The following is a 219,348-nucleotide window of genomic DNA, read 5'->3' as shown; positions in this document are numbered from 1 at the left end:
GCGCCGGTGCCGCACGACCTCGAAGACTACATCCCCCTATTCGATCCCCCGGCGCCGCCGGCTTTGAAGCCGAAGCCCTAGCGCAGAGAGTCATAGGCCCGCTCGCAGGTCAGTCCTGCGGCGCGGGCTCGGTCAGCCGCTGCAGCGTATTGGCCCGCCAGGTCGTCAAGCTCTCCAAGCAGCTCGGCGAACATGCCGATGGGGTCGCCGACTGGCGCGCCTGACTGGGCAGCGCCGGAATTGCTGGCGGGTCGATGGCGACGGGCATATTCCGCGACTGCGTCCCGCACCCGGACATCAGCAGCACGGCGCTCACGCTCAACAACAGCGGCCAGTTCTTGGTCGGCTTCATTCCTTATCTCCTCGATGGCGGCCACACGCCGCCGTTCCTCTGCTCTTGCATCGGCCTGGGCGGCGGCAACCTCGGCACGCGCCTCCAGGTCGCGGCGCCCGTAGCCCACGTCCTCGCGCCGGTCGCCATACCAGCCGAGTGCGAACCACAAGGCCAGCACCACGGCGCCCGACAGCAGGTAGGGCAGCGCCCTTTTCAATAGGGCCGCGCTCAATTCAGCCACTCCGGTGCGCTGGCGGGCGCGGCGGGCGCAGGCGTCACCGCTCGATCCACGGCGCGCGCAGCCTGCCCCGCCTGCTGAGCGGCCTTCTTCGCCGTGGTGGCCGCGGTGTTGGCAGTGCTACCCGCTGCGCCGGCACGCGACGCCGCCGTAGCTGCCTTCTCCGCCGCGACCTGCGCCGTTTCGGCCGCCCCCTGGGCCGTATCTGCGATTTGCGGCAGGCGGTCCTGGATGATCAGCATCAGCTGCCGGTTGATGTCCATCAGGCGCTGCTGTTCAGCCTGGTGCGCGGCCGATAGGGCCGCCACCTGGACATCGGCGCTCGACAGCCCTGATTGCCGGCCGATGGCCACGCTGCCCCCCACGATCAAGGCGAGCAGCAGCCAGCCCTCAACCAGCGCCACAGCGCGCGGATGGGTGCGATACAGGCGATCAATCGCCTCACGGATGCGGGTTGGCATCGAGTCTCTCCAGTTTGGCCTGCATGTACCCCATCTGGGTTTCCAGGCGCGCGATCTTCTCGCGCAGGTCCGCCACCTCGCGGTAGGCGTCGTTGCGCTCCTTGGCGAACATGTCCGCGCGGGCGTTCGCCGCGGCCAGCTGCGTAGTGAGCATGTCGATCACCTCGACGCGCGCCTCATCGCCCGCGCGCTCCACCGAGTCGCGAGACAGCCAGCGGCGCAGCATCAGCCCGCCGCCTATGATGGTGGCTGCCAGCGCCCCCAGCCAACCGCCCAGGCCCGAACCTGCAAGTTCTTCAGGTAGTTGCATCAGCGCCTCACAGCTTCACGATGCCCGGCACATAGCCGCGGGCCTGGGACCAGGACAGCACCTGCCGGCGCATGCGCGTGCCAATGCCCAGGTGCACCCATTCCGTGGCGCCCTGCTCGTAGATGAGCTGGTCGAAGGCGATGCCGCTGCCTTGGATTGCTGCGCAGACCTGGCGCACCGTGCCGAAGCGCGGGCTGGTGAAATCAGCCGCCAGCCCGTTGCTGTGGTCGCTGGTCGTGGATCCGCCCACGGCGCGGTTCAAGGCCGGCGAGCGGTAACCACTGCTGATGAGCATCGGCTGTCCCAGCAGCGCGCGCACCTTCTCCAGGGTCTCGGCCAACCGCTGCAGGTTGGCCAGATGCGCAGGCCCCGGCGTGTTGTCGATGCCGCGCGCCGCGGCGGTGTCCGAGCGGGTCAGCTCGGCCAGGATGAAGTGTGGGGATAGGCGCATGGTTCCTCCAGGCGTAAAAAAACCCGCTTGTGCGGGCCTGTGGCTCAGAACTGCTTAGGACGCTGCGGACTACCAGCCCGGCGTGAACGCGGCCAGGTCCGCGGTGCTCATGGTGGCCACCGCTTCCTTCATGGCGCGCTGGCGCTGGTGGATCTCGAATCCACGCTGGGCGCGTGCGGACTGCATGGCCACCAGCAACGCATCCAGTGCCTCGCCATCCATCGGCACGTCCTCGTTGTCGTGGTCGGTCCAGAAGAAATCGGGTACGGCGCCCAAGCCGCCGCCGATTGCGCCCTGCAGCCGCGCCAGGCTGGCGTCGTCGCCGTCCCACATGCGGCCGTCATGGTCGAACACCACGCCGATGCGCTCCTCGCCGTCGCGCCAGGCCTGGATCAGAGCGGATGCGGCCGCTCTGGCGCTGGTCAGCTTGTGCTCTGCCGTGACCAAATGCGAATAGTCGATCGTCATTTCGGGAACTCCACAGGCCCGTTGGGCGGGTTGTTGATGGGCGCGGGGAAGCGCGCGGCCTGACTGGCCTCGGCGCCGTGAGGCAGTAGCAGCGTGACATGCAGAACGCCGTCGATACGCTCGACCGGCCCCAGAATGACGTCGCAGTCGATGGCGCTTTCGGGCAGCGTGGCACCCTCGGTGACGCCGCTGAAATCGAATCGCCGGCCGTCGATGGTCAGGGCGTCGCCGTCACGCTCGACCGTTACCTGCCGATCACTGAGTTGGGGGGTGAGGTGAATGTTCATCAGGTTTTCCAATTTCCAAGGGTGATGAGGCGGAGGCTGCCGCTCGACGATCCGGGCGCGCTGGCAGCTGGTGAGACGAGGTAGCCCCCCGCTGGGAACTGAGTCAGTGTGGGTTGCGACATGCCTGCCAGATACGCAGAACGACCCGAGATATCGTTGTCGTAAAACGAACCTGCAACCAACGATGGCGCCGAGCCCACAAATGCTGCCGGGATCACCTGCGCTCCCAGCTGCAGATAGGAAAAACCACCCGGCGAGGATGTCCATGACGAGCCGGACAAATTCAGATTCGAAATGGTGAAGCAGATCTGCGTGCCGTCAGCGAACCGCAACCACCGACCGTTGGAATTCGCCCCCATCTCAAACAGCGCGCCGCCAGCCACCGTGCCTGCGATGGACGCAAACGCCGCGTCGCCAACCTCGCTGGCTGCCAGCAGGCGCCCCAGGATCGGGGCGATATCCACCCACGCCGAGCCGGCAGCATTGCGCCGGCGCAGCCTGTTTGTGCCCGTGTCTGCCCATGTGTAGTAAGGCAGCGCCAAGGCGGCAGGGTCATCCGGCCCGGCCAGATTGGTCCCGTGAGTCCGCAATGCGGCATTGATCTGTGTGACCAAGTCCACCCCGGGCAGGGGCGGCGTGGTCGTCACTTGGGTTTGTGTCTGCATGGTCAATATCCCTGTGCCAGCCAGTTGATTTCACGCGCCACTGAGGTGGCGCCGTTGATGATGCGAATTTCGAATCCTGTCAGCGTGGAGGTCGTCAGCACCGCCTGGTCGCCAGCCTGCGCGTCCAGGATGGTGATCTGCACGTTGGGGCGGGCGTGGAACGGCTTGGCGTAGGTGACGGACACACCTTCTGGCGGGACCGCCAGACCCTCACCGTGCTGCACCAGGTCGGGCACATCCACCGTCCAGGTGAACTGCGTCACGTAGGGGATGATCAGCGGGTCGTCGGTGCTCAGCAGCAGCCGCACGTCGAAATAACGCGCATTGATCAGGCCCGGCACGTAGTCCATCCAGTCGGACCAAACGCCCTCCTCCTGCGCATGCCGGATCTGCGGCCGCACCGTCACGAACTGCCGGTCGCTGCCATTCAGAACGTCGGCAATGGCGAATATGTCGGACGAACTCAGGATGTCGGCACTGATATTCCGGGCGGCAAACTCCACATCCAAGTCGATGCGCACCGGCGTGACATAGCCGATGTCGACACGATCAGCCTCGGCCACGGCATACGTGCCGCTGGGTGCTGGGCCGCCGTACCAGAGAACATCCTGCTCGGCCAACACGTCCGAGATACTCAAGACATCGCCCTGCGGCGCCAGCGTCAGCGACCCCTCATAGACGTACGCGCCGCCGGACACAGTGCCTGCCCACGCCGGCGCCTCATCACGCTGCACCAGCACGTTGCGCACCAACACCGCGCCCGCGATTTGCAGGGTATCGGGGTCACCATAGATCACCGTGCCATTCGAGAGCCGAAACCGCGCTGCCACCCAATACAGCCCGTTGTCCACGGCCAATTGCTCCAGCGCGGGCGTGATCGCCACCGTGGCGCCGTTGGCCCAGGTATCGCCCAGCCGCACCTCATACATCGGTTGCCGCCCGTCAACCACGGAGCGCCACACCAACACCGTCAGCCCGTCACGAAAGACGCTGGTCAGGCCGATGACGGGTGGCAGGGGCGCTGCGAGCCCCTGGACGGTATAGGTCAGTGACCGCGGCGCGCCGGCGCCTGTGCTGCCCGCGGGCGTTACTGTGATCTGCACCACGTCGCCAGTACGCGCCGTGACGTCCAGACTGCGTCCGTCCACCACCTGCACCGGTGAGGCCCGCCCGTTCACGGACACCGCCACACGCACCGGCATCTCACGCGACAACACCCAGCCGAACGTCACCCGCACCTGATCGGCGGGCACGCTCATGATCGCCTCGGACGCGGACAGCGAGAACACAACACCCGACAGCCCGGCGCCATCACGCGGCGGGGTGTACTGGTAGGGGTTCGTCTCGCTGGCGTAATACTGCGGATCGTCGTCGATAGCCTGGAACCGCACACCCTCGTTAACTGGCTCGACACTGACGATTTTGAACCGCCGGCCAGGTGTGGCCATCGGGTCGAACTGCCAAGCCCAATCCAGCGGCTGTGCATCCTCGTAGCCCGTATCCCCCGGCATCGGAAAACCGTCCAGCGATGTGACGACGGTGAGCTGATCAACCTCGCCAGACGCCGACGTGACGGACACCGTGCGCATCTGGCCCTCGGGACCGCGCAGCAACACCGTACCTGTGCCTGCCGTGGGCACCATGCCATCCAGCACCATGAGCGGCAATTGCCCATCCTCGGCGCCTCGGCTGCCGGGCATGAGGCGGCCCGAGTAGCCCCACACCGTCAGGTCGTGCGAGAACGACACCACGTCGCCGCGCGTGGCAACGTAGCCCTCGATATCCGTTTCCCACGTCACGCGGCGGCGGTGCCACAGCTGCGAAGCGGCCAGCAGGTTGGCCTCCCGCCCCGCCATGTCCGCACTGGTGCAGCCCTCCAGGTCCAGCTGCAGCGGGTTGTTCGTCGCAGCCGCACCGGGCACGCGCGCGCGCACCTCGTCCATTTGGTAATTGCGGGCAGCGTTTGCGAAGTTGATAACGATCTCGTCCACCGTGCCGTCGTTGACGTAACCGACCTCGAACGTGCCCGCCCGGATATTGAAAGGGCCAAACATCGCCGTCACCGGCAGGTCCGCTGCGTCCCAGATCACCCCCAGGCGCCCCGACTGCCAGGTCGGCGATGCGCGGCCGGCGCGCGCGATGATCTGCAGCACCTCCGCTGCGGCCATTTTGCGGTCCAGCACCCAGTCGAACGTCAGCCCCTTCTGGTCGCACCACGCCGCCCACGCAATGATGGAATCCGTGTCGACCTCGCCAGCACCCAGCCCCCCGCCATAGATGCGCTGCCCGGCAGCATTGCGCTGGCCAATGGCGAACCAGCGGAACCACCACGCCGGATTGCGCGTGTGCTGGAACACCCAGGCCGAGCCATTCCAGACGTGTGCGGACGCCGCTGCCATGGCGTTGAGTTCGTCGATCTGCCCGTTCAGCTGGCCCGATGCCCGGATGCGGACCGCTAAACGCGTTTGGCCGGTGTAGTCCGCCTGGTCGACCTGGTACGCCAGGATCTGCTGCACGGCAGTCTCGTTGGACTCGCGCGAGCTGTTGATGTCCGGGGTCATCTTGGTCACCCGCACCTCGTACTGCCCCTGGGAAACATTCCACCCGATGGCGCGCCGGGTCGGCTCCTGACGTGCCCCGGTCAGCAAATAACCGCTGATTCCGGGCGTCACCAATGGGTCAGGAGCGACCCCTTGCCACGGCTGTCCCAGGCGGTACGGGTGCGGGCGCCAGCGCCAGACCGCGTACACCGACTCCCGGGTGTATGGGTCCCGCACCAGGGTTTCCTGGCCGTCCCAATGTTCAGCAGGATTGGTGCTGCCGTAGAGCATCTGCACGCCATCGCGCTCGGCGGCCCAATAGTGAGTCGCATAGACGGCGTTCACGCCCCCCAGCACTGTGTAATCCCCCGTGCTGCCAGCGGGGCGGTACTCGATCATCACATCCACCGTGCGCGAGCCCACGCCCCCGTCATCAGCGATAACGAACAGCCGCGCCGCCAACTCCACAGTGATGTAGGTCACGTCGGTGGGCGTCGTGCGGGTGAACGACTGGTATGCCACCAGCGTGGCGCCCTGGATCGTGTCCACGTTGCCCAGGACCATGCCCAGACGCCCATCAGGACCGGATACCTGCGTCTGGACGCCCTGGTATGACGTGATCGGCGTGTCCCCGATGCGGATGTCGGAGATCGCCACGCCAGTGCCCTGCAGCCCGAAATGGAACAACTGCGTCAGGTACGAGTCGTCGCCCTCCTGCTGGGTGTACGGTGCCGCGCCCAGGTCGGGCACGACGCGATGACGACCGAAGATGATCGCCATCGGCTCCCACTGGCGCGCGCGGTTGCGGCCGCCGCTGATGGCGTAGGTCGGGCTCGTCTCGAACTTGTTGGTGCCGAGTTGGCCGAACGTCGGGCGCGGCGGGGGAAGCAGTGCGCTGATGATGATGGATCCGCCAAGGGCCACGCCCGCGGACACGAGCGCGCCACCAACTGCGGTGGAAGTGCCGAAGAATGACCCTGCCGCCATGCCATAGGCAGCGCCCGCCCAAGCCGCCGCGACCACTACCGCAAGCATGGCTACCGTGCGCAGAATCTTCCCGCCCCCACCGCCCTGCGGCTGATATGCGCGTACGACGATCAGGTCGCCGGTGCGGGGAATCAGGCGCTGCCACAGCGCCTCAGGCACGGGCCTGCCGTTCTGCCAGACATCGACCGGGCCTTGGGCAATCGTCACCCCAGTGCGCTGCACGTAGGCGCCCAGGGTTTCACCAGGCAAGAAGGCCGCATAAGCCAGATCCTTCCCCTCATGGCTTACAGGGTTGGGCAGGCTGACGAGGGCGGGTCCTGGGGTTTCAATCACTTCCATGCGTAGAACCCTTCGAGTTGAAAATGCAGCCTTGTCACGTCGCGCAAACGTTGGCGCAACACCGACCCAGCGGATTGGTCCGCGTGCAGCACCCACCACTCGCCGGCCAGCCAGCACATGACACCTATGTGGCAAAGCTGGCCTCGGCCCTTGAGCAAGACGGGGCAACCATCGCGCGGGGCGGATATCCGCTCAGCTGCCTCGTCCTGGTGTGCCGCCACCTGCTCCGCCTGTGCCCGAAGGCCTACCGCATGAGAGGCAGGAATCTTGGGCGTTATCCCAAAGACCTCGCTCGACACCCGTGCAGCCAACGCGGCGCAATCTCCGGTGTTGGGAACGTAGGGAAGGCCTACGAATCTGTCTGACCAATGCATACTGATGGACGAAAAAAAACCGCCCGAGGGCGGTTTGTTCATATGGGATTATTCAACTGCACTTACTCAGGGAGCCATTTTGAAGGTCACCCTCCAAGCGCCGAGCGGCATCCATCCAGCCTCGGGGCTCACCGAATACCGGTCGCGAGAAAACCCTCTGCACACCGATCCGGCCCTTGGCCGCGGTTGAACCCGATGCGGCCAGTTCGATCCGTCCGTAAACCGGGTCTGTGGATTTGTGTATCGAGCCGACATGGATATCGATGCGCAACGACTGCTTGTCAGGCGCCTCGCTCCATACCGCCTCCTTCCTCTCGAAGAAACCATGGCAGACGCTGTCGTGATTCTTCAGCTCTGCCACCACATCCGGATAAGGGCGCTGGATATCGATCGCCATCCAATCGAACTCGCTTTCGCCAAGCCTATCGGCTGGCGTCGCACAACCAGCCAGCACAGCCGCCACCAGCAATGCACCGAAAACTCGCATCCCGCTCTCCTGTCCCATTGACCGGGCGATTATGCATCACCACAACCCGGGCGCGGTACTGGGGTCGTATCGCACGGTCACCGCGGACTGCATCAACGTGTTCTTGAACCCGAGCGCGCCGCTCACCACCTCGTTGGTGATGGCCAACTCGGACAGATCCAGCGTCATGTCGAACTCGATCACGTCCGGCTGGCTGCGCAGCACCTGCAGGATGCGGCACTTGGCGCCCTTCCCGCCCTGGCTGACCTCCAGCCACTGCGTCAGCTCGCGGCCGATGTTGTCGACCTCCAGGCGGGCCTGGGGCACCTGATCCTGCTGGTCGTCGGGCAGCACCAGGTTGAAGGCCGTGGCGAAGAACTCCGCGCCCGTGATGGTCACGTTCTGACTGTCGTTCACGAAGCGCGCAGGCACGGCCAGATCGGGATGCGTGATCTCGATGGCCACCAGGAACGGCTCGTCGGCGCTGGTCGCCAGAAGGTTGCGGCGGGCGTTGGGGGAATAGGATCTCGGCATATCAGCCCACCGTCTCGATCTGGCACGTGGCCCGCCACACCTTGCCTGGCGATGACCACTCGTAGCGCCCCCCGACAATGCGGGTCTGCTTGACCGTCTGCGTGAGGGGGTCAGTCCAATTGAACCAGCCCGCGCCCCCGCTGATAGCCGTACGCGCCCACTCGTCGAATAGGAGCTTGTTGGCCAGGACACCGACGTGAATGGTGGCCGCGCGCGTCACGATAGCCAGCGAGCGGGTCGGGCGCTGCTTGGCAATGCCGTTGTCCATCTCGGTGCGCAGCACGCCGTAGTCGGGCGTCTCGGTGTAGCCCTGGAGCAGGATGCACGCATACTCGGGAAAGTCCGCCATCACGCCCCCACCAGGCCTTTGACCGCCTGCGCCGTCTGCCCATTTTTCTTCAGATCAGAAACCACAATTCGTATGATCTCGCCCTTCGCATCGAAACCGCGCTCAGCACCAGTTACTTGCTGGGGGGTTCCGTTGTTGATGACCTCCACCCGCAAATCCCCGCCAGCCTGCGTGCGGCCCACCGGCGGCGGCAGCGAAGGCGAACCCGCGATGCCGCCCGCCGCATGTCCGGTACGGATGGCGCGACGCAAGGCGTTGAAGCCCCGTTCTCCGCCCAGAGCGCGGATTTCATCCTGATTCAGTACGCCTTCGCCGCGGTGAACTATGCCCGCCGGCTCATAGCGTCCACCGTCACCGGTGTAGCCGCCGCTGTCGAACTGAATGTTGTCAAGGAGCCCGCCACCGGTTCCCCCGATGCCCTGCAGGCTTGAGCCTGACACGGTGGAACTGCTGCCCATCCAGCTGCCCAGGGCGTTGCCCAAGGCGCCAGCCAGCGGCCCTGTGATGCTTTGCTGGACAGCAATCCGGACCATGTCGGAAATGATGCTGTCGGCCAGATCCTTGAAGTTCAGCTTGCCGTTGCGCACGAACCCGGTCAGCGCGTCTTCCATGCCGGAAAACGCGTTTGTCACTGCGCCCTCGATAGACGAGGCCACATTCATCGCGCTGTCGGCATAATTGCCCAGCCCACGGGCCACCCCGAGTTGCCACGATGACTCCGCCTCCCGCTTGCGGATCGAGGATGCGAGCAGGATCTCGACCTGCTGGTCCTCGGCCGACTTCAGCGCCGCGATGCGCTCTTCGTAGGCCGTCTTGGCCAGGCGCGTGGATTCGACCTGCTGGTCTTCCTCCAACTTGCGGCGGCGCTCGGCGTATTGCTGCCGGATAGCCACCTCCTGCTCCATCAGCTCGCGCTGCCGATCCGACAGCCCCACCCCCGCCACATCGATGTTGCGCTCATCGCGGTAAAGATCGATCTCGCGCTGCACTGATTGAACGTAGATGGTCTGCTGGATCGCCTCTTGCAGGCGCTTGTACGCGGCCACTTCGTCGTACAGGGCCAAGGCTTTCTTGCGCGCTGCGCCCGTCCCAGTCGCCACCTCGATGCGATACCGGCCCGCCGCTTCCTCCGTCATGCCCAGCGTGGCCTTCTGGAGTTCTAAGGCCTTCACCATGCTGACCAACTCGTTGTTGGCCTTTGAGGTGGACTCCTTCAACGCCTTTTTCGCCTTGTCGGCGGTATCGATGGTCTTCGCGTACTCACGCGCGGACTTCAGGTCCTCTTCGCTGAACGTGAAGAGCCCCGCATCTATCTGGGCGTCCAATTTGGCCGACTCGGTCAGCTTGCCTGCGACGACCGCCTGCTTTTGCAGGTTCTCCAGATAAGAGGCCGCAGCCTTGCTGGTCCGAACGATGGATTCGGCCACGCCACCCTGCGCGCCAGATGCTGCCTCTGCAGATGCCGCCAGACCGCGCTGGGCCTCCACCAGCACTTCTATCTCGCGCGACAACTGCGATGCGTTGCCCGCAGACTCGACAATTTTCTGGGCGAGTTCGGTCAACTTGACGCGACCTTGCTCGCTTGCGCGTCCTGACTGTATGTAGGTGTCTATCAGCCCCGACAGCGCCGCAGCCATTTCGTTGGACGACAGCGCCGTGTCCTGCACAATTCCCCGCACCTCAGCAGAGAACTCCGAACGGAACTGGGCTGCGGCACGCGTACCCTGGGACAGCGAAGGGCTGAAAGCATCACCCAGGTCCGCAATGGCCGATCGAGTTTCCTTCAGGGCAGCATCAAGATCCTCCGTCTTGATGGTGATGACCTGTTCGCGCTGCAACTGGTTAAGCTGCTGGAACGATGCCACCAACTCGTCGATGCCGCGTTTGGTGTCGGCGACCGCCCGCGCTCCTGCCGAAGCCGAATCACGCGCGTCTCGACCATACTGGTTCCAGGCATACGCGGCACCCACCAGCGCGAGCGTGACGGCTCCCACCGGCCCGCCGACCAGCGCAAGAGCTGCGCTGGACGCGCGAGCGACAGCACCGAGGCCCGCCAGCCCGGCGGCCGCCGGCGCGCTCACGCCCGCCATGCGTGCCAGCGTAGCCTGGTAGCGTGCTGCCTCAACCTGAGCGACAGCGAACGCGCCCGCCGAGGATAGCGCGGCAGCGGTCAGCCTGGTTCCCAGCACCACGGCCAGGGCACCAGCCCCGACCGTCAGGGCGTTCAAGCCATCCCTTGCCGCATCGGAACCCAGCGCGTCGTTCACAGCCTCGATGGCCCACCGCAAGCCAGTGAGACTGCCACTCTCATCCGTCAGCAGCGCTGATACCGTGTTGCGCAAGCCGGCCAGCGATCCGCCCAACGTGTCCCGTGCTGCAGCGGCGGCGCCCCCGTAGCTTTCCTCCAAGGCCTTGAGGATAATGGCCTGCGCTTCAGCAGTGCGGCCGGTGGCTTCCAAGCGCTCAGCCAGCTTCTTCTGCTCGTCGGTGAACCGAAATCCCTGTCGAGACAGCGCGGCCAAGCCCTCCGAAGGGATATCCAACGCCCGCCCGATTGTCTCGGCAGCGGCACGCACGGTCATGCCGGTGCGCGCCGCCATATCGGCAGCTGCCTGCATGGCGCGCGGGAACTCCTGGCCCGCAATGCCGGTAAATGCCAGCAAGGCAACCTGCGCCTCGGTCACCTCGCCGGCCGAGAACGTGCTGGCCGACTCGATGGCATCGGCCATGGCGTTCAGGCTGTCCGCGCTCATGGACGCCGCGCGGCCCGTCGACTCAAGCACCGCGGCCAGTTGCGCCTGCTCGTTCTGCGCATTGATCGTGTTCTGCACGAACGCGGTCAACGCCGTGCCGACCGATATCCCTGCGAATGCCGCCCCCATGAGCGCCGAGGCGCGCGTCCAGGACGAGCCCACCTGCTCGGCGCTCTGCTCGATCTCGCGACCGGCACGGCGAGACGCCCGCGCAGCACGGTCCATGTCCGTCTCGAAGCTGCCGGTGCGAGCCAGCAGATCGACAACGATTGATCCAGCAGTTGCCATGATGTGTACCTATGCCCGAGAGGGCTTCATTCCAAGGGCGGCGAACGTCTTGAGGTCCGCTTCAGAGAACTGATCCGAGAGCAACGGCGTTTGGTCTTCGTCCTGCCGCAGGCCCATGCCGCCTACCAGCCAATCCAGCCGTGCCGGGTAGTCGCCGCCGATCTGCACCTGCGCCAGCATCGCTGCCGGGCGGTGGTAGCGGTGCATATCGTCGAATGGCGTCTCCTGGTAGAACTGCTGCCAGGATCGGAACTCCACCTCTGTCATGCTCGATTGCAGTTCCCCTATGGTCCGCCCCAGGCCCAGGGCCAGGATGTGCCAGAAGCGGACCTCGCCCGTCAGCCTTTTCCCCGCAGATCCGCGAAATCGTTGATGTCGGCGATCACGTCCGACAGCTTGCGCAGCACCTTGGGCCTGATGCGATTGGCCTGCTCCATGTCGAGCGCCGGCTTGCCGTCGGCCGTCACCATGCTGGCGACCAGCAGACGGCTGTGCGCCCGATCCCGCACGCCTTCATCAGGGGACGTCAGCGCGGCGACCCACCTGTTGAACTCGACGTGGCTGATCGCCTTGAAGTGCAGCGTGTGCTTCTTGCTGTCACCCAGTTCGACCTCGCGCGCCACGATCTCGTCGTTGACGAACAACGCGTCGGGCAGTTGTTGCTTATCCATCCTGCCCCCTTAAGCCGCCGGCTTGAAGTTCCAGTCGACCTTGCCCGAACGCTGCAGCGTCAGGGTTCCGGTGACACGGTCGTTGGTGGCGGCATCGATCGTCACCTCGGCGATGTACGCCTGGATGCGAGCAGCCGTGCGGGCGGTCGGCCACACCATGGCATCGTCGACGATGGTGGGTGCCGCGGTGCCGTCGGAGAAACCGACGATCCATTCCAGGACGGCACCCGATTCCTTGAGCGTCGTGAGGATGCCCTGGTGCGACTCCGCCGTCGGTATGAAGTTGAAGGGGACCGACACCTGACCCGGCGCACCCAGCCCCGGGATGAACTCCTGGTCCTCGGTGGCGTCCAGGCAGGTGACATCGATCTGCGACTTGGTGCCCGCGCCCAAGCCGGTGATGCCCGTCGGGCAGGCCATCTTGAGGATGACCGGGTCAGGTGTGGCCAAAGTGTTGAGCAGGAACAGGTGAGTGCCCTGGGTTTTGATAACGCCAGCAGTCATGATGACCTCGCAATAAAAATGCCCGCTCAAGGCGGGCAGATGGGGTTGCAATACAGACGGCCTACCGGCCCCTGATGAAGTCGGCCTGTAGGCCTATGTGAAACAGCTTGGTGTCCGTCTCGCGGGTGTGAACGATGGTGCGGTTGGCGATACCGGCCGCGTCCAGGGCATCGCGCACCGCGCGCGCCAGCGATATACAGGTCGCCTCCTGGTCGTCGTCAGGGCCTGCCCAGCAGTCGACCTGCACCGTGTCGTTGTCGCCGTCTGGCGGCCCGCTCAGCTGGTCGTAGGGCTGCCCGGCAACCGTGAACCAGGTGATGTACGGCGTGGGAGTGCCCTGCGGCGCCATGCCCGATCCGTAAATTCTCGGCTCAGTGCCGACCAGGCCCCGCACCGCCGGCGTGTTGAGGGTCTTGAAAACGGGCGCCAGCATCACAGCTTCCCCTCACGCTTGGCCTTGGCTGCCACCCTGTCGATCTGGCGCACCACGTCGGCGCTCACCATCTCGATAACGCGCTGGCCATGCTGCTGCACAGCGGGTCGCAGCCAGGGCCTCGCAGGCTGATGACTGGATCCGTACTCCATCAGCGCGGCCGTCTTGCGCGTGGTCACGGGCTCCTTGCCCTTGCGCGCGTATGTCTTGCGACGCACGCGCACCAGATAGCGCTCGCCCTTGCTGCCGATGGGTGGTTTGCCGCGGCTGGCGATCACGTTCTGCAGCAGCAGACCGGTGGACTCGTCTCCGTTCTGCGCGATCGAGGCCTGCAGGTTTTCCTTTGCCCTGTCTCGCAGATAACGTGCGCCGCGCGCCAGGGCCGTTTTCACCGGGCCGCCGCGCTTGGACACAATCTCGGCCGGCAGCGACTGGAGCGTGCGCATCACATCATCGACGCCGCTCAGCTTCATTTCGACCTTCACAGCGGTTCTCCTTCCGGCCTGGCCTCGCCCGCCAGATCTCCGTCCAGAGTCATCGTCGGTGGATCATCCTGATCACCGTCGCCGGCGAGCGCATCCAGCAGCGCGTCCAGCTTTCCTTCCATACGCGCCTGGGTGGCCTCGATGCGGTCAAGTTGGCTGGGCGCCGAGCCCGACCAGCGCGGCGGGAGCGGCGGTGCCTTGGTGAAGGGTATGGTCATCGTCACTGTCCCTCGCTCGGCCCGTCCACACAGCGCAGGCGCCATTCGCGGCGCGCCGTGGCGTCCGTCTCGGCGGACTGGATATTGAAGACCTGCCCGTCCCAGCGCAGGCGCCAAGACGCCAACACGGTAGGGCTCACTGGAAACCAGCGCAGGTTCACCCGCGCGCTGACCTCCGCCTGCGTCGCGTTGCCGCCCTGAAACTCACGTCCGGCGCCGGTCAGCACCTCGGCGGGCACGTCTTCGAGCCGCAACCCGTCGCCCAGGACCACGATCTGCCAGCCGCCGCTGCCGGGAACGATGTAGCCGTTCCCGTCGCGCACGGGATCACCCTTCACCTCGAATGTCACCCGGTGGCGTAGTCGGTGTGCCAGCATCACGCCCCCCATCCGATGCGGTGAGGTGCAAGCTTCACTTCCGCGGCCGCGCGCAGCTTAGGAATGTCCTCGGGGCTCGCCTGGTAGGAGGCCTGGAGTAGCAGCATCACACCCAGAACCATGCTGTCGGGCGGGGCGTCAAGCGGCTCAGCTACCAGCAACGCACCATCAACCAGGATCGCTGCCGGAACTGGCTCCAGCAGCCCCCGGTTCATGTACTGCACCGCCTCGTCCTCGGCGCCGTCCAGCAACATCTGCAGCTTCGCATCGTCGGCGGCGTGGATGACGTCCAGGAACCGCTTCGCGGTTTCGAGGCTGATCACGGACATGGTCAGCCCTGCTGGACGCGGGTTCGACGCGGGCTCGCCTTCGGCTTGCCATCGACAGGCGCATCAGCCGCCGGGTCAACCGGTGCGGGGTCGACCGTGGGCGAGACGAGCTTCGCCAAGCCCTTCTGAACCAGGCGCTCACCGACTCGCTCGGATACTTCGAACACATCACCACGGCGCCGCGTGCCCATGTGCTCGAACGGCAAGATTGCTTTCACTTCCATGTTGATCTCCTGATAAGTGGGGCAGCCGTAAAGCGCCGCCCCCATTTACATCAACCGCCGGCCGGGGCATCCAGACCCGCGAATTCGCCCTTGACGAACGCCTCGGGACGGAAGACGGTCAGCGCCACCCGCTCTTCGACCAGCAGCGTCACGCGGTTGGTGATGACGTTGTCGCGGTCCTCCAGCGACACAGTCAGGTTCACGTCCTCGCGGTCCCAGCCCTGCGCCCCCATCGCGAAGGCGCCGACCAGGAAGTCGCCCGCATCCATCGCGGTGGTCGTGACGATCGAGCGACCCCACAGGCCCGCCTGGGTGACGAAACGCGGGTTGGCGAACAGGTAGCCGTTGGTCGTGTCCTTCAGCAGCTCGATAGCCGTCCAGTCGATGGGCGACAGAACGATGCCATCCGCCGGGTATTCGGCCAGTTCGGCCTGCAGCAGGGCGAGGCGCAGGCGATCCAGGCGGTTCTCGGCTTGCACCACCACGCCGGGGTTGGCGTAGTCGACGGCCTGCGTGTAGATGCCGTCGATGTTCAGGCCCACGCCGCTGCCCTTGAGCAGTTGGCGGTCTTCGACCAGCTTCAGGCCGTAGCGCAGGCGCCCGTCGATGTACGACTGCAGCATCGGCACATCGGCCAAGATCTGCTTCGTCGCGCGAATCCAGTGCGCGATGGTGGCCACGGGCGCCGACGCATCTTCGAACGTCAGGTCCGACTCGGGCTTGAGCGCGCTTTCGGCCACCGGCGCGGCGTTGTTGGTGAAGCCGGTTTCCCGCACGAACTCCACCGCGTTGGACGACGTGCGCCCCCAGGTCAGCAGATCACGCACGCGCAATTGCTGGTTGGGCGGCGCGACGATGCCGGGCACGCGCTGGGGAACGACCAGGTCGCCCGCGGAGGTGGTCGCGATCTCGGCGCTGACCGGCGCACGGAACTTGCCGCGCGGGTTGGAGGCGAAGGCGGAGTAGTCCTCACGCTCGGTGAACTGCTCGCCCATCGACTTCGGGCGAGCGCCGTCGCCACCGCCGTTCTGGACCTTCGCCAGCAGTTGCTCGGCGGTGGCCAGGCGGGCCTGCAGCTCGCCCTGCGTGGTCAGGGTCTTGTCGATGTCGGCGCGCAGTTGTTGGTCCAGCGTGCCGCGCGCGTTGGCCTTCTCGGCCATGTCCTTCAACTGGTCGCTGACGGTTTTCAGGCTGGCGTTGATCTGTTCGATCTGTTGTTCCGGATTCATAATGTGTTCCTTACTTGAGGATCGTGGTGAGGGATGCGGCCAGATCGGCCGTGGTGCTGAAGGCAGCCGGGTGGCCCGTGCCGCGTCCGGTGGCATCACGCACACCGCTGCCAGCCGAATCGCTCAGGCTGGACTTGAATTCAGAAATCAGGCGCTGAGCCTCGCTGCGGGGCAGGCCCGAAGCCCGCATCGCCGATTCAATTCGGCGCACAGCGCTGGCCGAGGTGCTGCTGGTGCCCTTGCCGACCTGGTCCGAGGGCAGCAACTCGTCGGCGTAGCCCTGGTCGATGGCCTGGCTGCCACCGATCCACGTTTCACCATCCATCTGCCGCTGCACCTCGGCCAATTCCTGTCCGCTGCGCGCCACGTATATGTCGGCCATGGCCGCGTCGAAGGGCTCCATGGTGTCGGCGAACTCGCGCAAGTCGTGGCGGTTGCCCTGGGCGATCACCCAGCAGTTGTGGATCATCAGGAAGCCAGCGCGCGCGATCTGGACCGTGTCGCCTGCCATGGCAATGATCGAGGCGGCGCTGGCAGCCAGTCCAAGGACCTTCACCGTCACCTCTCCCTGGTGCTCGCGCAGCAGGTTGTAAATAGCGAGCCCTTCGAACATGTCGCCGCCGGGGCTGTTGACGTTGACGGTCACCGGGCCTGCCCCCATGCTGCGCAGGGCGCTGGCGATGCGCTTGGCCGTCACGCCCTCCCCGGTCCACCAGTCGTACCCGATCACGTCATAGACGCTGATGGTTCGCTCGGCGTCGTCCTCGACGGCGGCGCGCACACCAGCGTCCCAGCGTTCCAGCGCGCGCGGCGCCATGTAGGACGACACGGCCGCGCAGGGGCGGCCCGCCGGTGCGGCCGGCAAGTTCTTCTTGCTCATGGGGAAGTACCTCAGGTATCGGCCGTTGAGGCCATCATGTCTTTCAGCCAGTTGGCCATCGCGTTGCGCGCCTGCTGGTCTGCTGTGTTGCTGCCCAGGCTATCGAGCGGGGCGAGCGCGGTTTGCACGGTAAGCACCGCGGCGTTGCCACCCATCGGGGCACGGTCTTCCAATTCGCGCACTTCGTCGCGGGTCAGGATGCCGTTGTTCACCATCACGCTGTAGAAGGCGGCGCGCGCGGCGCTGTCAGCGCGCAGCAGGCCCTCAACGGCGAACTTCGGATAGAAGCGTGCGCGCTCGGCGGGCATCAGCAGATCCTTCACGATGGACTGCTCGATGCGCTTGAGCCAGGGCCCCAGCGTGAACACCAGGAAACCGATCATCTGCTGTTCGATGCCAGTGCCCCAGCTGGTGGATTTCTCGGTGTGCCCCACCATCCAAGGCGGAACCCTGAACCAGCGGCAGATTTCCTCGATGCTGAACCCGCGGGATTGCAGAAGTTGGGCGTCAATAGGGTTGATGCCCAGCGTGCCGACTTCCATGTCGGCTTCGAGGATGGCGGGACGACCCGCGTTGACGGCGCCAGAAAGACGATTCTCGATCAGATCACGCGCTTCCTCGCGCTGGTCGGGCTTCATCACCTTCGGATACTTGAACCACGTCGTAGGCATGAGCCCACGCTTGAAGACGCCGGCGGCCGCCTCGTCCGTCGCCAAGGCCGCGCCGAACACCTGCGCCCCGTAGTGGATGACAGACACCCCGGTCTTGCCATCCAGCGACCATCCGGGGATGGTCCAGATCCGCGACGCGGGAATGATGCGCTGCCGGCCGTTCTCTTCGGTGTAGCGGTACTCCTTCGTGCCATCGCCCTTGCGCGAAATCGACAGCCGGGATGGAGCGAGAAACTGCAGCCCAACCACCCTCTCGCCGACCATCAGCTTTTCGCACCTCGCATTGCCGCGCAGAAGCATGGCTGCCGCCACGGCCTCCCAGAACACCGACGAGACCGTGTCTGGATTCGGCTGTGTGCCGATGATGAAGTGCAACCCATGCTGCGGTGCCGGGCGCTTGCCCGAGCTGGTCCTCTCGTGCATGCCCAGCGGCAGCGTGCCGATGGTTTCCGAGATCAGCCGTGCGCATGCCCAGACCGCCGACAACTGCAGGACGTTCTGGTCGTTCACATTGACGCCAGCCGTACTGCTCGCGCCCAGGCGCGCCCAGGCATCAACATCGGTGAGTCCAAACGGCGCGCCGAGCCAGCCCAGCACCGCCGCGCGGAGCCGGCCGACCTTCTGCGCTTTCTGTTTCATCCGATCACCGCGTTCTTGAAGAAGTCCGAGAGGTCTTCCCCCTCATCCGTGGCTACTGCTAGGCCAATGGCCATCAGCAGCGCCGCCATGTCGTCAATCTTGTCCGCCGAGCGTTTCCGGTCGGGCGCCATGCTCAGATTCACATCCCGGCGCGCTACCAAGTTGCTGGCACACCAGGCCAGCACCGCGTCGCCGCCATGCGCGAGATTGCCAGCCACATAGGCCCGCTCCAGCGCCTGCATGGCAGGGTGATAGCTCTTGGTCCCCTGAACGAACTGCACCATCGGAACCTGGCCCGCCACCAGTCGGCTCACCAGGTCGGCGGCGTTCCAGTCGTCATAGGCAATCATCTCGACCTGGAACCTCTCGACCGCCTCCAGCACCGTGCGCTCAATCACCGCGTAATCGGTGACGTTGCCCTCGGTCTGGATCAGCAGCCCTTGCTCCACCCATCCCGCGTAAGGGACAGTGGCACGCTCGGTGCGCTGGGATACGGCATCGGCCGGCACCCAGCGCCAGCCGTGCGTGTACCAAATTCCGTCCACCAGCCAGACCAGCCGGAAAGCCGCGATGTCGGTGGTGCTGGCCAGGTCCAGTCCGCCCCAGCAGGGGTAGTCCTGTAGCCATTCCAGATCAACCTCGCCGCCGCACTTCGCCCACTTCGTGAGATCCACCCAGCCGCTGGCAGTCGAAGCAGGCCGATTGCAGCGCTTGATGCGGAACTCGGCCAGCTTCGACGGCATCTGCTTGGCCTCGACCGCTTCCTTGCGTATCGCCGACAGCAAATGTGGATTCACGTCCAACAGCGGATTGGCCTTGATCCACTTCGATTCGTCGAACTCGTCGTCCTGCGTGATCTTGGCGGACTTGTCCTCGTTATCGAGGGCGTAGAACAACGCCAGGAAGTGATCCGCCTGGTTGCCCAGCAGGCCGCGGAGCAGAGCGAAGACAAAGGCCCGAATCTCAGCCCACGGCCCCGCGTTCGTGTAGCCCTCCGTCGTCGTGAATAACCACAGCGGGTTTGCTCGCGCACCGGCCGCCGACTGCAGCACGTTCAGCAGGTCCGGCGTTTTGTGCGCGTGTATCTCGTCCAGTCCAGTGTGCGATGGATTCAGGCCGTCCTGCGTCGATGCCTTCGCGTGAAGCGCCTTGTAGCTGCTGCCCGTTTCGATGCGGCTGATCGCCTTCGCCCAGGTCTGCAGGCCGAACGCCTCGGCGAGGTCCGGCGTTTTCTCCACCATCCGCTTGGATGCGCGGAAGATGATCGACGCCTGGTCGAACGTCGTAGCCGCGCTGATGACCTGCGCTCCTTCCTCGGGCTCGCAGCACAGGCAGTACAACAGGATGGCAGAGGCCAGCGTGCTCTTCGCGTTTTTCCGCGCCACCGCGAACAGCGCCGAGGTGAAGCGGCGAGGGTGAAAGAGGTCGTCGTCGCCCCAGCCCTCCACATGGATCGACTCGCGCTTGCGGAATCCGAACAGCTGCACCACGAAGAACACGTGGGACGGGTGCATGACGATCGTCGGCTTGTCCCATTTGCCCTCGACGTGGGGCAGCTTCTCGATGAAGTCGCAGGCGTCGTTCGCGTGCCAGTCGTCGAAGATGAACGGTGAACCGCGCTTCTTCGCGCGTCTCAGGTCATCCAGGAATCGCTGGGCCGCCAGCCGTATCCACCGACCGTGCTTCTTTCTCCCTCTGTCTGCTACCGCGCCCTTGGCATACTGAACCGCGACGGAAACGAAATCACGATGCGCGGCGTCGGCCATTGCCTGCAAACTGATTGCCGTTCGCCTCACGCTCGGCGGGTTTCACCTTTCCCTGCGCCACCGGCGTCAAACCGAACTCCGATTGATAAGCCCGGAGCTGAGCCACCATGCTTGCCGTGGGTGTTTCACCAGCGGTGTACAGCTGCTTGATCTTCCCATCCAACGCACAGAGGTGCGCCAACGATGTGAGGCTCGCTTCAGTCAGCAGCCGATTGGCATGCAGGATTCGGGCCAGCCGATCCCACTCCGTTTTTGCGTGCTGGTTCGGTAGCCAGTCGGGCGGCAGCGGTACTTCCGACACCAAGGGCAGGTCGATCGGATCGGCCCCTTTGCGGTCGGGGCGATCCGTTCCAGCCACCAGCTTCAGGGCGGCAGGCTTTCGCGGGTTCGCCATGGATTACATCCTAAAAAAGCCGTTTTTTCTCAAGTGACGGCGAAAAAAAAAGTCTGAGCGGCGGGTGTCCGTCGTTTCGGCTCAGGCTTTCGGCCCACCCCTCCCCTTTCCTGCGCGCCGCAGCACCGTCACGGTGTCCGCGCCCGGAGGCGGGAAGGATCTCACCCTGCCGTCTGGCCACACCACGCGCTCGCCCTCGCGGCTGGGCAGTGGGTTCCAGAACTCGGTAGCTGGTATCCGCACAGCCCGGAAGCCGGGGTAACTCTGACCTCCGATCCTCATCGCTTTCTGCCTCTCAGCGCCTCGGCCTGGGTTTTGGCCTTGTGGCAATCTCGGTTGATGGCCTGCAGGTTTACCGGATCATCGGTGCCGCCCTCGGCTACCGGCCTGACGTGGTCCACCTCATGCGCGACGCGTGGAACAGGGCGAGCCTTGCATGCCACGCATTGGCACAGGTAGCCATCGCGTTTCAGTATCTGATCGCGCAGCCGGCGCCATGGCCTGCCCCCGCGGCCCTGGCCGTATGCAACGGGTTCGGGCTCATGCCTGGCCGTCAGCACCTTGCGCTTGAGCGTCGGCGGGCGGCTGGCCATGTCTTGCCTTGATTGGATGCGGGAGACGGACTCGAACCGCCGACCTCTGGGTTATGAACCCAGCGCGCTGACCACTGCGCTACCCCGCAGAAACGAAAAAGCCCGCGCGGATCACCGGCGGGCTTGGCGTTGCGTTTCGTGTGGACGCAACTGTGGAGGCCCTATTGTCGCATTACTTGTCGCACTTCATCCGAACTGCATGTCGCATTTTTCCAGGTGTAGCGACCGACGTTCGGGGCGCTCGGCAATCGGGACACGTTCCCCGATTCAATCAACGCGTTCACGGCACGCAACACCGCCTGGCGCGCAGCACCTCGCACGGGCTTCGGTAACTCCTTCCCGCCTGTGGCGTGCCTGATGATGTCCCCGGTCTTGAACGTCTTGCCGGGGTAGGCCGCCAGCAGGTCTATCACTTCAGCGACGTACTTCATCGAACCTTCCTTTCCACTTCGATCTTGAATAGGCCCAGGTACAGCTTGTAGTCGGTGTCGCTCAGATGCACACCGGTCGTGTCGAATATCCAGGCTCGCGCCGCCTGCCGCCGCGCCGCTGTTGCCTTGCCCTCGAATCTCGCGTTCCTCTGCGGGTACTCGGCAATGATCACCATGCGTTCGTGCCAAGGCAGCAGCGCGTGCAATCGTTCCACGGCATGGGCATGCGATTGGCATATCTCCGCCTTGCCTGCATCATCGTCATGCAGGACCGGCGCCATGTTGCCGACGGCAGCGCCGGACCACGTCCAGCGCGCCCAGTTCCACAGCAGGTCGTCCGCGGTCAGTTCACCCCTGTCCACTGTCAGAACTCCTCGACCGCCCAGCCGCCCCCATCCTTCTTGGGCCGCGGCTTGAGGGCCAGGAACCGGAAGGGGTACATGTCAGCGGCCACCTTGATCTTGACCCTGGCGTCGTCCTGCCAGAACCCCTTGATCTCATGGAGTTCGATCTGGCCGCACGGCAGCATCACCGCGAAGTCAGGGGTGTAAAACGTGTTGTCGGCCAGCCGCAGCTTCATGCCTTCGAACTTGTGCCAGAGGATGCCGCCCACAGCCTGCAGGTCAGACAGGTGCTTGGCGTAGGCCTGCTCGGTCTTGTTCATGGCCCCGACCTTGAGGCGGCCGAGCGCTTGCATTCCCCTCATGCTGCGCCCCCGGTGGCCCGTTGCAGCATTGCCAGGACGGTCGGGCTCGGCTTGCGGCCGTCGGCGCAACGCTGCTGCACTTTGGCGATCCACCGGCGCGGGTCACGCCCCGTCTGATCCAGCGCCGCCCCTGCGCCCAGTTCGCGCATCTGCTTGGCGGCTGCGTCGCGATCGGCCTGGGTGTTGCCGGGCGCGGGCAATGCCATCGACACCTCGGGAATGTCTTTCCATTGGCCCTGATGCAGGATGTCGCGCAGCGCTGCCTCCCAACGCGTTTTCATCACGGCATAGCCCAAGTGCATGATGTCGTGCTGCCCCACCCGGACGGCCGCCCAGAAAATAGCCGGGTGACTCCACTGCCCTTTCTCGCCTCGCGACCGGTCCAGCATGCCGCGCACGGCTTCTTGAAACGCGTTTTCGGGCGCCAGGTGCGGGCGGCATGCCCGGACGAACTCGGCCAGCGACGGTGGCCAGTCGAACATGCGACGGCAGTTCCGCAGTCCGGTGGCGATGTCCTGCGGCACAAGGCCCTCGTCGGCGAACGCCTCGGCCCAGGACTCCGTCCATGCATCAATGGCGTCCTGCCCATCTGCGAACGCAGCGCGCCAGCGATTCGGGTACATGCCATCCAGGCGGTTGTACAGGTGGCCCATGAGGCTGATGCCTTCGAGCTTGGGGTGCGGCGACAGCCACGGGGCCATGCTAGACGTCGATGCAATCAGGCTCATGGCCGTCGCTCCTGCGAATGCGGCCACGGTTCACGTAGGCCGACGGGTTGAACTTTCCGGGTTTCTGCGAGTGCGCCCCCGCCGGGTCCCCCTTCGGGCAGAACAGGCCTTGCCAGCCGCCGTTGAGGTTGTGCTCCAAAACGCGTTTCGGTTTCCAGCCCTGTTTCCGCCATTCCTCCATCGACGCCAGTTGCTGATCTGCCGCTTCCTCGGTCAGGGGCTTCCGGAGGGCTTTTCGGTGGGCGACCCAGCGTCCCCACGCGTCGCGGTCTTCATCGTCCATCCAGTCCGGCAGATCGATGGCTGATGCATCGAAACCAGGAGCGCGCTTGCGCGCCTTGGTGGTTGTTGATGGTTCTTGATGGTTAATGACGGTTGTATGCGGGTGCAATAGCTGTTGCACCCTTTCATACGCCGGTTTGCACCCTTTCATACCGCCGTTTGCACCCTTTTGGTCGTCACTTGCACCCTTTTCAATGGGTGCAGAATTTGCGCCGTTTTCTTTGGGTGCAGAATTTGCACCCTTTTTTTCGGGCAGATCGTGACCATTCAGCCAGTCCGGGCTGATGCGGTATTCGCTGGGCACGCCGCGCCCCCCGTTGCCCGCGTTCACCAGGATCAGCCATCCGGCCTCTTGCATCTTGCGCAGCTGGTACTGCACCGTCCGGTCAGACTGGCGCGTCTTCGCGGCCAGGGTGCCCACCTTGGGGAAAATGTGGGTGCCATCGTCGTGGGCGTGATCGGCCAGGGACAAGGCCAGGATCATCTCGCCGCCCCCGTTGGGATACCGTTCAAAGACGGCGTTCATGCACTTGACGCTCATGCCAGCACCTCGGCCGGCGCGCGCGGCACCACATCCCCGACCAGGCGAGCGGCGTCCAGCACCGACATGCCCAACTCGCCGGCCAGCATCACCTCGATACGCGCGCCGCGCGAGCGCTCCCAGCCCGGCAGAGTCACCACGCCCTCGCAGGTCACCAGCTGTGCGATGTCAGCGCGCATGCAGTCCGTCCAGGCGGCGCCGGGGTTCGTGTTGATCTCTGCGGGGTTGATGATCTCGTGCCCCAGGCCGCGAAGGCGCGCCGCCATTTCATGGAACGCGGGGAAATTGAGATCGGGGTGACCGGTCATCGGACCGGCGAGATAGAGTTTCATGCGCCCCTCGCAAGGTATGCGCCGATGTGCCGGACAAAATCGGCCTCGGCTGCCTCAGGCCATTGGCCCAGGCGTTGAAGTTCGGTACGGGTCTGCTGCAGCCATAGGATTTGCAGCGATGCGGACGTGGGCTTGTCGTAGACCCCGCCCTGGTCCAGCTTGGAATGGCAGCCACGGAACGCCAGGCCATCGGCGCACAGCGGAACGGTCAGGGCATCGCTCACCTTCAAGCCCTTGCCCTTCCCTACCGCCAGAAGGTTCAAATGCGCGCACTGGCTGCGCTGCTGCTTGCCACACTGCACGCAGGACAGCTCGGCCACGTTCTGGCGGTGCTGGCGGCTGCGGTAAACGGTCGGCCCCTTCGGCTTGTGGTCGATCGCCACGCCCAGGACATCGGCCAGCCGCTGGGCAAGGCCCGGTCCTTTCGGCTTGCCGGGCTTCGCGCGCAGCCAGCCGCCGCGCTTCATGGGCGTCTTGGTCTTCAGCGACGAACGCCGCTCCATGCCCCAGCTCATTGCGCGCCCCCGGTCTTCACCGCGCGCAACACGTTGCGCTCCATGCGGTGCAGGATCACGCGGGCGGCCCGCAGCAGCGGCACCAGCTCGTCGGCCTCTTCCTGCTCAATGCGCCCGTCCTGCGTCGTCTGGGCGGTCACGGCGGCGATCTTTCCGATCTTGGAACTGATCGTCATGAACTTGGACTGCAGCGCGCTGACCTCACAGGCCCACCCCCCTTCCGGCGGCGGCGGAACATCATCGACGTGCAGCCCTTCCTGGGCACACAGGGCCAGCAACCAGTCGTTGGAGCGGGCCGCGGCTGCGGCATCCTTCTCCACGAACTCGGCCAGCAACACGGCCATGTCCACATCGAGCGTGTCACGACCCTGCAGCTTGCGGCGCAGGGACTCCGGGTGGATCGACGTGTCGCGCCTGGTCGTCAGAAACTGCGCCGCGGCCTCAATGCCACCGTCAGCAGCGCGCACCGCGTTGTAGAGCGCGTCGCGCCAGTAGGTCATCGTGTAGTGGCAGGTCATTACGCTGGATTCCCTCAAATTTCAGCGTATCGGCACGGGCAGCCGGTACGCACAATGCAGCCTGTTTCGGTTTTCACGGATGGGCGGCCTACTCGCCCCCGCTCACAATCTCGCCATGGACGATCACGCTGAAACCATTGCCCTGCTTCAACTCGCCGAAGAGGTCGCAGCCATCGTGCTGCCCAACCCCTCCCGCGCTGCCGTCATGGCTGTCTTCCGCCGGCTATGCGCCGAAAACGACGCGCTCACCCCCGAAGAAGCAAACGCGTTTCTGGATCGCGAACCCTCGGCGACCATGCACTGATGGCCTACACGTCAGTCGGCCCAATCGGGATGCGGTGGTCGCGGTTGTCGTTGGGGTCACGCATGGGCGGGCTCCTGGGATCGATCGGCTTCAGGCCTGGTCGCCTCCCACAGCTTGTAGATTTCCGGCTTATGCGCCGCGAAGAACTTCAGCCAAGCTTTGGGGATACCGTTGGTTCTCCATTGAGAAACCGCCCCCGTGGTCACCTCGCAGAGCTGAGCCACTTGGGCGGTTCCGCCTAGGGAGTCGATCAATTCGGAGTCAAGGTTTCGTGTGCTCATGCTCGAATCTTAGATGCCTAAGATTATAAATGCAAGCCACCTAAGATAATTATTGTTTAGCATCCTAAGATGACCTTTCAGGAACGCATTCAACTCGCCTACCAGCGAGAGTCGGACCGCCGCGCCGACTCCGGCGAGGCTCGTCTGACGAAAACGGAACTCTGGAAAGCAGCGGGAGCCACCTCCGGTGCCGCGACACACTGGTTCAAGGGGTCGAACGGGATGGACATGGCCGCCTGCCTGAAGGTGGCGCCCTTGCTACGAGTCAACCCCCAGTGGCTCTATGACGGGTCCGGCAAGATGGATGCGAAGGTGCCGGCTGCCCCGACATCGGTTACGCCCGCCCCCTGGCCGCTCCCCGCCATCCCCAGAGAACGAATCGAATCTCTCGCTCCCGCGCAGTTGGAGCGGCTGCAGGGTGCAATCGCGTTTGCCCTCGCCCAGGTCGAGCAGGATGTGCTTGTGGCGCCGAAGCCGCAGGGCAAGCGAGGCAGCACTGTCAACCTGGATGATGCTCCGGACGATTTCCCGATAGGGCAGCGCGAGAAGATGCCCTGGGAAGGTGGCTGGAAGCCGACGCCGGCCGGGGATTTGCCCCTGCGCCTGCAGGACCGCGGCGGCGTGGTCGCCAACGTCTCGCCAGGTGCGCCCCCGGCGGCTAATGATCGATTCGAGAAAGTGCCCGAGCTGGGCGAGGTGAAGCTGGCGGCAGGTGAAGGCATCGAGAATGACGCCGAGGAGACGACTGGGCACGTCCAGTTCCGTCGCTCTTTCCTGCGCTCAGTCGGCGCCGATGGTGGCCGTGGCCGCGTGGTCTACGCCAAGGGCAACAGCATGGAGCCCCACATCAAGGATGGTTGGGCAGTCCTGGTCGTGCCGGGAGAGTTCATTAGCGTGCGCGAACTCACACCCAACAGCATCTATGCCATCAACTATGACGGAAAGATGATTGTGAAGGCAGTGGTGAAAGATCCTCGTACTGACAGGTGGGTGGCCAGATCAGCTAACCCCTCACATCCTGATATCGTGCTGGAGGGAGACGAGGCCGTGGTGCGCGTCTTGGGGCGCGTGGTGTGGGCAGGCGGCTTGCTGCGAGAAGGCGAATCTACGCAGTGGGTGCGAAGATGACTTACTGTGCCTCGCAGGCACGCAAATAGAACTGTTGAAACTTCGGCTTGGAAAATGGAGACTCGATAAGCCCCTTGCAGATCGCGTGGAATATTTCTATGTCCACCGCGTCCCTTGTCTCCATCATCTTTTCTTCGATGCCCCGATGGAGCTTTCGACTCGCGATAATTCGCGCCGTCGAATAATCTACCCATGAACGCCTCACTACGAACTCATGACAGCCTGGTTCAAGAATACAGGTCGAGTCGTAGCTAACATAGGGTTTGATGGAAGATATGCTGACCATAAGAACCTCTTCCCATTCTCCGAGAGGATCTGTCAGCAGGATAAAAAGATGCAGGCGGTCCGGATCGTACGCTGGACCCGAAGGCACGAGCACAGTTGCTCTTTTCACCGCCGCGAAACCATTCATCAGGCAGGGATCGAGTCGAAGAACTGATCCATCGCATCACGGGATGATTGCGCCCTAATGTCGTCTTCAATTTGCTCGGGCGATCGGCCGACGTTCTGAAGAATTGAACGAACGGCGATAGGTTTTCTTGAGCCGTTTGGATTTTCCCATTCCGGGACATTTCGCTGATCGTGAGTAAAGTCACGTATCTGCCAACGAGTCATGTGCCCAAACTTAGCCCACACTGCCGAAAGCACTTCAATATCGGCTTTCGAGAGTTCGTCGAAATCTCCAATTGACTCAACGTGGCGCCCCAGGCTGACTTCGTGCTTATCCTTGTCAGAGACCCAGGTTTCCCAGCCTCCCTTTTCAGACTGAGTCATCCCGCTAATGAGATTCAGCGTACGGGAAAGAACTGGCCCATTGTTCAACGAAAAGTACTCATCCCCAGATATAGACGAGCCGTGCCGTGCCAAACTTTCACGATCGGCAAGATAGAGCAACTTCATCAATTTCAAGTAGGACATACGCCCACCACGCTGATGAAGGAAGTAGCCGGCGGCCTGCGCTATGCGCTGCTCATCGAACATACGGATTTTTCTACCTTTCTGGCTCGATTCGGTTACCGAGCAACCAACGCCAAATTGTGGCGGAAACAACCAAGGTGCACATGGGCGCTTTGGTTCATATGGAACTGACCTCAAGCGCTCCGAGCGCGAAGTTATCCACAGGATGCGTTTGTGACTTGACTATCCAGCGGAGAGGTCCGCCCGGCTCGCACAACAAGCTTAGTTTAAACGTTTGTTGACGCTGTGTCAGTAGCAATGCTACGCGCGCGCAATGAATCGCCCGCGTTACCTAGTGGAATTTGTCTGCACAACCCATCCAGCGCCTAAGGGCAGTTGCCCCCTTGCAACGCAGGGGGGTGATGTTTGTGTCGGGCGATCGATCAGCCTGGCCCACCCAAGACCGGCTCTTGGCGCCGAGGCGCTGCGGCCGGAGCAGTAGGCAAGGGGTCAGCGCCTGGCGCCCCCACTACCCTCACCCGCTGCACCACTGGACCCAGGCCCGCAGCCGCGATCAGGCCCAGCGGGCCAAAGACCAGACCCCACAGGAACCACCAGAAGGCCGAATGGCCCTTCGTGGATGCGACATAGGCCGACAGGCAGGCGCACGCCAGCCATGACAGTAGCGCCCACACGACGATGAAGCCATAGGCCGTCAGGTACAGCAGGACCGCATATAGGACGCTATCGTTCATTGCTGGCTGGTCACCAATTGCAGGCCTTGCGGAGATCCGCCAGGGCTTCACCTGCACCAGTCGTGTTGAATACGGCCGTAATAGGGCTCTCGTTGTAAGGCGTGACGTTGGCGACGAAACTTGTACTCTCTGCCAAGCGCTTCAGGGTTGGGACAGGCGACCCAGGAAAGAAGGTCGCCTTGCTGTCCGTAGATAGACCCCACCTCGAACTGACCGCCTCCTCCTTGTCTACGCGATGGGTGACAAGTGTTGTGTCCCCGCCCAAATAAGAAGCCCAGTTGATATAGAGCTCGGTCCGATTGTCTTTGCATCGAACGATCAGACCGATGCGACCGCCATACTTCCCCTTGCCAGTTTCGGCATCGAGCATCGCGAAGAAAACAGCTTTGTCGTTCAGGGGGTCAATGTCTTTTGACAGCCTCCATTTCCCTGCCGCAGCATCGGCCACGGGCTCCGACCGAGGAGCCAGTCCGGCCGCCATGGCCAAAGCGTCATAACAAGCGAGTCGAGTCACGCTATTCACTTGGGCCGCACACCTAGCCACCTGTTTTGGGTCCACTTCCGGCCCTGCTACGGCTTGCTCTGCCGGTGCTGAAGCGCCCGCGGGTTTTGCTGGCGCGTGTTCCTCACTTGTCGGAACCGGTCGGGCAGGAGCCTGAGCATTGACCTCTTGCTTGCAACCTACCACCACCGCCGACACCGCCAATACAGCCATCGCCCGCTTCATAGTCAGCCCTAGGTAACAAAATAATTCTCAATGGTAGCCCAATCCCATGCAACCGGACAGGGCAGGCGTGTTGAGGCGGTTTTTTGCGCCCATAAATCTTAGTGGACTAAGCTTTTCTTGACAGACCACAACTTAGCCAACTAAGATTCTTTCAACGCAGCAGAGAACGCCTAGGCCAAGCCAGCAAGTAGGGCTGCGGAGCAAAACACGTTTGCAGTGCCGCTCTTTAACAAGATGACCGATGAACACCGTGCCATGCCCTCAGGGGCGTTGTGAGTGCACGGCTACCCACTGCGCCGGGGTAGGAGACAAACCGGCGAAATCCCTGATCGGGTAGCGCAGGCGCGGGCTGGAGACAGTTGAGTGCGCAAGCGTCCTATCAGGGGGATGGAGAAATCCACGCCCCCCACCCCGGCGGCGACGTTGCCAGGGAGACGACTGTCTGGCCCATCCAGGCAGCGCCGCGCAAATCGGCAAACCAGCGCCCCAACGCGTAGCGGTATCTCGCGGGGCGCTGGACATATCCAACCAGCACGGTTCGGCCAGCGTTGCGCGCAGCGCTTACCGAAACGCGTTTCTAGGAGAACGACATGGTGGCAGTGACCGTAGAGGTCGACGTTGATGTCGACTTGGCCGACATCGACGAGGACGACCTGATCGAGGAGTTGGAAAAACGTCGCGTCAACCCGATCACGGCTGGAGCGCGAGGCGACGATCTCAACGACCAGCGCCAGGCAATGCTGCGGGCGCTATGGGATCGCGACGATGCCAAGGCTGTGGAACTGCTGAAAACCTACCTCTGCGACTGCCTCGGCCGCGCAGCCATTTGATTACGCCCCGCCTCGCGCGGGGCTGCACTGGAGGAATTGAAGATGAGACCGCAAATGATGCTTAAGTGGGCCGACGAGAAAAACGCCCGCCCTATCTCCCGTCAAGACGCCGCTGCCACGATTCTCAAAAACCGACGCGCCCACAAATCGCTGCGTGTCGTGGTGCGCCGCAAGCAGGGGGAAACGTACATCGCCAGCGATTTCCTGGGCGTTGGCTGCTGCATCTTCCGTGCCTGACAGCCCCGGCTCATCCCTCGCGTGCGGGGGATCGAATTATGCCCAGCGCCTCTGCCGAAGCAGTACGCGCTGGCTATCAGCAAGCAAGGTGGCGAACTGACAGGAGATTCGCCCTAGCGGTGGCGCTTACCGGCACTTTTCTTGTTGTTGGTATGCGAGCCACGCTCCTTGCTCACACGCTGGCCACCGCCGTCGCTCCTGAACGTCACTCCTTTGGGAGCGATGGGACGGGGAGTGCGCTTGCGGTCCGCTTCAGTAACGATTTTGTTGCCCATAAAAGCCTCTCTAGTTTGATAAGGCGTGATTGTCACACATTAGTTCGGTTTATTCCTGGCAGCAGGAAACAGTCAGAGCTGGGTTCACCATTCGCCCGGGCTCAGGTAGCCGCGTCAGGCGTGATCGGAATAGACGCACAGCAGCATCCGACAGAAGGGTGAAAGCCCCTGATGCACGACGCCGCAGCGGCGCCCTCTGCAATGCGATGCCCAAGCCGTTGGAAGGACGGCACCATCATCGAAGCGGCGGCGTGGAAGGACACGCTGGACGGAGTAGACCCCCGGCCTAGTGCCGACCGATGCGCCCGAAAGGGCTGGCTGAACGGGGGAGCCGGTATCAAGCCCGGCCCGCTTCGATGATGGTGATCCAGGCCCACACCTGGACGTTGTAAGGCGCTCGGACGCGAGGCCCATCTGACAGCCGGGAAAGACCGGCACGAATGCACCCCGAGAGGCCGCGCCGCAGCACCGCTGCGGCAATCCGAACGCTGGTCGAGCGCTGACCAGCAATAGGTAGGCCAGACGCGAATGAGCAGCCACGAGCCTCCAAAGCTGCTCTTGACGGTCGGCCGATCCGACTGCACCCGTCGCACATATGGCCAACTGCGCGGCCTGACGCGATGCCGGACGCGGGTAACCGGCAATGCGGGCTTGGCCGAGTGGTCAGGCTGCGGCCTTCCAAGCCGCCTACGCGGGTTCGATCCCCGCAGCCCGCTCCATCCACCTCCTACCCTGAGACATCCATGCTGGACGCCATCGCGCGCTTCTGCGAGGAACTGCTGGACGCTTTCAGCTTCCTCGACAACTTCTGACCGCAGTACCCGCCGCCCACGCGGCGGCTTCGGAGAGCGGGCCTCGCCGCTCGGTTGCCGGCGCTCAACACGTTTGCATCCCAACTGCTCCAGGTCCCACACCCTGGCCCGCTCTCCCAAGCCTTCAACGCGCGTTCGCGCCCTTCCCCATGCTCACCGCCCTACACGCCGCCCTCGCAGTCGTGCCGGCCCTGTTCGCCCTGTGTTTTATGGGCGACCGCCTGGCCCGCCAGCACGCCGCCTCTGACCCCTGGATTGCCACCATGACAACGACAACCTCCAGCGCGCCCCCGCGCACCGTCTCCAGTGTCGCCAGCACCCTGGCGGAAAAGATCGCGCCGTCCGACCTGGCTGGACAGGGCGCGTGGGACAACAACAGCCGCATCCCCTGGCAGGCATGGCCGCTGTCGCTGCTGGGCGCGTTCCTGTTCCTGGTGGTGCTGCCCTGGATGGCGCACGGGGCGGGCATGTGAACGGCATCGAATTCATCGTGCGCGACCGCGCGGGCTGGTCGCCGCCGATTCCGCCGCCGGCAGCACTGCCAGAGGAAAGCCCCGAACCGCCCTCACGCATCACCGACGAGGAAGCCGCCTTCATCCGCTCCCGCCGCGGCTTCCTCTACCCCACCGAACTCGCCGCCCAGTACGGCGTCACCCCTTCCCTCATCAGCGCTATCCAACTCGGGCAGCGCCGCCAGGAACCCAAATGACCAACCCCGCCCCGGCTTCCTTCAAGCAATTGATCAAGTCCGGCGCCATCAAGCGCGCCGACGCCATGAAGATCCCCTACAAGGATCTGCACATCGAACCCGGCTTCAACGAGCGCGACCGCACTGAAGACTTCGACCAGTCCGTGCGCGAGCTGGCCGACTACATCCTCTCCGGCGGCACCTACCCTCCCCTGGAATGCCGCGTCGCTGACGATGGCAAAGTGTTCGTGGTCGACGGCCACCGCCGCCATGAGGCCATCGGCCTGGCGATCAAGGCGGGCGCGCCCATCGAATGGGTCGATATCCGCCAGTTCGTCGGCAACGACGCCGACCGCGTCGCCCGCATCGTCACCAGCGCCCAGGGCCGCCCCCTCTCCCCTCTGGAAACCTCCCGCGTCTACAAGCGCCTGCAGGGGTTCGGGCTCTCGCCCGCCGATATCGCGAAGAAGGTCAGCCGCTCGCTCCAACACGTGAACGAACTGCTGACGCTGGCCAACGCCAACACCGACGTGCAGAAACACGTTTCGGAAGGTGCGGTATCGGCCAAGAACGCGGCGGCGCTGGTCCGCCAGCACGGCGAGCGCGCCGGCGCTGTCCTGGACGGCAAGCTGGCCGAGGCGAAGGCACAAGGGAAGGCCAAGGTCACCGCGAAAAGCTTGGCACCCAGATCCACGCCCACACAGGAGGCCCCGGCAGCGCCTCCAGCTGCGCCGGCCACGCCGGCTGCCCCGGTGGTCGCCCAAGCGCCCGCCCCCGCGCCTGCGCCTGCGCCGTCCGGCATGCCGCCCGAGCCCTCCGACAACATGGTTGCCGCAGGCGTGCGCGCAGTGCGGAATTTCCAGCGCAGCGATGAATGCCGCGTCATGGCCGAGCAGGAGGCAGTGGCGGCCGGCGTGCGTGCCGCCTACAGCGCCATGTACCGCGAATTCACCGAGACGGGATCCTGAGCATGGCCAGCGTCAACAAGGTAATCATCGTCGGCAACCTCGGGCGAGATCCCGAGGTCCGCTACTCGCCCGATGGCGCAGCCATCTGCACCGTGTCGATCGCCACCACCAGCCAGTGGAAAGACAGGAACACCGGTGAAAAGCGCGAGGACACGGAATGGCACCGCGTTGTGTTCTACAACCGGCTGGCCGAGATCGCTGGCGAGTATCTGAAGAAAGGCCGCTCGGTCTACATCGAGGGAAGACTGAAGACCCGAAAATGGACGGATCGACAGGGGGTCGAGCGCTACACCACCGAAATCATCGCCGACCAGATGCAGATGCTGGGCGGGCGTGAGGGTGGCGGCCAAGGTGGGCAGCGCCAGGCCACTTCAGCCGAGGACTATCAGGCTACGCGCGAAGGCCGCGCCGCGCCCCCGGCAGACAACCCCGCAAACGCTGGTGTCGGCGGGGTTGCTGATCTGCATGATGACATTCCGTTCTAGGACCTACCGTCGCTGCAACATGATCTTCCCGCAATTGGCTCGCAAGTACTCAGCGTCCCAGCTAGCCGTGCTGGCGGTTGCTTTCCCTGCGTCGATGCACGAGTTGACCGCAACACGAGTTTCATACGTCAACCCGAGATAAATCGCCGTGGCGATGAAAACGCCGCTAATCAGCACGGCCCCAGCCAATTTCGTTACCGCATCCATAACGTCTCCCATTGTGCGAGGCGATCGTACCCCAACCCTACAGAGGTAGCCATGAGCGCATTTTGTGTGTTCGGTATGACCCTGCCTGCCGCCACGAAGATGGCAGAAACGCGTTTCGATAAAGCCTGGGACCGTATGCCCAGGTCCGAGCGCAACGAGTTCACCAAGGAAGACCAGGCAGCCTGGGTCAAGGCCGAAGCGGAAAAGATCATGGCCGAGGGCGGGGTGCGCCAGGTTAGCCCCCCCTTCGACGCCCCCGCCTTCGCCAACGACTGGATCGAACTCGCCAAGCGCACGGCAGGCGCACGTCGCTGCCGCGTGATGTGCCGCGGCGACAAGCGCGACAAGGACGGCAATGTGATCTTCAGCAAGACCACCTTGAGGCCGGTGCAGGGCTGGGTGCCCTACATCGGCGCGATGTGAGGGCCGGCCCTACACCGACTGCACACGATCAACGGCCTCGGTGATCCTCTTCACCACCTCGGTCTTGCAGGCTGATTTGGTGATGCCCGCCCCGCTCTTGTCGCCGGAGTCCATGGCAACCGCGCGCGCCTTGGAGAGCAGATCAGACAGATCATAACCCTGCTGTTTTGCTGCCATCAAAAGGCAGTCCAACGCGTATTGCAGAACGGCTTTTCCATCGATTTCTTTCATCAGATTTTTCTCCTCATTTTGAGATTTAAAGGGTGTCGAAACACTCGACCCGCGAATAGTAGGGCCGGAAATTTCTGTGAAAAAGCGAAAAGAATTCCCCTCCAAAAATCGTGTGTGAACACATCGGGCGCCTGCCGCCGCTGCACCACTGAAAAAAGGAAAGCAGCATGACCACCCCCACCCCTGAATCCCAATCCTCCCTCCAGGCCCAGGCCAGCGCACCGGCAGTGTCGCCGAGTACCGATTCCGATTGGTGCCCGCGACAGAACGCACAGCACCTGCTGCGCAACCCTCAACTGGCCATCGAGACGTTCGGCTACGAATGGGCCGCAGATGTCGTTCGTGGCCTGCTGGAATCCTCTACTCCCCCGGCAGCACTCGACCAGCAGGCCAATGCATGGCAGGCGGTATGCCAGGCACTGGACGAATGCGTGCCGGAATGGTGCGAGGGCTCAGGCGTAGGCCAAGACATGGCAGTTGCGGCCATCCGTGCGATGGCCCGCCACGGTGCGCAGCCTGCCGCCCTCGTCGTCACGGCAACGCCTGACCCGCGCGGGGTGCACGTCGCTGTCCACCAGGGACAGCACTGCGTACACGCCGAAGTGGTGGCGCAGCCTGCCGCGAGCGCGGAGCCGTTGGCCGTGCTGCGCTACGAGCGTGCCACGCCCGGACGCGAGAACGAGATGCCGCGTGTGCTGTCCTGCAACAGGCTTCCGGACGGCGAATACCGTGTCTATCTCTCCCCCGTTGCCGCCCAGGCCCGGCCCACCGAGAAATGTGGAGTTCTGCCGCCACTTCCTCCGTATTCCGATGCGCTGCTTGCGAAAGCGCCTACCGCCATCGAGAAATTCGTGGCCGACCACGAGCCCGCAGGTGATGACGACGAGCCTTTTCGGACCCAACTGGAGGCGGCATTGCAACAGGCATTTGACCTGGGACTCGCCGCCCAGGCCAGCGGGCAGGCGCAGGACGCAGTGGCGCACCAATTCAGTATCGAGGGCGTGGTGCATTTCAAGCGCTCCGACCCTGCGGAACAGGTTTGCGTCTGCTGCCCGCAGGGTGGAGGGCACATTTTCAGCCGTGGCGTGCATTGGGACGCCTGGGAAACCGGGTATCCCGAGCACTTCGGCAACGGCGCGAATGTGCTGGTGATGCGCCATGCCACAGACCTAAACGCGAACGAAGGGAAGCGCGTCCGTCTCACGGTGGAAGTGCTCGACGCCGCGCGCCAGGAGAACGGCAATGCTGCCTGATATCCCCCTGCCGCCAGACCATCACCTCACAACCCCGGACCGCGAGCGCAACATGGTGACGATCAGGCACCACCTGAACGGCACCCCGGCAGTGTGGTGCGACCCGGAAATCGCGGACCTGGTGGACGCGCTCAACAACGGTGCGCTCGCCACTATCGCGTCGTGCTCGGGCCACGGAGAATCACCGTTCGGCTCCATCATCCTCTCGGACGGGCGCGAGCTGCTGGTGTTCCAGGACCGGGAAACCTCGCGCCGGGCGGCCAGCATCCTGATCAATGCCGCGCGCCAGGAGAGCAAGGGAGGCGAAGCATGAGCAGCCCTTGCATTGAATGGACCGGGCGCCGAGACGACTGCGGCTATGGGCGCGTTCAGGCGGGCGGCCGCTCCGTCGGTGCTCACCGGCTGGCATATGTCAGAGCAAACGGGCTTTTCCTTGATGACATCAAGGGCCTCGTCGTCATGCACAAGTGCGACAACCCGTGCTGCCACAACCCGGACCATTTGCTGCTAGGCACGAAAGGCGACAACAACCGAGACCGGGCTGCCAAGGGGCGCAACGCGATATCGGAACGGCGGAAGCTCAGCAACCAAGAAGCAGAGGCCATCCGAGCCGCCTACATCCCCAACAACAGGGACCACAGCCAGAGAGCGCTAGCAAAGAGATATGGCGTCACCCAACGCGTCGTCCTGCGGATCGTAAAGGGAGTGAACTACAAATGATCAAAGACATTCAACTGCCCGAAAGCGACTTGTGGGCTGTGTTCCACGGCGCGGCTCTGTATGGGATTTACTCCAGCCCCGCCGATGCCCAGACAGCCATCGACGTGGTGCCCAAGACCCGGGGGCCATCGGCGCTGTATACCGCCGATCAGGTGCGCGCCGCCGTTCTCGCTGATCGGGAGGGGCGGCAGCAGTGGCAGCCTATCGAGACGGCGCCGAGGGATGGCAGCACAATCCTGTTGCGCGGCAAAGGGGATCACCGGATCGCCGATGGCTACTGGTTGCAGGCAGCCTATAACGGGAATGGCGCATGGGTATGGCCCTACGTCCATAGCGAGCCCGTGACGTGGATGCTTGTGCCCGCCGACGCCCAGCGCGCCAAGGAGGAATGACCATGCAGCAATACCTGCCCATCCTGGCTCTGCTGGTCGTCGCAGGGTGCGCTTTCAGCCTCGGCTGGATGATCGGGCTCGCACATCGCAAACCCCACCGCGAAATCGAACGCCTCGAAAACGCGATTGTCCGCGCCCGCTGGGCTCTCGCTCGCGCCGTTACCCGCGACCCGGCCCTGCAGGCCGATTACGACGCGCTGGACGCTGTCCAAATCAAGGCTCGCCCCCGAAAATAATCCGACCATCGCAAGGAGGACGCATGTCTGAATTTGCCGAGGATGATGACCTCTTCGCGATCACCGGCTACCGGCGCGCGACCGAGCAGCGCAAGGTGCTGGACGAAGAAGGCATCCCCTACAAGCCCCGAGGCACCAAAACCCTGGTCCTGAAGATCCACGTCCGCGCGTGGTTCGAAGGCGCCCCCATCCGCCGCCACGCCGAGCCCAACATGGGCGCCATCACATGACAGGAAAATTCCCGCACTTCCGCCACCACAGCCGCAAGCGCAAGAATGGCAAGGTGGTCACGTATTACTTCTACGACAGACGGGGCCAGGGCGAGCCCGATATCCCACTGGGCACCGACTACGACCAGGCGCTGGCCAAGTGGAAGGAAATTCGATTCGACGCGCCGCGCATCGCCGGCACGATCGAAGAGGCTTTCAAGGCCTGGGAACTGGACGAAAAATCCGGCCTGCTGTCCTACGCCAACAAGGGCACGCGCGATGGCTACAAGAAGCAGCTGCGACGCATCCGCCCAGTGTTTGGCCCTGCCACCTGGGAATCGGTCCAGTTCATCCATCTCACGACCTACCTGGATCGCCGGTCCGCCAAAACGCAGGGCAACCGCGAAATGTCGCTGCTCCAAGTCATCTGGAACTGGGCTCGGAAGAAAGGCTACACCGCGTGCACGTGGCCAGCGGCTGGTATGGAACGGTCACGCTGGAAGAACAAGGAGAACGCGCGAGAATTCGAAGTTACCGACATGATTTTCACGGCCGTCTATCTCGCTGGGGACCAAGTGCTGCAGGATGCCATGGACGTGAGCAGCGCCACGGGCATGCGCCTCCAGGACACCATATCGGTGATTTTGCCCATGGACGAAATGCTCCGCCTGCGTGCGAGCAAGACCAAAAAGAAAGCCGACTTTGACCTGTCGCTGTCGGCAGTGCTGCCCAGTCTCATCGCACGGCGCCGGTCCATCAAAGCCGACCACCTCATGCTGGTCTCGACCCCCACAGGCAAGCGGGTCTCGTACAACATGCTGCGCGACCGCTGGGAATTTGCCCGGGAGTGGGCGGCGCTGAACATGGATGCCGCGGGCGAGGACGAATTGGCGGCCGAGATTCGCGCCATGTTCCTGCGCGACATGCGAAGCTACGCGAGCGACCAGGCAGAGACGGACGAGGAAGCGGCCAAACTCCTTCAGCACAGTTCCATCAACGTCACCAGGAAGCACTACCGGAACAGGCCTACAAGGCTGAAAGTGGTGCGGTAAACGCGTTCCGCATTGGGGTTTCGTCCCCGTGGGGATAAAGGGAAAAAATGCGGAACAAATCGCCTGGAAACCCTCGCCGATCCTAGAGTTTTACCAGGGACTTAAAATCTCCCGACCTCAGGTCGTGCCGGTTCGAGTCCGGCCTCGGGCACCAGGCGATGCCTTGCGCTCGTGCCCGCCCCAGGCTGCGCTTCGGCTTGCGGCATCCACTGCGGGCTATCCAGGCCTGGCAGCCGTGGACGAAAAACGACGCTGTCACACGCGCTGCCTTGACGCCTCGCCCACCCGTGGCCTACCATCCGGGCTCTTGCTGCCATTGCACCAAGCTTGTCCACGCAATCATTCATAAAAGAAATGCGTGTGACGTTCCGCCAGGCCACCCCGACACGCGTCGCCCGGACTGGTCCTTGAACCGCTGCCCGCCAGGGCCTTCGCATGCGGTCACAATGCGCCCGACACGATATCCGCCATCACGCATGGCGCCAATACGTCTTTGCGCCGACTTATCCAAGCCATAAATTTTGAAGAATATTTTTCCTGACCAACTGATCCAGCCCTCGACCCAAGACACCTCTCCTCGCGATATCCACGTCGGTGACCGCGTCACCCTGAAGCTGGCCGATGGCGCTTCGATCACCACCACGGTGAACCTTGCCATCGCCCTGTTCGGTTGCACGACTTATACCGGTGAAACGGAGATTGCCCAGGCTCGCGGTCGAGCCCCTTCCACCCCCGCGCGTGTCCGTTTCCGCTGGCAGGACGTGCATCACGTCGAACCCCGCTGAAAAGCTGCATCCGCGCCCTGAATGCGTAGATGTATCCATACTCGTCACAGCACAAGCCGGTTTCAAATGAGTGCTAGGACATCACTCTCGACAGGCGCAATCTGGCTACGTGGCAACCGGCCACGCTCCTATCGAGGTGCATCATGCCCAATCCGAACGCTCAGCAGCCCAACAAGCCTGACAACAAGCCGCAACAGAACGATCAGGATCCGCAGCGCAAACCGGGAAGCAACGCGCCGCCGCCCGCTGGACAACCCGGCAACAAGGGCCAGCCGGATCAGCGTCGCCCCTGATGGGGCCTTGGCGACTGGCCGTCCATCAGTCCCCCTGTCCGCGTCAGCCAGTTTGACGCGGTCACCGTCAGGCCCCGTGAGTCCCGCGTGTGGTGGCCGCCCTGTCAGGCGTCAAGCCGGCGCGGCCAGGGCCTGCAGCCGATAAAGACGTTCCCGCCGTAATGCCTCCCGCAGCGGCTGCGGCGTGCCGCCCAACGACGCCGCATCCTGCGCGATCGTCTCGCAGGCCAGGGCAAGCTGCGTCGCATCCTGCTGCCAGCGTTCGGACAGATACCGATCCGGGTCCAGCGCACGCAAGCCCATGCGGCGCAATTCGGAACGGTTGAAGTCCTTCAGGTTCCACGTCAGGATCGCCACGTTTTCCGCGCTGGCGCCTTGCGCTGCCCGCGCGGTGGCAATGACGTGCCAGTCCTTCGCATCGCTGTACTTCAAGCCCTGCTCGAAGCCCTGGGCGTCGCCGCAATCCGCCAACGGAAATCGGCGCTGCATGTCGGCCCACTCATCGGCCAGGCGCTGCGGATCGATCTGCCAGATGCGCGCCGCATTGCGCCGCCATTCGTCGCCGATACGCTCGCTCCAGACTGGCTGGAATGCCCCTGCCTCGGCCAGCCGCAGCATCAGCCGGCGCACGATGCCCGACATCAGCACGCAGGCATCCAGCACCACATGCGTGGCGGCGGGTGTTGCCAGCGCGCTCAGGGCTGCGCCTGCTCGCGGCGCGCCTCGGCCAGCTCGGCCTCGGCGTCCATCAGCTTGCGCTCGGCCTTGGCGATGTCTTCGCGGTCGCCGTCAGCGCGCTCTTCCTGCAGTTCGCGCTGGCGCTCGGCAACCTTCTCTTCTTTTTCGCGCACACGTTCGTCACGCTCGGCCTTCAGGCCGGCATCGGTGCAATTGGCGCTGGCCTCGGACAGGGCCTTCTGCAGGCCATCGGCCTTGCGCGTGTTGTTCTCGGCGCGGGCGCGATCCAGTTCGGCGCGAATGCCATCGATCTTGGCCTTGCAACCCATGGCGGGTTCGGCTTGCGCGGTCAGTGCGCAGGCGCCCAGCAACAGGGTCACCGCCGCGCGGGGAAAAAGATGGGTCAGGGTCATGATGGGAAATCCTTGCGTTGACGAATCAGCCGGTATTAAGCCACCAGTAACGGCATCGCGCCAGCCGCGTGCCGCGGACGGTCATGCATGCGAGGCTTGCTACAAAACATGCCCATCAAATATAAAAAGTAAATTCGAACTTGCCGTGAGTCTTCATGCTGCGTGCCCGCCTGCTGTTGATCGCTGCCTTGCTCGCCATTCCTGGCGCAGCGTCTGCCGCGAATACCCCCTGCTCCGGCAGCAAGGGCGGCATCTCGCATTGCGAAGGAGAGACCTTTGTCTGCAGGGACGGCTCGGCCAGCGGCAGCAGGAAATCCTGCCCGGCGGTGTTTGGCGGCGCTTCAGCCAGCCCCGCGCGGGCGCTGCGGGCTCGGCCTGGCAGCGTCGACACCCAGGGCTGCGCCTGCAGCCAGAACACGTATTGCACCGGCCCGCGCGGCGGGCGGTATTGCTTGACCAGCACGGGCAGCAAGCGCTACTTGCGCAAATGAGACCCGTGCCAAGTCCTGTTCCCGTTAATGCCTCTTCCTGGAGATCCGTGATGAAGACCACCCTGCCTTTCTTCCTGTGCGCCGTCGTCCTGGCTGGCTGCGCGAAGCCTGCGCCGTCGCCGGTGGTGATTCCTTCCGAAACGCAGGTGAAGCAGGGGACCGCGGAGCCGGTGAAGAAATAGTGGAGGCCCCACTGGGGCGCGGCGTCACTGGCAAGAGGTAGTGATCTTCTGGTTGTCGTGCTGCCACTTGGCCACATCGCCAGTGATTCAGGGTTCCAAGCGGGGGTGGTTCAAGGGGCACGGCGCCGGCCTCCCGCAATGGTTTGAAGCGCGTAAGCCGCCACGCCTGGGTCAGCAGGATGGTTCGGTTGATAAGACTTACTCAACCCAGCCTGCAGTTTTTTCCGCCGGTGGTAGCTCTCTGGCGAACAAGAAACAGAATATCGCACATAACACGGCTGAAATCCCGGTCATTATTTGAATGCCAGTCGCCCCGCCATTCGTCCACAGCATCGAGACAATCGCCACGCCTACCGCGCTTCCCAGCTGGCGTGCGGCATTTAACATGGCAGCACCTGAACCGGAGTCCTGACTCGGAAGGTCGGCCATATAGCTGGCAGTCATGGCCGTAACGACTACGCCTATGCCCAAGCTGACGACGATGGATCCAAATAAAAGGCTGACATAGGGCGCAGATGGGAGAGTGCCGCATAAGAAAGCGTAACCGACACAGGCGATGCCCAGTCCCAGCGCGATTGAGAAAGGCCCTCCAAACTTTGCCGCCACCCGGCCGCCAACGACGTTGCTGATTGACACGAAGACTGCATAGGGAACCAGCAGCAGGCCGGTCTCAATGGGCGACAATCCCAGCCCTATCTGTCCAAATAGAGATACCCCCAAAAGCAGGGAGTATATGCATGCGTTTATCGACAGGCCGAGCAACAGTATGCGCCTACATCTGAAACTCCAATCTCTGATCCTCAAAAATACTGGCTTGGGTAATTTCCTCTCTATGTGAACAAGAAAGAGGGTGACTACAATGGAGCCGAGCCCGCAGGCGAGCGCTAAACGATACTCGCGGGCGGTCAACAGTATGAATGTGATAGCCCATCCCAATAAACCTGCGATGGCGATGGCGTGATTCCAGTAGTCATGCGCCTCACTCCGGTCCTTTTTTTCATCGACAGCATCATTGCCGTACTCTCTTATCGTTATCACGGCAAACAAGGCAAGGGGGATGTTGATGAGGAAGACTCCCCGCCACAGCCCGGCCTGCGAGAATGCGGCGCCGATAAGCGGCCCGACGGTTAATGCAACGCCTCCTGCGGCCATCCACCAACCAATGGCTTTCGTTCTGGCTTCAGGTGAGTCGGCGCCGTATCTATTGATAAGCGCGAGGGCGCTGGGAATCAGAAATGCTGCGGAGACGCCCTGAACGGTGCGGAAGAAAATCAGCGTATTGGCGGAATATGATAAGGCGCACCCCATCGATGCGGCTGCGAATGCAATCATCCCTGCGCGAAAGGTCTGTCCATGTCCGAATCGATCGCTGATGGTTCCGGCCAGGAGCAGCAGTGTCGAGAATGCAAGAGCGTACGCGGTAATGATCCATTGGGTCTTGGAAAGCGGACTCGAAAACTCCTGGCCAAGCGCGACAAGGCTGACGTTGACAACCGAATTGTCAAGTTGCGTAAGAGCGAAAGCCATGCTTGTGGCCAACACAAACTTGCGTTCCAAAGCCATAGTACAGGTCGCTTTATCCGTTTAGTGCGCTACTCGGGTACTGATAGACGCCCTACTGCATAACAAAAAAATTCTTCCAACCCTAGGCGCTGAGCACCTAAATCTAAACCTGAAATCTTGGACTCAAAGTAATGTAGGCCAGTGAAGTTTCATCTCGGCGCTACCAACTGAAGCCGATCGGTAAAGCCAGTTGAACCAGTTGAAACGACGCTTGCCAACTCACAGAGGCCAAGCAGTGCCTAACTCCTCCTGGCGCCAGCGCATTCAATGCGTGCAGTTTTCTTACCCCTAATTTCTGAACCCGGCCCGCCCGGGCTCCTGCCCCAGGAAGCGTGGATCTGCGAGTCAGTACGCTGCCCTTATAGCCGGAATGCGGCCTCTTCCGTACCTGCATCCGGCTCAAATCAACGTCCGTGACGCGTTCTAATGCGCGACTATCTCTTTATGCAGCTGATCCCAGAAGTCACCTAGAAGATCAATGAACGTGTTGTAGCCATACTCCAGCTCAGCTAGATCCTGGTCGTTCGCGCATGATCGCACTGCGGTGATTATGCTCTGTTCTTTGTGCTCTTTTTCAGCCCATCCGATGTGGATGTAGAGATACTCACACAGGTCGTGGAACTCATCGAGTTCGTATGCCTGCATATACTGCCGAAATCCTTCGTATAGCATTACGAACTGAGTGTATGCGTGCCACTCTTGAGCCAAGATTGCTCCGTTAGCACAGGGGGCGCTGCGGACGCACAGTTCGAGGCTCTTTGTCGTAAGGGCACTCGTGGCCGGAAGCAGGACAGTGGTGGAGGGGTCCACATTCTTGAAAGGATGACCCGCGTTCTTGGTGAGAAGTCCATCCAGCCAACGTCGCAGAACGAAAATGTGGACGCCATCCAGGTGTCCGCCGCCCAACTCATCGCGGATGTTATGCAGAATCTCAATGCGCGAGATCAGATCCTTGGTTGCAACGAATGTCATTGCCAAGCGATCTACTGTGGGTGCGATCCAGTGATAATAGTTATCGGCAAAGATCTCCAACTGCGTCGGGTTGAGCTTTTCTTTCATCCATAATTTGTAGAATTCGTTATCGAGCGCCCGGCTTTTATAAACTTGATTTGCCAGTATCGACACATGCTGGAGATATATTTCCTGCGCTTGCTTAGAGTCGGAGGCTGGGACAGGGATTTCGGTGACAGTGTTCACGGTGAACTCCAAATATGAAATGGGCTACAACATTGGGCACCTCTTCAAGACTTCACAAATTTCTGGATCAAGGTGCGGGGTGCGGATCCGACGACATCTCGATGAATATATTTCTCGATGCTCGACAATTTGCCATTTTTTTCAAACCGCAACAAAGCTGACCGAGGACTGACGAAATACTGACTTGGAACTGACTCCTCGCCATTAATTTTCATTATCTTGGAGCATGACGCCAGTTTTCGTGCAGGGTTGCACCATGACGGCGCAGGCCTGCTGAGTTCGGTACAGCTCGGATATGAAAATCCGAAGTGAAGGCGCTCTTGCTTTATGGCGACTGTCGTGGCTGCCGTAGGTTAGAGAGTTTAGAAACAACCTGAGCGGCACTCAGGCTCACAGAAAGATCTCGAAGCCGGCCGTCGCACGAGTGTTCGACCGCGACATCTCACCGGCCTACGCCGCCACAATGCTGTCGGGTACACGACCGCGCGGCAGGGCGCCTCTTCAACTGCCACGCCTAGAAAGCCCTATCTCTGTCCGTGTACGAAGCGACCGCCAGCCGCGTATAGGCAGGGCCCACCCTGGCGGCGCTCCCGGCGCGATCACGTACTTTCTCCGTAGCCTGCAGGTGGCTGACCAGAGCGCCAGTTTTGGCCCGGCGATATGGCCGCCCCCTTGTGGGCCGATTTCCGGGTGGAGTGGCGCGCTGAGTGGCCAACAAGCTCGTTGAGTCCTCACCAAGTACGTGGCCGAAAACGTGGTGGCGGCCGGCTCATCCCCGCTCGCGCGGGGAACACGCGCGACCTATTCACCGAAGGCAACGAAGGCGTCGGTTCATCCCCGCTCGCGCGGGGAACACTTCCTTTCGCTTCCCGCCGTCTTGCGCGACCGCGGCTCATCCCCGCTCGCGCGGGGAACACACTTAAATCAACCCACTGATTTTTAAAGAAAAAACTCAACCCAAAAAATCCACCAACCTTTCAACCGAAAAAAACACCCTCAATGATCATGCCGCCCTGCCACGAACCCCGCGGCATTCAGGCGGTCGATCACCTCCCGCACATGGTCATGCCCGCGCGCCTGGATGACGAAATCCACTTCCACCGTCTGCACCGGCAGCAAGGTGAACGCGCGCTGGTGATGCACCTCGGCCACGTTGGCCTGCGCCTCGGCGATGATGGACGTGGCACGCGCCAGCGCGCCCGGCAGGTCGCGCAGGTCCACGCGGATGCGGGCCAGGCGTCCGGCGCGCACCATGCCGCGCTCGATCAGCTCGCCCAGCATCAACGGGTCGATGTTCCCGCCCGACAGCACCAGCGCAATGCGCTTGCCGCGATAGCGCTCGTTGCCCTGCTCGTGCGCGTGCAGCAGCGTGGCCAGCCCGACGGCGCCCGCGCCTTCGACCACGGTCTTTTCGATTTCCAGCAGCATCACGATGGCGTGTTCGATATCGCTTTCCGTGACCAGCTCGATGCGGTCCACGCGCTGGCGCACCAGCGCCTTGGTCAGCTCGCCCGGCGCCTTGACCGCGATGCCTTCGGCAATGGTGTATTGGCCCGGCTCCGGTGAACCGCCATGACGGTCGGCATGCATGGCGGGGTAACGCTCGGTCTGCACGCCGACGATTTCGATGCCGGGCTTCAAGGCCTTGGCTGCCGTGGCGATGCCGCCAATCAGCCCGCCGCCGCCCACCGGCACGATGATCACATCCAGGTCAGGGCGCGCCTCCAGCATTTCCAGCGCGACGGTGCCTTGCCCGGCAATGACGGCATCGTCATCGAAGGGATGGATCAGCGTCAAGCCACGCGATTCGGCCAGCGACAGGCCGTGCGTCTTGGCGTCGTCAAAGGAGTCGCCCGCCAGCGCGACCTCGGCCCCGAAGCGGCGCGTGTTGGCCACTTTCACCGTGGGCGTGAAGCGCGGCATGACGATGACCGCCGGGACGCCCATGCGCTGCGCGTGATAGGCCACGCCCTGCGCGTGGTTGCCGGCCGACACGGCGAGCACGCCCTGGCGACGTTCTGCCTCGGACAGGGCCAGCATACGATTGAGCGCGCCGCGCTCCTTGAAGGAGGCCGTGAACTGCAGGTTCTCGAACTTCAGCCAGACCTCGGCATGCAGGATGTCCGAGAGCGTGCGCGAATGCGAAAAGGGTGAGTTCAGGACCTGCCCGGCCAGCCGCGCACGGGCGGCCTGGACATCGGCGAGTTCGATCATGGTGGAAGGCTCCTGAAGACAAAAATAGGGATCAGCGCACAGGCAGGAAGGAAAAGAACATCAGCCCCTGCGCGTAGTTGATGCCGACGCGGCGGCTATTCTCGCCCAACAGATTGGCGATGAGGTCCAGCCGCCCGACCAGCGCGCCGAACTCCCGCTCGAAGCTGAGATTCACCGCAGTGTCGCTGATCTCGTTGGCAAGCAGCAGGGGCTGCTTGGACTCGTCCTTGCGCGTGGCCAACAACCATGCCGCCGCCTCGACGTTGCGCGCGGCGTTATAGACACGCTGGCCGTCGAGCATGTCCGAGACATAGAAACGGGTCTTGCCGCCATGCGCCGTGATGATCGTATCGGACAGGCCGAAGATGAAGGCGGCCACGCGGTCACCGCGGTAGGCCGGGTCCAGCGAAACGGCAAGGATCTGGATGTCGCGCAAGCCCTGCAGGCCCGCGGGCGGACGGCCGGCGGCCATGGCGTCGCGCACGCGCTTGACCGCGGTATCGAAGTCTGGCGCGCCGCCCTTGCGCCATTCGCGTGGATTCCGGCGATAGAGCTTGTCCAGCAGGCTGTTCAGGCCAGCCTGGTTGTCGCGCATGGCGATGGTGACGGTTCGGTTGAAATCGGTCTGGCCGAACTGGTCGGCGGACATTTTCTCGGTGCGTGGCGAACCGCCCGAAGACGGCGCGGACGGCGGGCTGGCGCAAGCGCCCAGGGCAAACATTGCCAAGGCAAAGATAGCCAGGTTGCGCCGCGTCATGCCATGGTCCGTCCATCTCCGTGGTTGACGCCCGGACCTGCGGCGCGGGCGCCGCTGGTTCCAGACATCGGTCTGGGCAAGACTTTACCGCAAGGCGGAAGACCTGCGCCGCCATGACCGTCAAACAATGAAAAACGGCGCCCGATGAACTGACCCCCGAAAGTTGGACGAAATCCAATCTTCGGGGGTTTTTGCATGGCGAAGTACGACGAGCGTTTCAAGCTCAAGGTAGTGAAGGAGTATCTGTCAGGATCGGGGGGATCGAAGACGGTGGGCGCCAGGCACGGTCTTGGTCACGCCACAGTCAGGCGGTGGGTAAGTAGCTATCGAGAGCACGGGGTGTGCGGCCTGCGTCGCAAGGGCGCGAGCTACGACGCGGCATTCAAGCTGCAGGTGCTCAATCGGATGTGGCGTGAGGGGTGGTCTCTGACGCAGACGGCGGCAGCATTTGATATTCGCTCGGCGAGCCACATTGGTAGGTGGGAGCGTCAGTATCATGAGGGTGGAAATGAAGCCCTTGAGCACCGTCGGCGCGGATGCAGAGCCATGTCAGATCAGTCAGTAAAACCGTCAGGGCCCACAGCCCCAGAGCAGAAAACCCTTGAGGAGGTGCTCAAGGAAAACGAGTACCTCCGAGCGGAGAACGCCTACCTAAAAAAGCTCGATGCCTTGATCCAGCAAAAGAGGGCGGCAGCGCAGAAAAAGCGCAGTTGATCGCTGGGTTGAGGCAAGAGCATCGCGTAGGTGTGCTGCTGGCAGTCGCAGGACTCTCGCGCAGCACGTTCTACTACCACTTGAAGGCGCGGGGCGTGGCAGACAAGTCTGCGGGGCTCAAGGCCAGGATCAGTGCCGTCTATGCGCGCCACAAGGGCCGCTACGGCTACCGACGCATCACGGCCGCGCTGCGCCAGGCCGGCCAGTGCGTGAACCACAAGACGGTGCAGAAGCTGATGCGGGCGTTGGGACTGAAGTCCTTGGTGCGGCCGAAGAGGTATCGCTCGTACCGAGGCGAGGTAGGCCGCGTGGCGCCGAACGTGCTGGCGCGCCAGTTCGAGGCCGACCGTCCGAACCAGAAGTGGGTCACCGACGTGACGGAGTTCAACGTGCGCGGCCAGAAGCTGTATCTGTCGCCGGTGATGGACCTGTACAACGGTGAGATCGTGGCCTACGAGACCAGCGAGCGTCCGTTGTTCGGGCTGGTGGGCAACATGCTCAAGAAGGCGATGCGCCGCCTGTCGCCGGGCGACCAACCGCTGCTGCACTCGGACCAGGGCTGGCAGTACCAGCAGCCCAGCTACCGGCGCATGCTGGCCGATCGTGGCCTCACGCAAAGCATGTCGCGCAAGGGCAACTGCCTGGACAACGCCGCCATGGAGAGCTGGTTCGCCACGCTCAAGACCGAGTGCTTCTACCTGAACCGCTACGACAGCATCGACCAGCTACAGAAAGCCATCGGCCAGTTCATCCACTACTACAACCACCAGCGTATCCGGCTCAAACTAAAAGGCCTGAGCCCGGTGCAATACCGAACTCAGGCCTTGGCCGCCTGACCTTTTAAACTGTCCAACTTCTGGGGGTCAGTTCACGAAGGCGCCGTTCCTGCCTACAGCGATTGCAAACCTCAGGCTTGCGGTTCGCCTTGCGGCGCGGCTTCGGCCGGAGCGGCGGCGCCGCCCTGGGCTTCGATGCCGCCGATGGCCTTGACCGACAGGCGCAGACGGCCCTTTTCATCGGCTTCGATCACCTTGACGCGCAAGGCCTGGCCGACCTTCAGCACGTCGTTGATGTTGGCGATGCGGTAGTTGGCGATCTCCGAGATGTGCAGCAGGCCATCACGGCCCGGCAGCACTTGCACGATGGCGCCAAAGTCCAGCAGGCGCAGCACCGAGCCGTCATAGACCTGGCCGACTTCGACGTCGGCGGTCAGGTCGGTGATGCGGCGCTGGGCTTCGCGGGCGCGATCCAGGTCGGCGCTCGAGATGACGATGGTGCCGTCATCCGAGATGTCGATCTGCGTGCCGGTTTCTTCGGTCAGCGCGCGGATGGTGGCGCCGCCCTTGCCGATCACGTCGCGGATCTTCTCGGGGTTGATCTTCATGCTGAGCATGCGCGGCGCGAACGTCGAGAGCTCGGTGCGCGAACCATCGAGGGCTTCACGCATCTTGTCCAGGATGTGCAGGCGGCCATCACGGGCCTGGGCCAGCGCGACCTGCATGATTTCCTTGGTGATGCCCTGGATCTTGATGTCCATCTGCAGCGCGGTGATGCCGTTGACGGTACCCGCCACCTTGAAGTCCATGTCGCCCAGGTGATCTTCGTCACCCAGGATGTCCGTCAGCACGGCGAACTTGCCCTGGTCCAGGATCAGGCCCATGGCGACGCCCGCCACGTGATCCTTGACCGGCACGCCCGCATCCATCATGGCCAGCGAACCGCCGCAGACCGAGGCCATCGACGACGAGCCGTTGGATTCGGTGATTTCCGACACCAGGCGGATGGTGTACTGGAAATCTTCCGGGGCCGGCAGCAGCGGCACCAGCGAGCGCTTGGCCAGGCGGCCGTGGCCGATTTCGCGGCGCTTGGGCACGCCCACGCGACCCGTTTCGCCGGTGGCGAAGGGAGGCATGTTGTAGTGCATCAGGAAGCGGTCACGGTACTCGCCCATGAGCGCGTCGATGATCTGCTCGTCCTGCTTGGTGCCCAGCGTGGCAACGACCAGCGCCTGCGTTTCACCACGGGTGAAGAGCGCGCTGCCGTGCGCGCGGGGCAGCACGCCCAGGCGAACGCTGATGGGACGCACGGTGCGGGTGTCGCGGCCGTCAATGCGGGGCTCGCCCGACAGGATCTGGCCACGCACCAGCTTGGCTTCCAGGTCGAACAGGACGTTTTCCACGGCCACGGTGTCGACCTTCTGGCCTTCCGGCGCCTGGGCGGCGACCTTGGCCTGCACGTCGGCGTAGACTTCACGCAGCTTGGTGGTGCGGGCCTGCTTTTCGCGGATTTGATAGGCGGCGGTCAGGCCTTCCTGCGCAGCGGCGGTCACCGACGCGATGAACGACTCGTCGCGCGGCGCGGGCTGCCAATTCCATTCCGGCTTGCCGGCTTCGGCAACCAGGTCATGGATGGTGTTGATGACGACCTGTTGCTGCTCGTGGCCGAAGACCACGCCGCCCAGCATCACTTCCTCGGACAGTTCGCGGGCTTCCGACTCCACCATCAGCACGGCGGTTTCAGTGCCGGCGACCACCAGGTTCAGTTGCGAATCCTTCAGTTGCGAGGCGGTGGGGTTGATGACGTACTGGCCGTCCAGGTAACCCACGCGCGCGGCGCCGATCGGGCCGTTGAAGGGGATGCCCGAGATGGCCAGGGCAGCCGAGGCGCCGATCATGGCGGCGATGTCGGGGTCGATTTCGGGGTTGACGGACAGCGTGTGGATGATCACCTGCACGTCGTTGTAGAACCCTTCGGGGAACAGCGGACGCAGCGGACGATCGATCAGGCGCGAGGTCAGGGTTTCCTTTTCCGAAGGCTTGCCTTCGCGCTTGAAGAAACCACCGGGGATACGGCCGGCGGCGTAGGTCTTTTCGATGTAGTCGACCGTCAGCGGGAAGAAGTCCTGGCCAGGCTTCGGCTTCTTGGCGGCAACGACGGTGGCCAGCACCACGGTGTCCTCGATGGACACCAGCACGGCGCCAGAGGCCTGACGGGCGATTTCGCCCGTTTCCAGCACGACGGTGTGCTGGCCGTACTGGAACGATTTGCTGACTTTGTTGAACATGTCGGAGATTCCTTGCAGTGGGAAAAGGCCCTTGCGCGGCGCGATCTGCTCGCTGCGCCCCGCGAGGGCACTTTCATCTGGGGTGGCCCTGAAACAACATAATGCCCCCATGCGGCGCCTTCGGCTTGCAGTCCCCCCGAAGGGGCTGCTTTTTGCCTTGGGACGGCCCGGCGGACAAAAAAGCCGTGGCCGATGCAACACAAGCTGCATCGGCCACGGCTGACATCATGGGGTACCGGCCCCTGGGGTACCGGCTCCGCAGGTACCGATCACTTGCGCAGACCGAGCTTTTCGATCAGCGAGCGGTAAGCGTCGGGATTGCGGCCCTTCAGGTAATCGAGGAGCTTGCGACGGCGGCTCACCATGCGCAGCAGACCGCGGCGCGAGTGGTGATCCTTCATGTGCGTCTTGAAGTGGCCGGTCAGCTCGTTGATGCGAGCCGTCAGCAGCGCAACTTGCACTTCGGGGGAACCCGTGTCGCCCTGAGCGCGTTGGAACTGGGTAACGATGTCGGATTTCTTGATATCGGCAACAGCCATGATAAACCTCTGATAACGTGCGACAGGGCCGAGGCGCCCGGTCGTGAGTGGAATGAAACGCTTGGAACAAAAGGGGCAGGAAGACTGCCCAAACTGATCAACCAAACTGCTTTTTACGAAAACCGGGCACTAAACCCGCAATGCATGAACGGGCTCTGGAACACTTCCGAGCCCGGTCAAGCTGAAAATTATAGCTGATTCGCTAGAATGATTCCCAGGCACCCCGACAGGCCGTGGCAGCACCGCGACGCCGCCCCGGGGCGCAGGAGATTCCACCCAGATGAAAACCCCGACTTTCACCGTCTTCCGCCGCGCAGGCCTCGCCGCCTCGGCCCTGCTGCTGGCAGCCTGCTCGACCACCGACCACGTCTCCCCCGACGCCACGGCCGCCGAGCTGCAGGAACGCTTCGGCAACCCCACCGTCACCTGCCCGCTGCCCGACGGCGGCGAGCGCCGCGTCTGGTCGCGCCAGCCTGACGGCCAGTTCGCCTGGGCCAGCATCAAGGATGCGGAAGGCAAGGAAGGCCCGCTGCAACAGATGCTCAGCGACGCCGGCTTTGCCCAGCTGCAGGGCGGCTACTGGCCCGCCGAGAAGATCCGCTGCGAGTTCGGCCCGCCCGCCGAGATCAAGGAGATCGGCCACGGCAATGCGCGCCAGGTCGTGTGGAGCTATCGCTTCCGCCACGCCAATGCCTGGGACTCCCTGATGAACCTGTACATGGGCCCCAAGGGCGACGTCCTGCGTCGCTCGAGCTTCATCCAGGATCCACGCGGCATGAACAGCGGGGAAGGCAACGCGACCGGCAGCAGCGACTGACGGCCGGGCCTCATACTTCAAGCTCGCGGCGCGCAACGGCGCTGCCGCTTACGCAAGGCCAAGGAGACGACCATGGCACGCTCACGCTCTTCCCTCCCACGCTTGGCCGCCGCCGCCCTCGCGCTTGGCGCGTTGGCCGGCTGCGCCAACATCGACACGGTCGCGCCCGGCACCCCTGTCGATGCCGTCACGCAGAAATACGGCGCCCCCACTTCCAGCTGCCCCTTGCCGGGCGGCGGACAGCGCCTGGTCTGGTCGCAACAGCCCCTGGGCCAATACGCCTGGGGCACGAACACGACGGCCGACGGCCGGGTCGGCCCCATCGAGCCCATCCTGACGGACGAAGCCTTCCGCCGGCTGGACACGGGCGAATGGAGCGCCGAACGCGTCCGCTGCGAATTCGGTCCGCCCGCCGAGGTCCGCGAGGTCGGCATGCAATCGGTGCGGCAGGTCACCTGGGCCTATCGCTATCGCGAGAGCGGTGTCTGGAACTCGCTCATGTACCTCTACATGGGCGCCGACGGCACGCTGCTCAATCGCCGCCACCCCGGCCCCGATCCGATGTACGAGGATCGCGGCGACAACCGGGACTGAGACATCCCCGCGCAGCCGTGACGCATGACGAAAAACCCGGCCTGTGGCCGGGTTTTTCGTTGTCTTGAGCCGCTTGGCTATCCATCAGGCGTCGATGCGGCGTTCCTGTTGCAGGCGGCGCACGCGGTTCCAGCGCCACAGCCACTGCACCCAGCCCGACAGCCCATAGATGACGAACAGGCCGAAGAGCACGAGGGGAGGATCGCTGGAGACGAAGACGAACACCGCCACCACCAGCAGGATGCCCCAGAACGGCACGCTGCGGCCCAGCGCGAACGACTTGCCGCTGAAGAACGGCGCGTTGCTCACCATGGAAACGCCGGCATAGAGCGTGAGCGCGAACGCCGTCCAGGCCAGCAGGCCATCCTGCATCGGGAATTTGTTGTCGACGGCCAGCCAGACGAAGCCGGCCACCATCGCGGCCGCGGCGGGACTGGGCAGGCCCTGAAAATACCGCTTGTCCACCACGGCGATGTTGGTGTTGAAGCGGGCCAGCCGCAGGGCAGCCCCCGCCACGTAGACGAACGCCGCCAGCCAGCCCCAGCGGCCCAGGCCATGCAGCGACCATTCATAGATCACCAGCGCCGGCGCCACGCCGAACGACGTCATGTCGGACAGCGAGTCGTATTGCTCGCCGAAGGCCGACTGGGTGTTGGTGAGGCGCGCCACCCGGCCGTCCATGCCGTCCAGCACCATCGCCGCGAAAATGGCGATGGCGGCCGCCTCGAACCGGTCGTTCATGGCCTGCACGATGGCGTAGAAACCCGCGAAGAGGGCCGCCGTCGTGAAGGCGTTGGGCAGCAGGTAGATGCCGCGGCGCAGCTTCTCTTCACGCAAACGCAGATCACCCATCGCCGGATCAGCCTTGCTGCACGGGCGCGGCGGCAGCGGCGGCCGGCGCGAGGTCGGCCAGCACCGTGCTGGTGGCGCTGACCTTGTCGCCCAGGGCCACGCGCGGACGCGAGGCGGGCGGCAGGTAGACGTCGACGCGCGAACCGAAACGGATGAAGCCATAGCGCTGGCCGCGGGCCAGCACGTCGCCCGGCTGCACGTAGCAGAGAATGCGCTTGGCGACCAGGCCAGCCACCTGCGTGGCGGTGACCACGTGGCCGTCGGGCGTGTGGATGACCATGGCGTTGCGCTCGTTCTCCAGCGACGCCTTGTCCAGCGCGGCGTTGAAGAAACGGCCCGGGAAATATTGCACGTGCGTCACCGTGCCGTCGACCGGGGCGCGGTTCGAGTGCACGTTGAAGACATTCATGAACACGCTGATCTTCAGCGCGTCGCGATCGGCATAGGGGTCGCGCACGTGCTCGACGGCGACGATGCGGCCATCGGCGGGCGACAGCACCGCGGTGGTGGAGTCCGGGGCGAGCCGGGGCGGATCGCGGAAGAACTGGAGGACGAAGATCGCGATGATCCACAGCGGGATCGCGGCCCAGGCGGTCCAGAACGACGCCAGCACGGCCAGTGCGAGCGATCCGGCGACGAACGGCCAGCCTTCGCGGGCAATGATGGGGTGGGGGTAGGCAGGTTTATTCATAGACGAAAGGTTAACCGAAAGCAAAAGCGCGCGGTGCCGGCCGTACACAGAACAAACCCGAAGGCCCTCCCCTGTCTCCCATGCTGTCTACGCCCCGCCCGCCCCCTGCTCGACCGGCTCCGGCAGGCGCAGGACGTCAGCTCGCACAAAAAAAAACGCCCGCACATGGCGGGCGTCCCCTGGGGGCAAAGTCCGCCTGCCGGTCGAGCCGGGCAGGCGGCGATGCTTCCGGTGGTACTGATCAGTTCTTGCTTTGGTCGACCAGCTTGTTGGCGGCGATCCAGGGCATCATCGCGCGCAGCTTGCCGCCGACCTGTTCGATCTGCGACTCGGCGTTGATGCGGCGGCGCGAGGTCAGCGTGGGGGCGCCCGCGGCGTTTTCCAGGATGAAGCGCTTGGCGTACTCGCCGGTCTGGATGTCGGTCAGGCACTGACGCATGGCCTTGCGCGTTTCTTCCGTCACGACCTTCGGGCCGGTCTCGTACTCGCCGAATTCGGCGTTGTTCGAGATCGAGTAGTTCATGTTGGCGATGCCGCCTTCATAGATCAGGTCGACGATCAGCTTCAGTTCGTGCAGGCACTCGAAATAGGCCATTTCGGGGGCGTAGCCAGCGTCCACCAGCGTGTCGAAGCCCGCCTTGATCAGCTCGACGGTACCGCCGCACAGCACGGCCTGTTCGCCGAACAGGTCGGTTTCGGTTTCTTCGCGGAAGTTGGTTTCGATGATGCCGGCACGGCCGCCGCCGTTGGCGCTGGCGTACGACAGGGCCACGTCACGGGCGTTGCCCGACTTGTCCTGGTAGACGGCGACCAGGTGGGGCACGCCGCCGCCTTGCGAGTAGGTGCCGCGCACGGTGTGGCCGGGCGCCTTGGGGGCGATCATGATGACGTCGATGTCGTCACGCGGCACGACCTGGCCGTAGTGGACGTTGAAGCCGTGGGCGAAGGCCAGGGCGGCGCCGGCCTTGATGTTGGGGGCCACTTCGCTGCGGTAGACCTGGGCGATGGTTTCATCGGGCAGCAGCATCATGACGACGTCGGCGCTCTTGACGGCCGCGGCCACTTCTTCCACCTTCAGGCCGGCGTTGGCGGCCTTCTTCCACGACGCGCCGTCCTTGCGCAGGCCGACCACGACCTTCACGCCCGAGTCGTGCAGGTTCAGGGCGTGGGCATGGCCTTGCGAGCCGTAACCGATGATGGCAACGGTCTTGCCCTTGATGAGGGACAGATCGCAATCCTTGTCGTAGAAAACCTTCATGAACTTTCTCCTGGAAATTTGAATTTGGATTTTTTTGAATGAATGGATTAAAGCTTCAGCACCCGCTCGCCGCGCCCGATGCCCGAGACGCCGGTACGAACGGTTTCGAGGATGGCGCTGCGATCCAGGGCGTCGATGAACGCCTGGATCTTTTCCTGCACGCCGGTCAATTCGATGGTGTAGGACTTGTCGGTGACGTCGATGATGCGGCCGCGGAAGATGTCCGCCATGCGCTTCATCTCCTCGCGCTCCTTGCCCACCGCGCGCACCTTGATCAGCATGAGTTCGCGCTCGATGTGCGCGCCCTCGGTGAGGTCCACCACCTTGACCACGTCGACCAGGCGGTTCAGGTGCTTGGTGATCTGCTCGATCACGTCGTCCGAACCGACAGTGACGACGGTCAGGCGCGACAGCGTGGCATCCTCGGTGGGGGCCACGGTCAGCGTCTCGATGTTGTAGCCGCGTGCGGAAAAGAGGCCCACCACGCGCGACAGCGCGCCCGGTTCGTTTTCCATCAGGACCGAAATGACATGTTTCATGCTCGTGCTCCTACAGATCTTCCGAACCGAGCAGCATCTCGGTCAGCCCGCGTCCCGCCTTGACCATCGGCCAGACGTTCTCGGTGCGGTCGGTGAGGAAGTCGAGGAACACCAGCCTGTCCTTCTTCGCGAAAGCCTCGCGCAGCGCCGGTTCCACGTCCGAGGGCTTCTCGATGCGCAGGCCCACGTGGCCATAGGCCTCGGCCAGCTTGACGAAGTCGGGCAGCGAATCCATGTAGGACTCGGAATAGCGCGAGCCGTAATCGATCTGCTGCCACTGCCGGACCATGCCCAGGTAGCGGTTGTTCAGGCAGATGATCTTGGGCGTCAGGTGGTATTGCTGGCAGGTCGACAGCTCCTGGATGTTCATCTGGATCGAGGCTTCGCCGGTAATGACGGCGATGTCCTGGCCCGGATTGGCCATCTGCACGCCCATGGCGTACGGCAGGCCCACGCCCATGGTGCCCAGGCCGCCGGAATTGATCCAGCGGCGCGGCTTGTTGAAGCGGTAGTACTGCGCAGCCCACATCTGGTGCTGGCCCACGTCGGACGTCACGAAGGCGTCGCCGCCCGTCACCTTCCACAGCGTTTCCACCACGTATTGCGGCTTGATGAGCTCGTCGGACGGCGTGTACTTCAGGCAGTCCTTGCCGCGCCACGCATCGACCTGCTGCCACCAGCGCGTCAGCGCGGCCTGGTTGGCGCGCGGGGTCGCCGCCGTGGCTTCGTATTGGGCGATCAGTTCGACCAGCACGTCCTTGACGTTGCCGACGATGGGCACATCCACCTTCACCCGCTTCGAGATCGACGAAGGGTCGATGTCGATGTGGATGATCTTGCGCGGGTTCTGCGCGAAGTGCTTGGGATTGCCGATCACCCGGTCATCGAAGCGCGCGCCGATGGCCAGCAGCACGTCGCAGTGCTGCATGGCCATGTTGGCCTCGTAGGTGCCGTGCATGCCCGGCATGCCCAGGTAGTGGTGGTGGCTGGCGGGCAGCGCGCCCAGGCCCATCAGCGTGTTGGTGCAGGGCGCGTCCAGCAGGTCGACGACCTGCTGCAGCTCCGGCGCCGCGTCCGACAGGATGACGCCGCCGCCCGAATAGATCATGGGGCGTTCGGCGGCCAGCAGCATCTGCACGGCCTTCTTGATCTGGCCCTGGTGCCCCTTCACGACCGGCGCGTACGAGCGCATCGTGATCTCGCCGCGGGGCGGGGTGTACTTGCAGTGCGCCACGGTGATGTCCTTGGGGATATCCACCAGGACGGGGCCGGGGCGGCCGGTACGCGCAATGTGGAAAGCCTTGCGCATGGTTTCCGCCAGGTCCTTCACGTCGCGCACCAGGAAGTTGTGCTTCACGCAGGGGCGGGTGATGCCCACGGTGTCGCATTCCTGGAAGGCATCCTCGCCGATGGCGTGGGTGGGCACCTGGCCGGACAGGATCACCATGGGGATCGAGTCCATGTAGGCCGTGGCGATGCCGGTGACCGCGTTGGTCAGGCCCGGGCCGCTGGTGACCAGGCACACGCCCACCTTGTCCGACGCGCGCGAATAGGCATCGGCCGCGTGCACGGCAGCCTGTTCGTGGCGAACGAGGATGTGCTGGAATTTGTCTTGCTTGAAGATTGCGTCGTAGATGTACAACACCGCGCCGCCAGGATAGCCAAAGACGTGTTCCACGCCTTCATCGGCCAGGCAGCGCACGACGATGTCGGCGCCATTGAGTTCCATGAAATTCCTTTCATAACCGGCTCTGCCTTTTCGATTGCGGCCTGCCCGGATTGCGGCGGCAGCGGGAATCGCCACGGTGTCTGGTCGGATGCTCCGGCGCTTCGAGGTTCACGGAACCCCTCCACCCGGATACCCGGCCGACCCGTCGCGCGTTCGTCGAAAACGCATTGCTACTGGATCGAAACGGAAGCCTCGGCGCCAACGCTTGTGGCGGGGCCGGCGGCAGTAAGACTGGCGCATCTGCCCGGAGGATGGCCCGGGCACGTGGTTGCCAATGGCCGCCCGAAGAGGTACCCACGGACGGCAAGCTGCTGACTTTACCGCGCCGTCAAGTTATGAGCAAATGAAACTCGTGCATTCGCCCCCCGCCTCCCTATACTGTGCGGCATCCTTACCACGGCCCGCCGCACATGGAATTGCGTCTTTCGCACCTGCACCGCTTCGTCTACAGCCACTTCTTCTTCGGCGGCGTGCGGCAGGCGGTGGGCATGCTGGCCCCCGTGATGGTGCTGGGCGGGCTGTTCGACCAGATGGCGATCGGGCTCATCGCCACCTTCGGCGCCCTGTGCGTGGCCATCATCGACCAGCCGGGGCCGCACTGGCACCGCGCCAACGAGATGCTGGGCGGCAGCATCCTGGGGACGGCCACCGTGGCCATCACCGGGCTGGCCTCCTCCCACCCCATGCTCATCTGGGCTGCCGTGGTGGCCCAGTGCTTCGCGTTCTCCATGCTGTCCGTGTTCGGCCGCAAGGGCGGGCAGATCAGCTTCGCCTGCCTGCTGCTGATGAGCCTGACCATGCACTCGCCGCTGTCACCCGGCCAGGTGCTGCTGCACGCCACCGCCACCCTGGGCGGCGGCCTGTTCTACCTGCTCTTCAGCACGGTGGCCAGCCGGCTCTTCGGCCTGCGGGAGGAACAGCAGGCGCTGTCCGTGGCGCTCTTCGCCACCGGCGAATACATGGCGGCCCGCTCGGCCTTCTATGACGTCAACAACGACCTGGACGACTGCTACCGCAACATGATCCTGCGCCAGGCCACCATGACCGAGCAGCACCAGGCCGCCCGCGACATGGTGCTGCGCGCCCTGCCCCGCGGCGGCGGCGCGGGCGACCGCAGGCGCGTCATGCTGTGGAACCTGTTCTCGGACATGATCGCGCTGCTGGACACGATGATCGCCACGCACACCGACTATGCCCTGCTGCGGCGGGCGCTGGGCGACGCCGACGTGCTGCTCTTCGGCCGCGACGCCCTGCGCAAGATGTCGCTGGACCTGGACCACATCGCGCTGGCCGTGTCGCGCAACCGGCCCGCCGTGCACCGCAACAGCGTGAAGGCCGAACTGCGCGCCATCGAATACGAGCTGGAACAGTTGCGCCAGCAGGACTTTCCAGCCAGCAACCCCGAGGTCTATGCCGTGCTGGTGCAGGTGCTGCGCCGGCTGCGCAACGCGGCGCGCGTGGTGGACCGCCTGTACGAACACACCCGTGGCGCGGCCGACGCCGTGCCCGTGGGCTCGCTGCGCCTGGACAAATCGCTCACGCGCTTCCTGTCGCGCCAGCAATTCCGGGTGGGCATGCTGACCAGCAACCTGCGCCTGGACTCGCCGCACTGCCGCTACGCACTTCGGGTGACGCTGGCGGCCGCCCTGGCCATGACGCTGACCGCCTTCGTGCCGCAACTGCAGCCGCATGGCTACTGGATCGTGCTGACCGTGGTCATCATCATGAAGCCGGGTTTCGCCGTCACGCGCCAGCGCAACGGCTGGCGCCTGCTGGGCACGCTGATGGGCTGCGGCCTGGCGCTGGCCGCCTTCCACGCCACCGACAAGCCCAGCGTGCTGTTCGCCATCATGCTGGTGGCCTGCGTGCTGGGCAACAGCCTGGTGCTGGTGAACTACATGGCCAGCGGCGTCTTCAACACGCTCTTCGTGCTGCTGGCCTTCCACTTCATCTCGCCGGGCACCCTGGCCGTGGTGGGCGAGCGCGCGCTGGACACCGCCGTGGGCTGCGCGCTGGCGCTGGCCTGCAGCTACTTCCTGCCGTGGTGGGAACACCGCTACATGGGACCGCTGTCGCGCGCGGCACTGTCGGCCAACCGGGAATACCTGCGCAGCGGCCTGCGCTACGTCGGACAGATGCAGGCGCGCCACGCCCGGCAGGACGCCAGCGTGACGGCCGCGCCGGCAGAGTCCGGTTCCTCCGAAGTGGCCGCCAATCCCGCGGAGCTGCAAGAGGCCAACCTGTCCTGGCAGCTCTCGCGCAAGAACGTGCACGTGGCCTTCGCCAACATGGCCGAGGCTTTCTATCGGATGATGAACGAGCCTCGCTCGCGGCAGCAGAACGTGCCCGAGGTGAACAACCTGATGATCCAGAACCACATCCTGGCATCACAGATCGCGGCCGCCATGCCCATGCTGGCCGACCTGCCCGCCACGCCGCCCGGCATGGCGCAGATGCTGGCCCAGATCCAGGCGGTGCTGGACGGTGAACAGCCGGCGGACTCCCTGGCCAACATCACCATCGAGACCGACGGCGACCTGGCCGCGCTGGCCTATCCGCTGCGGCAGATGCAGAAGGCCGCGCAGATGCTGGTGAAGGAGCTGGGCGGGCTGGCCGATCCGGCCGGGCCGGTCCTGCCCGCCAGGCAGGCTGCCTGAGCGGCATCACGGCATCAGTCCTTGCCTCAGTCCTGCCTGCGGCGGAACACCAGCTTGTCCTCCGAGGACGCAGCGGCATCGAAGGCATAGCCTTCGCTGTCGAAACCCTGCAGCTTCTGCGGCGTGTTGATCTTGTGCTGGATGGCGTAGCGCGCCATCAGCCCGCGCGCGCGCTTGGCGTGGAAGCTGATGACCTTCCAGGCATCGTTCTTCCAGTCCTGGAACACGCACTGCACCACGCGCGCCTTCAGCGCCTTGTTGGGCACCGACTTGAAATACTCCTCGGACGCCAGGTTCACGATGATGGGCGTCTTCTCGCCTTCCTGGCGCGTGTTCAGGTACTCGGCCAGCTTGTCGCCCCAGAAGTCGTACAGGTTCTTGCCCCTGGACGTGGCCAGGCGCGTGCCCATTTCCAGGCGATAGGGGCGCATCAGGTCGAGCGGGCGCAGCACGCCATACAGGCCGCTCAGGATCGCCAGGTGCTCCTGCGCCCAGTCCAGTTGCGCGGGCGACAGGCTGGCGGCCTCCAGGCCTTCGTAGACATCGCCATTGAAGGCCAGCACGGCCTGGCGGGAGTCGGCCTCGGTGAAGCTCGGCTTCCACTCGGCATAGCGGTCGGCATTCAACTGCGACAGCGCGGGGCTCAGCGTCATCAGTTCGCCGACCTCGTCGGCCGACAGCGTCTTCAGCACGGCAATGAGCGCGCTGGCGTCCTTGGTGAAGAGCGGCTGCGTGTGCTTGGTGTGCCGCAGGGGCGTGTCGTAGTCCAGCTTCTTGGCCGGGGAAAGCAGATACAGCATGGGAACTCCAGGTTCTATCAGACAGCGACGGGCCCGCTGTGAACGGGCCCGTCGCCTGGAAATGGCTAGCCGATCATCGGGCTGCGGCGCCCGACAGGGATCAACGCGCGGTCCAGCCACCATCCACGGAAATGCTGGTGCCCGTTACCTGCGCCGCGGCGTCCGATGCCAGGTAGATGGCCGTGCCGGCCAGCTGCTCCGGCGTCACGAACTGCAGCGAGGGCTGCTTTTCCGACAGCAGCTCGCGCGCGGCTTCGTCCTGGCTGATCTTCTTGGCTTCGGCGATGGCCGTGATCTGCTTTTCGACCAGCGGCGTGCGCACCCAGCCCGGGCAGATGGAGTTGGCGGTGACGCCCGTGCCGGCCGTCTCCAGCGCCGTGACCTTGGTCAGGCCCATCACGCCGTGCTTGGCGGCGACATAGGCCGACTTGTTGGCCGAACCCACCAGGCCATGCGCCGAGGCGATGTTGATGATGCGCCCCCACTTCTGGCGCTTCATCTGCGGCAGCGCGGCGGCCGTGCCGTGGAAGACCGCCGACAGGTTCAGCGCGATGATGGCGTTCCACTTGTCGATGGGAAAGTCCTCGATCAGCGCCGTGTGCTGGATGCCGGCGTTGTTCACCAGGATGTCCAGCGTGCCCAGCTTGTTCACGGCCGTGCCCACCAGTTGGCGCACGGCTTGCGCCGAAGTCAGGTCGGCGCCGTCGAACAGCGCCTTCACGCCGAACTCCTTTTCGATACCCGCGCGCACCGCCTCGATCTGGTCGGCCTCGCCCAGGCCGTTGAGCACGACGTTGGCGCCTTGCGCCGCGAATCCTTTGGCGATGGCCAGACCAATCCCGCTGGTGGAACCGGTAACCAGGGCAACCTTGCCTTTGAGCATGCGACCTCCTTGGAGAATGCGGTGAATGCGGGCCGCCGATGGCAGCGTGTCGCGTCCGGGGCGCCCGCGGTGCCGTTCGATTCTAGCGCGGGGTTCGCGTGGGAAACCTGAACGCGGCCGCGCCGCGGGGGCTTGCCTGGCCAGCACGCCGGCCATGTACACATTCGCCGGAATTCTGCTATAGTCGCTGTCTTCGCTTTCGGGCGAAGTATCCGGATGGGGGTCTGACGACCACGGTTCTGCCAGGATCTCCATCGCGCTTGCGGGCTTGCCGCGGCAACGGAGCGGCACCAGGAGAGGTGGCAGAGTGGTCGAATGTACCTGACTCGAAATCAGGCGTACGGTAACCCCGTACCGTGGGTTCGAATCCCACCCTCTCCGCCAGTTTTCGATTCTTGGCTGAACGCCAAGGCTCACGGAAGTCCCGAAACCCGCACAGCACAAGGCTTTGCGGGTTTTTTTATGTTCGCAGGCCTTCGTTTTGGCACGCCATCAACCCCCGTGCGGTGCGGCACACCGCCCCCCTCATTGCGGTCTCTGAAACCTGCAAGGCACGATTCTTAAAGATTCCGTTGTGGCCGGTGCCTACTTCTCGATTGCTGTTTCGGTCTTGGTGATGAACCCCTCGATGATGGCTTTGGCATCGGCAAGCCCGCCGCCGTTTTCGGCGCGGTACAGCTTAATCGCATCCATCTTCCGACCAGGCACCAAGGCAACACTCTGCCAGGTTTCATCCTGTGGCTCGGGCGTCCATTCCGGTTCGTCGCTTGGGAGATGAATCGTAAAACCACGGATACTTGATCCGTCTTTGCCATAATCGGCGCTGAGAGCCAGACCGCCCATGAGCCAGCGGTCATGATCGGGCGCAGGATGGCTTATATCCACTCTCCCCTCACCGATCACCCAGGTTCGTTCGGGAACCGCTTTCGCGATGAGCCCCGCACGGCCATCGTCAAAAGAGAAGTTCATAGGCACGGGGCCGTCATAACGGCTGTGGTCATCGACCCCCGCATTGAAAAGGAATATGGCTGCAAGCGTCCTGTTTTGAGGATTTCCAGCCCCGCGCGTATGCGCGTCTTCGAACAGCAGGTCGAAACCGCCTTGTTTCGATACGATGTACTGGGCGCCATCGCTTGGCCGGTCTGCCTTATGAGGCGGGAGGGCTGCCAGCGCTTCCACCACTTCTGGATCATCATAGCGTTTGCCAAAGAGGCGAAGAAGTGCCTCAATCCCCATGGTGATTTCTCCTATTGTTCAACCGCTATGTTTGTGTCCACCATGCCTTTTATGGTGTCACTTTCGTTCAATGCCGAGGATTGATTGGAATGGGAGATGCGCCACGGCATGATCTGGGTGTGAAGCGCACTCGTGCCCGCAGAAGGAAGCCAACATTCCTGAAAATGGCGGTAGCTCTATGTTCGTGACCTCGAGCAAATGGAAACGGACGCCGAGACATCAACGGCCAAAAAATATCATGATTGCCGACCTGAGCAACGTAAGCGCCAAGATTGTTGACATGGAAAAGAACACGATTTTCCATACCTTCCGAATTGAGCAATACCCTGCATAGGCGAACGCGGCTGCGGCCAAGAGCGTCAAAGGCCATACCATCACGCCGACATAAAATAGGTACAGTTCGAAGGCGGTGAAGGTCATCAAGTGGCCGTGTCGCTTTACTCGTTTCGTCCAGGGGCAGCTGTCAACACGAGGAATGGCATGGAAGGGGAAGGCTTTCTCATCGGGGCTTTGATTGTCTTGTGGTCTTTCGGAGGCGTAATCATTGCAGTGATGTTGATAGGAGCCTGGCTTCTTAGGAAAGAGCGGCAGTCGAACGCCGGTGTTGGTGGCGGTGATTCCGATCAGTATGGCCCGTTTGGTGGTGACGGCGGTACTGGGGACGGCGGCGGCGATGGCGGCGGCTGCGGCGGCGACTAAGCTTCTTTCATCATTGCTCCGATACGCGCCAGTTCGTCCTTGAGGCGGACCAGAAGTACTTCCATTTCTTCTTTATCGCGGTCATCGATGCGCAGTGCTTCAAAGCTCGAAAGCATCTCCTCGCACGCTGAGATCATCACCAGGCCATCACCGTCCCGCCCGCCGACGCCCTCAAAGCTGTGCTTGAGCAATTCTCGCACGCTGTCTCCATGGTAGTGGCCATCGCTGCAGGCGTCGAGACTGCAAGCAAGCAACAGCGTCAGGACGATCATGTGCATCGCGGATGGGCCGGGGCCGCTCAGATCCTCTCCGTAGACATCCTTGAATATGTGGGCCAACCATCGGGGCGGGTTTGTGTAATCTATCGGCTCACTCATTGGTCGCATCCCGTCGTCACCCGCAGATTCAGATTGTGTGGAGCGAAGTAAAAGGCGCTTCCCCACCCATCACGTCCGCAATTCCACTTCCGACGCGTCACGCCGCCTTGAACCCCTGCGCCCCATGCTTGCGCAGGACCTCCTTCAAGGACAACCCACCCCCCGTTCCCTCGTGATCGGCCTGCGCCGCCTCGGTCAGGATGCAGCACTCGGGAAACGCCTCCGTGTCGAGCTCGGCTTGCGACGTTCCCTCGGGAAGACGCAGCAGCCAATACTGCCCGAACTCCTCGTCCTCCTCGACGCGAATCCGGCGTGTGGCACTGGCGTCGCCAATGGCAATCACCAGGTCTTCATAGGGACGGCGGTTCTGCACGAAGAACGTCCCGTCCAGCGCGCCGGCCTTGATCGGGAAATCCACCATCACCGTCACGGGCGCCTGCACGGTGCCGCCCACGCGCAACCGTCCCGAGGAAGCCTCCGTGCCAAGCACCACGGCCGCGGCCGACAGATCGCCCCGGACGAGGCATTCGAACTGTCCGGTCAGGAACAGGCTCCCGGCCTTCAGGTCGCCCTTGACCACCAGATAGCCAGGGGTGCCGACATCGAACTGCTCGACGTCCAGGTCGCCCTGCAGGATCAGGTTGCCGTCGACGATGAGCATGTCGGCATCGAGGGAAAGAAAGCGATTGGTGTCGAAGGCAAGCCCGTCCAGCGCCAGGTCGCCCCGATGCAGCAGGATTCGAATCGGCGCCTCGCCTGGCCAGGCCTGCGTCGGATCGATGTTCGGCACGACGCCAAGCGCCTCGTTGAAAACGCCGAGCGAGGCCAGGCGTTCGACGTCGATTGTTTCCCATTCCATGGCGTGCATCCCTGTCTGGTGACCGGCCAAGTGTATTGCGGAGACAGGCGTGCCCCGGCCCGGCCATTGCAAAAGCCCTTCCCTTCAAGCAATAATCGGTCCATAACAAGAGATTAATAAGCGTTCGCATTTCCATCCGGCAGCCTGCTGCCCGTCCCTTGGCAACCCCACCAACCGACCCACGAAGCAGATCGTGAGCGCCTCCGACTCCTCCTCGCAAGGCATCGCGCAGCTGTATGGCGCGCATCACCGCTGGCTGTTCGGCTGGCTGCACCGGCGGCTGGGCAACGCGGCGGACGCGGCCGAGCTGGCGCACGATGCCTTCGTGCGGCTGCTCGTGACGCCTCGCCATTTCGACACTGCCCCACAGGCGCGCGTGTATCTGCGCAGCATGGCCAACGGCATGTGCGTGGACTTCTGGCGCCGCCGCAGCGTGGAGCAGGCCTGGCTGGATGCCCTGGCCCGGCAGCCGCCGCAGTTCGCGCCCTCGGCGGAACACCAGGCGCTGGTGCTGGATGCCTTGCACGAGGTCGATGCCATGCTGCGGGAACTGCCCCGGAAAGCCGCCAGCGCCTTCGTCCTGGCGGTTGCCTGCGAGATGACGGACCGGGAAGTGGCCGACGCACTGGGGGTGTCGTCACGCATGGTGCGCAAATACGTGGCGCGCGCCATGCTGGGCTGCATGATGCTGGAAGCCGCCCAGGACGCGCGCGACGCCGCGCCCGCCCTGTCGTGACCGCCAGCGCGACCGCGCCGCTGCCGCCGCACGCCGCGATGGCGCAGGCAGCGGACTGGTACGCCTTGCTGCGCTCGGGCGAGGCCTCTGCCACCGACCATGCGCGCTGGCGCGAATGGCTGCACGCCGCCGATACCCACCAGCAGGCCTGGCGCTATGTCGAGCGCATCGGGCAGCGCCTGGCCCCCATCCAGGACGGCCCCGAGCGGCAGGCGGCCACCACCGCGCTGCGTACCCTGCATGAGCCCCCTCCCCGCCGCCGCCGGCAGGCGCTGCTGGCCCTGGCAGGCCTGGCCGGCGCAAGCCTGGCCTGGTCCGCCTGGCGCCACACCTCGCTGCCCCAGGTGGTGGCGGGCTGGACCGCCGACCACCACGCCGATCGCGGCGAAGTGCGTCACGTACTCCTGCCCGACGGCGGCGATGTCTGGCTGAGCGCGCTGAGCGCCGTGGACGTGCTGTACAGCGCCGGAGAGCGCCGGCTGCGGCTGCGCACGGGCGAAATCCTGGTGCAGACGCACGCAGACCCGGCAGGCCGGCCTTTCCTGGTCGAGACGGCGCACGGCACGCTGCGCGCACTGGGCACGCGCTATCTGGTCAGGCAGGCAGCGCAGGACACCCTGGCTGCCGTCTATGAGGGCGCGGTGGAGATCACCCCGGCCAGCGGCGGTCGCAGCACCCTGCTGTCCGCCGGCCAGGAGCGACGCTTCACGCGCGACACCGTCAGCGACGTCAGCCACGCGGATCCGGCCCGCGCGGCCTGGCGCCAGGGCGTTCTGATCGCCAATGGCATGCCGCTGGGCGAGGTCGTCGCGGCCCTGCAGCCCTATCAATGGGGCCACATCAGCCTTGCGCCCGACATTGCGGGCCTGCCTGTCTTTGGCAGCTATCCGGTCACCGACCCGTCCCGGACGCTGGCCATGCTCGCGTCGGTCATGCCGATCCAGGTGCGCCAGCCGATGGCCTGGTGGACGTCGGTGGACGCTCGACCATAAAAAAAATTGCCCGGAAGGTTCCGCTTTTGCCGCGCTCGTTCGATCAAGCGTATCAAGAGCCGTCCTCCCGCTGTCGTGGTGAGGGCGGAAACCCCAGGACCCTCACGCCCGCGCAGAGCTGACATGCCCACCCTTCTTTCCAGCGACGCCATCCGCGCCGCCTCGTCCCGCCCGGCCCACGCCTGGCGCCTATCGTTGACGCTTACCCTGGCCGCCGCCTTCGTCGCGCCGCCGCCACTCTCGGCCCAGACTGCCAGCGCCCAGGCGGGTGTCACGCGTGCCTATGCCATTCCGGCAGGCCCCCTGGACCAGGTGCTGTCGCGCCTGGCCGCCGAATCCGGCCTGTTGCTGGCCGCCACGCCCGAACTCGTGGCAGGCCGCCAGAGCAACGGCGTGCAAGGCCAACTGGGCGACCAGCAAGCCCTGCAGCGCGCCCTGTCCGGCACGGGTCTGGCCGCCACGCAGGAAGCGCCGCGGCAATTCCGCCTGGCGCCCGTACCCGCCAGCACGGGCCAGACCAGCCAGCTGGCGCCGGTGACCGTAACGGCGGTGACCCACGCAAGCGCCCCGCCCGAACCCTACGCGGGTGGGCAGGTGGCGCGTGGCGCGCGCCTGGGCATGCTGGGCAACCTCGACATGATGAGCACGCCGTTCAGCGTGACCGCGTATACGGCGGAGACGATCCGCAACCAGCAGGCGCGCAGCCTGACGGACGTGATGGCCAACGATCCGGCGGTGGAATCGGGCGGCCCCTGGTACTTCGACAACTTCTACATCCGCGGCATCAGCGTGCACCGCTCGGAGATCGGCTTCGACGGGCTGTATGGCATCGCCAGCGCCGAGGGCGTGCAACTGGAAGGCATCGAGCGCGTGGAAGTGCTGAAGGGCCCCAGCACCCTGATCAACGGCACCTCTCCGCGCGGCACGGCAGGCGGCGCCATCAACCTGGTGCCCAAACGCGCGGAGGACACGCCGATCACGCGGCTGCACACCGACTTCCTGAGCGACGGGAATGTCGGCGCGCACGTGGACCTCGGCCGCCGCTTCGGCGCCGACCAGGCGTTCGGCATACGACTGAATGCAGCGCACCGGGACGGCAGGACCGCCGTCGACAACGAGAGCCTGCGTGCGTCGAACGTCACGCTGGGGCTGGACTATCGCAGCGAGCGGCTGCGCGTCAGCGCGGACGTCGGCGCAAGCGACCAGTTCATCCGGGGTGCAAAAAGCAATTTCTTCGTGACATCGGCCGAATTGCCGGACGCGCCGCGGGGCGACGTCAGCGTGTGGCCGCGCTGGTCGTACCAGGACAAGGAGCATGTCTTCGGCATGCTGCGCGCCGAATACGACGTGAACGATGCCATCACGCTGGGCGCGGCCTATGGCGCGGCGGAATCGCACCGCAAGATGAACACGCCCTGGGGCGTGCTGGAGAACACCGCGGGCGACATCAGTTTCTCGGCCAGCGCGCTGGAGGAAAAAACCGAGACGCGCAGCGGCGAGCTGAACCTGCGCGTGCGCTTCGACACCGGTCCCGTCAGGCACGAGACGGTCCTGGCGCTGACCGACTATCGCTCCGACATCTCGGGCTTCCAGCCCCAGGCGAACTATGGGGCGCTGACGAACCTGTACCGTCCGACGCCCTTGCCCGAGCCGGTCGGCCTGGATTTCGACCAGCCGCGCGTGCAATTGTCGGATACCCGCCTGCGCAGCTATGCCGTCACGGACACCCTGTCCATGCTGGACGACCGGCTGCTGCTGACCCTGGGCCTGCGTCACCAGAAGATCGACGTGTCGGCCTATCACTGGCAGACGGGCGCATTCCAGACGAACTACACGCGCAGCAGCAACACGCCGGCGGCGGGTTTGGTGGTGAAGCCCTGGCGCGACGTCTCGCTGTACGCGAACTATGTCGAGGCGCTGGCGCAAGGCGACAGGGCGCCGGACACCGCGGTGAACGCGAATGAGGTCTTCGCGCCCTTCGTCTCGCGGCAGATGGAGGTGGGCACGAAGATCGACTGGGGCCGCTACAGCACGACGCTCAGCGCCTTCCAGATCCGTCGTCCCAGCGGCATCCTCGGGGCCGACAACGTGTATCGCATCGCCGGTGAACAACGAAACCGGGGGCTGGAGCTGCAGGTCTTCGGCGAACCCGTGCAGGGCCTGCGCGTGCTGGGCGGCGTGGCCTGGACGCGCGCGCGCCTGACTGAAACGCCCGACGGCCAGTTCAACGGCAACAGGGCCAGCGGCATGCCGGACTGGTCGGTGAAACTGGGCGCCGAACTGGACATCCCGCAGGTGCCTGGCCTGACCGCGACGGCACGCGTGCTGCACACGTCGTCGATCCCCTTCGACGCGGCCAACACCGACACCCTGCCCGCCTGGACCCGCTTCGACCTGGGCGCGCGCTATGCCACGCGCATCGCCGAGCGCAAGGTGGTGTTCCGTGCCAGCGTCGAGAATGTGTTCAACCGCCGCTACTGGGATTCGGCGCCCGCCTACCAGGTGGTGACGTACGCCGCGCCGCGCACCTACATGCTGTCGGCGAGCATCGACTTCTGAGGAAATGCAGGGAGCGCCCGCAGCGGGCGTCTCCCGCGACTCATGGGCCCGAGACCAGCAGGACCCCCGTCCAGCACACCGCCCCGGCGAGCCACAGGGTCACGGCGTAGGCCACGCCCCTGGCCGCCGGCTTGACGCCACGTTCAAGCAAGCACCGGTCCAGCCAGCCGGCAAGCAGGAAGCCCACCGCCCACAGCATGCCTGCGCAGACTGTGGCGGGCCACACCCAATCGCCATGCCATGAATCCAGGTGGCCGAAAAATGGGGCAAGCACAGGCGACACCGCCAGGTACAGGGCGCCGCCCAGGGCGCCCATGCTGAAGAACCCCAGCATCAGCACGACAGCCGCCGCAAAAAGCGTCTTGCGGGTCAGGAACTGTTGAATCACGCGACTACGATCTCCGTGGTTCCCCGCGCTGGCGCCGGGAACGAAAACAAGGCAAGGCCAGTCCATTGATGGCATTGAGATTCACTTGCAATAATATCTCCCCCTGACATGGCCTGACGAAGCAGAGATGAGCGCCACCGATATCCCCCCGGACGGCCAGGCCCCGGCCCCCGCCGCCTGGACACCCCGCGCGCTGTTCACCGTCGCCTTCCTGGGCATCACCGCCGGCACGCAGATGAGCGACATGGGCGTGCAGTCGCTCTCGCTCTCGGCCATCCAGCGCAGCTTCGAGGTCAGCGACGCCGCGCTGGGCGGGCTGCAGGGCCTGGCGGGCGTGCTGGTCGGCAGCCTGGTCGCCATCCCGCTGTCGCGCTTCGCCGACCGCTATTCGCGCCGGCTCGTGCTGCTGTGCCTGATCCTGGCGTCCACCGCGCTGATGGTGCTGAGCGCCTTCGCGCCCAATTTCCCGCTTTTCTTCATCGGCCGATCCGCCGCCAGCATCACCGAGTTCGCGATGATCCCGCTGGTCTATTCGATGATCCCGGACCTCGCCCCCGAGCGGGATCGCGTGCTGGCCAACCTCAGCTTCGCGGCGCTGATGGCGGCCGGGGCCAGTTGCGGCTTCTATTTCGGCGGGGCGATCATCGACACCGCTGCAGGCCTCTTCCCCTTCGCGATGGCGCCGTGGCGCAAGGCCTTCCTGCTGCTGTCGCTGGCGGGCATTCCCCTGCTGCTCTTCGGCCTGCTGACGAGCGATCCGCCCCGCCACATCGGCAATGCCAATCCGCGCCTGACGGTGTCGCTGGGCGTCTTCCTGAAGCAGCGTTGGCAATCCGTGGGCCTCTTCGTCGGCGTCGCGGGCTGCCTGATGATCGCCGTGCAGTCGGTGAACCAGCTCATTGCCCTGGCGCTGGAGCGCCGGTTCGATGCCGAGCTTGCCACCATCGGCCACGCGATGGGCCTGATCGTGCTGGTCGCCAGCGTCGGCTGCCTGCCGGTGGCGGGCCTGCTCGACCGCATGCTGCGGCGCTTTGTCGGCCGCGCGGCGCGCCCGATGATCATGGGCGCGGGTGCGCTGGCGGCCATCCCCTTCGCGGCCATGCTGGCCGCGGCGCCCGGCATCGACCGGGCGTTGTGGATCGTGGGCGGCTTCATGCTGCTGACCAGCACGGCGAACGCGCTGGTGCCGACCATGTTGCAGGACCTGACGCCGGCCTCGCTGCGGGCGCGCAGTTTCGCCGTCTGGAGCTTCGTGGTCTCGGTGTTTTCCGCGACAGGGCCCCTGGTGGCGGGCACCTTGTCGGATCATGTGTTCGGCAAGCACCTGCTGCACGCCATCACGGTGACCGCCATCCCGGCGCTGGCGCTGTCGGCCCTGTGCGCTGCCCGCTCGTTCATGCGGACGCGGCGCGAAGCAGCCGGCGAGGCCGCCACGGCCACCTGATCAGTCCCGGGCCTGGACGCAGCGCTGCGCGAAGGCCCACAGCAGTGCCGCCTCGGCATAGACACTGTCCTGGCCGCCGCTGGTCTGGTGGCCGCTGTCAGGGTCCAGCACCAGGATGGCCGGGTTGCCCGCCGCCGAGTGATGGCGGATGTTGGCGATCAGCTTCGCTGGTTCCCAATAGGGCACGCGGTCGTCCTTCAGGCCTGCCGTGCACAGCACGGGTGGATAGGCATCCCGCACTGCGTTCTCGTAGGGCGATATCGACGCGATGTAGTCATAGGCCTCGGGGTCGGCCAGCGGATCGCCCCAGTCCGGCCGGAACAGCGGCACCAGCGGATGGTCCGCATCGCTCATCGTGTTGAGCATGTCCACGAACGGCACCTGGGCGATCACGCCCGCCCACAATCCGGGTTCGATGTTCATGGCCCCGCAGACCAGCAGGCCGCCGGCGGACAGGCCGTGCGCGACGATCTTGCCGGGTTCGGCTCGGCCCGTGTCGCGCAGGTGTTTGGCACACGCGATGAAATCGGTCATCGAGTTGCGCTTCTGGAAACGGCGGCCCTCCAGGAACCAGCGTCGCCCCTTCTCCGATCCGCCACGCACATGCGCGATGGCATACCGGAACCCGGCATCGACCAGCGCCGTCGCGGGCAAGGAAAACGACGGCTCGCTGGAGAAGCCATAGGCGCCGTAGCCGGTCAGCAGCAGCGGCGCGTGCGACGCCGCGGGCATGTCGCGACGGGACAGGACGGTGATGGGCACCCGCGCGCCATCGGGCGCCACGGCCTCCAGCCTTTCCACCCGGTAGGCCGAAGGGTCGAAGCCACGCAGCCGCTCCTCGCCCACCCGCTTGCAGGCACCGGTCGTCAGGTCCACGTCGAGCCAGCGCGGCGGATGGGCAGGCGTCTGGTGCACGATGCGCACGTGAGCCGCGGCGTATTCCTGGCCTGGCACGAGCTGGATCGCGTAGGCAGGATCATCGAACGCGATGGGAATCTCGCGGCCGTCCGCCAGCCGCAGCACCAGCCGGTGCAGGCCATCCTGCCGCTCCAGGCGCACCAGTGCTTGCGCGAACGGCAGGATGGACACGATGGGCATGCCCTCGCGATGCGGCACCAGTTCGCGCTGGACGGCGAGGTCGGCGGGATCCAGCGCCAGCAGCTTGCGATCGATGGCGCCATCCGCATCCGTCAGCATCAGCAGGGCGCCGGCCCATTCGTCCACGGTATAGGTGATGCCGCGCTCACGGGCGCGCACCACCCGGGGCGGCGCGGTTTCCGCATCGGCCGCCAGCAGGCGGACCTCGGCGATATCCGGTCCGGCAATGGTCAGCGCGACGAAGCCGTTGGCCGCCGTGCGCGCCACCTGCATGAACACGGCCGGGTCATGCTCTTCATGGACGAGCACCGCCTCGCCCCCCCCGACAGGCGTGCGGTACAGCCGCGTCGGCCGGCTGTGCGCGTCGCGCCAGAGCCAGAACAGGTAGCGCGACGACGGCGAGAAGATCAGGCCGCCATAGCCGAAGGCATCGCTTTCCACCAGGGTCTGGATGGTGCCGCTTTCCATGTCGAGCACGCAGAGGCGATGCCGGTCATCCCCCACGACGTCCTCGGCCCAGGCGAAGTAGCGGTCATCCGGGCTGTGCTGGTGGTCGGTCGCGCGGTAATACGCATGGCCCTGGGCGCGCTGCGCCTCGTCGAACAGGACCTGCGTGTCGCCATCGCGCGAGATGCGCGTGAAGACGCGATGCGCGCGCCCCGCCGGCAGCTTGAAATCGTAGCGCCAGCCCCGGGAAGACGCCGGCAGCGGCACGTCGATCTCGGGCGCCCTGGCGTGCATGCGCGCGCGAAACTGCGCGATCTCGGGCGCCATCGCGGCCACCATGCCATCCGCGTAGTCCATTTCGGCCTGCAGGTATTCGGCCAGCGGCGCAGGCAAGGTATCCAGCGTGCGCGTGCCGGTACGCGGGATGAACTTCAACCAGGCATAGGGATCGTTCCTGCTGCGGCCCAACTGCTCGATCCAGTGGTCCTTGCGGTCTGCCCGCGGCGCGGGAATGACGGGAAAAGCCATGAACTTCCTTGAAACTAGTGGGATGCCGGGGCGTCGCGCGACGGCAGCAGCGTGTCCAGGAATGCCTTGTCGCGGGCGCCCCCGTCGATGTCGATCAGGATGCCGCCGCCAACCAGCGGCGCGCGGCAGAGATAGCAGCGGGACCGCCGAAACGCTTCTTGAAGAGATTCACTTTTTCTCCCGGCCGTGCACCGGCTCAAGCCTTGCGCTCGCCCGCCACCTGCAGCAAGGCCTGCTCGAACACCTCCACCTGCTGCGCGCCCGACACCAGGTATTCGTCATTGATGATGACCGCGGGCACGGAAGAAATGCCGGCGTTCTGCCACTTTTCCTCTTCCGCCCGCACGTCGTCGGCATGGCGGCCGCTCTCCAGCACGGCGCGGGCATCGGCCACGTCCAGGCCCGCGTCCTTCACGGCCTGCAGCAGCACGTCGGTGGCGCTGGTGTCGCGGTTGTCGTGGTGATAGGTCTTCAGCAGGGCCTTCTTCAGGGCGACCTGCGGGTCCTGCCCCTGCAGGCCCGCCCAGTGCAGCAGGCGATGCGCGTCGAAGGTGTTGTAGGACTTGTCGTCCTCGGTCATGCGAACGGGCATGCCGACCGCCGCCGCACGTTCGCTGATGACCGCGCGGTTGGCGTTCAATTGTTCACGGCTGTAGCCGTATTTTTTTTCCAGCCGCGCCAGCGTGGGCTCGCCGCCTGCCGGCATGTCCGGATTCAGTTCGAAGGGCTGCAGCCGCAGTTCGACCTGCACCGTGTCCTTGACGCGGGCGATGGCGGCCAGCAGGCTGCCCAGGCCGACGGCGCACCAGGGGCAGGCGACGTCGGAGACGAAATCGATGGAAATCTTGCCGGTGGCTTGGCTCATGGCGGGGCGATCCGATGGGGGAAGGAATCCCCCATCATCGCCCAAAAGCCGGACCGGTGCCTACGGGCCCCTGCTGCCAGCGGGGTTACCGCTGGCCTCGTTCGGCCGCCAGCAGGTGACGCACCACCGCACGGCCCTCGCCGCGATGGAAGCGCAGCACGGACGCCTGCACATCGGCGTCGGCCTTCGACACGCGCTGATGCTGGCGCAGGTGTTCGGCCCAGGACTCCACCTGGAACCATTCCACCATCAAGCCCGGATCGGCCGTGTCCTCGGTGACGCCCCAGGCATAGGCCCCGTCGCGGCGGCGTTCGGCGGACAGCTCGGCAAGCGCCGCGAGGAAGGGCTCGCGGTCGGCGCGGTCGACGCGGTACTCGATGAGGATCATGACCGGGCCGCGATCATGGGCGACGGGCTCTGCCGTGAGCGGTTCGGGCCAATGGCTGGAAGGCACGAGATCGGCGTCTCCCTTGGGCAGCGTGAGCCGGTGCGACACGAGGGCCACCCCAGCCAGGCCTGCCGCGCCGATCAGCAGCGTGACCGGCACCGAGGTCCACTGCGCCACGGCGCCCCAGGTCAGGCTGCCGGCAGTCATGGCGCCGTTGAAGACGGTCAGGTACACCGCCAGCGAGCGCCCGCGCACCCAGTTCGGCAGGATGGCCTGCGCCACGCCGTTCATCGTGGTGAGCGCGGTGATCCAGGCCGCGCCCAGCAACAGCAGGGACAGCACGGCGGCCCACTGCGGCGGCGCGAAGGACAGGAAAGCCATGACGGACGCCGTGACCAGCGCGGCGGTCAGCACCAGGCCATCGGCCGACAACGCCTTGCGCAGGCTGGGCATGAGGATGGCGCCCAGGATCGCGCCCAGGCCCACCGACCCCAGCAGGATGCCGTAGAAGCCGGCCCCGCCGCCCAGCAGATTGCGCGCCACCAGCGGCAGCAAGGCCCAGACCGAACTGGCCAGCGCGAAGAAGCAGAAGGCGCGCACCAGCACCACGTGCAGCGCCCGGCTGGCGCGGGCATAGCGCAGACCGGCGCGGAAGGCGCCGCCGAACCTTTCGGTGAGCGCATCGGCCTTGGCCACCGGACGCTTCCACCAGAAGAGCGCGGCGATCACGAAGAGGTAGCTGGCGACGTCCATGCCATAGGTGAACGCCGCCCCCATGGCGGCCAGGATCAGGCCGCCCAGCGCGGGACCGATGGCGCGGGCGATGTTGATGCCCAGCGAATTCAGCGCCACGGCATTCTTCAGGTCCTTGCGCTCGACCAGCTCCGGCACGATGGCCTGCCAGGTCGGTCCCATGAGCGCCGCGCCGATGCCGCCCACGAAAGTAAGCAGCACCAGCGACGTGACGGTCTGCAGGCCCGAGGCCGCCAACCCCATCAGGCAGATGCTGACCGAGGCCAGCAGGAACTGGATGGCGATCAGGAATTTGCGGCGGTCCAGGATGTCGGACAGCACGCCTGCCGGGATGGCCAGCAGGAAGATCGGCAGGGTGGCGGCCGCCTGCACCAGGGCCACGGCCGCCGGCGAGGGGGAGAGGTCGGTCATGATCCAGGCACTGGCCACGTCCCGGATGAAGCTGCCGATGTTACCCAGGACCGTGGCGATCCACAGCACCAGGAAGAGCTTCTGCCGCAACGGCGCGAAGCTGCTGGACGATTGCGCCACCGGCGCCGTCGCGGCGGCCTCGGCGCCGTGGTCATGGCCGTGGCTGCGGTCGTGCCTGGGGTCGTTCGTCTGATCCGCCATGGCCTACACCGCCCAGCACGAGCAGCCCAGCGCCCCGAAGAAGCCCTTCAGGTCCGACACCGGCGCCGACGCGCCCCAGGAACGCGCGTGGTCGTGGCCGTGCAGGCCGCAGGATGATGCGCACGCGCAGGCGGCCATGGCCTGGTAGCGCACATGGCCCAGCGAATTGCGGCCGGCGCCCTCGGGCTCGCCCCAGGCGGCATAACCGCCGAAACGGCGCGGGGGCGACCAGTCCGGCATGGCGGGCGGCAGCGGATTGTCGTCGTTCGCGGCGAACGCGCCCGCGCCGTACACCACCCGTCCGCCCACAACGGTCATGTCGGAAGTCAGGAAGGAGAGCTCGTCCTCGCTGCACGCGAAGTAATCCTTGCTGGGCACGATCAGGTCGGCGAACTGGCCCACCTGCACGCGGCCGCGCTGGCCTTCCTCATTGGAGAACCAGGCGACGTTCTCGGTCCACATGCGCAGCGCGGTCTCGCGGTCCAGGCAATTGCGCCGCGGCGTGATGCGCAGGCCGCCCACGGTCTTGCCGGTGACCATCCAAGACAGCGACACCCACGGGTTATAGGAGGCCACGCGCGTGGCATCGGTGCCGGCCGACACCTTCACGCCCTTTTCCAGCATGCGGGCGACGGGCGGCGTGGCTTCGGCAGCCGCCGCGCCATACTGCTCGACGAAATACTCGCCTTGATACGCCATGCGGTGCTGCGCGGCAATACCGCCGCCCAGCGCGGCGACACGATCCATGGAACGCTCGGAGATCGTCTCGGCATGGTCGAAGAACCAGTTCAGGCCCTGCAGGGGGATGTCCTGGTTGACCTTCTCGAACACGTCCAGCGCACGCGAAATGGTTTCGTCGTAGGTGGCATGCAGGCGCCAGGGCCAGCGGTTCTGCGCCAACACGCGCACGACCTCTTCCAGCTCGCCTTCCATTTCCGGCGCCAGGTCCGGTCGCGGCTGGCGGAAATCCTCGAAGTCGGCGGCCGAGAACACCAGCATCTCGCCCGCGCCGTTGTGGCGGAAGTAATCGTTGCCCTGCTTGTACTTCACGGACGCCGTCCACTTCAGGAAGTCTTCCTTCTCTTCCTTGGGCTTCTGCGTGAAGAGGTTGTAGGCCAGGCGCACCGTCATCTTGTCTTCGTCGGCCAACTGCTGGATGACGGCGTAGTCATCGGGATAGTTCTGGTAGCCGCCGCCCGCGTCGATGACGCCCGTGACGCCCAGGCGGTTCAGCTCGCGCATGAAGTGCTGCGTGGAATTGACCTGGTATTCCAGCGGCAGCTTGGGGCCCTTGGCCAGCGTGGCATAAAGAATGGTGGCGTTCGGCTTGGCCAGCAACAGGCCCGTGGGATTGCCTTGGCCGTCGCGCAGGATCTGGCCGCCGGGCGGCTCGGGCGTGTCCCTGGTGTATCCCACGGCGCGCAGGGCCGCCCCATTCAACAGGGCGCGGTCGTACAGGTGCAGCAGGAACACCGGTGTATCGGGCGCCGCCGCGTTGATCTCTTCCAGCGTGGGCAGGCGCTTCTCGATGAACTGATGCTCGGTGAAGCCCCCCACCACGCGCACCCATTGCGGCGCCGGCGTGACGGCGACCTGGCGCCTGAGCATGTCCATGGCGTCGGCCAGCGAACGCACGCCGTCCCAGCGCAGTTCCATGTTGTAGTTCAGGCCGCCGCGCACCACGTGCGTGTGGTTGTCATGCAGGCCCGGAAGCACGCCGCGGCCTTGCAGGTCGATGCGGCGCGTGGCCTCGCCTGCCAGCGCCAGCACTTGCACGTCCTGCCCCACGGCAACATAGCGGCCATCGCGCACGGCAACGGCGCTGGCGGTGGGGTTGGCGCGGTCCAGGGTGGTGATGCGGCCGTTGAAGAAGATGACGTCAGGATGCGCCACGTTGCGGACTCCAATACGAAAAAGATTCGCCTGTCAGGCGGGAATTCGGCGACTCGAACAGGACCGGTTGCCGCAAGCGCGGCAGCGCGCGTCAGCCCGGCTTGGACTCGTCCTGTTTCGCTTCGGCGGGCGTGGCATGGCGGCCGGGCAACGGCCCCATCACATGGCTGACGGCATGGACCTTGTCGCAGGCCGCGCTGAAGGCGGTGCCTTGCAGGAGCTGCTTTCCGACCGGGATGAGTTGTTCGCCGAGGAGGATGCCCAGCAAACCCGCCAACGCAATCAAGGGCGGCGCCGGCGAACGGACATTCAACAGGCTGTAGATGACGCCGATCAGCAGCCCGGCGCCCAGGGACAACACATACATTTTCATGACAGACCCCCTTCTTGCAGGCTGCCGCTGCGGCCGTCCGCGCGGGACGGCCAGGACGGCCGCCCGGGCATTACTTGTTGGCCGGGTTCGGGCCGATGCGCTTGCCGTGCTGGGCGCGCTCCGGGCCCTTGTGCACGTGCGTCACGGCATAGTCGATGCCCATGCCGTAGGCGCCCGCATGCTCGCGCACCATGCCGGTGACGGCGTCGTAGGTTTCCTTGCGGGCCCAGTCGCGCTGCCACTCCAGCAGCACCTGCAGCCACGTCATCGGCACGGCGCCGGCCTGGACCATGCGGTCCATGGCGTACTTGTGCGCGTCCGACGAGGTGCCGCCCGAGGCATCCGCCACCATATAGATCTCGTAGTCGCCCTCGAGCATGGCGCACAGGGCGAAGGTGGTGTTGCAGACCTCGGTCCACAGGCCCGACACGACGACCTTCTTGCGGCCATTCCTGGCCAGTGCGTCACGCACGTTCTGGTCGTCCCAGGAATTCATCGAGGTACGCTCCAGGATCGGATGATCCGGGAACACGCCCAGCAGTTCAGGGAAGGTATTGCCCGAGAAGCTCTCGGTTTCGACGGTGGTGATGGTGGTGGGAATATCGAAGATCTTGGCCGCCTTGGCCAGACCCACGACGTTGTTCTTGAGCGTCTGGCGGTCGATGGACTGCACGCCGAAAGCCATCTGCGGTTGCTGATCGATGAAGATGAGCTGGCTGTTCTGCGGCGTCAGTACTTCGAGGTATTTCTGCGACATGGAAGAGGCTCCGGGAAGTCTTGGGATGAAGCCCGTCCACCGGCCTGCATGGCGCGAAATGGTCAGGCCAGCTGCAGTGTAGGTTTCCGCCAGGCCGCTGATAAGTAGCTGAATGGAATGGCATCTTTTCCATTTCTTGGATGCTGGCGGCGCCGTTTCAGTGGTATTGCTGTCTCTCTCCGCGACTCATGTAAAAAGGCAATCCCCATGAAAAAAATGCCGGACCTGGAAGCCTGGGCCATCTTCGCGAAGGTCGCTGAGCTGGGCTCGTTTGCCCGCGCCGCGGCCGAGTTCTCGCTGTCCCAGGCCACGGTTTCCAAGGCCATCAGCCGCCTGGAGGCCAGCATGCAGACCGTGCTGTTCCACCGCACGTCGCGCAGCATGTCGCTGACCGAGAGCGGCCAGGCGGCGCTGGCGCGGGCCGCCCGCATCCTGGAAGAAGGCCGTGCGGTGGAGGCCGACATGGCGGAACTCTCGCGCAGCCTGCGCGGGCCAATACGCCTGGCCGCCCCCATGTCTTTCGGCATTCCCCGACTGGCGCCGCTATTCCCTGAATTCATGCGGCTCCACCCCGACGTGCAGCTGGACGTGCATTTCGATGACAAGCTGAACGACCTGGTCAACGACGGCTATGACCTGGCCCTGCGCGTCTCGAAGCTGGTCGATTCCAGCCTGCTGGCCCGGCAGCTCTGCGAGGTGCAGATCCGCCTGGTGGGCACGCCCGGCTATTTCGCGCGCCACGGCCGTCCGCGGCATCCGCGCGACCTGGCCGGGCACCGCGCCCTGCTCTATACCTATTCGCGCAGCGGCACGAACTGGCGTTTCACGCACAAGACGGAAGGCGAATACACGCACTCCCCCACCGTGCCCCTGCAGATCAACAATGCCGAGGCGCTGGCCCCCGCGCTGATGGCAGGCTTGGGCCTGGCGCTGCAACCGGACTTCCTGTGCTGGAAGGACCTGGAATCGGGCGCGCTACAGACGGTGATGGAAGACTGGAGCGTGGAGCCGCTGGCGCTGCACCTGATCACGCCGCCGGGACGCGGCAAGCCTGCCCGGGTGCGGGCGCTGATCGACTACCTGGCCGACAAGCTGGCGCGGGAACCCTGGGCGCAGCGGCCGCGAGGGACGCTGTAGGGCGCCCACTGCGCGGCACGGATGCAGACCGCCGTGGCCGGCAGCAGCCGGCCGCGATCCATCGCGTGTGACATCCGGATTCAAATTCGGCGCCGGCAGCCAGCGTCGGGGCACCCGCCGGTTGCTATCATCGGTCGGCTTCCGACGCTCATCTTTCGCCATGTCCCTGCTACGTTCGCGCCCCGCCGGGCTGCTCGCCCTGCTCACCCTCGCCGTCTCCACCTGGTTCGCGCCTGCCGGCGCCACCGACGCCCCCGCGCCCACCAGCACCACGCCCCCCGTGGCGCGCACGTATTACGAATCGCTGGACATGTCATCTCCGCAGGCCAGCGCGACACGCTTCGTGCAGGCCTGGGTCGCCCAGGATTTCATGGCGGTGCACCTGCTGCTGTCGCCGCAGGGCGAATGGGATGCGTCGCGCGCCATCGATGACTACACGCCGCAACGTCTGGTGCCGGGCTTCGATGAGTCCGACCACAAGGTGTCGCCGGTCTACCAGCGTCCCGCCCAGGGCGCCGAGGCCTCCCATGACGATGCCGCCCCCATTTCGGAAGTCGATTTCGATCCCACCCGCCGTTTCGACGCGCTGATGCTGGGTGCCGCCCAGCGCGGCAAGCTGCCCTTCGTCCTCACCAGCGAGACGCTGGTCGAGGTCGGCAAGGCCGATGACACGCAGGCCACCGTGACGCTGAAGACCCCCAAGGCCGAGACGCTGACGATGTCGCTGCTGCGCCAGCCCTCCGGCCGCTGGAAAGTGGACCAGGTGCGCTGGCCCGGCGCATCCATCGCCGCCCATCCCTGGGATGGCGAGTCCGGACAGGCCCAGGGCGCCTCCTCGCTCAAGCCTGCCGCGGCGCCCGCCGGCACGCCGCGCACCTTCTACGACGCGCTGGACATGTCCTCGCCGGACACCACGGTGCAGGCCTTCATGCATGCCTGGTCGCACGGGGATTACTTCGCCAGCTATCACCTGCTGTCGCCTGGCGCGGAATGGGATGCCATGGCGGCCATCGGCGCGCTGCGCATGGAACAGCTGATTCCGGGATTCACGCTGAACGACCTGGACCTGTCCCCGCTGGCGAAGAAAACCGAGCGCAGCCGCGAGGACATCGCCCGCGGCGTGGCGCCCACCAATGAATACAACTTCGACAACGCCCGCCAGTTCGACACCCTGCTGGTCGGCGCGGCGGTGCTGAAGAAACTGCCCTTTGCCATCACCGCGGCCACCCAGGCCGAACCGGCCAAGGTCGACGGCAAACGGGCCACCACCGTGCTGCGAACGCCCGATGCGCCGGATCTTTCCGTGACACTGGTCAAACTGCCTTCGGATAGGTGGAAGGTGGAGCAGATCCGTTGGGAGGGGTCGTCGCGGAATATCCGGCCCTGGGGTATTTCGGAAATGAACTAGGATGTTCACAATACCTCTGCCCACGCGAAGCATTTGTTGCTAAGGCCCGATATCCTCCGCTGCAGGCTTGCCCTCGCTCTCCTCCATCCCCCAATCCCCCACCAGATACCAATCCTCCCCCAGCACCTCCGAAGGGTGCTGGGTGCGCCCCGACCCATTGCCGCAAGCCATGTCGCCCGTCGGGCAATAGCGGTCACAGCCCCAGCAGATGCGCTCGGGGAACTTGGGATTGAGGGGGAATTTCTTGCCCACGGTTGACTGCGTCCTTACTGTCATGCCCAGCTTGACTTTCAAGATACGCCTGCCATCCGTGCAGGATATTGATTCAGGGCAAGGCATGGCTCAAGCGGCCTGGCCGCCCATGATTTCAGGTTCTTCCTGAGGATACGCCAGGGATTTCCGAATTTTCAGGCTTGAACCAAGCGCTCAGAATCGGGACCTGCTGATTCCTTCCTGGCCCGCCGCGCCGCCGTCATGCTTGCTCCCGACCTGTTGTCCGCCTCGCCACTCCTGCTTCCCGCCCTGGCCGGCGCCATCTTCGTCCTGGCCGGCCTGGTCAAGGGCGTAGTGGGACTGGGGCTGCCCACCATCGCAATGGCGCTGCTGGCGCTGATGATGACGCCCGCGCAAGCCGCCGCGCTGCTCATCATCCCCTCCCTCATCACCAACATCTGGCAGATCCGTCCCTGGCACACCCTGGGCCCGCTGCTGAAGCGCCTGGCGCCCATGCAGGCAGGCGTGCTGGCCGGCACGATTGCCGGCTCGCTGGCGCTGGGGGCGCCCGCCGGCGCCTGGGCCACGCTGTCGCTGGGCGCCGCGCTCATCGCCTACGCCGCCTGGGGCCTGAGCGGGGCCAAGATGACCGTGCGCGCCAAGGATGAAGGCTGGATGGGTCCTCTGATCGGCGCCGTCACCGGCGTCATCACCGCCGCCACGGGCGTCTTCGTGATTCCTGCCGTGCCCTTCCTGCAGGCTCTCGGCCTGGAGCGCGACGAGTTGATCCAGGCCATGGGCATCTCCTTCACCGTCTCCACGATCGCGCTGGCGCTGGGCCTGTATTTCAACGGGCGCTATCCGGTGTCGGCGCTGGGCCTGTCCTTCGTGATGCTGCTGCCCGCCCTGGTCGGCATGCAATTGGGCACCGCGCTGCGCAAGCGCCTGTCGCCCGCGGTGTTCCGCAAGTGCTTTCTCATCAGCTTGATCCTGCTGGGCACGCACATGATCGTGTACGAACTGCTGGCGCGTTGAGGCCGCCGGATCAGATCGCCCCCACGGACCCCGTCACCGGCAGCACGATGCCGGTGATATAGCTGCTGCATGCCGGCGCGGCCAGGAAGACATAGGCCGGCGAGAGCTCTTCGGGCTGCGCCACCCTGCCCATGTCGGTGCCCTTGCCGAAGTCCGGGATCTCCTCGGCGGGACGATCCGCGGGGTTCAACGGCGTCCATACCGGGCCGGGCGCCACCGCGTTCACACGGATGCCGCGCCCGATCAACTGGCTGGCCAGCGCCTTGGTGAAGGCATGGATGGCACCCTTGGTGGACGCATAGTCCAGCAGTTCCTTGCTGCCGCGCAGCCCCACCACCGATCCGGTATTGATGATGCAGCCATGCCGCTCCATGTGCGGCAAGGCCGCCTTCGCCATGTGGAAGTAACCGTGGATATTGACCCGGAAGGTTTCCTCCCAGCGTGCGTCCGTCAGGTCTTCGATCGCATGGGAATGCTCCTGGAAGGCCGCATTGTTCACCAGGATGTCCAGGCTGCCGAAGGTCGTGACCGTGCGCTGCGCAGCCATGCGGCAGAACGCGGCGTCCTTCACGTCGCCGGGAATGAGCAGGCAGCGCCGCCCTTCCCGCTCGACCTCCGCCTGCGTCACCCGCGCATCCTCGTGTTCGCTGAGATAGACGATGGCGACATCCGCGCCTTCGCGCGCATACAGGACCGCCACCGCGCGGCCGATGCCGGAATCCCCGCCCGTGATGAGCGCGACCCGGTTCTGCAGTTTGCCGCTGCCGCGATAGTGGGGCGCAGCATAGCGCGGCGCGGGATCCAGCGCGGCCTCGTGCCCCGGTTTCGTCTGGTGCTGCGCCGGCAGCGGCGGCGCAGGCTCATCACGCTGCGGGCCGGGCGCGGGAGACTTGCCCTGCCCGGTATGCGCCGCCTGCCGGTCCTTGCGATCCTGCTCCGCCTGGATGTCCTGGTGCTTGCCGACGGTCGCGGCGATTGCCTGCCCCACGTTCCTGTCCTGGGTGCTCATGCCCGTCTCCTGATGTCTGGGTTGCTACCCCGTCCATTCTGGTGGGGTGGCAAACCGCTTGCAGCAGGCTTTGGCAAGCGTTGACTACGAGACGCAAGGCATCCGCCACCAAATGTGCCGCATGCGTCAAACCGTGCCGGAAAACAGAACGGCCCGCTTGGCGCGGGCCGTTCTGCCGTCTGGAAGGCGTAACCGAAGATTAGCGGTTGGCGGATTCCAGGCGCTTGTTGATGCGCAGGGCGATCAGCGTGCAAGCCGCGCCGGACAGCAGGTAGGCGCTGACGTAGGTCAGGCCGTAGTTGGCCGACAGGTGCAGCACGACCAGCGGGGCGAAAGCCGCGCCGAAGAGCCAGGCGAAGTCGGAGGTCAGCGCGGCGCCGGTATAGCGGTAGTGCGCGCTGAAGTTCGAGGTGACGGTGCCCGCGGCCTGGCCGTAGGACAGGCCCAGCAGCGCGAAGCCGATCAGGATGAAGGCGTCCTGGCCGGTGGGGCCGCCATTCAGCAGCGACGGCGCGGCGAACGCGAACAGCGCGATCAGCACGGCCGAACCGCCCAGCAGGTTGCGGCGGCCGATGCGGTCAGCCAGGTAACCCGACACCAGCGTGCCGATGATGGCAACGCCTGCGCCCAGCACCTGCACCCACAGCACGCCGTTGATGTCCTGGCCCGAGGTCAGCTTGATCCACGACAGCGGGAAAATGGTGACGAGGTGGAACAGCGCATAGCTGGCCAGCGCGGCGAAGGCGCCCAGGAAGATGTTGTACCCCTGGGCACGCATCATCTCGACGGTGCCGATGGGGTTCAGCTTGCCCTCTTCCAGCAGCTTGGTGTACTCGTGGGTCACCACCAGGCGCAGACGGGCGAACAGCGCCACGACGTTGATGGCGAAGGCCACGAAGAAGGGATAGCGCCAGCCCCAGGCCAGGAAGTCCTCGTTGGAGAGGCTGGCGTGGAGGTACAGGAACAGGGCGCTGGCGATCAGGAAGCCGATGGGCGCGCCCAGCTGGCCCAGCATGGCGTACCAGCCGCGGCGGTTCTTGGGAGCATTCAGCGACAGCAGCGAGGGCAGGCCGTCCCACGAGCCGCCGAAGGCCACGCCTTGCAGGGTGCGGAAAATGGCCAGCAGCACGCAGGCAGCAAGGCCCAGCGTGTTGTACCCGGGCAGAAATGCCATGCCGGCCGTGGCGGTGCCCAGCAGGAAGAGCGCGGCGGTCAGCTTGACGCTGCGGCCCCAGCGACGCTGGATGGCCATGAACAACGCGGTGCCGAAAGGACGCGCGATGAACGCGAACGAAAAGATGACGAAGGAGTACAGTAGGCCTTGCAGCGGGCCGGCGAACGGGAAGAACACCGCCGGGAAGACCAGGACCGCGGCGAGGCCGAAGACGAAGAAGTCGAAGTACTCCGAGGCGCGGCCGATGACGACGCCGATGGCGATCTCGCCGGGCGCGACCTTGGCGTCATGCTCGGCATGGAGTTTGCGCAGATCGCGTTCCGCGGTGCGCGAATTGGGCTCTTGGGCGTGAGTGGTGCTTGACATCGCTAGCTCGGTGATTCCGGGTATTTTCGGGGCAGCCTCGTAGGATCGCACTCCTGGCGCGAATCCGCCATAGGACAAAATGTCCAATTCCCGCGACGCAACATTTCAGCGTAAATTTTTTAGGTTGTGCCCCCGGCTACGCTTCCACTTTACCTAACGGCCATGTCCTTTTCCAAGCTCCCGCGCGGATTGACCCTGCTTTCGGTCATCCTGTTGTCAGGCTGCAGTGCCGTCTCGCTCTCGCCCTCGGGCGATATCGCCGTACAGCAGCGCGACCTGATCATCTACTCCACCCTGCTGATGCTGCTGGTCATCGTACCAGTGATCGTGCTGATCTTCTGGTTTGCCTGGCGGTACCGCGCCAGCAACACCGAAGCCACCTACGATCCCGAATGGCATCATTCCACGTTGCTGGAACTGATCATCTGGTCCGTCCCCCTGCTCATCATCATCGCGCTGGGCGCGTTGACCTGGGTCAGCACCCACAAACTCGACCCCTATCGCCCGCTGGACCGCATCGACGCGGCCCGCTCGGTCGAGAAAGACGTCGAGCCCATGGTCATCGAAGTGGTGGCGCTGGACTGGAAGTGGCTGTTCTTCTATCCCGAGCAAGGCGTGGCCTCGCTCAACGAGTTCGCCGCCCCGGTCGATCGTCCGGTCCGTTTCCGGATCACGTCGTCGACCATGATGAACTCCTTCTTCATCCCCGCGCTGGCCGGCCAGATCTACGCCATGCCGGGCATGCAGACGACGCTGCACGCCATCATCAACAAGCCGGGCACCTTCGACGGCTTCTCGGCGAACTACAGCGGCGCGGGCTTCTCGGGCATGCGCTTCAAGTTCCACGGAATGGAACAAGGTGAATTCGACAGCTGGATCAACAAGGTCCGCGCCGAAGGCGCCCCGCTCGAGCGCGCCGACTACCTGAAGCTGGAACAGCCCAGCGAACGCGAACCCGTGCGCTACTTCGCCAACGTGCCTGCCAACCTCTTCAACGCGATCCTGAACCGTTGCGTCGAAGCCAACCGCATGTGCATGAATGAAATGATGGCCATCGACGCGCAGGGCGGCCTGGGCCTGCCCGGTCTGTACAACATGACCTCGCTCGATGCCAGCACCCGCGAGAAGCTCGGCCTGAGCCACGCGCACGTCCGCACTTATGTCGGCGCGATGTGCTCCCCCGAAGACCCCGCATTCGTCTCGTCGGCGGCCCCCGTGGCCCCCGTCACGCAGACGCTGTGACGCTGCGCCCCGTCCGCTACGGTACCAACGATGTCTGAACAATTCGATCTCACCAAACTCGTCTTCGGTCGCCTCGACTGGAACGTGTTTCCCTTCCTGCACGACCCCATCCTCGCGGCGACCTTCGCGGCCGTCGTGCTGGGCGGCCTCGCCATGGTCGGCGGCCTGACCTACTTCCGTTGCTGGGGCTATCTCTGGCGTGAATGGTTCACCAGCATCGATCACAAGAAGATCGGCATCATGTATGTCATCCTCGGCCTGGTCATGCTGCTGCGCGGCTTCGCCGACGCCATCATGATGCGGATCCAGCAGGCCATCGCCTTCGGCGACTCGGCCGGCTACCTGCCGCCGTATCACTACGACCAGATCTTCACGGCGCACGGCGTCATCATGATCTTCTTCGTGGCGATGCCGCTGATCACCGGCCTGATGAACTACATCGTGCCGCTGCAGATCGGCGCGCGCGACGTGGCCTTCCCCTTCCTGAACAATTTCAGCTTCTGGATGACCACGGCAGGCGCCGTGCTGGTCATGATCTCGCTGTTCGTCGGCGAGTTCGCCAAGACCGGCTGGCTGGCCTATCCGCCGCTGTCGGGCATCCTGCAGAGTCCTGACGTCGGGATGGACTATTACCTGTGGTCATTGCAGATCGCGGGGGTAGGCACGACCCTGTCAGGCATCAACCTGCTGGTCACCATCGTCAAGATGCGCGCGCCCGGCATGACCATGATGAAGATGCCCATCTTCACGTGGACCTCGCTGTGTTCGAACGTCCTGATCGTGGCCTCGTTCCCGATCCTGACCGCCGTGCTGGCCCTGCTGACGCTGGACCGCTACCTGGGCTTCAACTTCTTCACGAGCGATCTTGGCGGCAACGTCATGATGTACGTGAACCTGATCTGGATCTGGGGCCATCCCGAGGTCTACATCCTGGTGCTGCCCGCCTTCGGCGTGTTCTCCGAAGTCGTGGCCACGTTCTGCAAGAAGCGCCTGTTCGGCTACGCCTCGATGGTGTACGCCACGGTCGTCATCACCGTGCTGTCCTACCTGGTCTGGCTGCACCACTTCTTCACCATGGGCTCCGGGGCCAGCGTGAACTCGTTCTTCGGGATCGCGACGATGATCATCTCGATCCCCACGGGCGCGAAGATCTTCAACTGGCTGTTCACGATGTACCGTGGCCGCATCCACTTCGAAGTGCCGATGCTGTGGACCCTGGGCTTCATGGTCACCTTCGTGATCGGCGGCATGACCGGCGTGATGCTGGCCGTCCCGCCCGCCGACTTCGTGCTGCACAACAGCCTGTTCCTGATCGCCCACTTCCACAACGTGATCATTGGCGGCGTGGTGTTCGGCATGCTGGCCGGCATCACGTTCTGGTTCCCCAAGGCCTTCGGCTACAGGCTCGAGCCGTTCTGGGGCAAGGTGTCGTTCTGGTGCTGGCTGATCGGCTTCTACGTCGCCTTCATGCCGCTGTACGTGCTGGGCTTCATGGGCGTCACCCGCCGCATGAACCACTTCGACGACATGTCGCTGCAGATCTGGTTCCAGATCGCCGCCGTGGGCGCCTTCATCATCGCCATCGGTATCGCCGCCTTCCTGTACCAGCTGGTCATCAGCTTCATCCGCCGCGACAAGCTGCGCGACGTGACGGGCGACCCCTGGGACGGCCGCACGCTGGAATGGGCGACGTCCTCGCCCCCGCCCAGCTACAACTTCGCCTTCACCCCGCAAGTGCATGAAGTCGATACCTGGTACCAGATGAAGGAGCAGGGCTACAAGCGTCCCACCGACGGCTTCCTGCCCATCCACATGCCCAAGAACACCTCGGCTGGCGTGATCCTGTCGGGCATCTCCATCGCCATGGGTTTCGGCCTGGTCTGGCACATGTGGCTGCTCGTGGGCGTGACGTTCTTCGCCCTGGTCGCCTACGCCATCTATCACACCTTCAACACGGATCGTGACTTCTACATCCCCGCGGAAGAAGTCGCCCGTGTCGAAGCCGAACGCACCCGCCTGCTCGCCAGCCATGTCTAATTCCGCACACTTGTCCCATCAGGGCGACGACGCGTCGAAGCCCCTCGAGTTCCACCTGAAAGAGGAACACCACCCCCAGAACGGCACGATGCTGGGGTTCTGGACCTACCTGATGAGCGACTGCCTCATCTTCGCGGCGCTGTTCGCCGTGCACGCGGTGGTGGGCCGTAACTATGCAGCGGGCCCCAGCGGCGCCGACCTGTTCGACCTGCAACTGGTGGCCATCAACACGGCCATGCTGCTGCTGTCGTCGATCACCTACGGCTTCGCGATGCTGGAAATGGTCAAGGGCCGCGTCAAGCCCACGATCGTCTGGCTGGCCATCACCGGCGTGCTGGGCGCGATCTTCGTCGCGCTGGAAATCTACGAGTTCTACCACCTGATCCACGTGGGCGCCGTGCCGCAACGCAGCGCGTTCCTGTCCTCGTTCTTCACGCTGGTGGGCACGCACGGCCTGCACGTCACCTTCGGCATCATCTGGCTGGTCACGCTGATCTTCCAGGTCAAGCGCTGGGGCCTCACGCCCTCCACCCGCCGCCGCCTGATGTGCCTGTCGCTGTTCTGGCACTTCCTGGACGTGGTCTGGATCGGCGTCTTCACCTTTGTCTACCTCATGGGAGTGCTGCCGTGAGCGCGCATACCGATACCGCACACGCCGGTCACGGCGATCCTCATCACGACGATCACCACGACGACGAGGGCGCCCACGGCACCCTGAAGAGCTACGTCATCGGTTTCGTCCTGTCCGTCATCCTGACCGCCATCCCCTTCTGGCTGGTCATGGGCAAGGTCATCGACTCCTCGGTCACCACCGCCATGGTGGTGATGGGCTTCGCCGCCGTGCAGATCGTGGTCCACATGGTCTACTTCCTGCACCTGAACGCCCGTTCCGAGGGCGGCTGGAACATGCTGGCCCTGATCTTCACGATCGTCGTCGTGGTCATCATGCTGGCGGGCTCCATCTGGGTCATGTTCCACCTGGACGCGAACATGATGCCGGGCCTGCACGACATGAAGAACATGCCCTGAGCCATTGAGCACCCGGCAAAACCAGGCCGGACCGCCCCACGGCGGTCCGGCCACCCCTCCCCCCTCCTCCGGCGACACGCGCGGCCCGCGCTCCACGCTCGCCCTCGTCGTCCTTTCCCTGATCGGCCTTGCCGTCTTCGCCGGCCTGCTTGCCCTCGGCACCTGGCAGGTGGAACGCCGCGCCTGGAAGCTCGACCTGATCCACAAGGTCGACACCCGCGTCTATGCCGCGCCCGTCGATGCCCCGCGCCAGCCGGCCTGGGCGGCGGTGAACAATGACGACGACGTCTATCGCCGCGTCACCGTGCACGGCAAGTTCCTGCACCAGTACGAGACCTTCGTGCAGGCCACCACCGTGCTGGGCCCCGGCTTCTGGGTCATGACCCCCCTGCGCCGGGACGACGGCAGCCTGCTGCTGGTCAATCGCGGCTTCGTGCCCCCAGAGGCCCGTGATCCCGGCCAGCGCGGCGCCGTCTCGCCGGTCGGCCCCGTCACCCTCACGGGCCTGCTGCGCACCACGGAGCCCGCTGGCGGCTTCCTGCGCAAGAACGTGCCCGAAGCGTCGCGCTGGTACTCCCGCGACGTGGCCGCGATCATGGCCATGCACAGCCTGGACGGCCCCGTGGCCCCCTATTTCATCGACGCGCTGCCCGAGCCCGGCTCGACCGCCGAGGCGCGCGCCCGCGGTCCGGTCTGGCCCGCCGCGGGGCTGACGGTCATCCAGTTCAACAACCATCACCTGGTTTATGCGATCACCTGGTACGTCCTGGCCCTGATGGTGGCCGGCGCCGCCTGGCGGATCGCAAGCGAAGAGCGCCGGTTGCGCCGGCAGGCTACACTTCGCCCCAATGGAAAACGCACGCCTTTCGGGCCAGGCTGAACTCCCTGTCCCATCCTCCAGGCCCCCGCTCGCGCCTCGTCCGGCGGGGGACGATGACAGCACCGGCCGCAAGAACATGCAGCAGCTCATCCAGCTGCGCTGGATTGCCGTGGTCGGCCAGGTCGCAACGATCTTCACCGTCCACTACGGCCTGGGCATCACCCTCCCCCTGCATTACATGATGACGGCGCTGGCCGTGCTGGTTGCGTTCAATGCCGCCAGCCTGCTGCGCCTGCGCATCCGCCGCCGCGTCCTGAACGAGGAAATCCTCCTGGCCCTCATCGTGGATGTGGGCATGCTGACAGTCCAGCTGCACCTGTCCGGCGGAGCAAGCAACCCTTTCGTCTTCCTGTATCTGCTGCAAGTCAGCCTGGGCGCGGTGCTGCTGCGCGCCTGGTCGACCTGGGCCATGGTGGCGGTCACCCTGTGCTGCTTCATTGCCCTGGTGGTCTTTGGCGAGCCCCTGAACCTGCCCGTGGGCTATCGCGACGGGCTGACCGGCCCCTATGTGCTGGGCCTCCTGATCTGCTTCGCGCTGAACGCCACGCTGCTGGTGGTGTTCTTCACCCGCATCAACGGCAACCTGCGCGCGCGCGACACCCGCCTGGCCGCGCTGCGCCAGCGCGCCGCCGAGGAAGAACACATCGTGCGCATGGGCCTGCTGGCCTCGGGCGCGGCGCACGAACTGGGCACGCCGCTCTCGACCCTGGCCGTGATCCTGGGAGACTGGCGCCGCATGCCGGACTTCGCCGCCAAGCCCGAGCTGCAACAGGAGATCGACGAGATGCAGGCGCAGGTGCAGCGCTGCAAATCCATCGTGAGCGGCATCCTGCTGTCCACCGGGCGTGCGCGCGGCGAATCGCCGACCGAGACCACGGTGCACACCTTCCTGGACGAGCTGGTGGCCGAATGGCGCGCCACCCGCCCCTCCACCGGACTGGTCTACGACAACCACTTCGGCCGCGACCTGCGCATCGTGTCGGACTCGGCCCTGAAACAGATGATCTGCAACGTGCTGGACAACGCGCTGGAGGCCTCGCCCCAGTGGCTGCGCCTGCAGGCCTCCCACGACGACGACACCCTGACCCTGATCGTGGACGACGCCGGCCCCGGTTTCTCCTCGGAGGTGCTGGAGCGCCTGGGCAAGCCCTATAACTCCACCAAGGGCAGCCCCGGCAGCGGCCTGGGGCTCTTCCTGGCCGTGAACGTTGCGCGCACGCTGGGCGGCACCGTGCACGCCGCCAACCTGCCCGAGGGCGGCGCCATGGTGACGCTCTCGCTGCCCCTGTCGGCCGTGGTGCTGCCGGACGAAGACGAGGAGGACGAGCATGTCGGCTGACCCGCTCTCGACGCTCGACCTCGATGCCGAGCGCACGCTCCTCATCGTCGAGGACGACGATGCCTTCGCCCGCACGCTGGTACGCTCCTTCGAACGGCGCGGCTATGTGGTCAGCCGCGCAGCCGGGCTGGACGAAGTCACCACGGCCCTGGCCGCGCAAGCCGCGCCCGGCTATGCCGTGGTGGACCTGAAGCTCAAGGGCGAGGCCTCCGGTCTGGCCTGTGTGCAGGCCCTGCACGCCGCCGACCCGGACATGCTCATCGTGGTGCTGACCGGCTTTGCCAGCATCGCCACGGCGGTGGAAGCCATCAAGCTGGGCGCCTGTCATTACCTGGCCAAGCCATCGAACACCGACGACATCGAAGCCGCCTTCGAACGCGCCGTGGGCAACGTGGAAACCGAAGTGGTCGGCCGCGCCACGTCCATCAAGACGCTGGAATGGGAGCGCATCCACGAGATGCTTGCGCAGACGGGCTTCAACATCTCGGAAACCGCAAGGCGGCTGGGCATGCACCGCCGCACGCTGGCCCGCAAGCTGGACAAGCAGCGGGTGAAATGAAAAACCGCCAGGACACTTGATGCCCTGGCGGTTTTTCATGCAGCGCGCGGTTTGCGCTCAGTCCCTCACTTCAGGTCATCCGGCAGCTTGCCGCCGTTTTCCGCCAGTTTCTTGATGACCTGCTGGTGCAGCCACACGTTCATGGCGGCCGAATCGTCGGTGCTGCCGGTGTAGCCCAGCTCGCCGGCCAGTTGCTTGCGCGCCTGCAGGCTGCTGTCCAGGCCCAGCAGCTTCAGCAGGTCGACGATGGACGTCTTCCAGTTCAGCGGCTGCGACTGCTTGGATTGCAGGTCGGCCAGCACGGCCTGCACATCGACGGGCGGCAGGGTGGTGGTCGGCGCCGCGGTCACGGCGGGCTCGGCGCCGGGCGCCTGGGCCGGCGCCGCGGCAGGTGCCGCCGCGTCGTTGGCGGGATGGTTAGAGGGAAAGATCTTGTTCAGGATGGCCTTGAAAATGCTCACGACACTTCTCCTTCTGGATGACTGCCCACGCGGCAACAGCGCCGCTTGCCGATTCTAGCAAGCCGCCCTGTCATTCAGGCCAGGCTTTCTCCCCATCGCGGCGGACGTTTTTCCAGGAAGGCGGACAGGCCCTCGCGCGCCTCGGCCGTCGTGCGCAACTGGGCGATCCGGGCTGCCGTGTCTTCGATCAGCTCGGTGTCCACCGGTTTGTCCGCCACCGCGCGGATCAGCGAGGTGGCCGCTGCCTGGGCTTGCGGGCCGCAGGCCAGCAAGGCCTCCACCAGGCGCTCCACGGCGCCATCCAGCCCGTCGGGGTCCGCCACCTCGTGGGCCAGGCCCAAGGCCAGCGCGCGCTCGGCGCCGATGCGCTCGGCCGTCTGGAAATAGCGATAGCACTGGCGCTGCCCGATGGCGCGCACGACATAGGGCGAGATGACCGCGGGAATGATGCCCAGCCGCACCTCGCTGGTCGCAAAACTGGCCTGCGTGGACGCCACGCAGATGTCGCAGGCCGCGGCCAGGCCCATGCCGCCGCCCATGGCCGCGCCCTGCACCCGGGCGACCGTGGGTTGCGACAGTTCGGCCAGCACGCGGAAGAGCGTTGCCAGCTTGCGGGCATCTTCCAGGTTGTCATCGGCCGAGGCCTCGCCCTGCCGCTTCATCCAGTTGATGTCGGCCCCCGCGGAAAACGCCTTGCCCCGCCCGGCCAGCACGACGGCGCGCACGGAGGCATCCTTGTCCAGGCCGCGCAAGACCTGCGTCAGTTCGGCGATCAGGTGTTCGTCGAAGGCATTGTGGACCTCGGGCCGATTCATCCAGACCCACGCGCTGGCGCCGCGCCGCTCGATTTCTACGATGTCCTGCCCCATGCCGTCTCCTCGGTGTGGAAAGCCTGGCCGGGAATGCCCGGCCTGCGGGCATGGTACCCAAGCCTGCCGGCGCGCTCCACCGGGGAAAACGCGACGGCCGCGGGTTTCAGCGTGAAACCCGCGGCCGTCGGAGCGTTGAGGGCGGGCTTGCACCCGCCTGGCATCAGGGCTTGAGGACCGTCAGGCCGCCCAGGTAGGGTTGCAGCGCGGCCGGCACCCGGATGCTGCCGTCGGCTTGCTGGTGGTTTTCCAGCACGGCGACCAGCGCGCGGCCCACGGCCAGGCCCGAGCCGTTCAAGGTGTGCACGAACTCGGGCTTGCCCTGCGCATTGCGGGTGCGCGCCTGCATGCGGCGGGCCTGGAAGGCCTCGCAGTTCGACACCGAGGAGATTTCGCGCCAGGTGTCCTGCGCCGGCAGCCACACCTCCAGGTCATAGGTCTTGGCGGCGCCAAAGCCCATGTCACCGGTGCACAGCAGCATGACGCGGTACGGCAGTTCCAGCAATTGCAGGACGCGCTCCGCGTGGCCGACCATGTCTTCCAGCGCCTGGAACGAAGTGTCGGGCGCGACGATCTGCACCATCTCGACCTTCTCGAACTGGTGCTGGCGGATCAGGCCGCGCGTGTCGCGGCCGCCGCTGCCGGCTTCCGAGCGGAAGCAAGGCGTGTGCGCGGTCAGGCGGATGGGCAATTGCTCGGCGGGCACGATGCTGTCGCGCACCGAGCTGGTCAGCGTGATCTCGGACGTGGAGATGAGGTAGAGGTCTTCGCGCACGACCGGACGGCCCTGCTCGTCAACCGAGGGCTCGTCGTCCTGGCCGCCCTTGGTGACCCAGAACATGTCGTCCTTGAACTTCGGCAGCTGGCCGGTGCCCACCAGCGTCGTGCCTTGCACGATGTAGGGCGTGTAGCACTCGGTGTAGCCATGCTCGGTCGTCTGCAGGTCCAGCATGAACTGCGTGAGCGCACGCTGCAGGCGGGCAACCGGACCGCGCATGAACGAGAACCGCGCGCCCGAGAGCTTGATGGCGGTGTCGAAGTCCAGGCCCAGCGGTTCGCCCAGCGCGACGTGATCCTGCGGCGCGAAGCCCAGCGGCGCGGGCTTGCCCTCGGCGTCGGCAGCGCCCGGCAGCCAGCGGCGGGTCTCGACGTTGTCGTCGCTGGAGGCGCCCGTGGGCACGCTCTCGTGCGGCAGGTTGGGCACCGTCAGCAGCAGCGACTGCAGGTCTTGCTGCAGCACGCCCAGCTCGTCTTCCAGGGCCTTCAGCTTGGCCGGCACGGCCTGCGACTCGGCCATGACCTCGGTGGTGTCCTCGCCACGCGACTTCAGTTGGCCGATCTGCTTGGCCAGCGCGTTGCGGCGCGCCTGCAGGGTCTCGGTCTCAGTTTGCAGCGACTTGCGGCGAGACTCCAGCGCCTCGAAGCGGGCGGTGTCGAACTCGAAGCCACGAGCCTGGAGGCGGGCGACGACGGCGGGCAAGTCTTTGCGCAACAGCGAGGGGTCTAGCATGGGAAACCTGAAAGTGACGAGGGAAACCGCGATTCTACCGCCCTGGCGATGTCAATTCGCCGGCTCAGTCATCCGGCTTCTTGCGCGCCTGCGCATCCAGGTCGCGCAGGAAGGCGAGCTTCTGCTGGATCTTGGTTTCCAGCCCGCGGTCCACCGGATGGTAGAAACGCGCCTTCAGGCCATCGGGGAAATAACGCTCGTTGGCGGCATAACCATGCGGCTCGTCATGCGCATAGCGATAGGCCTTGCCGTGACCCAGCTCTTTCATGAGCTTGGTGGGCGCATTGCGCAAATGGATGGGCACCGGCGCGCTGCCGTGGGTTTCGGCGTAGCGGCGCGCTTCCTTGTAGGCGGTATAGAGCGCGTTGGACTTGGCCGCGCAAGCCAGGTAGACCACGGCCTGGGCCAGGGCGAGCTCGCCTTCGGGCGACCCAAGGCGCTCGTAGACGTCGGCCGCGCTCAGCGCGATCTCGGTGGCGCGCGGGTCGGCCAGGCCGATGTCCTCGACCGCCATGCGCACGATGCGCCGCGACAGGTAACGCGGGTCGGCGCCGCCATCGAGCATGCGGCTGAACCAATACAAGGAAGCGTCCGGATCGGAGCCGCGCACAGACTTGTGCAGCGCGCTGATCTGGTCATAGAACGCGTCGCCGCCCTTGTCGAAACGGCGCAGGTTCTGCGACAGCGCCGTTTCCAGCCAGGCGGCGTCCACGGTGTCGCGGCCTGCCGCGCGCGCCGACTCGGCCACCACCTCGACCGCATTGATGAGCCGGCGCGCGTCGCCGTCGGCCCAGCCGGCCAATTGCTCGCGGGCATCGTCCTCGATGAGCAGCGGTGGGCCGTCGACATTGGCGTTCAGCGCGGTTTCAGCGCGGGCGATGAGTTCCAGCAACTCTTCGCGCGTGAGCGACTGCAGCACGTAGACCCGCGCGCGCGACAGCAACGCCGAGTTCACCTCGAAGGACGGGTTTTCCGTGGTGGCGCCGATGAAGGTGAAAAGGCCGCTTTCCACGTAGGGCAGGAAGGCGTCCTGCTGGGCCTTGTTGAAGCGGTGCACCTCATCGACGAACAGGATGGTGCGCCGCCCCTGCCCTTGCGCGACCTGCGCGGCCACCACCGCGTCGCGGATGTCCTTCACGCCGCCCAGCACGGCCGACATGGCGATGAAGTGCGCATCGAACCCTGCCGCCATGAGCCGGGCCAGCGTGGTCTTGCCCACGCCGGGCGGCCCCCAGAAGATCATGGAGTGCGGCCGGCCCGAATCGAAGGCCACGCGCAGCGGCTTGTCGGGCCCGAGCAGATGGGACTGGCCCACCACCTCGGACAGGCTGCGCGGACGCAGCCTTTCAGCCAGCGGCACGCTGCCGGCGGGCGGGGTGCCGGTGAAAAGGTCGGCGCTCATGAGGGGAAATGCTGGTTGAACATCCAGTCATTACACCACGATGGCGGCCGGGCCTGCGCCGCCATCGTGCGCGACCTACATCTTCACCACATCCGCCCCCTGGGGCGGCGTGTAGCGGAACGCGTCGGGCGCGAAACCGGGGTTCGGCTTCAGGTTGGACAGCTCCACGCGCGTGGTCTGCCCGAAGGAATCGAGCAGCTCGATGCGCGCCGGCTGGTTGTTGGCGAAGCCGATGTCGACCTGGGCAAAGCCCGCGTCGGCGCCGCGCGGCTTGGCGCGCAGCCACTGCATGCCGTCGCGGTCGGGCAGGTCGCTGACGTCGAAGGCCTGCTCGAGCGAGCCCGAGCCGAACAGGATGGCGGCGGGCGACGTGCCGATGGCCTCGTCCACCTTGCGCTCCGTGACCTGGTTGAGGTCAGGGTCGTATTGATAGAGCTGCTTGCCGTCCGAGATGATGGACTGCTCGTAGGGCTGCTTCACCAGCCAGCGGAAGCGGCCAGGACGCTCGAAGGCGAACTCGCCCGTCTGCTTGGGGCGGGTCTGCCCCTTGTCGCCCACGGTGTATTGCGAGAACGCGCCCGAGGCGGCCTTGACGTCGCTGACGAAGGCCTTCAACTGGTCGGCCGCGCCGGCATGGGCCGGCACGGAGACGCCCAGCGTGGAAACGCTGAACAGCGCGGCAAGAAGGGCGGATCGCAACATGGCGGAAATCTCCTATTCGTCGTCCTCGCGCTTGGGCGCGAGGATTTCACGGTTGCCATTGGACTGCATGGCAGATACGACACCGGAGTTCTCCATCTGTTCCAGGAGCCGCGCGGCGCGGTTGTAACCAATGCGCAGGTGCCGTTGCACCAGCGAGATCGAGGCGCGGCGGTGCTTCAGCACCACTTCCACGGCCTGGTCGTACATGGGATCGGATTCGGCGTCGGCAAAGCCCGTGACGCTGCCCACGCCATCGCCCGTCTCGCCCTCGACGCCCCCTTCCAGCAGGCCTTCGATGTAGTTGGGTTCCCCCTGGGCCTTCAGGTGCTCGACGACGCGATGCACCTCGTCGTCGGACACGAAGGCGCCGTGCACGCGCACGGGCAGGCCCGTGCCGGGCGGCATGTAGAGCATGTCGCCCTGCCCCAGCAGCGCTTCGGCGCCCATCTGGTCGAGGATGGTGCGCGAGTCGATCTTGGACGACACCTGGAAGGCGATGCGGGTGGGAATGTTGGCCTTGATGAGGCCGGTGATGACGTCCACGCTGGGACGCTGCGTGGCAAGGATCAGGTGGATGCCCGCGGCCCGCGCCTTCTGCGCCAGGCGCGCGATGAGCTCTTCGATCTTCTTGCCCACCACCATCATCAGGTCGGCCAGCTCGTCGATCACCACCACGATCTGCGGCAGTTCGGACAGCGGCTCGGGCGCGTCGGGCGTCAGCGAGAAGGGGTTCGGAATGGGCTCTTCGCGCTTGGCCGCATCCTTGATCTTGGTGTTGTAGCCCGCCAGGTTGCGCACCCCCAGCTTGCTCATGATGCGATAGCGCTTCTCCATTTCCCCCACGCACCAGTTCAGCGCGTTGGCGGCGTGGCGCATGTCGGTGACCACGGGCGCGAGCAGGTGCGGAATGCCTTCATAGACGCTCATTTCGAGCATCTTGGGGTCGATCAGGATGATGCGGGTGTGGCTGGCATCGGCCTTGTAGAGCAGCGACAGGATCATGGCGTTGATCCCGACCGACTTGCCCGAACCGGTAGTGCCCGCCACCAGCAGGTGGGGCATCTTGGCGAGGTCGGCCACCACCGGATTGCCGGCGATGTCCTTGCCCAGCGCCATCGTCAGCACGGAATGGCTGGCATGGTAGGTCTGCGAGCCCAGGATCTCGGACAGGCGCACGGTCTGGCGGCGCGGATTGGGCAGCTCCAGGCCCATGAGGTTCTTGCCCGGAATGGTTTCGACCACCCGGATGCTGACCAGGCTCAGCGCGCGCGCGAGGTCCTTGGCCAGGTTGACGATCTGGCTGCCCTTCACACCGGTGGCGGGTTCGATTTCATAGCGCGTGATGACGGGGCCGGCCTGGGCCGCGACCACCACCACCTGGACGCCGAAGTCGGCCAGCTTCTTTTCGATGAGGCGCGAGGTGAACTCGATGGTTTCCGGCGTGACGGTTTCCACCGCCGCCTGGGGCGGATCCAGCAGGGAGATGGCGGGCAGGTCGCCATGCGCCGGATCGGCGAACAGCATCTGCTGCTTTTCCTTCTCGATGCGCTCGGACTTGGGCACCACCGTGATGGCCGGCTCGATGCGCACGGGCTGCTCGTGCACCAGCTTTTCCTGCTTGGCCACGACCTGCTCGGTGCGCACCTGCTTGGCGACCTCGCCGACCTTGCGGTCCTGGCGCGCCGCATAGGCATTGCGCAGGCGGCGCGCGCCCGTTTCGATCCAGGCGCCGACGCGTTCGGCCACCTGCAGCCACGAGAAATTGAAGAAGAGGCTCATGCCCACGGCCACCATCACCAGCAGCGCCAGGGTGGCGCCGGTGAAGCCCAGCGACTGGGCGGCCAGGCCCGACAGCGCCTGGCCGATGACGCCGCCCGCGCCGCTGCCGGCGTCGCTGCGGGCAGGCAGGGACATGCCGTAGGAGAAGAACCGCAGGGCTTCCAGGCCCACCGAGCCCACCAGCAGGATGAAGAAGCCGACGCCCTGCTCCCAGTGCACCCGCGGCAGCGTCTCCGGCTGGCCGCGCGTGCGCAGCTGGGTGGCCAGCCGGCGATAACCGGCGCGCACCCGGTGCAGCAGCAGGATGACCCACCACCAGGCGGAAAATCCGAACAGATACAGGAGGATGTCGGACAGATGCGCGCCGAAGACGCCGCCCTGGTTGTGCAGGGGCGCATCGGGCACGGAATGGGACCAGCCCGGGTCCTGGGGGTGCCAGGTTGCCAGGACGAGCGTAAGCCACACGGCAAGGGCCGCGAACAGGATCCAGCGGGCTTCGCGCAGCAACGACGACAGCCGTGCCTGCAAAGGGGACGGACCGTTGCGGGTGTTGCGGGAGGCGCGGGGGGAGGCTGCGGTGGTGCGAGACATGGGGGTCATTATAATTGGGCGTTACCGTGAAGGCTTTAGATACGAAAGGCTTTAGATACAGATGACCACGCCGAAACATGCAACCGTCCTGATCCTGGGATCCGGCCCCGCCGGCTACACCGCCGCCGTCTACGCCGCCCGCGCCAACCTGAACCCGGTGCTCGTCACGGGCCTGGCCCAAGGCGGCCAGCTGATGACCACCACCGATGTCGACAACTGGCCCGCCGACGCCGCCGGCGTCCAGGGCCCCGACCTGATGATGCGCTTCCAGCAGCACGCCGAGCGCTTCAACACCGAAATGCTGTTCGACCACATCGCCAAGGTCGACCTCACCAAACGCCCCTTCACCCTGACGGGCGACGCCGGCCAGGTCTATACCTGCGACGCGCTCATCATCGCCACCGGCGCCTCGGCAAAATACCTCGGCCTGCCGTCGGAAGAGGCCTTCATGGGCCGCGGCGTGTCGGGCTGCGCCACCTGCGACGGCTTCTTCTACCGCAACCAGGACGTGATCGTCGTGGGCGGCGGCAACACCGCGGTGGAAGAGGCACTGTACCTCTCGAACATCTGCCGCACCGTCACCGTCGTGCACCGCCGTGACAAGTTCCGCGCCGAGCCCATCCTGATCGACAAGATGATGGCGAAGGTCGAAAACGGCAACATGCGCCTGAAGCTCTTCTCCGAACTCCAGGAAGTGCTGGGCGACGACTCGGGCGTTACCGGCGCGCGCCTCCTGAACAGCCAGACCGGCCAGACCGAAGACCTGCCGGTCACCGGCGCCTTCATCGCCATCGGCCACCACCCCAACACCAGCATCTTCGAAGGCCAGCTGGACATGGAAAACGGCTACATCAAGACGCGCAGCGGCTTGAACGGCCTGGCCACCATGACCTCGGTGCCGGGCGTCTTCGCCGCCGGCGACGTGCAGGACCACGTCTACCGCCAGGCCATCACCAGCGCCGGCACGGGCTGCATGGCCGCGCTGGACGCCCAGCGCTGGCTGGAAAGCGCCGGCAACTGAAGAGGCGCCGCATGACTGTCGTTCATCACGGGGGCCGGGCATGAAGGGCGCCCGCCAAGGCTTCGGCGACCTCAAGGCACTGGCCAAGACGGCCGCCGACAACCAGCGCAAGGCCGAACGGCAAGCCGCGGCCCGTCCCGTCACGGCCGCCTCGGGCGCCGGGTCGGCCAGGGGCCAGGGCCCTGCCGCCACGCCCGCGGCGCCCGAGGACGTCGACGCGTTCCGCCGCCTGATGCAGTCCGTCACGCCCATCAAGACGGACCGCGTCGCGCGCGCCAACACGCCTGCCGCCCCCGCCGACGAGCAGCGGCGCCGCCGTGAATGGGCGATGGGCGGCCAGGCCGCCGCGCCCACGCCCGCCGCGCTGGAGCCGGTCTCGGACGAATATGTCTCGCGCCTGCTGACCGACGACGGCAGCGCCTTCGTGCGCACCGGCATGGCGCCGGACACCCTGCGCCAGTTGCGCCGGGGCGCCTGGGGCGTGCAGGCCGAGCTGGACCTGCACGGCATGACGGTGGAGCAGGCACGCCCCGCGCTGGCAACGTTCCTGAAGGCCGCCGTGGAGGCCGGCGCGCGTTGCGTGCGCGTCATCCATGGCCAGGGCCATCACTCCAGCGGCCCCCAGGCCGTGCTGCGCGACAAGGTCACGCGCTGGCTCGTGCAGCACGCCATCGTGCTGGCATTCGCCCAAGGCAAGGAAGCCGACGGCGGCGCGGGCGCGGTGCGGGTGCTGCTCAAGCAAGGCAGCGCCGGCAACTGAGATCAGGTGGCGTGGCGTGAGGGCCCAGCCCTCACTCGTCGCCACGGCGCACGAAATCCACCAGTTGCCGGGTCGCCGCGTCCGGGCGCGGCGTCAGCAGCGACACCACCACGGTCACCGCGAACGCCACGGGCGCGCCGAAGATGCCCGCGGCGATGGGCTGTATGCCCCACCACAGCGACACCGGCTCCGTGCGGGCGATGCCGAACAGCAGTTCGCGCAGCCAGGGTTCGGTGCGCGCCATGTACCAGGTGGTCACCGCCAGGCCGGCCAGGATGCCGCTGGCCGCGCCCCAGCGGTTGGCGCGCTTCCAGAACACGCCCATCACCAGCGCCGGGAAGAAGGTGCAGGCCGCGAACGAGAACGACGCCGTCACCATGAAGAGGATGTCGGCAGGCTTGCGCGCCGCCACCCAGGCCGCGCAGAAGGCCACGCCCAGCAACAGGATCTTCGACACCAGCACGCGGCGCGCGCCGCTCATGCGCGGCGACATCACGCGGAACCACGTGTCGTGCGACAGCGAGTTCGACAGGGTCAGCAACAGCCCGTCCGCCGTCGACAGCGCGGCGGCCAGCGCCCCCGCCGCCACCAGCCCTGAAATGACGTAGGGCAGCCCGCCGATCTCGGGCATGGCCAGCACCACCACGTCGCCGCCCATCTTGATCTCGGCGCGCTGCACGATGCCGTCGCGGTTCAGATCCACGATTTCCAGCAGGTGCGGGTCCACCGCGCTCCATGCCCCCACCCAGCTCGGCAGGTCCGCGAAGGAACTGCCCACCAGCTGGATCAGCACTTCGTGCTTGACCAGCACCGCCAGCGCAGGCGCCATGAAGTACAGCAGCAGGATGAAGGCCAGCGACCAGAACACCGACATGCGCGCATCGGACACCGATGGCGTGGTGTAGGACCGCATGAGGATGTGCGGCATGCCCGCCGTGCCCAGCATCAGGCACAGCACCAGCGCGATGAAATTGTTGCGCAGGTTGGCCTGCTCTTCGGGCGTGGGCTTGGGATAAGGCTCGGCGTGCGGCATGGCCGGCGCCGCCTGCGCGGCATAGGAATCGCGCGCCTGCGACCACGCGATGCGCGCGGCCTCGACGCTGGCCGGATAGATGGACAGTTCGCGCTCCAGCGTGCGGATGTCCACCATCGGCGCCTCGGCCTCCTTCAGCCCATCCAGCCGCTCGCGCAGGCGCGTGCGCTCCTGCGTCCACGAGGCGGGCAAGGCCTGCACGCGGGCCTGCATCTCGTCGGCGCGGAGCTGCCACATGGCCCGCACCGCGCGCTCCGCCGGGTCGAGGTCCAGCTCACGCTCGCGCTGCGTCACCTCTTCCAGCGCGATGCTGGCCGACCATTGCGGCACCGGGATGTCCGCGTGCTTGGCAGACAGCCAGAACACCGGCACCAAGTAGGCAATGACCATGATGATGTACTGCCCCACCTGGGTCCAGGTGACGGCACGCATGCCGCCCAGGAAGGAGCACACCAGCATGCCGCCCAGCGCGACGAAGATGCCCAGCTCGAACGAGATGCCCGTCATGCGCGTGGTGATGATGCCCACGCCATAGATCTGGGCGACCAGGTAGGTGAAGGAGCACAGCACCGCGCACGCCACGCCCGCCAGCCGCGGCAGGTCGCCGCCGTAACGCGCGCCCAGGAAGTCTGGGATGGTGTAGCGGCCGAACTTGCGCAGATAGGGGGCGAGCAGCAGCGCCACCAGCACATAGCCGCCCGTCCAGCCCATGATGTAGGCCAGGCCGCCATAGCCGGTCAGATAGAGCGTGCCCGCCACGCCGATGAAGGACGCCACCGACATCCAGTCGGCGGCAGTGGCCATGCCGTTGTAGACCGCCGGCACGCGCCGTCCCGCGACGTAGTACTCCTCGGGATCGGAGGTGCGACAGAGAATGCCGATGCCCGCGTACAGGCACACCGTCACCAGCAGGAAGACGTAGCCGATCCAGTTGCGCGGCATGCCCAGCACTTCCATCAGGGCAAGCACCCCGATCAGCGCGATGAAGCCCGCCGTGTAGAGCACATAGGTGCGGCGCAGGCCGACCTTGAAGGCGGTTTGGGACTCCGCGCCGAAGGGCATCAGTCGCCGCCGCCAGTCTGGTCGCGGGCGGCGCGGTCGGCCCGGTTTCGAAGGATGGCGTAGAGGCCGATGATGATGAGATAGGCGAAGGGCGCGCCATAGGCCGCCATCCAGAACGAGAACGGCCAGCCCAGGAAGGAGAAGATCAGGTCGCGCGCGAAATAGGCGGGAATGAAGGTGATGGCCAGCCAGGCCAGCAGCAGCGCCGTGATCTGCAGGCCGTTGGCGCGCCAGGAACGGTGCTGGCCCCGGCGCTGCACCGTGCGGATGTCATGGGAAGGCGTGGCAGGGGAAGGCGCCGGACCGGCGGACGCCGGGTGGTTCGATGCTGGATGTGGCATGCCAGGTTCCCCACGCAAAAGACGGTGGCCCTGCCTGCTTCCGGCAAAACCGACCGCACAAGCGAAAACGGCTGGCACTGCCTGGTGCCAGCCGCTACGCATTTTTTTTCTTCTTGGGTACAGCTTTATTTTTATTTTTTGGTTTTTTTAAACCGGTGCCGCCGGTTGTTGCCCATGCAGGGCTTTGTCTCCCACCTGCATGGACAGGATTCTGCACCAACGATGCCCCGGCAACACTAGGGGAATGCCCTAAGTTGAAGCATTAAGGATTGATGACAGGGGTTTTTAAGCACCGTATTGGTGCAAATAAAGTCCGCAGCTCATCTGATCGAACACATCCGCGGACTTCCTGACCACTCCGGTCATCCCTTCATCCCCAGCCGTCTTGCCAACTTGTGCAGGTTGCTGGCGTCCACCTCGAGCGCCCGCGCTGCGCACGCCCAGTTGTTGCCGTGGCGGGCCAGCGCACTTTCGATGGCCCGGCGCTGGCTGGCCAGCACGACATCGCGCAGGCTTGCGAGCGGCGCCTGCTCATCGCCAGGCAACAGCGCCGCAGGCGCCACGCTGTCCAGCCCAGCCGCCGCACCCTGCCCCACCGCCACCCGCACATCCAGCAACTCCGGCGCCAGCGACACGATCTCATGCCGGCTCGCGCCCCGGCTCACCGCCTTCAAGGCCGCCCGGCTGATCACGTGTTCCAGCTCGCGCACATTGCCCGGCCAGTCGTAGCGGCGCAGCACCGCCTGCGCGGGCTCTGACAGGCGCAGGCTGCGCAGCCCCAGCCGCGCCCGGTTCAGCTCCAGGAAACGGCCGGCCAGCAGCAGGACATCGTCGTCGCGCTCGCGCAGCGGCGGAATCGGGATCGGATAGACCGACAGGCGGTGATAGAGGTCCGCCCGGAAGCTCCCCTCCTTCACCCGTTCGCGCAGGTTCCGGTTGGTCGCGGCAATCACGCGCACGTCGACGCGGCTGGGCCGGTCGGCGCCCAGGCGCTGGATCTCGCCGTTCTGCAAGGTGCGCAGCAGCTTGGCCTGGACGGACATCGGCAGTTCGCCCACCTCGTCCAGGAACAGGGTGCCGCCCTCGGCGGCCTCGACACGGCCCGCCCGTTCGCCCACCGCGCCGGAAAAGGCGCCCCGCACATGGCCGAACAATTCGCTCTCGGCCAGGGTCTCCGGCAGGGCGGCGCAATTGACATGCACCAGCGCCTTGCCCGCGCGCCGCGAACGCTGGTGCAGGCGGTGCGCGAACAGCTCCTTGCCGACCCCGGTTTCGCCCAGCAGCAGCACCGGCAGCTCGGTATCGGCGACGACGTCCAGCTCATGCAGCAGCGTCATCATGGCATCGCTGCGGCCCAGGATCTCCAGGCCAGGGCGCGGTGCGGCGCCGCCTTGCGGCGCCGCACCCGCCAGGCGCAAGGCACGCGTCTCGGTCTCCAGGCGGGTGACACGCACCGCGGCCTCGATGACGCCGGCCATCTCGCGCAGGCCGGCACGGGCTGCCGCATCGAAGGTGTTCACGTCCAGGGCATCCAGCGTGACCAGCCCCCAGCGCTCGCCCTCGACGTTCAAGGGCATGCCCATGCAGTCATGCACGGGCAGTGGCTCGCCCGCGCGTTCCTTCAGCAAGCCGTCGTAGGGATCCGGCCAGGCGCTGTCGTGGTCGAAACAGGTGACGCCGCCCTGCTCCAGGATCGCGGCCAGGCGAGGGTGATCGGCCACGGCATAGCGGCGTCCCAGCGCATCAGCGGTGAGGCCGTCGGTGGCCACCGGGCGCAGCACGCCTTGGTCCAGGCGCAGCAGCGCCACCGCGCCGCAGCGGAAATGCACGCGCAGGCTGCTGACCAGGCGCTGCAGCCGCAACGCCACGGGCAGCTCCGCCGCCAGGTCCGCCAGCAGGAGCATGGCGACCGGCGGGAAGGTGCGCGGCGCAAGGGTATCGCCTACCGTCATGGGTGTTTTCTACCTTTTCCCGGCAGGGTAGGAATGACCCCGCCCAAAGCCAAGCCGATGATTCGTCGATGATTTTTTCCTGGCACGCATTTCGCTAAAGCGGGAACGGCAGCGCCGCGCAAGGCGCCCCGTTCTCATTCGAAGGAGTGCTCCATGAACCTGATCGACCAATCCCTGGGCCAGCTTGCCCGCCAGATTCCCGGCGCCACGCAGGTCTTCCACCTGCACGGCCTGGACTTCTGCTGCGGCGGCAACCAGAGCCTGAAATCGGCCGTCGAAGCGGCTGGCCTGCCCCCTGCCCCCATCCTCGACGCGCTGGCCACGCTGGCCGCGCGCCAGGCCGAGGCCGGCGTGCCGGACTGGAACGAGGCCAGTCCCACGGACCTGATCGAGCACATCCTGGCGCGCTATCACGCCGTGCACCGCGAGCAGTTGCCTGAACTCATCCGCCTGGCGCACCGGGTCGAACAGGTGCATGGCGACCGCGAGGAGTGCCCGCTGGGCCTGGCCGACCTGCTGACGGGCATGCACCAGGCGCTGGAAAGCCACATGCACAAGGAAGAGAGCATTCTTTTCCCGATGATCGCCCGCGGCCACGGCGCGATGGCCGACGGCCCCATCGCCGTCATGCGCATGGAGCATGACGACCACGGCGAAGCCTTGCACCAGCTGGAGGCGCTGACCGGCGGCGTCACGACGCCGCGCGGCGCCTGCACCACCTGGCGCGCGCTGTATACCGGGCTGCGGACATTCCGCGAGGACCTGATGACGCATATCCACCTGGAGAACAACATCCTGTTCGAGCGCTTCTGCCCGCAAGCCAGGCACTGAAGGCGCTGCCGTACCCACACCGCCCCGCCACGTTCCTCCCGGAACGTGGCGTTCATCCATTCAGGAACCACATCGCCTTGGCCAGCACCACGATCAACAAGGCATGGCAGAACACGCTACGGTGCAGCACGCGCGAGCGCCTGCCCGACAGCAGGCCGCGCCGCCGCCACAGCATGGCGGTGCAGAAATGGCCGAACACGCTGAGCGCCAGCAGGATCTTCAGCGACAGCAACGCGCCGAAGGTGCTTGCCAGCGGCGCCGCCAACGCGCCGCGATGCTGCCAGGCCAGCGCCAGGCCGGCGGCGTAGAGCGTCAACAGCACCCACGGCATGATGGCCGTGGCGCGATTGCCCAGCGCGCGCTCGATCTCGCGCATGACGTCGGCCGGCAGGCGCCGTCGGATGCCGGGCAGCATGATCACCTCGAAGAACACCGTGCCGACGAAGGCGATGGCCGCCAGCAGATGCAGGGTCAGGGGCAGGAAATAGGACATGGCGCATGCTCACGAGGATTTCATCGGCTTCACGGAATCGGTTTCAGGACATCGGCTTGACGATGGGCCGGATGATCTGCCGGCCGCCGCCCGGGGCGTCCGCGCGCGGGCGGATCAGCCAGGGCGCGAAGCGCCAGAGATACAGGCCGAAGCCCAGCACCCAGGCGCCCGCCGACGCATGCAGCAGGCCCAGCGTGGCGGGCGAGGGCCAGAGCGCCGCCAGACGCAGCAGCGCGGCCAGCACGATCAGCACGAATGACGCCACCATGCAGCGGTCGGTCTTCAAGGGCCTGCCCAGGTGGCCGAGGGCCGTGCGCGTGGCCATGCCGATGATGAGCACCGAAAAGCCACCCACGCCGATCACATGCGCGGGCCAGGCCGTGCGCACCACCCAGCCGAGCGCCTGCGCGGCGGCGACCAGCAAGCCCACGCCCAGCGCGCCGTAACCGGCATACAGGATCCACAGCAGCGGCACCTTGCGTACCGCCAACGGCCGCCATGCCAGCCATTGCACCAGCGCGATTGCGCCGGCCGCTGCCAGCGCCACGGCCATGGGCACGGCCCATTGCAGGATGCCGAAGGCTGCCGCCAACACGCTGGCCGCCAGCTGCCAATGGCCGCTGCGCGTGTGCATGGGCAATTGCAGGCCCGGCACGGCCCGCGAGGCAAAGAAAGGGATGACGCGCCGGGCGACCAGCAGCGTGACGATCGCCATGCACAGCATGCCGCTGTGGAAATGGCGCAGCACCAGCGCATAGTCGCCCTGCGCGGCGGCGCTGACGTACAGGACGTGCGTGATGCCCAGTCCCAATGCCAGCAACGGCACGCCGTAGTTGCGCTGGTTGCGCGTGCGATAGATGGCGCGCCCCAGCGCGATGGCCGCGCAGCCGAAGAACAGGGCATCGGCGCCAGCGCCCACCCAGAAGGCCGTCGTGCCGGGCAGGAGGTAGGCCGCGCGCGCCGTGAGCCAGAGCGCCGCCAACGCGCCCAGGGCCGCCCCCTTCAGCGGGTTCACGCCCGTCCAGTTGGCGCCTGCCGTCAGAAGGAAACCCACGGCGATGGTGGCGATGAAACCCCACAGCATTTCGTGGGCATGCCAGAGCACCCCGCCCAGCGTGCCGGTCAGCCAGCCCGGCGCGAACACCCAGACCCAGACCGACACCAGCGCCCAGCCACAACCGCCCAGGTAGAGCGGCCGGAACCCCATTTCCAGGAAAGCGCGCCACTGGGGGGGCGCATCACGCCCGGGCGAGGGCTCTTGGGGTTGCAGGAGTGAGGTCATGGCGGCGCCTTGCGAAGCTGGCCGGGCGTGGCGTTTAAGATGTATTTTGAATATACATTATTCGCCCTGGATGACCTTGATCCATGACAAAACGCCAACGCCGCGGACTGGCCGCGGCGTTGGCGTTCTTTCCGGATTGCGCCGGCCCAGGCCGGCAGCCCGGCTTACATGCGTGCGATCATGGCCTGCCCGAAGCCCGAGCAGGACACCTGCTCGGCGCCCGGCAGCAACCGCGCGAAGTCGAAGGTGACCTGCTTGTCGAGGATGGTCTTCTCCATGCTGGCCAGGATAAGGTCGGCCGCTTCGGTCCAGCCCATGTGGCGCAGCATCATCTCGGCCGCAAGGATCTCGGAACCGGGATTGACGTAGTCCTTGCCCGCGTACTTCGGCGCCGTGCCGTGCGTGACCTCGAAGATGGCCGCGGTGTCGGACAGGTTGGCGCTGGGCGCAATGCCCGAGCCGCCCACCTGTGCCGCCAGCGCGTCGGAGATGTAGTCGCCGTTCAGGTTCAGCGTGGCGATCACGTCGTACTCGGCCGGACGACGCAGCACGCGCTGCAGGAAGGCATCGGCCAGCACGTCCTTGACGATGATGTCGCGGCCGGTGCGCGGGTTCTTCATGCGGCACCACGGGCCGCCGTCGATCAGCTTGGCGTCGAATTCGCGCTGCAGCAGGGCATAGGCCCAGTCACGGAAGGCGCCTTCGGTGTAGCGCAGCACGTTGCCCTTGTGCACCAGCGTGATCGAGCTGCGGTCGTGGTCCAGCGCGTATTGCGCCGCGCGGCGCACCAGGCGCTCGGTGCCTTCGCGCGAGACCAGCTTGACGGCCAGGGCCGACGAGTCCGGATGGCGGATGCTGTCCACGCCAAGCTTGTCGCGCAGGAACTGGCCCAGCTCGCGCGATTGCGCCGAGCCCGCCTGGAATTCGATGCCGGCGTAGATGTCTTCGGAGTTCTCGCGGAAGATCACCACGTCGGTCTGTTGCGGCTCGCGCACCGGGGCGGGCACGCCCTGGAAATAACTGACCGGACGCAGACAGACGAAGAGGTCCAGGCGCTGGCGGATGGCGACGTTCAGCGAACGGATGCCGCCGCCCACGGGCGCGGCCAGCGGCCCCTTGATGGACACCACGAATTCCTGGATGGCCTGCAGGGTCTCGTCGGGCAGCAGCACGTCGGGGCCATAGACCTGGGTGGCCTTGGCGCCGGCGTACATTTCCATCCAGTGGATGCGGCGCGCCGCGCCATAGGCTTTTTCGACGGCGGCATCGACCACGCGCTTCATGACCGGCGTGATGTCCGCGCCCACGCCATCGCCCTCGATGAAGGGGACGATGACCTGGTCGGGCACGTTCAAGGAGAAATCGCTGTTGACGGTGATTTTCTGGCCTTCGGCCGGGACCTTGATGTGTTGATAGGACATGGAAGCTCGATGGGTTGAGTCGCGAGAAATGAGGCTGGGCCGCGGGCTGGGCCGCGCATGCCCCGCCTTGGGGCACGTTCGTCCCGATTCTAGCCTGCCCGGGCCGCCTGCCGGCACATCCGGCAGGCGTAAAATGGCCTTTTACCGTCCGTCATTGACGCAAGTCCCCTCATGTTCAATCCCTCCCGCGACCAGGTGCGCCAGTTCTTCGTGGAAGCCTGGCGCAAGCACAAGGCCGGCGAAGTCCAGACGCCGCTGGAAACCATCGCGACCGACTGGATCGCCGAGCACCCGGAATACCACGCCGACCTGGAGCGCCCCGACGCGCTCACGGCCGAGTTCTCCGTGGAGTCGGGCCGCACCAATCCCTTCCTGCATCTTTCGATGCACCTGGCCATCGCCGAGCAGTTGCAGATCGACCACCCGCGCGGCATCCGCAGCGCCTACGAACGCATGGCCGCGCGCACGGACCACCACCACGCCATCCACGAAATCATGGAATGCCTGGGCCAGGTGGTCTGGGAATCGCAGCGCCTGGGCACGCCGCTGGACAGCGACGCGTATATCGAACTGATCCGCCAGCGGGCCGGGCACGCGAACTGATCGCCGCCCGCCAGGGCCCCGCGGCAGCCCGCCGCTGCCGGGGCGCCAACCCGGATAACGGCACGGTGCTGCGTTTGGCCCCGAATCAGGCCTCGATCCGCTCGACCTTGCCGACCAGCAGGATATAAGACAAGGCGCCCAGCAGCGCCAGCGTCGCGACGTAGACGATGGCTGGCGCGAAGTTGTCGGCGCTGACGAGGAAGCCGATCACGATGGGCGTGCAGATGGATGACAGGTTGCCGATGAAATTGAACACGCCGCCAGTCAGCCCGAGCAGGCGCGTGGGCGCCAACGCGGACACCAGCGACCAGGTGATCGAGGCCAGGCCGTTGCCGAAGAAGGCCACGGCCAGGAAGAAGATCACCCAGTTCGTCGAATCGGTGAAGTTCGCGCCGATCATCGAAGTCGAGATCAGCAGGCCCAGGATGATCGGCAACTTGCGCGCCAAGCCGACCGAGGCGCCGCGGCGAACCAGGAAGTCTGACAGCAAGCCCGAGCAAAGCACGCCGACGAAGGCGGCCAGGAAAGGCACCGAGGCCAGAAAGCCCGACTTGATGAAGTCCATGCCGCGGTATTTCACGAGGTAGGTCGGAAACCAGGTCAGGAAGAACCAAAGCGTCGAGGTCAGGCAGAACTGGCCCAGATACACGCCCCAGAGTTTGCGGCGGCTCATCACCAGGCCCAGGTCGGTCCAGTTGAAGGGCTGCTTTGCCTTGTGCGCCTGCTTGCCCAGGTCGACGACTCCGCCGCCTTGCTGGATCAGGTCGAGTTCGGCCTGGTTGGCGCCCTTGAAGTCGCGCGGCTCGCGATAGACCAGATACCAGATGACGCCCCAAACGATGCCGAGCAGGCCCGTGCTGAGAAAGACCATGTGCCAGCCGTAGTGATGCTGCAGCCAGGCCAGCACCGGCGTCAGGAATGCCAGGCCCACGAACTGTCCCGAGGTATAGAAGCCGATGGCGGTGGCGCGCTCGCGCTCGGGGAACCAGGCCGTCACCACACGGTTGTTGATCGGGTAGGCGGGGGCCTCGAACGCGCCCACCGTCAGGCGCAGCACGAAAAGCAGCAGGAAGCTCGTGGACAGCCCCATGAAGAAAGTGCCGAGAGACCACAGGATCAGTGCCGCCGCGTACAGCCGGCGGGGCGACACGCGGTCGACCAGCCAGCCGCCCGGGATCTGCATGGCCGCATAGGTCCAGCCGAAAGCCGAGAGCAGCAGGCCTTCCTGCACGGTGCTCAAGCCGAACTCGTCGCGCAGGGCGGGCGCCGCGATCGAGAGGTTGCTGCGGTCCAGATAGTTGATGACGACGGTGACAAACAGCATCACCATGATGAGATAGCGCGAGCGGGTGGCCTTCTGGCCCGGCAGCGCGCCGGCTGCGGCGGTATTCATGAGGTGTCTACTCCAGTTCTCTTTTGGGGGCGGCTTGTCGCGCCGCTATGAGGCAGGCGGGCGGCTTACCACTCGGCGAAGCTGCCGTCGGCATGGCGCCAGACCGGATTGCGCCAGCGATGGCCGACCGCCGCGCGCTCCTTCACGTACTCCTCGTTGACCTCGATGCCCAGGCCCGGGCCCTGCGGGATCTTCACCATGCCGTCTTCGTAGGCGAACACCTCGCGGTTGCCGATGTAGTCCAACAGGTCGTTGGCGGCGTTGTAGTGGATGCCCAGGCTTTGCTCCTGGATGAAGGCGTTGTAGCAGCCTGCGTCGATCTGCAGGCAGGTGGCCAGCGCGATCGGACCCAGCGGGCAATGCAGGGCCAGCGCCACGTCATAGGCCTCGGCCATCGCGGCGATCTTGCGGGTTTCGGTGATGCCGCCCGCGTGCGAAGGATCGGGTTGGATGATGTCCACGTAGCCTTCGGACAGTACCCGCTTGAAGTCCCAGCGCGAGAACAGGCGCTCGCCCAGCGCGATGGGCGTGGACGACAGCGGCGCCAGTTCCTTCAGGGCTTCGTAGTGTTCGCTGAGCACCGGCTCCTCGATGAACATCAGCTTGTAGGGCTCGAGTTCCTTGATCAACACCTTGGCCATGGGTTTGTGCACCCGGCCATGGAAATCGACGCCGATGCCCACGTCCGGGCCCACCGCCTCGCGCACGGCGGCCACGTTTTCCAGGCATTTTTCCACCTTGTCGTGGGAGTCGACGAACTGCAGCTCCTCGGTGCCGTTCATCTTCACCGCGCTGAAGCCGCGCTCGACGGCCGACCTGGCTGCCTGCGCGGTATCGGCCGGGCGGTCGCCGCCGATCCAGGAGTACACGCGGATGCGGTCCCGGACGTTGCCGCCCAGCAATTGCGAGACGGACACCCCCAGCGACTTGCCCTTGATGTCCCAAAGCGCCTGGTCGATGCCCGCCAGCGCGCTCATCAGAACGCCGCCGCCGCGATAGAAACCGCCGCGATACAGCACGGTCCAATGATCCTCGATGTTGCGCGGGTCCTTGCCCACCAGGTAGTCGGCCAGTTCCTCGACGGCGGCCGCCACCGTATGCGCGCGGCCCTCCAGCACGGGCTCGCCCCAGCCGGCGATGCCCTCGTCCGTTTCGATCTTCAGAAAGCACCAACGAGGCGGGACGATGTAGGTCGTGAGCTTGGTGATCTTCATGTGCGTGGCTCCTTGTTTTGCTGTTATGTGTCTATGTCGCGGTCAGGCGTGGGCAGGCGTTGCCTGCGACCAGGCCTGGATGAAGGCGCGCGCCTGCGCGCCCACCTGCCGGCCGTCCTGGCCTGGCTTGTAGAGCGCTGATCCGAGGCCGAAGCCACTGGCGCCGGCCTTCACGAAGGCATCGAGGTTCCCGGGCGTGATGCCGCCCACGGGCACGAGCCGGATGGAGGCAGGCATCACCGCCCGCCAGGCCTTGAGCACGGGCACCCCCAACTGCTCGGCCGGGAACATCTTCAGCACATCCGCGCCCGCTGCCAGCGCCGCGAACGCTTCGGTGGGCGTGGCCACGCCGGGGCAGCAGGCCAGCTCCGCCGCCTTGGCGGCACGGATCACCGCCGGATCGCTGTGCGGCATCACGATGATCTGGCCACCGGCCTCGGCCACCTCGGCGCACGCCTGCGGGGTCATGACGGTGCCCGCCCCGATCACGCAATCGGCGGGCAGGCAGCCGCGCAGAAGGGCAATGCTCTCAAGCGCCTGCGGCGAATTGAGTGGTACCTCGATCAGGCGGAAACCGGTCTCGTACAGCGACTGCCCGATCTCCCGGGCCTGGCTGGGTGCCAGGCCGCGCAGGATGGCAATCAGGGGGCATTGGGACAAGGCGGCTTCGAAGGTCTGTTGCGGCATGGTCTCTCTCTCTCTCGTTGTCTGGAACATTCGAAGGGCGTGCGACCTTCAGCCGGCGAGCAGGCCCGCGCCGCGCGCGATGAGCCACAGCCCGCGCTCGGTGGCCTGCGGAGCATGGACGACATCGCGCACACCGTAGTACGCCAGCGCCTGCTCATAGCGGGCACACAGGCTCGCCTGGCCACAGAGCACGAGGGTCGCTTGCGCGGGCGCGCGCATGGCCAGCAGGCTGGCGACCTCGTGGCCGATCAACAGGCCGGACAGATAGTCGGCTTGGCCCGTGGCGGGCAAGCGGCCCGCCAGGCCCAGCGTGCGGGTACTGAAGATGGTCGACAGCACGCCCGCGCGGCCTTCGGGCGTACCGGCCACGGCAAGCCCTTGCGCGAAGGACTGTGCATCCTCGCCCTGCCCGTCGCGCATGGTCCGCCCCAGGAGGGTGTGTTCGCGCAACGCGGCATAGACCTCGCCGGTCATGAAGGTATCGAAGTGTGCGATCCGCTGGCCGGTGACGCGTACCCATTTGGAATGGGTGCCGGGCAGGCAGACCAGCAGGTTGGGCGTTTGGTGGGACGGCAGTCCCGCCACGATGCCGGCGATCTGTGTTTCCTCGCCACGCATGACGTTCGGCAGCGCCCCGCCCTGCGACAGGCCCGGCACGATGTGCAGCGGCGTGCCCTGGCCACGATCGACCCGGGTCAACGTGCTTCCGATGTCAGGCAGGCCGGCGGGGACGTCCAGGTAAGGCGCTTCGCGCCAGCCCTGCGCGCTGCCCACCATGCCGCAGGCGATGACGGCCAGCCCGGGTTGCTGGCGTAGCCAGTCTCCACAGGCCGCTTCGAAGGCGATCTCGAAACGCGCATGCAGCGAACCGCCGGCATCACCCGGATCCGCCTCGGGCAGGCGCATGATGCCCCAGGGCAGGTTGCGCGCGTCGAGCACGTTGCCATGCGCATCCAGCCGATAGGCGCGCAGCGACGAAGTGCCCCAGTCGAGTGCTATCAGCGCGGCGCGTGCTGCCTGTATCAAATCCAGCTCCTGGCAATCCGGTGGTGCGCGCCATGCATGGCGCCGTTGTCGGCGGATTCTAGTCCAGCAGCGAAAAAATCTCAAAATTAGACATTGCATCCCAAATATAGGGATAATATGCGGCACAATGCTCGCTGGAAAGGACGCGGCCAGTGTTGCCCGCGCCCACTCCCAGGTATCCTCCACAGCGCGATTTCCAGGAGCCCATGCTTGTCCGACTCATCCAGCCCAGGCGCCCCCCCCCTCACCGGCACCCAGACGTTGCTGCGCGGGCTGGCCGTCATCCACGCGGTGGCCGCCGGCGCCCGCGACCTCAAGGCCTTGTGCGCCAGTCTCGACGTGCCCCGCAGCACCGCCCACCGCCTGGCCAGTTGCCTGGTGCAGGAACGCTATCTTCGCGTCGTACCCGGCATGGGCTATGCCCTGGGCCCGCGCCTGGTGGAACTGGGTTACCAGGCACGCGAGGCCTTCCCCATCACCACGCTCGCACGCCCGCATCTGGAAGGACTCGCGGCCTTGACGGGCGACACGATCCACCTGGCCGTGCGCGACGGTGACGAAGCGCTCTACCTGGACAAGATTCCTGGCAAGAAGGGACTGGAAATGCGTTCGCGCGTGGGCTCGCGCATGCCGCTGGCCCTGACGGGCGTGGGCAAGGCGCTGATGCTCGACGATGGCTCGCCGCAATGGCAGGCGCTGCATCGGGTGGGGGAGCCCATCGTCGCGCACGCCACGCCGGCCGGTCCGACGTGGGCGGCCTTCGAGACACGCATGCGCGACTACGCGGGCAAGGGCTACGCCTACGACCTGGAAGACAACGAACCGTCGATCCGGTGCGTGGCCGCACCGATCCGCGACGCCAGTCGCCAGATCGTCGCCGCGATCAGCGTTTCCAGCACGGTGCCTTACCTTTCGCTCGAACGCATGGCCGAACTCGCACCGACCGTGCTCGCCTGCGCGCAGGCGATTTCCCGCGAACTGGGCTTGCCCGCCTGACACCGCCAAAATGCAGGAAGGGCACGCGCCCCAAGGCGCGTGCCCTTCCTGTTGCTTGCGTACCGGATCAACCCAGCGAATCGATCGCCGCGTTCAGCGTGGCGCTGGGGCGCATGGCCTTGCCGGCCTGCTCGACGTTCGGGCGGTAGTAGCCGCCGATGTCCACGGGCTTGCCCTGGGCGGCCGACAGTTCGGCCAGGATCTTGGTTTCGCCGTCACGCAGGGCCTTGGCGACCGGTGCGAACTGCGAGGCCAGGGCGGCGTCTTCCGACTGGGCGGCCAGCGCCTCGGCCCAGAACAGGCCCAGGTAATAGTGGCTGCCACGGTTGTCCAGGCCACCCACCTTGCGGGAAGGCGACTTGTCTTCGTCCAGGAACTTGCCGGTGGCCTGGTCCAGGGTCTTGGCCAGCACCTTGGCGCGGGCGTTGCCATAGGTTTCACCCAGGTGTTCCAGCGAGGCGGCCAGGGCCAGGAACTCGCCCAGCGAATCCCAGCGCAGGAAGCCCTCTTCCTGGAACTGCTGCACGTGCTTGGGCGCCGAACCGCCAGCGCCGGTTTCGAACAGGCCGCCACCGGCCATCAGCGGCACGATCGACAGCATCTTGGCGCTGGTACCCAGTTCCATGATGGGGAACAGGTCGGTCAGGTAGTCACGCAGCACGTTGCCGGTCACCGAGATGGTGTCCTTGCCGTCGCGGATGCGGGCGATGGCATGCTTGGTGGCTTCCACGGGCGACAGGATCTGCAGGTCCAGGCCCTTGGTGTCGTGATCCTTCAGGTACTGCTCGACCTTCTTGATCAGCAGGCTGTCGTGGGCGCGGGCCGAATCCAGCCAGAACACGGCCGGCGTGTTCGACAGGCGGGCGCGGTTGACGGCCAGCTTGACCCAATCCTGCACCGGGGCGTCCTTCACACGGCACATGCGCCAGATGTCGCCGGCCTCGACGTCCTGCTCCAGCAGCACGGCGCCGGACTCGTCCAGCACGCGCACCACGCCGTCGGCGGCCAGCTGGAAGGTCTTGTCGTGCGAACCGTATTCCTCGGCGGCCTGCGCCATCAGGCCCACGTTGGGCACGCTGCCCATGGTGACCGGGTTGAACGGGCCGTTCTGCTTGCAGTCCTCGATGACGGCCTGGTAGACGCCGGCGTAGCAGCGATCCGGGATCACGGCCTTGGTATCGTGCAGCTGGCCATCGGCGCCCCACATCTTGCCCGAGTCGCGGATCATGGCGGGCATGGAGGCGTCGACGATGACGTCGCTGGGCACGTGCAGGTTGGTGATGCCCTTGTCGGAATTCACCATGGCCAGCTGCGGCAGCTTGGCGTAGCCGGCCTGGATGTCGGCCTCGATGGCGGCCTGCTTGTCGGCGGGCAGGGCCTTGATCTTGGTGTAGAGGTCACCGATGCCGTTATTGGGATCGAAGCCGACTTCCTTCAGCGCGTCGGCGTGCTTGGCCAGCACGTCCTTGTAGAACACCGAGACCACGATGCCGAAGATGATGGGGTCGGAGACCTTCATCATGGTGGCCTTCAGGTGGACCGAGAACAGCACGCCCTTTTCGCGGGCGTCGGCCACCTGGGCGTCGATGAAGCTGCGCAGCGCCTTGGCGCTCAGCACGGCGGCGTCGATGATGTCGCCGGCGAAGACGGCGAACTTTTCCTTCAGGACCGTCTTGCTGCCGTCGGCGGCCGTCAGTTCGATCTTGACGTTGCCGTCCTTGGCGACCAGCGCCGACTTCTCGCTGCCGTAGAAGTCGCCGGACGCCATGTGCGACACGTGCGACTTCGAGTCAGCCGACCAGGCGCCCATCTTGTGGGGGTGCTTGCGGGCGTAGTTCTTGACCGACAGCGGCGCGCGGCGGTCGGAGTTGCCTTCGCGCAGCACGGGGTTCACGGCGCTGCCCTTGACCTTGTCATAGCGGGCGCGGGCGTCGCGCTCGGCGTCGTTGGCGGGTTCTTCGGGATAGTCGGGCAGGTCGTAGCCCTGCTGCTGCAGTTCCTTGATCGCGGCCTTGAGCTGCGGGATCGAGGCGCTGATGTTGGGCAGCTTGATGATGTTGGCTTCGGGCTTGGTGGCCAGCTGGCCCAGCTCGGACAGCGCGTCGGAGGCCTTCTGGGCATCCGTCAGGCGCTCGGGGAACACGGCGATGATGCGGCCGGCCAGCGAGATGTCACGGGTTTCGACCACCACGTCGGCCGAGCGGGTGAAGGCCTTGACGATCGGCAGGAGAGAATGCGTCGCCAGGGCAGGCGCTTCATCGGTAAGGGTATAGATGATCTTCGACGTGGTAGACATTTTTCTCGTTGACTCGCTCTTTACGCAGAATGGATGGAAACCTGCACGGCGCGCTGCGAGCGCCGCTTGCGGCCCTGCCCGCGCGGCCGGCCACGCCGTCACGAAACGCTGACTGGCGCGGCCATGCGCGGTCGCCGCCCGGCCGGCTACGGCGGGAATGGCGGAAATAGACTATAGCAAGAAAAGGTAACGGTTCCGGGAAGACCGGCAGCCGAGGGCCGATGCAGACGGGCCCGGACCCGTCTGCCATGCCTGCATCGGTATCGAGCCGTCGGGCTCAGCGGCGCGTGCCGAGGTCGCTCGGCTGGCGGGCGAGCCAGGCGGCGACGTTGGCGATGTCCTGGTCGGACAGTTGGGCGGCGAAAGCGCCCATCACGGCGTTCTTGCGCACGTTGGCCGTGGCGGGCGCGCCCGACTGGCCGCGGCGATAGGCCTTCAGGGCATGCACGAGATAGTCCTCGTGCTGGCCCGCCAGGATGGGATAGGAGGGATCGACGCTGGTCTTGGCGTCCGCGCCGTGGCACGAAACGCAGGTCTTCTCGAACAGGGCCCGGCCGGCGGCCAGGTCGGCTGCGCCCGCGGCGTGGGCGGTCAGGAACAGTGCGGCGCCCGCAAGGGCAAGCTGGGTGCGTGTCATCATGCCCTCCGATTACTTGAGATTCGCGTAGTAGGCTGCCAGGTCGGCAATGTCCTGGTCGGACAGGCTCTTGGCGATCGCATCCATGGTGGGATGGCTGCGCGCGCCAGTGGCGTACTCGCGGAGGGCGGCTTCGAGGTATTTGGCGTTCTGGCCCGCGATCTTGGGCACGTGGTAGACCTCGGGGAAGCTGGCCTTGTAGCCCGGAATGCCGTGGCAGCCGATGCACATCGACACCTTGCCGCGTGCGGCCTCGACATTCCCGGTGATTGCCGCGTCGGCCGCGAGGGCCTGACCGGCGGCCAGACAGGAGACCGCCAATGCCAAGGCAGGCCCTCTGGTCTTGAACTTCATGCGCTTCAGGGTGTTTCTCAACTTCATGGGTTTGTCTCTTGAATTATTGGCTGAAGGAGAGGTTCCGGGCGAGGCGCCCCGACCGCAAAACCTGCCGATTGTACGATAATTGACCAGCAGCAAAGGCCTTTTGCAAGGCCTCGCAAGCCCCTCTTGACGCCACGCCGATACCCTGTTGACGGCATTCCCGGCGCAGTCCGCCAGGTCCGCGACAGCGGCGTTCTGCCCTCTTCCGCGCTTACCCGACTGCGACGCCCATGACCTCTCCCGCCCCCACCGCCCGCTATGAAGGATCATCCCGCTATGTGGCCACGGACGACCTGAAGCTCGCGGTCAATGCCGCCCTCACCCTGCAACGCCCGCTGCTGATCAAGGGCGAACCCGGCACCGGCAAGACGCTGCTGGCCGAGGAAGTGGCCGAGGCGCTGGGCCGTCCGCTGATGCAATGGCACATCAAGTCCACCACCAAGGCGCAGCAGGGCCTGTACGAATACGACGCCGTCTCGCGGCTGCGCGACTCGCAACTGGGCGACGAGAAGGTGCGCGACATCCGCCACTACATCCTGCGCGGCGTGCTGTGGCAGGCCTTCGCCAGCCCCGAGCCCGTGGTGCTGCTGATCGACGAGATCGACAAGGCCGACATCGAATTCCCCAACGACCTGCTGCGCGAACTGGACCGCATGGAATTCCACGTGTACGAAACGCGCGAGACCGTGCGCGCCGTACATCGGCCGCTGGTCGTCATCACCTCCAACAACGAGAAGGACCTGCCCGACGCCTTCCTGCGCCGCTGCTTCTTCCACTACATCCGCTTCCCGGACCGCGAAACGCTGCGCGAGATCGTCGCGGTGCACTACCCCGACCTGCGCCAGGACGTGCTGCGCGCGGCGCTGGACGCCTTCCTGGCGCTGCGCGAGGCGCCCGGCCTGAAGAAGAAGCCATCCACGTCGGAACTGATCGACTGGCTGCGCCTGCTGCTGGCCGAAGACATGAGCGCCGCCGAGATCGATGCGCACGCCGCCACCGCGATCCCGCCCATGGCGGGGGCCCTGCTGAAGAACGAGCAGGACCTGCAGCTGCTGGAACGCCTGGCCGCCGTCACGCGTGCCGGCCAACGCCGCTGAACCCTTTCCTATTCCGCCAGCCTCCAAGGACACGCCGCATGCCCGACACTGCTTTCGCCATCGCTCCCTCCCCGCTCACCCTGGCCGGCCACGGCGTGACGCTGGTGCCGCTGGACGCCTCGCACGTGGCGGCCCTGGAGGCCGCCGCCGCCGATGGCGAGCTGTGGCGCAATCGCCTGACCTCGGTGCCCGAACCCGGCCAGATGGCAGCCTATGTCACGGCCGCGCTGGCGGGCCGTGACGCCGGCGGCATGCTGCCCTTCGCGGTGCGCGAAGACGACAGCGGGCGCATCATCGGCACCACCCGCTATCACGACATCCTGGCCCCGGTGGCGCGCGTCGAGATCGGCTACACCTGGTACGCCGCCAGCTGGCACCGCACGCACGTGAACAGCGCGTGCAAGCTGCTGCTGCTCACGCACGCCTTCGAGACGCTGGGCGCCAAGGTGGTGGGCTGGCGCACCGACAACTACAACCTGACCTCGCAGCGCGCCATCGAACGGCTGGGCGCCAAGCGCGACGGCGTCATCCGCCATCACGCCCTGCGCCGCGACGGCACGGTGCGCGACACGGTCATGTACAGCGTCGTGGCGGGCGAATGGCCCGAGGTCAAGGCGCACCTGCATTACCAGTTCAGCCGCCATGCTGCTTGAATTCTTCCAGCACCTGCGGGCCAATCGCCTGCCGGTGTCGGTGGGCGAATACCTGACCCTGCTGGACGCCCTGCGCCAGCCGGGCGTCTCGCCCACGCTGGACGATTTCTATTACCTGGCTCGCCTCACGCTCATCAAGGACGAGTCGCTGTACGACCGCTATGACCAGGCTTTCGGCAGCTACGTGCGAGGCCTGCCCGCCGCGCCCGACACGCCCGAGATCCCCGCCGACTGGCTGGTGCAGCGCATCGAACGCATCCTGAGCCCGGCAGAGAAGGCAGCGCTGGAACGCCATGGCTGGCAGAAGCTGATGGACATGCTGCGCGAACGTCTGGCCGAGCAGACGGGCCGCCACGAAGGCGGCAGCAAATGGATAGGCACGGGCGGCACCTCGCCCTTCGGCCACGGCGGCACCCACCCCGAGGGCGTGCGTATCGGCGGCGAATCGCGCCAGCGCAGCGCGGTGAAGGTCTGGGATGCCCGCGACTATCGCGATTACGACGACACGCTGGCGCTGGGCACGCGCAACTTCAAGGTGGCGCTACGCCGCCTGCGGCGCTTCGCGCGCGAAGGCGCGGCGGAGGAACTGGACCTGGACGGCACCATCGCGGGCACGGCGCGCAATGCCGGCTGGCTGGACCTGAAGCTGGTCCCGCAACGCCGCAACAACGTCAAGGTGCTGATGCTGCTGGATGTCGGCGGCAGCATGGATGACCACATCGCGCGCGTGGAGGAACTGTTTTCGGCCGCGCGCGGCGAGTTCCAGCACCTGGAGGTGTATTACTTCCACAACTGCCCGTATGAAAGCCTGTGGCAGAACAACGCACGACGCCAGGCCGAGCGCATTCCGACAGTGGACGTGCTGCGCAAGTACAACGCGGATTGGCGGCTGATCGTGGTGGGCGACGCCACCATGAGCCCGTATGAAATCCTGCAGCCGGGCGGCTCGGTCGAGCACTACAACGACGAGGCGGGCGCGGTCTGGCTGCGCCGCCTGCTCGATGCCTGGCCCAAGGCGGTGTGGCTCAATCCCGAGCCCGCCGCCTATTGGCAATACCGGCAATCCATCGCGCTGCTGCGAGACCTGATGCACGACCGGATGTACCCGGTCAGCGTGGCAGGCATCGAGCAGGCGATGCGCGTGCTGGCGAAGTAGCCCGCCCAGCCGCCCGAGGCCGGCGGATTACTTCGCGGGCGCTGCTGCCGGGGCCTGCGCCTCGGCGGGCTTCCCGCCCAGGTCCTTCTTCGTGAAATCCCCCGCCGTCACGCTGCTGAAGGCGTCCGGCTTCAAGTGCCGGCGCAGGGCCGCGTTGACGTCCTCCACGCTCAGGGCCGAGATCGCGCGATCGACATTGGCCGACCACTCGAAGCTGCGGCCGCGATCCAGGTAGTCCACCCAGGTCGAGGCCAGCACGTCGTCCTGCGCGCGCGCCAGGCGGCGGTAGTTCAACAATGCCGCCACGCCTTCCTTGACTTCCTTGGCGCTGAAGCCTTCCTTCAGGACACGCGCCAGCTCCTCGGAAATGGCCGTTTCCAGCCGCGCACGGTTCTGCGGCGCGAAAATGGCATAGACCGTCCAGCTGGCCGACGGCTCGTAGGCCGAGACCGACAGGCTGCTGCGCACGTTGTAGGACAGGCCTTCCTTCTCGCGCACGCGGTTCCACAGGCGCGAGGTTTCCGAGGTGCCCAGCAGGAAGTTCGCCAGGTACAGCGGCACGAAGTCGGGATCGTTGTCGCGCAGGGCCAGCGGCATGCGCGCGATGTAGAAGGCATTGGCCTTGTCGGGCGTATCGATGTCCTGGTGCGCGGCCTTGATCTCGCGGTACGGATCGCTGACGCGCGTATAGCCGGGCGCCTGGCGCCAGCCGGCCAGCCCATCCTTCAGCGCCTTCTGCACCTTGGCCGAGTCGAAGTCGCCCACGGCCGAGAAGCTGATCGCGCCAGCGCCATAGAAACGCTTGTGGAAATCGACCAGGTCCTTGCGGTTGACCGTGCCCAGCTCCTTCAGCGACTCGTCGAAGGTCGGCACGTAGCGGATGTCGTCGGCCGGCCAGTCGTTGCCATGCCGCGCCAGCGCGCGCGAGGCCAGAGCCGTGGGCTCTGTCATGGCGCTACGCACGGCCGTCACCGACTGGCGCAGGTATTCATCCAGCTCGGGCTGCGGGAAGCTGGGATTGCGCAGCACGTCCAGCAGCAGGGCGACCACGGCGGGCAGGTTCTCGCCCGGCGCCGAGATGCTGGCCGAGACGGTGGTGCCGCCACCGGCCAGCGACACCGTGGCGCGCAGGCCATCGATGCGGTCGCGGATTTCCTGGCGGGTCAGCTTGTTGGTGCCGCGCGTCAGCAGGTCGCCCACCACGCTGGAGGTCAGGCGCAGGCCTTTCAACGATTCGGCGTCGCCGAACTGCAACTGCAGTTCGGCCTGCACGCGCTCGCCGCGCGTGGCCTTGGGCAGCAGCGCCAGCTTGACCGGACCATTGGGCAGGTCCAGCGTGCTGCGTTGGGTACGGTTGTCGATGTTCAGCGGGGTCGGGTCGAAGGCCTCGGCCTGGCGGAAATCCGGGTCGCCCTTGTAGTCCTTGAAGATCGCAGCCAGGTCCGGCGTGCCGAGCGCGGGGGCGCGGCGCGGCCCTTCGGTCGGCACATAGCGGCCTTCCGTGCGGTTGCTGCGCACCAGATAGGCTTCGGCCACGCGCTGCACCTCGGTCAGCTTGGCGTCGCGCACGCGGTCGCGTTGCAGGAAGAACAGACGCCAGTCACCCGAGGCGATGGCTTCGGACAGCGCCACGCCCACCTTCTCGGGATCGCTGTAGGTCTGCTCCCAGGCCGACAGCCACTGGCTGCGCGCGCGGTCCAGTTCGGCCTGCGTGAAAGGATGCTCGCCCAGCGACTCCAGCGTGTCGGTCAGGCTGGCCAGCGATTTCTCCTGCGGCATGCCCGGCTGCAGCTGCGCGCCGAACATGACCAGGCCGGGATCATGCTGGTCGAAGGTGAAACCGAACACCGACGCGGCCAGCTCGTTCGGCACCATCGCCCCGTACAGGCGGCCCGAAGGCGTGTCGGTCAGGATCTGCGTGGCCAGGTCGAAGGCCGCGAAATCGGCGCTGGCGCCGGCGGGAATGTGATACATGGCGGCCACCAGCGGCGTGCCGCCCGTGCGGCGCAGCGTCACCGCGCGCTCGCCGTCCTGCACCGGCTCTTCGGTATAGCGGGCCGGCAGCTTGCGCTCGGGGCGCGGCAGCTTGCCGAAGGCCTCGGAGATGGCCGCGAGCGTGGCGTCGGGATCGAACTTTCCCGCCACGATGAGCACGGCGTTGTCGGGCTGGTAGTACTGGTGATAGAAGGCGCGCAGCTGTGCCACGTCGACGTTTTCGACGTCGGAGCGGGCGCCGATGGTGCTCTTGCCATAGTTGTGCCACTGGTAGGCAGCGGCCTGCATCTTCTGCATCAGCACGCGGAACGGGCTGTTCTCGCCGCTTTCCATTTCGTTGCGCACCACGGTCATCTCGGAATCGAGGTCTTCGCGGGCGATCAGCGAATTGACCATGGCGTCGGCCTGCCAGCCCAGGTACCACTCGAGGGTATCGGGGTCGGCCGCGAAGCTGGCGAAATAGTTGGTGCGGTCGCTGGACGTCGAGCCGTTGGCCTGCAAGCCGCGGCGCGAGAACTCGCCCAGGGCGTTGCGCGTGGTGGAGGTGCCCTTGAACAGCATGTGCTCGAGCAGGTGCGCCATGCCGGTCTGGCCGTAGTTCTCGTCGCGCGCGCCGACCAGATAGGTCATGTTGACGGTGGTGGTGGGCTTGGACGCGTCGGGCGCCAGCAGCACGCGCAGGCCGTTGTTCAACTGGTATTCAGTGATGCCTTCGACCACCGAGGTCTGGGTGACGCCGGGCGGGGTCGCCGCCCAGGCGGGCAGGCTGCTCCAGAGTCCCAGTCCCGTGGCCACGCCGGCCAGGAGACGCCATGCGCGAGGCAGCTTGAATCCCATTTCACATCCCTTATTTCGACATCCAGGAGAGGCTTGGAGTGTAGACGGGCATTTCGGTTCTTGCATCCGGACGCTTTTCCCCGTCCTGAGCCCGGACCAAACGCGTGTTGCATCGCGCAACGTTCGCAGCATTGCGGGTGAATGCCCAATGTCTTGTCGCGAGACTGTGAACAAACGCATCGGGTCGCACCGGTTGGCAATCGCCGCCCCCGGGCTACCCAGGGAGCCCCGGTAGGAACTGTTCACAGCTCAAGATTTTTCAGCAAGGTTTGGTGCCCATACTGCGTCCAACGGTTGACCAAAGCCGCCACCCGGCGAGCACCTGTCAGACGTTCCAAAACCAGATAGACACCTGGAGGTCCACATGAAGAAGCTAAGCAAAATCCTGATCGTTTCGTCGGCCACCCTGCTGGGCGCCGCTTCCGTGCAGGCCGCCGGTATCGGTGCCGCCACGCCCGGCGACGCACAACTGGTCGCCCAAGTGAGCACCGGGGCCCAGCAAGGCACGGACTCCAAGGGCAACAACGACTACAAGCCGGGCGGCACCGGCGGCCCCGGCGGCAAGCCGCGCGAGGAAGTGCGCCAGGAGCGTGACGCCGCCCAGCACAAGGGCATGAGCCAGCAGGGCGAGCAGAAGTATCCGGCCAAGACCCGCGATGGCGTGCCCCCCACCCCGTCCACCGACCAGGTGAAGACCGAGCGTGACCACGCTTCGCAAACCGGCAAGCCGCAGGGCGAGCAAGGCTACCCGGCCAAGAAGCAGTAAGCCATCCAGCCCGAACCCTCGGGCCGGCATGCACATGCATGGCCTGATGGGCTGAATGACGGCGGCAAGCCTGGCTTGCCGCCGTTCTGTTTTGTGCGGCGTCAGACTTTCCTGACCCGCGTCGCAGGCGGCGGCATGAAAAAGGCCAGTTCAATGAACTGGCCTTTCTCCTTGCCTCGGCAACGCACGCGTACGGATCAGCTGAAGAACTCCTTCACGCGGTCCGTCCAGGACTTGCTTTGCGGCGAGTGACGATCGCCCCCGTCGTTCAGCGAGGCCTCGAACTTGCGCAGCAACCCCTTCTGCTCATCGCTCAGGCGCACCGGCGTTTCCAGCACCACGTGGCAATAGAGATCGCCCGGATAGCTGGAGCGCACGCCGCGGATGCCCTTGCCGCGCAGGCGGAAGGTCTTGCCCGATTGCGTGCCCTCGGGAATCGCGATCTCGGCCTTGCCGTTCAGGGTCGGCACCTGGATGTCGCCACCCAGCGCGGCCGTGGTGAACGGGATGGTGAGCTCGCAATGCAGGTCGTCGCCGTCGCGCTGGAAGATCTTGTGCTGCTTCAGGTGGATCTCGACGTAGAGATCGCCCGGCGGCCCGCCATTCACGCCCGGCTCGCCATTGCCGCTGGAGCGGATGCGCATGCCGTCGTCGATGCCTGCCGGAATCTTGACCTGCAGGGTCTTGTTGCGGCGGATGCGGCCCACGCCATCGCAGGACGGGCAGGGATCGGAAATTTCCTTGCCGGTGCCGTGGCACTTGGGGCAGGTCTGCTGCACGCTGAAGAAGCCCTGCTGCATGCGCACCGCGCCGGCGCCGCCGCAAGTGCCGCAGGTCTTGGGCTGCGTGCCGGGCTTGGCGCCCGAACCGTGGCAGGTATCGCAGTTTTCCCAACTGGGGACCCGGATTTCGGTGTCGAACCCACTGGCTGCCTGCTCCAGCGTGATCTCGAGCGCGTACTTCAGGTCGGCGCCCCGGTAGACCTGGGGACCGCCGCCCTGGCGCCGCCCGCCGGCGCCACCGAAGATTTCGCCGAAGATGTCGCCGAAGGCGTCCGCGAAGCCGCCGTGCATGCCCGCGCCGCCGGGGCCGGCCGCGTTCGGGTCGACGCCCGCGTGACCGTAGCGGTCATAGGCGCCGCGCTTGCCGGCGTCGGAGAGCATCTCGTAGGCCTCCTTGGCCTCCTTGAATTTCTCTTCGGCTTCCTTGCTGTCGGGATTGCGATCAGGGTGGTACTTCATGGCCATCTTGCGATAGGCCTTCCTGATCTCGTCATCCGAGGCGTTCTTGGCGACGCCAAGGATCTCGTAGTAATCGCGTTTTGCCATGGTTGCTCAAAACTTGTGCCGCCCGAAGGCAGCGTACTCTGCCGGAACGACCGCGCCCGGCAGCCGGAAAAAGGCCGGCCCCGGGCGCTGTCGCGGAGGAATGCCGCTTACTGGTCGCGCTTGACTTCCTTGAAGTCGGCGTCGACCACGTCGTCGTCCACCGGCTTTGCGCCGTCAGCCGCGGCCTGCTGCTGGGCGGCCTGCTGCGCCTGCGCATCGGCGTACATCTTCTCGCCGAGCTTCTGCGAGGCGGTCGACAGCGTCTCGATCTTGGCGTCCAGCTCGGCCTTGTCGGGCGTGCCCTTCAGGGCTTCCTCGAGGTCCTTGATGGCAGCCTCGATGGCGTCCTTATCGGCCGCTTCCAGCTTGTCGCCGTGCTCGGACAGCGCCTTGCGGGTGCTGTGCACGAGGCCGTCGGCCTGGTTGCGGGTCAGGGCCAGTTCCGCCACGCGGTGATCGTCGGCGGCATTGGCTTCCGCGTCCTTCACCATGCGCTGGATTTCCTCATCCGTCAGGCCCGAGTTGGCCTTGATGGTTATCTTGTTTTCCTTGCCGGTACCCTTGTCCTTGGCCGAGACGTGCAGGATGCCGTTGGCGTCGATGTCGAACTTGACCTCGATCTGCGGCGTGCCGCGCGCGGCGGGCGGGATGCCTTCCAGGTTGAACTCGCCCAGGGCCTTGTTGCCCGCGGCGATTTCACGCTCGCCCTGGAAGACCTTGATGGTCACGGCCGGCTGGTTGTCGTCGGCGGTGGAGAACACCTGCGAGAACTGCGTCGGGATCGTGGTGTTCTTCTGGATCATCTTGGTCATCACGCCGCCCAGCGTCTCGATGCCCAGCGACAGCGGGGTCACGTCGAGCAGCAGGACGTCCTTGCGGTCGCCCGACAGCACGGAGCCCTGGATGGCGGCGCCAGCGGCGACGGCCTCGTCGGGGTTCACGTCCTTGCGCGGGTCACGGCCGAAGAATTCCTTGACCTTCTCCTGCACCTTGGGCATGCGGGTCATGCCGCCGACCAGGATCACGTCGTGGATCTCGGACACCTTGACGCCGGCATCCTTGATGGCCACGCGGCAGGGCTCGATGGTGCGCTCGATCAGGTCCTCGACCAGCGCTTCCAGCTTGGCGCGCGTGATCTTCAGGTTCAGGTGCTTCGGACCCGAGGCGTCGGCCGTGATGTAGGGCAGGTTGATCTCGGTCTGCTGGCTGGACGAGAGTTCGATCTTGGCCTTTTCCGCGGCTTCCTTCAGGCGCTGCAGGGCCAGGACGTCCTTGGACAGGTCCACGCCTTGCTCTTTCTTGAACTCGCCGATGATGTAGTCGATGATGCGCTGGTCGAAGTCTTCGCCGCCCAGGAAGGTGTCGCCGTTGGTCGACAGCACTTCGAACTGCTTCTCGCCATCGACGTCGGCGATTTCGATGATCGACACGTCGAACGTGCCGCCGCCCAGGTCATAGACGGCGATCTTGCGGTCGCCCTTCTCGTTCTTATCCAGGCCGAAAGCCAGCGCGGCCGCGGTCGGCTCGTTGATGATGCGCTTGACTTCCAGGCCGGCGATGCGGCCGGCGTCCTTGGTGGCCTGGCGCTGGCTGTCGTTGAAGTAGGCCGGCACCGTGATGACGGCTTCGGTCACTTCCTCGCCCAGGTAGTCCTCGGCGGTCTTCTTCATCTTGCGCAGCACGTCGGCCGACACCTGGGGAGGCGCCAGCTTCTTGTTCTGGGCTTCGACCCACGCGTCGCCGTTGTCGGCCTTGACGATCTTGTAGGGCATCAGGTCGATGTCCTTCTGGACCGCCTTTTCCTCGAACTTGCGGCCGATCAGGCGCTTGACTGCGTAGAGGGTGTTGCGGGGATTCGTGACCGCCTGGCGCTTGGCCGGCGCGCCGACCAGGGTTTCACCGTCTTCCAGATAGGCGACGATGGAGGGCGTGGTACGGGTGCCTTCGGCGTTCTCGATGATCTTGACCTGGCCGCCTTCCAGCACGGCAACGCAGCTGTTGGTGGTGCCGAGGTCGATACCGATGATTTTGCTCATGATGGGCTTACCTGACTGAATTGATTGAGAATATTTGGTGAATGCCTGGAGGACCGGACCGTCTTGCGGCCCCTGTCCTGCTTGGTATCTAAACTGGGGACGCCGGCCAGGGATTTCAAGCGGCGCCCCGCTTTTTTTGCTCAGGCCGCCGGACCGGCCGACACCATGACCAGCGCCGGACGCAGGACGCGATCGGCGATCAGGTAGCCCTTCTGCAGGCAATTGACGACAGTGTTGGCAGGATGTTCGGACGGCACCGAGGAAATGGCCTGGTGCTGGTGCGGATCGAACTTCTCGCCCGGTTCGGGCGCGATGGCCTTCAGGTGGTTGCGCTCGAAGGCGGAAGTCAGCTGCTTCAGGGTGGCATCCACGCCGCCCAGCAGGGCTTCGGCGGTCTGTTCGCCCTGGGCCAGGGCGGCTTCCAGGCTGTCGCGCACGGGCACGAGGCTTTCGGCGAAGGACTCGATGCCGAATTTGCGGGCCTTGCTGACTTCTTCCTGGGCGCGTCGGCGCACATTTTCCATTTCGGCCTGGGCGCGCAGCAGTTGATCCTGCAGCGCGGCAACCTGGGCCTGGGCGGCGTCCAGGGCTTCCTGGGTGACGCTGGCGGCCTCGGCCTGGCTTTGCGCCTGGGCGTCGGGACTGCCGACGGTCTGGGGCTGGGCGGGGGCCGCGGCTTGGTCTTCCTGATCAGGGCCAGGGGCAGCGGACTCGTGCGTCGCCGTCATGGATATATCCTCCGGGGTGAAAACTGGGTCTGGGCAGCAGTTGGGGGCGCCCCCGACAATTTCAAGACCTTGTCTTCACCAGGGAGATCCGCAGACGCGGCGCCCCCCTGCCCTGCGCCTCAGGAGCGGGATTTTTCCTTGCGATGGGGATTGACGGCCACGGGGTCGCTGGCGGGGAAGGTTTCGGCCAGGCCCTCGTCGATCTTGTCCTCGTCGGGCTCGGGGGTGAGCGCCACCGGGTCGCTAGCCGGGAACGTATCGTCCAGCGCCTCGTCGAGCTCGCGCTCCTGGGCGTCTTCCTTCTTCAGCTTGCCGTGTCCCGGCTCGGAAGAGGTGCCGATGTGGGACGTGCGGCCGGATTTGCGGTTGTCTGGGGTCATGAGCAGCTCCTGGACGGCGGCGCGCAGCCCTTGCCGCGCGCCTGTCGATCCAGTTTATAGCGCCCGGCTGGCGCTGCCCGGCCAGCCCTGTAACTGAGTTTGAACCATGTCGGACAGGGCCGTTATCCATGCCGGATCGTCGTTCAGCGCGGGCAGGTAGCGCAGGCGCTTGCCGCCGGCCTCCAGGAAGGCGTCGCGCCCTTCCTGGGCGATTTCCTCCAGCGTTTCGATGCAATCGGCCGTAAAGCCCGGGCACACCACGTCCACCTCGGTAACACCCAGGCGGGCCAGTTCCTTCAACGTGGGCTCGGTATAGGGCTCCAGCCAGCGCGCCGCACCGAAGCGGCTCTGGAAGGACACCTCCACCTCGTCCTCGCGCAGCCCCAGGCGCTCGCGCAGGGCGCGCGCGGTCTGCAGGCAATCGCGGTAATACGGGTCGCCCAGCTCGATGCTGTAGCGCGGCAGGCCGTGGAAGCTCATCAGCAGCTTCTGCGCCCGGCCATTGGCGTCCCAATAGGACTGGATGCTGTGCGCCAGCGCGCCGATATAGCCGGGATCCACGTGGAAGCGCTTCAGGAAGCGCAATTCGGGCTGGTTGCGCAAGGTTGCCGCCACGCGGCCGACCTGGTCGATGACCGTGGCCGTGGTGCTGGCCGAGTATTGCGGGTACAGCGGCACGGTCAGGAAGCGGTCGCAGCCTTCGCGGCGCAGGGCCGCGATGGTATCGGCGATGGACGGGTTGCCATAGCGCATGGCGGCCTCGACGCGCACCGACAGCCCGCGCCCGCGCAGCACGTCCTGCACCGCCGCGGCCTGCCGTTGCGTATAGACGAGCAAGGGCGAGCCCCCTTCCATCCAGATATCGGCATAGCGCGGCGCCAGCCGGGCGGGACGGCGCCGCAGCACCATGCCGTGCAGGATGGGCAGCCAAAGGTAGCGCGGAATTTCAATGACACGCGGGTCGGACAGGAACTCGGCCAGGTAGCGGCGGATGGCCGGCGCGGTCGGCTCATCCGGCGTGCCCAGGTTGACCAGCAGCACGCCCAGGGGACCGTCGGGCGTCAGCGGCGGATCGGTGTCGAAGGGATCGGCCCAGGCAGGCTCAGGCAGGAAGCGCTCCGGCCACAAGTACTTGAAATTGCGCAGAAACACGGGAACACCTCGGTGAGGCCGCCGACCCGGCAGGCGAACGGGTCAGGACGACGGGTTGTTGTGGCTCAGGGCGTTGGAAAGCAGCCGCGAGGTGATGTCGACGATGGGAATGACGCGGTCGTAGGCCATGCGGGTGGGGCCGATGACGCCCAGCGTGCCCACGACCCGGCCGTCCACGCCATAGGGGGCGGTGATGACGGTCATGTCCTCCATGGGCACCAGCTGCGAATCGCCGCCGATATAGATCTGCACCCCCTGCGCGCGGCTGGAGGCGTCCAGGAGCTGCAGCAATTGGGTCTTCTGCTCGAAGATGGAGAACATGCGGCGCAGCCGGTCCATGTCGGACGACAGGTCGGCCACCTCGAGCAGCTTGCGCTCGCCCGAGATCACCACGGCATCGTTCTCGTCGCTGGGCTCGGTGCCGGCCTCGACGGCGGCCAGCATCAGCCGCGAGATGTCCTCGCGCAACTGGGCCAGCTCGGTGGCCAGCGTGCCGCGCACGGCATCGAAGGACTTGCCCGCGAAATGCTGGTTGAAGAAATTGCTGGCCTCGATCAGCTCGTGCTCGGGGTAATCGCGCGGCGCGGCCAGGATGCGGTTCTGCACGTCGCCGTCGGGCGTCACGATGATGAGCAGCACGCGCCGCTCGGACAGGCGGATGAACTCGATCTGGCGGAAAACCTGCGCGCGCTTGGGCGCCAGCACCACGCCCGCGAACTGGGACAGGTTCGACAGCAACTGCGCCGCCGCGCCGATGGCGCGCGAGGGATCGGTGTGGGGCAACAGCTCCCGCACCTCGGCCGGCGACACGACCTCGAAGGCGCGCGCCGCCAGCAGCGTATCGGCAAAGACCCGATAGCCGCGAGGCGTGGGCACGCGTCCCGCCGAGGTATGGGGGCTGTGGATCAGCCCGAGATCCTCGAGATCGGCCATGACGTTGCGGATCGAGGCCGGCGACAGGTCGAAGACCTTGGACAGGGTGCGCGAGCCGACGGGCTGGCCGTCGGCGATATATCTTTCTATGAGCGCTTTGAGCAGCGCGCGGGCGCGATCATCCATGGGGACCTATTTTATGAGGGTTTCTTTCCCGGGAAAGCTGGGGACAATGCGGGGTTGGCACAATGGCCACCTTTTCGCGGCCCCCATGACGCGGCGCAAGTCCGGACGCCCACGCCACGGATGCTGCGCGGCGTGGCATTTTCATCCATGACCGCGTCATCCGCCACCCCCTATAATCCGCCGATACCCAACCCAGCCCTCCACCCTGCCGCCCGAACATGCTTTTTCCCACCGTCGCGCTGATAGGCCGCTACCAGGACACGGGCCTGGACACCCTGCTGGGCAATCTTGCGCGCATCCTTGCGGAAGCGGGCCGGCATGTCCTGCTCGAAACCGACACCGCGCGCAACACGGGCCTGTCTCACATAGAAGCCGCCTCGTATGAGGAAATCGGCCAGCGCGCGAGCCTGGCCGTCATCGTGGGCGGCGACGGCACCATGCTGGGCGCGGCGCGCCAGCTGGCGCCCCACGGCGTGCCCGTCATCGGCATCAACCATGGCCGGCTGGGCTTCATCACCGACGTCCCGCTCACCGAGGCGCACAAGGTCCTGGCCGACGTGCTGCAGGGCCGCTACGACGCCGAAGACCGCATGCTGCTGTCGGGCTGTGTGATCCGCGGGGAAGAGGTCATGTACCAGGCCTCCGCGCTGAACGACGTGGTGCTGAACCGCGCCGGCCGCGGCGGCATGATCGAAGTGCGCCTGGACGTCGACGGCGTCTACATGTACACCCAGCGCGCCGACGGCCTCATCGTGGCCACCCCCACGGGCTCCACGGCCTATGCGCTGTCGGCCAGCGGTCCGGTGCTGCATCCCGGCCTGGACGCCATGGTGCTCGTGCCCGTGGCGCCGCAAACCCTCTCGCACCGACCCATCGTGCTGCCCGACGACGTCGTGCTGGACATGACGCTCACGGCCATGGGCCGCGTCGAACATGGTGCCAGCGTCCATTTCGACATGCAGACCTGGTCCGACCTGCAGCCCGGCGACCGCATCGAGGTCCGCCGCGCTCCCCACACCATCCGCTTCCTGCATCCCCCGGGCTACAGCTTTTTCTCGACGCTGCGCCGCAAGCTGCACTGGAATCGCATGCCGCAATCGGGCGACACGGCGGAGTAACCCACCCCATCATGCTGCGCGCACTGAACGTCCGTGATTTCGTCATCGTCGAGGAAGCCGAGATCCCCCTCGGCCCCGGCTTCACCGTCTTCTCCGGCGAGACCGGCGCGGGCAAGTCCATCCTGATCGACGCCCTGGCGCTTGCGCTGGGCGGCCGCGCCGACGCCGGCGTGCTGCGCGAAGGCGCGGCGCGCGCCGACATCAGCGCGGTCTTCGATGCCTCGCCCGAACAACAGGCCTGGCTGGCCGAGCGCGACATCGACGCCTCGGAAGCCCTGGTGCTGCGCCGCGTCGTCGACGCGCAGGGCCGCAGCCGCGGCTATATCAACGGCGTACCCGCCACCGTCGCGCAACTGCGCGAGCTGGGCGACCAATTGGTCGACATCCACGGCCAGCATGCCCACCAAAGCCTGTTGCGCGCCGACGCGCAGCGCGACCTGCTGGACGCGCACGGCGGCCACGGCCCGCTGCGCCAGGCGGTTGCCCAGCACTGGAAGGCCTGGCGCCAGGTGGCCCGCCAGCTGGAAACCGCCGAGCAGGACGCCAGCGCGCTGGCCGCCGAACGCGAACGCCTGCAGTGGCAGGCCGACGAACTCGAACGCCTGGCGCTCAAGCCCGGCGAGTGGGACACCCTGCAGACCGAACATGATCGCCTGGCCCATGCGCAATCGCTGCTGGACGGCGCCCAGCAAACGCTGGCGGCGCTGGACGACGACGAAGACGCCCTGCTGCAGCGGCTGCAGACCGCCGCGCAACGCATCGGCGGCCTGCTCAAGCACGACCCCGCACTGAAAAGCGTCTACGACGACCTGGACTCGGCGCGCATCGCCGTGGGCGAAGCGGTCTCGGACCTGCAGGGCTACCTGGGCCGCGTGGACATCGACCCCGCCCGGCTGGCGGAAGTCGAAACCCGGCTGGGCGCCGTCTTCGATCTGGCACGCAAGCTGCGCGCCGAACCCGCCGATCTCGCCGCGCTGCACGAAAACCTGCAGGCCCGGCTGGCGGACATGGAAGCGGCCAGCGATGTCGACGCGCTGCGCAAGCAGGCCGAACTGGCGCAGACGGCCTACGACCAGGCCGCCGCCGACCTGGGCAAGGCGCGCCGCAAGGCCGCCAAGGACCTGGGCAAGCAGGTCTCCGACGCCATGCAGCAACTGGCCATGCAGGGCGGGCGCTTCGATGTCTCGCTCTCGCCCGCCGCGGCCTCCGCCGCCGGCGCCGAGACCGTCGAATTCAACGTCGCCGGCCACGCCGGCACCACCCCCCGTCCGCTGGCGAAAGTGGCCTCGGGCGGCGAACTGGCCCGCATCTCGCTGGCGCTGTCGGTCATCGCCAGCAGCGCCGCACGCGTGCCCACCCTGATCTTCGACGAGGTGGACAGCGGCGTGGGCGGCGCGGTGGCCGAGGTGGTGGGACGCCTGCTGCGCGAACTCGGCGCCCGCCACCAGGTGCTGTGCGTGACCCACCTGCCCCAAGTGGCAGCCTGCGGCACCGCGCACTACCAGGTCAGCAAGACCGAAAAGGCCGGCACCACGCGCTCGCGCATCGCCCCCCTGGACGACGCGGCCCGCGCCGAGGAAATCGCCCGCATGCTGGGCGGCATCAAGATCACCGACACCACCCGCAAGCACGCAAGGGAAATGCTCGCGCAACGCTGAAAGCAAAAAGCGCCCCGCGGGCGCTTTGTGGACATCGGCAAGAAGGATAAAAGCGCCGGCAAGCGCACCGCCCGACAAAACGACGCAGCGTCACTCAAGCCGGGGTGCAGTGGAGCCGGCTCCGCCGGTCCACCAGCACCGCCCCCCTGGGGGGGAGGCGCGTCAGCGCCTCGGGGGGGGAACCTACCACCAGGGGCTACCTCTTCATGCAGTCGCCGCAGGTGCCGTACAGCACCATGTGGTGGCTTTCCAGCACGAACCCATTGTCCTTGGCGATCTTGTGCTGGCGCTTCTCGATATCGGGATCCGAGAACTCGACCACGGTGCCGCAGTGGGTGCAGATGAGGTGGTCGTGGTGGTCGCCGTCGTTCAGTTCGAACACGGCCTTGCCGCTGTCGAACTGGCTGCGGCTGAGGATGCCGGCCTGCTCGAACTGCGTCAGCACGCGATAGACGGTGGCCAGGCCGATTTCGACGCTTTCACCGATCAGTGCACGGTAGACGTCTTCGGCGCTCAGGTGGCGCTCTTCCGACTTGCGGAAAATATCAAGGATCTTCAGGCGCGGGAAAGTCGCCTTCAGGCCCATGTTTTTGAGGTCGGCTTGATCGCTCATAGATGGCATCACTGGTCGTTCCGGATAAGGGCGGTTCGGCGGCAGGACATGGCGACCGGAGGGAATGTTCCGGTGACCGGGCTCGGTTACCGCTCGGTTACTGATGTAGGGGACCGGGCTCGGCCACCCACTGATGAAACCCTCGGTTCCGACCTGGCAAAGCCAAGCCGGACAGCCCTGCGCTCCACGGCTTGGTGCTTAAACCTTTATGATAACGTCTTTGCCCGTTTTCTCTAACCTCCAGGGGTGCCGCGTGCCCAGCCTCGTCCCGATCTCCTCGCGCTTGCGCGCCGGCCTTGCGCTGGCCGCGCTGGCCTTCGCCCTGACCGCCTGCTCCTCCAGTACCGGCAAGTGGGGCTTCCCCTATCGCGCGCCTGTCCAGCAAGGCAACTGGATCACCCAGGAGCAAGTCGCCCTGCTGCAGGTGGGCATGACCCGTGAACAGGTCCGCTTCGCCCTGGGCAGCCCCACGCTGACCAGCGTGCTGCACGCCGACCGCTGGGACTACCCCTACTACTACGTGCCTGGCCGCGGCGAGGCGCAAGAGCGCAAGTTCACGGTCTGGTTCGACAACGAGCGTCTGGCCCGCTGGCAAGGCGACGACCAGCCCGACATCCAGCCCTTCCAGCAACAGGCCCGCGAAGAAGCCACCCGCGTGCGCCGCGAAGACCGGGAAACCGCCCGCGTCGAGAAGGACGAAGCCGACGCGGACAAGCAACCGTCGACCCCGTCGCCCTCGGGCCGCTCCACCCTGAGCATCCAGCAGAACCCCATGCTGCCCTCGCCCGCGCAATCCCAGCGCACCGGCTCGGGCGGCGCCGAACCGCTGCGCTAAGCAGCACACGGACAGCCAGACACCATGCGTATCGCCATTGCAGGCGCAAGCGGCCGGATGGGCCGCATGCTCATCGAGGCCGTGCAGGCCTCTCCCGATCTCGAACTCGCCGTCGCGCTGGACCGCGCCGGCAGCCCGCACCTGGGCCAGGACGCAGCGGCGTTCCTCGGCGAGGACACCGGCGTCCTCATCACCGACGACCTCGAGGCCTTGCGCGCTGCGGACTGCCTGATCGACTTCACGCGTCCCGAGGGCACCCTCGAGCACCTGCAAGCCTGCGTGCGGCATGGCGTGAAGGCCGTCATCGGCACCACCGGCTTCGATGATGCCGGCCGCGCCGCCGTGGCCGCCGCCGCCGAGCACGTGGCGGTCGTCTTTGCCCCCAACATGAGCGTCGGCGTGAACGCCACGTTGAAACTGCTGGACCTGGCCGCGCGGCTGCTGGATTCGGGCTACGACGTCGAGGTCTTCGAGGCGCACCACCGTAACAAGGTCGACGCGCCCTCGGGCACGGCATTGAAGATGGGCGAAACCATCGCCCATGCCTGGGGCAAGGAACTCGACGACGTCGCCACCTGGGCCCGCCACGGCGTGACCGGCGCGCGCGAGACCGGCACCATCGGTTTCTCGGTGGTGCGCGGCGGCGACATCATCGGCGACCACACCGTGTCGTTCTGCGGCATTGGCGAACGCATCGAGATCACGCACCGCTCCAGCAGCCGTGCCGGCTACGCCGAGGGCAGCTTGCGGGCAGCGCGCTTCCTGGGCGGCCAATCGAAGGGCCTGTTCGACATGCAAGCCGTTCTGAAGTAGAACTCCCGCCCCCGAAGCGCTGCGCGCTTCCCCCTCAAGGGAGCGATGCGAGCGGACCGGCAAAGCCGGCTTCGCGGCATCACTCGCCGGCCACCACCACCGGTTCAGGCTCCAGCGCCACGCCATAGCGCGCCTGCACGTCCTGCTGGATGGCGGCCGCCAAGGCCAGGATGTCGCCGGCGTCGGCGCCGCCGCGGTTCACCAGCACCAGGGCCTGGCGGTCATGCACGCCCGCGCGGCCCAGGTCCCTGCCCTTCCAGCCGCAACGGTCGATCAGCCAGCCCGCGGCCAGCTTGTAGCGCCCATCGGGCTGCGCATAGGACACCAGGTCCGGCCACTGCGCCAGCAGGGACGCGTGATGCGCCGCATCCACCAGCGGATTCTTGAAGAAGCTGCCCGCGTTGCCCAGCACCGCCGGATCGGGCAGCTTGGCGCGCCGCACCTCGCAGACGGTGTCGAAGATCTCGCGCGCCGTGATGCCGGCCTCGTCACGCCCCGCCAGCCGCGGGTGACGCAGCAGATCGGGATAGCGCAGCACCGGCCGCCACGGACGCGGCAAGGCCAGGCGCAGGGAAACGATCAGCCAGCGTCCGGGCTCGGCGTGCTTGAACACGCTGTCGCGGTAGCCGAAACGGCACGCCTGCGCCGAAAACGCCACCCGACGCCCGGCCGGAATATCCCAGGCCTCCACCGACAGCAGCCGCTCGGCCAGCTCCAAGCCATAGGCGCCGATGTTCTGCACCGGCGCCGCACCCGCCTGCCCTGGAATCAAGGCCAGGTTCTCCAGCCCGTCCCAGCCCGCTTCGATGCAGGTTTGCACCAGCCCATGCCAGGACTCGCCGGCGCCCGCCTCGATGATCCAGGCATCGGCGGTCTCTTCGACCAGGCGCACGCCCTGCAGGCCCACGCGCACCACCAGCCCCGGCACGGTTGCAGGCAGCACGACATTGCTGCCGCCCCCCAGCACGAAGCAGCTTGGGTAGTCTTGCGCCAACGCGGTCAGCGCAGGCAGTTGTGCCGGGTCATCCAGGCGCACGCAACGCGGCGCCACGCAGGCCAAGCCCAGCGTATTGAAGGCTTGCAGGGAAACGGAAGCGGGCGCTTCCAGCGGAAAAACAGCGGGGCGTGACGCCGGATTGGACATGTGAGAAAAATATCTGCTATAGTCTTGGTCTTCGCTCAATATTACTTGAAGCGCGGAACGAGACCGAAACCGGTGAGCCACGGAAGCTCAACGCAAAAGTCTTGATGAAGTTGAAGAAGAAATTCAAAAACTTTACACGCCGCGAAAAATTCATGTAGAATAGCGGACTTTCAACGATAAGCACTGCCAGACACCAAGCTGCAGCGCTGTTGAAAAGAAAGCAGTACCCATGCGGGAGTAGCTCAGTTGGTAGAGCGCAACCTTGCCAAGGTTGAGGTCGCGAGTTCGAGACTCGTCTCCCGCTCCAGAATTCTTGTCCATGAATCATTCCAGCATTCATCGATGATTTGAAAAAAGCCGAAAACTTCGTTTTCGGCTTTTTTTCGTCCAGCGACATCCTGCTCGCAACCTCGCCCCCCCTACCCGCCCTGCGGGACCAGGCCCTGCCGTACCGGCACTGACCTCGCCGTCGGCGCAAACGCCACGGCCTGGCATCTCCCCCATGAACTTATGCCTCGCTAAGGATATGCCCAAGCGTTAGTTTGCGGCGTGGCGCCCCTGCGCCATGATTCCAGCGTTGAGGGTTGCCTCTTTCCCTATCGAGCCCTGGATCATGACGCATCTCGTATCCCCGCCTGCCGGCGCACTGTCACGCCGCCATCTGCTTAAAGCCGCCGCCATCGCCGGACTGGGCGCGCCGCTTGGCCTGCTCGGCGCACGCGCATTGGCGCAAGGCAGCGCCAAGCGCAGCTTCAAGATTGCCTGGAGCCCGACGGCAGTGTGCCAATCGCCGGTGTCGGTGGCGCTGGAGCGAGGCTTCTTCGACAAATACAACATCGCGGTCGAACGCATCAACTTCAGCGGCTCGACCGACCAATTGCTGGAGGCCATTGCCACAGGCCACGCCGATGGCGGCATCGGCATGGCCCTGCGATGGTTCAAGCCGCTGGAACAAGGCTTCGACGTGAAGCTGGCCGTGGGCACGCACGGTGGCTGCATGCGCCTGCTCACGCCACAAGACTCGCCCATCAAGGCGGTGCAGGATTTGCGCGGCAAGCGCGTGGCCGTGACCGACCAGGCGAGCCCGGTCAAGAACTTCTTTGCGATCCGCGTGGCGCAATTGGGCATAGACCCCGACGAGGTCGAGTGGCGCCAGTTCCCGCAGGACCTGTTCGGCGAGGCGCTGCGCAAAGGCGAGGTGGATGCGGTGGCGGGCGACGACCCGCTGATGTTCATCCTGCGCGAGGACAACAATCTGGTCGAACTGGCCACCAATCTCGAGAACGACTACGCCGACCGCACCTGCTGCGTGCTGGGGCTGAGCGGCAAGCTGGTGCGCAACGACCCGGATGCAGCGGCGGCCATCACCCGCGCCGTCATCGACGCGCAGCGCTGGACGGCGGCCAATCCCGACGAGTCGGCACGCATTTTCGCCCCCCACATCCCCTCGAAAGTGCCGGCAGAACGCGTGGCGGCAATATTGCGCAGCCACACCCACGGCCACGCGAGCACGGGCGCCAAGCTGCGCGAGGAAGTCGCGGGTTACGCGCAGCACCTCAAGCAGATCCGGGTCCTGGGCGCGAACCTGGATGTGAACAAGTATGCAGCGGTGGTGGCGCCCGATGTCCTCGTCTGATCAAGCGTGGCCGGCGGCGGTGCCGGAGGAAAACAGCCCAGGCGCTGCCACGCCCTCCTCGGGCCGCCCGCGCTGGTGGCGCACCGGCCTGCTCGCCGGGCTGGTGTGGGCGGCGGCGGGGGTGCTGACGATACAGTGGCCCAATGTCCAGGTAGGGTTTGTCGAGTGGGGGTATACGCGCGAGTTCGGCCTGGGCATCGCGGCGCTGGGCGTCCTGCTGGCGCTGGCATCCTTGCCGCTGAACGTGGTGCAGGGCCTGACGGGACGCCTGCGCGTGGTGGGCCCATGGCTGCTGGTCCTGGCAGTGTCGGTGCTGGTGTGGGAGCTGCTCACGGCAAAGCTGGCCTGGCTGCCATCGCCCTTCTTCGCGCCGCCGCAGTCCCTGGTGGACGTCTATCTCTCCGATTGGCGCCGCCTGGGAGACAGCGTGGTCAACTCCCTGTGGTTGCTAGCCAATGGCTTTGCCATCGGTGCTGTCTCGGGGTTCCTCACGGGTGTTGCCATCGGCTGGTCGCGCGGGCTGGGCTACTGGGTGCACCCCGTGCTCCGCTTTCTTGGGCCTGTGCCCTCCACCGCGCTCCTGCCCATGGCGTTCTTTTTCTTTCCCAGCAGCTGGGCGGCGGCGGTCTTCCTCATTGCACTGGCCACCTGGTTCCCCGTTACCGTGCTGACGTGGTCCGGCGTCGCCAGCGTCAACAAGGCCTATTACGACGTGGCGCGCACGCTGGGCGCCAAGGCTTCGTTCCTGATCCTGCGTGTCGCGGTGCCGGCGGCCTTGCCCCACGTCTTCGTCGGCCTGTTCATGGGCCTGGGCGCCTCGTTCTCGGTGCTGGTGGCGGCCGAGATGATGGGCGTCAAGTCGGGCCTGGGCTATTACCTGTCGTGGGCCCAAGGCTGGGCCGCGTACGCCAACATGTATGCCGCATTGTTCGTGATGGCCCTGCTCTTCTCGGGCATCATCACCGCGCTGTTCCGGGTGCGTGACCGCACGCTGGCCTGGCAGAAAGGGGTCGTCAAATGGTAGACACGGCGACCGTCACCGGCGCGCACGTGTCGGTGCGCGGGGTCTCGCATCACTTCGACCTCGAGGGCGAGCGCCTGGACGTGCTCGATGCGATCGATCTGGAGATCCAACCCGGCGAGTTCGTCGCCCTGCTGGGGCCCAGCGGCTGCGGCAAGTCGACCTTGCTCCGCCTGGTCGCGGGCTTGGACAGGCCTGCTGGCGGCGAGCTGCTTGCCGACGGCCAGGAGATCACCGAGCCCGACCCGTCGCGGGTGGTCGTGTTCCAGGATCCCACCCTGTTCCCCTGGCGCACCGTGCACGACAACGTGGCACTGGGCCTGCAGGCACGCGGCCTGCTCAGGACACAGGGCCATCGTATTGCCCAGGCCTTGGCACTGGTGGGACTGCAGCGATTCGGCTCGGCCTATCCGCATCAGTTGTCGGGCGGCATGGCGCAACGCGTGGCGTTGGCGCGGGCCCTGGTCAACGACCCGTCGGTGCTCATCCTGGACGAGCCGCTGGGCAAGCTCGATTCGCTCACGCGGCTGACCATGCAGTCCGAGCTGGTGTCCCTATGGCAGCAGGTGGGCTATACCGCATTGCTGGTGACCCACGACGTGGAAGAGGCGCTGTTCATGGCCAACCGCATCATCGTGCTGAGCGACCGGCCTGCGCGCATCAAGGAAGTGATCACCAACCCCCTGCCCTATCCCCGCAAGCGCGGCGACCCTCTCCTGGCTGAGTTGCGCCGGCGCGCCTTGGCGCAACTGGGGCTGGATGATTCCTGGTAGGACGGGCAGGCATGCTGCACGAACTGGGCATCGCGGCCGCACTCGGGCTGCGATGGCTGCACTGGATCGCGGTAGCGGCAGCGTTATACGGTGTGTTGCGCACCGCCGCTGCAATCTGGCAGAGCCGCGCCTGGGCCGGCAGCGACGCCAAGACACGCTTGCGCCCCCGCACGCAGGCATCGCTGCGATGGCTGGTGGGCGGCGCGTGGCTGGCGCTGGGTTGCGCCGTGGCGTGGCCAGTGGTCTACGCGGCGTCGGTCTCGGGCCCGCAACCGCCGGGCGTGTGGGCCAGCATGGCCCTGGCCGCACAGGGGTGGTTTCCCTCGTGGTCGGAACTGGGGCAATGGCATCCTGCATGGGTGTCATCCTGGCGGCCCGATGCAGGCGTGCCGCCAGGATCGCGCGCCCTGGCCCGCGGCGAGCAGGCGGCAGCCTGGCTGGGAGCGGCCTACCTGGCCGGTGCCGGGGTGGTGTTCGCGCGGCAGGCATCCTGGCGGCTGGCGGCCGCCATGGTCGTCGTCGCATGCCTGCTGCTCGCCCCCGGCACACCCCGCCCAGAACTGGTGCTGGCTCCCGCGACGCCCCACACCTTTCGACAGCCGCCGACGGACTTCGATGCCGGGCGCATCCTGGCGGGCGCGCGCCATTACCAGCAACTGTGCGCGTCGTGCCATGGCGCCAAAGGCCGGGGCGACGGCCCCCTGGCCGCAAGGCAGCCGCGCTGGCCCAGCGTATTGGGACCTGCCTTGTTCGAGCATCGGCATGCGGGAGACCTGCACTGGAGCGTGCGGCAAGGCTTGGGCAACGGGACCGAAGGCAAGGCTGGCGCGTCCCACGCCTATGGCGCAGCGCTCTCCAGCCAGGAGGCATGGAATGTGCTGGACTACCTGCGCGCCGGTGCCGCCGGCGCCGAGCTGGCCGACCATCCCGGTTGGCGGCAGGCCCTGCCTGCGCCGGACATGGCGCTGCGTTGCGCGCGGCTGCCGCAAGTGCAGCGTCTGAGGGACCTGCGTGGCCAGCGGGTACGCATCCATGCAGCCCATGCCGGTACGCCGCCTGTCATGCCGGATCCCAGGCTGATCGACGTGGTGCTGCGGCCGGGCGACCCCCTGCACGGTCCGCCCGGATCGGATGTCGGCTGGGCCGATTGCGGCGTGCCCGATGCCGTGTCGGCCGCCGCCTGGCAGGCCTATGCCTGGGTGGCTGGCCGCGAGGCGGCGCAACTGGACGGCGCGCAGTTCCTGGTCGACCGCGGCGGCTGGCTGCGGGCCTACCAGGCCCCAGGCGACACATTGGCCTGGAGCGCCCCCGACACCATGTGCGAGCCTGGAGAGATCGCCCCTGATCAGCGCACGGGGGAAGGCCTGTCCGATACCTTGCAGCGCATCGACGCACAGCCCGTCAGGCCCCCACTGTTTCGTGCCAGGTCCTAGCAGGTCTGGCTGTCCTTGCGGCCCGGCGGGCCGCAACCACCCGGAGATCGCACCATGAGCAACCTACGTGAATACCTGAAGCAGAAACGCGACGCCTTGCTGGTCCGCAATGCGCGCGACCCGGCCACGTTAGCACCGCTGACACTCAAGGCAACCGCCACCGCCGAAGGACGCAGTGGCGTGCGCCGCATCCGTATCCGCCATCACCAGGTCATCAGCGACAGCCCGGCGGATTTCGCGGGCTATGACCTGGGGCCGGCGTCTCCTGAACTGCTCATCGGTTCCCTGTCCAGTTGCCTGACGCATGTGTTCCTGATTCAAGCGTCCGAGCTGCAGATTCCGCTGGATGGCCTGGCCGTGGAGGTACAGGCCACGCAGGACGTGCGCGGCGGCAGGCCTGGCTATGAAAACGTGCCCTTCTATCCGCAGGACATCCGTTATGTCGCGCACATCGAATCGACCGCCAGCCAGGAAGCGCTCGAGGCCCTGCATGTGGCGGTGGAGAAGTGGTGCCCGATCCTGAACCTGCTGCGCAATCCGCAGGGCCTGTCGGGCGAAGTGGTACGCGTGGGCCAAGCCCCCTCCGTGCCTGCTGCGGCGGCAGGCTGAAGCACGACGCCAACGTGCATTCGTGCGCACCCAGGAACGCACGCACACGGCGTGACTTCCTGATGTCGGGATGCGTGAGCAACCACAGCTCGTCAAGCAGTTCCGCCACGACAGCACCGACACGCAGCAGGCCGGGCATGCTGTCCCCTGCATGGCGGGCGACACCCGGCGCGACACGGTCGACACGTTGATCCCGAGTTTCGCGGCCGTGGCGGCGCGGCTGCGTGCGTCCGGGGGCAACGGCGTTTGCCGCGATGAGGAATGACCGTTCATGCTGTGTCGGGAACCTGCCTGGGCAAGGGACGGCCGGGGCGCCGGTCGGCGCGCAAGCCAGGATGCATCGCGCCATTACAGCACGGCGCCGCGCGCGAAGTAGGCTATAGTCGAGGCCTCCAACAGGCCCAGACTTCGCGTATCGAAGCCTGGGCCTTCTGTTTTACCTGCCTCCCGTGGGCCCAACCGACACGCGTGCCATGGACATCGCATTACTCCTGTTGTTGATCATCGCGGCTTCGCAGCTGCTGCGCGTGCAATACCAGCGCGCGCGCATCGCCTTGCTGGGACGCCACCTGGCCAGGCTGCAGCTGGAAAAGCACATGGAAACGCTGACGCAGGGCTATGCGCGCGCCATCCACGACGCCACCGAGTCACGCCAGCTTCAGGTGCTGGAAACCCTGCACCAGACCGAGCGCGCGGCGGCGTCGCAGGTGCAGACGCTGGCCAGCAGCCTGCGCGAGGAAACGCCGCAATCGCTGAAGATGGGCGCCCTGTCGTTCTGCGTGCCCTACGCCGAACGCTTCCTGCCCGATGGCATGCTGCGGGACTTCCAGGCCCTGGTGCAGATCCACGCCGACGGCCTGCGCCACGTCGTGGACAACGTGGAGAACTGGGATCCCAAGACCCGCGCCTACCACCTGTCCGCCGAGCTGTACCTGCTGCAACACAGCTGCCACTGGTTCTGCAAGTCGCGCGGCATTGCCGACGCCCGCCTGCTGCTGCGGCATCAGGTCAATCACGCGAAAGTGCTGGAGTCGGTTTCGCACGTGACGCGCACGCCCTATCTTCGCTGGCTGCAAGGCGACAGCCGGTAAGCCGGGGGTCCGCCATGCCCAGGCTCCCCAACGAGACGCTGCTCGCCCTCGCCCACCCGCTGGTCGCGCTGCTCATCGCTTTCGCCTTCCATGGCGCCTGGCACTTCCTGGGGCGGGCCAGGCAGATGCGCTCCTTCGCCTGGGCCTTCACCTGCTACGCCGTGGGGCTGACCAGCCAGATCCTGCTCTGGCCGGCAAGCCGGGCATCCAATGTCCTGCTGACCGGCGCGCTCTATGGCGCGGCAGCCTATCTCTTCGCCCGCGGCATCGCCGAGCAGGAAAACCGCGACCTCCCCTGGCGGCCTGCGCTGGTGCTGCTGGCGATCATGCTGGGCTTGCGGACCTGGGCAGGCGCGGAGCCGGGAGACTTCCTGCTGCGCACGGGTTCGCTCTACGGCGCGGTGACTGTGCTGTTCCTGATGGCGCTGTGGCAGATCCGCCACTTGGCGCGCGGCACGGCGCTGGAGCGGCTGTTGTTCTGGTTTCTGGGCCTGGGCACGCTGGCGCAGTTGCCGCGCGTCCTGCTCACCGGCCAGGCGCGCGACGCCGCATATGGCTACGACGGCACCCTCTATTGGGTCGGGACACAGATCAGCTTCTATCTTTTCAGTGTCGGCGCAGCGCTGTTGTTCCTGCTCCTGACGGCCAAACGCACCATCGCCGAGTATCGCCATGCCTCCGAGCGCGACGCGCTGACCGGCATGGCCAACCGTGCCGGCCTGCAGCGCGGCCTGCACAGGCTCGCGCTTTCGGGCGAACGGTACGGGCTGGCCATCGTGGACGCGGACCACTTCAAGTCCATCAACGATCGCCACGGTCATCCGGCCGGCGACGCCGTGCTCACGGAAATGGCCGGCGTGATCCAGGCGCAACTGCGCGGCAACGACTTCGCCGCCCGCGTCGGCGGCGAGGAGTTCATCCTGGTCATGCCCGGCGCAACCCATGACGCCGCCCAGGCCGCCGCGCAACGCCTGCGCGACAGCCTGGCGGCCCATGCCTTTTCACATATTGCGCCGGGCTTGCGCTGCACGGTAAGCATCGGCGTGGGCAGTTTCCCCGCCGCGCACCCGTTCACCCAGGCATACGCCTGCGTCGACCAACGCCTGATCCGGGCCAAGCATGGCGGGCGCAACCGGGTGGTATCGGATGACCGCGCAGACATCGGCGCCGCGCCCGACGCGGCCGGCCTGCCGGGCGATGGATCAGGCGGCGGCCGCGAGCCTGCGCCACAGCCAGACCGTTAGCATCACATTCACCCCGGCCAGCATGCAGAGCACCCAGAACGTCGGCGAGGCGCCCAGGTACTGCAGGCACAGGCCGCCCACCAGCGGCGTCGCCGCCTGCCCGATCAGCGAAGGCCGCGCCAGGCGCCCCATCACCGCGGCATAGTCCCGCGCGTCGCACAGGGCCAGCGGCAAGGTGCCGCGCACGATGGCGCGCATGCCGTTACCTGCGCCGTACATGAGCAGGGCGATGGCCGCGTAGGCCGGCGCCACGGTCAACAGCACCAGTCCCAGCAGGGTCAACACCACCGAAGCCAAGGCCGGCCAGATCGGATGCATGGTCTTCATCGCCATGAACACGATGCGCGCGCCCACCTGCGCCGGCCCCAGCAACGCCGCCAGGCCGATGGCCTCGCCCAGCGTGGCGCCACGCGCCTGCAACAGCGAGATGAGCTGCACCATCATGGCGGTCATGAGCACGGCCGCGACGGTGAAGGACGCCGACATCAGCCAATAGACCCCTCGGTCCAGGCCGTGGCCACCCTGCCCTGCCGTCGTCGTGGCGGCAGTCACCGCGCGATGCGCCGGCAAGGCGCGGCGGTACATGGGTACGACCGACACCAGCAGCAGTGCGGCGTACAGCACGCAAGCCGTGCGCCAGCCGAACTGCGACACCATCGCGGCCATGACGGGCCAGACCAGTGTCGTGCACAGGCCGGAGATCAGCGTGATGTGGGAAATGGCCCGGCGCGCGCGCACGCCATACAGGCTGCCCAGCGCGGCGAACAGTGCGTCGTAGAGCCCGCAGGCCATGCCCGCGCCGATGATGACCCACGCCAGCACGTACACGGCCAGATGCTGGCTGGCGGCCAGCACCAGCAGCCCCGCCGCGACGATGATGCCGCTGGCGCCCAGCAGCCCACGTCCGCCCCAGCGGGCCAGTGCACGGCCCAGCCAAGGCGACAGCAGGCCCGACACCAGGATGCCCAGCGACAGGGCGCCCAGCACCCACTGGCGCGGCCAGCCGGTGTCCTGCCCGATGGGGTCGGCCAGCACGGACAGGAGGAAGAAGGAACCGCCCCACACCAGGATCTGCGCACCGCCCAGCAACAGGATGTCCAGCAGGGTCGGGCTTTCCTTCACAGGGATGGCGGTCATGGGGAAACAGCAGGCAATAGTGGGCACGCAGCGCGTGGAACAGGCATGATAGGCTCGCCCATTGATCGGGAATAGCGGTTTTTTCCGATACATCTGAATCGGAAATTCCGATTTTTTTCCTTCGAGATGCCGCACCATGACCTTCAAGCAACTGGAAGCCCTGTACTGGGTGGCGCAGCTGGGCGGCTTCCGCCAGGCCGCCGCCAGGCTGTACACCACCCAATCCGCGGTGTCCGAACGCATCCAGGAACTGGAGGCGCAATTGGGCGTGGCGCTGTTCGACCGCAGCCAGCGCGCGGCCCGGCTGACTGACAAGGGCCAGGAACTGCTGCTTGCAGCCAAGCGCATGCTGGACCTGCGGCAAGACACACTGGCCCGGCTCGGCGATCCGGCCATGATGACGCGCACCTTGCGCCTGGGCGTGACCGAGTTGACGGCGATGACCTGGCTGCCTGGTTTCATCGAAGCCATCCATCGTGACTATCCCCGCGTGACGGTCGAGCCGGCGGTGGACATGAGCCGCCAGCTGTACCGGCAACTATTGGACGACGAGCTGGATCTCGTCATCGTGCCCAAGGCCTATCCCTCCCACCCCGCGCTGGTCTCGGTGCAGGTGGGCGAGGTGCGCAACGCGTTCATGTGCAAACCGGGGCTGGTGGACGCAGGCGCAGCGCTGCCGCTGCGCGACCTTAGCGAGCACCGCATGCTGGTGGACACCTCGGGACCGGGCATTCTCTATGACGAATGGTTCAAGGCGGCGGGTTTCACGCCCAAGGACACGCTGGCGAGCAACAGCGTGGTGGCCCTGCTGGGCCTGACCCTGTCGGGCATGGGCGTGAGCTACTTCCCCGTGGAAACTGTGCGCCCCTTCATCGAACAGGGCCTGCTGCAATGCCTGCCCGTGAAGCCCGAACTGCCACGGGTGCCCTATGTGGCCATGCAGAAGGCGTCGCGCAAGAGCGAACTCACTACGTCGATCATCACGCTGGCCCAGGCTTCGTACGATATTGGTGCGTTCTTCCGTATGCGCTTCGCGGCTCTGGCGGCCCAAACACCCCCTGGTTCGCATGAGGGTCATTTTCCGCGAGCACGGGGAAAGACTGTCGCGCATCAGGCGCCGATGGCGCGAACGGGGAAGGAAAGGACATAGAAGCAGGGGAAAGCTGAGCAGCGCCGTCTGTGCCACCCCGATGACCCGCCGTCATGCAGGGAAATGAGACAGCCCCTTGCAGCACCTTCTCACATGTCGTGCTCGCGCGGTAGACTCGTGCGCCCATCCCCTTGCCATCGCCATGCGCACACCGACACGCCCCATCAGGAAACGCAGGCTACCCGCCACACTTTCCCCCATGGTGAAAATACGCGCCGAACTGCGAAAAGCGGGCGTGGGTTTTCTCTGGCTGCTCGGTGCGATTCTCGTCGTTGCCCTCGTCCTGGTGACCAATGCACCCAGGCAGGTATTGACCGTGACGGCGCTCGCGTTGCTCGTTCCTCTCATGATCATGCTGTGGCATTTGATCTGGGCCATGCGCATGTGGGTCTTCGACATGGGAGAACACGAAACCCCACGCCAGCAGAACATCAAGCTCGCGCTGGCAGGAACGATGACGTTTTCGGTCTCGGCATGGCTGATCATCTCCGCCTCGCAAGGCCTGGACGAAGGCGTGGCGCCCGCGTTCCGTCGCAATGGCGAGGATATCCTCCTGGCAACAAGCCCCGGGCTGTTCTGGCTGGCCATCAGCCTGCGCCTTGGGGCGGGCCTTGGCATGATCGGGCTACTTCTGTGGGGCCTTGGACGGAGCGTACTGAGAAGACGCCGCAACAGGCAGGACGCGACGGCCGGGCCTCAGCCAAAAGCATAGCAGCGGCGACGGGCAAGCCAGCCGCCACGCTGCGCCTTACCCAGAAAAGGGCACGTGCACCCATCCCTGCATCAGCACCCGCGCGCTGCGGCTCATGATGGCCTTGGTCACCGTCCATTCGCCGTTCTCCTGTTGCGCCCGCGCGCCCACGCGCAAGGTGCCGGAAGGATGGCCGAAGCAGACGGTCTCGCGTTCGCCGCCGCCCGCCGCCAGGTTCACCAGCGTGCCCGGCACCGCGGCGGCGGTGGCGATGGCGACAGAGGCCGTGCCCATCATGGCGTGATGCAGCTTGCCCATGGACAGGGCGCGCACCAGCACGTCGACATCCCCTGCGCCGATGGCCTTGCCGCTGGAAGCGGTATAGGCACGCGGCGGTGCCACGAAGGCGATCTTGGGCGTGTGCTGGCGCGAGCCCGCCTCGCCCAGTGACTTGATCAGCCCCATGCGCAGGGCGCCATGCGCGCGCAGGGTCTCGAAGGTGGCAAGCGCCTGCGCGTCGGCGTTGATGTCGTCCTGCAATTCCGCGCCGGTGTAGCCCAGCGCCTCGGCTTCCAAGAAGATGGTGGGAATGCCCGAGTTGATGAACGTGGCGCGGAAGCTGCCGATGCCCGGCACATCCAGCACGTCGACGACATTGCCGGTGGGGAACATCGACCCGCCCTCGCCGTCCTCGGCCGGGTTCATGAACGCCAGCACGACCTCCGCCGCGGGGAAGGTCACGCCGTCGAGTTCGAAGTCGCCGGTCTCCTGCACCTGGCCGTCCGTCATGGGCACGTGCGCGATGATGGTCTTGCTGATGTTGGCCTGCCAGATGCGCACGACGGCGATGCCATCGCGCGGCACGCGCGCGGCATCCACCAGGCCGTTGCGGATGGCGAACGGCCCGACGGCTGCCGACAGGTTGCCGCAATTGCCGCTCCAGTCCACGAAGGGCTTGTCGATGGAGACCTGGCCGAACAGGTAGTCCACGTCGTGGCCGGGCCGCGTGCTGCGGCTGACGATGACGCTCTTGCTGGTGCTGGAGGTGGCGCCGCCCATGCCGTCGATCTGCTTGCCATAGGGATCCGGGCTGCCGATCACGCGCAGCAGCAGCGCGTCACGGCTGGGGCCCGCCACGCGCGCGGGAACGGGCAACTCGTCCAGCACGAAGAAGACACCCTTGCTGGTGCCCCCGCGCATATAGGTGGCGGGAATCTTGGTCTGCGGCGCGTGCGGCATGGGGAGGGTCCTGTGGCAAGGCGATAGGGAAGAAGCGATGCGCCGCGCGAACGATCACGCGGCGCCGGGAACGTCAGGCTCAGCCTGCCTGGCGGCCGCCCTGGGGCGCGGCCTCGGCCTCCAGGAAGTCCTGCGCGAAGCGCTGCAACACGCCGCCTGCCTCGTAGATCGAGACCTCTTCGGCGGTATCCAGTCGGCAGGTCACGGCCACCTCGGCCGTCGTGCCGTCATGGCGATGCACCACCAGCGTCAGGTCGGCGCGCGGGCGGCGCTCGCCCACGACGTCATAGGTTTCCGTGCCGTCCAGGCCCAGCGTCAGGCGGTTCACGCCCGGCTTGAACTCCAGCGGCAGCACGCCCATGCCGATCAGGTTGGTGCGGTGGATGCGTTCGAAGCCCTCGGCCACGATGGCTTCCACGCCAGCCAGCCGCACGCCCTTGGCGGCCCAGTCGCGCGACGAGCCCTGGCCGTAGTCGGCACCGGCCACGATGATGAGCGGCTGCTTGCGGGCCATGTAGGTCTCGATGGCTTCCCACATGCGCAGCACCTGGCCATCCGGCTCCACGCGCGCCAGCGAGCCCTGCCGCACCGTGCCGTCCTGGCTGCGCACCATCTCGTTGTAGAGCTTGGGATTGGCGAAGGTGGCGCGCTGCGCGGTCAGGTGATCGCCACGGTGCGTGGCATAGGAATTGAAGTCTTCCTCGGGCAGGCCCATCTTGGCCAGGTACTCGCCCGCCGCGCTGTCCAGCAGGATCGCGTTGGACGGCGACAGGTGATCGGTCGTGATGTTGTCGCCCAGCAGCGCCAGCGGCCGCATGCCGCGCAGCGTGCGCTCGCCGGCCAGCGCGCCTTCCCAGTAGGGCGGACGGCGGATGTAGGTGCTTTGCGCACGCCAGTCGTACAGCGGGCTCACGCGCTCGGTGCTTTCCTTGCGCAGCCCGAACATGGGCGCGTAGACCTTGCGGAAGTGATCCGGCTTGACCGACTGGCGCACCACGGCGTCGATTTCCTCGTCGCTGGGCCAGATGTCCTTCAGGCGGATCTCGCGGCCGTCGGCATCCTTGCCCAGCACGTCGCGCTCGATGTCAAAGCGGATGGTGCCCGCGATGGCATAGGCCACCACCAGGGGCGGCGAGGCCAGGAAGGCCTGCTTGGCATAGGGATGGATGCGGCCATCGAAGTTGCGGTTGCCCGACAGCACCGCGGTGGCGTACAGGTCGCGGTCGATGATCTCTTGCTGGATGCGCGGATCCAGCGCGCCCGACATGCCGTTGCAGGTGGTACAGGCAAACGCCACGACGCCGAAGCCCAGTTGCTCGAGCTCCTGCGTGAGCCCGGCTTCGTCCAGGTACAGCGACACGGCCTTGGAGCCGGGCGCCAGCGAGGATTTCACCCAGGGCTTGCGGGCCAGGCCCGCGCGGTTGGCGTTGCGGGCCAGCAGGCCCGCCGCGATCACGTTGCGCGGGTTGCTGGTGTTGGTGCAGCTGGTGATGGCCGCAATGATGACCGCGCCATCGGGCATCAGGCCCGGCTCCTGCACGACGGCGCCGGCGATGCCGCGCTCGGCCAGGTCGGACACCGGCAGGCGGCGGTGCGGGTTCGACGGACCTGCCAGGGTGCGCACCACCGTGGACAGGTCGAAGCGCAGCACGCGTTCGTATTCGGCCTGCGCCAGCGTGTCGGACCACAGGCCCGCCACCTTCGCATAGGTCTCCACCAGCTTGACCTGCTCGTCTTCGCGGCCGGTCAGGCGCAGGTAGTCGATGGTCTGCGGGTCGATGGAGAACATGGCGGCGGTCGCGCCATACTCGGGCGCCATGTTGGAAATGGTGGCGCGGTCGCCCAGCGTCAGGCTGGACGCTCCCTCGCCGTAGAACTCCAGATAGGCGCCCACCACCTTTTCCTTGCGCAGGAATTCGGTCAGCGTCAGCACGATGTCGGTGGCGGTGATGCCGGGCTGGGGCCTGCCGCTGAGTTCGACGCCGACGATATCGGGCAGGCGCATCCACGAGGCGCGACCCAGCATGACGTTCTCGGCCTCCAGGCCGCCCACGCCGATGGCGATCACGCCCAGCGCGTCCACGTGCGGCGTGTGGCTGTCGGTGCCCACCAGCGTGTCGGGGAAGGCCACGCCGTCCTGCGCGTGGATGACCGGCGACATCCGCTCCAGGTTGATCTGGTGCATGATGCCGTTGCCCGGGGGCACGACGTCCACGTTGCGGAAGGCCTGGCGCGTCCACTCGATGAAATGGAAGCGGTCCTCGTTGCGGCGGTCCTCCACCGCGCGGTTCTTCGCGAAGGCGTCCTTGTCGTCGCCGCCGTATTCCACGGCCAGCGAGTGGTCGACGATGAGCTGCACCGGCACCACCGGATTGACCTTGGCGGGGTCGCCGCCCTTGTCGGCGATGGCGTCGCGCAGGCCCGCCAGGTCGACCAGCGCGGTCTGGCCCAGGATGTCGTGACAGACCACGCGCGCCGGGAACCACGGGAAGTCCAGGTCGCGGCGGCGCTCGATGAGCTGCGCCAGGGCATCGTTCAGCAGCGACGGTTCGCAGCGCCGCACCAGGTTCTCGGCCAGCACGCGCGAGGTGTAGGGCAGGCGGTCATAGGCGCCGGCCGAGAGGGCGTCCACGGCGGCGCGCGCATCGAAATAGTCCAGCGGGGTGCCCGGCAGGGGCTTGCGATAGGAAGTGTTCATGATGCCTCGTTGCGCTGCAGGTTGCCCTGCGCGATCTGTTGTTCGATGTTGTGACGGGAAGCGCGGATGTGCCTGCGCATCAGCATCTCGGCCAGCTCGCCATCGCGCTCGGCGATGGCGTCCAGGATGCGATGGTGCTCGGCGTAGGCCTGCCGCGGACGCTGCGGCGTGGTGGAGAACTGGATGCGGTACATGCGCGCCAGTTGGTAAAGCTCGTCGCACAGCAGGCGAAACAGCATCTGGTTGCCGCTGCCCTGCACGATGCGATAGTGGAAGTCGTAGTCCCCTTCCTGCTGGTAATAGCCCAGCCCCGCCTGGAAGGCCTCGTCGCGCTCGTGCGCGCGCAGCACCTCGCGCACGTCCTCGACCTCTTCGGGCCGCATGCGCTCGGCAGCCAGCCGGCAGGCCATGCCTTCCAGGGATTCGCGGATCTGGTAAAGCTCGGACAGCTCCTGCAGGCTGAGCGACACCACGCGCGCGCCCACGTGCGGCACGCGCACCAGCAGCTTCTGCCCTTCCAGCCGATGCAGCGCTTCACGCAGCGGCCCGCGGCTGATGCCATAGGCGCGCGCCAGCTCGGGCTCGGAGATCTTGCTGCCCGGCGCGATCTCGCCCCGGATGATCGCGGACTGGATCTGCCGGAAGACATGCTCCGAGCGCGTCTCGCCTTCGACGGCGGCCGCCTCGCCTACCGGCAGGGTCAGAATCTTGTTCATGGTGTCGACAATCTTATGGCCACAAGCGGAAAAATAGCGCATTGCGCGCCAAAAATCCACAGATTGTCTACACGACGCGCAGCGCCAAGGCATTGAACCCGGGTGTTAAAGCTTTTCCCAGAACGCCTCGGCGAAATCGCTCATGGGCAGCGCCGGACGCACCAGGCAGATATCCAGCGGGATGTCCCAGGCGGCATCCAGGCCGCGCGCCAGCACGCCGCGCGACAGGTCCTCGCCCGCCAGGCTGCGGGGCAGCCAGGCCATGCCCTTGCCCTCCTGCACCATCGACATCAGCACCGCGGCCAGATGCGAATGGAAGACCGGCGCCAGCGGACACGGCGGCGGACGCTGGCCCAGCACGGTGTCGACAATCCGGCCCAGGCCGGACTCGGCCGAATACGCCAGGTACGGCGCATCGCCGCCCGCCTGCATCGCCTGCGCCACGTCGGGCACCGCCAGCGGCAACAAGGCGTCCGCCCCCACCCCCTTGCTGCGGAACAGGCCCTGCGTCAACGCCGAGCCCACGCCCGGATGCTGGTGGCACAACAGGAACTGGGCCTGGCCACGCAGCAGCATCTGCTCGCAGACCGCCATGCTGTCGGACAGCAGGCGCACGGCTTCCAGCGGCGCGCCGCGCTCGGCCTGGCGGATCCAGGCGGGGAAGAAGGTGAAGGACAGGGAGTGGGTGGCGGCAAAGTGCAGCGTGCGCGTGGCGCGGCCGGCCACCTCGCGCGCATCCAGCCGCAACTGGTGCAGGCGCCGCACCATTTCCTGGGCGGCGGGCAGCACGTGCCGCCCGGCGTCGGTCAGTTGCGCGCCCTGCGCGGTGCGCGCGAAGAGCGGCGTGCCCATCCAGGTTTCCAGCGCGCGGATGCGGCGGCTGAACGCCGGTTGCGTCACGTGGCGCAACTCGGCCGCGCGAGAGAAATTGCCGCTCTCGGCCAATGCGGAAAAGTCTTCGAGCCAGGCCAATTCCATAGGGCTATGCCGTCCATGCATGAAGCGCGACGATCTTAGCATTGGCCTGCCCTGCCACCGCGGCGATAAGGTGAGCCCTCCCGACCCACTTTCCAGACGGACCTCATCATGCGCATCGTGGACATCCGCGAGAAGACGGCCTCCATCGCCTCGCCCATCGCCAACGCCTATATCGATTTCTCGAAGATGACCTGCTCGGTCGTCGCCGTGGTCACCGACGTGATCCGCGACGGCAAGCCCGTCATCGGCTACGGCTTCAACTCCAATGGCCGCTACGGCCAGGGCGCGCTGATGCGCGACCGCTTCCTGGCGCGCGTGGCCGAGGCCGAGCCGGACAGCCTGATCGACCAGGACCACGACAACCTGGATCCCTTCGCCATCTGGAAGGCCCTGATGCGCAACGAGAAGCCCGGCGGCCACGGCGAGCGTTCCGTGGCGGTGGGCACCATCGACATGGCGGTGTGGGATGCGGTGGCCAAGATCGAAGGCAAGCCGCTCTACAAGCTGCTGGCCGAGCGCTACCTGGACGGCGTGGCCGACGACAAGGTGTGGGTCTATGCCGCCGGCGGCTATTACTACCCCGGCAAGGACCACCGCCAGTTGCAGGACGAGATGCGCGGCTACCTGGACCGCGGCTATCGCGTCGTGAAGATGAAGATCGGCGCGGCATCGCTGGAAGAGGATCTCTCGCGCATCGAGGCCGTGCTGGAAGTGGTGGGCGACGGCCAGCGCCTGGCCGTGGACGCCAACGGCCGCTTCGACCAGGACACCGCCATTGCCTATGCCCGTGCGCTGAAGCCCTACAACCTCTTCTGGTACGAAGAGGCGGGCGATCCGCTGGACTACGCGCTGCAGGCCGAACTGGCCAACCATTACGACCTGCCCATGGCCACCGGGGAAAACCTGTTCTCGCACCAGGACGCGCGCAACCTGCTGCGCTATGGCGGCATGCTCCCCGAGAAGGACTTCCTGCAGTTCGACTGCGCGCTGTCCTACGGCCTGGTGGAATACCTGCGCACGCTGGACGTCATGAAGGACATGGGCTGGTCCAGCCGCCGCGTGGTGCCGCACGGCGGCCACCAGATGTCGCTGAACATCGCGGCCGGCCTGCACCTGGGCGGCAACGAGTCCTATCCGGACGTGTTCCAGCCTTTCGGCGGTTTCGCCGACGGCATCCGCGTGGAAGACGGCTATGTGGGCCTGCCCGACGTGCCGGGCGTGGGCTTCGAGGCCAAGGCCAAGCTGTACGCGGTGATGCGGGAGCTGGGCGAGGGCTGAGCTGCAGGGGTGGCGGCCAGCGGGACGAGCGTCTCGGCCACCCCACACTGGCGGCTTGCCGCTGGCAAGACCCCACGATTTGTCATAGAATAGCGGGCTTGGTATTTGCCACCAGCCCCCACAGCGATGTGCGCGGCGCCGGGCAAAGCCCACGGCGCAATGGCAGAGTGGTTATGCAGCGGATTGCAAATCCGTGTACGTCGGTTCGATTCCGGCTTGCGCCTCCAACAGATTCAAGGCTCGCAGCGTTGCGGGCCTTTTCTTTTTCCTGGGCCGCGAGGGGATTTCTCGACATGAAGCGCCCGGGCGCCCATGACGTTTTCATGCCTGGCGCACAGCGCCGGTGAACTCTCGCCCTGCTTCCCCCTCAAACCAGGATCCGGGCGCGTGCCAGCCTGCCGCTATAATCCTCGGCCGGTCTGGAGACCGGCCTCGCCGCCTGGCCCGAAAAGCGCCGCGCGGCAACCGCCACGCGCTTACCCAGCGCGGCAAGACACGCCGACATTCCTGCGCGCACCGGCCCGACACCGATGCCGCCCACGACCATCAAGCCGCCAGTCGAGCGCTTCGCGCTCCTGTCGCGAACAGGACTCTCTTCCATGACGACCTCTACCGGACACGCCACCCCGCCCGGCAACGCGCCTGCCTCGCAGTGGGGTTACCTGCATCCCGATTGCCACGGCGAGAACGCGCTGGTGTTCTTCACCTGGGACCTCGGCCGCGTGATCGAACTGACGCTGCAAGGCCAGCCCGACATGGAAGCCGCCCTGCCCTCGACGCAAGCCGCCGTGGACGCGCTGCTGCAGCAATACATCGACCGCAAGGCCCTGCCCGAAGCGTTCGACGGCCAGTCGATCACGCTGCGCATCCACTCGGAACCCGACGAGAACGGCGATGACTCATCGTACGTGGCGCTGCAGACCTCGCCGCACCTGGAGCAGCGCATCCTGGAGTCGCAGGCGCGCCTGCAGAACGTGCAGCAGACGAGCGGCGACAGCACGCACTGACGCGCTCGCGCACGCCATGAAAAAGGGATGCCGTGGCATCCCTTTTTTTGTCGCTGCCACCTCTCAGGCCAGGCGATTGCCCCGAGGCTCGCCCCGCAGGAACGCCTGCAGGCTGTCGATGACCAGCCTGCCCATCTCCACCCGCGTCTCGATGGTGGCGCTGCCGACATGCGGCAGCATGAAGCAATTGGGCAGATCGAAATAGGCCGGATGGATATCGGGTTCGTGGTTGAACACATCCAGCCCCGCCGCGGCCACCTGCCCTGTCTTCAAGGCGGCGACGAGGTCTTCATCCACCACCAGGCTGCCGCGCGCGATGTTGCCGACGATGGCCCCGCGCGGCAACTGCGCGATGCGCGCCGCGTTCAGGAAGCCGATGGTATCGGCCGTCGCCGGACACGCCAGCATCAGGAACTGCGACACGGGCAGCAGGCTTTCCGCGCTGGCGTGATACCGCGCACCCGCTTCCAGCTCGGGCGCCAGGCGCGAGCGGTTGTAGTAGTGGATGTCCATGCCGAAAGCGCGCGCCCGCGTGGCGATCTCGCGGCCGATGCGGCCCATGCCGACCACGCCCAGGCGCTTGCCCGTCAGGCCCCAGCCGTTCAATTGCAAGGGCGTCCAGCCCTGCCAGCCGCCGCCGCGCACCAGCGCGATGCTCTCGGTGGCGCGCCTGGCGGCGCCCAGCAGCAGCAACAGGCCGACTTCGGCGCAGGCTTCCGACAGCACGTCGGGCGTGTGATAGATGGCCAGCCCCCGCGCCCGCGCGGCGGCCAGGTCGATATGCTCGTGGCCGACAGAATAGGTGGCCACCGCGCGCACGCTGGCGGGCAGCGCCGCCACGGCGGCGGCATCCAGCGTATCGGTGGCGGTGACGAGCACCAGCTCGCACGCTGCCAGGGCGGGTTCGGTGCCCGGGCGCGCCAGGGCGCCAGGCGCCTCGGCATAGTGCGCGTCGAAGGAATCGGCGATCACCGCCCGCACTTCGGGCGGCAGGGAAAACGTGACGAAGAGCCGCGGCTTGGCGCCCACGGCCCGGGAAACGGCATCCGCCATGGCCTTACAGCGCCTTTTCTGCCACGGGCGGCGGCTCGATCCAGATGAAGGTCTCGCCCTTTTGCACCATGCCGGCGATGTCGATGGCGGCCACCTTGAAGTCCGTGCCCATCAGCGTGCCCGTGCCATTGTCATGCACGTGCATGATGGTGGGAGGATCACCGTCGATGGTGTACCAGTAGTAGCCTGCCTTGATGTCGTGCGGGATCTTTTCCATGGTTCAGTATAGGCTCCAGCGTCAGGGGTTCCGCATGGCTGCCGCGCCGACGCGCCGCGTGGCAACCTTGCGGTCCATTATCGGACGAACGCAGCTGGATGCGGTAGCCTAGTGCGCATGGACCCCCCCGCAACGCCCTCCTCCCCAGGCCCGCGCATGGACGAGAACGTGCTGGCCGCCATGGCGCGCTGGCCCGACGTGCCGCACGCGCACGGCTGGCTGTCGCTGGATGCGCGGGGACGGCTGCGCCTGCATCCCGACGGTGACAGCGCGCAAGGCGGCGCGGGCGAGCCCATCACCCACGCGGGCATGCTGGATTTCCTGCATCGCCACTACACCCACGACGAGCGCGGCGCCTGGTACGTCCAGAACGGTCCGCAGCGGGCCTACGTGCGGCTGGATGCCGCGCCCTACATCCTGCGGCGCGGCGCGGATGGCAAGGGGCTGTGGACCCACACGGGACTGCGGGTGGCGCAGGTTTCCCGCTGGATACTGGATGACGACGGCCATGTCTATGCCTGCACCGAACATGGGCCAGGCCGCATCGAAGACCGTGAACTCGCGAGCCTGCTGCCGGATCTGCGCGATGCCCAGGGCCTGAGCCTGCTGGACGCCATGGAGGGCACGGCCGGCCCCGGCCCCTGGCAACTGGGCGGCGGCCCCGATGCCCCTGCACCGCTGCAGCACCGCGCCGCCCAGGACATCCCGCAAGCACTGGGTTTCCTGCGCCAGACCACGCCATGAAAAAAGGCCGCGTCGTTTCACGGACGCGGCCTCTTCACTTTCCAACACCGGCACACCAGCGGCGCCTACCCCTTGCGCTTGCTCGGGAACAGCGCCGGCTTGCCGTCACCCAGCAGGGCCAGCGCAGCCGAGGCCGCCGCCAGGAACACCGGGTATTCCCAGCCGCCGCCGGGGTTGCCGAAGCCCCAGCCATTGCCGAAGTGCACCGTGGCCGCGGCCAGCAGCTGCACCGTCGCCACGGCGGCGATCCAGCGCGGCAGCACGCCCAGGATCAGCAGCGCGCCGCCGATGATTTCGAAGAAGGTGACCGGATAGGCCAGCCAGCCGGGAAAGCCGACCTTGGCGAAGAAACCGGCGGTGCCCGGCAGCGTGAAGACCAGCAGCTTGGTCAGGCCATGGGCCAGGTACATGATGCCCAGCGCCAGGCGCAGGACCAGCGCGGCGTAAGGGGCGGTACGGGGGTCGATCATGAAGGGCTCCGGAAAGAAATCGGGATGACGTCCGGATTCGGACATCCATGGAGCGGCATTTTGGTGGTTCCACAAACAAACATAAACATGCAGAATGGCAAATAATTATTCCGATTAGGAGAACAATGGTGGACACCCACGCCGCGATGCAGACGTTCGCCAAGGTGGTGGAACTGGGGTCGTTCGCGGCAGCCGCCGAGCGCCTGGACCTGGCCCGGTCCGCCGTCACCCGCCAGATCGCCTTCCTGGAACAGAAGTACGGCGTGCGGCTCCTGAACCGCACCACGCGCAAGCTCAGCCTGACCGACGCGGGGCGTGCCTTCCAGGAACGCATCCAGCCCATCCTGGCCGAGATGTCCGAACTGGAACTGACCTTGCAGGAGAAGGGCCAGCGGCCCAGCGGCCTCTTGCGCGTGAGCGCACCCTTCACCTTCGGCATCCTGCACCTGGGGCCCGCCATCTCGGCCTACATGGCGCAATATCCCGACGTCGCGATCGACCTGGAGCTCAGCGACCGCACCGTCGACCTGGTGGAAGAAGGCTTCGACCTGGCGCTGCGCCTGGGTACGCCGGCAGACTCCTCGCTGGTGGCCCGCCCCCTGTCGGAGCAGCGCATGCGCCTGTGCGCGGCGCCCGCCTATCTGGCGCGCCACGGCACGCCGCGCCATCCCGACGACCTGCGCCAGCATGAATGCCTGAACTACCACTACGCGAGCCAGGGCCGCGACTGGCAGTTCGAGAAGGACGGCCAGGTGCACAGCGTGCGCGTGGACGGCAAGCTGCGCGCGAACAACGGCGACGTGCTGCGCGCGGCCGCCGTGGCCGGGCGCGGCGTCATCCTGCAGCCCGGCTTCATCGTCGACGCCGACATCGAGGCGGGCCGGCTCGTGCCCCTGCTGGCCGACTACAGCACCCGCGGCGTGCGCGTGCAGGCGGTGTATCCGCACCGCCGTTTCCTGTCGCCCAAGGTGCGCACGTTCGTGCGCCACCTGGAGACGCTTTTCGGCGCCGGCGACGCCACCGTCAAGCCCGCTGCGCGGCGGCCCCGCCCCGGCTCCGCCGCTTGAGTAGAATCCCCCTCATGAGCTCGCTCCCTTCCGACTTCTTCTTTCCCGCGCCACGCGCCCAGCGCTTCTGCAGCCAATGCGGCGCCCCCCTGCACCGCGAGATCCCACCCGGCGACAATCGCCTGCGTGACCTCTGCCGGCAATGCGGCGCGGTGCATTACCAGAACCCCCGCATGGTGGTGGGCACGCTGCCCGTCTGGGAAGGCCGCATCCTGCTGTGCCGGCGCGCCATCGAACCGCGCTACGACACCTGGACGCTGCCCGCGGGGTTCATGGAGCTGGACGAAACCACGAGCCAGGGCGCCCTGCGCGAAACGCAGGAGGAAGCGGGCGCGCGCATCGAACTCGGGCCGCTGTACACCGTGATCGACGTGCCGCAGGTCGAGCAGGTGCACCTGTATTTCCTGGCCCGCGCGCTGGGCCCCGAACTGGACCCCGGCCCGGAAAGCCTGGCCGCGGACTGGTTCGCGCCCGAGGACATTCCCTGGGACGAACTGTCCTTCCGCACGGTGCAGACCACGCTGGAGCATTACCTGAAGGACCTGCCGCGCCAGGCCTTCGGACCGCATCACTACTCGCTGGGTGCGTGCTGAGCGCGGGCCCGGCCGCCACGCGCCTGCCTTCCGCGCCCCCGAGCCTCGCGCCATGAGACTCCCCTGGCTGGAACCCGATACGCCCTTCCCGCCCGCCCAGCTCGCGCTGCGCGACCCGGACGGACTCCTGGCGCTTGGCGCGGACCTGTCTGTGACACGCCTGCGCAACGCCTATTCGCAAGGCATCTTTCCGTGGTTCAGCGAAGGCGAGCCGATCCTGTGGTGGAGCCCCGACCCGCGCATGGTCCTGCGCTGCGAAGACTTCGCCCCGCCACACGCGCTGGCCAAGCGCCTGCGCCAGCTGGCGCGCGCGGAAGCCGCCGGCGCGCCCCTGCTGGACGTGCGCGTGGACACCGCGACGCCAGCCGTGCTGGCCGCCTGCGCGGCGCCGCGCGGTCCGGGCGGCGGCACCTGGATCACCGCGGCCATGCAGGCCGCCTACACCGCCTGGCACCAGGCGGGCGACGTGCACAGCATCGAGACCTGGATCGACGGCGAACTGGCGGGCGGGCTGTATGGCGTGAGCCTGGGCGGCATGTTCTTCGGCGAGTCGATGTTCACGCGCGCAAGCGGCGCCTCGAAGATCGCGCTTGCCCACCTGGTCGCTTTCCTGCGCACGCAAGGCGTGGACTGGATCGACTGCCAGCAGCAGACTGCGCACCTGGCCAGCCTGGGCGCGCGACCGGTACCGCGCGACGCGTTCCTGGCCCATGTGCGGGAGGCGCGCCGCCGCCCCCGCCCCGCCTGGGCGCGCGGCCGACTGGACACCCAGGGTCGGCTGCATCCCTACGCGCCCGCCGACTGACGCATCCGCGACACAAGCCCCCGTCATCGACCGGGCTTCCCGGCGAAGGCGGCCGAGCCAGGTGTATAGTCAAAACGCTGCGCGGGCCCAAAGCCCGGGCAGCCTCCCGCCCCCATGAGCCGACTCAAAGAGCTACCCTTCGCGACGCTGCAGTTCTATGCGACCGCGCCCTATCCGTGCAGCTACCTGCCGGATCAGCAGGCGCGCTCGCAGGTGGCCGCGCCCGGACATCTCATCAACGCGGGCACCTATTCGCAGCTGGTGGAACAAGGCTTTCGCCGCAGCGGCCTCTTCACCTACCGCCCGCATTGCGACCACTGCCGCGCCTGCATCCCGGTGCGCGTGGACACCGCCCGCTATACCCCCAACCGCAGCCAGCGCCGGGCCTGGGCGCAACACCGCGACCTGCAGCCCCTGGTCGCGGAACTGGCCTGGTCGGCCGAGCACTACGAGCTCTATTCGCGCTATCAGCAAGGCCGCCACCCCGGCGGCGGCATGGACGAGGACAGCCGCACCCAGTACGCGCAGTTCCTGTTGACCAGCCGCGTCAACACCCGCCTGGTCGAGTACCGCACACCAGAGGGCGCGCTGCGCATGGTGTCCATCATCGACGTGCTGGACGACGGCCTGTCCTCGGTCTACACCTTCTACGATCCCGACCTGCGCGGCAGCTTCGGCACCTACAGCATCCTCTGGCAGATCGAGCAGTGCCGCGTGCTGGGCCTGCCCTGGCTGTACCTGGGCTACTGGATCGCGGGCAGCCCCAAGATGGCCTACAAGTCGGCCTTCCAACCCGCCGAAATGCGGGTGGATGGCGCCTGGCGACCTGCCTTCGCCGCGCCGGACACGCCGCCGCCGCCAGGCTGACGGCCCATCGCCGTCCCGCGCCGCCTCGCTCTACAATGGCGCCATGTCGATCCTCTTCAACGCCTATTCCCTGGCCCGCCCGGCCCTTTTCTCGCTGGACGCCGAATCGGCCCACGAGCTCACCCTGACGCAGTTGCAACGCGCCTACGATTGCGCGTTCACGCGCAAGCTGCTGGCCGCCAGCCCGACGCCGCTGCCGACGCCGCTGATGGGATTGACGCTGCGCAATCCGGTGGGCCTGGCCGCAGGACTGGACAAGAACGGTGCGCACATCGACGCGCTGGGCAACCTGGGCTTCGGTTTCGTGGAAGTGGGCACGGTCACGCCGCGCGCGCAACCCGGCAATCCCAAGCCGCGCATGTTCCGCCTGCCCGCGTCGCAAGCCCTGATCAACCGCCTGGGCTTCAACAACAAGGGCCTGGAAACCTTCATCGCCAATGTGCAGCGCAGCACCTTCCGCCAGTCGGGCGGCGTGCTGGGCCTGAACATCGGCAAGAACGCCGACACCCCCATCGAACGCGCGGTCGACGACTACCTGATCGGCCTGGAAGGCGTGCACCCGCACGCGGACTACGTCACCGTCAACATTTCCTCGCCCAACACCCAGAACCTGCGCGCGCTGCAAGGCGGCGACGAGCTGTCGGCCCTGCTGTCACGGCTGCTGGAAAAACGCAAGGAACTGGAAGACCGGCATGGCCGGCGCGTGCCGCTCGCCGTGAAGATCGCCCCCGACCTTCAGACCGAGCAGGTCGACCAGATCGCGGCCATCCTGACGCAGCAGGGCGTGGAAGGCGTCATCGCCACCAACACCACGCTGTCGCGCGCGGCAGTGGAAGGCCAGCCGCACAGCCACGAACAAGGCGGCCTGTCGGGCCCGCCCGTGCACGAACTGTCGCTGGCCGTGATCAGCCGCCTGCGCCAGCAGCTGGGCCAGGACATGGCCATCATCGGCGTGGGTGGCATCGTCTCGGGCAAGCAGGCCCGCGAGAAGCTTGCGGCCGGCGCCAATGCCGTGCAGCTGTATACGGGCCTGATCTATCGCGGCCCCGCGCTGGTGGCCGAGTGCGTGCAGGCCCTGCGCGCCGCGCGCTGAAACCCCACCCAGAATAAAAAACCGGCCGCACAAGGCGGCCGGCTGTCACTGCTGAGGATCACGCGGCAGGCACCGCGTGATCCACCCTCGGCGTATCGCGCGATCAGGCGGCGCGACGGCTGCGGGGAGCGGCCTTGGTGGCGACATCGGCGGCATCCGATGCGGCCTTGAAGGTCGCGTTGGCGGCGGCATTCAGGTTGGTTTCGGCAACTTCGGCGGCTTGCTTGGCAGCCTTGCTGATCGAGTCGTAGGTGCTGTTGGCGGTGGCCAGCGAGGACTTCAGCAGGGCAACGGCGCTTTCCGAGCCGGCCGGGGCGTTCTTCGACAGTTGCTCGACGGCGTCGGTCAGGTTCTTCTGGCCGGCGGCGATGCGCTCGTCGGTCAGCTGGACCAGCTCGTTCTGCACACCGGCGACGATGTCGTAAACGTGCTTGCTGTAGGCCAGGGCCTTTTCGGCGCCGGGCTGCACCAGGGCGCTGGAGAACGCGACAGCGTCTTGGCCGTCCTTCAGTTCGGTGACCTGTTGCGAGGTCTGGGCGGCTTCTTCCAGCGAAGCGCGCAGGACCTTCAGGTTCAGGTCGACCAGCTTTTCGAAGCCGGAAAACAGGGTGCTTTGGTAGGCGACCAGCGTGTCGACGGCAGCCTTGTGGTTGTTCAGGACTTGTTGCGGAATGGCGCTCATGGCTATCTCCTTCGGGATGGTTTCGATGGGTATCGACGCGGCGGAAAAAGCTCCGGCGCGTTCCCCAAGGCAAAGACGCTAGGCCCAGGGGCGGTTCGGCAATGCTGGGAACTGATGCTTGCGGCGCAGCCCAGACAGCCCGCGATGTTCTGCCAGTCGGTCTTTGCTGCACTGCACAACACCATTTTAGGGCATGAATATGTCATGTCAAGCACTATTTGTGCATCGCAGCAACTATTTCCGCGCCACGCTGATGCATCGCGAACCCATTAAATCGGGGACGGAGATCTTCCTGCGTGCATGCGCCGAGATTTCCGGTAATCCCTGACCCGTCCTTCGGGAAAACCTTGGGTGACTGGCGAAAGGACTTTACTTAGACTGTGCCTCCCGAGGGTGTCCCGGGGCGCGATCCGCCCCTGATCTCTCAGCAACAACGATAAAACTGCCCTACCCAGGAGACGTCATGCAACACACCCCGCGCAACCTGTCGGCCCGGCTCGCAACCGCCGCCCTGCTGGTCTCCAGCGTCTTCGCTGGCGCTGCCCATGCGGCCGAGTTCCCGACCAAGGCCATCAACATGGTCGTTCCGTTCGCCGCTGGCGGCCCCACCGACAACGTCGCGCGCTCGCTGGCCGAAGCCATGCGACCCGCCCTGGGCCAGACCGTCGTGGTCGAGAACAAGGGTGGCGCGGGCGGCACGATCGGCACGGCCAACGTCGCGCGCGCCGCGCCTGACGGCTACACGATCCTGCTGATGCACATCGGCTTCTCGACGGCGCCCTCGCTGTACAAGAACCCCAACTACGACGCCTTCAAGAGCTTCGAGCCCATCGGCCTGGTGGTCGACGTGCCGATGACCATCATCGCGCGCTCGGACTTCCCGCCCAACAACGTCACCGAGCTGGTCGACTACGTCAAGAAGAACAAGGACAAGGTCTCGCTGGCCAACGCCGGCATCGGCGCGGCCAGCCACCTGTGCGGCACGATGCTCAACAGCGCGCTGGGCGTGGACCTGCTGACCGTTCCCTATGGCGGCACCGCGCCGGCCATGAACGACCTGCTGGGCAAGCAGGTCGACCTGCTGTGCGACCAGACCACCAACACGACCCAGCACATCACGGGCAAGAAGGTGAAGGCCTACGCCGTCACCAGCCTGCAACGCGTGCCGACCCTGCCCGACCTGCCCACCATGGACGAGTCCGGCTTCAAGGGCTTCCAGGTCGGTATCTGGCATGGCATGTGGGTGCCGAAGAACACGCCGCAACCGGTGGTCGACAAGCTGGTCAGCGCGCTGCAGAAGGGCCTGGCCGACCCGAAGTTCCAGGAACGCATGCGCGGTCTGGGCGCCGAGGTGCTGGCCGAACAGGCCAATCCCAAGGCCCTGACCGACAAGGTGGCGCAGCAGGTGCCGCAGTGGGCTGAGCTGTTCAAGAAGGCAGGGGTGCAGGCCCAGTAAGACCCACCCCCGAAGCGCTGGCGGACCGGCAGAGCCGGCTCCGCGGCGTCCCGGATCAGGCCGAGGTTTTTGCCTCGGCCTTTTTTATGCGTGAGCGCGCCATCGACGCACTGGGCGATGCACGTCAGCGCTTCGGGGAGGAACCCACCTCGTAGCCCAGCGACTCGGATATCCCTGCGGCGGTCTGGACCAGGCTGCTGATCCATTCGTCCTGCAGGCGGTCGGCGGGGGCGGAGATCGACAGGCCTGCCACCAGCTTGCCGGCATCGTCATAGATGCCGGCGGCGATGCAGCGCACGCCCAGCTCCAGCTCCTCGTTGTCGCGGGCATAGCCATGCCGGCGCACCAGCGCCAGTTCGCGCTCGAGACGTTCCAGGTCGGTAAGGCTGTTGCGGGTGTGGCCGGCCAGGCCGGTGCGCAAGGCATAGGCGCGCACCTGGCGCGGCTCGATCGCCGACAAGAAGAGCTTGCCGGTGGAAGTCAGGTGCAGCGGCGCGCGCCCGCCGATGGCGCGCACCACCTGCATGCCGGAGCGCTCGCTCCAGGCACGGTCGATATACATGATTTCGTCGCCCTGCTGCACCGACAGGTTGATCGTCTGGCCCGTCAACTTGTGCAGGGCGCGCATCGCGCCGATGGCGGCCTCGCGCACATCCAGGCGGCCCTTCACCAGCGACCCGAGTTCAAGCAGGCGCATGCCCAGTTGGTACAGGCCGCTGTCCACCCGCTCGACATAACGGCCGATGACCAGGTCATTCAGGATGCGGTGGGCGGTGGAGGGATGCAAACCCGTGGACAGGGACAGCTCCTTCAGCGGCACCGGATCGGACTGCGCGGCCAGCGCGTCCAGCAGCTTCATGGCCCGCTCGAGCACCTGGATGGCGATCGCGGGCGCGCCATCGCCAGCGGCGTTGGAGGAATCGGCGGCAGGAAATACGGATACGCGCGTCATGGGAGGACCAAATGGCGGAACCAAGGGGTAAAACCAAAGGGCGGGAGCAAGGGTGGCTCAAGCCGTGCCGCGCGATTTGCCGCGCTGCAGCAAACGCATTCTATCCCATATGGTGAAATTCCGCCGCAATGCCGTGCCGATGACGCGTCATGGCGGCAGCCGCCGCATGGCCGCTCAGGGTCGAGGGCCGGAAACCGTCGTCGCCTGGCTGGCCAGCTCGCCCCCCAGCCGCAAGGCTTCGTCGCGCAGAAAGGCGATGGCGGCCTCGGCCGCCGCCGGTTCCCCCTTCACGCCCAGGTCGATATGGGCACGGCCGTTGCCCACGCTGGGCAGGCTGAACGCGCGCACGCCCGGCCAGCGCTGCTCCACGGCCTCCATGGCCGGCGTGATGCGGGACTCGGGCAGGCCGAACACCACGAAGGAGTGCTCGGCACGGACGTGCTGATGATGCAGCGCGCCATAGCGGTGGTCGAGCGTCCATTCGATCATGGGCCAGGCCATGACCGGGAAGCCGGGCACGAAGGTGTGCTCGCGGATGAAGAACCCGGGAATGCGGTTATAGGGATTGGGCACGATCTCGCTGCCCTCGGGAAAGACGCCCATCTGCAGCCGCTGCTGGTTCTCAGGCAGGCTCATGTCGGCCGAACCCTGACCTTGCTGCGCCAGTTCCGCGCAACGCTGGGCGATCAACGCCTCGGCCTCTGGGTGCAGCGCCAGGGGCAGGTCCAACGCCGCCGCAGCGGCCTGGCGGGTGTGGTCGTCGGGCGTGCCGCCGATGCCGCCGCAGGAAAACACGATGTCGCCGCTGGCGAAGCTGCGGCGATAGGCCTCGACGAGGCGCGCGCGGTCGTCGCCCAGGAATTGCGCCCAGGCCAGTTGCAGGCCGCGCGCGCTCAGGAACTGCACGATCTGCGAGAAATGCTTGTCCTGGCGGCGTCCGGACAGGATCTCGTCACCGACGATGATGAGGCCGATGCGAGGCGTGGCGGGAGTGTGGCTCATGGCAGGCGTGGGGGCTCCAGGATGACGGTGTCGCCGGACTCCTGGCGCAGGCGCGTCAGGGCGTCCAGCCCGAAATGGGCAAAGACCAGCGACGAGAAGACCGGCAGCACGATCCAGGCCGGTGGCAGCAGGTTGATCAGCGAGCAGATGCCCCCCACGGCCCAGAAGCCCAGGCTGTGGCGCTTGAGCAGCAGGCGCCGCTCTTCGGGGGACGCGTGGTCGGCCAGGGCATCCACGCGCAGGATCAGCGTGAAGGCGAAGGCCCACCAGAAGACGGACAACAACAGCGCCATGGGCGGGAAAAGCCACAGCGGCAGCGTCAACAGCCACCCCAGGGCGAACACCGCCATGACCCACACGGCGTTCCAGAGGCCGATGGCCAGGGTGTGGCGCCCCCGCTTGGCGATGCCCGGATAGTCGCGCGGCACGATGTGACGCAGCACCAGCGGCATGACGACGATGGCGGCCACCACCAGGCCCAGCGCCCCCGCGCAAGGCAGCAGGATGGCGCATGCCAGCAAGGGCACCAGCCATATCTTGATGGAGAAGACCCCCACGGCCAGCAGCCACTCGTCGACCCGGTTCAGGGTGTCCCAGCGGGCGGCCTCGGCGGCCAGCCATCCGGTCAGGGGCGTCCAGAACAGCCACAGCAGCAGGATGGCGCCGAAAAACATCACGAGGAAAGGCAGCAGCAGCGCGAACAGCATGCGCGGATGGCACTGCGAGACCGCGGCGCGCTTGAAGGCGCGTCCCACGCCCGCGAATCCAGCGGATCGCGGCGAAGGCTGAGAGAGATCAATGTGACGAGTCATGCGGATCCTGGGTCGGCGTGGCAGGCAGGTATGATGATAGTCAAACCTGCCATGAATTGCCGGACATGCCCGTCTACACGCCTGTCTCCGCCCCCGCCGCCACGCTGGCCGCGGCGGATGCGCCCCCCTCGCTGGTGGTCTGTTATTGCGCCGAATGGTGCGGCACCTGCCGCGAGTACCTGCCGCCTTTCGAGGCCTTGTCGGCGCGCCATCCCGAGTACCGCTTCGCCTGGGTCGACATCGAGGAACACCCCGAACTGCTGGGTGACGAGGATGTCGAGAATTTCCCGACCGTGCTGGTCGTGCGCGAAGGCACGCCGCTCTTCTATGGCACGCTGCTGCCGCACATCGGCCACCTGGAACGGCTGCTTCAGGCCGGCACGCCCATGCAGTCCGGCCAGCCCCTGCCCGACATCGACGCGCTGGTGCGCAGCCTGCCCGCGCCGCAAGATCTGGCTGGCGCCTGAGCCGTCACCGCGACGCCGGGCCTTGGCATGAAAAAAGCCGGTGATGCCCATCACCGGCTTTTTCACTTCGGGGCAAGCGTCACCGCCTGCCAACCATCACTCGTCCGACTTGCGCGGGCCGCCGCCCAGCAACACGCCCAGGGCACGACGCGCAGGCGCGCGCGACGGGTTGGCGGCGGGTGCCGACGCCTGGCTGTCGCCCGACGGGGCGGCCGAGGGTTCATAAGGCTTGGAGAAGAATTCGTCCACGGGTTGGCGCGGCGCCGACGACCCACGGCCGCTGCCTGCGCTGCGCGACGCGCCCCGTTCCGGACGCTCGGACCGTTCCGGGCGCGAACCGCGCCCCTCGCCACGGCTGTCATGGCGCGAACGCGAGGACGCTTCGACCGGCAGATCCAGCGAACCGCGCGGCACCGGCCGCTTGATCAGCTTCTCGATCTCGACCAGCAGCTTTTCCTCGTTGGGGCTGAAGAGTGCGATGGCTTCGCCCGACGCGCCGGCACGGCCCGTGCGGCCGATACGGTGCACGTAGTCTTCCGCGCTGTAAGGCAGGTCGTAGTTGATGACGCAAGGCACGCCGGCGACGTCCAGGCCGCGCGCGGCCACGTCGGTGGCCACCAGCACTTCCAGCTCGCCGGCCTTGAAGGCTTCCAGCGCCTTCATGCGGTCGCCCTGGGTCTTGTCGCCGTGGATGGATTCGGCGCGCACGCCGTCGCGTTCGAGTTCGCGCGCCAGGCGGCCCGTGCCGATCTTGGTGTTCGAGAACACGATGACCTGCTTCAGGCCGCGCGACTTGACCAGGTGCACGACCGCGGCACGCTTGGCTTCGGGCGCCAGCGGATAGGCGATCTGCGTGACCGTGTCGGCCGTGGCGTTGCGGCCCGCCACCGCGATCTCGACCGGGTCATGCAGGTAGGAGCGCGCGAGCTTGCGGATTTCGTTGCTGAAGGTGGCCGAGAAAAGCAGCGTCTGGCGCTGCTGCGGCAGCAGGCGGATGATGCGTTCGAGGTCGGGCAGGAAACCCATGTCCAGCATGCGATCGGCTTCGTCCAGCACCAGGATGCCGACCTGGCCGAGGTTCACGTTGCGCTGCTCGACGTGATCCAGCAGGCGGCCCGGCGTGGCGATCAGGACTTCGCAACCGTTACGCAGCGCAAGCTTCTGCGGACCGATGTCCACGCCGCCGAACACCACGGCGGTGCGCAGCGGCGAGTGCAGGCTGTATTTGCGGGCGTTGTCGGCAACCTGGTCGGCCAGTTCGCGGGTGGGCGCCAGGATCAGCGCGCGCACCGGGTGGCGCGCCGGCGACATGCTGTTGTTGGCCAACGGCATCAGGCGGTGCAGGATGGGCAGCGTGAAGGCAGCCGTCTTGCCCGTGCCCGTCTGGGCGGCGCCCATGACGTCGCGGCCATTCATGACCACCGGGATTGCCTGCGCCTGGATGGGCGTCGGCACGGTATAACCGGTTTCGGCCACGGCCTTCTGCAGGTCGGGATGCAGGCCGCAATCGGCGAACGTGGCGACAGCCGTTGCGGCCGCCTCGGTGGAGGGAGTATTTGCTTGCGTCATTGGGTATTGCACATGCCGCGGTCGGCAGGAAACCGGGTTGCGGAAGGCTGAGAATTGGGCATTTTAGCGCAGGTACCCCGATAAGCCCCAGGCGGGGCCTGAGAAATACCTTGCGCGGGGCCTGCGGATCAGGCGCCGAAGAGCCCCAGGACGCCCCGTAACACCCACAATACGGTCATGCCGGCCACGATGACCAGGACCGCGCTGCGCGTGCGCAGGAAGACGGCGATGCCGGCCAGGCCGGCGACCAGCTTGACGTCGAAACTGGGACCCGTGCCGGCATGCCAGGGCAGGAAATCGGGCACGATGATGGCGGTCAATGCCGCGGCGGGCGCATAGCGCAGCGCACGCCGCACGCCGTCGGGCAGCGGCAGGTAATCACCCAGCAGCATGTAGCCGGCGCGGGTGATGAGGCTGCAGACGGTCAGCAGCGCAATGGCGCCGTAGACGTACCATTCCGACGGCCAAAGCCCCAGGGTCATGATGCCCCCTTCAGCCTGCGCTCGGCCCACACGCCCGCCAGGATGCCCGCGGCCACCGCCGCGACCAGACCCAGCCGCAAGGGCAGCAACTGCCCCACCCACGCCGTGACGCCCGCCGCCAGCATGGCGGTGATCACCGGCCGCGAGCTGGCCAGCGGCACCGTGATGGCGAGCAGCGCCAGCACCGCCGCGAAATCGAGCGACCAGGCCGTGGGCACCATGCTGCCCAGGTAGATGCCGAGGATGGACGATGACTGCCACGTGATCCAGCCCGGCACGATCACGCCCAGGAAGAACCACAGCTGGTCGCGCGTGCCGCGCACGGCGGCGTCGCCATAGCGTGGCATGAACAGCACGAAGGACATGTCGGTGGTGAAATAGCCCAGGAACAGCCGCTTGGGCCAGGTCATGTGGCGGAAGAACGGGTGCAGCGCCGCGCCGAAGATGATGAAACGCACGTTCACCACGAAGCCCGCCAGGAACACCAGCCACAGGGGCGCGCCGGTGGCGATGAGCGGAAGCGAGGTGAGCTGGGCCGACCCGGCGTAGATGAGCAGCGTCATGGCCAGGGCCATGTTTTCGGTCAGGCCCGACTTGACCATGGCCACGCCGGTGACCAGCCCCCAGGTTCCGGTGGCGATGAGGGCGGGCAGGATGGCGTGCACGCCCGCGCGAAAACTGGCCGAGCGCTCGGCCGCCCGGCGCGCGTTCAAGTCGTGGTCATCGGTCCCGGCATCAGGCTGCACGGGAGGCTCCGTGCCGAGGCAGGAAAAATGGCATGGGAATCCAGCGAGGTGGGCGCAGCAACTGTCATGCGCCCCTTGATACAATGAGTATGTCATAAACCCCGTGCGCCGTCTTGGCCGCGGCCCGGCCAGGGCCCGCCCCGGCGCCCAGTACGAAATACCAGGAAAAGCCATGACCGCCGCTGCCGCCCCGGATGCCAGCCACACGCAAGAAGTCATCGAAGTCGGCGCCGAGTCGCTGCCGGTCTACTGTCCGGGTCCGAACGCCCCCGCCTGGAGCATGCACCCCCGGGTCTTCCTCGACGTCGCCCACACTGGCAGCGCCCGTTGCGCCTACTGTGGCGCCACCTACAAGCTCAAGCCCGGCACCGTCGTCCACGGCCACTGAGCGCGCCCGACGCGCCGCCGCTCCTTCCCGACCCAACTCGCGCTGCCTTCAGAGCCCCGCCTGCCCATGTTCGCCACCCCCGACGAAGCCGAGCACGCCTTCTACGAAGCCCTGGAACAGGGCGACACCACGCGCCTGATGCAGATCTGGGCCGATGACGAGGAAATCGTCTGCGTCCATCCTGGCGGCGTACGCCTGGTGGGCCATGCCGCCGTGCTGGAGTCCTGGCAGGAAATCCTGGGCAACGGTCCGCTGGTCATCCGGCCGCTGCGCAACATCGTCATGCACAGCATGATGTGCGCCGTCCACAACCTGGTGGAACAGGTGTCGGCCTCGACGCCGGAAGGCAACCAGATCGTGCATTGCTACGCCACGCACGTCTATCACAAGGGCCCGACGGGCTGGCGGCTGGTGCTGCACCATGCGTCGCCCGCGCCGCCCAGCGCCGGCCTGCTGGACATGCACGACATGCCCGACACCCTGCATTGATGCACAGGACCTGCCGTTGACCGCGCGCCTCGACACGAGCCCCTGCCCCGTTCCCGCCTGGCTGCCTGACCGCCACTCCCAGACGCTGTACGCCACCCTGGCGGCCGCCCACCACCGCATCGCCTTCGTGCGCGAGCGCGTGGAGGCGCCCGACAGCGACTTCGTCGATTTCGACTGGGCCGGCCCCGGCCTCTTTCCCACCCGCACGCCGCCCGACGCCGTGGCCGATGCGCTGGCCCTGCCCGACAAAGTGGCTGCCATGCGCTGGATGACCCCGAGCGACTGGCAAGGCCTGCCCAGCGTGCCGGACACCCCCGCCCTGATGCTGTTCCACGGCCTGGAAGGCGGCAGCAGCAGCCGCTACGCCCAGGCCATCGCCCAGCATTTCCGCGGGCGCGGCTGGGTGGTGGTGATTGCCCACTTCCGCGGTTGCTCCGGCTATCCCAACCGCCTGGCGCGCGCCTATTATTCCGGCGACTCCGACGAAATCGGCTTCATGCTGCAGGCTGCCCGGGCACGCCTGCCCAATGCCCGCTGGCACGCGGTGGGCGTCTCGCTGGGCGGCAACGCGCTATTGAAATACCTGGGCGAACAGGGCCAGGCTGCCCAGCCGTTGCTGGCGGCCGCCGCTGGCGTATCAGTGCCCCTGGATCTCGTCGCGGCCGGCAACTGCCTGTCGCGCGGCGTCATCAACCGCCAGATCTACAGCCGCTATTTCCTGCGCACCATGAAAAGCAAGGTGCTGGAGAAGGCCAGCCGCTTCCCCGGCGCGCTGGACGTCCATCGCATCACGCATGCCCGCGACCTGCGGGAGTTCGACGACGCCTACACGGCGCCCATGCACGGTTTCCGCAATGCGCTGGACTACTGGAGCCGCGCGGCCAGCAAGCCCTGGCTGGCGCACATCCAGGTGCCCACGCTGGTGCTGAACGCGCGCAACGATCCCTTCCTGCCCGAGCCTGCCCTGCCGGGCCCCGCCGAGTGTTCGGCCAGCGTGCTGCTGCACCAGCCGGCGGAAGGCGGTCATGCGGGGTTCCCCACGGGCGTGTTCCCGGGCCATCTGAGCTGGCTGCCGCAGCGGCTGGCGCGCTACTTCGATACGCGGCTGTAAGCCACGGCCAACGAGCGCTCCTGGGCGCCCGGCCGCGCTCAAGAACGGAAGCGCTCCAGCAGCTTGCGCTCTTCCGCCAGCCTGTCCTTGGCCTCGCGGATTTCCACGTCGATCTGCGACTGCTCATAGAAGTCGCTGGAGATATTGCGCGCCTGCTGCAATTGCGAGACCGCCGCGGGCAGCGCGCCCACGGCCAGGTAATAGCGCGCCATGTCCCGGCGCGCAGCGACCGGCTGCTGCAGGGCCTCGGCGCTTTGCGCGATCAACTGGTAAAGACGCGGCTCTTCGTCGCCCCAGGCCTTCAGGCGCTCCTGCAGGAAGGCCATGGCCTCCTGGTGGCGGCCGCTGCGCTGGAGGTTCTGGGCATACAGGTAGCCCAGGATGCGCCGGTCCGGCCAACGCTTGTAGGCCGCATCCGCGCGCTGCAAGGCCTGCGCCGTATCGCCGCTGGCGGACGCCAGCTCGATCTCGGCCCGCGCGATCTGGGGCGAGTCACGATAGCCCTCGCGCGCCTGCGCCAGGGCCCGCTCGGCCTCGGCAGTGTTACCGCGCTGGATTTCGGCCAAGGCCACGCCATAACGGGCGGCGGCCTGCCGCACGCCCGACAGCGACTGCGCTTCGTTGTTCAATTGCTGCACGGCCGCGCGCAGGTTCTGTCCGTCGAGCGCCTGCGTGACGCGCAGGCGCGCCCGCACGAACCAGAAATCGTCGCTGTCGGCGCGATGCAGGTCGGGCATCGCCCGCACACGGTTCTGCATGTCCGACATCCGCTCGATCGACAGCGGGTGGGTGGACGCATAGGCGCCCGCGCCACGGCCCTCGTTCAGGCGGGACACGTTCATGAGGCGGCCGAACATGCGCGCCATGCCGCCCGGGTCGTAGCCCGCCTTGCTGAGCATTTCCATGCCGGCCCGGTCGGCTTCGCGCTCGGCGTCGCGCGAGAAACCCAGTTGCTGGTTGATGGCGGCCGCCTGGCCAAACGCCGCCAGGCCCGAGGCCAGGTCGACGCCGCCCGCCAGGCCTGCCAGCAGGGCAGCGGCCATGGAGGCCATCATGATGGTGCCGGTCTGGTTCTGCTGGGTAAAGCCGCGCGCGATGTGGCGCTGCGAGACGTGGCCGATTTCGTGGGCCAGCACGCCGGCCAGCTCGGACTCGGTGTCGGACGACACCACCAGGCCGCTGTTGATGCCGATGTAGCCGCCCGGCATGGCGAAGGCGTTGATGCCGGGGTCGCGCACCCCGAATACCTCGATCTGCGGTGCGCCGCCGGGGGCATGCGCAGCCAGTTTGCGGCCCATGACAGTGAGGTACTGGATGACCTCGGTATCATCGATGTAGGTGGGATCCCGGCGGCCCTGCACCATGATGGCTTCGCCCAACCGGCGCTCCAGGGCGGGCGAGAGATCCGCGCCCGACGCCGTGCCCATGCTGGGCAGCCCGACCGGCTGGGCCGGCGCGCCGGGCGCCCCCAGCAGGCCCGGCACGAGGACAGCCAGGACGCCTGCCGCGCAGACGCGACGGCCTGCCGAGTAAAGTCGGTTCTCCATCCGTCTATGATAGCGGTTGGCGCCTGCGGGTTCCCTGAAGATGGGGCCCACCCCGAGGCGCTTTGCGCCTCCCCCTCAAGGGGGCGACGCTGGCGGTCCGGCGGCGCCGGCCCCGCTGCGTCCCGGATCGAGGGGAAACGCGTAGGCGCAGGCATGGTGGGCGCTGCCTGGCAGCATGCACGTAGACATGACCGACAGATAAAGAAGGTACCAAGAACGATGCGACCGATACGCAAAGCTGTTTTCCCCGTCGCGGGGCTGGGAACCCGCTTCCTGCCCGCCACCAAGGCCATGCCCAAGGAAATGTTGCCAGTGGTGGACAAGCCGCTGATCCAGTACGCCGTGGAAGAGGCCGTGGCTGCGGGCATCACCGACCTGATCTTCGTCACGGGACGCAACAAGCGCGCCATCGAGGATCACTTCGACTCCGCCCCCGAGCTGGAAGCCGAGCTGGCAGCCAAGAACAAGCATGAGCTGCTCGCCACGGTGCGCGGCGTGCTGCCGCCGCATGTGAACTGCCTGTATATCCGCCAGTCCGCCCCGCTGGGCCTGGGCCACGCGGTGCTGTCGGCCTATCCGGCAGTGGGCAACGAGCCCTTCGCCGTGCTGCTGGCCGACGACCTGATCGACTCCAGCCGCCCCGCGCTGGCCCAGTTGATAGACGCCGCGCTGGCGCACCAGGGCAGCGTGCTGGGCGTGCAGGACGTGCCGCGCGCCGACACGAAGAAGTACGGCATCGTGGCCACCACCCCGCTGGACAGCCGCACCGAGCGCGTCAGCGCCATCGTGGAAAAGCCCGACCCCGAGCAGGCGCCGTCCACGCTGGCCGTGGTGGGCCGCTATGTGCTGGATGCGGAAATCTTCGGCCATCTGCGCGCCACGCGTCCCGGCGCCGGCAACGAGATCCAGCTGACCGACGGCATTGCCTCGCTCATGCAGCACCGCCCCGTCTTTGCGCACCGCTATGAGGGCACGCGTTATGACTGTGGCAACAAGACCGGCATGTTCGAAGCCACGGTCGCCCTGGGCCGCAAGTATCACGGCCTCGAGCCCTGATGCGCCGGGACGGGCAGGGGCCGCGCAACCCCCGGCTCCTGCCCATCCAGCCGCCTACTCAAGCACGATGTTCGCCTGCCGCGCCACCTTCCTGAACGCGGCGATCTCGTGATCCACCCGGGCGCGGAACGGCGCCTCGGGCAGGAACACCGGCAGCATGCCGGCTTGCACCAGCACCTGGCGCACCCGCTCCGACGCCATTGCCCGCTGCAGGGCCGCGGCCAGCCGGTCCCTGGCGGCGGCCGGCGTACCCTTGGGCAAGGCAAGCGCGATCCAGCCGCCAAATGTCGCATCGGGCAGCCCGAGTTCGGCCACCGTCGGCACGTCGGGCAATTGCGCCACCCGTTCCTGCCCGAAGACCGCCAGCGGACGCAGGTCACCGGACTGGATGCGGGCCAGCGTCGCGGCCAGCGTTTCCGGCGCCACGTCGACCTCGCTGCCCAGCAGCGCCGTCACGACCTGGCTGCTGCCGCGATACGGCACGGGCGTCAGGTCCACCTTCGCCGCGATGGCGAATATCTCGCCCATCAGGTGAGTGACCGACCCCACGCCGTAGGTGCCGTAGGTCAGCTTGCCCGGCGCGCTGCGCGCCTGCTGCAGCAGCACTGGCGTGGAGGCGACGTTTCCTTGCTCGCGCGCCACCAGCACCATCGGCAGGTCCGCCACCACGGCCAGCAGGTCGAAGCTTTCCACCGGGTCATAGGGCAGGCCCTGCTTGAGCGCCGGCAGCACCGTGTAGGTGGAGGACCCTGACAGCAGCAGGGTGTAGCCGTCCGGCTCGGCCCGGGCCACCGCGCTGGCGCCGATGATCGTGCTGGCGCCCGAGCGGTTCTCCACCACCACGGCCTGGCCCAGGTCCGCCGCCAGGGGCTCGGCCAGGGCCCGCGCCACCATGTCGTTGGCGCCGCCGGGGCCGAAGGGCACGACGATGCGCACCGGTTTGTTCGGGAAGTCCTGCGCGATGGCCGGCGCCTGCGCCAATGCCACGCCGCAACAAGCCGCCAGCCATGCTCTGGTCCACATCTTCATGCGCATTTCTCCTTGACGTTTTTTTCTTCGTCCACCTGCGGGGACCCGCGGAGGTGTGGAAAATTCTGGGAGCCCGCCCACGGGACAACAAGCACCGAATCGAGAAGCGGCGCTTGCCGTATCGGCAAAACAGGACGGCGAGGGCGGGGGTCGCGCCAGGGGGAGGCTGCCTTGCCGCAACGGCAAGGCCATGCTGCTTTTCTTGTGATTGCCAGCATGCGGCCAGCCGCGTAGATTGGCGCCATCTCCCCTTTTCCCGCCTCTCCCTTCTTGTCGCCATGTCCAGAGAACACGCCATCGCGCAGGCAGCCGCGCATTTCGACAGCGGTCACTTCCAACGCAGGCTGCAGGCGCTGGTCGCCTGTCCCACCGAATGCCAGGAGCCGGATCGCGCCGGCGTGCTGCTGGACTACCTGCACGCCCACCTGGGCCCGCTGCTGCGCGAGCTCGGCTTCGACTGGCAGGTGCTGGACAACCCCGTCGCCGGCGCGCCCCCGTTGATGGTGGCGAGACGCCAGGAGCCCGACGCGGCCTTCACCGTGCTGGCTTACGGCCATGGCGACGTGGTGCGCGGCCACGAGGGCAAATGGCGCGGCGGCCGCTCTCCCTGGACGCTGGACGTGGAGGGTGACCGCTGGTACGGCCGCGGCGCGGCGGACAACAAGGGCCAGCACGCCATCAACCTGGCCGCGCTGGGTGAAACCATCCAGGCGCGGGGCGGCCGCCTGGGCTACGACGTGACCTGGGTGTTCGAAATGGGCGAAGAGATCGGCTCGCCCGGCCTGGATACCTTCTGCGCCCGGCATGCCGACCTGCTGCGCGCCGACCTGTTCCTGGCCTCTGACGGTCCGCGCCTGGGCGCCACCAAGCCGACGGTCTTCCTGGGCGCGCGGGGCGGCTGCAATTTCGACCTCAGCCTGGACCTGCGCGAGGGCGCACACCATTCCGGCAACTGGGGCGGGCTGCTGCGCAATCCGGCCTGGCGCCTGGCGCACGCGCTGGCCAGCCTGGTCGATGCCAACGGCCGCATCCTGGTGCCCGGCCTGCTGCCGAATGAACTGCCCGCCAACGTGCGCGCCGCCTTGCGCGACGTGCGGGTCGCCAGCGACGCGGGCGATCCCGAGATCGACCCCGGCTGGGGCGAACCCGGCCTGAGCCCGGCCGAACAGGTCTTCGGCTGGAACACGCTGGAAATCCTCGCCTTCACCGCCGGCACGCCTGAATCGCCCGTCAACGCCATCCCGGGCCAGGCACGCGCCCACTGCCAGATCCGCTATGTCGTCGGCAGCGACCCTGACCATTTCCTGGCGCACATCCGCGCGCACCTGGACGCGCACGGCTACACGGACGTGGCACTGGCCCAGAGCGGAGAAATGTTCCGCGCGACCCGGCTCGATCCCGACAATCCCTGGGTGGAACTGGTCCTGCAGTCGCTGGCCCGGACCACGGGCCGGCCCGCCACCTTGCTGCCCAACCTGGGCGGCAGCCTGCCCAACGATGTCTTTGCGGAAACGCTGGGCCTGCCCACCGTGTGGGTGCCCCACTCGTATCCGGCCTGCTCGCAGCATGCGCCCAACGAACACCTGCTGGGCAGCGTGGCGCGCGAGGCCTTGCAGATCATGGCGGGCCTGTATTGGGACCTGGGCGAACGGGGCGGCGCCATCGCGCGCGCGCTGCGCGACAGGCCTCGCGCCATTGCGCCGGGGCCATGACGGCCGCCGCCTGACGGTTGCCGCAAGCCCACACACCATGCGCGAGCCGAGATCCCCCAGCCTGCTGTCACGCCACCTGCAGGACACGTCGATACGCTATTTCCTGGAGGTGGCCCGCACCGGCTCCATCGCCGAGGCCTCGCAGCGCCTGAACGTGGCCGGCTCGGCGATCAGCCGGCACATCGCGCAGCTCGAGGAACGGCTGGAAACCAGCCTGTTCGAACGGCACCCGCGCGGCATGGTGCCGAACGCCGCCGGCGAGCTGCTGGCCAGCTACGCGCTCAAGCAATCCCATGACAGCGAGCGCGTGGCCCATGACATCCAGGCCCTGCAAGGCTTGCAGGGCGGGCGGGTGCGCCTGGCCACGTCCGAGGGCTTCGCGATGGAGTTCATGCCCCAGTTGATCGCCAGCTTCCAGCGCCAGCACCCGGGCGTGCATTTCAACCTGGACGTGCTGGCGCCGGCGGAGGTCTCGCGCCGCGTGCTGCAAAGCGATGCCGACATCGGACTGACCTTCACGCTGTCGGCGGAAAAGGACATCCGTGTCGAACTGGTGCGCCCCGCTCCCATCTACGCGGTGATGCGGCGGGAACACCCCTTGGCCGGCCATCGCCGGCTGAGCGTGGCGCAACTGGCCGGCTGGCCGATGGCGCTGCCCGCGCCCGACACCACCGTGCGCCAGATCTTCGACATCGTCTGCAGCCGCAAGCGCGTCGTCATCCAGCCCGCGCTGACCAGCAACTATGTGGCGGGCCTCTTCGGCTTCCTGCGGGACGACGATGGCATCACCATCGCCAGCGGCATCTCGGTGCGCAGGCAGGTCGAGCGCGGCGAGCTCGCCGCCGTCGCGCTGCACGACCAGGGCTTCGCCATGCGCAAGCTGGAGGTGCAGACCCTGGCGGGGCGCGAGCAGCCGCGTGCGGCGCGCGCGTTCCTGGAGGCGCTCATTGCCGAGCTGTCCAAGGACGACGGCGCGCAGTGACCGCGCCGCGGGCCCTGCCGCCAGGCCGAGCTCAGACCGGCAGGCGGGTGGTCGACAGCACCTGGCGCAAGCCGATGAAGGTACGCACCTGGCGCACCCCGGGCAGGTAGAGCAGCTGTTCGGCGTGGAGGCGATTGAAGCTTTCGTTGTCGCGGGTGCGCAGCACCATGATGTAGTCGAACTCACCGGTCACGACATGGCATTCCATGCAGCCGGAAACCTTCTGCGCCGCCACCTCGAAATCCGCGAAGGCCTGGGGCGTGGAACGGTCGAGCACCACGCCGATGATCACCAGCATGCCCATCTCCACCGCCTGCGGATCGAGCAAGGCCACCACCTGCCGGATGAGGCCTGCCTTCTTCAAGCGCTCCACGCGACGCAGGCAGGCGGGAGGGCTCAGGTGGACCTTCTCGGCCAGGCTCTGGTTGGAGATCGACGCATCGGCCTGAAGCAGCCGCAGGATCTGCAGGTCCGTGCGATCCAGCGTCTCGGAGAGCGGAGCGGAAGACGCATTCTTCATGAGAAATTTTATTTCCTTGAAATGCAGAAAATATAAATTATTCGATAAATATAATCGAAAATTATTATTCAACAACCAAAAACAGGACGAATTTCAGAATTAAATTTCCCGCACTTTTCCCTATCATTTCAAGGTCTTTTCCCCTTCTGCCTGCCAGGAATCCGACCATGAATCTCCAGCAACACGCCCGCCATCCGTTGACCTTCGGCCCCACGCCCATCCAGCCGCTCAAGCGCCTGTCCGCCCACCTCGGCGGCAAGGTCGAGCTCTACGCCAAGCGCGAGGACTGCAACTCCGGCCTGGCCTTCGGCGGCAACAAGACCCGCAAGCTCGAATACCTGATTCCCGAAGCCATCGAAGGCGGCTACGACACGCTGGTCTCGATCGGCGGCATCCAGTCGAACCAGACCCGCCAGGTGGCGGCCGTGGCCGCGCATCTGGGCATGAAGTGCGTGCTGGTGCAGGAGAACTGGGTCAACTACTCCGACGCCGTCTATGACCGGGTCGGCAACATCGAGATGTCGCGCATCATGGGCGCGGATGTGCGCCTCGACGCCGCCGGTTTCGACATCGGCATCCGACCCAGTTGGGAGCAGGCGATGGAAGACGTGCGCCGCGCGGGCGGCAAGCCTTTCCCCATCCCGGCCGGATGCTCGGAGCATCCCAAGGGAGGACTCGGCTTCGTGGGCTTTGCCGAGGAAGTGCGGCAACAGGAGAAGGAGCTGGGCTTCACCTTCGACTACATCGTCGTGTGCTCGGTCACGGGCAGCACGCAGGCAGGCATGGTGGTGGGTTTCGCGGCCGATGGCCGCAGCCAGCGCGTGATCGGCATCGACGCCTCGGCCAAGCCCGAGGCGACCCGCGCGCAGGTGCTGCGCATTGCGCAAAACACCGCGAAGCTCGTCGAGCTGGACCGCGAGATCATCGACGCCGACATCATCCTGGATACGCGCTATGGCGGCCCCGAATACGGCCTGCCGAACGAAGGCACGCTCGAGGCCATCCGCCTGTGCGCCCGCCAGGAAGCCATGCTGACCGACCCGGTATACGAGGGAAAATCGATGCACGGCATGATCGACATGGTGCGCAACGGCGAATTCCCCGCCGGCTCGAAGGTGCTGTATGCGCACCTGGGCGGCGTGCCGGCCCTGAATGCCTACAGCTTCATCTTCCGCAACGGCTGAACGCAGTCGCGCCGGTCCGGCGGCGGCGCCGTGCTGCCCGGGCCGGCGTCATGCGCAAGCCCCTGGCGCGCCAGACAAGGAGGACCCGCGATGCAGACCCACGCACGCCCAAGCCCCCGGCGGGAGACAGGCTCCCCCGGCACGCCGGACGTCGACGAGGCGCAGGATTGGCGCGATGCCCTTGATGCGCTGCTGGCCGCATGGGGACCGGAACAAGGCCCGCCGCGGGCTCGCGCCGTCCTGGACGCCTTGCTTGCGCATGCCAGCTCGCGCGGCGTCGACTGGCATCCGGCGGGGCAAGCGCCGGACTCGCGGGCATCAGGCCAGGTCGCGTCCGGGGCTGGCGACGCGGCCCCCGCGCAAGACAAGGACGGGAAGGAAGTAGCGGATCTCTCGGCCTGGCTGCCGCTGGCCTCGAACTGAAGGCGGGGCGGACTCAGCCGGTGGCCGACCGAGGGGCGGGCCGCGCGAGGGGCGGCGCCCCCCAACGCCCCTTGGACGACAGGCGCATCAGTGTGCGCAGCGCCACCAGCAGGCCGATGACCTCGGTCATGGCAGCGGGAATCCACATGGTGAGGCCGCCGATGCTCTGGTCGGTCTGCGCCGACATGGCCATGGCCCGGCCGCACAATTCGAACAAGGGATAGATGTCGCGCTCGGTGAAGGCGATGACCGCCCCCGCGACCATCTGCGGCGCCATGGTCACGATGGGCGAGATCACGCGCCCGCCCGGCGACATGGCCGCGGGCGGACTGGGCCGGCGGTCCAGGATCAGGTTCCAGTACATGAAGCCGCTGATGACCACGGACCAGTTCATCAGGCGGTACAGGCGCCAGTCCAGCATCGAATAGAACTGCACCGACGGCAGCAGCCAGATCAGCACCAGGAAGACGAACAGCGCCGGCACGAAGATGGGATTGGTCAGCACCCCTTCCAGGATGCGCCCCGCCAGCGTGCGGCGGAATCTCATGAGCCGGTTGCGCCAGGCCAGCGGCAGGCCTGCCCGCATGACCGAACCGGGGTAGGCGGCCATGAGCACCAGCGGCCCCAGGTGATGCAGCACCAGGTGCTGGATGCGGTGGATGAAGAACATCCGCTCGGCGTAATAGTCGACCCGGGTGTGCAGCGACAGGTAGAGCAGCACCATGCCGGCCCAGAACAGGGCCTGGCGCGCGCCATTGACCCGGTGCACGCGCTGGCCGCGCAGGAATAGCACGCCCGCCAGCACGAAGGCGGCGATCAGGGTGGGAGAGAACTCCCAGGGAACCAGCCAGCCGATCCAGTCCATGCCCGAGGGTGCCGATAGAAGGAAAAAAAGCCCCGGCACACGCGGCGCGGGGCTTCTGGATTGTAGACGAGCCTAGTTGGCCCGGCCTTGCGCTGAATCAGGTGTAAACCCGAGCCCCGCTTGCCAGGCCGGGCTTGGTCAGGCGTGCTCGCGCGGCTGGCGCGTGTCGCCCCATTGCACGCGGCGCACGTCGGGATGCGCGCTCAGGCGGCGCGCCTGCGACATCAGGTCGCGGCGCTGGCCGGGCTCGCAGCGCACGGTGACGCAGGCCGCCGCCATGCCGGCGGTCTCGCCGCGGTCGACTTCCATGTGCGCCACGTCCAGGCCGGCCGCCTGGAAATCCAGGTAGATCTGCTTGCGCAGGCTGCCCACCGAGGCTTGCGGACACTCGACCGTCAAGCGCGACACGGCGCGGCGTTGGCCTTGCGCGGTCGCGCGGGACACGCCGGCACGGCGAAGGAACAGTTCGAAAAGACGCATATCGACCTCCTGTTGCAGCACGGAACGTCGTAAGCAGGCTCAGCCGCGACTTGCTCCCAGTCGTCGAGCCGGGAACGCGCGGGACGCGTGACCAGGCCTTTCCGAATGGAAGGGTCGCGTGGAACGGATTGGGTGGAATGCACCAGCGGTCCGGAAGGGCTGGATGTGCGCCGATGAAGCGAATCCAGGAAAACCGTTGGTGGTATGCCACACCCTGCAGGACAGGATGCGGCAGGCGGTGCTCTGCGTGAATCCTGTCAGGCAGCGTAGCCGATGCGGGATCGACTACTGTCGCCGTCAGTGGCGGCGTGTCCAGCGCTGTTGCCAGTGCTCACAGAGCAGCTCCGAAATTGAAGAGCCTCGATCTTAGGCCGATTTTCCTTCAAATACAAGCTTTTAGCGGGGTTTTTACGCCCAACTTGCGGAAAATGGCGTCCGCGCAACAGCGGCCCGTCATGCTCAGAGCACGTAGCCGTCCAGCCAGCCCACGGCCGTCCAGATGTAGAGGACGATGGTCGCCACGCCCGACAGCGTCACGATGGTGGCGATCAGCAGATTGGCGATGGCCAGGAAGATCGGGCCCAGCCCCGAGCGGGACACGCGCGCCTGGCCGCTGTTGTAGCGTTGATCGAAGGCCTCGTCCGGCGTCAGGCAATAAATGGCCGAGCTGATGAAACCGTCCACCGCGGGGATCAGCAGCAGGAAGAAGGCGGGGTTGTCCCACCAGCTATCGGCCTGCGTGGACAGCGCCAGCAGGATCAGCGAATAACCGGTGATGAGCCAGGGGCGGCGGCGCCCCATGTACCAGGCATGCGCGCCCAGGAACCCCAGGAAGGTGGCCAACAGCCCAGCCACCAGCTTGTGCCGGAAGTGGCGCGCGCGCGGCGCGGCGGGCCGGGGATTGATCGGCGTCACGTCGATGACATGCATGGCGGGAAAGGGAGAAATGTGACAGTCGGGTGGCAAGCGACCCGCAGCGTACGGCAGGACGGGGCTTTCCCGCAATCCGGATTGCCCCCTTCCTCTGCGGCAACGCAAGCGGACGGCCGCCCGCCCGCGGGTAGAATGCCCGGCATGAGCCTGCCCGACCACGACATCGCCATCCTCGGCGGCGGCCCGGCCGGCAGCGCGCTGGCGCTGCTGCTGGCGCGCACCGCCCCGCGGCCCGACCGCATCGCCCTGTTCCGCGCCCCGCTGCGCGGCGCCGGCCATGCCGCCGACCCGCGCTCGCTGGCCATGAACCATGGCAGCCAGGTGCTGCTGGCGTCGCTGGGCGCCTGGCCCCGCGTGGCGGCCGAGATCCGCACGGTGCACGTGTCGCAGCGCGGCCGCCTGGGCCGCACCCTCATCCGGCATGACGACTACGGCGTGCCCCGCCTGGGCAGCGTCGCGGGCTACAGCGCGCTGCACCAGGCGCTGGCCGAGGCCGTCGCGAAAAGCGGCGTGCAGGTCATCGAGGACGGCCAGGCGCGCCTGGCGCGCCATGACGCCCAGGGCGCCACCATCGAACAGGCCGGACGCGCCTGGTCCTGCGCCGTGGCCGTGCAGGCCGACGGCACGCCTGGCGACGCCGCCCCGCGCGATTACGACCAGCACGCCGTGCTGACCCTGGCGCGCGCCAGCCTGCCGCGCGCGGGCTGGGCCTGGGAGCGCTTCACCCGGGAAGGCCCGCTCGCCCTGCTGCCCCACCCCGCCGGCCCCGACGTCCATTCCGTGGTGTGGTGCTGCCGCCCCGAACGCGCCCGCCAGTTGCAGGCCATGGACGAGGCCGAGTTCTCGCGTGCGTTGAACGCGGCTTTCGGCACCCGCCTGGGCCGCCTGTCCGCCCAGCGCCCGGACGGCGTCTTCCCGCTGGCCCTGCGCCTGCGTCCCGCGCTGGCGGAAGGCCGCACGGCGGCCATCGGCAACGCCGCGCAGACGCTGCACCCGGTCGCCGGGCAAGGCTTGAACCTGGGCCTGCGCGACGCGGCACGGCTTGCGCTGTCGCTGGCCGGCTGGCTGCGGCAGGCCGACACCGATCCCGCCCCCTTGCTGGCGCAATACGCCCAGGCCCGCCAGCCGGACCGCCGCGCCACGGCGGGCGTCACCGACTTCCTGCCCCGGGTGTTCGCCACCGGCCTGCCCGCCGTCGAGCACGCCTGCGGCCTGGCCTTGCTGGGCCTGGACCTGGCGGCGCCGCTGCGCGCGCCCCTGGCACGCCACCTGCTGCAGGGCCTGCGGGCCTGAAAGGCCCGCCAGGCAAGGCCCGGGCGCGCGGCAGGGCCTCCCGGTCATCGGGGGGTTAAAATCCGCCGATGCGCCTCGGCCCCTGGACCCTCCCCAACAATGTATTCGTCGCCCCCATGGCGGGCGTGACGGATCGCCCTTTCCGCCAGCTTTGCAAGAAGCTGGGGGCGGGCTACGCCGTGTCGGAAATGGCCGCCAGCAACCCCCAGCTCTGGGACAGCGTGAAAACCTCGCGCCGGCTGGATCACCGCGGCGAAATCGACCCCATCGCGGTCCAGATCGCCGGCGCCGACCCGGCCATGATGGCCGAGGCCGCCGTCTTCAACGTCCAGCGCGGCGCGCAGATCATCGACATCAACATGGGTTGTCCGGTCAAGAAGGTCTGCAAGGCCGCTTCCGGCTCGGCACTGCTGCGCGACGAACCGCTGGTGGGCCGCATCGTGCAGGCCGTCGTCGACGCCTGCCGCCCGCTGGGCATCCCCGTCACGCTGAAGACCCGCACCGGCTGGGACCCCGAACACCGCAACGCGCTGCGCGTGGCACGCATGGCCGAGGACATCGGCATTTCGGCGCTGATCCTGCATGGCCGCACCCGGGCCGACCTGTATACCGGCCACGCCGAATACGACACCATCCGCGAGGTCAAGGCGGCGTTGTCGATCCCGGTCGTGGCCAATGGCGACATCGACAGTCCGGAAAAGGCCCGCGCCGTCCTGGACTACACTGGCGCCGACGCGGTCATGCTGGGCCGCGCCGCGCAGGGCCGACCCTGGCTCTTCCGCGAGACAGACCATTACCTGCGCACGGGCGAACGCCTGCCGCCGCCCAGCTACGGCGAAATGCGCAGCTTGCTGCTGGCGCACCTGGACGATCACTACCATTTCTATGGCGAGATCACCGGCGTGCGCACGGCGCGCAAGCATATCGGCTGGTACGTCGCCGGCCTGCCCGGGGCCCAGGCGTTCTGCGATGTCATGAACCGCCTGGAATCCACCCGCGAACAGCATCAAGCCGTCGCCGACTGGTTCGGGCGGCTGATGCAGCAGCACGACGCGCCTGACGCCGCGTATTCCCTGGCGGCCTGAGCGGCCGCCAGCCATTTCATTTTTCAGTCCCCCACCTCCGATTCGATACATGAGCAAGAAAGACGTTCTGGAAGACTGCGTGCGCGATAGCCTGGCACGGTATTTCGAAGACCTCGGCGACGCCGAGCCCCACGACATGTGGGAAATGGTGATGCGCTGCGTCGAGCGCCCCGTGCTTGAAGTGGCCATGGAGCGCTCGGGCGGCAACCAGTCGCGCGCCTCCGAAATGCTGGGCATCACCCGCAACACGCTGCGCAAGAAGCTGCTGGCTCACAACATCCGCGCCTGAACGCCCCTCGCCCCTTTTCCATTCCTTCCCTTCCCTGCCCCGATGAAACCTGAAACCGCCCTGCTCTCCGTGTCCGACAAGACCGGCATCGTCGAATTCGCGCGCGCCCTGAACGTGCGCGGCGTGCGCCTGCTGTCGACCGGCGGCACCGCCAAGCTGCTGGCCGAAGCCGGCCTGCCCGTCACCGAAGTCGCCGCCCACACGGGTTCGCCCGAGATCCTGGACGGCCGCGTGAAGACGCTGCATCCGCGCATCCACGGCGGCCTGCTGGCCCGCCGCGACAGCGCCGAGCACATGCAGACGCTGAAGGAACAGGGCATCGACCGCATCGACCTGCTGGTGGTCAACCTCTACCCCTTCCGCGAAACCGTGGCCAAGCCCGGCTGCACCTTCGCCGACGCGGTGGAGAACATCGACATCGGCGGCCCGGCCATGCTGCGCGCGGCCGCCAAGAACCACGGCACGGAAGCCGGCGGCGTGGCCGTCGTGATCGACCCCTCCGACTACAGCCGCGTGCTGGCCGACATGGACAGCCCCGCCGGCGCCCCGTCGTACGCCCTGCGCCTGGAGCTGGCCGCCAAGGTCTACGCCCACACCGCCGCCTATGACGGCGCCATCGCCGCCTACCTGAGCAGCCTGGCCGAGGCCGCGCCCGCCCAGGACGCCGCGCCCGCCCGCAACCCGTGGCCGCGCGTGCTGACGCTGCAGATGAACCAGGCGCAGGCGCTGCGCTACGGCGAGAACCCGCACCAGAGCGCCGCGTTCTACACCGACGCGCACCGCGCCGCCGGCCTGCTGGGCAACTACCGCCAGTTGCAGGGCAAGGAACTGTCCTACAACAACATCGCCGACGCCGATGCCGCCTGGGAATGCGTGCGCAGCTTCGAGGCGCCCGCCTGCGTGATCGTCAAGCACGCCAACCCCTGCGGCGTGGCCGTGGCAGAAGGCACGCTGGCCGCCTACGAGAAGGCCTTCAAGACCGACCCGACCTCGGCCTTCGGCGGCATCATCGCCTTCAACCGTCCGGTGGACGCGGCCACCGCCGAGGCCGTCAGCGGCCAGTTCATGGAAGTGCTGCTGGCCCCCGCCTATGACGGCGCGGCCCTGGCCATCCTGGCCGCCAAGAAGAACGTGCGCGTGCTGGAGGTGCCGGCCGGCACGGGCCAGAACCCGCTCGACGTCAAGCGCGTGGGCGGCGGCTGGCTGGTCCAGAGCCCGGACGCGCATGACGTGCCGGTCTCCGACCTGAAGATCGTCACCAAGAAGGCCCCCACCGAGCAGCAGTTCAAGGACCTGCAGTTCGCCTGGAAGGTCGCCAAGTTCGTGAAGTCCAACGCCATCGTGTTCGTGGCCGACGGCATGACGATGGGCGTGGGCGCGGGCCAGATGAGCCGCATCGACTCGGCGCGCATCGCCTCGATCAAGGCCGAGAACGCCGGCCTGACGCTGCAGGGCTCGGCCGTGGCATCGGACGCCTTCTTCCCCTTCCGCGACGGCCTGGACGTGGTGTGCGACGCGGGCGCGACCTGCGTCATCCAGCCGGGCGGCAGCGTGCGTGACGACGAAGTGATCGCCGCCGCCGACGAGCGCGGCATCGCGATGGTGCTGACCGGCACCCGTCACTTCCGCCACTGAGACGCCACAGCGCCGCCCCGCCGCCATGCGCATCCTCGGCATCGATCCCGGCCTGCGCCGCACCGGCTTCGGCGTGGTCGATGCCGTGGGCGAACGGCTGCGCTACGTGGCAAGCGGCACGGTGGTCGTGCCCGCCAACCTCGGCCTGTCGCAGCGCCTGAAGGTCATCCTCGACAACCTGCGTGAAGTCGCGGGCGATACCCGGCCCGACGTCGCCGCCATGGAAAAGGTGTTCCTGAACACCAACCCCGCCAGCACACTGCTGCTGGGCCAGGCGCGCGGCGCGGCGCTGTGCGCGCTGGCCGACTCGGGGCTGGAGGTGCACGAGTACACCGCGCTGCAGATCAAGAAATCGGTGGTGGGCACCGGCCGCGCCGCCAAGGAACAGGTGCAGGCGATGGTGCAGCACCTGCTGTCGCTGGACGGACGCCCCGCGCCCGACTCGGCCGACGCGCTGGCCTGCGCGATCTGCCACGCCCACGCCGCACCGCTGGCCGACCGCCTGGGCGGTCTCGGCGCCCTTGCAACCCCTGGCCGCGCGCGCATGCGCCGCGGCCGTCTCATCGCCCTATCATGATCGGACGCATCACCGGCACGCTGCTGGAAAAATCGCCGCCCACGCTGTGCGTGGACGTGAACGGCGTGGGTTACGACATCGACGTGCCCATGAGCACCCTCTACGCCCTGCCCGAAACCGGCGCGCGCGTGACGCTCTACACCCACCTGGCCGTGCGCGAAGACGCGCATGTGCTCTATGGCTTTGCCAGCGCCCAGGAACGCGCCGCGTTCCGCGAGCTGATCAAGGTCAGCGGCATCGGCGCGCGCATCGCGCTGGCGGTGCTGTCCGGCCTGACGGTCGCCGACCTGGCCCAGGCCATCACGCTGCAGGAATCGGCCAGGCTCATCCGCGTGCCCGGCATCGGCAAGAAGACCGCCGAACGCCTGCTGCTGGAAATGCGTGGCAAGCTGGGCGCCGACCTGGGCGCCGCGGCGCCGGCCGTGCCCGACAGCCAGTCGGACATCCTGAACGCGCTCATGGCGCTGGGCTATTCCGACCGCGAATCGAGCGCGGCGCTCAAGGCCCTGCCCGAAGGCGTGGACGTGTCGGAAGGCATCCGCCTGGCGCTGAAGTCGCTGGTGCGCTGACGCGCCAGGACATGCGGGCCTACCTGGCCCGCCGCTCGACCTCGCCCTTGCGCCGAACCGCCTGCGCCAATACCGCCTCCAGCGGCGTGGGCACCACGCCCAGCTCCGTGCTGAGCGGCCGCGTGGCCACGTTGTCCACCGTCAGCGAATCCAGGTTGTCGCGCGACACCAGCGGATCGCCCGGCAGGCATTCGAAGAACATCGCCTGCACACGGGCCAGCGCATCCGGCAAGGCGATGACCGGCCGAGGATGGCCCGCCGCGGCGGCCGCCAGCGACACCAGTTCCCCCAGCGTATACACATGCGGCCCCACGACCTCGTACGTGGCATCGGCCGCGGCTGGCAAGGTCAAGGCGGCCTGCATGGCCAGCACCAGGTCTTCGACATACACCGGCTGCATGCGGGCCTTCGCGCCGCCCACCGGCAGCACGGGAAACCAGCGCGCCAGGCGGCCGAAGAGATTCAGGAAATTGTCGTCCGGGCCGAACACCACCGACGGGCGCATCAGCGTGAAGCTGCCTGCGCCGGGCGACTGGAAGGCCGCGCGGATGGCGGTCTCGCCATCGCCCTTGGAGCGCAGGTACATGCTGGGACCGGAGGGCGACGCCCCCAGTGCGCTGAGATGCAGGAAACGTCCGATGCCGTGCGTGCGGCAGGCGTAGGCCACGCGCCGCGGCAGCAGGACGTGCACGCGCTCGAAGTCGGCGCCATAGGGCTTGCCGCGCTGGCTGTGCAGGATGCCGACCAGGTTGATGACGGCGTCATGCCCGGGCAGCAGTTGCTCGATGACGGCCTCGTCGTGGATGTCGGCTTCCAGCACGGTGGCGGTTGGATGCACCAGCAGGTCGCGTCCGTGCGCCAGGCGGCGGGTGGGAAGGGTGAGGACATGGCCGGCGGCGGACAGGCGAGCGACGAGATGACGTCCGATGAAACCGGTGCCCCCCAGGATCAGGATACGCATGTCGGGCTCCTGTCTTCCAGGTCTGGGATCTACCGCCGATTCTGCGCCGCGAATGCCCGATGCGCAAGGCGGGCCGCCGGAAAGCGGCAGGCCCGCCTTGCGGCGGGCCTGTGGAATGCCGGGACAGCGGACCAAGACCGGCGCCGGGTTGGCGGCCAGCCCCGGCAGCGCTTAGACGACGATGGTCTGCGGGGCGTCCTTGCCCTGCTCGACGATCTCGCCCAGCACGCTGACCGTTTCACCTTGCGAAAGCAGGGTTTGCGCCACGGCGTCGGCCTGGGCGGCCGGCACCACGACGACCATGCCGATGCCGCAGTTGAAGACGCGGTGCATTTCCTCGTCGGCCACCCCGCCTTCGCGCTGCAGCCACGAGAACAGCTCGGGCATCTGCCAGGCATCGCGATGCAGGCGGGCCTGCAGGCCGGGCTGCAGGATGCGCGGCACGTTGTCCAGCAAACCGCCGCCGGTGATGTGCGCCAGGCCCTTGATGGCCGTGCCGTGGGCGGCCAAGGCAGCCAGCACCTGCTTGACGTAGATGCGGGTGGGCGCCATCACGGTTTCCACCAGCGGCTTGCCGTGGAAATCCTGCTCGGGACGGGCGCCGGCGCGCGCGATGATCTTGCGCAGCAGCGAATAGCCGTTGGAATGCGCGCCGCTGGAAGCCAGGCCCAGCACCACGTCGCCCGGCACGATGGTCTTGCCGTCGATGATCGTCGACTTTTCCACCGCGCCCACGGCGAAGCCCGCCAGGTCGTATTCGCCATCGGGGTACATGCCGGGCATTTCGGCGGTTTCGCCGCCGATCAGCGCGCAGCCGGCCAGTTCGCAGCCGCGGGCGATGCCGCCCACGACGCTGGCGGCCGTGTCGACCGACAGCTTGCCGCAGGCGAAGTAGTCCAGGAAGAAGAGCGGCTCGGCGCCCTGCACCAGGATGTCGTTGACGCTCATGGCGACCAGGTCGATGCCGACCGTGTCATGGCGGTTCCACTCGAAGGCCAGCTTGAGCTTGGTGCCCACGCCGTCGGTGCCGGAGACCAGCACGGGCTCGCGGTATTTCCTGGGCACTTCGAAAAGCGCGCCGAAACCGCCGATGCCAGCCATCACCCCTTCGCGCATGGTCTTGGCGGCCAAGGGCTTGATGCGATCGACCAGCGCGTCGCCTGCGTCGATGTCGACGCCAGCGTCGCGGTAGGTCAGGGGAGCCGAGTGAGGATTTGTCATGAGAAAAGCCGTGGGGTATGTAACAATCGCGAAGTTTTGGACGAGAAATCTGCGTCCGCTGGACGTATTTTACGATGACCTACCTTTTAACCCACGCGGGCCCTGCGAAATGCAGCCCTGGCGGGGGTCCGACGGGGGCCGGACGCCGGATGGCGCGGTCCCGCCACGCATGAATCGCCAATTGCTCCTGGACGTGCTGCCCGAACCGGCGCCGTCGTTTTCCAACTTCATTCCCGGACCCAACGACGAGGCGCTGGCCGGCGCGCGCGCGCTGGCGCCGGGACATGCCGCCTATTTCTGGGGGCCGGCGGGCAGCGGCCGCAGCCACCTGCTGCGTGCGCTGGCGGCCTTGCCGCAGGCGCGCTATTTCGGCGCCGACGCCGATCCGCAAGCCTTGCGCGACGCGCCCGACGCCCAGCAGCCGCCCCGGCTGATCGCGGTGGACGACGTGCACCTGCTGGGCGAGGAAGCCCAGGCGGCGCTCTTTGCCCTGTACAATCGCTGGCGCGAATCGGCCGCTTCGGGCCGCGCTTTCGCGCTGGCTGTCGCTGGCGACCGCGCGCCGATGAACATGCCCTTGCGCGAAGACCTGCGCACCCGGCTGGGCTGGGACCTGGTCTTCCGCCTGGCGTTGCTGTCCGATACCGACAAGCTGGCCGCATTGACGCTGCAGGCCGGTGACCGGGGCCTGCAGTTGGCCCCGGAAGTCCTGAACTGGATCCTGACCCGCTACGAGCGCGACATGCGCCGGCTCGCCACGCTGCTGGACGCCCTGGACCGTTATTCCCTGGCATCCGGCCGCGCCATCACCATTCCGCTGCTGCGCGCCATGCTGGCAGACCAAGAAGCCAACCGACCTCAATGACCACCCTTCCCGCCCGGATTGCCCTGTTCGACCTGGACCACACGCTGCTGCCCCTGGACAGCGATTACCAGTGGGCCGACTACCTGGCCCGCACGGGACGCGCGGGCGATCCGCAGGTGGCGCGCCAGCGCAACGAAGACCTGATGGTGCGCTACAACGAAGGACGGCTCACCGCCGAGCAGGCGGCCGAGTTCATGCTTGGCCTGCTTGCCGCGCACACGCCCTTCGACCTGGCCACCTGGCACGAATCCTTCATGGCCGAGGTCGTGCGCCCAGCCATCCAGCCCCAGGCGCTGGCGCTGGTGGACCAGCATCTGGCCGCGGGCGACCTGGTCGCCATCGTCACGGCCACCAATACCTTCGTCACTGCCCCGATCGCGCGCGCCTTCGGCGTGCCCACGCTGATCGGGACCGAACCGCAGTTCGTGAACGGCCGCTACACCGGCCGCATCGACGGCACGCCCAGCTTCAAGGAAGGCAAGGTGACGCGCGTCGCCGCCTGGCTCGAGACCCTGGGCACGCGCCTGGACGCCTTCGAGACCAGCTATTTCTACAGCGACTCGGTCAATGACCTGCCGCTGCTCGAGGTGGTCACGCATCCGGTGGCCGCCAACCCCTCGCCCGCCCTGCGCGAGATCGCGCTGTCGCGCGGCTGGACCGTGCTGGACCTGTTCAGCGAACTGGAAGACCTGAAGTCCTGATGATTACCGACACCATCAAGCGTTTCGTCTCGCGCCTGCTGCGCCCCACGGCCAGCGGCCCCCAACGCATCGCCCGCGACCGCCACGGCATCGACCGCCGCAACGTCTCGCGCCACGCGATCAAGGTCTGCGAGGTGTTGCGCCAGCATGGCTACGAAGGCTATATCGTGGGCGGCGCGGTGCGCGACCTGATCGTCGGCCTGGAACCCAAGGACTTCGACGTCGCCACCAACGCCACGCCGGAGCAGACCCGCCCGCTGTTCCGCCGCGCCCGCATCATCGGCCGTCGCTTCCAGCTGGTGCACGTGGTGTTCGGACAGGAGGTCATCGAGACATCGACCTTCCGCGCGCCGGCCGCCGCCACGCAGAAGACCGACGAGCACGGCCGCATCCTGAGCGACAACGAGTTCGGCACCCAGGAACAGGACGCCATCCGCCGCGACTTCACGATCAACGCGCTGTACTACGATCCGCTGACGGAAGAGGTCATCGACTACTGTCACGGCGTGGACGACCTGAAGAAGCGCGTGGTGCGCATGATCGGCGATCCGCAGACCCGTTACCGCGAAGACCCCGTGCGCATGCTGCGCGCCGTGCGCTTCTCGGCCAAGCTCAACGGCCAGATCCACCCCGAGACGCTGTCGCCCATCCGCCCGATGGCCGACCTGCTGGGCAACGTGCCCGCTTCGCGCCTCTTCGACGAAATGCTGAAGCTGCTGACCTGTGGCCACGCCATGGATTGCCTGCGCCAACTGCGTGAAGTGGGCCTGCATCGCGGCCTGCTGCCGCTGCTGGACGTGGTGCTGGAGCAGCCCGGCGGCGAGCGTTTCGTCGAACTGGCGCTGGAGCGCACCGACGTGCGCGTGCGCAGCGGCAAGAGCGTGAGCCCCAGCTTCCTGTTCGCCGCGCTGCTGTGGCAGTTGGTGGACGTGCGCTGGAAGCAGTTGCTGGAACAGGGCGAGCACACCATTCCCGCGCTGACGCAGGCCGCCGACTCGGTGCTGGACGAACAGACCGAGAAGCTGGCCATCCAGCGCCGTTATGCCGCCGATATGCGCGAGATCTGGTTCATGCAGCCGCGCTTCGAGCGCCGCCTGGGCAAGACGATCTGGCGCATGATCGAGCAGCCGCGCTTCCGCGCGGCCGTGGACTTCCTGCAACTGCGCGCCGCCGCCGGCCAGTTCGACAGCGTGCTGGCCCAGTGGTGGATGGACCTGGCTGACAACGACGACGCCTCGCGCGCCGCGATGATCGAGGCGCTGGCCAACGAGCCGCGCGAGGAAGGCACGGGCGCCGCCCGCAAGCGCCGCCGCCGTCCGCGCCGCAAGCCGCAAGGTGGCGCGGCGCCAGCCGGCGAATGACGCTGGCCGGCACGCACATCGCCTATATCGGCCTGGGCGCCAATCTGGGCGATGCCGCCGGCGCCCTGCGCGCCGCGCTGGCCGAACTCGCTGCCAACCCAGGCGTACAGGCCTGCGAGGCCTCGCCCTTCTACCGCAGCGCCCCCGTGGATGCCACGGGCCCCGACTTCATCAACGCCGCGGCGCGCCTGCAAACGACGCTGGCGCCGCTGGACCTGCTGGCGCTGCTGCAGGGCATCGAACTGGCGCACGGGCGCGAACGCCCCTATCGCAATGCGCCGCGCACGCTGGACCTGGACCTGCTCTGCTACGACGACGTGTCGCTGGACACCGAGCGTCTCGTGCTGCCCCACCCGCGCATGACCGGCCGCGCCTTCGTGCTGCTGCCGCTGCGTGACCTGGCGCCCGGCCTGCGGCTGCAGGGCCGCGGGCTGGACGATTGGCTGGCGGCTTGCGGCGAGCAGGCGATCACGCCGCTGCCGAACTGAGCGCCTGGCGCGCATGCCCGGGGTGCCGGGCACCCAAGGCCGGCGGCGCCGTATCGATCACCACCGACTCGGGCAGGCGGAACACCGCCACCGCCTCGCGCAGGCGATTGGCCTGCGACGCCAGCGAACCGGCAGCGGCCGCGGCCTCTTCCACCAAGGCGGCGTTCTGCTGCGTCACGCTGTCCATCTGCGATACCGCCAGGTTCACCTGATCGATGCCGCTGGCCTGCTCCTGCGTGGCCATGGAAATCTCGCTCATGATGCTGGTGACGCGGCGCACCGCGTCCAGGATCTCGCCCATGGTGGCACCGGCGCTGTCCACCTGGCGCGCGCCGTGGTCCACCTTGGCGCTGGAGTCCTCGATCAGGTCCTTGATCTCGCGCGCGGCGCCCGCGCTGCGTTGCGCCAGCGAGCGGACTTCCGAGGCCACCACGGCGAAACCCTTGCCCTGCTCGCCTGCGCGCGCGGCCTCGACCGCCGCGTTCAGCGCCAGGATGTTGGTCTGGAAGGCGATGCTGTCGATCACGCCCACGATCTCGCCGATGCGCGAGGAGCTTTGCGCGATGGCCTGCATGGTGTCGACCACGCCGCCCACGGCGGCATGGCCGCGCTCGACCACCTGGGATGTCTGCGTCGCCATGTCGCTGGCCTGGCGCGCGCTGTCGTTGTTCTGCTTGACCGCCGAGGCCAGCTCTTCCATGCTCGCCGCCGTTTCCTCCAGCGAGGCCGCCTGCTGCTCGGTGCGGGCGGACAGGTCGGTGTTGCCGGCCGAGATCTCGCGCGTGCCGACGTGGATTTCCTCGACGCCCTGGCGCACCTGCCGCACCGTCGTCACCAGGCCTTCCTGCATGGTCTTGAGCGCAACCAGCAATGCACCGATTTCGTTCGTGCCGCCATCGGGCACGCGATTGGCCAGGTTGCCCGCCGCGATCCGCTTGAACAGTTCCCCCACGTCGTGCAGGGGCTGCACGATGATGCGGCGGATCATCACGAAGACGCCCACCGCCAGCGCCAGGCCCGCGGCCAGCACGCCTGCCAGCACCAGCGAGAACAGCGCCGTCATGTCCGTGATGCCTTCCAGCGCGGCCCCGCCGATCGCGTCCGACGAGGCCATGAATGCGCTCTGCGCCTTCATGTAGGTTTCCTGGACGCCCTGGGTGCCCTGCTTCAGGTAGGCCGCCATGTCGCCTGCTTCCAGCACGCGCGCCACGTTGTTCAGGTTGGTTTCGTATTGGCGGTACGCCTGGACATAGGCCGCCGTCACCGAGCTGGCGCGATCACCCGCGGTCAGCGCCGCCTCGAAGCGGGCGAAGTGCCGGCCCGCTTCGGCCACGTGGGCCAGCGCGGTGTTCAGCGCGGTCTTGTCGCCGGCATTGCCTTGCGTGACACGCGTGGCATAACGGCTGAAATCGGTACGCGCGGCCACCAGGGACAGCGACGCCGCGCTGACGGCATTGCCTTCCACCACGGAGTTGCGATGCAGCTCACGCACATCGGCGCCGACGCGATCCAGGGCGACGTAGCCCAGGCCGCCCAGCAGCAGTTGAAACACGAAAAACACCACGACCACACCCAGCAGGGTGGTCGATATCTTCAGATTGCGAAACACGAAAGTCTTCCTTTCTGTCGGAGGCGAGGCGCCGGATTCTGCTTACCCCCCTCTTGTACAGGAACCGCGCCGCAAGCAATGCCATGAAAAAGGCGGGCCCGAAGGCCCGCCCAAGTCATTCCAACAGATAGGCAGCGAACCTACTCAGCCGCCACCGGGATCTTGCCGATCTTCGCCTGCCAGGTGCGCGGGCCGGTGTTGTGGACCGACACGCCTTGCGCGTCGACCGCGACCGTCACCGGCATGTCCTTGACCTCGAACTCGTAGATGGCTTCCATGCCCAGGTCCTCGAAGGCCACGACGCGCGCGCCGCGGATGGCCTTGGAGACCAGGTAGGCCGCGCCGCCCACGGCCATGAGGTAGGCCGAGCCGTGCTTGCGGATCGCCTCGATGGCGACGGGACCGCGCTCGGACTTGCCAATCATGGCGATGAGACCGGTCTGGGCCAGCATCATGTCCGTGAACTTGTCCATGCGGGTGGCGGTGGTGGGGCCGGCCGGGCCGACCACTTCGTCGCGCACCGGATCGACCGGGCCGACGTAGTAGATGACGCGGTTGGCGAAGTCCACCGGCAGCGACTCGCCGCGCGCCAGCATGTCCTGGATGCGCTTGTGCGCGGCATCGCGGCCCGTCAGCATCTTGCCCGACAGCAGCAGGGTCTGGCCCGGCTGCCAGCTGGCGACCTGTTCGCGCGTGAGCGTGTCCAGGTTGACCTGCTCGGACTTGTTGTAGTCGGGCGCCCAGTGCACGTCCGGCCACTCGGACAGCGCGGGCGGATCCAGGCGGGCGGGGCCCGAGCCGTCCAGCACGAAATGCGCGTGGCGGGTCGCGGCGCAGTTGGGGATCATGGCCACGGGCTTGGAGGCCGCGTGCGTGGGGAAGGTGTGGATCTTGACGTCCAGCACGGTCGTCAGGCCGCCCAGGCCCTGCGCACCGATGCCCAGCGCGTTGACCTTTTCATAGAGTTCGATGCGCAGTTCTTCCAGCTTGTTCTGCGGGCCGCGGGCCAGCAGCTCGTGCATGTCCAGGTCTTCCATCAGCGATTGCTTGGCCATCAGCATGGCCTTCTCGGCGGTGCCGCCGACGCCGATGCCGAGCATGCCCGGGGGGCACCAGCCCGCGCCCATGGTCGGGACGGTCTTGAGCACCCAGTCCACCAGCGAATCGCTGGGGTTGAGCATGACGAACTTGGACTTGTTCTCGGAACCGCCGCCCTTGGCGGCCACCTGCACGTCGACGGTGTCGCCGGGCACCAGTTCGACGTTGACGATACAGGGCGTGTTGTCGCGGGTGTTGCGGCGGGCGAACAGCGGATCGTCCAGCACCGAGGCACGCAGCGGATTGTCCGGATTCAGGTAGCCCTGGCGAACGCCTTCGTCGCAGAGCGCCTGCAAGCTCCTACAGGACTCGAAGCGCACGTTCATGCCGACCTTCAGGAACACGTTGACGATGCCGGTGTCCTGGCAGAGCGGGCGGCGGCCTTCGGCGCACAGGCGCGAGTTGGTGAGGATCTGCGCCATCGCGTCGCGCGCGGCGGGGCTTTCCTCGCGCTCGTAGGCGCGCGCCAGGTGGCGGATGTAGTCGACGGGATGGTAGTAGCTGATGAACTGGACCGCGTCGGCGATCGACTGGATCAGGTCATCTTCCTTGATGGTCACGGACATGGCGTATCGCTGTGGAAGTGAAAGGAAAGGGGGGCGGAGCCCGCGCGAGGACGGCGGGCGGCTGACGCAAGTCGGCAATCATACGGCGGGCGCGGCCGCGGCGCGAATGCCCCGGGACATCGCCCCCCGGGCGGGCCCGGGCGGCCCCCGCGCCCCAGTCCGCGCCAGCCACGCTAAAATCGAACGTTACCCTCGCCCCGCCTCCTCTTCCGGAGCCGGGAGCGGTCCGCAAGCATCCACCCGGCAGACTCCAACGGCCAGGCCTCAACCCGGCACGTCCAACCCATGCTCACTTTCCAGCAAATCATCCTCCGGCTACAGCAGTATTGGGACCAGCAAGGCTGCGCCCTGCTGCAACCCTACGACATGGAAGTGGGCGCAGGCACCTCGCATACCGCCACGTTCCTGCGCGCCATCGGCCCCGAACCCTGGCGCGCGGCCTACGTGCAGCCCTCGCGCCGCCCCAAGGACGGCCGCTACGGCGAGAACCCCAACCGCCTGCAGCACTACTACCAGTACCAGGTGGTGCTCAAGCCCGCGCCCACCGACATCCTGGACCTGTACATCGGTTCGCTGCAGGCGCTGGGCATCGACCCGGCCGAGCACGACATCCGCTTCGTCGAGGACGACTGGGAAAACCCGACGCTGGGCGCCTGGGGCCTGGGCTGGGAAGTCTGGCTGAACGGCATGGAAGTCACCCAGTTCACCTACTTCCAGCAGGTCGGCGGCCTGGATTGCAGCCTGACCACCGGCGAGATCACCTACGGCCTCGAACGCCTGGCGATGTACCTGCAGGGCGTGGAAAGCGTCTATGACCTCGTCTGGACGGAAGGCGGCCCCGGCGGCGCGCCCGTCCTGTATCGCGACGTGTTCCACCAGAACGAAGTGGAACAGTCCACCTACAACTTCGAACATGCCTCGGCGCCCATGCTGTTTGCCCATTTCAACGACTACGAAGCCGAGGCCAAGCGCCTGATGGAAGTGCCGCTGGCCCTGCCGGCCTATGAAGCGACGCTCAAGGCCGCCCACACCTTCAACATGCTGGACGCGCGCGGCGCGATCAGCGTGACCGAGCGTGCCGCCTACATCGGCCGCATCCGCAACCTGTCGCGCGCCGTCGCACAGGCCTATTACGATTCACGCGAAAAGCTGGGCTTCCCCATGGCAAGCCGCCAAGACGTGGAGGCCGCACAATGAGCGCCCAGGACATCCGCCCCCTGCTGATCGAGCTCTTCACCGAAGAGCTTCCGCCCAAGGCCTTGCGCAAGCTGGGCCAGGCCTTCGCCGAGGGCCTGCGCGCCAGCCTGGCCGCCAACGGTTTGCTGGCCGAGAACTGCGACGTCACGCCTTACGCCACGCCGCGCCGCCTGGCCGCCCTGTTCTCGCAGGTGCGCGCCCAGGCGCCCGAGCAGACCTACGCCGAGAAGCTCATGCCCGCGCAGATCGGCCTGGCCGCCGACGGCACCGCCACCCCCGCGCTCGTGAAGAAGCTGGCCGCCAAGGGCCTGGCCGACATCGACCTCGCCACGCTCGCGCGCGAATCCGACGGCAAGCAGGACTACCTGGTCGCGCGCGGCACGGCGCCCGGCATCGCGCTGGCCGAAGGCCTGCAGCAGGCGCTGGACGCCTCGCTGGCCGCCCTGCCCATCCCCAAGGTCATGCGCTACCAGCTGGACGATGGGCACACCACCGTGCGCTTCGTGCGCCCGGCCCACGGCCTGGTCGCGCTGCATGACACCGACATCGTGCCGGTCACCGCCCTGGGCCTGACCGCCGGCCGCACGCTGCGCGGCCACCGCTTCCTGTCCAAGCACGCGTTCGACCTGGCCGCCGCCGGCGACTACGCCCAGTTGCTGGCCGAGGAAGGCCACGTCATCGTCGCCTTCGACACGCGCCGCGCCACCATCGAGGCCCAGCTGCAGACCCAGGCCGCGCGCCTGGGCGGCTCGCTGGGCACCGATCCCGAGGTCGAGTCGCTGCTGGACGAGGTCACCGCGCTGGTCGAATGGCCCACGGTGTACGCCGGCGAGTTCGAGGAACGCTTCCTGGCCGTGCCGCAGGAATGCCTGATCCTGACCATGCGGTTGAACCAGAAGTACTTCCCGCTGTTCGACCCGGCCAGCGGCAAGCTGACGCATCGCTTCCTCATCGTCAGCAACATGAGCACCAAGGACCCGCACAACATCATCGAAGGCAACCAGCGCGTGGTGCGCCCGCGCCTGGCCGATGCCGAGTTCTTCTTCCAGACCGATCGCAAGACGCCGCTGGCCAGCCGCAACGCGCAGCTGGGCAGCATCGTCTATCACAACAAGCTGGGCAGCCAGCTCGAGCGCGTCGAGCGCGTGCGCGCCCTGGCGCGCTTCGCCGCCACCACGCTGGGCGGCGACGCCCGGCAGGCGGACCGCGCCGCCGAGCTGGCCAAGGCCGACCTCAGCACGCTGATGGTGGGCGAATTCCCCGAGCTGCAAGGCGTCATCGGCGCCTACTACGCGACGGGCGACGGCGAATCGCCGGAGGTGGTGCGCGCGTTGCGCGAGCAATACCGCATCCGCCTGGACGCCCCCGTGGACCGCGACGGCCTGACCGCCGCCGTGCTGTTCCTGGCCGAGCGCGCCGAGACCCTGGTGGGCATCTGGAGCATCGGCCAGGCCCCCACCGGCGAACGCGACCCCTTCGGCCTGCGCCGCGCCGCGCAAGGCATCATCAGCGCGTTCGAGCAACTGGCCGCGGGCGGCTGGCTGAAGGCCGCCGAGAACGGCCCGCTGACGCTGAGCGACCTGCTGGCGCAAGCCGCCGCCGGCTTCGGCGAAGGCCGCGTCGCCCCGGCAGTGCTGACCGAAGTGCGGGATTTCATCTATGAGCGCGTGCGCAACCAGCTGGCCGGCGAGTTCGACCGCAGCGCCGTCGACGCCGTGATCGCCCTGCAGCCGCCGCTGCACCAGGTGGCCGCGCGCGTGCGCGCCGTGGTGTCCTTCCTGGCCCTGCCCGAGGCGGCCAGCCTGGCCGCCGCCAACAAGCGCATCGGCAACCTGCTGAAGAAGGCCGAAGGCGAGCCGGGCGACCCCGACGCGTCGCGCTACGTGGAAGCCGCCGAACGCTCGCTGGCCGAAGCCGTCGACACGCTGCAGCCGCAAGCCGATGCCTGCCTGGCCGCCGGTGACTTCGGCGCCGCGCTCAGCACGCTGGCGCAAGCCCGTGGCGCGGTCGACGCGTTCTTCGCCGACGTCATGGTCATGGCCGATGACCCCGACGTGCGCGCCAACCGGCTCGCGCTGCTGGCGCGGCTGCACCGCCTGATGAACCAGGTTGCCGACATTTCCAGGCTTGCCCAGTGAAGCTCATCATCCTTGACCGCGACGGGGTCATCAACCAGGACCGCAAGGACTTCGTGAAGTCCGCGGACGAATGGATCGCCCTGCCCGGCAGCCTCGCCGCCATCGCGCGCCTGTCCCAGGCGGGCTGGAAGGTCGTCGTGGCCTCCAACCAGTCCGGCATCGCCCGCGGCCTGTTCGACATGGCCGCCCTGACCGCCATGCACAACAAGCTGCGCAAGGAGCTGGCGGCGCTGGGCGGCGCGGTCGACGCCTTCTTCCTGTGCCCGCACGGGCCGGACGACGGCTGCGTCTGCCGCAAGCCGCTGCCCGGGCTCTTCCACGACATCGCGCGCCGCTACGACGTCTCGCTGGACGGCGTGCCCGCCGTGGGCGACTCGCTGCGCGACCTGCAGGCCAGCGTCCAGGCGGGTTGCCGCCCATGGCTGGTGCGCACCGGCAACGGCGAGAAGACCGCCGCCAGCCCCGAACTGCCCCCCGGCACCGAGATCCGCGACGATCTTGCCGCCGTGGTCGACGCGTTGCTGGAGGCATGATGGCGGGGTTGCGCTCGTTCCTGTACGCGGTGTTCCTCGTGGTCACCGTCATCCCGTACGCCTTCGCCTGCATCCTGTGGGCGCCGCTGCCGCTGGGTCCGCGCTACCGCCTGACCGTGGGCTGGCCGCGCCTGGCGCTGTGGGGGGCGAAGGTCATCTGCGGCATCCGCTGGAAGGTCGAAGGGATGGAGAACCTGCCCGAGGGTGGCGCCATCATCCTGGCCAAGCACCAGTCGGCCTGGGAGACGCTGTACTTCCCGGGGTACTTCCCCCGCCAGGTGTGCTTCGTCTACAAGCGCGAACTGCACCGCGTGCCTTTCTTCGGCTGGGGCCTGGCGCTGCTGCGCATGATCCCCATCGACCGCGCGCGCGGCCGCGACGCCTTCGAGCAGGTCGCCTCGCTGGGCGCGAAGCGCCTGGCCGAAGGCCGCTGGCCGCTGCTGTTCCCGGAAGGCACCCGCATCCCCGTCGGCCAGGCCGGCCGCTACAAGATGGGCGGCGCGCTGCTCGCGCACCGCACCGGCGCGCCCATCATCCCGATGGCCCACAACGCCGGCGAGTGCTGGCCGCGCAATGCCTTCGTGAAGCGTCCGGGCCTCGTCACGCTGTCTTTCGGTCCGGCCATCGATCCCACGGGCCTCACGCCTGAAGAGATCAATACCCGCGTGCAGACGTGGATCGAGACCGAGATGCGCCGCCTGAGCCCGGAACGCTACAGCGGCCCTTTCGTTCCCCCTCCTGCCCAGGCGCCACGCGCGACATGATGCCTGGCGGCCGGGTGCAACTGGATCTGTTCGACCCGGTGATGCCGGCGCCGGTGGCGCCTCGCGTGCCCGCGCCGCCCGCCAGCGCCCCCGTGCAGGTGGCGCCGGATACCGCGCCTGTCGCGCCGGCGTCCAGGCCCGTCGCCCCGGCCCCTGCACGCCCTCCGGCAGCGCCCGTTGCCCGGCCCGCCGCACCGCCTGCGCCGCCTTCGCTGGCCCCTTCCCGTCCTTCCGCCACGCCGGCCTCGCGCGTGCCCACGCCGCGTCCGCCGTCGCTGCCCGACGGCGCGCGCTGGCGCGAGACCGGGACAGAGCAGCAAGCCATCGGCTACGTGCTGCTGCGTTCGCGCCGCCGCAGCATCGGCTTCGTGATCGGCGACGATGGCTTGCGGGTGACCGCGCCGAACTGGGTCACGTTGGCCCAGGTGGACGAGGCCGTGCGCGAAAAGTCCCGCTGGATCCTGTCGAAACTGCGTGACTGGCACACGCGCCAGGAACGCCTGGCCCTGGCGCACACACGCTGGCAGGCCGGCGGCGAACTGCCTTACCTGGGCCGGCGCATCCAGTTGCAGCTCGGCACGCCGCCCGCCGCCGAAGCCGGCGCAGCGCGGCCCGCCAACCCGCGCGCCATGCAGGCGATCTACTCGGGCGACCCCGAGCGTCCCCAGGACGGCGACACGCTGTGGCTGCCCCTGCCGCCCGACGCCGATCACGCGCGCATCCGCGACAGCGCGCAGGCCTGGCTGCAACGCCGCGCCGCGCAATGGTTCGACGTGCGCCTGAAGGTGTTCCTGGACCGCAGCGGCCTGCGCATCAACCGCTGGCGGCTGTCGTCGGCCACCACGCGCTGGGGCTCCTGCACCAGCGACGGCAACATCTCGCTGAACTGGCGCCTGATCCATTTCGCGCCCGACATCATCGATTACGTCATCGCCCACGAACTCGCGCACCTGCGCGAGATGAACCACAGCCATGACTTCTGGGCCGAGGTCGGCCAGATCCTGCCCGACTACGAAGCCGCGCGGGATGTCCTGCGCAAGCATGCGCCGGGCGACCTGCCGGGCTGAACGTCCCTGTTGCCGCCGAGCGGCCCTTTCCCTCGCCGAGGATCCTGATGGCCGACACCGACCTACGCCGCTACGCCCCCGCCACGGAACGCAACCGCCAGCCCATCCTGGACGTGTTGCAAGGTCTCCTGCCGTCCGCCGGCCATGCGCTGGAGATCGGCAGCGGCACGGGCGAGCATGCCGTGTTCTTCGCACAGGCATTCCCCAACTGGACCTGGCAGCCCACCGAGGCCGACCCGTCGGCCCTGCCGTCGATGCAGGCCTGGGCCGACCATGCCGGGCTGCCCAACCTGCGCGCGCCCCGCCTGCTGGACGTCAACGCCGGCGAGTGGCCGGTTGAGCCGGCCGACGCCATCGTCTGCTGCAACGTCATCCATTATTCGCCCTGGGCCTCCACGCCGGCCCTGCTGGCGGGCGCCGCAAGGACCTTGCGTCCAGGCGGCTTGCTGTATCTGTACGGCCCCTATCGCCGCCACGGTGCGCACACGGCGCCCAGCAACGAGGCGTTTGACCAATGGCTGAAAGCGCGTGATCCCGCTTTCGGCGTGCGCGACCTGGAAGCGGTCCGCGACCTGGCCCAGGCACGGGGCCTGGTGCTGGAAGACGTGATCGACATGCCGGCGAACAACTTCAGCGTCGTGTTCCGCAAGGCGCCCGCACCAGGCCAGGCCTGAGCCGTGCAAGCCGGAGGCGCTGCGTGGGGGGCTACTCCCCCCAGCGCAGCGCCTTGACGATACGAGGATAGAACGTCATGTCCTCACGCCGCATGCGCTCGAACACCTGCCGCAGCACCGTGTTGGCATCGCGGCGGAAACCTTCCTCGTGCAGCGCCAGGCGCCGCGGCGTGTTCCAGCGCGCGGCGAAGGCGCCGTAGGAAGCGGCGATCGACGCCATCTCCTGCTGGTACTGCCTGCCCATGTCGGCCAGCCGCCGGTCCCTGCCCCGCTGCAAGGCCGGATAGAGCGCCTGGTCCTCGACCGCCAGATGCAGTTTGATGAGACTGCTCATGGCCACGATCCGCCGCGCGATGTCCTCCGCGTTGCGGGCCACGCCCGCATTGGCCAGGTCGCGCAAGGCGGCAATGTGCGCCAGGATGTCGTGATGCTGGCGCTTGAACTTGTCCAGATTCATGCTGTTCTCCTTGGCGTGGCCAAGCGCCGGGGGCGCATTCGATGCCCCCCTTGCGCCCGGCCAGCGCTCACTTTTTCATCGAGGACTCAGTCCGCGCAATGGCCGCAGCAGGCGCTGGCCGATGCTGTCGCCCCGCCTGTCGTGGCGGCAACGGGCGCAGCCGGACTACGCAGCCCGCTGATCACCTGCCAGGCCACCGACAGCGCACCGATGATGAACACCACGTCGCCGAAGGTGCGAACCCAGCGCAGGGTCTGCAGGATGGGCTGCTGCATGAAGGCTTCGCTGCGCGCGTACCACATCCCCTCGCTCGCGCTGGCATGGAACTGGATGAGGCCGACGGGCAGCAGGCTCGTGAACATCATCAGCGCCAGGCCGATGTTCAGCCACCAGAAGCCGCGCCGCATCAGGCGGTCATCCATGACCAGTTGCGGCCGGACGTAGCGCAGCACCAGCAGGGTGAAGCCCAGCGCCAGGAAGCCGTAGACCCCGAAGAGCGCCGCATGGGCATGCACCGGCGTGGTGTTGAGGCCCTGGAGGTAATAGAGCGAGACCGGCGGGTTGATCATGAAGCCGAAGACGCCCGCGCCCAGCATGTTCCAGAAGGCCACGGCCACGAAGAACATCAGCGGCCACTTCAACTGCGCCATCCACGGCGCGCGGAACTTCAGGCGCCAGTTCTCCCAGGCCTCGTGGCCCAGCACCACCAGCGGCACCACTTCCAGCGCGCTGAAGGCCGCGCCCACCGCCATCACGGGCGTGGTCGTGCCCGAGAAATACAGGTGATGGAAAGTGCCCGGCACGCCGCCCAGCATGAAGAGCGAGGCGGACGCCAGGCTGGCGACCGTCGCCATGCGATAGGACACCAGGCCCAGGGTCGAGAAGATGAAGGCCAGCGCGGTGGTCGCGAACACTTCGAAGAAGCCTTCGACCCACAGATGCACCACCCACCAGCGCCAGTACTCCATCACCGACAGGTGCGTGCGTTCGCCATAGGCCAGGCCCGCGCCGTAGAAGAGCCCGATGGCCACGACCGAGGAGGTCAGCAGCGCCAGCAGGTTCTTGTCGCCGCCCTTGCGGCGCAGGGCGGGCACGATGCCGCGCGCCATCAGCACCAGCCACAGCAGCACGCCCACGAACTTGCCGATCTGCCACAGGCGGCCCAGGTCCACGTACTCATAGCCCTGGTGGCCCAGCCAGAAGTTCAGGTTGGCGGGCAGGATGTGCGCGATGGCAAGGTAGTTGCCGCTGAAGGAACCCAGCACGACCACCACCAGCGCCCAGAATAGGACGTTCACGCCCAGCTTCTGGTACTTCGGATCCTTGCCTCCGTTGATGAGCGGCGCCAGGAACAGGCCCGCGGCCAGGAAGCCCGTGGCGATCCAGAAGAGCGCCGCCTGGATGTGCCAGGTGCGCAGCAGCGAATACGGGAACCAGCGCGACAGCTCCAGGCCATAGAAATGCTGGCCCTCCACCGTGTAGTGCGCGGTCGCCCCGCCCAGGAACACCTGGAAGACGAACAGCGCCACCACCAGGAACAGGTACTTGCCCAACGCGCGTTGCGAAGGGGTGAGCGGCACCAGGGTCAGCGGGTCGCGCGCTGGCGCGGCGGGCAGGGCGCCCTCCTCCTTGCGCAGGAAAGCCCAGCCCCAGATCAGCAACCCCACGCCCGCCATCATGATGACGACGCTCACGATGGACCACATCACATTTTCCGCTGTCGGGCGATTGCCGATCAGCGGTTCGTGCGGCCAGTTGTTGGTGTAGGTTGCCTTGGAACCCGGCCGCTCGGTGGCGGCGGCCCAGGCGGTCCAGAAGAAGAAAGCGGTCATCTGCTCGCGGCGCTCGGCGCTGGGCAGCGTGTTCTCCTTCATGGCATAGCTGTCGCGCGTGGCGCGCAGGGCGGGATCATCGCTGAACAGGCTGCTGTAGTAAGCCGCGGTCTGGCGGATCGCCTGCGCCCGGCGCGGCGACACCTGCGCCGTGCCCAGCTCGGCATTCCAGGTATTGCGGCGGTACTCGGCCTTCAACTGCGCCTGCAGCACCGCGCTGTCCTCGGCGCGCAGTTGCGCATAGGTGGTGCCGTGGCGCGACTGGGCCGCGAGTTCCAGCCACGCGGTCAACTCACGATGCAGCCAGTCCGCGGTCCAGTCGGGCGCCTGGTAGGCGCCGTGCCCCCAGATCGACCCCAGCTGCATGCCGCCCACGGATTGCCAGGCCGTCTGGCCGTCCAGCACATCGTCGTGCGTGAAGACGACCTCGCCGTCCTGCTGGACGAACTGCTGCGGGATGGGCGGCGCCACCCGGTAGACCTCGGTGCCGTAATAGCCCAGCAGCGAGAAGGTGACGATCAGCACGCCGATCAGCGTGAACCAGAGCTTGCGGTATTCACCCATGACGCACCTCGCAAGGGGTCGGGACGCCGCCAGCGCGGAGGGGGGAAGAAGTGGCTCGCCTTGCGGTGGGCGAGAGGTTTCGCGTATCCATATCGATGCTCCCATTCAAAAGCATCAGGCATTACGCAAAACCCATACCAGGGGAAAACCCCTTTCTTTTCAATTGCCTGTAAAAGGCACGGTATTTTTCACCCGTGCCCGGCGAGGGTGAAAGATACCGTCATGGGTGGACTTCACCCTGCCGTGAACCCGGCGGCTCAGGCGTCGCGCCACGCCAGCTGCCACGCGCCCGACAACACGTTCTGCAGCCACAGCACGCAGCTCAAGGTCTTGGCATCGGTCACTTCGCCACGCGCGCAGGCCGCCAGCAGCGCCGCGGGTGTCGCGCTCCAGACATCCACGAACTCGCCCGGGTCCAGGTCGCGCTCGCCCAGGCTCAGGCCGCGCGCGAAGTACACATGGATGATTTCGTCGGAATAACCGATGGCAAGGTGGATGCCCCCGGCATGCGCCCACTGGCGCGCGCGATAGCCGGTTTCCTCGCGCAGTTCGCGCTGGCCGCAGACCAGCGGATCCTCGCCCGGGTCGAGCTTGCCGGCAGGAAACTCGATCATGGTCCGCTGGACCGGATACCGGTACTGCCGCTCCAGCAGCACGCGGCCATCGTCGAGCAGGGGAATCACCACCACCGCGCCGGGATGCTTGACGTATTCACGGCTGCCTTCGCGTCCGTCAGGCAGGCGGACACTGTCCCGGCAGACCTTCAGGAAGCGGCCCTCATAGACAGTCTGGCTATCCAGGCAGGTTTCGACGAGATGGGAGGTGGAGGTATCGCTCATGGCTATCCGCGTGTGGAAAACATGCCCGCGCCGCGCCAGCAACGGGCTTCGCCGCGAAGCTTATCACCCGGACTTTGCCGTGACGGCGCCGCCTGGCCGCGCCAGCGCGGTTCGCTTGCGGCCCGGCGCTTTGATACGATCGACCCCTTGATTCACCCCTGCAAGGAATATCCCATGCGCCTCCTCCACACCATGCTGCGCGTCGGCGACCTCGAAAAATCCCTGGCTTTCTATACGAACGTGCTGGGCATGCGGCTGCTGCGCCGCAAGGACTACCCGGACGGCCGCTTCACGCTGGCCTTCGTGGGCTACCAGGAAGAGTCCGAAGGCGCCGTGATCGAACTGACCCATAACTGGGACACGGCCTCGTACGACCTGGGCAACGCCTACGGCCACATCGCCCTGGAAGTCGACGACGCCTACGCGGCCTGTGACAAGGTCAAGGAACGCGGCGGCAAGGTCGTCCGCGAGGCCGGCCCGATGAAGCACGGCACGACGGTCATCGCCTTCGTCGAAGATCCGGACGGATACAAGATCGAATTCATCCAGAAGAAATCTGGGAACGATTGAAGGTAGAGCCGCAGGGCGGTTGGGAGCGGCTGCCGAGGGTGGCTTCGGCGGGAGGCATGCTGCTGGGTTTTGACGGCTTGTGCACGGCTTCGTTGACGGTTTGTGCACCGCTTCGTTGACGGTTTGTGCACCGCTTCGTTGACGGTTTGTACACCGCTTCGTTGACGGCCGCCGAGGGTGGTCGTGCCGTCGGTCGCCTGCCGCGTGGTGGGGCGCCCACAGCGCCCCGCCCCCCGCAGAAGGCGCCCGCCGTCCCGCCCACCCTCGACGTCCTGCAATGTTGTGTTCTGGAACTTGGGTAGCCACCTTGGTCCTGCTCGCATTCTTCTGCGCGCTCGCTGCCTGCCCGAAGATCTTGGCTTGCCGCTGACCGGAGGGCGCCCACAGCGCCCACCGGTCAGCATTCGGGAAAGCAATAGGGCAGCTTTTGGGAGAGTGGGGGCGAGAGGTGGAGGGGGGAAGCAGCGCGCTTCGGGCTACGGGCGCCGCTTGGCCGTGTTGCCTGCTTGGGGAGGCTGCTCCACCACCGTCAACAATTTGCCGAAGCCGCCAGGCTCGTCAATAAGTCTCGACGCCTCTGCCCGCGCAAGACTCCCGCCATTCAGTCACGACAATGGAGCAACGCCTCCAAGCAGACAACGCAGCCTGACGGGGGCACCCGCCCGAAGTGCGATGCCCCCCACCTCCGCTCCCCTTCCCCCCTCTCTCAAAAGCTGCCCCTTTTGCTTTCCCGAATGCTGACCAATGGGCGCTGTGGGCGCCCATTGGTCAGCGGCAAGCCGAGATCTTCGGGCGGGCAGCGAGCAGGCGGCAAGAATGCGAGCAGGACTCCGGCGGCTGACTCCGATCCAGAACCCCCAAGCGCAGGACGTCGAGGGTGGGCGGGACGGCGGGCGCCTTCTGCGGGGGGCGGGGCGCTGTGGGCGCCCCACCACGCGGCAGGCGGCCGACGGCACGACCACCCTCGGCGGCCGTCAACGCAGCGGTGCACAAACCGTCAACGAAGCGGTGCACAAACCGTCAAAACCTAGCGCTGCATAGCCCTCATGCCTAGCCCCCCTAAGCCGTCGTAAACCCAGCAGCCTCATCCGGATGCCCCGGCCTACCCACAGAAGAAGAAGGCACCGACTCCGCCCCCGGCGTCAACGCCGCCGGATCGAAGTCATCCACGGCAACCACCGCCGCCACGGCCTCTTCGGCAGCCTGCAACCGTGCCGCCTGATCCTCCGTCAGCGCCCCCTTCGCATGCGCGTCGCGCCAGTTCCGGGTGCCCGCCTCGCGCAGGCGGTCATAGAGCGGCTGCACCGACACCACGAGGTCGAACGCACGCTCCAGCTTGGCCAGGCCGACGTGGCCGCCGCCTTCGCGTTGCCAGATGTCGCCCACGATGCGGTCGCGCGTGGGGGACGGCGACAGCAGCAGTTCGGCGCATTGCTGGGTCAGTGCATCGCTGGGCCCCCCACGCGGCCCCAGCGGCAGCACCAGGGCCCGCAGCGCCCAGGCCACCGGCCGCATCGGCAGGTTGGCCAGCACGCGATCCAGCGCGTGTTCGATGCGTTGCGCGCCATGCGCCATGCACCAGCGCACCAGGGGCAGGTCGGCCTCGTTGCGGCCTTCGTCTTCCCAGCGCTTGAGCGTGGCAGACAGCAAATACAGCTCGGACAGGATGTCGCCCAGGCGCGCCGAGATCATTTCCTTGCGCTTGAGCGCGCCGCCCAGGATGCCCAGCGCGGCCTCGGAGACCAGTGCGAAGGCCGACGCGTAGCGCGTCAGCCGGCGGTAGTCGCCGCTGACACGGCCGGCCGAGGGCGCGGGCCCCACGTGCCCGCCCGTCCAGGCCATGCCCCAGGCGCGCAGGCCGTTGCGCGCGGCATGCGCCGCGTGCTTCCAGAAAATGGCGTCGAAATCGTCCAGCCCGCGCTCGGGGTCCCGGTCGCCCAGCGCCAGGATTTCCTGCATCAGGAAGGGATGGCTGCGGATGGCGCCCTGCCCGAAGATGATGAGGCAGCGCGTCAGGATGTTCGCGCCCTCGACGGTGATGGCCACCGGCACGGCACGGTACAGGCCGCCCAGGTAATTGTTCGGGCCATCGATCACCGCCTTGCCGGCGTGGATGTCCATGGCGTCGTCGACCGCCGAGCGCATGCGTTCGGTGGCGTGGTACTTCATGATGGCCGAGACCACGGCGGGCTTGTGTCCCTGGTCCAGCGCGGCGCAGGTCAGGCGGCGCGCGGCCTCGATCTGGTAGGCGCTGGCGGCCAGGTAGCCCAGCCTGTCCTGCACCCCTTCGAACTTGCCGATGGCGATGCCGAACTGCTTGCGCACCCGGGCATAGGCGCCGCTGGTGTGGGCCGAGAACGTGACCGCCGCGGCCGACAGCGAGGGCAGGGAAATGCCGCGTCCCGCCGCCAGGGCGCTCATGAGCATCTGCCAGCCTTGGCCCGCGCGCTCGGGTCCGCCGATGAGCGCGTCCAGCGGCACGAAGACATCACGTCCCTGGTTGGGGCCGTTCTGGAACATCTGCATGGCGGGCAGGTGACGCCGGCCGATTTCCACGCCGGGCGTGGAGACCGGCACCAGCGCCACCGAGATGCCGATGTTCTCCTTTTCGCCCAGCAGGTGGTCCGGATCGCTCAGTTTGAAAGCCAGGCCCAGCACCGTGGCCACGGGCCCCAGCGTGATGTAGCGCTTGCGCCAGTTCAGGCGGATGCCCAGCACTTCCTCGCCATCGACCCTCTGGCGGCAGACCACGCCGGTATCGGTCATGGACGCCGCATCGGAGCCTGCCTCGGGGCTGGTGAGGCCGAAGCACGGCACCTCGCTGCCTTCGGCCAGGCGCGGCAGCCAGCGCTGGCGCTGTTCCTCCGTGCCGAACTGCATGAGCAGTTCGCCCGGGCCCAGGGAATTGGGCACCATCACCGTCACGGCGGCGGTCGAGGAGCGCAGCGACAGGCGGCGCACCACCTCGGAATGCGCGGAAGGCGAGAAGCCCAGGCCGCCGTATTCCTTGGGAATGATCATGCCGAAGAAGCGGTGCTGCTTGATGAAGGCCCACGCTTCGGGTGGCAGGTCGCGCCGTGACCACTGGATGTCCCAGTCGTCCAGCATGGCGCCCAATTCGGCGACAGGGCCGTCGATGAAGGCCTGTTCTTCGGCGCTCAAGGTGGCGGGCGGCATCTTGCGCAGGCTGGCCCAATCGGGCTGCCCGGTGAAGAGATCGCCGTCCCACCAGACGTCGCCGGCGTCGATGGCCTCGCGCTCCGTGTCGGACAAGGTGGGCAGCGCGTTGCGTGCCCAGCGGAAGATGGGCTTCGTCAACGAATCGCGACGGAAGGATGTCTTGCTCATGCGCGCTCCTTTCTTTTCTGGCCGCCGCGCCATCGGCTGACGGCGCGAGCCTGGGCCGCGCCGGCGCCTCGGGCCGGTGTTTCGAGCAAAGGTACCAGAAAAGCCCCCTGCCAGCGTGCTCATTGCGCCCAGGGTTCACCCAGGGGTTGACCGAACTTAAGTGCGTGAACCGCTCTGCTTAGCCGAAGAACCAGTAGCACACCGCGATGGACGCCAGCACGCCGGCCAGGTCCGCCAGCAGCGCGCAGCCCACGGCATGACGGGCCCGCTGGATGCCCACGGCGCCGAAATAGACTGCCAGCACATAGAAGGTGGTCTCGGTGCTGCCCTGGACCGTGGCCGCGACCAGCGCGGGAAAACTGTCCACGCCGAAATGCTGCATGGTTTCCAGCAGCATGGCGCGCGCCGCGCTGCCCGAGAACGGCTTGACCAGCGCCGTGGGCATGGCGTCGACGAATCGCGTGTCGAGCCCGGCCAGCGTGACCAGCCAGCGCAGGCCGTCCAGCGCGAAGTCCAGCGCGCCCGACGCACGCAGCACGCCCACCGCGCACAGCATCGCCACCAGGTAGGGCAGCAGGCTCTTGGCGATGTCGAAGCCCTGCTTGGCGCCTTCGATGAAGGCGTCATAGACGGCCACCTTGCGCACCGCCCCGGCGACCAGGAACGCGATGATGAGGCCGAAGAGCGTCAGGTTGCCCGCCAGCGCGGAAAAGGCGGACAGCGCCGCGGCCGAGAGGCTGGCCGCGAAGGCCATGAGGCTGCCCAGCAGCAGCGCGGCGCCGGCCAGCCAGGCCAGCACGACCGGATCATGCAAGCGCAAGCGCTGCATCCAGGCCACGGCGAAGAGCGCCGTCAGCGTGGACGCGCTGGTGGCCAGCAGGATGGGCAGGAACACCATGGCCGGGTCGGGCGCGCCCTGCTGCGCCCGGTACATGAAGATGGTGACCGGCAGCAGTGTCAGCGACGACGCATTCAGCGACAGGAACAGGATCTGCGCATTGGTGGCCGTGTCGGGCTTCGGATTGAGCGTCTGCAATTCGCGCATGGCACGCAGGCCGATGGGCGTGGCCGCGTTGTCCAGGCCCAGCCCATTGGCGGCGAAATTGAGCGTGATGAGACCGATGGCCGGGTGGCCGCGCGGCACCTCGGGCATGAGCCGGGCGAACAGGGGGCCGAGCAGCCGCGCCAGCCGGTCGACCAGGCCCGCGCGCTCGGCGATGTTGAGAAAACCCAGCCAGAGCGTGAGCGTGCCGAACAGCAGGACCATCACTTCGACGGACAGCCTGGCCATGTCGAAGAGGCCGGCCACCATGCCGGCGAACACCTGGGGATCGCCCAGCGCCAGCCAGCGGATCAGGGCCGCGCCCGCGGCGACGAGGAAAAAGGCCAGCCAGAGAAGATTGAGCATCGCATCGCGCAAGAAAAGACTGCCTCGCACTGTACGCGATGCCGTGTCCGGGAAAAAGAGGCGCGGGCCGGCCAGGGCGGACATCGCTGTCCACGCCGGTATTCCCTTACTGCACGGCGGCCGTCATCGGTGGGTATAGTGTAGGCACAACCATAACCCCATACGGAGCCAAGCCCCATGCCATTGCGCCGCACCAAGATCGTCGCCACCCTCGGGCCGGCCACCACCTCTCCCGAGAAAATCGAGGCCCTGATCGCGGCCGGCATGGACGTGGCGCGGCTCAACTTCTCGCACGGCAAGGCCGACGACCACCGCCAGCGCGCCGAGCTGGTGCGCACGCTGGCCGCCAAGCAGGGCCGCTATGTCGCCCTCATGGGCGACCTGCAGGGCCCGAAGATCCGCATCGCACGCTTTGCCAACAAGTCCATCCAGTTGCAGGTGGGACAGCCCTTCTCGCTGTCGAACAGCCACCCCAAGGACGCGGGCAACGACACCATCGTCGGCATCGATTACCCGGAGCTCGTGCAGGACTGCCGACCCGGCGACGAACTGCTGCTGGATGACGGCCGCGTGGTGTTGCGCGTGGACGGGGTCGAAGGCGACGTCCTGCAGACGACCGTCACCGTCGGCGGCCCGCTGTCCGACAACAAGGGCATCAACCGCCGCGGCGGCGGCCTGTCTGCCGCCAGCCTCACCGACAAGGACCGCGCCGACATCCTCGTGGCGGCCGAGCTGAAGCTGGACTACGTCGCCGTGTCCTTCCCCCGCTATGGCAGCGACATCGAGGAAGCCCGCACGCTGCTGCGCGCAGCGGGCAGCGACGCCTGGATCGTCGCCAAGATCGAACGCGCCGAAGCCGTGGCCGATGACGAAGCCCTGGACGCCCTCATCCGCGCCAGCGATGGCGTCATGGTCGCGCGCGGCGACCTGGGCGTGGAAGTCGGCGATGCCGAGCTCGTGGGCATCCAGAAGCGCATCATCCAGCACGCCCGCACGCTCAACAAGCTCGTCATCACCGCCACGCAGATGATGGAGTCCATGATCGCCAGCCCGCTCCCCACCCGCGCCGAAGTGTCGGACGTGGCGAACGCCGTGCTGGACTACACCGACGCGGTCATGCTGTCGGCGGAAAGCGCATCCGGCAGCTTCCCCGTGGAAGCCGTGCAGGCCATGGCGCGCGTCTGCCTGGGCGCCGAAAAGCACCCCACCAGCACGCGCTCGCACCATCGCCTGGGCGAAACCTTCAGCCGCTGCGACGACACCATCGCGCTGTCGGCCATGTATGCCGCCAACCACTTCCCCGGCGTGAAGGCCATCATCAGCCTGACCGAAAGCGGGCGCACCCCACTCATCATGTCGCGCATCCGCTCCGGCGTGCCCATCTATTGCTACACGCGCCACGCCGACACGCAACGCCGCGCCGCCCTCTTCCGCGGCGTCTACACGATCCCCTTCGACGCCGCCCAGTTCGATCCGGCCGAGGTCAGCAACGCCGCCATCGCCGAGCTGACCCAACGCGGACTCGTGGCTTCGGGCGACTGGGTCGTGCTGACCAAGGGCGACCTGCTGTCCGACAGCGGCGGCACCAACGGCATGAAGATCCTGACCGTGCCCTGAGCCAGCGCTGAACCGGCGATGTTGCGCCGCAAGGCGCCACACGCCCACAATCCATCGGATAATCGCTGGCTGAGCCCGGCTCACGGCATCACGCGCATGCCAGGCCGGGCCGAACGTGACCGCCCGAAGGCGGCAAGACACCAAGACCTAGCATTCGGAGACAAGCAGACGTGAAGATTGTGATCGCCCCCGACTCCTTCAAGGAAAGCCTGAGCGCCGCCGGCGTGGCCGAGGCCATCGCCGAGGGCGTACGCCTTGCCGTGCCGCAAGCCCAGATCGTCTGCGTGCCCATGGCCGATGGCGGCGAAGGCACGGTGGATGCCGTGCTCGCGGCCACGGGCGGAGCGCGCAAAACCCTGCGCGTGCGGGGCGCCCTGGGCGCTGAGCAGGAGGCGCACTGGGGCTGGCTGGACGGCAAGACGGCCATCATCGAAATGGCCTCGGCCGCTGGCCTGGAACAGATCGCCCCGCGTGACCGCCGCCCCTTGGAAGCGTCCAGCTACGGCGTCGGCCAGTTGATGCGCGCAGCGCTGGACGCCGGCGCCACCCGCATCATCCTGGGCCTGGGCGGCTCGTCCACCACCGACGGCGGCGCGGGCATGCTGCAGGCCCTGGGGCTGCAGCTGCGTGACGCGCAAGGCAAGGAACTCGGGCCCGGCGGCGCGGCGCTGGCCTCGCTCGACAGCATCGATGCCAGCGGGCTCGATCCGCGCCTGGCGGACACCCGCATCGACGTCGCCTCCGACGTGAACAATCCCCTGTGCGGGCCCAAGGGTGCTGCCCACATCTTCGGCCCGCAGAAAGGCGCCACGCCCGAGCAGGTCAAGCAACTGGACCAGGCGCTGTCGCGTTTCGCGGATGTCTCGGCCCGGCATCTGTCGCGCGACGTGCGCGAGCAGCCCGGCGGGGGCGCGGCCGGCGGCCTGGGTTTCGGCGCCTATGCCTACCTGTCCGCCAGCTTCCGCCCCGGCGTGGAGATCGTCGCCGAACTGGGCGGCCTGGCCGCCCACATGGAAGGCGCGGCGCTGGCCTTTACCGGCGAAGGCCGCATGGATGCCCAGACCCTGCACGGCAAGACGCCAGCCGGCGTCGCCGGCATCGCACGCCAGGCCGGCGTGCCCGTGGTGGCCCTGGTCGGCTCGCTGGGCCCCGGTTACCAGGAACTGTATGGCGCCGGCATCAGCGCCGCATTCAGCCTGGCGCACGGCCCCATGACGCTGGAAGACGCCTGCCGCGACACCGCCGCCCTTCTCTCCGCACGCGCCCGCGACGCCATGCAGCTGTGGCTGGCAGGCAGGAAACACGTGCTGTAAGCACTCACGCCGCCCCCCTGCATCACCAAAGACAAAGCCGCCCCAGGGCGGCTTTGTCGCCTGCGCACGCACAAGGCAAATTGGCTCAGTTCGACAAGCCGACGCTGTGCGGCTTGCCCGGCCCGACCCTGCCCGCGTCGGTCAGGGCGTCGGCCAGCGCAATGAACTGCGCGACCGACAGGGTCTCGGCGCGCGCGGTGGGCGCAATGCCCAGGGCATCCCAGTCGATGTCGTCGGCCCAGTCGGCCAGGCCGCGCCGCAGCATCTTGCGGCGCTGCGCGAACGCACGCGCCACCACCTGCTCCAACGCCGCTTCGCTCTTGGCGCGCAGCCGGTCCGCCGGCAGCGGCACCATGCGCACGACAGACGAGACCACGCGCGGCGGCGGGTCGAAGGCCTCGGGCGGCACGTCGAACAGCTTGGTCATGCGATAGCGCGTCTGCAGCATGACCGACAGGCGGCCATAGTCGGCATCGCCAGGGACGGCGACCATGCGGTCGATCACTTCGCGCTGCAGCATGAAATGCTGATCACGCACCCGGTCCGCGCAGGCCATCAGGTGGAACAGCAAGGGGCTGGAAATGTTGTAGGGCAGGTTGCCGACGATGCGCAGGTGCTCGCCGAAGGCGCTGAAATCCACCTCCAGCGCGTCGGCCTCGACCACGCTGAGCTTTTCCGGCGGATAGGTGCGGCGCAGGCGCGCCGCGAGGTCTCTGTCGATCTCGACGGCCACCAGCCTGTCCGCCCGCGTCAACAGGGGCTTGGTCAGCGCAGACAGGCCGGGGCCGATCTCGACCAGGCAATCGCCCGGCGCGGGCGCGACGGCACGCACGATGCCATCCACCACGGACTCATCGGTCAGGAAGTGCTGGCCGAAACGCTTGCGCGCCTGATGCGCCATCAGAGACTCTGTTCCAGGCGCTCGCGGCGCTCGAGGCGGTTGTCGATGTAGGCACGGTCCTGCAGCTGGTCCAGGAACTCTTCGAAGGCAGGGCCTGCGCGGCGCTCGAAGAGTGCCTGGCGAGCCTGCATGCGGCGGTATTCGTCGGCCATGTCCTGCGTGCGGCGCTCGATCACCTGGATCAGGTGCCAGCCGAACTGGCTCTGGATGGGCTCGCTGATGCCATCAGGCGGCAGGGCATCCATGGCGCGCTCGAAGTCAGGGACCGTCTGGCCGGGGCTCAACCAGCCCAGCTCGCCGCCCTGCGGCGCCGAGGCGTCGTTGGAGTAACGGCGCGCCAGGTCGGCGAACGACTCGCCGCCTTGCACGATGCGCTGGCGCACCTGTTCCAGGCGCTGGCGCGCCTGTTCGTCGCTCATGACCGCGGAGGTCTTGATGAGGATGTGGCGGGCATGGGTCTGCGTGACGGGCATGGGCGTGCCATCCGCCGGGCCCGTGGGGCCCTGGGGCGCACCCGGCGCGGGCGCGGCCGAGGCATTGGACGAGCCGCCGCTGCGGCTGACGACCCGCACGATATGGAAACCATTGCCGCTCTGGATCACCTCGGACACCTGGCCGGCCTGCACATTGGCCGTGGC

Annotated in this window: 229 protein-coding genes and 5 tRNA genes (2 of these 234 running past the window's edge); 103 read left to right on the top strand and 131 right to left on the bottom strand. The window is 66.7% G+C overall.

The features are described 5' to 3' along the window. Positions 1-81 carry the 3' end of a hypothetical protein gene (locus tag ODI_RS06290; RefSeq protein WP_067759286.1) on the top strand. Its footprint begins 279 nt before the window's first position, so only the last 81 of its 360 coding nucleotides appear in the window; its start codon lies beyond the left edge, outside the window; its stop codon occupies positions 79-81. On the opposite strand, the gene ODI_RS06285 is transcribed toward ODI_RS06290, so the two are convergent. The 36 genes from ODI_RS06285 to ODI_RS06105 form a co-directional block, all read right to left on the bottom strand. Then, the gene (locus ODI_RS06285) at positions 78-551 is read right to left on the bottom strand and encodes a DUF2514 family protein (protein WP_157929732.1); all 474 of its coding nucleotides are present in this window, start codon (positions 549-551) and stop codon (positions 78-80) included. The two genes, ODI_RS06290 and ODI_RS06285, sit on opposite strands and share 4 nt — an antisense overlap. A gap of 11 nt (positions 552-562) precedes the next feature. Next, positions 563-1,033: a hypothetical protein gene (locus ODI_RS06280; RefSeq protein ID WP_067759291.1), complete on the bottom strand. Its 471-nt coding sequence runs from the start codon at positions 1,031-1,033 to the stop codon at positions 563-565. Beyond that, positions 1,014-1,343 (bottom strand): hypothetical protein, encoded by a 330-nt coding sequence (locus tag ODI_RS06275; protein ID WP_082985506.1) that lies wholly within the window; start codon positions 1,341-1,343, stop codon positions 1,014-1,016. The genes ODI_RS06280 and ODI_RS06275 overlap by 20 nt, the downstream gene beginning before the upstream one ends. A 7-nt stretch (positions 1,344-1,350) precedes the next feature. Further along, positions 1,351-1,794: a D-Ala-D-Ala carboxypeptidase family metallohydrolase gene (locus tag ODI_RS06270; RefSeq protein ID WP_067759293.1), complete on the bottom strand. Its 444-nt coding sequence runs from the start codon at positions 1,792-1,794 to the stop codon at positions 1,351-1,353. Positions 1,795-1,863: 69 nt separating this feature from the next. Beyond that, a complete protein-coding gene (locus tag ODI_RS06265; protein ID WP_067759295.1) occupies positions 1,864-2,262 on the bottom strand; it encodes a DUF4376 domain-containing protein in 399 nt (132 codons plus the stop codon). Next, the gene (locus ODI_RS06260) at positions 2,259-2,549 is read right to left on the bottom strand and encodes a hypothetical protein (protein WP_067759297.1); all 291 of its coding nucleotides are present in this window, start codon (positions 2,547-2,549) and stop codon (positions 2,259-2,261) included. Before ODI_RS06260 ends, ODI_RS06265 begins: the two co-directional genes overlap by 4 nt. Further along, positions 2,549-3,214: a hypothetical protein gene (locus ODI_RS06255; protein WP_067759300.1), complete on the bottom strand. Its 666-nt coding sequence runs from the start codon at positions 3,212-3,214 to the stop codon at positions 2,549-2,551. Before ODI_RS06255 ends, ODI_RS06260 begins: the two co-directional genes overlap by 1 nt. Positions 3,215-3,216: 2 nt before the next feature. Then, positions 3,217-7,080: a host specificity protein J gene (locus ODI_RS06250; protein WP_082985507.1), complete on the bottom strand. Its 3,864-nt coding sequence runs from the start codon at positions 7,078-7,080 to the stop codon at positions 3,217-3,219. 426 nt (positions 7,081-7,506) lie between these two features. Next, positions 7,507-7,941: a hypothetical protein gene (locus tag ODI_RS06240; RefSeq protein ID WP_067759302.1), complete on the bottom strand. Its 435-nt coding sequence runs from the start codon at positions 7,939-7,941 to the stop codon at positions 7,507-7,509. A gap of 36 nt (positions 7,942-7,977) precedes the next feature. Then, the gene (locus ODI_RS06235) at positions 7,978-8,454 is read right to left on the bottom strand and encodes a DUF1833 family protein (protein WP_067759304.1); all 477 of its coding nucleotides are present in this window, start codon (positions 8,452-8,454) and stop codon (positions 7,978-7,980) included. Between the two features lies 1 nt (position 8,455). Continuing rightward, the gene (locus ODI_RS06230; RefSeq protein ID WP_067759306.1) at positions 8,456-8,803 is read right to left on the bottom strand and encodes a hypothetical protein; all 348 of its coding nucleotides are present in this window, start codon (positions 8,801-8,803) and stop codon (positions 8,456-8,458) included. Next, the gene (locus tag ODI_RS06225; protein ID WP_067759309.1) at positions 8,803-11,844 is read right to left on the bottom strand and encodes a phage tail tape measure protein; all 3,042 of its coding nucleotides are present in this window, start codon (positions 11,842-11,844) and stop codon (positions 8,803-8,805) included. Before ODI_RS06225 ends, ODI_RS06230 begins: the two co-directional genes overlap by 1 nt. Positions 11,845-11,853: 9 nt before the next feature. Further along, positions 11,854-12,111, bottom strand: a complete 258-nt coding sequence (locus tag ODI_RS06220) for a phage tail assembly protein T (protein WP_067759311.1) — start codon at positions 12,109-12,111, stop codon at positions 11,854-11,856. Between the two features lie 71 nt (positions 12,112-12,182). Beyond that, positions 12,183-12,515: a hypothetical protein gene (locus ODI_RS06215; RefSeq protein WP_067759313.1), complete on the bottom strand. Its 333-nt coding sequence runs from the start codon at positions 12,513-12,515 to the stop codon at positions 12,183-12,185. Positions 12,516-12,524: 9 nt separating this feature from the next. After that, positions 12,525-13,070, bottom strand: coding sequence for a phage tail tube protein (locus ODI_RS06210; protein WP_162292291.1), 546 nt, complete (start codon positions 13,068-13,070; stop codon positions 12,525-12,527). Between the two features lie 10 nt (positions 13,071-13,080). Beyond that, positions 13,081-13,452: a DUF3168 domain-containing protein gene (locus ODI_RS06205; RefSeq protein ID WP_067759318.1), complete on the bottom strand. Its 372-nt coding sequence runs from the start codon at positions 13,450-13,452 to the stop codon at positions 13,081-13,083. Further along, complete coding sequence (locus ODI_RS06200) at positions 13,452-13,937, bottom strand: hypothetical protein (protein WP_067759320.1); 486 nt, start codon at positions 13,935-13,937, stop codon at positions 13,452-13,454. Before ODI_RS06200 ends, ODI_RS06205 begins: the two co-directional genes overlap by 1 nt. Continuing rightward, a complete protein-coding gene (locus tag ODI_RS06195; RefSeq protein WP_067759322.1) occupies positions 13,934-14,155 on the bottom strand; it encodes a hypothetical protein in 222 nt (73 codons plus the stop codon). Before ODI_RS06195 ends, ODI_RS06200 begins: the two co-directional genes overlap by 4 nt. Positions 14,156-14,157: 2 nt before the next feature. Further along, the gene (locus tag ODI_RS06190; protein ID WP_067759438.1) at positions 14,158-14,532 is read right to left on the bottom strand and encodes a head-tail adaptor protein; all 375 of its coding nucleotides are present in this window, start codon (positions 14,530-14,532) and stop codon (positions 14,158-14,160) included. After that, positions 14,532-14,861, bottom strand: coding sequence for a head-tail connector protein (locus tag ODI_RS06185; RefSeq protein ID WP_067759324.1), 330 nt, complete (start codon positions 14,859-14,861; stop codon positions 14,532-14,534). Before ODI_RS06185 ends, ODI_RS06190 begins: the two co-directional genes overlap by 1 nt. Before the next feature lie 2 nt (positions 14,862-14,863). After that, positions 14,864-15,085 carry a hypothetical protein gene (locus ODI_RS06180; RefSeq protein ID WP_067759326.1) on the bottom strand — a complete coding sequence of 74 codons (222 nt, stop codon included), beginning with the start codon at positions 15,083-15,085 and terminating at the stop codon, positions 14,864-14,866. Positions 15,086-15,135: 50 nt separating this feature from the next. Beyond that, positions 15,136-16,314 carry a phage major capsid protein gene (locus tag ODI_RS06175; protein ID WP_067759328.1) on the bottom strand — a complete coding sequence of 393 codons (1,179 nt, stop codon included), beginning with the start codon at positions 16,312-16,314 and terminating at the stop codon, positions 15,136-15,138. A 10-nt stretch (positions 16,315-16,324) separates the two neighbouring features. Beyond that, positions 16,325-17,194: a head maturation protease, ClpP-related gene (locus ODI_RS06170; RefSeq protein WP_067759331.1), complete on the bottom strand. Its 870-nt coding sequence runs from the start codon at positions 17,192-17,194 to the stop codon at positions 16,325-16,327. 11 nt (positions 17,195-17,205) lie between these two features. Further along, positions 17,206-18,504, bottom strand: a complete 1,299-nt coding sequence (locus ODI_RS06165) for a phage portal protein (protein ID WP_067759333.1) — start codon at positions 18,502-18,504, stop codon at positions 17,206-17,208. Continuing rightward, positions 18,501-20,270 (bottom strand): terminase large subunit, encoded by a 1,770-nt coding sequence (locus tag ODI_RS06160; protein WP_067759336.1) that lies wholly within the window; start codon positions 20,268-20,270, stop codon positions 18,501-18,503. Before ODI_RS06160 ends, ODI_RS06165 begins: the two co-directional genes overlap by 4 nt. Further along, positions 20,248-20,664, bottom strand: a complete 417-nt coding sequence (locus tag ODI_RS06155) for a P27 family phage terminase small subunit (protein ID WP_067759338.1) — start codon at positions 20,662-20,664, stop codon at positions 20,248-20,250. The genes ODI_RS06160 and ODI_RS06155 overlap by 23 nt, the downstream gene beginning before the upstream one ends. A gap of 278 nt (positions 20,665-20,942) precedes the next feature. Continuing rightward, on the bottom strand, positions 20,943-21,257 hold the full coding sequence (locus tag ODI_RS06150; protein ID WP_074046857.1) for an HNH endonuclease: 315 nt from the start codon (positions 21,255-21,257) through the stop codon (positions 20,943-20,945). A 13-nt stretch (positions 21,258-21,270) separates the two neighbouring features. Beyond that, positions 21,271-21,346 (bottom strand) — tRNA-Met (locus ODI_RS06145). A gap of 72 nt (positions 21,347-21,418) precedes the next feature. Next, positions 21,419-21,688 (bottom strand): hypothetical protein, encoded by a 270-nt coding sequence (locus ODI_RS06140; protein ID WP_067759341.1) that lies wholly within the window; start codon positions 21,686-21,688, stop codon positions 21,419-21,421. Next, positions 21,685-22,050, bottom strand: a complete 366-nt coding sequence (locus tag ODI_RS06135) for a hypothetical protein (RefSeq protein ID WP_067759343.1) — start codon at positions 22,048-22,050, stop codon at positions 21,685-21,687. The genes ODI_RS06140 and ODI_RS06135 overlap by 4 nt, the downstream gene beginning before the upstream one ends. Before the next feature lie 2 nt (positions 22,051-22,052). After that, entirely contained in the window at positions 22,053-22,385 is a 333-nt protein-coding gene (locus ODI_RS06130; protein WP_231968208.1) for a PDDEXK family nuclease, read from the bottom strand. A 5-nt stretch (positions 22,386-22,390) separates the two neighbouring features. Continuing rightward, on the bottom strand, positions 22,391-23,122 hold the full coding sequence (locus tag ODI_RS06125; RefSeq protein WP_157929731.1) for a hypothetical protein: 732 nt from the start codon (positions 23,120-23,122) through the stop codon (positions 22,391-22,393). Further along, positions 23,097-23,945: a helix-turn-helix domain-containing protein gene (locus ODI_RS06120; RefSeq protein ID WP_098020858.1), complete on the bottom strand. Its 849-nt coding sequence runs from the start codon at positions 23,943-23,945 to the stop codon at positions 23,097-23,099. Before ODI_RS06120 ends, ODI_RS06125 begins: the two co-directional genes overlap by 26 nt. Then, positions 23,942-24,277, bottom strand: coding sequence for a DUF4406 domain-containing protein (locus ODI_RS06115; protein WP_067759353.1), 336 nt, complete (start codon positions 24,275-24,277; stop codon positions 23,942-23,944). The genes ODI_RS06120 and ODI_RS06115 overlap by 4 nt, the downstream gene beginning before the upstream one ends. Then, positions 24,274-24,792, bottom strand: coding sequence for a hypothetical protein (locus ODI_RS06110; RefSeq protein ID WP_162292290.1), 519 nt, complete (start codon positions 24,790-24,792; stop codon positions 24,274-24,276). Before ODI_RS06110 ends, ODI_RS06115 begins: the two co-directional genes overlap by 4 nt. Then, positions 24,789-25,310 (bottom strand): hypothetical protein, encoded by a 522-nt coding sequence (locus ODI_RS06105; RefSeq protein WP_067759358.1) that lies wholly within the window; start codon positions 25,308-25,310, stop codon positions 24,789-24,791. The genes ODI_RS06110 and ODI_RS06105 overlap by 4 nt, the downstream gene beginning before the upstream one ends. 115 nt (positions 25,311-25,425) lie before the next feature. Between ODI_RS06105 and ODI_RS06100 the strand changes: the two genes are divergently transcribed. Then, positions 25,426-25,614 (top strand): hypothetical protein, encoded by a 189-nt coding sequence (locus tag ODI_RS06100; RefSeq protein WP_157929730.1) that lies wholly within the window; start codon positions 25,426-25,428, stop codon positions 25,612-25,614. A gap of 56 nt (positions 25,615-25,670) precedes the next feature. On the opposite strand, the gene ODI_RS06095 is transcribed toward ODI_RS06100, so the two are convergent. Continuing rightward, the gene (locus ODI_RS06095; RefSeq protein WP_067759362.1) at positions 25,671-25,895 is read right to left on the bottom strand and encodes a helix-turn-helix domain-containing protein; all 225 of its coding nucleotides are present in this window, start codon (positions 25,893-25,895) and stop codon (positions 25,671-25,673) included. A 69-nt stretch (positions 25,896-25,964) separates the two neighbouring features. Between ODI_RS06095 and ODI_RS06090 the strand changes: the two genes are divergently transcribed. After that, positions 25,965-27,023: a S24 family peptidase gene (locus ODI_RS06090; protein ID WP_067759365.1), complete on the top strand. Its 1,059-nt coding sequence runs from the start codon at positions 25,965-25,967 to the stop codon at positions 27,021-27,023. A gap of 1 nt (position 27,024) precedes the next feature. Here the strand turns inward: ODI_RS06090 and ODI_RS22240 are convergent, their stop codons facing one another. The 4 genes from ODI_RS22240 to ODI_RS06075 form a co-directional block, all read right to left on the bottom strand. After that, the gene (locus ODI_RS22240; protein ID WP_157929729.1) at positions 27,025-27,435 is read right to left on the bottom strand and encodes a hypothetical protein; all 411 of its coding nucleotides are present in this window, start codon (positions 27,433-27,435) and stop codon (positions 27,025-27,027) included. Further along, on the bottom strand, positions 27,435-28,004 hold the full coding sequence (locus tag ODI_RS06085) for a Panacea domain-containing protein (protein WP_067759367.1): 570 nt from the start codon (positions 28,002-28,004) through the stop codon (positions 27,435-27,437). The genes ODI_RS22240 and ODI_RS06085 overlap by 1 nt, the downstream gene beginning before the upstream one ends. A gap of 359 nt (positions 28,005-28,363) precedes the next feature. Further along, on the bottom strand, positions 28,364-28,675 hold the full coding sequence (locus tag ODI_RS06080; RefSeq protein ID WP_067759370.1) for a hypothetical protein: 312 nt from the start codon (positions 28,673-28,675) through the stop codon (positions 28,364-28,366). A 10-nt stretch (positions 28,676-28,685) separates the two neighbouring features. After that, positions 28,686-29,390, bottom strand: coding sequence for a type VI secretion system-associated protein TagO (locus ODI_RS06075; RefSeq protein ID WP_269460528.1), 705 nt, complete (start codon positions 29,388-29,390; stop codon positions 28,686-28,688). A 602-nt stretch (positions 29,391-29,992) separates the two neighbouring features. On the opposite strand from ODI_RS06075, the gene ODI_RS06070 reads away from it, so the two are divergent. The 8 genes from ODI_RS06070 (at position 29,993) to ODI_RS06030 (ending at position 34,327) form a co-directional block, all read left to right on the top strand. Continuing rightward, positions 29,993-30,232 carry a hypothetical protein gene (locus tag ODI_RS06070; RefSeq protein ID WP_067759372.1) on the top strand — a complete coding sequence of 80 codons (240 nt, stop codon included), beginning with the start codon at positions 29,993-29,995 and terminating at the stop codon, positions 30,230-30,232. A 54-nt stretch (positions 30,233-30,286) separates the two neighbouring features. Further along, on the top strand, positions 30,287-30,469 hold the full coding sequence (locus ODI_RS06065) for a hypothetical protein (RefSeq protein WP_067759375.1): 183 nt from the start codon (positions 30,287-30,289) through the stop codon (positions 30,467-30,469). A gap of 920 nt (positions 30,470-31,389) precedes the next feature. Further along, positions 31,390-31,463, top strand: a tRNA-Gly gene (locus tag ODI_RS06060). A 356-nt stretch (positions 31,464-31,819) separates the two neighbouring features. Then, entirely contained in the window at positions 31,820-32,029 is a 210-nt protein-coding gene (locus ODI_RS06055; RefSeq protein WP_157929726.1) for a hypothetical protein, read from the top strand. After that, on the top strand, positions 32,026-32,265 hold the full coding sequence (locus tag ODI_RS06050; RefSeq protein WP_067759381.1) for a hypothetical protein: 240 nt from the start codon (positions 32,026-32,028) through the stop codon (positions 32,263-32,265). Before ODI_RS06055 ends, ODI_RS06050 begins: the two co-directional genes overlap by 4 nt. Continuing rightward, entirely contained in the window at positions 32,262-33,212 is a 951-nt protein-coding gene (locus tag ODI_RS06045; RefSeq protein ID WP_067759384.1) for a ParB/RepB/Spo0J family partition protein, read from the top strand. Before ODI_RS06050 ends, ODI_RS06045 begins: the two co-directional genes overlap by 4 nt. Positions 33,213-33,214: 2 nt before the next feature. Beyond that, positions 33,215-33,697, top strand: coding sequence for a single-stranded DNA-binding protein (gene ssb, locus ODI_RS06040; protein WP_067759387.1), 483 nt, complete (start codon positions 33,215-33,217; stop codon positions 33,695-33,697). A gap of 258 nt (positions 33,698-33,955) precedes the next feature. Beyond that, positions 33,956-34,327: a hypothetical protein gene (locus tag ODI_RS06030; protein ID WP_067759393.1), complete on the top strand. Its 372-nt coding sequence runs from the start codon at positions 33,956-33,958 to the stop codon at positions 34,325-34,327. Positions 34,328-34,336: 9 nt separating this feature from the next. On the opposite strand, the gene ODI_RS06025 is transcribed toward ODI_RS06030, so the two are convergent. Continuing rightward, positions 34,337-34,558 (bottom strand): hypothetical protein, encoded by a 222-nt coding sequence (locus tag ODI_RS06025; RefSeq protein WP_067759396.1) that lies wholly within the window; start codon positions 34,556-34,558, stop codon positions 34,337-34,339. A gap of 167 nt (positions 34,559-34,725) precedes the next feature. Here ODI_RS06025 and ODI_RS06020 point away from each other — a divergent pair, with 167 nt between their 5' ends. The 9 genes from ODI_RS06020 (at position 34,726) to ODI_RS22225 (ending at position 39,498) form a co-directional block, all read left to right on the top strand. Further along, complete coding sequence (locus ODI_RS06020; protein ID WP_098020856.1) at positions 34,726-35,811, top strand: hypothetical protein; 1,086 nt, start codon at positions 34,726-34,728, stop codon at positions 35,809-35,811. Continuing rightward, positions 35,801-36,124 (top strand): hypothetical protein, encoded by a 324-nt coding sequence (locus ODI_RS06015; protein WP_098020855.1) that lies wholly within the window; start codon positions 35,801-35,803, stop codon positions 36,122-36,124. Before ODI_RS06020 ends, ODI_RS06015 begins: the two co-directional genes overlap by 11 nt. Further along, a complete protein-coding gene (locus ODI_RS06010; RefSeq protein WP_098020854.1) occupies positions 36,121-36,531 on the top strand; it encodes an HNH endonuclease signature motif containing protein in 411 nt (136 codons plus the stop codon). Before ODI_RS06015 ends, ODI_RS06010 begins: the two co-directional genes overlap by 4 nt. Next, positions 36,528-36,923 (top strand): hypothetical protein, encoded by a 396-nt coding sequence (locus tag ODI_RS06005; protein WP_098020853.1) that lies wholly within the window; start codon positions 36,528-36,530, stop codon positions 36,921-36,923. Before ODI_RS06010 ends, ODI_RS06005 begins: the two co-directional genes overlap by 4 nt. A gap of 2 nt (positions 36,924-36,925) precedes the next feature. After that, the gene (locus tag ODI_RS06000; protein WP_067757062.1) at positions 36,926-37,159 is read left to right on the top strand and encodes a hypothetical protein; all 234 of its coding nucleotides are present in this window, start codon (positions 36,926-36,928) and stop codon (positions 37,157-37,159) included. 23 nt (positions 37,160-37,182) lie between these two features. Next, positions 37,183-37,389 carry a DUF4224 domain-containing protein gene (locus ODI_RS05995; RefSeq protein ID WP_067757060.1) on the top strand — a complete coding sequence of 69 codons (207 nt, stop codon included), beginning with the start codon at positions 37,183-37,185 and terminating at the stop codon, positions 37,387-37,389. Further along, the gene (locus ODI_RS05990) at positions 37,386-38,420 is read left to right on the top strand and encodes a site-specific integrase (protein ID WP_231968207.1); all 1,035 of its coding nucleotides are present in this window, start codon (positions 37,386-37,388) and stop codon (positions 38,418-38,420) included. Before ODI_RS05995 ends, ODI_RS05990 begins: the two co-directional genes overlap by 4 nt. Positions 38,421-38,941: 521 nt before the next feature. After that, the gene (locus ODI_RS22230) at positions 38,942-39,205 is read left to right on the top strand and encodes a hypothetical protein (RefSeq protein WP_074046833.1); all 264 of its coding nucleotides are present in this window, start codon (positions 38,942-38,944) and stop codon (positions 39,203-39,205) included. A 143-nt stretch (positions 39,206-39,348) separates the two neighbouring features. After that, positions 39,349-39,498, top strand: a complete 150-nt coding sequence (locus ODI_RS22225) for a hypothetical protein (RefSeq protein WP_157929725.1) — start codon at positions 39,349-39,351, stop codon at positions 39,496-39,498. Between the two features lie 111 nt (positions 39,499-39,609). Here the strand turns inward: ODI_RS22225 and ODI_RS05985 are convergent, their stop codons facing one another. The 3 genes from ODI_RS05985 to ODI_RS22220 all read right to left on the bottom strand — a co-directional run bounded on the left by ODI_RS05985 (position 39,610) and on the right by ODI_RS22220 (position 41,061). Next, complete coding sequence (locus ODI_RS05985; protein ID WP_269460527.1) at positions 39,610-40,164, bottom strand: PIN domain-containing protein; 555 nt, start codon at positions 40,162-40,164, stop codon at positions 39,610-39,612. A 29-nt stretch (positions 40,165-40,193) separates the two neighbouring features. Then, a complete protein-coding gene (locus tag ODI_RS05980; protein ID WP_067757054.1) occupies positions 40,194-40,589 on the bottom strand; it encodes a DUF1090 domain-containing protein in 396 nt (131 codons plus the stop codon). Positions 40,590-40,704: 115 nt separating this feature from the next. Then, positions 40,705-41,061: a hypothetical protein gene (locus ODI_RS22220; protein ID WP_067757051.1), complete on the bottom strand. Its 357-nt coding sequence runs from the start codon at positions 41,059-41,061 to the stop codon at positions 40,705-40,707. 69 nt (positions 41,062-41,130) lie between these two features. On the opposite strand from ODI_RS22220, the gene ODI_RS22615 reads away from it, so the two are divergent. Next, entirely contained in the window at positions 41,131-41,262 is a 132-nt protein-coding gene (locus ODI_RS22615; RefSeq protein ID WP_269460526.1) for a putative periplasmic lipoprotein, read from the top strand. A 198-nt stretch (positions 41,263-41,460) separates the two neighbouring features. On the opposite strand, the gene ODI_RS05970 is transcribed toward ODI_RS22615, so the two are convergent. The 4 genes from ODI_RS05970 to ODI_RS05955 form a co-directional block, all read right to left on the bottom strand. Beyond that, the gene (locus ODI_RS05970; RefSeq protein ID WP_162292289.1) at positions 41,461-42,789 is read right to left on the bottom strand and encodes an MFS transporter; all 1,329 of its coding nucleotides are present in this window, start codon (positions 42,787-42,789) and stop codon (positions 41,461-41,463) included. A gap of 459 nt (positions 42,790-43,248) precedes the next feature. After that, positions 43,249-44,022 (bottom strand): iron-containing redox enzyme family protein, encoded by a 774-nt coding sequence (locus ODI_RS05965; protein ID WP_157929724.1) that lies wholly within the window; start codon positions 44,020-44,022, stop codon positions 43,249-43,251. A 996-nt stretch (positions 44,023-45,018) separates the two neighbouring features. Next, a complete protein-coding gene (locus ODI_RS05960) occupies positions 45,019-46,236 on the bottom strand; it encodes a threonine ammonia-lyase (protein WP_067757042.1) in 1,218 nt (405 codons plus the stop codon). A gap of 31 nt (positions 46,237-46,267) precedes the next feature. Next, complete coding sequence (locus ODI_RS05955; RefSeq protein WP_067757039.1) at positions 46,268-46,993, bottom strand: hypothetical protein; 726 nt, start codon at positions 46,991-46,993, stop codon at positions 46,268-46,270. 195 nt (positions 46,994-47,188) lie between these two features. Between ODI_RS05955 and ODI_RS05950 the strand changes: the two genes are divergently transcribed. Continuing rightward, positions 47,189-48,543, top strand: a protein-coding gene (locus tag ODI_RS05950; protein ID WP_098020852.1) for an IS3 family transposase whose coding sequence is annotated in 2 segments (ribosomal slippage) — positions 47,189-47,645 and positions 47,645-48,543 — 1,356 coding nt in all. Because the reading frame shifts where the segments join, the coding sequence is not laid out codon by codon here. Between the two features lie 71 nt (positions 48,544-48,614). Here ODI_RS05950 and pnp read toward each other — a convergent pair. Both pnp and rpsO read right to left on the bottom strand, forming a co-directional pair. Continuing rightward, the gene (pnp, locus tag ODI_RS05945; RefSeq protein WP_067750337.1) at positions 48,615-50,771 is read right to left on the bottom strand and encodes a polyribonucleotide nucleotidyltransferase; all 2,157 of its coding nucleotides are present in this window, start codon (positions 50,769-50,771) and stop codon (positions 48,615-48,617) included. A 269-nt stretch (positions 50,772-51,040) separates the two neighbouring features. After that, the gene (rpsO, locus tag ODI_RS05940; protein ID WP_067750339.1) at positions 51,041-51,310 is read right to left on the bottom strand and encodes a 30S ribosomal protein S15; all 270 of its coding nucleotides are present in this window, start codon (positions 51,308-51,310) and stop codon (positions 51,041-51,043) included. Positions 51,311-51,590: 280 nt separating this feature from the next. Between rpsO and ODI_RS05935 the strand changes: the two genes are divergently transcribed. Next, the gene (locus tag ODI_RS05935; protein ID WP_067750341.1) at positions 51,591-52,127 is read left to right on the top strand and encodes a hypothetical protein; all 537 of its coding nucleotides are present in this window, start codon (positions 51,591-51,593) and stop codon (positions 52,125-52,127) included. A gap of 72 nt (positions 52,128-52,199) precedes the next feature. Next, the gene (locus ODI_RS05930; RefSeq protein WP_067750342.1) at positions 52,200-52,721 is read left to right on the top strand and encodes a hypothetical protein; all 522 of its coding nucleotides are present in this window, start codon (positions 52,200-52,202) and stop codon (positions 52,719-52,721) included. Positions 52,722-52,805: 84 nt separating this feature from the next. Here the strand turns inward: ODI_RS05930 and pssA are convergent, their stop codons facing one another. The 5 genes from pssA to ODI_RS05905 all read right to left on the bottom strand — a co-directional run bounded on the left by pssA (position 52,806) and on the right by ODI_RS05905 (position 57,790). Beyond that, positions 52,806-53,573, bottom strand: a complete 768-nt coding sequence (gene pssA, locus ODI_RS05925; protein WP_067750344.1) for a CDP-diacylglycerol--serine O-phosphatidyltransferase — start codon at positions 53,571-53,573, stop codon at positions 52,806-52,808. 7 nt (positions 53,574-53,580) lie between these two features. After that, the gene (locus ODI_RS05920; protein ID WP_067750346.1) at positions 53,581-54,264 is read right to left on the bottom strand and encodes a phosphatidylserine decarboxylase; all 684 of its coding nucleotides are present in this window, start codon (positions 54,262-54,264) and stop codon (positions 53,581-53,583) included. 241 nt (positions 54,265-54,505) lie between these two features. Next, a complete protein-coding gene (gene ilvC / locus ODI_RS05915) occupies positions 54,506-55,546 on the bottom strand; it encodes a ketol-acid reductoisomerase (protein WP_331716319.1) in 1,041 nt (346 codons plus the stop codon). 23 nt (positions 55,547-55,569) lie between these two features. Then, complete coding sequence (gene ilvN / locus ODI_RS05910) at positions 55,570-56,061, bottom strand: acetolactate synthase small subunit (RefSeq protein WP_067750349.1); 492 nt, start codon at positions 56,059-56,061, stop codon at positions 55,570-55,572. Between the two features lie 10 nt (positions 56,062-56,071). Beyond that, positions 56,072-57,790, bottom strand: a complete 1,719-nt coding sequence (locus ODI_RS05905; RefSeq protein WP_067750350.1) for an acetolactate synthase 3 catalytic subunit — start codon at positions 57,788-57,790, stop codon at positions 56,072-56,074. 410 nt (positions 57,791-58,200) lie between these two features. Between ODI_RS05905 and ODI_RS05900 the strand changes: the two genes are divergently transcribed. Then, positions 58,201-60,447 (top strand): FUSC family protein, encoded by a 2,247-nt coding sequence (locus tag ODI_RS05900; protein WP_067750351.1) that lies wholly within the window; start codon positions 58,201-58,203, stop codon positions 60,445-60,447. Positions 60,448-60,473: 26 nt separating this feature from the next. Here ODI_RS05900 and yaaA read toward each other — a convergent pair whose 3' ends face one another. Then, positions 60,474-61,247, bottom strand: a complete 774-nt coding sequence (gene yaaA, locus ODI_RS05895) for a peroxide stress protein YaaA (protein WP_067750352.1) — start codon at positions 61,245-61,247, stop codon at positions 60,474-60,476. A gap of 100 nt (positions 61,248-61,347) precedes the next feature. Beyond that, positions 61,348-62,130 carry a 3-hydroxybutyrate dehydrogenase gene (locus ODI_RS05890; RefSeq protein WP_067750353.1) on the bottom strand — a complete coding sequence of 261 codons (783 nt, stop codon included), beginning with the start codon at positions 62,128-62,130 and terminating at the stop codon, positions 61,348-61,350. A gap of 293 nt (positions 62,131-62,423) precedes the next feature. Between ODI_RS05890 and ODI_RS05885 the strand changes: the two genes are divergently transcribed. Next, positions 62,424-62,514 (top strand) — tRNA-Ser (locus tag ODI_RS05885). A gap of 201 nt (positions 62,515-62,715) precedes the next feature. Here the strand turns inward: ODI_RS05885 and ODI_RS22215 are convergent. After that, positions 62,716-63,366, bottom strand: coding sequence for a hypothetical protein (locus tag ODI_RS22215; protein WP_157929723.1), 651 nt, complete (start codon positions 63,364-63,366; stop codon positions 62,716-62,718). A 480-nt stretch (positions 63,367-63,846) separates the two neighbouring features. Here ODI_RS22215 and ODI_RS05870 point away from each other — a divergent pair, with 480 nt between their 5' ends. Then, positions 63,847-64,065 (top strand): hypothetical protein, encoded by a 219-nt coding sequence (locus tag ODI_RS05870; protein ID WP_067750356.1) that lies wholly within the window; start codon positions 63,847-63,849, stop codon positions 64,063-64,065. Here the strand turns inward: ODI_RS05870 and ODI_RS05865 are convergent. Continuing rightward, complete coding sequence (locus ODI_RS05865) at positions 64,062-64,337, bottom strand: hypothetical protein (protein ID WP_157929722.1); 276 nt, start codon at positions 64,335-64,337, stop codon at positions 64,062-64,064. The two genes, ODI_RS05870 and ODI_RS05865, sit on opposite strands and share 4 nt — an antisense overlap. Positions 64,338-64,539: 202 nt before the next feature. Next, positions 64,540-65,301, bottom strand: a complete 762-nt coding sequence (locus tag ODI_RS05860) for a hypothetical protein (protein ID WP_157929721.1) — start codon at positions 65,299-65,301, stop codon at positions 64,540-64,542. A gap of 193 nt (positions 65,302-65,494) precedes the next feature. Here ODI_RS05860 and ODI_RS05855 point away from each other — a divergent pair, with 193 nt between their 5' ends. From ODI_RS05855 to ODI_RS05845, 3 genes are all read left to right on the top strand, one after another. Beyond that, positions 65,495-66,037 (top strand): sigma-70 family RNA polymerase sigma factor, encoded by a 543-nt coding sequence (locus tag ODI_RS05855; protein WP_067750359.1) that lies wholly within the window; start codon positions 65,495-65,497, stop codon positions 66,035-66,037. Next, positions 66,034-67,029 (top strand): FecR domain-containing protein, encoded by a 996-nt coding sequence (locus ODI_RS05850; protein ID WP_231968206.1) that lies wholly within the window; start codon positions 66,034-66,036, stop codon positions 67,027-67,029. The genes ODI_RS05855 and ODI_RS05850 overlap by 4 nt, the downstream gene beginning before the upstream one ends. A gap of 123 nt (positions 67,030-67,152) precedes the next feature. Continuing rightward, entirely contained in the window at positions 67,153-69,588 is a 2,436-nt protein-coding gene (locus tag ODI_RS05845; RefSeq protein WP_067750361.1) for a TonB-dependent receptor, read from the top strand. A gap of 40 nt (positions 69,589-69,628) precedes the next feature. Here ODI_RS05845 and ODI_RS05840 read toward each other — a convergent pair whose 3' ends face one another. Next, the gene (locus tag ODI_RS05840) at positions 69,629-69,976 is read right to left on the bottom strand and encodes a hypothetical protein (protein WP_067750362.1); all 348 of its coding nucleotides are present in this window, start codon (positions 69,974-69,976) and stop codon (positions 69,629-69,631) included. 127 nt (positions 69,977-70,103) lie between these two features. Between ODI_RS05840 and ODI_RS05835 the strand changes: the two genes are divergently transcribed. Continuing rightward, a complete protein-coding gene (locus ODI_RS05835) occupies positions 70,104-71,420 on the top strand; it encodes an MFS transporter (RefSeq protein WP_067750364.1) in 1,317 nt (438 codons plus the stop codon). Here ODI_RS05835 and ODI_RS05830 read toward each other — a convergent pair whose 3' ends face one another. From ODI_RS05830 to ODI_RS05805, 6 genes are all read right to left on the bottom strand, one after another. Continuing rightward, positions 71,421-73,493: a S9 family peptidase gene (locus ODI_RS05830; protein WP_067750368.1), complete on the bottom strand. Its 2,073-nt coding sequence runs from the start codon at positions 73,491-73,493 to the stop codon at positions 71,421-71,423. A 196-nt stretch (positions 73,494-73,689) separates the two neighbouring features. Continuing rightward, the gene (locus ODI_RS05825) at positions 73,690-74,358 is read right to left on the bottom strand and encodes a DsbA family oxidoreductase (protein WP_067750370.1); all 669 of its coding nucleotides are present in this window, start codon (positions 74,356-74,358) and stop codon (positions 73,690-73,692) included. 85 nt (positions 74,359-74,443) lie between these two features. Further along, positions 74,444-76,111, bottom strand: coding sequence for an MFS transporter (locus ODI_RS05820; RefSeq protein WP_082985183.1), 1,668 nt, complete (start codon positions 76,109-76,111; stop codon positions 74,444-74,446). A gap of 3 nt (positions 76,112-76,114) precedes the next feature. Continuing rightward, positions 76,115-78,004 carry an amidohydrolase gene (locus tag ODI_RS05815; RefSeq protein ID WP_067750372.1) on the bottom strand — a complete coding sequence of 630 codons (1,890 nt, stop codon included), beginning with the start codon at positions 78,002-78,004 and terminating at the stop codon, positions 76,115-76,117. A 91-nt stretch (positions 78,005-78,095) separates the two neighbouring features. Next, entirely contained in the window at positions 78,096-78,377 is a 282-nt protein-coding gene (locus ODI_RS05810) for a XapX domain-containing protein (RefSeq protein WP_067750374.1), read from the bottom strand. Positions 78,378-78,447: 70 nt separating this feature from the next. Continuing rightward, on the bottom strand, positions 78,448-79,134 hold the full coding sequence (locus ODI_RS05805) for a hydrolase (protein WP_067750377.1): 687 nt from the start codon (positions 79,132-79,134) through the stop codon (positions 78,448-78,450). Between the two features lie 207 nt (positions 79,135-79,341). On the opposite strand from ODI_RS05805, the gene ODI_RS05800 reads away from it, so the two are divergent. Both ODI_RS05800 and ODI_RS05795 read left to right on the top strand, forming a co-directional pair. Beyond that, positions 79,342-80,271, top strand: coding sequence for a LysR family transcriptional regulator (locus ODI_RS05800; RefSeq protein WP_067750379.1), 930 nt, complete (start codon positions 79,342-79,344; stop codon positions 80,269-80,271). Positions 80,272-80,431: 160 nt separating this feature from the next. Next, positions 80,432-81,679, top strand: coding sequence for a hypothetical protein (locus tag ODI_RS05795; protein WP_067750382.1), 1,248 nt, complete (start codon positions 80,432-80,434; stop codon positions 81,677-81,679). 39 nt (positions 81,680-81,718) lie between these two features. On the opposite strand, the gene ODI_RS05790 is transcribed toward ODI_RS05795, so the two are convergent. After that, positions 81,719-81,931, bottom strand: coding sequence for a DUF3079 domain-containing protein (locus ODI_RS05790; protein ID WP_067750550.1), 213 nt, complete (start codon positions 81,929-81,931; stop codon positions 81,719-81,721). A gap of 222 nt (positions 81,932-82,153) precedes the next feature. Between ODI_RS05790 and ODI_RS05785 the strand changes: the two genes are divergently transcribed. Continuing rightward, positions 82,154-82,927, top strand: a complete 774-nt coding sequence (locus ODI_RS05785; RefSeq protein ID WP_098020850.1) for a sulfite exporter TauE/SafE family protein — start codon at positions 82,154-82,156, stop codon at positions 82,925-82,927. A gap of 10 nt (positions 82,928-82,937) precedes the next feature. Here ODI_RS05785 and ODI_RS05780 read toward each other — a convergent pair whose 3' ends face one another. Together ODI_RS05780 and ODI_RS05775 are read right to left on the bottom strand one after the other, a co-directional pair. Next, positions 82,938-83,936 carry an SDR family oxidoreductase gene (locus tag ODI_RS05780; protein WP_067750386.1) on the bottom strand — a complete coding sequence of 333 codons (999 nt, stop codon included), beginning with the start codon at positions 83,934-83,936 and terminating at the stop codon, positions 82,938-82,940. A gap of 199 nt (positions 83,937-84,135) precedes the next feature. Next, positions 84,136-85,476 carry an MFS transporter gene (locus ODI_RS05775; protein WP_082985184.1) on the bottom strand — a complete coding sequence of 447 codons (1,341 nt, stop codon included), beginning with the start codon at positions 85,474-85,476 and terminating at the stop codon, positions 84,136-84,138. A gap of 162 nt (positions 85,477-85,638) precedes the next feature. Here ODI_RS05775 and cyoA point away from each other — a divergent pair, with 162 nt between their 5' ends. From cyoA to ODI_RS05740, 7 genes are read left to right on the top strand one after another with little or no spacing between them, the layout of a single operon-like run. Then, positions 85,639-86,718, top strand: coding sequence for a ubiquinol oxidase subunit II (gene cyoA, locus ODI_RS05770; protein WP_067750388.1), 1,080 nt, complete (start codon positions 85,639-85,641; stop codon positions 86,716-86,718). 30 nt (positions 86,719-86,748) lie between these two features. Then, entirely contained in the window at positions 86,749-88,755 is a 2,007-nt protein-coding gene (gene cyoB / locus ODI_RS05765; protein ID WP_067750390.1) for a cytochrome o ubiquinol oxidase subunit I, read from the top strand. After that, positions 88,748-89,386, top strand: coding sequence for a cytochrome o ubiquinol oxidase subunit III (gene cyoC, locus ODI_RS05760; RefSeq protein ID WP_067750392.1), 639 nt, complete (start codon positions 88,748-88,750; stop codon positions 89,384-89,386). The genes cyoB and cyoC overlap by 8 nt, the downstream gene beginning before the upstream one ends. Continuing rightward, positions 89,383-89,784, top strand: a complete 402-nt coding sequence (cyoD, locus tag ODI_RS05755; protein ID WP_067750394.1) for a cytochrome o ubiquinol oxidase subunit IV — start codon at positions 89,383-89,385, stop codon at positions 89,782-89,784. The genes cyoC and cyoD overlap by 4 nt, the downstream gene beginning before the upstream one ends. A 4-nt stretch (positions 89,785-89,788) precedes the next feature. Then, positions 89,789-90,664, top strand: coding sequence for an SURF1 family protein (locus tag ODI_RS05750; protein WP_074046767.1), 876 nt, complete (start codon positions 89,789-89,791; stop codon positions 90,662-90,664). Then, positions 90,633-92,003, top strand: coding sequence for an ATP-binding protein (locus ODI_RS05745; RefSeq protein WP_067750396.1), 1,371 nt, complete (start codon positions 90,633-90,635; stop codon positions 92,001-92,003). The genes ODI_RS05750 and ODI_RS05745 overlap by 32 nt, the downstream gene beginning before the upstream one ends. Beyond that, positions 91,993-92,562 carry a response regulator transcription factor gene (locus ODI_RS05740; protein ID WP_067750398.1) on the top strand — a complete coding sequence of 190 codons (570 nt, stop codon included), beginning with the start codon at positions 91,993-91,995 and terminating at the stop codon, positions 92,560-92,562. Before ODI_RS05745 ends, ODI_RS05740 begins: the two co-directional genes overlap by 11 nt. Positions 92,563-92,627: 65 nt before the next feature. Here the strand turns inward: ODI_RS05740 and ODI_RS05735 are convergent, their stop codons facing one another. From ODI_RS05735 to ODI_RS05710, 6 genes are all read right to left on the bottom strand, one after another. Then, complete coding sequence (locus ODI_RS05735) at positions 92,628-93,023, bottom strand: DUF3597 domain-containing protein (RefSeq protein ID WP_067750400.1); 396 nt, start codon at positions 93,021-93,023, stop codon at positions 92,628-92,630. A gap of 74 nt (positions 93,024-93,097) precedes the next feature. Continuing rightward, complete coding sequence (locus ODI_RS05730; protein ID WP_067750402.1) at positions 93,098-93,892, bottom strand: enoyl-CoA hydratase/isomerase family protein; 795 nt, start codon at positions 93,890-93,892, stop codon at positions 93,098-93,100. Positions 93,893-94,055: 163 nt separating this feature from the next. Further along, positions 94,056-95,402, bottom strand: a complete 1,347-nt coding sequence (serS, locus tag ODI_RS05725; protein ID WP_067750404.1) for a serine--tRNA ligase — start codon at positions 95,400-95,402, stop codon at positions 94,056-94,058. A gap of 64 nt (positions 95,403-95,466) precedes the next feature. Then, positions 95,467-96,804 (bottom strand): replication-associated recombination protein A, encoded by a 1,338-nt coding sequence (locus ODI_RS05720; RefSeq protein ID WP_067750406.1) that lies wholly within the window; start codon positions 96,802-96,804, stop codon positions 95,467-95,469. A gap of 75 nt (positions 96,805-96,879) precedes the next feature. Further along, positions 96,880-97,515: an outer membrane lipoprotein chaperone LolA gene (gene lolA / locus ODI_RS05715; RefSeq protein WP_162292309.1), complete on the bottom strand. Its 636-nt coding sequence runs from the start codon at positions 97,513-97,515 to the stop codon at positions 96,880-96,882. A 3-nt stretch (positions 97,516-97,518) separates the two neighbouring features. Then, the gene (locus ODI_RS05710) at positions 97,519-99,876 is read right to left on the bottom strand and encodes a DNA translocase FtsK (protein WP_098020849.1); all 2,358 of its coding nucleotides are present in this window, start codon (positions 99,874-99,876) and stop codon (positions 97,519-97,521) included. A 61-nt stretch (positions 99,877-99,937) separates the two neighbouring features. Between ODI_RS05710 and trxB the strand changes: the two genes are divergently transcribed. Continuing rightward, a complete protein-coding gene (trxB, locus tag ODI_RS05705; protein WP_067750409.1) occupies positions 99,938-100,897 on the top strand; it encodes a thioredoxin-disulfide reductase in 960 nt (319 codons plus the stop codon). A 40-nt stretch (positions 100,898-100,937) separates the two neighbouring features. Next, on the top strand, positions 100,938-101,657 hold the full coding sequence (locus ODI_RS05700) for a Smr/MutS family protein (RefSeq protein ID WP_067750411.1): 720 nt from the start codon (positions 100,938-100,940) through the stop codon (positions 101,655-101,657). Positions 101,658-101,688: 31 nt separating this feature from the next. Here the strand turns inward: ODI_RS05700 and ODI_RS05695 are convergent, their stop codons facing one another. From ODI_RS05695 to norR, 3 genes are all read right to left on the bottom strand, one after another. Next, the gene (locus tag ODI_RS05695) at positions 101,689-103,752 is read right to left on the bottom strand and encodes a VC_2705 family sodium/solute symporter (RefSeq protein ID WP_067750413.1); all 2,064 of its coding nucleotides are present in this window, start codon (positions 103,750-103,752) and stop codon (positions 101,689-101,691) included. Next, positions 103,752-104,093 (bottom strand): DUF4212 domain-containing protein, encoded by a 342-nt coding sequence (locus ODI_RS22500; protein ID WP_082985185.1) that lies wholly within the window; start codon positions 104,091-104,093, stop codon positions 103,752-103,754. The genes ODI_RS05695 and ODI_RS22500 overlap by 1 nt, the downstream gene beginning before the upstream one ends. 362 nt (positions 104,094-104,455) lie before the next feature. After that, the gene (gene norR / locus ODI_RS05685; RefSeq protein WP_231968205.1) at positions 104,456-106,045 is read right to left on the bottom strand and encodes a nitric oxide reductase transcriptional regulator NorR; all 1,590 of its coding nucleotides are present in this window, start codon (positions 106,043-106,045) and stop codon (positions 104,456-104,458) included. Between the two features lie 153 nt (positions 106,046-106,198). Here norR and ytfE point away from each other — a divergent pair, with 153 nt between their 5' ends. Beyond that, on the top strand, positions 106,199-106,876 hold the full coding sequence (gene ytfE / locus ODI_RS05680; protein WP_067750415.1) for an iron-sulfur cluster repair protein YtfE: 678 nt from the start codon (positions 106,199-106,201) through the stop codon (positions 106,874-106,876). Positions 106,877-106,928: 52 nt separating this feature from the next. Here ytfE and ODI_RS05675 read toward each other — a convergent pair whose 3' ends face one another. The 3 genes from ODI_RS05675 to icd form a co-directional block, all read right to left on the bottom strand. Next, positions 106,929-107,369, bottom strand: coding sequence for a CopD family copper resistance protein (locus ODI_RS05675; RefSeq protein WP_067750418.1), 441 nt, complete (start codon positions 107,367-107,369; stop codon positions 106,929-106,931). A 43-nt stretch (positions 107,370-107,412) separates the two neighbouring features. Further along, positions 107,413-108,651: an NnrS family protein gene (locus ODI_RS05670; RefSeq protein ID WP_067750420.1), complete on the bottom strand. Its 1,239-nt coding sequence runs from the start codon at positions 108,649-108,651 to the stop codon at positions 107,413-107,415. A 164-nt stretch (positions 108,652-108,815) separates the two neighbouring features. Then, positions 108,816-110,072 (bottom strand): NADP-dependent isocitrate dehydrogenase, encoded by a 1,257-nt coding sequence (icd, locus tag ODI_RS05665; RefSeq protein ID WP_067750422.1) that lies wholly within the window; start codon positions 110,070-110,072, stop codon positions 108,816-108,818. Positions 110,073-110,243: 171 nt separating this feature from the next. On the opposite strand from icd, the gene ODI_RS05660 reads away from it, so the two are divergent. Beyond that, positions 110,244-110,675, top strand: a complete 432-nt coding sequence (locus ODI_RS05660) for a DUF1841 family protein (protein ID WP_067750424.1) — start codon at positions 110,244-110,246, stop codon at positions 110,673-110,675. Between the two features lie 85 nt (positions 110,676-110,760). On the opposite strand, the gene ODI_RS05655 is transcribed toward ODI_RS05660, so the two are convergent. The 4 genes from ODI_RS05655 to ODI_RS05640 form a co-directional block, all read right to left on the bottom strand. Then, positions 110,761-112,068 (bottom strand): MFS transporter, encoded by a 1,308-nt coding sequence (locus tag ODI_RS05655; RefSeq protein ID WP_067750426.1) that lies wholly within the window; start codon positions 112,066-112,068, stop codon positions 110,761-110,763. A gap of 65 nt (positions 112,069-112,133) precedes the next feature. Then, the gene (gene dgoD / locus ODI_RS05650) at positions 112,134-113,282 is read right to left on the bottom strand and encodes a galactonate dehydratase (protein WP_067750429.1); all 1,149 of its coding nucleotides are present in this window, start codon (positions 113,280-113,282) and stop codon (positions 112,134-112,136) included. Between the two features lie 42 nt (positions 113,283-113,324). Further along, positions 113,325-113,969, bottom strand: coding sequence for a 2-dehydro-3-deoxy-6-phosphogalactonate aldolase (locus ODI_RS05645; protein WP_067750431.1), 645 nt, complete (start codon positions 113,967-113,969; stop codon positions 113,325-113,327). Positions 113,970-114,017: 48 nt separating this feature from the next. Then, complete coding sequence (locus ODI_RS05640; RefSeq protein ID WP_067750564.1) at positions 114,018-114,992, bottom strand: 2-dehydro-3-deoxygalactonokinase; 975 nt, start codon at positions 114,990-114,992, stop codon at positions 114,018-114,020. Positions 114,993-115,205: 213 nt separating this feature from the next. On the opposite strand from ODI_RS05640, the gene ODI_RS05635 reads away from it, so the two are divergent. Continuing rightward, on the top strand, positions 115,206-115,991 hold the full coding sequence (locus ODI_RS05635) for an IclR family transcriptional regulator (protein ID WP_067750433.1): 786 nt from the start codon (positions 115,206-115,208) through the stop codon (positions 115,989-115,991). Between the two features lie 67 nt (positions 115,992-116,058). Here the strand turns inward: ODI_RS05635 and ODI_RS05630 are convergent, their stop codons facing one another. The 3 genes from ODI_RS05630 to ODI_RS05620 all read right to left on the bottom strand — a co-directional run bounded on the left by ODI_RS05630 (position 116,059) and on the right by ODI_RS05620 (position 119,305). Beyond that, positions 116,059-118,287, bottom strand: a complete 2,229-nt coding sequence (locus ODI_RS05630; RefSeq protein ID WP_067750435.1) for an NADP-dependent isocitrate dehydrogenase — start codon at positions 118,285-118,287, stop codon at positions 116,059-116,061. 277 nt (positions 118,288-118,564) lie between these two features. Next, on the bottom strand, positions 118,565-118,924 hold the full coding sequence (locus ODI_RS05625; RefSeq protein ID WP_067750437.1) for a c-type cytochrome: 360 nt from the start codon (positions 118,922-118,924) through the stop codon (positions 118,565-118,567). A gap of 12 nt (positions 118,925-118,936) precedes the next feature. Continuing rightward, entirely contained in the window at positions 118,937-119,305 is a 369-nt protein-coding gene (locus ODI_RS05620) for a c-type cytochrome (protein ID WP_067750439.1), read from the bottom strand. Between the two features lie 230 nt (positions 119,306-119,535). Between ODI_RS05620 and ODI_RS05615 the strand changes: the two genes are divergently transcribed. From ODI_RS05615 to ODI_RS05605, 3 genes are read left to right on the top strand one after another with little or no spacing between them, the layout of a single operon-like run. Next, positions 119,536-120,402: an AAA family ATPase gene (locus ODI_RS05615; protein ID WP_067750441.1), complete on the top strand. Its 867-nt coding sequence runs from the start codon at positions 119,536-119,538 to the stop codon at positions 120,400-120,402. 38 nt (positions 120,403-120,440) lie between these two features. Next, complete coding sequence (locus ODI_RS05610) at positions 120,441-121,055, top strand: GNAT family N-acetyltransferase (protein ID WP_067750443.1); 615 nt, start codon at positions 120,441-120,443, stop codon at positions 121,053-121,055. Beyond that, a complete protein-coding gene (locus ODI_RS05605; protein WP_067750445.1) occupies positions 121,045-122,211 on the top strand; it encodes a vWA domain-containing protein in 1,167 nt (388 codons plus the stop codon). The genes ODI_RS05610 and ODI_RS05605 overlap by 11 nt, the downstream gene beginning before the upstream one ends. Before the next feature lie 27 nt (positions 122,212-122,238). Here ODI_RS05605 and ODI_RS05600 read toward each other — a convergent pair whose 3' ends face one another. Continuing rightward, complete coding sequence (locus ODI_RS05600) at positions 122,239-125,043, bottom strand: M16 family metallopeptidase (RefSeq protein ID WP_082985188.1); 2,805 nt, start codon at positions 125,041-125,043, stop codon at positions 122,239-122,241. A gap of 364 nt (positions 125,044-125,407) precedes the next feature. On the opposite strand from ODI_RS05600, the gene ODI_RS05595 reads away from it, so the two are divergent. Continuing rightward, positions 125,408-125,809: a hypothetical protein gene (locus tag ODI_RS05595; RefSeq protein WP_067750448.1), complete on the top strand. Its 402-nt coding sequence runs from the start codon at positions 125,408-125,410 to the stop codon at positions 125,807-125,809. 197 nt (positions 125,810-126,006) lie between these two features. On the opposite strand, the gene dnaJ is transcribed toward ODI_RS05595, so the two are convergent. The 6 genes from dnaJ to hrcA form a co-directional block, all read right to left on the bottom strand. Beyond that, a complete protein-coding gene (gene dnaJ / locus ODI_RS05590; protein WP_067750451.1) occupies positions 126,007-127,137 on the bottom strand; it encodes a molecular chaperone DnaJ in 1,131 nt (376 codons plus the stop codon). A gap of 107 nt (positions 127,138-127,244) precedes the next feature. After that, on the bottom strand, positions 127,245-129,194 hold the full coding sequence (gene dnaK, locus ODI_RS05585; RefSeq protein WP_269460536.1) for a molecular chaperone DnaK: 1,950 nt from the start codon (positions 129,192-129,194) through the stop codon (positions 127,245-127,247). A gap of 119 nt (positions 129,195-129,313) precedes the next feature. Next, on the bottom strand, positions 129,314-129,901 hold the full coding sequence (gene grpE, locus ODI_RS05580; protein WP_067750457.1) for a nucleotide exchange factor GrpE: 588 nt from the start codon (positions 129,899-129,901) through the stop codon (positions 129,314-129,316). A gap of 119 nt (positions 129,902-130,020) precedes the next feature. Then, complete coding sequence (locus tag ODI_RS05575) at positions 130,021-130,281, bottom strand: hypothetical protein (protein ID WP_067750460.1); 261 nt, start codon at positions 130,279-130,281, stop codon at positions 130,021-130,023. Positions 130,282-130,335: 54 nt separating this feature from the next. Next, the gene (hemH, locus tag ODI_RS05570; RefSeq protein ID WP_067750463.1) at positions 130,336-131,433 is read right to left on the bottom strand and encodes a ferrochelatase; all 1,098 of its coding nucleotides are present in this window, start codon (positions 131,431-131,433) and stop codon (positions 130,336-130,338) included. Between the two features lie 42 nt (positions 131,434-131,475). Next, entirely contained in the window at positions 131,476-132,492 is a 1,017-nt protein-coding gene (hrcA, locus tag ODI_RS05565) for a heat-inducible transcriptional repressor HrcA (RefSeq protein ID WP_067750466.1), read from the bottom strand. Between the two features lie 218 nt (positions 132,493-132,710). Between hrcA and ODI_RS05560 the strand changes: the two genes are divergently transcribed. Next, on the top strand, positions 132,711-133,610 hold the full coding sequence (locus ODI_RS05560; protein ID WP_067750469.1) for an NAD kinase: 900 nt from the start codon (positions 132,711-132,713) through the stop codon (positions 133,608-133,610). A gap of 11 nt (positions 133,611-133,621) precedes the next feature. Beyond that, positions 133,622-135,268, top strand: a complete 1,647-nt coding sequence (gene recN / locus ODI_RS05555; RefSeq protein WP_067750472.1) for a DNA repair protein RecN — start codon at positions 133,622-133,624, stop codon at positions 135,266-135,268. Between the two features lie 196 nt (positions 135,269-135,464). On the opposite strand, the gene fur is transcribed toward recN, so the two are convergent. Further along, complete coding sequence (gene fur / locus ODI_RS05550; protein WP_067750476.1) at positions 135,465-135,881, bottom strand: ferric iron uptake transcriptional regulator; 417 nt, start codon at positions 135,879-135,881, stop codon at positions 135,465-135,467. 253 nt (positions 135,882-136,134) lie between these two features. On the opposite strand from fur, the gene ODI_RS05545 reads away from it, so the two are divergent. Both ODI_RS05545 and dapB read left to right on the top strand, forming a co-directional pair. Next, the gene (locus ODI_RS05545; RefSeq protein ID WP_231968203.1) at positions 136,135-136,716 is read left to right on the top strand and encodes an outer membrane protein assembly factor BamE; all 582 of its coding nucleotides are present in this window, start codon (positions 136,135-136,137) and stop codon (positions 136,714-136,716) included. 24 nt (positions 136,717-136,740) lie between these two features. After that, the gene (gene dapB / locus ODI_RS05540; protein WP_067750479.1) at positions 136,741-137,529 is read left to right on the top strand and encodes a 4-hydroxy-tetrahydrodipicolinate reductase; all 789 of its coding nucleotides are present in this window, start codon (positions 136,741-136,743) and stop codon (positions 137,527-137,529) included. 79 nt (positions 137,530-137,608) lie between these two features. Here the strand turns inward: dapB and murB are convergent, their stop codons facing one another. Then, on the bottom strand, positions 137,609-138,673 hold the full coding sequence (gene murB / locus ODI_RS05535) for a UDP-N-acetylmuramate dehydrogenase (protein ID WP_067750481.1): 1,065 nt from the start codon (positions 138,671-138,673) through the stop codon (positions 137,609-137,611). Between the two features lie 231 nt (positions 138,674-138,904). Here murB and ODI_RS05530 point away from each other — a divergent pair. The 9 genes from ODI_RS05530 to ODI_RS05490 all read left to right on the top strand — a co-directional run bounded on the left by ODI_RS05530 (position 138,905) and on the right by ODI_RS05490 (position 146,480). Then, positions 138,905-138,980: transfer RNA gene (locus ODI_RS05530), tRNA-Gly, on the top strand. Positions 138,981-139,286: 306 nt separating this feature from the next. Beyond that, a complete protein-coding gene (locus ODI_RS05525; protein ID WP_098020848.1) occupies positions 139,287-140,309 on the top strand; it encodes an ABC transporter substrate-binding protein in 1,023 nt (340 codons plus the stop codon). Further along, positions 140,296-141,333 carry an ABC transporter permease gene (locus ODI_RS05520; protein WP_067750485.1) on the top strand — a complete coding sequence of 346 codons (1,038 nt, stop codon included), beginning with the start codon at positions 140,296-140,298 and terminating at the stop codon, positions 141,331-141,333. The genes ODI_RS05525 and ODI_RS05520 overlap by 14 nt, the downstream gene beginning before the upstream one ends. Further along, the gene (locus tag ODI_RS05515; RefSeq protein ID WP_067750489.1) at positions 141,327-142,103 is read left to right on the top strand and encodes an ABC transporter ATP-binding protein; all 777 of its coding nucleotides are present in this window, start codon (positions 141,327-141,329) and stop codon (positions 142,101-142,103) included. The genes ODI_RS05520 and ODI_RS05515 overlap by 7 nt, the downstream gene beginning before the upstream one ends. A gap of 11 nt (positions 142,104-142,114) precedes the next feature. Continuing rightward, positions 142,115-143,536 (top strand): c-type cytochrome, encoded by a 1,422-nt coding sequence (locus tag ODI_RS05510; protein ID WP_067750492.1) that lies wholly within the window; start codon positions 142,115-142,117, stop codon positions 143,534-143,536. Between the two features lie 54 nt (positions 143,537-143,590). Continuing rightward, entirely contained in the window at positions 143,591-144,145 is a 555-nt protein-coding gene (locus ODI_RS05505; protein ID WP_067750495.1) for an OsmC family protein, read from the top strand. Positions 144,146-144,215: 70 nt separating this feature from the next. Continuing rightward, complete coding sequence (locus tag ODI_RS22210) at positions 144,216-144,410, top strand: hypothetical protein (protein WP_067750505.1); 195 nt, start codon at positions 144,216-144,218, stop codon at positions 144,408-144,410. A 208-nt stretch (positions 144,411-144,618) separates the two neighbouring features. Continuing rightward, a complete protein-coding gene (locus ODI_RS05495; RefSeq protein ID WP_067750508.1) occupies positions 144,619-145,236 on the top strand; it encodes a hypothetical protein in 618 nt (205 codons plus the stop codon). Between the two features lie 14 nt (positions 145,237-145,250). Next, a complete protein-coding gene (locus tag ODI_RS05490; RefSeq protein ID WP_067750511.1) occupies positions 145,251-146,480 on the top strand; it encodes a GGDEF domain-containing protein in 1,230 nt (409 codons plus the stop codon). On the opposite strand, the gene ODI_RS05485 is transcribed toward ODI_RS05490, so the two are convergent. Further along, positions 146,439-147,617, bottom strand: coding sequence for an MFS transporter (locus ODI_RS05485; RefSeq protein WP_067750513.1), 1,179 nt, complete (start codon positions 147,615-147,617; stop codon positions 146,439-146,441). The genes ODI_RS05490 and ODI_RS05485 overlap by 42 nt on opposite strands. 136 nt (positions 147,618-147,753) lie before the next feature. Between ODI_RS05485 and ODI_RS05480 the strand changes: the two genes are divergently transcribed. Together ODI_RS05480 and ODI_RS05475 are read left to right on the top strand one after the other, a co-directional pair. Further along, positions 147,754-148,767, top strand: a complete 1,014-nt coding sequence (locus ODI_RS05480) for a LysR family transcriptional regulator (protein ID WP_067750516.1) — start codon at positions 147,754-147,756, stop codon at positions 148,765-148,767. A gap of 199 nt (positions 148,768-148,966) precedes the next feature. Then, entirely contained in the window at positions 148,967-149,479 is a 513-nt protein-coding gene (locus ODI_RS05475) for a hypothetical protein (protein WP_067750519.1), read from the top strand. A 36-nt stretch (positions 149,480-149,515) separates the two neighbouring features. Here ODI_RS05475 and prpF read toward each other — a convergent pair whose 3' ends face one another. The 4 genes from prpF to ODI_RS05455 all read right to left on the bottom strand — a co-directional run bounded on the left by prpF (position 149,516) and on the right by ODI_RS05455 (position 155,089). After that, positions 149,516-150,697 carry a 2-methylaconitate cis-trans isomerase PrpF gene (gene prpF / locus ODI_RS05470; protein ID WP_067750522.1) on the bottom strand — a complete coding sequence of 394 codons (1,182 nt, stop codon included), beginning with the start codon at positions 150,695-150,697 and terminating at the stop codon, positions 149,516-149,518. 79 nt (positions 150,698-150,776) lie between these two features. Further along, entirely contained in the window at positions 150,777-153,395 is a 2,619-nt protein-coding gene (gene acnD, locus ODI_RS05465) for a Fe/S-dependent 2-methylisocitrate dehydratase AcnD (protein WP_067750524.1), read from the bottom strand. Then, a complete protein-coding gene (locus tag ODI_RS05460; RefSeq protein WP_067750572.1) occupies positions 153,392-154,111 on the bottom strand; it encodes a GntR family transcriptional regulator in 720 nt (239 codons plus the stop codon). Before ODI_RS05460 ends, acnD begins: the two co-directional genes overlap by 4 nt. 105 nt (positions 154,112-154,216) lie before the next feature. Further along, on the bottom strand, positions 154,217-155,089 hold the full coding sequence (locus ODI_RS05455; protein WP_067750527.1) for a LysR family transcriptional regulator: 873 nt from the start codon (positions 155,087-155,089) through the stop codon (positions 154,217-154,219). 108 nt (positions 155,090-155,197) lie between these two features. On the opposite strand from ODI_RS05455, the gene ODI_RS05450 reads away from it, so the two are divergent. From ODI_RS05450 to ODI_RS05435, 3 genes are all read left to right on the top strand, one after another. Continuing rightward, positions 155,198-156,367 (top strand): mandelate racemase/muconate lactonizing enzyme family protein, encoded by a 1,170-nt coding sequence (locus ODI_RS05450; protein WP_067750529.1) that lies wholly within the window; start codon positions 155,198-155,200, stop codon positions 156,365-156,367. Between the two features lie 153 nt (positions 156,368-156,520). Further along, positions 156,521-156,594, top strand: a tRNA-Cys gene (locus ODI_RS05445). 372 nt (positions 156,595-156,966) lie between these two features. After that, positions 156,967-157,374: a hypothetical protein gene (locus ODI_RS05435; protein WP_067750534.1), complete on the top strand. Its 408-nt coding sequence runs from the start codon at positions 156,967-156,969 to the stop codon at positions 157,372-157,374. A gap of 63 nt (positions 157,375-157,437) precedes the next feature. Here the strand turns inward: ODI_RS05435 and ODI_RS05430 are convergent, their stop codons facing one another. Both ODI_RS05430 and ODI_RS05425 read right to left on the bottom strand, forming a co-directional pair. Next, positions 157,438-158,427, bottom strand: a complete 990-nt coding sequence (locus ODI_RS05430) for an NAD(P)-dependent oxidoreductase (RefSeq protein WP_067750536.1) — start codon at positions 158,425-158,427, stop codon at positions 157,438-157,440. Between the two features lie 4 nt (positions 158,428-158,431). Next, complete coding sequence (locus tag ODI_RS05425) at positions 158,432-158,644, bottom strand: hypothetical protein (RefSeq protein ID WP_067750538.1); 213 nt, start codon at positions 158,642-158,644, stop codon at positions 158,432-158,434. Positions 158,645-158,800: 156 nt separating this feature from the next. Between ODI_RS05425 and ODI_RS05420 the strand changes: the two genes are divergently transcribed. Continuing rightward, entirely contained in the window at positions 158,801-159,388 is a 588-nt protein-coding gene (locus tag ODI_RS05420; RefSeq protein WP_067750541.1) for a DUF2946 family protein, read from the top strand. A gap of 65 nt (positions 159,389-159,453) precedes the next feature. Here the strand turns inward: ODI_RS05420 and ODI_RS05415 are convergent, their stop codons facing one another. Then, the gene (locus ODI_RS05415) at positions 159,454-159,858 is read right to left on the bottom strand and encodes a DoxX family protein (RefSeq protein WP_067750575.1); all 405 of its coding nucleotides are present in this window, start codon (positions 159,856-159,858) and stop codon (positions 159,454-159,456) included. A 146-nt stretch (positions 159,859-160,004) separates the two neighbouring features. Between ODI_RS05415 and ODI_RS05410 the strand changes: the two genes are divergently transcribed. The 5 genes from ODI_RS05410 to ODI_RS05390 all read left to right on the top strand — a co-directional run bounded on the left by ODI_RS05410 (position 160,005) and on the right by ODI_RS05390 (position 164,283). Then, entirely contained in the window at positions 160,005-160,925 is a 921-nt protein-coding gene (locus ODI_RS05410; RefSeq protein WP_098020983.1) for a LysR family transcriptional regulator, read from the top strand. Between the two features lie 14 nt (positions 160,926-160,939). Further along, positions 160,940-161,518, top strand: coding sequence for an NUDIX hydrolase (locus tag ODI_RS05405; RefSeq protein WP_067750543.1), 579 nt, complete (start codon positions 160,940-160,942; stop codon positions 161,516-161,518). Positions 161,519-161,570: 52 nt separating this feature from the next. Continuing rightward, positions 161,571-162,323, top strand: coding sequence for a leucyl/phenylalanyl-tRNA--protein transferase (aat, locus tag ODI_RS05400; protein ID WP_098020847.1), 753 nt, complete (start codon positions 161,571-161,573; stop codon positions 162,321-162,323). Positions 162,324-162,437: 114 nt separating this feature from the next. Further along, the gene (locus ODI_RS05395) at positions 162,438-163,190 is read left to right on the top strand and encodes an arginyltransferase (protein WP_067755230.1); all 753 of its coding nucleotides are present in this window, start codon (positions 162,438-162,440) and stop codon (positions 163,188-163,190) included. Positions 163,191-163,233: 43 nt separating this feature from the next. Beyond that, on the top strand, positions 163,234-164,283 hold the full coding sequence (locus tag ODI_RS05390; RefSeq protein ID WP_067755355.1) for a quinone-dependent dihydroorotate dehydrogenase: 1,050 nt from the start codon (positions 163,234-163,236) through the stop codon (positions 164,281-164,283). A 103-nt stretch (positions 164,284-164,386) separates the two neighbouring features. Here ODI_RS05390 and ODI_RS05385 read toward each other — a convergent pair whose 3' ends face one another. Then, on the bottom strand, positions 164,387-164,965 hold the full coding sequence (locus tag ODI_RS05385; RefSeq protein ID WP_067755233.1) for a phasin family protein: 579 nt from the start codon (positions 164,963-164,965) through the stop codon (positions 164,387-164,389). Between the two features lie 463 nt (positions 164,966-165,428). On the opposite strand from ODI_RS05385, the gene ODI_RS05380 reads away from it, so the two are divergent. Next, the gene (locus ODI_RS05380) at positions 165,429-166,421 is read left to right on the top strand and encodes a tripartite tricarboxylate transporter substrate-binding protein (RefSeq protein ID WP_067755236.1); all 993 of its coding nucleotides are present in this window, start codon (positions 165,429-165,431) and stop codon (positions 166,419-166,421) included. 124 nt (positions 166,422-166,545) lie between these two features. Here ODI_RS05380 and ODI_RS05375 read toward each other — a convergent pair whose 3' ends face one another. The 3 genes from ODI_RS05375 to ODI_RS05365 all read right to left on the bottom strand — a co-directional run bounded on the left by ODI_RS05375 (position 166,546) and on the right by ODI_RS05365 (position 169,187). Beyond that, positions 166,546-167,373 carry an IclR family transcriptional regulator gene (locus tag ODI_RS05375; RefSeq protein ID WP_067755239.1) on the bottom strand — a complete coding sequence of 276 codons (828 nt, stop codon included), beginning with the start codon at positions 167,371-167,373 and terminating at the stop codon, positions 166,546-166,548. 174 nt (positions 167,374-167,547) lie between these two features. Beyond that, positions 167,548-168,375 carry a competence/damage-inducible protein A gene (locus tag ODI_RS05370; protein WP_067755242.1) on the bottom strand — a complete coding sequence of 276 codons (828 nt, stop codon included), beginning with the start codon at positions 168,373-168,375 and terminating at the stop codon, positions 167,548-167,550. Continuing rightward, on the bottom strand, positions 168,372-169,187 hold the full coding sequence (locus tag ODI_RS05365) for an EI24 domain-containing protein (RefSeq protein ID WP_067755245.1): 816 nt from the start codon (positions 169,185-169,187) through the stop codon (positions 168,372-168,374). The genes ODI_RS05370 and ODI_RS05365 overlap by 4 nt, the downstream gene beginning before the upstream one ends. A 65-nt stretch (positions 169,188-169,252) precedes the next feature. On the opposite strand from ODI_RS05365, the gene ODI_RS05360 reads away from it, so the two are divergent. Further along, positions 169,253-169,654 (top strand): thioredoxin family protein, encoded by a 402-nt coding sequence (locus ODI_RS05360; protein WP_067755247.1) that lies wholly within the window; start codon positions 169,253-169,255, stop codon positions 169,652-169,654. A 96-nt stretch (positions 169,655-169,750) separates the two neighbouring features. Here the strand turns inward: ODI_RS05360 and ODI_RS05355 are convergent, their stop codons facing one another. From ODI_RS05355 to ODI_RS05345, 3 genes are all read right to left on the bottom strand, one after another. Further along, complete coding sequence (locus tag ODI_RS05355) at positions 169,751-171,223, bottom strand: DEAD/DEAH box helicase (RefSeq protein ID WP_098020846.1); 1,473 nt, start codon at positions 171,221-171,223, stop codon at positions 169,751-169,753. A 128-nt stretch (positions 171,224-171,351) separates the two neighbouring features. Continuing rightward, entirely contained in the window at positions 171,352-171,705 is a 354-nt protein-coding gene (locus ODI_RS05350; RefSeq protein ID WP_098020845.1) for an AzlD domain-containing protein, read from the bottom strand. Further along, on the bottom strand, positions 171,702-172,370 hold the full coding sequence (locus ODI_RS05345) for an AzlC family ABC transporter permease (RefSeq protein ID WP_098020982.1): 669 nt from the start codon (positions 172,368-172,370) through the stop codon (positions 171,702-171,704). The genes ODI_RS05350 and ODI_RS05345 overlap by 4 nt, the downstream gene beginning before the upstream one ends. Before the next feature lie 253 nt (positions 172,371-172,623). Between ODI_RS05345 and ODI_RS05340 the strand changes: the two genes are divergently transcribed. The 3 genes from ODI_RS05340 to ODI_RS05330 all read left to right on the top strand — a co-directional run bounded on the left by ODI_RS05340 (position 172,624) and on the right by ODI_RS05330 (position 174,439). Beyond that, a complete protein-coding gene (locus ODI_RS05340; protein ID WP_067755249.1) occupies positions 172,624-172,839 on the top strand; it encodes a zinc-finger domain-containing protein in 216 nt (71 codons plus the stop codon). A 66-nt stretch (positions 172,840-172,905) separates the two neighbouring features. Then, positions 172,906-173,328, top strand: coding sequence for a YybH family protein (locus ODI_RS05335; protein ID WP_067755252.1), 423 nt, complete (start codon positions 172,906-172,908; stop codon positions 173,326-173,328). A gap of 16 nt (positions 173,329-173,344) precedes the next feature. Beyond that, on the top strand, positions 173,345-174,439 hold the full coding sequence (locus ODI_RS05330) for a YheT family hydrolase (protein ID WP_067755255.1): 1,095 nt from the start codon (positions 173,345-173,347) through the stop codon (positions 174,437-174,439). Between the two features lie 38 nt (positions 174,440-174,477). On the opposite strand, the gene ODI_RS05325 is transcribed toward ODI_RS05330, so the two are convergent. Further along, positions 174,478-175,986, bottom strand: a complete 1,509-nt coding sequence (locus ODI_RS05325) for a M48 family metalloprotease (RefSeq protein WP_067755258.1) — start codon at positions 175,984-175,986, stop codon at positions 174,478-174,480. A 219-nt stretch (positions 175,987-176,205) separates the two neighbouring features. On the opposite strand from ODI_RS05325, the gene galU reads away from it, so the two are divergent. After that, positions 176,206-177,042: a UTP--glucose-1-phosphate uridylyltransferase GalU gene (gene galU / locus ODI_RS05320; protein WP_067755261.1), complete on the top strand. Its 837-nt coding sequence runs from the start codon at positions 176,206-176,208 to the stop codon at positions 177,040-177,042. A 54-nt stretch (positions 177,043-177,096) separates the two neighbouring features. On the opposite strand, the gene ODI_RS05315 is transcribed toward galU, so the two are convergent. Continuing rightward, positions 177,097-178,071: a Bug family tripartite tricarboxylate transporter substrate binding protein gene (locus ODI_RS05315; RefSeq protein ID WP_157929719.1), complete on the bottom strand. Its 975-nt coding sequence runs from the start codon at positions 178,069-178,071 to the stop codon at positions 177,097-177,099. Positions 178,072-178,349: 278 nt separating this feature from the next. Here ODI_RS05315 and ODI_RS05310 point away from each other — a divergent pair, with 278 nt between their 5' ends. Together ODI_RS05310 and ODI_RS05305 are read left to right on the top strand one after the other, a co-directional pair. After that, positions 178,350-179,783 carry a M20 family metallopeptidase gene (locus ODI_RS05310; protein ID WP_067755267.1) on the top strand — a complete coding sequence of 478 codons (1,434 nt, stop codon included), beginning with the start codon at positions 178,350-178,352 and terminating at the stop codon, positions 179,781-179,783. A 37-nt stretch (positions 179,784-179,820) separates the two neighbouring features. Further along, a complete protein-coding gene (locus tag ODI_RS05305) occupies positions 179,821-180,765 on the top strand; it encodes a LysR family transcriptional regulator (protein ID WP_231968202.1) in 945 nt (314 codons plus the stop codon). Positions 180,766-180,796: 31 nt separating this feature from the next. Here ODI_RS05305 and ODI_RS05300 read toward each other — a convergent pair whose 3' ends face one another. Beyond that, positions 180,797-181,285, bottom strand: a complete 489-nt coding sequence (locus tag ODI_RS05300) for an Lrp/AsnC family transcriptional regulator (RefSeq protein ID WP_067755270.1) — start codon at positions 181,283-181,285, stop codon at positions 180,797-180,799. A 167-nt stretch (positions 181,286-181,452) separates the two neighbouring features. Here ODI_RS05300 and ODI_RS05295 point away from each other — a divergent pair, with 167 nt between their 5' ends. Then, positions 181,453-182,469 (top strand): 1-aminocyclopropane-1-carboxylate deaminase, encoded by a 1,017-nt coding sequence (locus ODI_RS05295; RefSeq protein ID WP_067755273.1) that lies wholly within the window; start codon positions 181,453-181,455, stop codon positions 182,467-182,469. A 90-nt stretch (positions 182,470-182,559) separates the two neighbouring features. Then, positions 182,560-182,892, top strand: a complete 333-nt coding sequence (locus ODI_RS05290) for a hypothetical protein (protein WP_067755276.1) — start codon at positions 182,560-182,562, stop codon at positions 182,890-182,892. A gap of 13 nt (positions 182,893-182,905) precedes the next feature. Here the strand turns inward: ODI_RS05290 and ODI_RS05285 are convergent, their stop codons facing one another. The 3 genes from ODI_RS05285 to ODI_RS05275 all read right to left on the bottom strand — a co-directional run bounded on the left by ODI_RS05285 (position 182,906) and on the right by ODI_RS05275 (position 185,167). Then, positions 182,906-183,757, bottom strand: coding sequence for a cytochrome c oxidase assembly protein (locus tag ODI_RS05285; RefSeq protein ID WP_067755279.1), 852 nt, complete (start codon positions 183,755-183,757; stop codon positions 182,906-182,908). Positions 183,758-183,895: 138 nt separating this feature from the next. Then, positions 183,896-184,237: a hypothetical protein gene (locus tag ODI_RS05280; RefSeq protein WP_067755282.1), complete on the bottom strand. Its 342-nt coding sequence runs from the start codon at positions 184,235-184,237 to the stop codon at positions 183,896-183,898. Positions 184,238-184,696: 459 nt separating this feature from the next. Continuing rightward, positions 184,697-185,167, bottom strand: a complete 471-nt coding sequence (locus tag ODI_RS05275) for a TM2 domain-containing protein (RefSeq protein ID WP_098020844.1) — start codon at positions 185,165-185,167, stop codon at positions 184,697-184,699. Between the two features lie 135 nt (positions 185,168-185,302). Here ODI_RS05275 and ODI_RS05270 point away from each other — a divergent pair, with 135 nt between their 5' ends. The 6 genes from ODI_RS05270 (at position 185,303) to ruvA (ending at position 190,618) form a co-directional block, all read left to right on the top strand. Beyond that, on the top strand, positions 185,303-186,463 hold the full coding sequence (locus tag ODI_RS05270; RefSeq protein WP_098020843.1) for an FAD-dependent monooxygenase: 1,161 nt from the start codon (positions 185,303-185,305) through the stop codon (positions 186,461-186,463). Between the two features lie 68 nt (positions 186,464-186,531). Then, positions 186,532-187,548, top strand: coding sequence for a tRNA dihydrouridine synthase DusB (gene dusB, locus ODI_RS05265; protein ID WP_067755285.1), 1,017 nt, complete (start codon positions 186,532-186,534; stop codon positions 187,546-187,548). Positions 187,549-187,597: 49 nt separating this feature from the next. Then, complete coding sequence (locus tag ODI_RS05260) at positions 187,598-187,837, top strand: helix-turn-helix domain-containing protein (protein WP_067755288.1); 240 nt, start codon at positions 187,598-187,600, stop codon at positions 187,835-187,837. 42 nt (positions 187,838-187,879) lie between these two features. Next, a complete protein-coding gene (gene purH / locus ODI_RS05255) occupies positions 187,880-189,472 on the top strand; it encodes a bifunctional phosphoribosylaminoimidazolecarboxamide formyltransferase/IMP cyclohydrolase (protein WP_067755291.1) in 1,593 nt (530 codons plus the stop codon). 25 nt (positions 189,473-189,497) lie between these two features. Continuing rightward, positions 189,498-190,049, top strand: coding sequence for a crossover junction endodeoxyribonuclease RuvC (ruvC, locus tag ODI_RS05250; protein WP_067755294.1), 552 nt, complete (start codon positions 189,498-189,500; stop codon positions 190,047-190,049). Continuing rightward, on the top strand, positions 190,046-190,618 hold the full coding sequence (gene ruvA / locus ODI_RS05245) for a Holliday junction branch migration protein RuvA (RefSeq protein WP_067755297.1): 573 nt from the start codon (positions 190,046-190,048) through the stop codon (positions 190,616-190,618). The genes ruvC and ruvA overlap by 4 nt, the downstream gene beginning before the upstream one ends. Positions 190,619-190,637: 19 nt before the next feature. Here the strand turns inward: ruvA and ODI_RS05240 are convergent, their stop codons facing one another. Both ODI_RS05240 and purM read right to left on the bottom strand, forming a co-directional pair. Continuing rightward, complete coding sequence (locus ODI_RS05240) at positions 190,638-191,579, bottom strand: complex I NDUFA9 subunit family protein (RefSeq protein ID WP_067755301.1); 942 nt, start codon at positions 191,577-191,579, stop codon at positions 190,638-190,640. A 171-nt stretch (positions 191,580-191,750) separates the two neighbouring features. After that, the gene (gene purM / locus ODI_RS05235) at positions 191,751-192,800 is read right to left on the bottom strand and encodes a phosphoribosylformylglycinamidine cyclo-ligase (protein WP_067755304.1); all 1,050 of its coding nucleotides are present in this window, start codon (positions 192,798-192,800) and stop codon (positions 191,751-191,753) included. Between the two features lie 169 nt (positions 192,801-192,969). On the opposite strand from purM, the gene hda reads away from it, so the two are divergent. Genes hda through folK form a run of 4 tightly spaced genes read left to right on the top strand, consistent with a single transcriptional unit; the run spans position 192,970 to position 196,215 of the window. Beyond that, a complete protein-coding gene (gene hda, locus ODI_RS05230; RefSeq protein WP_067755307.1) occupies positions 192,970-193,665 on the top strand; it encodes a DnaA regulatory inactivator Hda in 696 nt (231 codons plus the stop codon). Beyond that, entirely contained in the window at positions 193,662-194,366 is a 705-nt protein-coding gene (locus tag ODI_RS05225; protein ID WP_067755310.1) for an HAD family hydrolase, read from the top strand. The genes hda and ODI_RS05225 overlap by 4 nt, the downstream gene beginning before the upstream one ends. Next, positions 194,366-195,727: a polynucleotide adenylyltransferase PcnB gene (gene pcnB / locus ODI_RS05220; RefSeq protein WP_067755313.1), complete on the top strand. Its 1,362-nt coding sequence runs from the start codon at positions 194,366-194,368 to the stop codon at positions 195,725-195,727. The genes ODI_RS05225 and pcnB overlap by 1 nt, the downstream gene beginning before the upstream one ends. Beyond that, positions 195,724-196,215 (top strand): 2-amino-4-hydroxy-6-hydroxymethyldihydropteridine diphosphokinase, encoded by a 492-nt coding sequence (folK, locus tag ODI_RS05215; RefSeq protein WP_067755316.1) that lies wholly within the window; start codon positions 195,724-195,726, stop codon positions 196,213-196,215. Before pcnB ends, folK begins: the two co-directional genes overlap by 4 nt. Here folK and ODI_RS22610 read toward each other — a convergent pair. Then, complete coding sequence (locus ODI_RS22610) at positions 196,196-197,824, bottom strand: methyl-accepting chemotaxis protein (RefSeq protein ID WP_067755319.1); 1,629 nt, start codon at positions 197,822-197,824, stop codon at positions 196,196-196,198. The genes folK and ODI_RS22610 overlap by 20 nt on opposite strands. A 140-nt stretch (positions 197,825-197,964) precedes the next feature. Further along, complete coding sequence (locus tag ODI_RS05205) at positions 197,965-199,488, bottom strand: fumarate hydratase (protein ID WP_067755321.1); 1,524 nt, start codon at positions 199,486-199,488, stop codon at positions 197,965-197,967. Between the two features lie 285 nt (positions 199,489-199,773). Here ODI_RS05205 and glyQ point away from each other — a divergent pair, with 285 nt between their 5' ends. The 6 genes from glyQ to ODI_RS05175 are packed head-to-tail and all read left to right on the top strand — an operon-like array spanning position 199,774 to position 205,861. After that, complete coding sequence (gene glyQ, locus ODI_RS05200) at positions 199,774-200,685, top strand: glycine--tRNA ligase subunit alpha (RefSeq protein ID WP_067755323.1); 912 nt, start codon at positions 199,774-199,776, stop codon at positions 200,683-200,685. Then, positions 200,682-202,823 carry a glycine--tRNA ligase subunit beta gene (gene glyS / locus ODI_RS05195; RefSeq protein WP_067755325.1) on the top strand — a complete coding sequence of 714 codons (2,142 nt, stop codon included), beginning with the start codon at positions 200,682-200,684 and terminating at the stop codon, positions 202,821-202,823. Before glyQ ends, glyS begins: the two co-directional genes overlap by 4 nt. Beyond that, positions 202,820-203,356 carry a D-glycero-beta-D-manno-heptose 1,7-bisphosphate 7-phosphatase gene (gene gmhB / locus ODI_RS05190; protein ID WP_067755327.1) on the top strand — a complete coding sequence of 179 codons (537 nt, stop codon included), beginning with the start codon at positions 202,820-202,822 and terminating at the stop codon, positions 203,354-203,356. Before glyS ends, gmhB begins: the two co-directional genes overlap by 4 nt. Continuing rightward, on the top strand, positions 203,356-204,120 hold the full coding sequence (locus ODI_RS05185) for a lysophospholipid acyltransferase family protein (RefSeq protein ID WP_067755329.1): 765 nt from the start codon (positions 203,356-203,358) through the stop codon (positions 204,118-204,120). The genes gmhB and ODI_RS05185 overlap by 1 nt, the downstream gene beginning before the upstream one ends. Further along, entirely contained in the window at positions 204,117-205,187 is a 1,071-nt protein-coding gene (locus tag ODI_RS05180; protein ID WP_082985360.1) for a M48 family metallopeptidase, read from the top strand. The genes ODI_RS05185 and ODI_RS05180 overlap by 4 nt, the downstream gene beginning before the upstream one ends. Before the next feature lie 47 nt (positions 205,188-205,234). Continuing rightward, complete coding sequence (locus tag ODI_RS05175) at positions 205,235-205,861, top strand: DUF938 domain-containing protein (protein ID WP_067755331.1); 627 nt, start codon at positions 205,235-205,237, stop codon at positions 205,859-205,861. 31 nt (positions 205,862-205,892) lie between these two features. On the opposite strand, the gene ODI_RS05170 is transcribed toward ODI_RS05175, so the two are convergent. The 3 genes from ODI_RS05170 to ODI_RS05160 all read right to left on the bottom strand — a co-directional run bounded on the left by ODI_RS05170 (position 205,893) and on the right by ODI_RS05160 (position 209,553). Further along, entirely contained in the window at positions 205,893-206,318 is a 426-nt protein-coding gene (locus ODI_RS05170; protein WP_067755333.1) for a hemerythrin domain-containing protein, read from the bottom strand. A gap of 86 nt (positions 206,319-206,404) precedes the next feature. Continuing rightward, positions 206,405-208,714, bottom strand: coding sequence for a nitric-oxide reductase large subunit (locus tag ODI_RS05165; RefSeq protein WP_067755340.1), 2,310 nt, complete (start codon positions 208,712-208,714; stop codon positions 206,405-206,407). Between the two features lie 257 nt (positions 208,715-208,971). Further along, positions 208,972-209,553, bottom strand: a complete 582-nt coding sequence (locus ODI_RS05160; RefSeq protein WP_067755347.1) for an NUDIX domain-containing protein — start codon at positions 209,551-209,553, stop codon at positions 208,972-208,974. 174 nt (positions 209,554-209,727) lie between these two features. Here ODI_RS05160 and gloA point away from each other — a divergent pair, with 174 nt between their 5' ends. After that, on the top strand, positions 209,728-210,123 hold the full coding sequence (gloA, locus tag ODI_RS05155) for a lactoylglutathione lyase (RefSeq protein WP_067755352.1): 396 nt from the start codon (positions 209,728-209,730) through the stop codon (positions 210,121-210,123). A gap of 1,059 nt (positions 210,124-211,182) precedes the next feature. Here the strand turns inward: gloA and ODI_RS05150 are convergent. Both ODI_RS05150 and ODI_RS05145 read right to left on the bottom strand, forming a co-directional pair. Further along, complete coding sequence (locus ODI_RS05150) at positions 211,183-213,471, bottom strand: acyl-CoA dehydrogenase (protein ID WP_067749219.1); 2,289 nt, start codon at positions 213,469-213,471, stop codon at positions 211,183-211,185. Between the two features lie 178 nt (positions 213,472-213,649). Beyond that, positions 213,650-214,879: a nucleoside recognition domain-containing protein gene (locus tag ODI_RS05145; RefSeq protein ID WP_067749242.1), complete on the bottom strand. Its 1,230-nt coding sequence runs from the start codon at positions 214,877-214,879 to the stop codon at positions 213,650-213,652. Positions 214,880-215,056: 177 nt separating this feature from the next. Between ODI_RS05145 and pyk the strand changes: the two genes are divergently transcribed. Further along, positions 215,057-216,496, top strand: a complete 1,440-nt coding sequence (gene pyk / locus ODI_RS05140) for a pyruvate kinase (RefSeq protein ID WP_067749216.1) — start codon at positions 215,057-215,059, stop codon at positions 216,494-216,496. A gap of 170 nt (positions 216,497-216,666) precedes the next feature. After that, positions 216,667-217,809: a glycerate kinase gene (locus ODI_RS05135; protein ID WP_067749214.1), complete on the top strand. Its 1,143-nt coding sequence runs from the start codon at positions 216,667-216,669 to the stop codon at positions 217,807-217,809. An 85-nt stretch (positions 217,810-217,894) separates the two neighbouring features. On the opposite strand, the gene rsmA is transcribed toward ODI_RS05135, so the two are convergent. After that, the gene (gene rsmA, locus ODI_RS05130) at positions 217,895-218,713 is read right to left on the bottom strand and encodes a 16S rRNA (adenine(1518)-N(6)/adenine(1519)-N(6))-dimethyltransferase RsmA (RefSeq protein ID WP_098020842.1); all 819 of its coding nucleotides are present in this window, start codon (positions 218,711-218,713) and stop codon (positions 217,895-217,897) included. After that, a protein-coding gene (locus ODI_RS05125; RefSeq protein ID WP_067749208.1) for a peptidylprolyl isomerase crosses the window boundary here: on the bottom strand, positions 218,710-219,348 show its final stretch. It continues 822 nt past the right edge of the window; 639 of the gene's 1,461 nt are visible here — the last part of the coding sequence; the start codon falls outside the window, past its right edge; its stop codon occupies positions 218,710-218,712. The genes rsmA and ODI_RS05125 overlap by 4 nt, the downstream gene beginning before the upstream one ends.

Origin of the sequence: Orrella dioscoreae (assembly GCF_900089455.2) — a bacterium.
Taxonomy (GTDB): Bacteria; Pseudomonadota; Gammaproteobacteria; order Burkholderiales; family Burkholderiaceae_B; genus Orrella; species Orrella dioscoreae.
The sequence above is the reverse complement of the archived record's forward strand: the minus strand, read 5'-3'. Positions and strand labels throughout refer to the sequence as shown.

What these genes read in the sequence shown, in the direction of transcription:
- ODI_RS05160 (WP_067755347.1), bottom strand. Translation starts at nt 209,553, where the DNA reads ATGAGCGATACCTCCACCTCCCATCTCGTCGAAACCTGCCTGGATAGC.
- ODI_RS05935 (WP_067750341.1), top strand. Translation starts at nt 51,591, where the DNA reads ATGAAAACCCCGACTTTCACCGTCTTCCGCCGCGCAGGCCTCGCCGCC.
- ODI_RS06255 (WP_067759300.1), bottom strand. Translation starts at nt 3,214, where the DNA reads ATGCAGACACAAACCCAAGTGACGACCACGCCGCCCCTGCCCGGGGTG.
- ODI_RS05480 (WP_067750516.1), top strand. Translation starts at nt 147,754, where the DNA reads ATGACCTTCAAGCAACTGGAAGCCCTGTACTGGGTGGCGCAGCTGGGC.
- ODI_RS05325 (WP_067755258.1), bottom strand. Translation starts at nt 175,986, where the DNA reads ATGGAGAACCGACTTTACTCGGCAGGCCGTCGCGTCTGCGCGGCAGGC.
- ODI_RS06170 (WP_067759331.1), bottom strand. Translation starts at nt 17,194, where the DNA reads ATGAGCAAGAAGAACTTGCCGGCCGCACCGGCGGGCCGCCCCTGCGCG.
- ODI_RS06260 (WP_067759297.1), bottom strand. Translation starts at nt 2,549, where the DNA reads ATGAACATTCACCTCACCCCCCAACTCAGTGATCGGCAGGTAACGGTC.
- ODI_RS05460 (WP_067750572.1), bottom strand. Translation starts at nt 154,111, where the DNA reads ATGAACAAGATTCTGACCCTGCCGGTAGGCGAGGCGGCCGCCGTCGAA.
- ODI_RS05395 (WP_067755230.1), top strand. Translation starts at nt 162,438, where the DNA reads ATGAGCCGACTCAAAGAGCTACCCTTCGCGACGCTGCAGTTCTATGCG.
- ODI_RS05605 (WP_067750445.1), top strand. Translation starts at nt 121,045, where the DNA reads ATGCTGCTTGAATTCTTCCAGCACCTGCGGGCCAATCGCCTGCCGGTG.
- pnp (WP_067750337.1), bottom strand. Translation starts at nt 50,771, where the DNA reads ATGTTCAACAAAGTCAGCAAATCGTTCCAGTACGGCCAGCACACCGTC.
- ODI_RS06230 (WP_067759306.1), bottom strand. Translation starts at nt 8,803, where the DNA reads ATGGCGGACTTTCCCGAGTATGCGTGCATCCTGCTCCAGGGCTACACC.
- ODI_RS05485 (WP_067750513.1), bottom strand. Translation starts at nt 147,617, where the DNA reads ATGACCGCCATCCCTGTGAAGGAAAGCCCGACCCTGCTGGACATCCTG.
- ODI_RS05830 (WP_067750368.1), bottom strand. Translation starts at nt 73,493, where the DNA reads ATGGCTTTTCCCGTCATTCCCGCGCCGCGGGCAGACCGCAAGGACCAC.
- ODI_RS05775 (WP_082985184.1), bottom strand. Translation starts at nt 85,476, where the DNA reads ATGTCAAGCACCACTCACGCCCAAGAGCCCAATTCGCGCACCGCGGAA.
- ODI_RS05180 (WP_082985360.1), top strand. Translation starts at nt 204,117, where the DNA reads ATGATGCCTGGCGGCCGGGTGCAACTGGATCTGTTCGACCCGGTGATG.
- ODI_RS06270 (WP_067759293.1), bottom strand. Translation starts at nt 1,794, where the DNA reads ATGCGCCTATCCCCACACTTCATCCTGGCCGAGCTGACCCGCTCGGAC.
- dgoD (WP_067750429.1), bottom strand. Translation starts at nt 113,282, where the DNA reads ATGAAGATCACCAAGCTCACGACCTACATCGTCCCGCCTCGTTGGTGC.
- ODI_RS05870 (WP_067750356.1), top strand. Translation starts at nt 63,847, where the DNA reads ATGGAAGGGGAAGGCTTTCTCATCGGGGCTTTGATTGTCTTGTGGTCT.
- ODI_RS06115 (WP_067759353.1), bottom strand. Translation starts at nt 24,277, where the DNA reads ATGAAACTCTATCTCGCCGGTCCGATGACCGGTCACCCCGATCTCAAT.
- cyoA (WP_067750388.1), top strand. Translation starts at nt 85,639, where the DNA reads ATGTCCTTTTCCAAGCTCCCGCGCGGATTGACCCTGCTTTCGGTCATC.
- gloA (WP_067755352.1), top strand. Translation starts at nt 209,728, where the DNA reads ATGCGCCTCCTCCACACCATGCTGCGCGTCGGCGACCTCGAAAAATCC.
- cyoC (WP_067750392.1), top strand. Translation starts at nt 88,748, where the DNA reads ATGTCTAATTCCGCACACTTGTCCCATCAGGGCGACGACGCGTCGAAG.
- ODI_RS06195 (WP_067759322.1), bottom strand. Translation starts at nt 14,155, where the DNA reads ATGACCATACCCTTCACCAAGGCACCGCCGCTCCCGCCGCGCTGGTCG.
- ODI_RS06205 (WP_067759318.1), bottom strand. Translation starts at nt 13,452, where the DNA reads ATGCTGGCGCCCGTTTTCAAGACCCTCAACACGCCGGCGGTGCGGGGC.
- pyk (WP_067749216.1), top strand. Translation starts at nt 215,057, where the DNA reads ATGCCATTGCGCCGCACCAAGATCGTCGCCACCCTCGGGCCGGCCACC.
- ODI_RS06225 (WP_067759309.1), bottom strand. Translation starts at nt 11,844, where the DNA reads ATGGCAACTGCTGGATCAATCGTTGTCGATCTGCTGGCTCGCACCGGC.
- ODI_RS06075 (WP_269460528.1), bottom strand. Translation starts at nt 29,390, where the DNA reads ATGGCTGTATTGGCGGTGTCGGCGGTGGTGGTAGGTTGCAAGCAAGAG.
- ODI_RS05260 (WP_067755288.1), top strand. Translation starts at nt 187,598, where the DNA reads ATGAGCAAGAAAGACGTTCTGGAAGACTGCGTGCGCGATAGCCTGGCA.
- ODI_RS06175 (WP_067759328.1), bottom strand. Translation starts at nt 16,314, where the DNA reads ATGAATCCGGAACAACAGATCGAACAGATCAACGCCAGCCTGAAAACC.
- ODI_RS06160 (WP_067759336.1), bottom strand. Translation starts at nt 20,270, where the DNA reads ATGGCCGACGCCGCGCATCGTGATTTCGTTTCCGTCGCGGTTCAGTAT.
- ODI_RS05980 (WP_067757054.1), bottom strand. Translation starts at nt 40,589, where the DNA reads ATGACCCTGACCCATCTTTTTCCCCGCGCGGCGGTGACCCTGTTGCTG.
- ODI_RS06090 (WP_067759365.1), top strand. Translation starts at nt 25,965, where the DNA reads ATGACCTTTCAGGAACGCATTCAACTCGCCTACCAGCGAGAGTCGGAC.
- ODI_RS05675 (WP_067750418.1), bottom strand. Translation starts at nt 107,369, where the DNA reads ATGTCCTATTTCCTGCCCCTGACCCTGCATCTGCTGGCGGCCATCGCC.
- ODI_RS05150 (WP_067749219.1), bottom strand. Translation starts at nt 213,471, where the DNA reads ATGAGCAAGACATCCTTCCGTCGCGATTCGTTGACGAAGCCCATCTTC.
- pssA (WP_067750344.1), bottom strand. Translation starts at nt 53,573, where the DNA reads ATGGGTGATCTGCGTTTGCGTGAAGAGAAGCTGCGCCGCGGCATCTAC.
- ODI_RS05660 (WP_067750424.1), top strand. Translation starts at nt 110,244, where the DNA reads ATGTTCAATCCCTCCCGCGACCAGGTGCGCCAGTTCTTCGTGGAAGCC.
- ODI_RS06280 (WP_067759291.1), bottom strand. Translation starts at nt 1,033, where the DNA reads ATGCCAACCCGCATCCGTGAGGCGATTGATCGCCTGTATCGCACCCAT.
- ODI_RS05175 (WP_067755331.1), top strand. Translation starts at nt 205,235, where the DNA reads ATGGCCGACACCGACCTACGCCGCTACGCCCCCGCCACGGAACGCAAC.
- ssb (WP_067759387.1), top strand. Translation starts at nt 33,215, where the DNA reads ATGGCCAGCGTCAACAAGGTAATCATCGTCGGCAACCTCGGGCGAGAT.
- ODI_RS05525 (WP_098020848.1), top strand. Translation starts at nt 139,287, where the DNA reads ATGACGCATCTCGTATCCCCGCCTGCCGGCGCACTGTCACGCCGCCAT.
- ODI_RS06235 (WP_067759304.1), bottom strand. Translation starts at nt 8,454, where the DNA reads ATGCCGAGATCCTATTCCCCCAACGCCCGCCGCAACCTTCTGGCGACC.
- ODI_RS05430 (WP_067750536.1), bottom strand. Translation starts at nt 158,427, where the DNA reads ATGGCGGATGCCGTTTCCCGGGCCGTGGGCGCCAAGCCGCGGCTCTTC.
- ODI_RS06100 (WP_157929730.1), top strand. Translation starts at nt 25,426, where the DNA reads ATGGACGATCACGCTGAAACCATTGCCCTGCTTCAACTCGCCGAAGAG.
- ODI_RS05165 (WP_067755340.1), bottom strand. Translation starts at nt 208,714, where the DNA reads ATGGGTGAATACCGCAAGCTCTGGTTCACGCTGATCGGCGTGCTGATC.
- ODI_RS05340 (WP_067755249.1), top strand. Translation starts at nt 172,624, where the DNA reads ATGACCGCCGCTGCCGCCCCGGATGCCAGCCACACGCAAGAAGTCATC.
- ODI_RS06010 (WP_098020854.1), top strand. Translation starts at nt 36,121, where the DNA reads ATGAGCAGCCCTTGCATTGAATGGACCGGGCGCCGAGACGACTGCGGC.
- ODI_RS05655 (WP_067750426.1), bottom strand. Translation starts at nt 112,068, where the DNA reads ATGAATACCGCCGCAGCCGGCGCGCTGCCGGGCCAGAAGGCCACCCGC.
- ODI_RS22225 (WP_157929725.1), top strand. Translation starts at nt 39,349, where the DNA reads ATGCCCAATCCGAACGCTCAGCAGCCCAACAAGCCTGACAACAAGCCG.
- ODI_RS06240 (WP_067759302.1), bottom strand. Translation starts at nt 7,941, where the DNA reads ATGCGAGTTTTCGGTGCATTGCTGGTGGCGGCTGTGCTGGCTGGTTGT.
- ODI_RS05845 (WP_067750361.1), top strand. Translation starts at nt 67,153, where the DNA reads ATGCCCACCCTTCTTTCCAGCGACGCCATCCGCGCCGCCTCGTCCCGC.
- ODI_RS06065 (WP_067759375.1), top strand. Translation starts at nt 30,287, where the DNA reads ATGATGCTTAAGTGGGCCGACGAGAAAAACGCCCGCCCTATCTCCCGT.
- ODI_RS05360 (WP_067755247.1), top strand. Translation starts at nt 169,253, where the DNA reads ATGCCCGTCTACACGCCTGTCTCCGCCCCCGCCGCCACGCTGGCCGCG.
- ODI_RS05300 (WP_067755270.1), bottom strand. Translation starts at nt 181,285, where the DNA reads ATGAAGAATGCGTCTTCCGCTCCGCTCTCCGAGACGCTGGATCGCACG.
- ODI_RS05385 (WP_067755233.1), bottom strand. Translation starts at nt 164,965, where the DNA reads ATGAGCGCCATTCCGCAACAAGTCCTGAACAACCACAAGGCTGCCGTC.
- ODI_RS05380 (WP_067755236.1), top strand. Translation starts at nt 165,429, where the DNA reads ATGCAACACACCCCGCGCAACCTGTCGGCCCGGCTCGCAACCGCCGCC.
- ODI_RS06265 (WP_067759295.1), bottom strand. Translation starts at nt 2,262, where the DNA reads ATGACGATCGACTATTCGCATTTGGTCACGGCAGAGCACAAGCTGACC.
- ODI_RS05285 (WP_067755279.1), bottom strand. Translation starts at nt 183,757, where the DNA reads ATGGACTGGATCGGCTGGCTGGTTCCCTGGGAGTTCTCTCCCACCCTG.
- ODI_RS05225 (WP_067755310.1), top strand. Translation starts at nt 193,662, where the DNA reads ATGACCACCCTTCCCGCCCGGATTGCCCTGTTCGACCTGGACCACACG.
- ODI_RS05700 (WP_067750411.1), top strand. Translation starts at nt 100,938, where the DNA reads ATGAAGGGCGCCCGCCAAGGCTTCGGCGACCTCAAGGCACTGGCCAAG.
- ODI_RS06080 (WP_067759370.1), bottom strand. Translation starts at nt 28,675, where the DNA reads ATGAACGATAGCGTCCTATATGCGGTCCTGCTGTACCTGACGGCCTAT.
- ODI_RS05995 (WP_067757060.1), top strand. Translation starts at nt 37,183, where the DNA reads ATGTCTGAATTTGCCGAGGATGATGACCTCTTCGCGATCACCGGCTAC.
- ODI_RS05305 (WP_231968202.1), top strand. Translation starts at nt 179,821, where the DNA reads ATGCGCGAGCCGAGATCCCCCAGCCTGCTGTCACGCCACCTGCAGGAC.
- ODI_RS05295 (WP_067755273.1), top strand. Translation starts at nt 181,453, where the DNA reads ATGAATCTCCAGCAACACGCCCGCCATCCGTTGACCTTCGGCCCCACG.
- murB (WP_067750481.1), bottom strand. Translation starts at nt 138,673, where the DNA reads ATGTCCAATCCGGCGTCACGCCCCGCTGTTTTTCCGCTGGAAGCGCCC.
- ilvN (WP_067750349.1), bottom strand. Translation starts at nt 56,061, where the DNA reads ATGAAACATGTCATTTCGGTCCTGATGGAAAACGAACCGGGCGCGCTG.
- ODI_RS05645 (WP_067750431.1), bottom strand. Translation starts at nt 113,969, where the DNA reads ATGCCGCAACAGACCTTCGAAGCCGCCTTGTCCCAATGCCCCCTGATT.
- ODI_RS05625 (WP_067750437.1), bottom strand. Translation starts at nt 118,924, where the DNA reads ATGACACGCACCCAGCTTGCCCTTGCGGGCGCCGCACTGTTCCTGACC.
- ODI_RS05405 (WP_067750543.1), top strand. Translation starts at nt 160,940, where the DNA reads ATGAGCTCGCTCCCTTCCGACTTCTTCTTTCCCGCGCCACGCGCCCAG.
- ODI_RS05205 (WP_067755321.1), bottom strand. Translation starts at nt 199,488, where the DNA reads ATGTCCGTGACCATCAAGGAAGATGACCTGATCCAGTCGATCGCCGAC.
- hrcA (WP_067750466.1), bottom strand. Translation starts at nt 132,492, where the DNA reads ATGGATGATCGCGCCCGCGCGCTGCTCAAAGCGCTCATAGAAAGATAT.
- ODI_RS06185 (WP_067759324.1), bottom strand. Translation starts at nt 14,861, where the DNA reads ATGTCCGTGATCAGCCTCGAAACCGCGAAGCGGTTCCTGGACGTCATC.
- acnD (WP_067750524.1), bottom strand. Translation starts at nt 153,395, where the DNA reads ATGAACACTTCCTATCGCAAGCCCCTGCCGGGCACCCCGCTGGACTAT.
- icd (WP_067750422.1), bottom strand. Translation starts at nt 110,072, where the DNA reads ATGTCCTATCAACACATCAAGGTCCCGGCCGAAGGCCAGAAAATCACC.
- ODI_RS05960 (WP_067757042.1), bottom strand. Translation starts at nt 46,236, where the DNA reads ATGATCGAACTCGCCGATGTCCAGGCCGCCCGTGCGCGGCTGGCCGGG.
- ODI_RS05290 (WP_067755276.1), top strand. Translation starts at nt 182,560, where the DNA reads ATGCAGACCCACGCACGCCCAAGCCCCCGGCGGGAGACAGGCTCCCCC.
- ODI_RS06165 (WP_067759333.1), bottom strand. Translation starts at nt 18,504, where the DNA reads ATGAAACAGAAAGCGCAGAAGGTCGGCCGGCTCCGCGCGGCGGTGCTG.
- ODI_RS05520 (WP_067750485.1), top strand. Translation starts at nt 140,296, where the DNA reads ATGTCCTCGTCTGATCAAGCGTGGCCGGCGGCGGTGCCGGAGGAAAAC.
- ODI_RS06070 (WP_067759372.1), top strand. Translation starts at nt 29,993, where the DNA reads ATGGTGGCAGTGACCGTAGAGGTCGACGTTGATGTCGACTTGGCCGAC.
- ODI_RS05990 (WP_231968207.1), top strand. Translation starts at nt 37,386, where the DNA reads ATGACAGGAAAATTCCCGCACTTCCGCCACCACAGCCGCAAGCGCAAG.
- ODI_RS05490 (WP_067750511.1), top strand. Translation starts at nt 145,251, where the DNA reads ATGCCCAGGCTCCCCAACGAGACGCTGCTCGCCCTCGCCCACCCGCTG.
- ODI_RS06275 (WP_082985506.1), bottom strand. Translation starts at nt 1,343, where the DNA reads ATGCAACTACCTGAAGAACTTGCAGGTTCGGGCCTGGGCGGTTGGCTG.
- serS (WP_067750404.1), bottom strand. Translation starts at nt 95,402, where the DNA reads ATGCTAGACCCCTCGCTGTTGCGCAAAGACTTGCCCGCCGTCGTCGCC.
- ODI_RS05900 (WP_067750351.1), top strand. Translation starts at nt 58,201, where the DNA reads ATGGAATTGCGTCTTTCGCACCTGCACCGCTTCGTCTACAGCCACTTC.
- ODI_RS22615 (WP_269460526.1), top strand. Translation starts at nt 41,131, where the DNA reads ATGAAGACCACCCTGCCTTTCTTCCTGTGCGCCGTCGTCCTGGCTGGC.
- ODI_RS05955 (WP_067757039.1), bottom strand. Translation starts at nt 46,993, where the DNA reads ATGACGCGGCGCAACCTGGCTATCTTTGCCTTGGCAATGTTTGCCCTG.
- aat (WP_098020847.1), top strand. Translation starts at nt 161,571, where the DNA reads ATGAGACTCCCCTGGCTGGAACCCGATACGCCCTTCCCGCCCGCCCAG.
- ODI_RS06045 (WP_067759384.1), top strand. Translation starts at nt 32,262, where the DNA reads ATGACCAACCCCGCCCCGGCTTCCTTCAAGCAATTGATCAAGTCCGGC.
- ODI_RS05920 (WP_067750346.1), bottom strand. Translation starts at nt 54,264, where the DNA reads ATGAATAAACCTGCCTACCCCCACCCCATCATTGCCCGCGAAGGCTGG.
- ODI_RS05275 (WP_098020844.1), bottom strand. Translation starts at nt 185,167, where the DNA reads ATGCATGTCATCGACGTGACGCCGATCAATCCCCGGCCCGCCGCGCCG.
- ODI_RS05335 (WP_067755252.1), top strand. Translation starts at nt 172,906, where the DNA reads ATGTTCGCCACCCCCGACGAAGCCGAGCACGCCTTCTACGAAGCCCTG.
- ODI_RS06000 (WP_067757062.1), top strand. Translation starts at nt 36,926, where the DNA reads ATGCAGCAATACCTGCCCATCCTGGCTCTGCTGGTCGTCGCAGGGTGC.
- ODI_RS05745 (WP_067750396.1), top strand. Translation starts at nt 90,633, where the DNA reads ATGGAAAACGCACGCCTTTCGGGCCAGGCTGAACTCCCTGTCCCATCC.
- ODI_RS05710 (WP_098020849.1), bottom strand. Translation starts at nt 99,876, where the DNA reads ATGTCTCGCACCACCGCAGCCTCCCCCCGCGCCTCCCGCAACACCCGC.
- ODI_RS05280 (WP_067755282.1), bottom strand. Translation starts at nt 184,237, where the DNA reads ATGCGTCTTTTCGAACTGTTCCTTCGCCGTGCCGGCGTGTCCCGCGCG.
- ODI_RS05905 (WP_067750350.1), bottom strand. Translation starts at nt 57,790, where the DNA reads ATGGAACTCAATGGCGCCGACATCGTCGTGCGCTGCCTGGCCGATGAA.
- ODI_RS05835 (WP_067750364.1), top strand. Translation starts at nt 70,104, where the DNA reads ATGAGCGCCACCGATATCCCCCCGGACGGCCAGGCCCCGGCCCCCGCC.
- ODI_RS06025 (WP_067759396.1), bottom strand. Translation starts at nt 34,558, where the DNA reads ATGAAAGAAATCGATGGAAAAGCCGTTCTGCAATACGCGTTGGACTGC.
- ODI_RS05780 (WP_067750386.1), bottom strand. Translation starts at nt 83,936, where the DNA reads ATGAGCACCCAGGACAGGAACGTGGGGCAGGCAATCGCCGCGACCGTC.
- ODI_RS06150 (WP_074046857.1), bottom strand. Translation starts at nt 21,257, where the DNA reads ATGGCCAGCCGCCCGCCGACGCTCAAGCGCAAGGTGCTGACGGCCAGG.
- ODI_RS05820 (WP_082985183.1), bottom strand. Translation starts at nt 76,111, where the DNA reads ATGGCGGATCAGACGAACGACCCCAGGCACGACCGCAGCCACGGCCAT.
- ODI_RS06120 (WP_098020858.1), bottom strand. Translation starts at nt 23,945, where the DNA reads ATGAGCGTCAAGTGCATGAACGCCGTCTTTGAACGGTATCCCAACGGG.
- ODI_RS05810 (WP_067750374.1), bottom strand. Translation starts at nt 78,377, where the DNA reads ATGAAAATGTATGTGTTGTCCCTGGGCGCCGGGCTGCTGATCGGCGTC.
- ODI_RS06155 (WP_067759338.1), bottom strand. Translation starts at nt 20,664, where the DNA reads ATGGCGAACCCGCGAAAGCCTGCCGCCCTGAAGCTGGTGGCTGGAACG.
- cyoB (WP_067750390.1), top strand. Translation starts at nt 86,749, where the DNA reads ATGTCTGAACAATTCGATCTCACCAAACTCGTCTTCGGTCGCCTCGAC.
- dusB (WP_067755285.1), top strand. Translation starts at nt 186,532, where the DNA reads ATGCGCCTCGGCCCCTGGACCCTCCCCAACAATGTATTCGTCGCCCCC.
- ODI_RS05240 (WP_067755301.1), bottom strand. Translation starts at nt 191,579, where the DNA reads ATGCGTATCCTGATCCTGGGGGGCACCGGTTTCATCGGACGTCATCTC.
- ODI_RS22500 (WP_082985185.1), bottom strand. Translation starts at nt 104,093, where the DNA reads ATGCCACATCCAGCATCGAACCACCCGGCGTCCGCCGGTCCGGCGCCT.
- ODI_RS05425 (WP_067750538.1), bottom strand. Translation starts at nt 158,644, where the DNA reads ATGGAAAAGATCCCGCACGACATCAAGGCAGGCTACTACTGGTACACC.
- ODI_RS05455 (WP_067750527.1), bottom strand. Translation starts at nt 155,089, where the DNA reads ATGGAATTGGCCTGGCTCGAAGACTTTTCCGCATTGGCCGAGAGCGGC.
- ODI_RS05370 (WP_067755242.1), bottom strand. Translation starts at nt 168,375, where the DNA reads ATGAGCCACACTCCCGCCACGCCTCGCATCGGCCTCATCATCGTCGGT.
- ODI_RS05890 (WP_067750353.1), bottom strand. Translation starts at nt 62,130, where the DNA reads ATGCTCAAAGGCAAGGTTGCCCTGGTTACCGGTTCCACCAGCGGGATT.
- prpF (WP_067750522.1), bottom strand. Translation starts at nt 150,697, where the DNA reads ATGCCGCACGCGCCGCAGACCAAGATTCCCGCCACCTATATGCGCGGG.
- purH (WP_067755291.1), top strand. Translation starts at nt 187,880, where the DNA reads ATGAAACCTGAAACCGCCCTGCTCTCCGTGTCCGACAAGACCGGCATC.
- ODI_RS05575 (WP_067750460.1), bottom strand. Translation starts at nt 130,281, where the DNA reads ATGACCCCAGACAACCGCAAATCCGGCCGCACGTCCCACATCGGCACC.
- ODI_RS05630 (WP_067750435.1), bottom strand. Translation starts at nt 118,287, where the DNA reads ATGTCTACCACGTCGAAGATCATCTATACCCTTACCGATGAAGCGCCT.
- ODI_RS06085 (WP_067759367.1), bottom strand. Translation starts at nt 28,004, where the DNA reads ATGTTCGATGAGCAGCGCATAGCGCAGGCCGCCGGCTACTTCCTTCAT.
- ODI_RS06250 (WP_082985507.1), bottom strand. Translation starts at nt 7,080, where the DNA reads ATGGAAGTGATTGAAACCCCAGGACCCGCCCTCGTCAGCCTGCCCAAC.
- ODI_RS06005 (WP_098020853.1), top strand. Translation starts at nt 36,528, where the DNA reads ATGATCAAAGACATTCAACTGCCCGAAAGCGACTTGTGGGCTGTGTTC.
- ODI_RS06180 (WP_067759326.1), bottom strand. Translation starts at nt 15,085, where the DNA reads ATGGAAGTGAAAGCAATCTTGCCGTTCGAGCACATGGGCACGCGGCGC.
- ODI_RS05730 (WP_067750402.1), bottom strand. Translation starts at nt 93,892, where the DNA reads ATGGGGCAGGACATCGTAGAAATCGAGCGGCGCGGCGCCAGCGCGTGG.
- ODI_RS05865 (WP_157929722.1), bottom strand. Translation starts at nt 64,337, where the DNA reads ATGATCGTCCTGACGCTGTTGCTTGCTTGCAGTCTCGACGCCTGCAGC.
- ODI_RS05145 (WP_067749242.1), bottom strand. Translation starts at nt 214,879, where the DNA reads ATGCTCAATCTTCTCTGGCTGGCCTTTTTCCTCGTCGCCGCGGGCGCG.
- ODI_RS05970 (WP_162292289.1), bottom strand. Translation starts at nt 42,789, where the DNA reads ATGGCTTTCGCTCTTACGCAACTTGACAATTCGGTTGTCAACGTCAGC.
- dnaJ (WP_067750451.1), bottom strand. Translation starts at nt 127,137, where the DNA reads ATGGCAAAACGCGATTACTACGAGATCCTTGGCGTCGCCAAGAACGCC.
- ODI_RS05670 (WP_067750420.1), bottom strand. Translation starts at nt 108,651, where the DNA reads ATGACCTCACTCCTGCAACCCCAAGAGCCCTCGCCCGGGCGTGATGCG.
- ODI_RS06055 (WP_157929726.1), top strand. Translation starts at nt 31,820, where the DNA reads ATGACAACGACAACCTCCAGCGCGCCCCCGCGCACCGTCTCCAGTGTC.
- ODI_RS05375 (WP_067755239.1), bottom strand. Translation starts at nt 167,373, where the DNA reads ATGACGCGCGTATCCGTATTTCCTGCCGCCGATTCCTCCAACGCCGCT.
- ODI_RS22240 (WP_157929729.1), bottom strand. Translation starts at nt 27,435, where the DNA reads ATGAATGGTTTCGCGGCGGTGAAAAGAGCAACTGTGCTCGTGCCTTCG.
- ODI_RS06095 (WP_067759362.1), bottom strand. Translation starts at nt 25,895, where the DNA reads ATGAGCACACGAAACCTTGACTCCGAATTGATCGACTCCCTAGGCGGA.
- hda (WP_067755307.1), top strand. Translation starts at nt 192,970, where the DNA reads ATGAATCGCCAATTGCTCCTGGACGTGCTGCCCGAACCGGCGCCGTCG.
- ODI_RS05270 (WP_098020843.1), top strand. Translation starts at nt 185,303, where the DNA reads ATGCCCGGCATGAGCCTGCCCGACCACGACATCGCCATCCTCGGCGGC.
- ODI_RS05475 (WP_067750519.1), top strand. Translation starts at nt 148,967, where the DNA reads ATGGTGAAAATACGCGCCGAACTGCGAAAAGCGGGCGTGGGTTTTCTC.
- ODI_RS05390 (WP_067755355.1), top strand. Translation starts at nt 163,234, where the DNA reads ATGTCGATCCTCTTCAACGCCTATTCCCTGGCCCGCCCGGCCCTTTTC.
- ODI_RS05930 (WP_067750342.1), top strand. Translation starts at nt 52,200, where the DNA reads ATGGCACGCTCACGCTCTTCCCTCCCACGCTTGGCCGCCGCCGCCCTC.
- glyQ (WP_067755323.1), top strand. Translation starts at nt 199,774, where the DNA reads ATGCTCACTTTCCAGCAAATCATCCTCCGGCTACAGCAGTATTGGGAC.
- norR (WP_231968205.1), bottom strand. Translation starts at nt 106,045, where the DNA reads ATGACGGTAGGCGATACCCTTGCGCCGCGCACCTTCCCGCCGGTCGCC.
- ODI_RS05315 (WP_157929719.1), bottom strand. Translation starts at nt 178,071, where the DNA reads ATGAAGATGTGGACCAGAGCATGGCTGGCGGCTTGTTGCGGCGTGGCA.
- glyS (WP_067755325.1), top strand. Translation starts at nt 200,682, where the DNA reads ATGAGCGCCCAGGACATCCGCCCCCTGCTGATCGAGCTCTTCACCGAA.
- grpE (WP_067750457.1), bottom strand. Translation starts at nt 129,901, where the DNA reads ATGACGGCGACGCACGAGTCCGCTGCCCCTGGCCCTGATCAGGAAGAC.
- ODI_RS05610 (WP_067750443.1), top strand. Translation starts at nt 120,441, where the DNA reads ATGCCCGACACTGCTTTCGCCATCGCTCCCTCCCCGCTCACCCTGGCC.
- ODI_RS05600 (WP_082985188.1), bottom strand. Translation starts at nt 125,043, where the DNA reads ATGGGATTCAAGCTGCCTCGCGCATGGCGTCTCCTGGCCGGCGTGGCC.
- recN (WP_067750472.1), top strand. Translation starts at nt 133,622, where the DNA reads ATGCTGCGCGCACTGAACGTCCGTGATTTCGTCATCGTCGAGGAAGCC.
- ODI_RS05795 (WP_067750382.1), top strand. Translation starts at nt 80,432, where the DNA reads ATGTCCCTGCTACGTTCGCGCCCCGCCGGGCTGCTCGCCCTGCTCACC.
- ODI_RS05720 (WP_067750406.1), bottom strand. Translation starts at nt 96,804, where the DNA reads ATGAGCGCCGACCTTTTCACCGGCACCCCGCCCGCCGGCAGCGTGCCG.
- ODI_RS05350 (WP_098020845.1), bottom strand. Translation starts at nt 171,705, where the DNA reads ATGACCCTGGGGCTTTGGCCGTCGGAATGGTACGTCTACGGCGCCATT.
- purM (WP_067755304.1), bottom strand. Translation starts at nt 192,800, where the DNA reads ATGACAAATCCTCACTCGGCTCCCCTGACCTACCGCGACGCTGGCGTC.
- ODI_RS06140 (WP_067759341.1), bottom strand. Translation starts at nt 21,688, where the DNA reads ATGAAGTACGTCGCTGAAGTGATAGACCTGCTGGCGGCCTACCCCGGC.
- ODI_RS05415 (WP_067750575.1), bottom strand. Translation starts at nt 159,858, where the DNA reads ATGATCGACCCCCGTACCGCCCCTTACGCCGCGCTGGTCCTGCGCCTG.
- ODI_RS06215 (WP_067759313.1), bottom strand. Translation starts at nt 12,515, where the DNA reads ATGGATAAGCAACAACTGCCCGACGCGTTGTTCGTCAACGACGAGATC.
- ODI_RS05435 (WP_067750534.1), top strand. Translation starts at nt 156,967, where the DNA reads ATGACGACCTCTACCGGACACGCCACCCCGCCCGGCAACGCGCCTGCC.
- ODI_RS05510 (WP_067750492.1), top strand. Translation starts at nt 142,115, where the DNA reads ATGCTGCACGAACTGGGCATCGCGGCCGCACTCGGGCTGCGATGGCTG.
- ODI_RS05595 (WP_067750448.1), top strand. Translation starts at nt 125,408, where the DNA reads ATGAAGAAGCTAAGCAAAATCCTGATCGTTTCGTCGGCCACCCTGCTG.
- ODI_RS05170 (WP_067755333.1), bottom strand. Translation starts at nt 206,318, where the DNA reads ATGAATCTGGACAAGTTCAAGCGCCAGCATCACGACATCCTGGCGCAC.
- ODI_RS05560 (WP_067750469.1), top strand. Translation starts at nt 132,711, where the DNA reads ATGCTTTTTCCCACCGTCGCGCTGATAGGCCGCTACCAGGACACGGGC.
- ODI_RS22215 (WP_157929723.1), bottom strand. Translation starts at nt 63,366, where the DNA reads ATGGGGATTGAGGCACTTCTTCGCCTCTTTGGCAAACGCTATGATGAT.
- ODI_RS06105 (WP_067759358.1), bottom strand. Translation starts at nt 25,310, where the DNA reads ATGACCTGCCACTACACGATGACCTACTGGCGCGACGCGCTCTACAAC.
- yaaA (WP_067750352.1), bottom strand. Translation starts at nt 61,247, where the DNA reads ATGCTGTATCTGCTTTCCCCGGCCAAGAAGCTGGACTACGACACGCCC.
- trxB (WP_067750409.1), top strand. Translation starts at nt 99,938, where the DNA reads ATGACCACGCCGAAACATGCAACCGTCCTGATCCTGGGATCCGGCCCC.
- ODI_RS06110 (WP_162292290.1), bottom strand. Translation starts at nt 24,792, where the DNA reads ATGAGCTGGGGCATGGAGCGGCGTTCGTCGCTGAAGACCAAGACGCCC.
- ODI_RS05410 (WP_098020983.1), top strand. Translation starts at nt 160,005, where the DNA reads ATGCAGACGTTCGCCAAGGTGGTGGAACTGGGGTCGTTCGCGGCAGCC.
- ODI_RS05450 (WP_067750529.1), top strand. Translation starts at nt 155,198, where the DNA reads ATGCGCATCGTGGACATCCGCGAGAAGACGGCCTCCATCGCCTCGCCC.
- ODI_RS06125 (WP_157929731.1), bottom strand. Translation starts at nt 23,122, where the DNA reads ATGAGCCTGATTGCATCGACGTCTAGCATGGCCCCGTGGCTGTCGCCG.
- ODI_RS05505 (WP_067750495.1), top strand. Translation starts at nt 143,591, where the DNA reads ATGAGCAACCTACGTGAATACCTGAAGCAGAAACGCGACGCCTTGCTG.
- ODI_RS22210 (WP_067750505.1), top strand. Translation starts at nt 144,216, where the DNA reads ATGCGTGAGCAACCACAGCTCGTCAAGCAGTTCCGCCACGACAGCACC.
- rpsO (WP_067750339.1), bottom strand. Translation starts at nt 51,310, where the DNA reads ATGGCTGTTGCCGATATCAAGAAATCCGACATCGTTACCCAGTTCCAA.
- ODI_RS05805 (WP_067750377.1), bottom strand. Translation starts at nt 79,134, where the DNA reads ATGTCGCAGAAATACCTCGAAGTACTGACGCCGCAGAACAGCCAGCTC.
- ODI_RS05185 (WP_067755329.1), top strand. Translation starts at nt 203,356, where the DNA reads ATGGCGGGGTTGCGCTCGTTCCTGTACGCGGTGTTCCTCGTGGTCACC.
- ODI_RS05800 (WP_067750379.1), top strand. Translation starts at nt 79,342, where the DNA reads ATGAAAAAAATGCCGGACCTGGAAGCCTGGGCCATCTTCGCGAAGGTC.
- ODI_RS05825 (WP_067750370.1), bottom strand. Translation starts at nt 74,358, where the DNA reads ATGAGCCAAGCCACCGGCAAGATTTCCATCGATTTCGTCTCCGACGTC.
- dapB (WP_067750479.1), top strand. Translation starts at nt 136,741, where the DNA reads ATGCGTATCGCCATTGCAGGCGCAAGCGGCCGGATGGGCCGCATGCTC.
- ytfE (WP_067750415.1), top strand. Translation starts at nt 106,199, where the DNA reads ATGAACCTGATCGACCAATCCCTGGGCCAGCTTGCCCGCCAGATTCCC.
- ODI_RS05515 (WP_067750489.1), top strand. Translation starts at nt 141,327, where the DNA reads ATGGTAGACACGGCGACCGTCACCGGCGCGCACGTGTCGGTGCGCGGG.
- ODI_RS06030 (WP_067759393.1), top strand. Translation starts at nt 33,956, where the DNA reads ATGAGCGCATTTTGTGTGTTCGGTATGACCCTGCCTGCCGCCACGAAG.
- ODI_RS06130 (WP_231968208.1), bottom strand. Translation starts at nt 22,385, where the DNA reads ATGCAAGCGCTCGGCCGCCTCAAGGTCGGGGCCATGAACAAGACCGAG.
- ODI_RS05355 (WP_098020846.1), bottom strand. Translation starts at nt 171,223, where the DNA reads ATGACGCAAGCAAATACTCCCTCCACCGAGGCGGCCGCAACGGCTGTC.
- pcnB (WP_067755313.1), top strand. Translation starts at nt 194,366, where the DNA reads ATGATTACCGACACCATCAAGCGTTTCGTCTCGCGCCTGCTGCGCCCC.
- ODI_RS05695 (WP_067750413.1), bottom strand. Translation starts at nt 103,752, where the DNA reads ATGCCCTTCGGCGCGGAGTCCCAAACCGCCTTCAAGGTCGGCCTGCGC.
- ODI_RS05860 (WP_157929721.1), bottom strand. Translation starts at nt 65,301, where the DNA reads ATGGAATGGGAAACAATCGACGTCGAACGCCTGGCCTCGCTCGGCGTT.
- ODI_RS05785 (WP_098020850.1), top strand. Translation starts at nt 82,154, where the DNA reads ATGCTTGCTCCCGACCTGTTGTCCGCCTCGCCACTCCTGCTTCCCGCC.
- galU (WP_067755261.1), top strand. Translation starts at nt 176,206, where the DNA reads ATGCGACCGATACGCAAAGCTGTTTTCCCCGTCGCGGGGCTGGGAACC.
- ruvC (WP_067755294.1), top strand. Translation starts at nt 189,498, where the DNA reads ATGCGCATCCTCGGCATCGATCCCGGCCTGCGCCGCACCGGCTTCGGC.
- ODI_RS05365 (WP_067755245.1), bottom strand. Translation starts at nt 169,187, where the DNA reads ATGACTCGTCACATTGATCTCTCTCAGCCTTCGCCGCGATCCGCTGGA.
- ODI_RS05620 (WP_067750439.1), bottom strand. Translation starts at nt 119,305, where the DNA reads ATGAAGTTGAGAAACACCCTGAAGCGCATGAAGTTCAAGACCAGAGGG.
- ODI_RS05420 (WP_067750541.1), top strand. Translation starts at nt 158,801, where the DNA reads ATGGACGAGAACGTGCTGGCCGCCATGGCGCGCTGGCCCGACGTGCCG.
- ODI_RS06015 (WP_098020855.1), top strand. Translation starts at nt 35,801, where the DNA reads ATGCTGCCTGATATCCCCCTGCCGCCAGACCATCACCTCACAACCCCG.
- folK (WP_067755316.1), top strand. Translation starts at nt 195,724, where the DNA reads ATGACGCTGGCCGGCACGCACATCGCCTATATCGGCCTGGGCGCCAAT.
- ODI_RS05310 (WP_067755267.1), top strand. Translation starts at nt 178,350, where the DNA reads ATGTCCAGAGAACACGCCATCGCGCAGGCAGCCGCGCATTTCGACAGC.
- ODI_RS05615 (WP_067750441.1), top strand. Translation starts at nt 119,536, where the DNA reads ATGACCTCTCCCGCCCCCACCGCCCGCTATGAAGGATCATCCCGCTAT.
- ODI_RS06220 (WP_067759311.1), bottom strand. Translation starts at nt 12,111, where the DNA reads ATGACAGAGGTGGAGTTCCGATCCTGGCAGCAGTTCTACCAGGAGACG.
- ruvA (WP_067755297.1), top strand. Translation starts at nt 190,046, where the DNA reads ATGATCGGACGCATCACCGGCACGCTGCTGGAAAAATCGCCGCCCACG.
- ODI_RS05740 (WP_067750398.1), top strand. Translation starts at nt 91,993, where the DNA reads ATGTCGGCTGACCCGCTCTCGACGCTCGACCTCGATGCCGAGCGCACG.
- ODI_RS06020 (WP_098020856.1), top strand. Translation starts at nt 34,726, where the DNA reads ATGACCACCCCCACCCCTGAATCCCAATCCTCCCTCCAGGCCCAGGCC.
- ODI_RS05495 (WP_067750508.1), top strand. Translation starts at nt 144,619, where the DNA reads ATGGACATCGCATTACTCCTGTTGTTGATCATCGCGGCTTCGCAGCTG.
- fur (WP_067750476.1), bottom strand. Translation starts at nt 135,881, where the DNA reads ATGAGCGATCAAGCCGACCTCAAAAACATGGGCCTGAAGGCGACTTTC.
- ODI_RS06190 (WP_067759438.1), bottom strand. Translation starts at nt 14,532, where the DNA reads ATGCTGGCACACCGACTACGCCACCGGGTGACATTCGAGGTGAAGGGT.